Here is a 213,920-nt window from a genome sequence, read left to right as displayed (position 1 = left end):
CCCTCCCCCTCCCCCTCCCCCTCCCCCTCCCGCCCTTCTCCTCTCATGCCCTTGCCTCCGGGCGCCCCGTTCTCGCAGCGGTCGTCAGAGCGCGGTGCGGCCGCCGGCCGGGCCCCCTGGTGCCGCCGGCGTGTCAGACGCCCAGTTCCGCCGCTATGCGGCCGGTGCGGACGGCCGTGAGCAGGTCGGCGTGGTCGGCGGTGGTGCGGTCCGCGTAGGAGACGGCGAAGGTGGCGACGGCGTCGTCGAACTCCTCGTTCTTCCCGCAGTACCCGGCTATGAGGCGCGGGTCGGCGCTGTGGGCGTGGGCGCGGGCGAGCAGGGCGCCGGTCATCCGGCCGTAGTCGTCGACCTGGTCGGTGGTGAGCGCGGCGGGGTCGACGCTGCCCTTGCGGTTGCGGAACTGGCGCACCTGGAAGGGGCGCCCCTCGACCGTGGTCCAGCCGAGCAGGATGTCACTGACGACCTGCATCCTCTTCTGTCCGAGCACGACGCGCCGTCCCTCGTGGCCGGGGTCGGGCACGGCGAAGCCCGCGGCCGGCAGGTGGGGCAGCAGGGCGGACGGCCGGGCCTCCTTCACCTGGAGGACCAGCGGCTCGCCCCGGTGGTCGAGGAGCAGGACGACGTAGGAACGGGTGCCGACGCTGCCGGTGCCGACGACCCGGAAGGCCACGTCGTGGACGGCGTACCGCGCGAGCAGCGGCAGCCGGTCTTCGGACACGGTTTCCAGGTAGGGGCCGAGGGAGGAGGCGACCGCGGCGGCCTCGGCGTCCGGGATTCTGCGCAGGACCGGCGGTGCGGCGGTGAATCTGCGGCCGCCGCCGTCGGCGTCGGTCAGGGCTTCGGTCGACCTGGCGGCGAATCTGGCGCTGGTGTTGTTGCGTGCCTTGGCGGAGACCCGTTCCAGGGTGCCGAGGAGGTCGCGGGCGTCGGTGTGCGAGACGAGTTCCTCGTCGGCGATCGCGTTCCAGGCGTCGAGGGCGGGCAGCCGGGCGAGGAGCCGCATGGTGCGCCGGTAGGCGCCGACGGTGTCGAAGGCGGCGGCCCGGCATTCCTCCTCGCTCGCGCCGACTTCCCGGCCGGCGAGCACCAGGGAGGTGGCGAGGCGCTTGAGGTCCCATTCCCAGGGGCCGACGATGGTCTCGTCGAAGTCGTTGAGGTCCATGACGAGCCGGCCGCGGGCGTCGCCGTAGAGCCCGAAGTTGGCGGCGTGCGCGTCGCCGCAGAGTTGGGCGGCTATGCCGGTGACGGGGGTGTCGGCGAGGTCGTGGGCCATGAGTCCGGCGGATCCGCGGAGGAAGGCGAACGGGCTGGCAGCCATCCTGCCGACGCGCATCGGCGTGAGCTCGGGGACGCGGTCGCGGCTCGACTCCTCGACGGCTCGGACGGCGTCCGGGCGGTCGGCGGCGAGGGCCGGCCGGCGGTGTGCGGAGCGCGGGACCCGCTCGCGGAGTTCCTTGGCCCATTCCTTGGGTGAGGTCCCGGCGCCGGTGACGGCGCGGTGCGCGAACCCCGGCACGTGCGGCACGCGTACGTCGGCCGGTGCCGCGTCCCTGTCGCGCTGTCCTGGCACCACGGCCTGGGTGTCGTCCATGCCTTGCCCTCCCCCGATGCGATGTCCAACATCATCCGACCCTGACCGTACCGTCGGGTCCGAGGGGCCGTCTCCCCCTGTGGACAGCACCTGTGGACAACCTCAGACCGCGACCGCCTCCTCGATCTCCTCCTCTGCTTCCTTCTCTGCTTCCTTCTCGGTCGCGGTGGGGGTCGCCGCCGGGTCGGGCCGGGTGTTCGCAGTCCTCCGGCGGGCCTCGGTGAGCCCGGCGGCGACGACGAGGGCGATTCCGGCGAGGAGCCAGAGGACGAGGACGAGAACGTGTCCGCCGAGCGCGTGCCCGTCGAAGTACACGTGGGCGCGGACGCCCTCGACAAAGCCCGCGCCGTTCCAGAAGGCGTGGAGCGCGCCGAAGAAGCCGGGCTGGAGTTCGGGCCGGTAGATGCCGCCCGAGCTGGTGAAGTTGAGCATGACGAAGAGCACCATCACGCCGAGCGTGGTCCAGCGGCGCAGGAAGGTGTGGAGGCCGACGCCGACGAGCAGGATTCCGGCCGTGTAGAGCCAGGACAGTGCCCAGACGCCCCCGAGGCCCTGATCGACCAGGTGGAAGAGCGGTCCGGCGAAGAGGGTGCCGATGAGGCTGACGACGAGCGACATCCCGGCGGCGAGGAGGGCCCTGATCCGCAGGGGGAGGACGGAGCCGGCTCCGCCGATGACGGCGACCGAGGCGTACGCGCCGATGCTGAGGGCGACGAGCAGGAAGAAGACGCCCTGCCCTGTGGGGTCGCCGGAGGCGACGGGGGCCACGTCGGTGACCTTGAGCGGGGCGTCCTGAGCGGCAGCGACCTTGGTGAACACCTTCTCGACGGCCATGGCGCTGGTGTCGGAGGAGGCCGAGGCGACGAGCAGCTCGGGCTTCTCGCCGGGGACGTAGGCGCCGTAGCTGTCCTGCTCGCGCAGGGCGGTGATCGCCGCGGCCCGGTCGGCGACGGTACGGACGTCGAGGGCGCCGTCGCCCTTGTCGTGGAGGGTCTGGGCGAGGACCTGGGCGGTGGGTCCGGAGCCGACGACGTCGACGCGCAGATCGTGGGCTTCGGGGGCGTGGAAGGCGCCGAGGTAGGCGAGTCCCATGCCGACGCACATCAGCAGCGGGGTGAGCAGATGTCCGAGGACATGCCGCAACGCCGCCCCGTCGGTGTTCGGTCCTGTGGTCACCGGAACCTCCATGGTTGGCTTTTACAACTAAAGAACCGTTGTACTATACAACCGAAAGTGTGTGACGGGCGAGCCGCCCCAGAACGACGAGGGAGCCCCCATGACCGGCGCCGACGCACAGCAGCCACCACGCGAGGCGTCGGTGGACGTCATCCAGCGCGAACTGACGGCCTTCGCCCGCCGGGCCCGCGCCGCGGCGGCCCGGGTCCACCCCGAACTGCCGCTCGTCTCGTACACCCTCCTCGCCCATATCGAGGAGCAGCGCGGCTGCCGCGCGACCGATCTCGCGGCCCACTACCTGCTGGACAAGTCGACGGTCAGCCGCCAGCTAGCGGGCCTGGAGAAGCTCGGCTTCGTCGAGCGGCGCCCCGCGCCCGACGACCATCGCGTCCAGGTCCTGCATCCCACCGAGGCAGGCGCCAAGGTCCTGGCCGCGGCGCAGACGAGCCGGCTCGCGGCCTATCAGGAGCGCCTCAAGGACTGGTCCGCCGACGACCTGGCCGGCTTCGCCGCCTATCTGCTCCGCTACAACGCGGCGGGCACGAGCGGCCTCCCGGACCAGCACCGGTAGGGGCGGGCCCGGGCAAGCGCCGCGGCAAGCTCGTGGGCGCGCGCCCTAGAGGCCCGCGTCCCGTGCCAGCAGCGCCGCCTGCACCCGGTTCTCGCAGTCCAGCTTGGCGAGGATCCGGCTCACGTACGTCTTCACCGTGGCCTCGCTCATGTGCAGCCGTCTCCCCGCGTCCGCGTTGGAGAGGCCCTCCCCGAGGAGCGCCAGCACCTCGCGCTCCTTCTCGCTCAGCGCCGCGACCCGCCCCCGGGCCTCCTCGGCACGGGCGGCCTCCCGGCCCCCGGCGAGCCGCTCCACCACGTGCCTGGTCGCCGCCGGCGACAGATACGCGTCGCCCGCCGCGGCCGCCCTGACCGCCCGGATCAGCTCCGCGGGCGCCGTGTCCTTCAGGAGGAAGCCTGCACTGCCGTGCTCCAGCGCCCGCAGCACGTTCTCCCGCTCCCCGAAGGTCGTCAGGACGATCACCCGGGCCTCCGGCACCGCCCGGCGGAACTCCGGCAGCGCCGAAAGGCCGTCGAGCACCGGCATCTGGATGTCGAGCAGCACCACGTCCGCGGCGTGCGCCCGCGCCGCCTCCACCGCCGCCCGGCCGTCGGCGGCCTCACCGACGACCTCGATCTCCGGGTCCGAGATGAGGATCATCCGAATCCCGGCCCTGATCAGAGGCTCGTCGTCGGCGATCACGACCCTGATGGGCTGGCCTGCCACAGCTGCTCCCCCACGGCTTCGGTACGGGCCGGTGCGGCGCTACCGCGCCTCGACCTCGTACGACTTCTTCTCGATCAGCTTGCCGTCCTTGAAGCAGAACCGGAAAACCGGCTCCGTGTCGAAGCTGTCGCCCACCTCCGAGGACATCAGCACCAGGCAGTCGGCGCCTTCCGGTATCGCGGGGCCCTTGCCGTTCAGGCCGGCGGTGGCGATCGTGTCCCCCGACGGGAGCTGCTCACGGACCTTCTGCTCGGGCTCCCCCACCACGATCGCGTCGTACTGCTCCGGGTCGATCATCCCCTTCTGCACCGAACCCATCAGGAAGTAGAGACCGAAGCCCGCCGCCACCACGAGGAGCACGAGGGCCGCGAACGCGATCCCGCAGCCCAGTGCGATCGAACCGCCCGTGCTTCTGCTCCTGCCCCCGCGTACCGCCATCGCAAGCTCCCGCTCCGTGAACGTCCAGTCGGCCGGTCCGACCACGACCGGACGACCATCGCCCGCCAGCGGCTTCGTGGTCTGCTGCCGGAAGTCGTCGGCCGCGTCGACCAAAGGTGCCGCCTTCGCGACGGGCGCCGCCCCGTACGGCAGCATCCCGGCCACCCGGAACCCGCCGCCGTCGGCCGGGCCCGCGTGGCACATGCCGCCCACGAGCCGGGCCCGCTCGGCGAGTCCGGTGAGGCCCTGCCCGCCGCTCACCACGTCCTTCGAAGGCCCGCCCGCCGGCTGCTCGTTGAGCACCTCGACCACGAAGGTGTCCGGCTCGTACCGCAGCTCGACGACGATCGGGGCCCCCGGCGCGTACTTGTAGGCGTTCGTGAGCGCCTCCTGCACGATCCGGTACGCCGCGTGGTCGGCCGCCGGTTCCAGTGCCCGCTCGTCCCCCGCTCGTCGCAGCGCGACCGACGTGCCGGCCGCCCGGGCCGCCTCCACGAGCCCTGCGATGCCCGCGATCCCCCGGGCCGCCCTCCCCGTCTCGTCCCCGGCCCGACCGGGGGCCGCCGCGGTCCCGTCGACGGCCTCGACGCCGTCGCGGAGTATCCCGACGACCTCCCGCAGCTCGTGCATCGCCGTCACCGACGCGTTCCGCAGCACGCCGACCACCTCGCGCTGCCGCTCGCCCAGGTCCCGGTCCACTTCCAGGGCCCCCGTGTGCACGGCGATCAGGGCCAGTTGGTGGCCGAGGCTGTCGTGCATGTCCTGGGCGATCCGCTGCCGCTCCCGCAGCCGCGCCTGCCAGGCCACCATCGTCCGCTCCCGCAGCAACTGGGCGTTGCGCTCCTGCAGCGCGTGCAGCAGGGTCCGCCGCTGGGCCCAGTAGCGGTGGGCGAGCCCGGGGGCCAGGGTGGTGCCCAGGTAGTAGAGGGTCGCCATGAGCGCCATGGCGAGCAGCCGCTGCCGGTCCCAGGTCTCGACGAGACTGCCCCCGACGTTCACGACGAAGGCGGCGATGAACGCGGCGAGGGCGTGCCCGGCGCCCGCGATGTACCGGCCGGAGGACCAGCCGACCACGAGCAGCAGCGGCCCGAGGCCCGGCACGAAGGGCGCGAGCCCCGCGGTGAGGACGAGCACGCTCGCGGGAAGTCTGCGCCGCACCAGTGACAGTGCGGCGGAGGCCGCGGCGACTCCGGCGGGCCGCTGCCAGCCCTCGGCGCCCAGCAGGTCCTCGGTCCCGGCGCCGAGCAGCGCGACGACCGCGGCGAGTGCCACCTCTCCGGTGGTCCTGCGCGCCGACCACTGCCCCGGCACCACGAACCAGGCCCACGCGGCCGCGAGCACCGCCCCGATCCCGTACCGGCCCAGACCCTGGTTCCTACTCAGGCCCTGACCCTGATCCTGAGCCTGGCCACGGCCCGTGCTCTGACCCCGGTTCCGGGCCCCCGACTTCGACATGACGTCCACGCTCGCACCGTAGGCCGCGCGCCGGCCCCCGGGCTTCCCTCTTTCGTCTCACCCTGCGACGACGAAAGTCGTCGCAGGAGGGGCGGGTTGCCCACCGACCGGTCGATCGCCACCGGATGGGCAGGTCCGCACCTGCCGGCGTCACGTCGCCGAGGTCAGGAAACGTCTCGGGGGGAGAGGGAAGGAGCGGCGGACGAGGACGTGGACGGCGAGCAGACGAAGCGGTCCGGCAGCGACGTCACGCGCAGTGTCATCTCCGGCCCCTCCACCGCGACCGCCGCGGCATGCAGCCCGTCCACGGGGACGTTCGAGACGCACCATCCCCGGGGGGAAGGCACCCGGCCGGTCTCGCCGAGATAGTCGGCGTCCAGCGCCCGCCCCAGGCCCGTGCCGAGTCCCTTGAGATAGGCCTCCTTGCGGGTCCAGATCCGGGCGAACGTCTCCGGTGAGAACGCGTCGTCGGCGATCTCCCCGCGCTCCAGCGGATGGAGGGCCGATATGAGGTCGCGTACGTCGGCGGCGGTCGGAACGGCCTCGACGTCCACGCCGACCGGCCGGGACGCCATCCCGATCAGCACCATGTCCCCACCGTGCGAGAGGGAGAAGTGCGGTGCGCCGGTCCTCCCGAGCAAGGCCGGCCGGCCGTGGGGCGCCCCGCAGCAGGGGCACGGTTCGCGGAGATAGCCGACCTCGGCGGGCGCCATGCCCAGGCGCGCCGCAAGCAGCCGGCGCAGCGCGACGTGGGCGGTTCCGAAGAGCACCCGGTCCTGCGCGCGGCGCAGGCCCTCGAACCGTCCGAGCTCCTCGGCGTCGAGTTCGGAGAGGTCGAGGGCGTTCTCCGTGATGCCGCGCACCCCGATCGACCACAGGTCTACATCGACCGCGGGAACGCCTCCCGTCGATGCGGCGGCCCGCGGTGTGGGCCCGGTCACCGCCACGGTGCGGCGCCCACGATGTCGCGGACCGCGGGCAGGTGGTCGTCGAGGTAGAAGTGGCCGCCGCCCAAGAGGACGTGCGCCGCGTAGGGCCCGCTCGTCTCGCTCCGCCAGCTCTCCATCTCCTCGACCGGCACCCGCGGGTCCTCGTCCCCGACGAGGCTGATCAGTGGGCAGGCGAGCGGAGCACCGGGCTGGTACGCGTACCGGCCGAGCATCCTGAAGTCGGAACGGATCGCGGGCAGCGCGATCTCCAGGAGGCCCGGGTGGGCCAGCAGTTCGTCGACGGAACCGCCGAGCAGCCGGAGCTCGTCCACGAGGGTTTCGTCACTCGCTTCGGCCAGGGTGCGCGCCCGCGAGCCGATGCCGGTGGACGAGGGCCCCCGGCAGGCCGAGACGAACAGCGCCGCCGGTACGCGCTCCGCACGCTCCAGCCGACGCGCCGCCTCGAAGGCGAGGAGCGCCCCCATGCTGTGCCCGAAAAGCCCGAACGGCCTGCCGTCCGCAAGGACCGGGAGCAGTTCGCTCCACAGCTCGTCGATCAGTTCCCCCAGGCCCTCGGCCGCCGGCTCCGCGAGGCGGTCCTGCCGACCGGGGTACTGCACGATCAGGACGTCCGTCCGGCTGTCCGCGAGCGACTCCGCCATCGCCCGGTAGGCGCTCGCGGAGCCTCCCGCGTGCGGAAAGCAGATCAGCCGCCGGTCGGGCTGCGGCACGGGGAAGAACTGCCGTATCCACACGCTCATCGCTGCTGCTCCAGGTATGCGTCGTCGTACGCCGGCCGGGAATGCGAAACGGTCGGCATCGTGATCACGATGCCGACCGTTTCGGTACTGCCTGGTGCGCGAGGGGGGAGTTGAACCCCCACGCCCTTTCGGGCACTGGAACCTGAATCCAGCGCGTCTGCCTATTCCGCCACCCGCGCATTGGGTGTGCTCCGGGCTCTCTCACTTGCGGTGCGAGCGCCTGGCGACATCAGAAGATTAGCACGTCGCAGACCGTGGATTCACATCCGTTGTTTCGGCTCCGCTCGGGCAGACCAAGGTGAGGGAGGGACGGAAGGACGGAAACGGGCAGGAGGGGAGGAGCGGGTGGGGACGGAGGAGCGGGACCGCAGGGGGAGACGGCGGGGAGCCGGAGGAAGAAGGGGAGGCGGAGGGGGAGGAGAAGGGGGAGGAAGGGGACGGACCGCCCGCCGGCCCGGGACCGCGCCCCCGCTCGCACAGCCGGGTGCGGGACACTGTCCACAGGCCGCCTCTACGATCCGTGGGGAAAGCCTGTGAGAGGTGTGACACTCGTCCACAGGGCAGGGAAGGGGAACCAGCCGATTTCCCGACGCGTGGATACGATCAGTAAGCAGTACCAGGACGACAACGACCGAGGAGGTGCCCCATGGGAGTCATGAAGCGTTTCGAGCAGCGTCTCGAAGGTCTGGTCAACGGCACCTTCGCCAAGGTCTTCAAGTCCGAGGTCCAGCCGGTCGAGATCGCCGGCGCGCTCCAGCGCGAGTGCGACAACAACGCGCAGATCTGGAACCGCGAGCGGACCGTCGTCCCCAACGACTTCATCGTGGAACTGAGCACGCCCGACTACGAGCGCCTCAGCCCCTACTCGGGCCAGCTCGGCGACGAGCTCGCCGGCCTGGTCAGGGACTACGCGAAGCAGCAGCGGTACACCTTCATGGGGCCGATCAAGGTCAACCTGGAGAAGGCGGAGGACCTCGACACCGGCCTGTACCGCGTACGCAGCCGCACGCTGGCGTCGAGTACGTCACAGCCGCAGCCGCCCGCGGGCGGACCGCAGCACCACCAGCAGCAGGGCCAGGCGCAGGGCCGCGGCGGCTACGGGTACCCCCCGGCCGGCGCCCCGCCCATGCCCGCCGCCCCGCCTCCCGGCGCCCCCGGCCACCGGCCGGCCGCCGCCGCGGGTCGCCCCGCGAGCGGTCCCGGAGCCATGCCCGGCCCGGGTACGCAAGGCGGAGCGGGCACCGCGGTGCGCCGCTGGATCGAGATCAACGGCAACCGCCACCAGATCTCCCGCCCGACCCTGGTCCTCGGCCGCAGCACCGACGCGGACGTGAGGATCGACGATCCCGGCGTCTCCCGCCGGCACTGCGAGATCCGGACCGGAACGCCCTCGACGATCCAGGATCTGGGATCCACCAACGGCATCGTGGTGGACGGGCAGCACACCACCCGCGCTACGCTCCGCGACGGCTCGCGGATCGTCGTGGGCAGCACCACCATCGTTTACCGGCAAGCCGAAGGGTGAAGCGGGGGCAATGTCAGAGCTGACCCTGACGGTCATGCGGTTGGGTTTCCTGGCCGTTCTGTGGCTGTTCGTCATCGTGGCCGTCCAGGTCATCCGCAGCGACCTCTTCGGTACGCGGGTGACCCAGCGCGGTTCACGGCGCCAAGAGGCGCGACCGCAGCAACAGCAGGCGCGGCAGGCCGCCGCGCCTCCGCAGCAGCGCGGCCAGCAGAGCGCGGGCGGTGGGCGCCAGCGCCGCGGCGCCCCGACCAAGCTGGTCGTGTCCGAGGGCACCCTCACCGGCACGACCGTCGCCCTCCAGGGCCAGACGATCACGCTGGGCCGGGCGCACGACTCGACGATCGTCCTCGACGACGACTACGCGTCGAGCCGGCACGCCCGGATCTACCCGGACCGGGACGGCCAGTGGATCGTCGAGGATCTCGGGTCCACCAACGGCACGTATCTCGACCGGACCCGCCTCACCACCGCCACACCCATTCCGCTGGGCGCGCCGATCCGCATCGGCAAGACCGTCATCGAGCTGCGGAAGTAGTGCTACATCATGAATAGGCGCGAGCGGAGCGAGCGACACGGGACGGTCCCCGCCAAAGGCCGTGCCGCGCTCCCGACCGGAGCGACTGAGGCGACCGGCGTGACCGGAGCGACCGGAGGGTGGGCAGTGTGGGTCGAGACCGGCCGTACCCCGAAGCAGCGGCGACAGGGCAGGTGCGCATGAGTCTGTCCCTGCGATTCGCCGCGGGCTCCCACAAGGGCATGATCCGCGAGGGCAACGAGGACTCCGGCTACGCCGGTCCCCGGCTGCTCGCCATCGCCGACGGCATGGGCGGCCAGGCCGCCGGCGAGGTCGCCTCCTCGGAGGTGATCTCCACCCTCGTCACCCTGGACGACGACGTCCCCGGCTCCGACATCCTCACCTCGCTCGGTACGGCGGTGCAGCGCGCCAACGACCAACTGCGCATGATGGTCGAGGAGGACCCGCAGCTCGAAGGCATGGGCACGACGCTCACCGCCCTGCTGTGGACCGGTCAGCGCCTCGGCCTCGTGCACGTCGGCGACTCCCGCGCGTACCTGCTCCGCGACGGTGTCCTCACCCAGATCACCCAGGACCACACCTGGGTCCAGCGGCTCGTCGACGAGGGCCGGATCACCGAGGAAGAGGCCACCACCCACCCGCAGCGCTCGCTCCTCATGCGCGCGCTCGGCAGCGGCGACCACGTCGAACCCGACCTCTCGATCCGCGAGGTCCGCTCCGGCGACCGGTACCTGATCTGCTCCGACGGTCTGTCCGGCGTGGTCTCGCACCAGACGCTCGAGGACACCCTCGCCAGCTACCAGGGCCCGCAGGAGACCGTGCAGGAGCTGATCCAGCTCGCGCTGCGCGGCGGCGGCCCCGACAACATCACGGTGATCGTCGCCGACGTCCTCGACGTCGACGGCGGCGACACCCTCGCGGGCCACCTCAGCGACACCCCGGTCATCGTGGGCGCGGTCGCCGAGAACCAGGCCCAGCTGAACGACGGCGGGGCGATGCAGACCCCGGCCGGCCGCGCCTCCGGGCTCGGCCGCCCGGCCCCGCACCAGCAGCCGCCCGCCGGCGGCTTCGGCCCGCCCGGCAGCGGTGACGGCCACGGCTACGGCGGCATGCCCCCGCAGGGCTCCTTCGAGTCGTACACGGACGACGACTTCGTGAAGCCGCGCACCGGCCGCAAGTGGCTGAAGCGCTCCTTCCTCCTCGTCCTCGCCCTCGCCGTCCTCGGCGGCGGCGCCTACGGCGGCTGGCGCTGGACGCAGACCCAGTACTACGTCGGTTCCAAGGACCAGCACGTGGCGCTGTACCAGGGCATCAGCCAGGACCTGGCCTGGGTCTCGCTCTCGAAGGTCCAGAAGGACCACCCCGAGATCGAACTCAAGTACCTCCCCGCCTACCAGCGGAAGCAGGTCGAGGACACCATCACGGGCGGCAGCCTCGGCAAGGCCGAGACGAAGATCGCCGAGCTGGCGGCGCAGGCCTCGGCCTGCAAGAAGACCGAGCAGCGCCGTGCGGCAGCCGAGAAGGCCGCCGACCAGGCGAGCAAGCCGCCGGCGACGCCCAAGCCCGGCGAGACCGCCACCCCTGACCCCAAGCCCACCACAGCCGCTCCGTCCCCGGGTCCCACCCTCACCGCGGAGGAGCAGAAGCTGGCCTCGAACTGCGGCAAGCAGTAAGCACCCGTAGGGGGCCTTTCACCACCATGAGCGTTGTCACCAACACGACCACCATCGGCGCGATCGAGGCGCCGAGCCGCCGCAACACCGAGCTGGCGCTGCTCGCGTTCGCCGTCGTCATCCCGGTGTTCGCGTACCTCAACGTGGGCCTGGCCATCGACGGCAAGGTCCCGGCCGGCATGGCCGGGTACGGGCTGGGCCTCGCCCTGCTCGCGGGCGTCGCGCACCTCGTGGTGCGGAAGTGGGCCCCGTACTCGGACCCGCTGCTGCTGCCCCTCGCGACGCTGCTCAACGGCATGGGCCTGGTGCTGATCTGGCGCCTGGACCAGTCGCCTCGGCTGATCGCCAAGTCGATCAACGACTTCGGCAGCTTCAGCCCGGACGCCCCGAAGCAGATGATGTACTCGGCGATCGGCATCGCCATGTTCGTGGGCGTGCTGCTGCTGCTGAAGGACCACCGGGTCCTTCAGCGGTACACGTACATCTCCATGGTGGTGGCGCTCGTCCTCCTGCTGCTGCCGCTCGTCCCGGGGCTCGGCAGCCCGGTCTTCGGTGCCAAGATCTGGATCAACATCGCCGGCTTCTCCATCCAGCCCGGCGAGTTCGCCAAGATCGTGCTGGCGGTGTTCTTCTCCGGGTACCTCATGGTGAAGCGGGACGCCCTGGCGCTGGCCAGCCGCCGCTTCATGGGGCTCTACCTGCCCCGCGGTCGTGACCTCGGCCCGATCCTGACGATCTGGGCGGTCAGCCTCCTCATCCTGATCTTCGAGAACGACCTCGGTACGTCGCTGCTGTTCTTCGGCATGTTCGTGATCATGCTGTACGTGGCGACGGAGCGGACCAGCTGGATCGTCATGGGTCTGCTGATGTCGATCGCGGGTGCGGTGGGCGTGGCCTCCTTCGCGGGCCACGTCCAGGCCCGTGTCGACGCCTGGGCCGACCCGTTCGCCTGCGCGGACACGGTCAACGCCTGCGACCAGATGACCCAGGTGCTGATGTCCTTCGGCTCCGGCGGCATCCTCGGCACCGGCCTCGGCCAGGGCAACTCGGACCTCATCGGATTCGCCGCCAACTCCGACTTCATCTTCGCCACCGTGGGCGAGGAACTCGGGCTGACCGGTGTGATGGTCTTCCTGCTCCTCTACGGGCTGATCGTCGAGCGCGGCGTCCGCACCGCCCTCGCCGCTCGTGACCCCTTCGGCAAGCTGCTCGCGATGGGCCTCTCCGGCGCCTTCGCGCTCCAGATCTTCGTCGTCGCCGGCGGCGTGATGGGCCTCATCCCGCTCACCGGTATGACGATGCCGTTCCTCGCGTACGGCGGATCCTCCGTGATCGCCAACTGGGCCCTGGTCGGCATCCTGATCCGGATCAGCGACACGGCGCGCCGTCCCGCGCCCGCGCCCGCCCCGTCCCCCGATGCCGAGATGACCCAGGTGGTCCGTCCGTGAACAAGCCGCTGCGCCGGGTCGCGATCTTCTGCGGCCTGCTCATCCTCGCCCTGCTCCTGCGGGACAACTGGCTCCAGTACGTCCGCGCCGACGAGCTGAACACCCACTCCAGCAACAAGCGCGTGCAGATCGAGCGGTACGCCAACAAGCGCGGCAACATCATCGTGGACGGCAAGCCGATCACCGGATCCGCCGACTCCAAGGACCCGTACTACAAGTACAAGCGGACCTACACCGACGGCCCCATGTGGGCTCCCGTCACCGGCTACGCCTCGCAGGCCTACGACGCCAACCAGATCGAGAAGATCGAGGACGGCATCCTCACCGGCAACGACGACCGGCTGTTCTTCGACCGCACCCTCGCCATGTTCACCGGTGAGGAGAAGAAGGGCGGCGACGTCGTCACCACCCTCAGCGGGGCCGCGCAGAAGGCCGCCTTCGAGGGACTCGGGAACAACACCGGCGCCGTCGTCGCCATCGAGCCGAAGACCGGCAAGATCCTGGCGCTGGCCTCCACCCCCTCGTACGACCCCTCCTCCTTCGCCGGCTACTCCGGCAAGGACGAGAAGGCCTGGGTGGCGCTGGAGAAGGACAAGACCAAGCCGAAGCTCAACCGCGCGATCCGCGAGATCTACCCGCCCGGCTCCGTCTTCAAGGTCGTCACCGCCGCGGCCGCCCTGGAGAACGGCAAGGTCAGCGACATCAACGCGGCGACCGACACCCCCGAGGGCTGGAAGATCCCGCTCTCCACCAAGCCGATGGTGAACCACGCCAAGGGCTGCGCCAACGCCAGTCTGAAGCGCGCCCTCGACATCTCCTGCAACTCGGTCTTCGCGAAGCTCGGCGACGATGTCGGCGTCGAGAAGATGACCGAGATGGCCGAGAAGTTCGGTTTCAACGCCGAGCAGTTCACCCCGGTCCGCTCCGCCGCCTCCGTCTACGACAAGAAGGCCGACCGCGGCGGCAACGCGCTCTCCTCCATCGGCCAGTTCAACACCGCGACCACCCCGCTCCAGATGGCGATGGTCACGGCGGCGATCGCCAACGACGGCAAGCTGATGAAGCCGTACATGATCGACCAGCTGCGCGCCCCGAACCTCGACGTCATCAAGCAGAACGAGCCGGAGGAGATGAGCCGGCCGGTCTCCGCGCAGAACGCGCAGCTCCTCCAGCAGATGATGGAGAGCGTCGTCACCAACGGCACCGGCGGCAAGGCCGACCTGAACATGGACGGCGTGAAGGTCGGCGGCAAGACGGGTACGGCCCAGCACGGCGACAAGAACGCGAAGCGCCCGTACGCGTGGTTCATCTCGTACGCGAAGACCGCCGAAGGCTCCCCCGTCGCGGTCGCCGTGATCGTCGAGGACTCGGCGGGCACCGACCGCGAGGACATCAGCGGTGGCGGCCTCGCGGCCCCGATCGCGAAGGCCGTGATGAAGGCGGTCATGAAGAACAACGGCTGACGTACCGGGCCCGTACCTGCCAGGTACCGGTCGGGTATCAGCTACCGGCCCCGGGTGGATCGTCTTCCCGGGGCCGGTACCGTATGCGCGAACAGCACACACCGCCGGACCACCCATGGGTGCGGTCGGGACAGACGGAGAGGGCTGGATTAGCTATGGAAGAGCCGCGTCGCCTCGGCGGCCGGTACGAGCTGGGCTCGGTGCTCGGCCGTGGTGGCATGGCCGAGGTGTACCTCGGTCAGGACACCCGGCTCGGCCGCACCGTCGCCGTGAAGACGCTGCGGGCCGACCTGGCCCGCGATCCGTCCTTCCAAGCCCGGTTCCGCCGTGAGGCACAGTCCGCCGCCTCGCTGAACCACCCGGCGATCGTCGCGGTCTACGACACCGGCGAGGACTACGTCGACGGGGTCTCCATCCCGTACATCGTGATGGAGTACGTCGACGGGTCGACCCTGCGTGAGCTGCTTCACTCCGGGCGCAAGCTGCTGCCCGAGCGCACGCTCGAGATGACGGTCGGCATCCTCCAGGCGCTGGAGTACTCGCACCGCGCCGGCATCGTGCACCGTGACATCAAGCCGGCGAACGTCATGCTGACGCGCACCGGCCAGGTCAAGGTCATGGACTTCGGCATCGCGCGCGCCATGGGCGACTCGGGCATGACCATGACACAGACGTCGGCGGTCATCGGCACGGCCCAGTACCTCTCCCCCGAGCAGGCCAAGGGCGAGCAGGTCGACGCCCGCTCCGACCTGTACTCGACGGGCTGCCTGCTCTACGAGCTCCTCACCGTCCGGCCCCCGTTCATCGGCGACTCGCCGGTCGCCGTCGCCTACCAGCACGTGCGCGAGGAGCCGCAGCCGCCGAGCAACTTCGACGGCGAGATCACGCCCGAGATGGACGCCATCGTCCTCAAGGCGCTGGTCAAGGACCCCGACTACCGCTACCAGTCCGCCGACGAGATGCGCGCGGACATCGAGGCCTGCCTCGACGGCCAGCCGGTCGCGGCCGCCGCCGCGATGGGCATGGGGATGGGCATGGGGGCGCCCGCGTACGGCGGGGGCTACGGCGGCTACCCGCCGGAGGACCAGCCGACCACGGCACTGCGCCAGGCCGACCCGGCCGGCCAGACCTCGATGCTGCCCCCGATCAACCCCGACGACGGCGGCTACGGCTACGACGACCGTCCGGACCGGCGTCGCGGCGGCCAGAAGAAGTCGAACACCTCGACGATCCTGCTGGTCATCGCGGGCATCCTGGTGCTCGTCGGCGCGATCTTCATCGGCGTCTCCCTCATGGAGGAGAAGGACGGCACCCGGCAGGTCGGCGCACCGCGACTGGTGGGCCAGACCGTCGAAGTGGCGACCGGGCTCGCGACCAACGCCAGCGTGAAGCTGCAGCAGGCCGGCACCGAGCGCTGCGACCAGCCCAAGGGCGCCATCTGCCGCCAGGACCCGGCCGCGGACGTGAAGATGGACACCAACGGCACGGTCCAGGTGTTCGTCTCCGAGGGCGCTCCGCTCGTGGAGGTCCCGGACGTCATCGAGCAGTCCCAGGAGCGCGCCGAGGAGAGCCTGAAGGCCAAGGGCTTCAAGGTCAAGGTCGAGCAGGAGGAGTCGGACGAGGAACCGGGCACGGTCCTGCGCACGAACCCGGTCGGCGGCACCAAGGCGGAGAAGAACTCCGAGATCACCATCACCGTCGCGAAGAAGCTGCTGTCCGAGCTTCCCGACCAGAAGGGCCGGACCTACGACCAGGCCCTCCAGCAGCTGACCCAGCTCGGCTTCACGAAGGTGTCCAGGGAGGACGTCGACTCGGAGCAGCCCGCGGGCACCGTGATCGACCAGACCCCGGCGGGCCCGTCGAACCAGCCGAAGGACGTGCAGATCACGCTGAAGGTCTCCAAGGGCCCGCAGCAGCCGCAGCAGGTCCAGCTCCCGACGGGGCTCGCCAACAGGCCGTTCAAGGACGTCAAGGCGCAGCTCGAGGCCCTGAACGCGAACCTGAAGATCACCCAGGTGGGCTCCGACAAGGACGACGCGCTGGTCGTCGGGACGAACCCGGGCGAGGGTTCGATGGTCACCCCCGGCCAGGAGATCAGCGTCTACACCGTCGGTGGTGGTGGCGGCGGCGGCAACGGCGGTGGCGACAACAACGGTGACGGGGACGGCGGCTTCTTCGGCTGAGCCTGAACCCTTCCGGACAGGGGGAGAGCCCCGGCATCCAGTGGATGCCGGGGCTCTCCCCCTGTCCGGACGTCCAGACGTCCGGGTCGGGTCGGGTCGGGTCAGCGCAGCTCCGCCGGCGGGGTGCGGTCGCGGTCGACCTTCTCCGTGCGCTCCAGTTCGCCCCAGACGATGTACCGGTAGTCGGAGGTGTACATCGGGGTGCAGGTGGTCAGCGTGATGTAGCGGCCCGGCTTGGTCTTGCCGGATTCCTTCGGCACGGGCTGGAGGACGTCCACGTTGTACTTCGTGGTCTCCGGCAGGGTCTTGTAGACCTTGTAGACGTACCAGGTGTCCTTGGACTCGAAGACGATCGCGTCGCCGGTCTTCAACTTGTGGATGTTGTGGAATTTCGCGCCGTGGCCGTCCCGGTGGGCGGCGAGCGTGAAGTTGCCCTTCGCGTCCTGCGGGAGGGCGGACTTGATCGGGTCCGTGTAGTAGCCGGCGACGCCGTGGTTGAGGATCGCGCTGGTGGTGCCCCGCTTGATCAGTATGTCGTCGTCGCCCATGGCGGGCACGTGCAGGAAGCCGATGCCGTCCTTGGTGTCGAGCGCGCCGGGGCCGTCGGCCCAGTTGTCGCGGACCTGGGCGCCGTCCTGGTCGGCGGCGCGGTCGGCGAGGACGTTGGTCCACCACAGGGAGTAGACGACGAAGAGGCCGAGCACCACGCCCGCCGTGATGAGGAGTTCGCCGAAGAGGCTGATGATCCCGGCGATCCGATTACGCACGCGTGCCACTAGGTTCGTCCCGTCGTCCCGTCCGGAGGTGTCGGGTCTCAGCCTACGAGCGCTTTCGGCTTTCCCTTGCTGCGCGGGCGTTCCTCGACCAGCCTGCCCCACACGATCATCCGGTACGTGCTGGTGAACTCGGGCGTGCAGGTGGTCAGGGTGATGAACCGGCCGGGTTCCGTGAAGCCCGAGCCCTTCGGCACAGGGTCGATCACGGAGATGTTCGAGGGCGCGGTCTGCGGCAGGATGCTCGCCATCTCGTAGGTGTAGTAGGCGTCCTGGGTCTCGACGACGATCGGGTCGCCGGGCTCGAGCCGGTTGATGTACCGGAAGGGCTCGCCGTGGGTGTTGCGGTGGCCGGCGACCGCGAAGTTGCCCTGCTTGTCGGAGGGCATGGCCGTCTTCAGCTTGCCCTCGGCGTAGTGGCCGACCATGCCCTTGTCGAGGACCTTGGTCTTGTTGATGCCTTCGGCGACGGGGACGACGACGTCCAGCTTGGGGATGTACATGATGGCGAAGCCCTCGCCGGGCTCGAAGGCGTCCGGCTTGCTGTCGCCCTTGGCCCAGGTGTCCTCGATCTGTTCCTTGGCCTGGTCGGTCTCCTGGCCGGCGAGGACGTTCGTCCACCACAGCTGGTAGGTGACGAAGAGGAGCATCACGACGCCGAAGGTGATGAAGAGTTCGCCGACGGCGCGGCTGGCGACGACGCCGACGCTGTCCTTGGCGGCGCGGGCGGCCTGGCGGGCCTCGACGCGGGAGAGCGGACGTCCCTGCGGCGGGGTGGTCGTGGGCGTCTCGGGGCCGGCACCGCCCCGGTTCCTGCCCCGGCCGCCCTTGGCGGCGCGGCGACGCTCGGCCCTTCCAGGTCCGGAAGGCAGCTCTACGGCCTGGAGAGCCATTGTCTCGGACGGGGAGGGCCCCGGGGGCTCCTCGGTCTCGTACGGGTCGTACGGGGGCGCGTAGGGGCTCTCCTGGGCCGCGGCCTCGTAAGGGGCGGCGGGGGGCGCCTCGTAGGTGTACGGCTCGGCCGAGGCGTAGGGCTCCGCGGCGGGGGCGTAGGGCTCCGCGGCCGGGGCGTACGGATCGGCGGCGGGGGCGTACGCGTCAGCCGGGGCGTACGGATCGACCGGGGCGTACGGATCGGTCGGGGCGTACGGGGCCGCGGGTATCGGCTCCGGTGCCGGGGTGTTCGTCGGGTGGTTCGGCGGCTCGTTCTGCGGATCGTTCGTCGGGCGGAACCACGGAGAGCCCGTCGTCACGCGACGGCCTTGCCCACCACCGGGGCGAGCCCCGCCGACCGTCCGACCGCTCCCTTGTCGCCGCACTGCTCCAGCCAGTTGGCGAGCATCAGGTGCCCGTGCTCGGTGAGGACCGACTCGGGGTGGAACTGGACGCCCTCGACGGGCAGTTCGCGGTGGCGCAGGCCCATGATGATGCCGTCCTCGGTCCGCGCGGTGACTTCGAGCTCGGCGGGCAGGGCGGCCGGCTCGGCGGCCAACGAGTGGTAGCGGGTGGCGGTGAACGGCGAGGGCAGTCCGGCGAAGACGCCCTTGCCCTCGTGCGTGACGGGGGACGTCTTGCCGTGCAGCAGCTCGGGCGCGCGGTCGACGACGCCGCCGTACGCCACGGCCATCGACTGCATGCCGAGGCAGACGCCGAAGACGGGCACGCCGGTGGACGCGCAGTGCCGCACCATGTCGATGCAGACGCCGGCCTGCTCGGGGGCGCCGGGCCCCGGGGAGAGCAGGACGCCGTCGAAGCCGTCCTGGGCGTGGCTCAGCTCGACCTCGTCGTTGCGGAGGACTTCGCACTCGGCGCCGAGCTGGTAGAGGTACTGAACGAGGTTGAAGACGAAGCTGTCGTAGTTGTCGACGACGAGAATTCGCGCGCTCACTGGCCGTCCACCGTCACATCGTTGAACGGAAGCAGAGGCTCCGCCCAGGGGAACACGTACTGGAAGAGGACGTAGACGACCGCGAGGACCAGCACGATCGAGAGCAGCGCACGCACCCACGCGTTGCCCGGCAGATGCCGCCAGATCCAGCCGTACATGACGTCGACCGCCCCTTCCGTTCGTTACGGGGACCAGAGTACGGGGCGAGGGGGCCGGGAGGGGTCAGCTGCCCAAAGCCTGTGGACGGCCGTCGGCGACCGGGCGGGTGGCGTCGAGGTGGGCCCAGGCGATCAGACGGTGGCTGCTGCCCCACTCGGGCTCGCAGGTCGTGAGGGTGAGGTAGCGGCCGGGGCCGTCGAAGCCCGCCGCGTTCCGTCCGAAGGACGTCGGCAGCGGAGCGACGACCCCGACGTCCGTGGGCACGGTCCGGTAGGGGGCGCGGACGATCCGGTACGTGAACCAGGTGGTCCCGTCGGTCAGGACCACCGCGTCGCCCGCGCGCAGCCTGGGGAAGTCCTTGAAGGGGTCTCCGTGGGTGCGGCGGTGGCCGGCGACGGCGAAGTTGCCGGTGGCTCCGAGCCGGCCGGTGGCCGCGTAGTGGCCGAGGCCCTTCTTGAGGACGTCCGCGCCGGTGCCTTCGAGGACCGGCCACTTCCAGTCCCTGCCGAGCCGGGGGACGTACATGACGGCGATGCCCTCGCCCGGGGCGTACGCCGGGAGCGTGGAGGGTTTCCCGGGAGCGGGCGGGGCCCCGGCCGGGGTGCTCGTCCACGCGCGCTGGAGGGTGTCGATCTGGCCGGCGCTCGCGCTGTCGGCCTGGACGCCGGTCCAGTACAGGACGTACACGACGAAGAGGACGATCAGGGTGCCGAGGGTGAGGCACAGTTCGCTGAAGGTCCTCACGACGAGACGCAAGCCCCCCAAGCCGCCCTCCCGCTGTCAGCTCCCAGCTGTCAGCTCACCGGCTGTCAGCTCACCGGCTTCGCGTGCTGGAGGTCCACTGTGCCCGAGTAGCCGGGCAGAGTCACCGCCCTGTGCTCGTCGACTTTCCAGCCGAGCCCGTACGCCTTCACGTACAGCTGGTAGTTCTGGATCGCCGGGGAGTTCGCGAGCGCCTTGTTCAGCTTGCCCCGGTCACCTACAGCGGTGATCTTGTACGGAGGCGAGTAGACGCGGCCCTGGAGGATCAGGGTGTTGCCGACGCAGCGCACGGCGCTGGTGGAGATGAGCCGCTGGTCCATGACCCGGATGCCCTCGGCGCCGCCCTGCCACAGGGCGTTGACGACGGCCTGGAGGTCCTGCTGGTGGATGACGAGGTCGTTGGCCTGCGGTTCGGGGTAGCCGGGGGCGGCCTGGGCGTTCGGCGGGGCGTCGTCGAGGGTGACGGTGAGGCCGGAGCCGTCGACCTCGGTCGTGCCCGCCTCCGCCTCCAGTGCGTCGAGTCGCGCGTCCTCCGCGCGGGTGGATCCGTCGTCGCGGGCGGCGAGCGAGTCGACCTGGGAGCGGAGGGCGGAGGTGGACTCGTCGAGGCCGGCGTTCTTGTGGCTGCGCTGCTCGATCAGGTCGGAAAGCCGCAGGAGAGAGGCGTCCGTGCGGATGTTGGTGCCCTTGGCGGTGTTGAAGCTCGTGACGAAGATCAGGCCGGCGAGGGCGAAAACGGCAAGGGTGAGGACCCGGACGGGGCGCCATCTCGTGGGGCGGCCCGGCCCTTCGGGAGTGCCGTCGGAATTGCTCAACGTACCCTGATCCCCTTCGGTGCCGCGGAACCACTACGCTAACGGACGCCTGGGGGACACAGACGTCCTCCTTCGTCACATCCCGGCGCCAGCCACAGTTCCCTGCGCGGTCACGCAGCGCATCGACAGGAGAGTCCCTCGTGCCGAAGTCACGGATCCGCAAGAAGGCCGACTTCACGCCCCCGCCGGCGAAGCAGGCCACCAGTATCAAGCTGACCAACCGCAGCTGGGTGGCGCCTGTGATGCTGGCGCTGTTCGCCATCGGTCTGGTGTGGATCGTGGTCTTCTACGTCACCGACGGTTCCCTGCCGCTGGAGTCGATCCGGAACTGGAACATCGTGGTGGGCTTCGGCTTCATCGCGGCCGGATTCGGTGTCTCCACGCAGTGGAAGTAGCTGCTGCGCACAGGGGGACGGCGGCGATCTAGCGCCCTCGCGGGGGCCTCGTCAAGCTCTCCCCTGAACTTATCCACAGCGTTGTGCACAGCACTGGATAACTTACGAAGATCTGTGGATAACTCGCACGAGGTTGACGCCGGTATGACCGGTATCACCCCCGTCGAAAACCACGACACCCCTCGCCTCCCTGGAGAAACACCAGGTGAGAGGCGAGGGGTGAGGTCTTTCCCCAGAGAGGGCGAAGGACCCGCCACGCACTGTGGATAACTCTGGGGAAAGCTCACAGAGGAGCTCGTCCACAGCCCTCCGCGCTCAGGTGAGCGCTGCCGAACGGGCGAGGACGATCCCCAGGTCGATCAGGAACACCAGCCCGCAGGCCCCGTACTGCACGAGGTCCCGGCGGGCCCGCGGCGCGTGCACCAGGACGTAGGTCACGAGGGCGCCCGCGACCAGACCGCCGACGTGGGCCTCCCACGAGATCCCCGGTCGGGTGAACGTCATGAGCAGCGACAGGGCCACGAAGAGGACCACCGGCCGCATGTCGTGGCGGCGCCGGCGAGCCAGCACCACCCAGGCGCCGATCAGGCCGTAGACGACGCCGGAGGCGCCGAGCGAGGGCTGGTTGGGCGCGGCGACGAGATAGGCCAGTACGGAGCCGGAGAGGCCGGACAGCAGACACAGGGTCGCGTACCGGATCCGGCCCAGCTCGGGCTCGACGATGCCGCCGATCACCCACAGGCCCAGCACGTTGAAGAGGATGTGCCAGACCTCCTGGTGGAGGACGGTCGCGGTGAGCAGCCGGTACCACTCGCCGTCCGCGACGCCGACGACCTCGCCGAGCGCCGGGCTGAAGGCGTACCCGATGAGCACCAGTTCGTCGACGAACCGGTCGCCGAGGACCAGTACCGCGAGGTAGACGGCGAGGTTGATCCCGATGAGGATCTTGGTGACCAGGTGCTGGTCACTGGCCACCTTGCCGCCCGCGAGCGTCCTGGGCTGGTTCGCGTCGGCGGCGTGGCCGGTCCCCGAGCCGTTGCGCACGCAGTCGGGGCACTGGAAGCCGACCGAGGCGGAGATCATGCACCGGGTGCAGATCGGCTTGTCGCAGCGGGTGCAGCGGATGCCGGTCTCGGCCTCGGGGTGGCGGTAGCAGCGCGGCGGACCGGCGTCCGGGTCCGGGGAGGGTCGCTGGTCCACAGGAGGTTCCGTCCCTTCCACCTCAGCGCTTCTCGATCACCACGGAGTCGATGACGACGTCCTTGAGCGGCCGCTCGGTGTGCGGGTCGGTCGCCGTGGCGGCGATCGCGTCCACGACCGCGCGGCTCGCCTTGTCGGCGACCTCGCCGAAGATCGTGTGCTTGCGGTTCAGCCAGGTGGCGGGGGCGACGGTGACGAAGAACTGCGAACCGTTCGTGCCCGGGCCCGCGTTGGCCATGGCCAGGAGGTAGGGGCGGTCGAAGAACAGCTCCGGGTGGAACTCGTCGGCGAAGGAGTAGCCCGGGTCACCCGTGCCGTCGCCCAGCGGGTCGCCGCCCTGGATCATGAAGCCCTTGATGACCCGGTGGAAGACCGTGCCGTCGTAGAGCGGGTCGGAGGAGACCTTGCCGGTGGCGGGGTGCGTCCACTCGCGCCCGCCGGTCGCGAGCTCGACGAAGTTCCGGACCGTCTTCGGGGCGTGGAACGGCATCAGCCGCACCTCGATGTCACCCAGGCTGGTCTTGAGGATCGCGTACAACTGCTCGGCCACGGTCGCCTTCCGTCCACGTCATGTCGCGTCATGTCACGTCTGTTCCTGGCGTGACCGATCCTCGCATGCTGCGGATCCGCGCTCCGGACGCATGCCCCGGATGCCCGCCCCGCATGCCGGACCCGGCTCGGGCGGGCATGATTTCGAAAAGGATGGAAAGGCGAAAAACCGACATCGTCGCCACTGAGGAGGAGGAATCCTGTGACCCGCATGGACAGCGTGCGCGCCGCGACAGATTCGGCGAAGGAGAGTGTCATGCACGCCGCGGAAGTGGTGGCACCGTATGCCGAGACGGCCAAGGACCAGGCCTCGCACTACGCCCACGAGGCGCGCGAGATGATCGCGCCGAAGGTCTCCAAGGCCGCGCTGGTGGCCCGGAAGCAGGCTCGTGCGCAGTACGACTCCTATGTCGCACCGCGTGTACCACCGCGGGTCGACGCGGCCGCACACCGTGCGGCGGTCAAGACCCGCCTGGCCGCCCGTCAGGCGGCCGACTACACCGTTCCGCGTGTCGAGTACGCGGTCGCCGCGACCGGTCCCGTCCTGGTGGAGGCCGGGTCGCGTTCCACGGCGGCCTTGGCCGCGCTGCGCGGTCAGGTGACGCCGAAGGAAATCCAGAAGATCGTGAAGAAGCACGAGCGTCGGGCAAGGGCCGGACGCCTCGCCAAGGGCCTCGTGGTCCTCGGCATTCTCGCCGGCGGCGCGTTCGCCGCCTGGAAGTGGTGGGACAAGCAGGCCAATCCCGACTGGCTGGTGGAGCCGCCCGCTCCCACCGACGTGGACGAGGGCGCCGTACTGACGTCCGTCGACGACAGTGAGGAATCGCCCCTCGACCCGGAGGTGGAGGCCAAGGAGACCGAGGCCGACGCCGCAGCCGCAGCCGAAGCGGCCGCCGAGCGCGACGAACGTCGCTCCTGACCGACCGGGGTCCTGCTGGGTTCACGCCGGGTCCTGCTGAGCACTGCGGGTGAGGCTGGGTCTGCTGGTACTGCGGTTCTTGCTGGTCAGGCTGGAGCGTGCTGGTCCTGCGGGTCCTGCTGGTCTGCTGGTCCTGCTGGTCCTGCTGGTCTGCTGAGCACTGCGGGTCCTGCGGGTCCTGCTGAGTACTGCGGGTCCTGCTGGGTCTTGTTGGTCCTGCCGGTCTTGCTGACTCCTGCGGGTGAAGCCGGGTACCGCGGGTGAAGCCAGGCCCTGCTGGGAACTGCTGTGTGGGTTCCGCCGGAGCACGGGGAGCGCGTACGCGTGGTCGTCTCCCCGCGCTCTACGCCGCCGCGGCCAGCGCCGGCCCCGCGAGTGCGGCCTGCTCGTCGCTCTCGGCGCCGGCGATCACGCCGGCCTTGGAGCGGTGTCGGGCGGCGGGGGAGGAACCGTGGGCCTCGGCGGCGATGCGCTGCTTGATGGTGGGCGGCAGGGAGCGGTCCCCGGCGAGCGGCCACCGGTGTGTCCGCTGGGCCGGTACGGAGGCGAGGGCGGCGCGCTCCCGGGCGACGGGGGCGGCGGCGGATCCGGCCGGCTCCTCGGGCTGCTGCACGGCGGTCCGGTTCGCCGCGGCGGCGGTGCCCGTCAGGCCGACGGAGGCGAGCAGGGCGAAGAGGACGGAGATGAAGGCGGTCCAGAACTGCTTGACCTTGGCGGTGGCCATGACCCCTCACTTTCGTGACGTTCTCGGATGGTTCATTTCGGATTGCGCGCTTTTCGTACCTTCCTCATGATGTGGATGCGCCTCCGATTTCCGGGGAACGTCGCCGCCGCCGCGCAGTTCTTCCGATGAACACCACCCGTCCGGACCAGCGGCCCCACGATCTCCCAGGTCAGCCGATGCGGGCCAGGCCCCGGGCGGTGCGCCGCCCGGCGCCGCGGGAGACGGCCAGCGGGTCCCAGTCCGCGGCGCGGTCCGGGAGCAGGTCGGCGTCGCCGAGGACCGCGCCCCGGTGGACCTCGGGGAGCAGCCGGCGTTCCAGGATCTGCGCGGCGCAGGCCATGCCGCTGACGGCGGCGCCTGCGATGCCGCTGCCGTACCGGGTGCTGGCGCCGACGACGTGCAGGCCCTCGATGGTGCTGCGGGTGTCGGGGCGGCTGCCCGCGGTGCCCCACCGGGCGAGCCCGTAGGGGGTTCCGCCGGAGGCGAGGGTGTACCGCTCGTGGGTGAGGGGCGTCGCCGCCTCCAGGTGCGTGATGTGGTCGCGCAGCGGGCCGAGCGCGGTCTCGGCGGCGCTCAGGAGGGACTCGGTGAGCTGGGCCTTGCGCTCCTGGTAGCCCTGGTTGCGCCGGTAGCGCTCGCCGGCCGCCGGGCCGGTGTGCGCGCCCCAGTACCCGTAGCCGGGCGGGCACAGCGTCATCACCTGGAGGTTGCTGTGGCCGGGCGGGCAGACGTTGCGGGCGCCCGGGTCCTTCAGGGAGGCGAAGGAGACGAAGAGGAAGGGCACCGGGCCGGAGCGCTCCTCGGCGAGGCGCCGGTAGGCGGTCTCGATGTCGTCGTCCCTGAACCACCACAGGTTGGCGTTCGGGCGGTCGGGGAGTTCCCGGTCGAGGCCCAGGTAGAGCGTGGCGAACGGCAGCGCCATGCGTGCCTGCCGGGTCTTGTCCGCGGTGCGGCGGCCGAGGTGCTCCTCGCCGACGAGTTCGAGGACGGTACGGGTGTAGTCCGCGTTCGACACGACCAGCGGGGCCTTGAGGAGTGCGCCGTCCGTGGTTCCCACGCCGGTGACCCGGCCGTCCTCGACGAGGATGCGCGCCACCCGGCACTTGGTCCGCAGTTCGCCGCCGTGCGCCTCGAGGGCCTCGACGAGCGCGGCCGGCAGGACCTGGCCACCGCCCTCGGGGTAGTAGGCGCCGCGGAGGTAGTGGTCCGTCACGGCGGCGTGCCGGGAGACGACGGCCTCGTGCGGTCCCATGCCGTAGTTGGGGGACTGGGCGGCCAGTACGGTCCGCACGCGGGGCGGGAGTCCGCAGTGGTCGAAGAGCTCGGCGAGGGTGCGACGTCCCCAGCGGACCGTGACCGCGGTACGGGCGAGGAGTTCGGTGCCGGTCAGGTCGCCGTCCGACAGCATCAGGAAGCGGGCCTCCGCCGCGACGTCGGCGCAGATGCCGGTGAACCGGGTGATGCCCTCCGCGTACTCGGGGAACGCCCGGGTGAGCCGCTCCGTGTACCGCTCCCAGCCGACCGGGACGTCCAGGGTGAGGCCCGGGAGGGTGATCCGGTCGAATCCGTCCCGGTCCATCTCGCGGTAGGTGACGCGGCCGGCGAGGCCGAGTCCGGAGAAGATCGCGGGCAGTACGCCGTCCGGGCCGCAGTCGCCCAGGTAGTGGACGCCGACGTCGAACTCGTAGGCCCTGCGGCGGCGGAAGACGTGGCTGTTGCCGCCGGCCACGTCGTGCTGTTCGAGGACGAGCACGCGGCGGCCGGCGGCGGCCAGGTAGGCGGCGCACACCAGGCCTCCCATGCCGCTGCCGACGACGATGGCGTCCCACTGGTCCTGCTCGTCCTGCTTCGCCATGCGGTCGACCGTCCTCTTCTCGCGGTTCACGGTGCGGGGTGCGGGGGTGGGTAGGTGGCGCTTCGCGGTTCGGGTACGACGACGGCCCTTCCGGACCGGGTCCGGAAGGGCCGTCTTCTTCGGCGGCGTCACGTCACGCCTTCGCGCGGCGCACTCCTTCGAGGGCGGCGATGGTGATGCCGCCGACGAGCAGGTGCATCACGGCGATGGTGATCGCGGTGCCGCCGTCGGTCTCCAGGGTCAGCGGACCGACGAGGCTGACCAGCGTGGTGACGGCGGCCAGGATCTGGGCCACCCGCAGGAAGCCCGGCTTCCACCGCGCGATGAGAAGGGAGGCGGCGATGCCGATGGCCGGGGCGAGCACGGACATGATGATGACGTCGGCCGCGCCGATCTCGTCCGGCTTGCCGTTGAGCTCCAGGACCAGCGAGGCTCCCGCGGCGTCGCCGACGATGAGGACGATCACGTTGACGACGGCGGCGATGACGGCGGCGCAGACCACGGCCAGCCACGCGGGCAGCCCGCGTCGGCCGTGGACGGATGAGGTGGCGGCGGGGTTCGTGCTGGCCATGGGGCCCTCCGGATGTCGTGTCGCGCCGGGGAGGGGCGTGACCTCCCCCCGGGGCGGTGGGTCGATGCGGTGCCCGACGCCCGAGGGCGTCAGACGCCCAGACGCGCCGCGATGCCGTCGAGGACGCAGTCCAGGCCGGTCTCGAACTGCCACTGCAGGTCGTCCTTGCGGGTGGCCTCGCCGATGTACCGGTTGTACTTCGGGTAGCGGCCGGTGTTCATGAGCCAGGCCATCTGGGACGCGAGTCCCGAGCGGGCCTCCTCGCGGCTCGACCAGCCCCGTACGCGCAGCATCCGCGTCTGGCCGATCTCCAGGTCGACGGCGCCGTGCACGTACGCGGTGACGGTGGTGCAGACCGCCATCGCCGTGTCGGCGTCGAGACCGACGCCGTCGAGCGCGGCGAGCGCGCTCTCCGGCACCGCCAGCTGGTGAGGGGTCGGCGCGCCCCAGCTCACCCGGGCCACCCAGGGGTGCGTGAGCAGCACCTCGCGGATGCGCAGGGCGAGCGTCCGCAGGGCCTCCCGCCAGTCGGCGTCGCCGTCCGGGAGCTTCAGCTCCGCGTAGACGAAGTCGACCATGAGCTCCAGGAGCTCGTCCTTGCCGGAGACGTAGCGGTAGGCGGCCATGGGAGCGACGCCCAGCTCGGTGGCCAGGCGTCGCATGGTGACGGCGTCGATGCCCTCGGCGTCGGCGATCCCGACCGCGGCCGTGGCGATCCGCTCAGGGGTGAGCGTCACGCGGGGCGCGGGCGCGGGGCGGTCGAGCCGCTCCCACAGGGAGACGCGCTCCTCGTCCTCGCTCGGGGGCTTTCCCTCCTGGGCAAGCATCGCTGGGCTCCTTCCGACGCCTTGTGTACAACGTATCAGAGACGAGACAACGTACGCAGGAGATACGGGACGGCCCTCGGGAGCGTGCGGGACCCGGGAGGGCCGCGCCCTCCTCAGCGGGGGTCAGGCGCTACGGACGCCCGTCCGCAGGGCGCGGTACAGGGTCTCCTCCGGCTGCGCGCCGGTCATCGGCGGCACGCCGTCGACCACGATCACCGGCACCCCGGTCACGCCCTGCCCGCGCACCCGGTCGAGCCGCTCCTTCAGCTCGCCCGCGCTGTCCCGGGCCGCCTCCTCGTCGGTCCGCACGCCCACCTCGGCCGCGAGCGCGGCCAGGACGTCGGGGTCGCCGATGTGCAACCCGTCGGTGAAGTGCGCCCGGAACAGCCGCTCCGTCATCGGCTCCGCCAAGCCCTGCCGCCCGGCAAGCAGGATCAGCCGGTGCGCCTCGAAGGTGCCGCTGGCCAGGGCGTTCTCGTAGTCGAAGCGCAACCCGTCGGCGACGGCCCGCTCGGCGAGCGCGAGGGCGTCCGTGACGGCCCGCTCGCCGAAGACGTGCCGCAGCACGGCGAGGAGCGGCTGTCCTGTGGTCGGCGCGCCGGGCGCCAGCTCGAAGGGCAGGACCTCGACCCGGACGTCGACGCCCTCCTCGCGCAGCCGGCCGGCCGCCCGGCCGAGCCGGGTGAAGCCGATGTAGGAGTGGGCGCAGATCACGTCGGCCACGATCTGGACGCGTACGGTCCGCGGGTTGTCGTTCTGGGCGTACTGGTTGTCGTTCTGCGGTGCCATCTGGCGGTCCCCTCGGTGTGTGGACTGACCCGGTCGGTCCACGGTGTCGTGCCCCGGCCCGCGGCCGATCATGCTCCCCGGCCGGCGGCGGACCGGCGGACCGCGTCGAGCAGCGCCGCCTGCCGGACCACGGCCGGGTCGGGCGCGGCCCGTTCCCGTACGGCCGTGACGAAGGCGTCGACGGCCGCGGCCACCTGGTCGAAGGGGTCGAGCCGGATCCGCTCCACACCGCCGCCCCGGTGCACGGTGATCTCCGGGACCTGGTCGGCCGGCGGGGTGAAGGCCCGGTCGACGTGGATCTCGCCGTCGCTGCCCCGCAGCCGGTACTCCGAGCGGTAGGCGTGCGCCATCCCGAACTCCACCTGGGCGACGACGTCGTCCGGGGTGCGCAGCAGGGCCGCACCCGTGGTCTCGACGCGCCGGCCGGGGCCCGCGGCGAGGTGGGCGCCGACGGTCTCCAGGCCGCCGCCGAGGAGGTGGAGCGCGGCGCGCAGCGGGTAGAGGCCGATGTCGGCGAGGGCGCCGCCGCCCAGATCCGGGGCGTAGCGGATGTCTCCGTCGGCGGGCGCGGGAATCGTGAACGCGGCCTGCATCGAACGGAGTTCGCCGATCGCGCCGTCGGCGACGAGCTTGCGAACCGCCGTGTGGCGCGGGTGGTGGACGAACATCACGTTCTCGACGAGGGCGAGGCCCGCCGTCCGGGCCAGGTCGCACAGCCGGGCCGCCGTCGCCGCGTCCGGAGCGGCGGGCTTCTCGACGAGGACGTGTTTGCCGGCGGCGAGGGCGGCCTCCGTCCAGCCGGCGTGCAGGGCGGCGGGGAGCGGGATGTAGACGGCGTCGATGGCGTCGCCGGAACCTGCGGGGTCGGTGGGGTCGGTGGGTTCGTGGGCGAGGAGTTCGGCGTAACCGGTGAAGGGCCTGGCGCCGAACCGCTCGGCGGTGCGCCGGGCCTTGGCCACGTCCCGGCTGGCGACGGCCGTGACCACCGTGCCGGGGTGGGCGGCGAAGGCGGGCAGCATGCGGCGGAGCGCGATGTCCGCGCAGCCGAGCACGCCGATCCGTACGATGCCGGACGAACCGGTCGTCATCGTGCCTGCCCGGGCAGCGCGTTGAGGATGGCGAGCAGCGTGCGGGCCTGGACGTTCAGGTAGTGGCCGTGCCGCACCAGCGTGGAGAGCTGCGCGGGCGTGACCCAGGCGAAGCCGGGGGGCGGGTCGGCGGGCGCGGTCTCCTCGTCCGCGTCGACGACGAGGTAGCGGCTCTCCGCGTGGTGGAAACGGCCGCCCTCCTCGGCGTGCAGGGCCTCGTACCTGATGCGCTCGGGACCGGCCGCGAGCACGGTGCCGAGGAAGGCGGGCTGCCGCTCCGGGGGCAGGTGGGCGTGGTTGCCGGGGGTGCACTGGACGGTGGGCCCGAGTTCCACGGTGTCGAGGAAACCGCCCTCCACGCGCGCGTGCACAAGGACGTGCGGCACCCCGTCGAACTCCCGTGTCAGGAAGGCCGTGACGCCCCGGCCGACCGGGGCGAACAGCGGCTGCGTCCAGCCGGACACCTCGCGGCTGTCCGCCCGTACGTCGACGGCGACGACCTCGAAGTACCGGCCCTCGTCGTGGCCGATGGCGTCGTCGCGGAGCGTCCAGCCGGGCAGCCCGGCGAGCGGGACGGTCTCGGCGCGGACGTGGTGCCGGGTCCGCTCGCCGGTGAGCCAGGAGAGCAGTTCGGTGTCGCCGAGCAGGGCGGACGCCTCGTGCGCGGCCGGACCGCCGAAGAGGGTGGGGTACGTGGCCGGTGGCAGGCAGGACAGGACGGTACGGGAGTCCATGTTGACGGTGTTGTCGCGGTGCAGCAGGGCGTGCAGCTGGCCCAGGGTCAGCCAGCAGAAGTCCTCGTGCGGCTCCACGTCACCGAGCGCCTCCACCACCATGTTGCGGTTGGACTTCCGGAAGAACCAGGAGCCGTGCTCCGACTGAAGGCTGTCGACGAGCACCCTGCCGCGGCCGGGACCGAAGAAGTGGTCGATGTGGCGGACGGCGGCGCCCCGGTGGGCCTTGGTGTAGTTGCTGCGGGTGGCCTGCACGGTGGGCGAGAGCTGGAGCAGGTTGGGGTTGCCCGGCTCCATCTTCGCCTGCATGAGGAAGTGCAGCACGCCGTCGAACTCCTTGGCCAGGATGCCGAGGAGGCCGACTTCGGGCTGCCGGATCGTCGGCTGGAACCACTCGGCGGCCGGGCCTTCGCCGTGCGGCTCGCCCTTCTCCGTGACGTGCAGGCCCTCGACGCTGAAGAACCGGCCGGTATGGTGCCGCAGATTGCCCGTCCCCTCCTCGAACGACCAGCCGTCGAGCGCCGCGAAGGGGATCCGGTCGACCCGGAAGGCGTGCTCGCGGCCACGGCCGGCCAGCCAGCCGGTGAAGTCCGCGGTGCGCAGGTGCGCGCCGTCGGTGGCCGCGGCGGAGGCGGCGAGGCGGTCGGCGAGCGTCCTGTCCTCGCGCGGCTTGAGCCCGGTGCGGACGAGGGTCCGGATGGTCCGGTGCGGCATGGGAGCTCTCTCCTGGGGTTCGGGAGGTGCGGGCGGGACGGGTGGGACCGGTGGCTGAAAACAGGCGGGGCGGGCGGGGCGGGGGCGGCCGCCCGCGGGTCAGACGGGGACCGTCGCCGTGTACGCGTCGAGGACCATGCGGAAGTAGTCCGGCCCTGCCCCCGGGGTGTCGGCCCCGGGAAGGAGCCGGTGCAGCTTCGCGACGGAGACGGTGTGCGGGTGGATCGGTCCCGCGTCCACCTGGTCGACCCGGGCGGACCCGTTCAGGCGCAGCCGGAGGTGGTCGACGATCTCCATGACCGGTACGGCCGTGCCGGAGGCGACGTTGACGGTGCCGGAGCGCAGACCGAGCCCGAGCAGCCGGTCGATGACCCTGATCACGTCCTCGACCGCGATCAGGTCCCGGGTGGCGCCCCGGTGCACCTGGACGGCGCCCTCGCGCAGGTGCCGGACCAGGGTCGGCAGCAGCTGGTGCTCGGGCTGGCCGGGGCCGACGAGGTGGCTCAGGCGCAGGATCAGGTGGTCGGCGCCGCTCGCCCGCAGCAGCTCCTCCTGGGCGAGCTTGTGGGCGCCGTAGGCCGTCGAAGGGGTGGCCGGCCCGTCCTCGCGGGCCGGGCGGTCGAGGGGACCGTAGAGACCGGCGGAGGAGGTGGAGAAGAAGAGGAGGCGCCGGCCGGTGTCGGCGCAGCGGCGGGCGGTGTCGGCGAGCATCGCGCGTTCCCGGGCGAACTCCTCCTCGGAGACGCAGCTCGCCCAGGAGACGCCCGCGGCGAGGACGACGGTGTCGGGATGGCGGTCGGCTAACGGCTGCAGGCTCCGGGCGAGGAAGCCGTTCCCCAGGATGTGCATTGCGCTGGCTCCTGTTCCTGTGCGGGAGGGTCGGAGGCGGGAGCCCCCGTACGGAGGCCGGGGCAGCGGTGGTCAGGCCGTGCCCTCGGCGGGCGTCAGGCCGTGCCGTGCTCCGTCCGGTGCTTGGCGGGCTTCCACCAGTCCGGGTGGTCCCGGTACCAGTCGACGGTGTCGGCGAGGCCCCGCGCGAAGTCGATCGCCGGCGCGTAGCCCAGCTCCTCGCGGATCTTCGTCTCGTCGACCGAGTAGCGCAGGTCGTGGCCCTGCCGGTCCGCCACCCGCCGGATCATCTCCGGTCCCGCGCCGAGCAGTTCGAGCAGCTGGTGAGTGATTTCCAGGTTGGTGTGCTCGTTGCCGCCGCCGATGTTGTACACCTCGCCCGCCCGGCCGCCGTCGAGGACGAGCGCGATGCCCCGGCAGTGGTCGTCGACGTGCAGCCACTCGCGGACGTTGCGCCCGTCGCCGTACAGCGGGACCGGACTGCCTTCGAGCAGGTTCGTGACGAACAGCGGGATCAGCTTCTCGGGGTGCTGGTACGGCCCGTAGTTGTTGGAGCAGCGGGTGACCGACACGTTCAGGCCGTGGCTGCGCCAGTAGGCGCGGGCGACCAGGTCGGAGGACGCCTTGGAGGCGGCGTACGGCGAGTTGGGCAGCAGCGGCATGTCCTCCGTCCAGGAGCCCTCGGCCAGCGAGCCGTACACCTCGTCGGTGGAGACGTGGACGACGCGGGGCGTGCCCGCGGCGACGGCCGCGTCGAAGAGGATCTGCGTACCGAGGACGTTGGTGCGGAAGAAGTCCGTGGCGCCCTGGAGGGACCGGTCCACGTGCGACTCGGCGGCGAAGTGCACGACGGCGTCGTGGCCCGGCAGCAGTTCGCGCAGCAGCGCGTGGTCGCAGACGTCGCCGCGGACGAACTCCATGCGGGGGTGGGACGCGGGCAGGTTGTCGCGGTTGCCGGCGTACGTCAGCTTGTCCAGGACCGTGACCTGTGCGTCCGCCCAGCGCGGGTAGTGGTTCGCGAGCAGCCCGCGGACGAAGTGGGAGCCGATGAAACCGGCGCCGCCGGTGACGAGGATCCTCACGAGGCCACCTCCACGCGCGTGTGGTCGCCGACGACGAGCCGGACGTGGTCCGCGCCGCCGCCGGTCGGGCCGACCGATGCGGACCGGCCGATGACGGAGTGCCGCAGACTGCGGATGCCGGTGACGGAGGCTCCGTCGAGGGCGATGGAGTCCTCCAGGCGGCTGCCCACGACCACGCAGTCGCGGCCGACCGAGGTGTACGGGCCGAGGTGGCTGTCCCGGACGACGGAGCCGGCACCCACGACGACGGGCCCCGTGACGCGGGAGCGCACGATCCGCGCGCCCTCCTCGACGACGACCGGTCCGATGAGTTCGCTGCCCTCGTCGACGTGACCCGCGACCGAGCCTCGGACGGCGTCCAGCAGGTAGCGGTTGCAGTCCAGGACGTCCTCGACCCGGCCGGTGTCCTTCCAGTAGCCGGAGTAGTGGTGGGCGCGGACGGGGGCGCCCGCGCTCACCAGCCACTGCACGGCGTCGGTGATCTCCAGTTCGCCGCGCGGGCCCGGCTTGATCGCGGCGACCGCCTCGTGCACGGCGGAGGTGAAGAAGTACACCCCGCACAGGGCGAGGTCGCTCCGCGGCTCCTGCGGCTTCTCGACCAGGCCGAGCACCTCGCCGTCCGGGCCGAGCTCGACGACGCCGAACGCGCGCGGGTCGGCGACCTTGTGCACGAGGACCTGCGCGGCGGGCCGCCGGGCGGTGAACTCGGCGGCCGCGTCGACGATGCCGTCGGGGAGCATGATGTCGCCGAGGTACATCGCGAAGTCGTCGTCGCCGAGGAAGTCACGGGCGATGGCGACGGTGTGGGCGAGGCCGCGCGGCGCGTCCTGCCGCAGGTAGGTGACGCGCGCGCCGAACCGGGAGCCGTCGCCGACGACCGCCTCGATCTCGGCGGCACGGTCGCCGACGACCACGCCGATCTCGGTGACGCCCAGGTCGGTGATGTTGCGCAGGACGTGGACGAGCACCGGGGTGTTGGCGACCGGGATCAGCTGTTTCGGCATCGAGTAGGTGAAGGGGCGCAGGCGCGTGCCTGACCCGCCTGAGAGCACCAGGGCCTTCATAGGGGTGGTCCTTTCGCTTCCGGCGTCAGTCGCGCAGGAGTCGTTCGAGTGCGGGGACGAGGGCCGCGGGGGACGGCATCCCGGCCACCTCCGCGGCGAGCTCGCCCGCCCGTGTGCGGTAGGAGGGCTGCTCAAGAAGGTTGTGACACGCCTCGGTGACCGCGGCGGGGGTGTCCTCGCCGGGCAGCAGGGTGACGGCCGCGCCCTGGTCGGCGACGCGCTGCGCCGGGACGCAGAGCACGGCGCCCTTGGGGATGAGGAGCTGGGGAACGCCGGCGGCGAGTCCGGTGAGGGTGGAGACCCCGCCGGCGTGGTGCACGAACAGGTCGCAGGTGGGCGCGACGACGTCCAGCGGCAGCCAGCCGAGGCGTACGCCGGGCAGCTCGGGGCGCAGCGCCTCGGCGACGGCCTCGGGGGCGGCGACGACCAGCTCGGCGTCCCAGCCGGCCAGGTCGCCGGCGAGGGTGCGCAGGAACTCGAAGTTGTGGTCGTAGCTGTCCTTGGCGACGCGGCTGCCGGAGGTGACGAGGATCCTGGGGCGGTCGCCGCGCGTGTACATCCAGGGTTCGAGGCGGCCGGCCTGCCGGGTGACGGAGACGTGCCGCATCGGCAGGGCCGGGGCGGCGTCGGCGGGGCGGAGGCTGGGCGGGCAGATGTCGATGAGGAGGTCGGGCGTGGACAGCCCGTCGAGGTCGAAGTCCGGGAGGTCCGAGACGAGTTCGGCCTCGGCGCCGCGGTGGATCTCGTCCGAGTCGACGCCGTCCCAGGTCTGCCGGACGTGCGGGACGCCGAGCCGGGCCGCGAGCAGCGGCGCGACGTAGCTGAGGGTGCCGCCGACGACCACGTCGGGCCGCCACTGCTCGGCGAGCGCCGTGAGCCGGTCCAGGCCCGCGAGGGCCATCCGGGCGAACCAGGCGCCGGTGAAGTGCGCCTGCTCCAGCGGGTCGGCGGGGATGTCGAGCGGCTTCCCGTGGCGGTCGGTGGTGATGAAGTGGCGGATGGGCAGGTCGGTGGTCGGGACGCCGGGCAGGGCCATGGACGCGACGACGGGCATCATGTCGTCGTTGGCGGCCATGATCACCTGGTGACCGGCGTTGCGTGCCGCGGTGGCCAGTGGTGTCAGGGCGAACACCGTGGCGGGGCTGCCCGCGGCCACGAAGAGGATCTTCACGCTGTTTCTCCTGAGGGGCCTGAGGGTTTCTTGGGGACGGGCGGCCGGTCCGGGCGGTCGCCACGCAGTCCGGTGAGGGCCGTGAGGACGCCGACGGCGGCGAGCGCCGTGAGCAGCGCGAGCGGCGCCCGCAGTCCGTCGCCGACCGTGGAGAGAAGGGCGACCGCCGGCAGGACGAGGACCACGCCGAGCTGCACGCCCGCCTGGTACAGCGGCACGGCCGCCGGGCGCTGCGGCGCCGGAACCGAGGCGAGCGCCTGCAGGTTCAGCGCGGCGAAGGAGAGCACGAACGCGGCACCGACGAACAGCAGGCCGGGCAGGACTCCGGACGCGTAGTCGTCCAGGGCGCCGGGCCGCAGGTGGAGCGCCTGACCGAGCAGCGCCGCCGCGGCGCCCGCCGCGACGAGCCGGGCGGCCCCGAACCGTTCGACGAGCCGCCCGGCGAAGGGCAGCGAGAGGACGAGCGGCAGGCAGGCGGGCAGGAAGGCGAGGGCCGTCCGCCAGGCGTCCCAGCCGAACCGGGCCTGGAAGTGGAGGGTGAGCAGGACGAGCAGGCCGAGATAGGTGCCGTTGAGGAGGGCGGCGCCGACCGCGGAGCGGAGCAGCGGGCCGTGCCGCAGCAGGGCTGCCGTCGGCCGGGGCCCGTTCCGTACGGACGCGTCGTCCGCCGGGAGCAGCCGCAGGCCGAACAGCAGCAGGACCAGGGCGACCGGCCCCGGCAGGACGACGTCCCACCGCCAGCTCAGGCCGGTGAGGGCGCCGGCCGAGAGCAGCCCGAGGGTGAACCCGGCCGCCCCGAACAGGGAGTAGACGGAGACGGCCCTGCGCCGCTCCGCTCCTTCGGGGAAGGCGGTGCTGATGATGGCGAGGCCGGTGGGCGCGGTGAGCGCCGCGCAGGCGCCGGTGACCACCCGGGCGGCGATCAGGACGGCGCCGTCCTCGGCGAGCCCTCCCACCACCGAGGCGGCGGTGAACACGGGGAGCGAGAGCAGGTAGACGCGGCGCCGGCCCCATCGCGCGGTGATGCGCGGGCCGAGCAGCAGCAGCGCGGCGAAGCCGAGGGCGAAGCCGCTCATCACCCCCTGCGCCTGCCACACCGCCAGTCCGAGGTCGGCGCGGACGGCCGGCAGGGCGACGAGGACGACGGAGACCTCGAGCGCGTCGATGAGCATGTTGCCCGCGAGGACGAGCAGCAGGGCCCGTTCGCGCAGCCGCGACCGGGGGGACGCGGCCGCCGGCGGGGCCTCGGCGGGACGGACGGTCGTCGGCATCCGGGAGTCACCCTCCTCGGGCGGGGTCGGGGGGTCGGGGCGGACGCCCCCGGGGCGCGGCGCCCCAGGGGTGCGGGCGTTTCAACCGAGCAGCGTGCCGCCGCTCGCGTCCAGGTAGGAGCCGGTGATCCAGCGCCCGTCGGGGCCGGCGAGGAAGGCGACGACGTCGCCGACGTCGGACGCTTCGCCGACCCGGCCGAAGACGGAGTACGAGGACATCTGCTCGACGGCCTCCGGGTTGTCGAAGATCGCCGATCCGTTGTCGGTGATGCCGGGACCGACGCTGTTGACGGTGATCCGGCGCGGCCCCAGGTGCTTGGCGAAGTGCAGGGTGAGCTGGTCGACCGCGCCCTTCGTCATCGCGTAGGCGATCTCCTGCGGGTTGGCGACGCGGGTCAGGCCGGAGGAGATGTTGATGATCCGTCCGCCGTCGGGGATGAGGCTCAGGGCGCGCTGCACGATGAAGTACGGCGCCTTGGCGTTGACGGCGATGAGCCGGTCGAACGCGGCCGGCGTGAGGTCCTCGGGGGCGACGCCGCCCATCACGCCGGCGTTGTTGACCAGGATGTCGAGGGTGGTGGAGCCGGTGCGCTCCTTCAGGCCCTGCTCAAGGCCGAGGAAGAGGGCGTGCACGTCGCCCGCGACGCCGAGTTCGGCCTGGACGGCGAAGGCGCGGCCGCCCTCCTTCTCGATGGTGGCGACGGTCTCGTCGGCGGCTTCCCGGTGCTGCGAGCAGTGGACGGCGACCAGGGCCCCCTCACGGGCCAGGCGGATGGCGGTCGCGCGGCCGATGCCGCGGCTGGACCCGGTGACGAGCGCGGCCTTCCCGCTGAGCTTGCCCATGGTGATGCTCCTCCTGCGTCGCTTCGTGTGGTCGGTGGTACGTGCGGGGGCGGCGGCGCCCGTGCCGATCCCGGTGCCGGCATGGCGGGGCCGGTCGAGGCCGCTGATCATGGCGGCCAGGTGCCGCCGGGCCGAGGGCAGTTCGAGCAGCTCGCCGACGAGCTGCCGCAGCGGGTCGAATGCGGAGGGACCGAACAGCAGCAGTGCCTGGGCCCGGATGTTGCCGAGCACCCGGGCGGCCGCCGGTCGGCACTCGGCGTCGTAGGCGTCGAGGACGTCGTTCGGGTCGGGGACCTCGTACGGGTCGGGGACCTCGTACGCGTCGAGGACGTCGTCTTCCTCGGCAACGGGCCCCCCGGCGCGCCCGGTCGCGACGGCCGCGAGCCGGCCGCCGAGGGCGACGGCCTCCTGGAGGGCGAGATTGAGCGCCTGTCCGCCGACGGGCAGCTGGACGTGCGCCGCGTCCCCGGCGAGCAGCACCCGGCCCTCCCGGTAGCGGGTGACCTGCCGGCAGGCGTCGTCGAAGGCGTCGATCCACAGGGCCCGCCCGCCGGAGATGTCCTCCCCGGTGACGCGGGCCCACAGGGCGCACACCTCGGCGAAGTCCGGCGGCCGGAGGCGGGCCCCGGGGTCGGAGCCGTGGGCGTGCAGCATGAGCCGGGTGACGCCGTCCGGGCCGCGGCGGGCGTTGGCCACGCCGTGCGGGTGCCGTTCGAAGCGGCGGTCCTCGATGTCGACGCCCGTCAGGTCGACTCGGATCATTTCCCGGCCGGCGTCCTCGCCGGGAAATGCGAATCCGGCCAGGTCACGGACGGTGCTCCGCATGCCGTCGCAGCCCACCGCGTATCCGGCGCGGAACACGCGGGTGGCGCCGTCCGGGCCGCGCGCCTCGACGCGTACCCCGTCGGGACCGTCGTCCAGGCCGGTCACGGTGTGGCCGCGGAGCACGGTCGCGCCGAGCCCGGCGGCCCACTCCCCCAGCACCTTCTCGACGAGGGTCTGCGGCGCCTTCCACAGTCCGGCGTACGGGCTGTCGCCCGCTTCGGCGAGGTCGAGGCGGAGGCCGCCGAAGTGGCCGGGGCCGACGTTCGGCGGCGGCCCCAGGCGGCCGAGGAGCCCCCGCTCGTCGAGGAGTTCCATGGTCCGCGCGTGGAGCACGGACGCCCGGGACTCGTCGGTGGCGGCGGTCAGCCGCTCCAGGACCGTGACCCGGGCCCCGCCGAGGCGCAGTTCACCGGCGAGCATCAGGCCGGCCGGGCCCGCACCGACGACGAGCACGTCGGCGTCACGCGCATCGGTGTCACGCGCATCGGTGTCACGCGCGTCGGTGACGCGCACACCGGTCCCGGAAGAGCCAACCGTCGCGGCCACGGGTCAGCGCCGCGCTTCCGCGTACTCCTTGGCGTACCCGAGGGTCGCCCGGCTGTTGCCGCCGAGGGCCTCGCGCAGGAAGGCGCGCGCCTCGGGCACCCCGGCGTCGGCGCCGAGGATGCGGGTGATGTTCTCGGTGTTGACGACGACGGTGTGGTGGGAGGTGACGGTGGTCGTGCCCTCGCCGTCCTCCTCGACCGTCCAGAGCCCGGTGTGCAGGTTCATCAGGGCGGGCAGCGTCGTCTGCTTGTACGCGATGCGGCTGTGTGGGAAGCAGACCCGGACGGACTCGGTGGTGTGCGAGTCGCCGTTCTTGGTGAGGGTGTCCATCCGCAGCGTCTGGAGCCCGGGGGAGGTCTCGGTGAGGACGACCTTCGCGACGTGCGGCAGGCGCTCCTTCCACAGGTCCGCCTCGTTCAGGAAGTCGTAGACGTCCTTGGCGGCGCCCCGCACGGTGACGGCGTCGGCGAAGGAGAACCGCAGCTCGTCCTCGGCGGCGACGCGTTCGACGTTGGCCTTCAGGGCGGCCAGCTCCGAGCGGCTGTTGCGGTCGACGGCCTCGTCGATCCAGGCCAGCTTGGCCGGGTCGTCGTCGATCGCCCGGTAGTCGTGCAGCAGCCGGACCCGGCAGGAGTCCGCTCCGGCCGGCTCGATGACCCAGGCCCCGCCCATCGCGGCGACCGGCTCGGCGGGCACCTCCTGGCGGAAGGTGATCCGCCGGGCCTCGGCGTCGAGGGTGCGGCGCGAAGTCCAGTTCTTGACGTCGTCGTTGGCGGTGGCCCAGATGCGGATGCGCTCCTCGCGCTCACCGCGCTCCACGTGGTCGACGTAGATGGTCGGCGGGAAGATCAGCGGCCAGTTCTCGACCTCCGCGATCAGCTGGTAGACCCGCTCGACCGGGGCCGCGACGGTGATCTCGTGTTCCACTTCGCGCACGGTCATCGATGCCATGCCTCCTTGATCCGGGTGGGATGGAACGGAATGGGGTGGGGTGATCAGAAGTTGCCGAGGCCGCCGCAGACGTTGAGCGCCTGCGAGGTGATGGAGGCGGCGGTGTCGGAGGCGAGGTAGCCGACGAGACCCGCGACCTCCTCGGGGGTGGAGTAGCGGCCGAGCGGGATCTTGGCCTGGAACTTCTCCAGGATCTGGTCCTCGGTGGCGTCGTACGCGGCGGCGTAGCCCTGCCGGACCCGCTGAGCCATGGGCGTCTCGACGTAGCCGGGGCAGACGGCGTTCACGGTGATGCCGGTCGGCGCGAGCTCGTTGCCGAGGGCCTTGGTGAAGCCGACCACTCCGTGCTTGGAGGCGGAGTAGGGGGCGCCGAGGACGACGCCCTGCTTGCCCGCGGTGGAGGCGATGTTGATGATCCGGCCACGGGACTTGCCGGACATGCCGCCGGCGTTCAGCACCTCGCGCGTCATCCGGAAGACGCTGTTGAGGTTGGTGTCGATGACGTCGAGCCACAGCTCGTCGTCGATGCCGGCGGTCGGCCCGCCGCCGCTGCGTCCCGCGTTGTTGACGAGGACGTCCACGGTGCCGAAGCGCTCCACGGCGAGCCGCACGAAACGCCGGACGTCGTCGACGGAGCGGACGTCGCAGGAGGCGCCGTCGACGTCCAGGCCCTCCTCGCGCAGCTCCTTGACGGTCTGCGCGACCCGCTCCTCGTCACGGGCGCAGAGGAAGACGCGGTGCCCGTTCGCGGCGAGCAGCCGGGTCACGGCGAGGCCGATGCCGCTGGTCGCACCGGTGACGAGGGCGGTTCTCGGGTTCTGCTGGGTCATGGGGGACTACTCCTGTGGGCGTGAACGTGTACGTGGGCGTGAGCCGGTACGCAGGCGTGAGAGCCGGTACGAGTCCGGCAGGGCACGCCGCCGCGGGACGGCGGGGCGGCAGGGCCGACGGTCGTGTCCTCGTGCGGGACAGGGAGGCGCCGGACGCCGGTCAGTGGGCCGGACGGCCAGTCGGTCAGCCGGACGCCCGTCAGTCGGTCCGGCCGTGGGCCAGCTGCGCGCCGACGGCGTCGATGAGCTGCCCGGGCGTCCCGGCGCTGGCCAGGATGTCGTCGTCGAGGGTGATGCCGTACTCGCGCTCGATGCGGCCGATCGTCTCCAGCAGGGCCAGCGACTCGTAGCCGAGGCTCTCGAAGTCGGTGTCGCGGATGTCGCCGCCGAGGTCGGCGGACTCGTCGGCGCCGGCGCCCTCGCGCAGGATGTGGACGAGCTTGTCGAGGGTGAACTCAGTGGAGGACACGGGGTGTTCCTTTCGTGTGCGACCTGGGGCGGTACTCAGGGACGGGCGTTCCAGTCGTAGAAGCGCTGGGCCATGGCGTCGGCGGGGGACCGCCAGGTGGCCGGGTCGTAGGCGGTGATGAACGGCTTGAGGTCCTCGCTGATGCCGACGAAGCGCGGGTCCGTCTTGGCCTGCTCGATCCGCTCGCCGCCGTCCTCGCCCGCGAAGTCCTGCAGGTGGAAGTAGAGGCCCCGGTAGGAGAAGAGCTGGCGGCGGAGCGTGCCCATGCGGTGCGGCATCTCCGTCTCGTCGAAGGCGCCGAAGAGCTTGGCCACGTCCACGGCCGAGCCGGGCTCCATCCGGGCCACGATGAGGGTGCTGTGCATGTCCGTCTCCTATCGGTCCGACTCGTGCCGGGACGGTCCGAACCACCGGCCGAGAGCCATGGGAAGGTCGTGGTGGCTGCCGGGCGCGACCCAGGCCACGTGCCCGTCGGGCCGCACCAGGACGGCCGAGACGCCGGCGAGCGGGCCGGCCGGGTCGACGCCGTGCGGCGCGGCGGTGACCAGGTCGACCCGGTCGGTCCAGCCGGCGGCGCGACGCCGCAGCTCGGCGTTGTCCTCCAGGTCGAGGAGGATGCCGCGGCCGGCGTGCAGCAGCGCGGTGCTGCTGGTCTTGGCGGTGTCCGACACGAGCTCCAGGTGCGGCATGCGCAGGCCGAGGAGCGGGTTGGTGCCGGTCCCGACGTCGTAACGGATCTCCAGGCCGCTCACCATGCCGGAGAGGTGCCGGGCGACCTCCTCGTGCGTGAGGAGTTCGCCGATCACGTCGCGCAGCGGCTGGACCTCGGGGCCGCCGAGGAACAGCAGGCCCTGCGCCCTGGTGTTCATCATCAGCCGCTGCCCGACCGGATGACGCTCGTCGTGGTACGTGTCGAGCAGCGCCTCGGGGGCGGTGCCGCGGACCACGGCGGCGAGCTTCCAGCCGAGGTTGACGGCGTCCTGGATGCCGGTGTTCATGCCCTGGCCGCCGGCCGGCAGGTGGATGTGCGCGGCGTCTCCCGCGAGCAGGACCCGGCCGCGGCGGTACTCGGTGACCAGCCGGGTGGCGTCGCCGAAGGCGCTGACCCAGACGGGCTCGGCGTGCGAGATGTCGATGCCGGTGAGGCGCTCCCAGGCGGCGGCGACCTGCGCGTACGGCGGCGGGGCGTCGCGCCGCTGGGGCGGGGTGCCGCGCTCGCAGACGATGATGCGGTTCACGCCGTCGCCGAGCGGACCGACCATGACCATGCCGCCGGGGTACGTCTTGCCGATCAGCTGGGGTTCGAGGTCCACGCCGCGGATGTCGGCGAGGTACATCTCCAGGGTGGCGGCGGTGCCGGGGAACTCGGATCCGATGGCCTTGCGGACGAGGCTCCGGCCGCCGTCGCAGCCGACCAGCCAGCGCGCGGTGAGCGTCTGCCGCTCGCCCGCCGGATCGCGTACGTCGATCTCGACGCCGTCGCCGGTGTCGCGCAGCGCGAGCAGTTCGGTGCCGCGGCGCAGGTCGACGCCGAGCTCCGTGGCCCATTCCTCCAGGACCGCTTCGGTGACGTGCTGCGGGACGGACTTCGCGGCCTGGTGGTTGCTGCCGAGGATGCCGAAGTCCATCGGGAGGCCGCCGAAGTGGCCGGCGTTGCTCGTCACCATGTCGCCGAAGCGGGGCAGCAGGCCGCGCTGGTCGAAGACCTCCATGGTGCGGATGGTGAAGCCCAGGCCGCGGGACTCGCCCGTGGGCTCGGCGAGGCGCTCGACGACGATGACGTCGACGCCGGCGAGCCGCAGTTCCGCGGCGAGCGCGAGACCGGTCGGCCCGGCGCCTGCGACGATCACGGAAGCATCCATGTACCTCTCCTTCAAGGGGACTTGCTGGCGTGCCACGGGTCTGGTGATCCGGTGAATCACTGCGGCGGATTGCCGTGCTTGCGGTGGGGAAGTTCCGCGTGCTTCGCGGCGAGCATGGTGACCGCCCTGCAGAGCACGGCCCGGGTCTCGCGCGGGTCGATGACGTCGTCGACGAGGCCGCGTTCCGCCGCGTAGTACGGGTGGACCAGCTCCCGGCGGTACTCGTCGATCTTCTGCGCGCGGACCGCGTCGGGGTCGTCGGCGGCGGCGATCTCGCGCCGGAAGACGACGTTGGCGGCGCCCTCGGCGCCCATGACGGCGATCTCGTTGAGGGGCCAGGCGAGGGCGATGTCGGCGCCGATGGAGCGCGAGTCCATGACGATGTAGGCGCCGCCGTACGCCTTGCGCATCACGACGGAGATGCGGGGCACGGTCGCGTTGCAGTAGGCGTAGAGCAGCTTGGCGCCGCGCCGGATGATGCCCTCGTGTTCCTGGTCGACGCCGGGCAGGAAGCCGGGCACGTCCACCAGGGTGACGAGGGGGATGTTGAAGGCGTCGCAGAACTGGACGAAGCGGGCACCCTTCTCGCTCGCCCTGATGTCGAGGACGCCCGCGAAGGCCGCGGGCTGGTTCGCGACGAAGCCGACGACGTGCCCGTCGAGGCGGGCGAGCGCGCAGACCAGGTTCGGCGCCCAGTCGGCGTGCACCTCCATGAACTCGCCGTCGTCGGCGAGCTCCTCGATGACGCCGTGGACGTCGTACGAGCGGTTGGCGTCGGCGGGTACGAGGGAGAGCAGGCGGTCGTTCGCGCGGTCCGCCGGGTCGCCGCTCTGGACGACGGGCGGCAGGTCGCGGTTGTTGGACGGCAGCAGGGACAGCAGGTAGCGGACGTCGGCGAGGCAGGACTCCTCGTCGTCCCGTGATGAACATCTGCGAGGTCTCGCGGACCATGAACACGAAGTCCGTGAGGGCGGGCGAGTAGGCGGCGCCGCCGGCGCACGGGCCGAGCATCACGCTGATCTGCGGGATGACGCCGGACGCCTTGGTGTTCCGCTGGAAGATGCCGCCGTAGCCGGCGAGCGCGGAGACGCCCTCCTGGATACGGGCGCCCGCGCCGTCGTTCAGGGACACCAGCGGGGCCCCGGCCGCGATGGCCATGTCCATGATCTTGTGGATCTTGGCGGCGTGCGCCTCGCCGAGGGCGCCGCCGAAGATCCGGAAGTCGTGCGCGTAGACGAAGACCGTACGGCCCTCGACCTCACCCCAGCCGGTCACCACCCCGTCCGTGTAGGGGCGGTTGGCCTCCAGCCCGAAGCCGGTCGCCCGGTGCCGGCGCAGCGGTTCGATCTCGCAGAAGCTGCCCTTGTCGAGCAGCAGCTCGATCCGCTCGCGCGCGGTCAGCTTGCCCTTGGCGTGCTGGCGTGCGGTCGCCTCGGGGTTGGGGCCCTCGTCCGCCAGCGTCTTGAGCCGCTGGAGTTCGTCGAGCCGGGCCCCGGTCTCGGCGTCGGGGGGAACGGCTGCCGTCATGGCATGTCCCTTCCTGTTCGCTGGGTGGGTGAAGGCGGGTCGGCGGGTCCTGTGCGCCGGCTGGACGACGGCGGGTCGGCGGGCCGCAGGCAGTCCTCGGCGAAGGCCAGGGCCCGCAGGTGGTAGGCGCGGGCCGCCCAGCCGAGGCTGATGTTGTGGCCGGCCTGCGGCTGGCGCTCGACGAGCACGCGCGGGGCGTCCGTGAACGCCGAAGCCAGCTGGGCCAGTTCGGCGTCGTCCTGCCGCCACCACGCCTCGTGGGCGGCGAACGTCAGGCGCACCGGTACGCGGACGCGCGCCGCCACGCCGGGGAACAGGTCCGCCCAGGCGCCGGCGTCGCCCCGCTCGCGCTCCGGCACCGGCCCGACCAGCGTCTGGCTGGAACGGAAGGTGTCCGGCGGATAGCAGCGCAAGGGTCCCCAGTGCCGGGCGGTCCTGCGCAGCGAACCCTCCGGCGGGACCGGGTCGACGGCCAGGCGCCGGCCGCAGCCGGAGACGTCCACGCCGAGGAGCGGCACGCCGGAGGCCGTGCCACCGCTCGCCAGGCCGTCGGCGGCGGCCGTGAGGGCGAGCATCCCGCCGTACGAATGCCCAAGCAGGAACATCCCGGCGCCGGTCTCGTGGGTCGCGGCGAACTCCGCGAGGGCGGCGCGCAGCAGGGCGGACTGCTCCTGGCGGTCGCAGCCCCGGGGCAGTACGGGAGCGGAGTCGCCGTAGCCGGGGCGGTCGACGGCGAGCACGGCGTAGCCGAGGCGCGCGCCGAGTCCGAGGAGCGAGGCGTCCGGGTGCGCGGAGCCGTCGAAGTAGCCGCCGCTCATCCCGGCGCCGTGCAGCGCCACCACGGTGGCGCGGGGCGGGACGTCGTCGGGCAGCGCGAGCAGCGCGGACAGCGGGACGCCCGCCCCGTCGAGGACGGTGCGGCGGGCGGCCGTCCGGGGGAGCCGGTTCGGCAGGGTGGCCGTCATGGTCGGTGGGGGCCTCTCGGGGTCGGACGGAGGGCGGCGGGCGTCGCGCGCGTCAGCCGGGCGGCCCGGGGCCCTGGGCCGGGCGGGTGGGTCACGGGGGCCACAGGGGCCACACGTGCCACGACGGCCACGGGGGCGAGGGGGGCCACAGGAGTCGTCGACCCGCCGTGGGTCACGGCACTCACTGCGCACTCTTGATCTCGCACACGGGCGCGCCGGACGTGAGCGCGCCGCCGACCTCCGCCGAGAGCCCGGTGACGGTGCCGGACTTGTGGGCGTTGAGGGGCTGTTCCATCTTCATGGCCTCCAGGACCACGATGAGATCGCCCTCCTCGACCGTCTGGCCCTCCTCGACCGCCACCTTCACGACCGTGCCCTGCATCGGTGAGGCGAGGGTGTCGCCGGAGGCGGCGGGACCGGACTTCTTCACCGCCCGGCGCTTCGGCTTCGCCCCGGCGGCCAGGCCCGTCCGGGCCAGCGCCATGCCGAGCGAGGACGGCAGGGAGATCTCCAGGCGCTTGGCCCCGACCTCGACGACGACCGTCTCGCGGCCCTGCTCCTCGTCGTCGTCCCCGTCCGAGGGGACCGTGAAGGGCGGGATGTCGTTCGCGAACTCGGTCTCGATCCACCGGGTGTGGACGGTGAACGGGCTGCCGTCACTGCCGAGTTCCGGCGCGAACGCCGGGTCGGCGACCACCGCGCGGTGGAACGGTACGGCCGTCGCCATGCCCCCGACCTCGAACTCCGCCAGGGCGCGGGCGGCCCGCTGGAGGGCCTGCTCGCGGGTGGCGCCGGTGACGATCAGCTTGGCGAGGAGCGAGTCCCACGCCGGGCCGATGACCGAGCCGGCCTCGACACCGGCGTCGACGCGGACGCCGGGGCCGGTCGGCGGGTCGAAGACGGTGACGGTTCCGGGCGCGGGCAGGAAGCCCCGGCCCGGGTCCTCGCCGTTGATCCGGAACTCGAAGGAGTGGCCGCGTACCACCGGGTCGCCGTCCTGGAAGTACGGCGAGGCGCCCAGCTCCTCGCCGTCGGCGATCCGGAACATCTCGCGGACCAGGTCGATGCCGGTGACCTCCTCGGTGACCGGATGCTCCACCTGGAGACGGGTGTTGACCTCCAGGAAGGAGATCGTTCCGTCGGCGCCGACGAGGAACTCGCAGGTGCCCGCGCCGACGTAACCGGCCTCCTTCAGGATCGCCTTGGAGGCGTCGTACAGGTGCTTGACCTGCACGTCCGTCAGGAACGGAGCCGGGGCCTCCTCCACCAGCTTCTGGTGGCGGCGCTGGAGGGAGCAGTCGCGGGTGGAGACGACGACGACGTTGCCGTGGGTGTCGGCCAGGCACTGCGTCTCGACGTGCCGGGGCTTGTCGAGGTAGCGCTCGACGAAGCACTCGCCGCGCCCGAAGGCCGCGACGGCCTCGCGCACGGCGGAGTCGTACAGCTCGGGAATCTCCTCCATCGTCCGGGCGACCTTCAGTCCGCGCCCGCCGCCCCCGAACGCGGCCTTGATCGCGATCGGCAGTCCGTGTTCGGCGGCGAAGGCGACGACCTCGTCGGCGCCGGAGACCGGGTCGGGGGTGCCGGCGACGAGCGGTGCGCCCGCGCGCTGGGCGATGTGCCGGGCGGCGACCTTGTCGCCGAGGTCGCGGATGGCCTGCGGCGGCGGTCCGATCCAGGTGAGACCGGCGTCGATCACGGCCTGCGCGAACTCGGCGTTCTCGGAGAGGAACCCGTAGCCCGGGTGGACCGCGTCCGCCCCCGACTCCCGCGCGGCCCCGAGCACCTTGGCCATGTCGAGGTAGCTGGTCGCGGGGGTGTCACCGCCCAGGGCGAACGCCTCGTCGGCCATCCGGACGTGCAGGGCGTCCCGGTCGGGCTCTGCGTAGACGGCGACGCTCGCGATCCCGGCGTCCCGGCAGGCACGGGCGACACGAACAGCGATTTCGCCACGGTTGGCGATGAGCACCTTGCGCACGACGGCTCTCCCTTTCGGCGGGTGTTGGCTGGGACGGTCTCGGCCCTTGCTTCGCGGGGGCGTCCGGGGGATCTCCCCACCGCCCTCCGGTTCGTGGTGCGCGACGCTCAGCGCTGTCGCTGCCGCTGCCAGCTCCGCGGCCCGCCGAAGCCGCGGGACCGTTCGAGCCGGGCCCAGCGGGCCCCGGCGTCGTCGGGGCCGCGCGAAGCGTCCGGGTCCACGGGGCCCGCCTGGGTACGGGTGAGGAGGACGGCGACGAGGGCGGCGGCCTCGTCCTCGTCGAGGCTGCCGCGTTCGACGCGGATCAGGTGGGGGAGGGTGCCGGCGTTCATCAGCTGCTCCTTCGGTCGATAACGGGGCCGGGCCGGTCGATGCCGGACCCGGGCCGGTCGATGACGGACCCGGGTCGTCGGCTCGTACGGTCCGGGGCGCGGGCGCGTGACGGGGAAGGCCCGCCCTCACGCCGCAGCCGGAGCGGCCGCCCCCGGCAGGTCGGCGAGGGCCACCGCCGCGGCGTGCCCCGGGGCGCACGGCACGTCGAGGACCGTCCAGCCGGCGGGGCGGCCTGGCCCTCCGGGCCCGCCGTCGCCCAGGTAGTCGGCGTCCAGGGCCCGTCGGAGGCCGGTGCCCAGGCCCTTGAGGTACGCCTCCTTGCGCACCCAGAGCCGGGCGAAGCCCTCCGCCCGGTCGGCGGGCGGCCGGGCGGCGAGTTCCGCCCGCTCGGCCGGGTGCAGACGGCGACCGCACAGTTCCGCCGTCGTCACTCCGGGCACGAGCTGGACGTCCACGCCGACCGGCCGCCCGGCGAGCCCCACCAGGGCCAGGCCACCGCTGTGCGAGAGGGAGAAGTGCACAGCGGCCTGCCCGGCCACCACCGGCCGCCCGCCCGCCTCGCGACGCAGCGGCACGTCCTCGGGAAGGACGCCGAGGCGCTCCCCCAGGAGGCGCCGCAGGGCCGCGTGCGCGGAGACGTACAGCGCGGCCTGCGCCGGACGGCGGATCGCGGCGGCGCGGCGGCGTTCCGCCGCGTCCAGGACGGCGACCTCCGCCGCGGCGGGCGGCTCACCGGTCCTGACCAGCCACAGCTCCACGTCTTCCCGCACGGGGAGCGGCAGCCGTACGGGGCCCGGCTCACGTGCGAGAAGGGGAACCCCGACGTCAGTCCGCACGAGTGACGACGAGGGCGGAGTTGAAGCCGCCGTAGCCGCGCGCCAGGACGAGCACGGTGCGCAGCGACGTCTCCCGGGGCCGTCCGGTGACGAGGTCCAGGCCGTGGCCGGGGTCCGCCTCCACGTGCACGGTCGGCGGGATCACCTGGTCCCGGAGGGAGAGCAGGGCGGTGGCCACGTCGAGCGGCCCCGCGCCCGAGTTGAGCCGGCCGGTCATGGTCTTGGGCGCCGTGACGGGCACCCCTCGTACGCCGAAGAGGTCGCGCAGGGCGGCCGCCTCCGTCGCGTCGAGTTCGGGCACGGCGGCGGCGTCCGCGAAGACGACGTCGACGTCCGCCGCGGTGACGCCCGCGTCGGCGAGGGCGAGGTCGATCGCGCGGCGGAGACCCGGCTCGCGGCCGCTGCCCGGCCGCGGGTCGAAGGTGGTGCCGTAACCGGCGATCCGCCCGTAGGTGCGGGCGCCGCGGGCCGCCGCGCTCGCGGCGTCCTCGACGATGAGGAGCGCCCCGCCCTCGCCGACGACGTGCCCTGCGGCGTCCGGGTGGAACGGCCGGTAGGCGGTGGCCGGGTCGGGGTCGGTGCTGAGCCGGCCGCTGGTGAGCAGGGCGGCCCAGCCCCACGGGCAGATCGAGGAGTCGACGCCGCCGGAGACGACGAGCGGCGTGCCGTTGCGGATCAGCCGGCGGGCCTGGGCGAGGACGTCGAGGCCGCCCGCCTGGTCGGCGACGAGGACGCCGCTGGGGCCGCGCATGCCGTGCCGGATGGAGATCTGGCCGGTGTTGACGGCGTAGAACCAGGCGAAGGACTGGTAGGCGCTGACGTACTTGCTGCCCTGGCTCCACAGGGCCTTCAGCTCGTTCTGGCCGAAGGCGAAGCCACCGGCCGAGCTGGCCGTGACGACGCCCATGCCGAAGGAGTCGGTCTCGCCCGGTTCCACCTGGGCGTCGGCGAGTGCCCAGTCGGCCGCGACGAGCGCCATCCGGGTCATGTGGTCCGTCTGCGGAAGCAGCCGGCTGGGCAGGTGCTCGGTGGCGTCGAAGTCGCTCACCTCGCCGGCGAGGCGCGCCGGGTAGGAGGCCGGGTCGAACCGCTCGACGGGTCCGATGCCGCTCCGTCCTTCGAGGGTGGCCGCCCAGAAGGCCTCGGTGCCGAGGCCGTTGGGGGCGACGATGCCGAGTCCCGTGACGACGGCGGTCGCGCGCGCGGCGGTCGTCGTCTCGACGGGCAGGGTGGCGGCGGTGGTCATCGCGGGCTCCTCTCCGGCCGGCTGAGCACGATGGCGCTCTGGAAGCCGCCGAAGCCGCTGCCGACGCTGAGCACGCTGTCGAGTCGCCGTTCCCGGGCGGTCAGGGGGACGTAGTCGAGGTCGCACTCGGGGTCCGGCGTGTGCAGGTTGGCGGTCGGCGGTACGACGCCGTACTCCATGGCCAGCGCGCACGCCGCGATCTCGATGGAGCCGATGGCGCCGAGCGAGTGCCCGACCATCGACTTGATGGAGCTGACCGGCGTGCGGCGGGCGTGCTCGCCGAGGCTGAGCTTGAACGCCGCCGTCTCGTGCCGGTCGTTCTGCTTGGTGCCGGAGCCGTGGGCGTTGACGTAGTCGATCGCCTCGGGGGCGAGGCGGGCCTCGTCGAGGGCGATCCGGATGGCCTCCGCCATCTCCAGTCCGTCCGGCCGCAGTCCGGTCATGTGGAAGGCGTTGCAGCGGGAGCCGAACCCGGCTATCTCCGCGTAGATGTGGGCGCCTCGCCGCCGGGCGGATTCCAGCTCCTCCAGGACGAAGACGGCCGAACCCTCGCCGAGGACGAAACCGTTGCGCGTCCCGTCGAAGGGCCGGGAGGCGTGTGCCGGGTCGTCGTGGCGGGGCGTGGTGGCCTTGATCGCGTCGAAGCAGGCCATGGTGATGGGCGAGATCGGCGCGTCGGTCGCGCCGGCGATCATCACGTCCGCGCTGCCCTCGCGGATCAGCTCGGTGGCGTGGCCGACGGCGTCGAGGCCGGAGGTGCAGCCGGTGGAGACCACGGTGGCGGGTCCCTCGGCGCCGGTGGCCCAGGCGACCTCGACGGCGAACGAGCTGGGCACCAGGTGGTTGTACAGGTGGGGCACCGCGTACTCGTGGTCCACGAGCTCCAGGCGCCCGTCGTCGCTGACGACCCGGTACTCCTGGTCGAGGCCCATGGTGGCGCCGACGGCGCTGCCGAGGCAGACACCGGTGCGGTACGGGTCGCCCTCGGCCATGTCGAGGCCGCTGTCGGCGAGCGCCTCCCGCGCGGCCACCACCGCGAACTGCGCGGCGCGGTCCATGCGGCGGATCTCCTGGGGCCGCAGACCGTGGTCCGCGGGATCGAAGTCGATCTCGGCGGCGACCCGCGAGCGGAACGGCGAGGGGTCGAAGAAGGTGATGCCGCGGGTGGCGGTGCGGCCCTCGCTGAGGAGGCTCCAGAAGTTCTTGGCACCGATGCCACCGGGAGCGAGGACGCCGATGCCGGTGATGACGACGCGCCGCTTCACCGTGCCCGGCTGCGTCGAGGGTCGGGGTGTGCTGTGCATGATCGGGGTCTCCTAGGGGGTGTCTGGTCGATCAGGCCGGATCGGGGAGCGGCGTCTGGTGCCGTGCGTCGCGAGGCGGAGGAGGGAGTCATGGCGGAGCCATGGGGGTACCGCCCTGCTCGAGCGAAGCCGAGAGCTTGGGGGAGCGTGACGACAACGCGGCGAGCGTGCGTGCCAGGCCCCGCGAGCCCGGCCTGATCGGCCAGACACCCCCTAGGGGAATCGCGGGCCGGGGCGCGCGGCTCAGATCGAGAGTCCTCCGTCGACCGTGAGGACGGTGCCGGTGACGTACTCCGCGGTCAGGAGGTAGGCGACGGCGTCGGCGACCTCCTCCGCGCGGCCGAATCGGCTCAGGGAAATGCCTTTCCGCGCCTTCTCCCGGTGGTTCTCGGAAAGCCCGGAAACCATGTCGGTGTCGATGAATCCGGGGGCCACCGCGTTCGCGCGGATCCCGTACCGGCCGACCTCTTTGGAGAGGGCCTTGGTGAATCCGATGATTCCGGCCTTGGTGGCGGAGTAATTGGTCTGTGTCGCGTTCCCGTACAGACCCGCGACGGAGGAGAGGTTCACGACGCAGCCGGATTTCCGCTTCATCATGCCGAAGACGGCCGCCCGGGTGACATGGAAGGTGCCGGTCAGATTGACGTCGACGACGTCCCGCCAGTCACCGTCCTCCATCATGACGAGCGGCGTGTCACGGACGATGCCGGCCGAGTTGACGACGACCTCGATCGGCCCGAGTTCCGCCTCGGTCCGCTGCACCCAGGCCTTGACCTGCGCGGCGTCGGTGACGTCCACCTGGCTGGCCACGACCGTGGCGCCCAGCTCGGCGGCCTCCTTCTCCAGGCTCCGCGCGGCCTCGGACGGGGTCTGGTGACAGAAGGCGACCTGGTGGCCGTCGCGGGCCAGCCGCAGCACCACGGCGCGTCCTATGCCCCGCGATCCGCCGCTGACGAGCGCGGTCCTCCGGTTTTCCTGAGCCATGTGGCTACTCCCTGAAAAAGGCCTCGGCCGCGGCGGACACACACCACCGGAGCCTGGTGAAATCATTCTTCGGAATGCCGGTTAAGTTCAATGCGCTACCGGCTAAGTTTGCGCTAAATGCTTTCCGCCACCACGGGATCGGCCCCCGTCTTCTGGTCCGTTCCCTCCCCGGGCACGGGCACCCGTGGCCGCAGCAGCCACGCCGCGGCGCAGCCGATCGCGGCCAGGACGCCGGCCCCGATCACCAGGCCGTGCAGTCCGTCCACCGCCGCCTCGCGGAAGGCCGTGAGGGACGCGGCCGGCAGCTGCCGCAGCGCCTCGGGGTCGAGGTGCTGGCTGGACGCGGCGAGGGCGTGGGCCTCCGCGGCGCCGAGCCGCTCCGTCAGGGTGGACTCGGACACGGCGGTGTAGACGGAGCCGAGCAGGGCGACGCCCAGCGAACCGCCGACGGCGCGGAAGAGGTTGAGCAGACCGCTGGCGACGCCGATGTCGCGCTCCTCGGTGCTGCCGAAGGTGATGACGAGGGTGATCTGGAGCACCAGGCCGATGCCGAAGCCGGCCACCACGCAGACGGAGGCGGCGAGGCCCGCCGAGGTGCCGGTGTCCAGGAAGGTCAGCAGGGCGAGCCCGGCGGTCGCCGTGGCGGAGCCGGCGAGCGCCGGCAGGCGGATCCGTCCGCTGCGCAGCACGAGCCGGGCGGCGAGGAGCTGCGCGGTGATCATGCCGCCCATGAAGGGCAGCAGCAGGAGCCCGCTGATCGTGGGCGACACGCCCTGCACGGTCTGCAGATAGAGGGGGAGGTGGACCATGACGGCGAGCTGGCCGGCGGCCAGCAGCAGACCGAGGATCTGCGCCAGGTTGAAGTCCCGGGAGCGGAACAGCCGGGGCGGCAGCATCGGTTCGGCCGCGTGGCGCTCGACCCGGACGAGGACCGCCAGGGCCGCCGCCGCGACGACGGCCAGGCCGATGATCTGCCAGGAGCCCCAGGCGTACCGCGTACCCGCCCATCCGGCGAGCAGGGTCACGGCGACGACCGCGACCGTGAGGAGGGCGGCGCCGACGTAGTCGATACGCGCCTTGGCGCCCCGTGCGACGGCGGGGACACCGAGGGCGGTGGCGGCGAGCGCGACGGCGCCGACGGGCACGTTCAGGTAGAACGCCCAGCGCCAGTCGGCGTGTTCGGTGAGCACGCCGCCGAGCAGTGGGCCGCCGACGAGCGCGACGGGAATGACGGCGCCGATCACGGACTGCACCTTGATCCGCCCGGCGGGGTCGCGGACGAGGTCGCCGACGAGGCCGAAGGCGCCGACGAACAGACCGCCGGCGCCCAGCCCCTGGAGGGTGCGGAAGCCGACGAGCTGCGTCATGTTCTGGGAGAGGCCGGCCGCCATCGAGCCGACGAGGAAGATGCCGATGGCGGCCATGAAGGTACGGCGACGGCCGTAGAGGTCGCCGAACTTGCCCCAGAGCGGGGTGGTGACCGCGGTGGCGAGGCCGTAGGCCGTGACGACCCACGGGAGGAGGCTGAGGCCCCCGAGTTCGCCGACCATGGTGGGCAGCGCGGTGCCGACGATCACCTGGTCGAGGACGGCGAGCGTGATGCCGAGCACGAGCGCGAGCACCCCGAACCCGACCCGACGGCCCTCTGGCATGACCCTGTCCTCGCTTTCCACCATCAGGAACGGACGGCGTCGGCGACGGCGGAGGCGTCCACGGACGCGTCCGAGCCCGCCTCCGAGTCCGAGTCCGAGTCCGAGTCCGAGTCCGAGTCCGAGTCCGAGTCCGAGTCCGAGTCCGAGTCGGCCGGATAGTGACCGAGCACGACGATCGCGTTGTTGCCCGCGAACGCGAGCCCGTTGTTCTGCACCACCCGCAGCCGCGCCGGGACCGACTCGTTCGGCACGCAGTCGATCTCGCACTCGGGATCCGTCTCCCGGTGGTTGATCGTCGGCGGGATGAACCCCTCCGTGAGCGCCACCGAGCAGGCCACCGCCGCGAGCGCGCTCGCCGCGCCCATCGTGTGACCGAGCATCGACTTGAGCGAGACGGTGCGGGGCGGGGCGCTGTCGTACACGTCCCGGATGGCCCGGGACTCGGTCACGTCGTTCGTCCGCGTGCCGGTGCCGTGCGCGGAGATGAGGTCGACGTCCTGCGGGGCCACCCCCGCGTCGTCGAGCGCCAGCTGCATACAACGGGCGATGCTCGACTGGTTGGGCTGCACCGGGTGATGGGCGTCGCAGGTCAGCCCGTATCCGAGCACCTCGGCGTGGATCCGGGCGCCGCGCGCGAGGGCAGAGTCGAGGCGCTCCAGGACGAGGACACCGGCGCCCTCGCCGGTGAGGATGCCCTGCCGGTCCTTGTCGAACGGCCGGCAGAAGTCCGGGGCGATGGTGCCGAGCCGGTAGAAGGCCGAGAAGGACTTCTGGCACATGGCGTCGGCGCCGCCGCAGAGGGCGATGTCCGCGTCGCCGACCCGCAGGGCGTCGAGCCCCATGCCGATCGCGTAGTTGCCGGCCGAGCACGCGGTGGCCAGGGTGACGGCCTCGCTGTCGGTCAGGCCGAACTCGGAGGCCACGGCGGCCGAGAGCCGGCCCGCCCCCACGCGCCGGGCGGTTTCCGGGTCCCAGGTCTCCGGCCCGGCCGCGACCCAGTCGGCGGCCAGCCGGTCCAGGTCCTGCGACTCGCCGTCCGTCGTGCCGACGGCGACCTGGACGCGCCGGGCGCGCAGCTCCTCGTCGGTGAGCCCCGCGTCGGCGACCGCCATCCGCGCCGCCGCCACGGAGAACTGGGCGGTACGGCCCAGCTCCTCCTGCTTCCACCGGCGCAGCCACGGCGTGGGGTCGAAGTCCCGTATCTCGCAGCCGTTGGCGTGGTCGAAGCCGGTGGTGTCGAAGGCGGTGATCGGCGAGACGCCGTTCCGCCCGGACCGCAGTCCTTCGGTGAACTCCTCGACGCCCACGCCGATGCTGGAGAACACGCCGAGGCCGGTCACCACCACGCGGTCGTACGCGGGCCGCTGCCCGCCCGCCGCAGTCACGTCATCCATGTCGAGCTTCCTCTTCCTCGGTGCTGCCCGCAGGCGGTTCGCTTTCGTCGTCCAGGTCACGCAGTACTGCGAGGTGGCCGGTGCCGGTGGCCGTGTCGACGGCGCACAGCGCGACCGTGGCGTACCGGCCCCGCCAGGACTCCGCCTCCTGGGCGAGGAGTCGCCACACGGCGGTGCACGAGCTGTCCGCCGGTGCCGTACGGACGTCGGTGCGCTCGGCGGGGGCGGCTCCCGGGTCGGTGCCGGGCCCGAGGACGAGCAGCAGTCGGCCCTTTTCGGGTACGAGTTCCGCCCACGCCTGGGCGAGCCGGTCGACGGGTACCGCCACCGTGTCGGCCAGGGCGAGTCCCCCGCGCCCCTCGGGTCCATCAGGTCCATCGGGTCCGCGGCGTCCGCCGGCTCCGTCGGCTCCGTCGGCTCCGTCGGCTCCGTCGGCTCCGTCGACTTCGCGGCGTCCGTCGCGCCCATCGCTTCCGTCGAGTCGGAGCAGGACACCGGACGCGGCGCTCGCCCCGGCCGTACCCCCGCTCTCCACGACGGCCACCAGGGGCGCGGTGCCTCGGCCGGTCCTGGCGTACGCGCGAGCCACCCGCAGCGCGATGAACGGTCCGCCGACGCCCTGGTCGGTGAGGGCGAAGCCGTGCGCGGCCCCACCGGTGCGGTGGTTGAGGTGCGAGGCCGTGGTCTTGTGACCCTGGGGATCGGCCACCGCGTAGACCAGGGCCACCAGGTCGGGGGCCAGCGCGTCCGGCTCCTCCGGTACGCGGGCGAGCAGCCGTTCCACGAGTTCCGTGTGCTGCGGCGGGGCCACGCCGACGGCGGGCGTCTCGACGTGCTCCACGGCGGAGCGCAGGCGCAGGCTCATCGGGCCACCGCCCCGTGCTCGGTCCCGGGGACGACGACCATGGCGGAGAAGGTCATGCCCACGCCGATGGCGACGAGCATGACCGGCCGGTCCGGTTCGAGGCGTTTCTCCTCGCGCAGGGTCGCGTAGTTGGCGAGGACGTCGGCGGCCAGGCAGTGGCTGTAGCGCGGGATGTTGTCGAGGAAGAAGCGCGCCCGCAGCTCGTCGTCCGGGACGGCGTCCTGCCAGAACACCAGGTTGGGGCTGGGCGGGACGAACCACTGGACGTCGTCGAGCGTGCAGCCGGCGCCCCGCACGGCCTCCTCCATCACCTCCGCGAGCACCCGGGGCCGCGCCTCGGCGGCGGCCCGGAAGGTCTCGGGGGTGGAGAGGACACCGTCGGAGAACTGCCCGAGGGTGCGCGTGGCGAAGGAGCGGACGGGGACACCGGGACCGTCGTTCGCCACGAGCGCGGCGGCGGTGCCGTCCGCCACGACGCAGGTGTTCATGATGAGCTGCGCCTCCTGGGTCAGCGGCTTGTCGCCGACGACGACGAGGGCGCGTGCGGACGGGTCCTCCTCGGCCTGGAGCAGCGTGCCCGCGATGTCGAGCGCGGACATCGACACGGCGCAGTTCTGCTGGGTGACCGCGAACGCGTTGGCGTGCTCCAGGCCGAGCCGGCGGGCGACCTCCCGGAGCGTGTCGGGCGACAGCTGGTCGGCGCCGTGCAGGGCGTGGGCGAAGACCAGGTGGCGTACGGCGGCCGGCGAGGTGCCGGCGAGGGCCCGCTCGGCCGCCGGCACCAGCTGCTCGACGATGCCGAGGGAGGGCTCGTACCGCATGCGGTCGATTCCGAAGTGGCGGCGGAACATGTGCGTCTGCTCCGCGGTCAGACCGAGTTCGGCCGCGCGGTCCTCGACCGAGACCGTGCGTGCGGGGAAGTGGGACTCGATCGCTTCCAGGGTGATCATCGTGCAGACCTCTTTCGTTGCCGCGACGACCCGGAAACCGTCCTGGGGGTGTCCCTGTCGATCGGCTCGGGACCGCGCCCGGCGTGATCGGCGGGACACCCCCAGGGGGACCGGTGGTTTCTCAGTGGTGCCGCAGCAGTGCGGCGGCGACGGTGCCGGCCTCGTCGGTGGTGGTGACGAGGGAGAGACGGCCGGTGGACCGCTCGTCGGTCTCGGCACGACTCAGTACGGCGGCCAGTTGGAACGCGGCGGAGGCCGCGTGGCCCTCGCCGACGAGAGGGGCGACCGGCACCTCGATGCCGCCGGCCGCGGCCAGCTCCTCCGCGACGGCCTGTTCCGCGTCGCCGCCGGGGCCTGCGGCGCCCGACGGGCTGACCGCCCAGACGTCGGTCGGCTTGGCGTCCGCGTCGCGCAGCACCTGCTCGACACACCGCCGGACGACCGCGGCCCAGTTCCCGTCGCTGCACGTCATGGCCTTGACGCCGACGAGCGACGCGGGCGCGGCCGGGGCGTCCGCCGGGGCGGCGGCGAGCGCGAACATCGCGCAGCCCTCACCGAGGAGCGGTTCGCCGGCGGCGGGGTCGGCGGTGTGCCGGGCCAGCCACGCGCGGGCGGTCGAGTACTCCTCGGCGGCGCCGCAGAGCACGACCCCGGCCCGGCCGGTGAGCAGCAGCCGCCGCGCGTAGCTCAGGGCGAGCACTCCGGCGGAACGCCCTGCGGCCAGAGTGGCGTTGGGGCCCTTCAGCTCGTGCCAGATGGCGACCTGTCCGGCTGCCCCGTTCATCACGCTGTACGGGATGAGGCCTGGTTCCACGTGAAACGGTCGCTCGCCGGAGAGGGAGCCGCGGGTCAGGTCCAGGGTGCTCTGCACGCTGCCACCGGTGGTGCCCAGCACCATGCCGGTGGTCTCGGGGGTGAGCGCCGACCGGTCCATGTCGGCGAGCAGCTCGCCGACCGTGCCGACGGCCAGTCCGGTCACCCGGTTCATCATCCGGGTGCCCTTCTTGCCGAGCACCGCGCGGACCTCGAAGTCGGGCACCAGGCAGGCGCGACCGGCCGGAACCTGCCACTGCTCGTGGTCGAGGGCCGTCGCGGTGGCCCGGCCCTCGCGCAGTCCCTCGGCGAAGGCCGACCGGCCGATGCCGAACGGGGAGGTCGCCGACCAGCCGACGAGGTCCAGCCGGGGACGCCTTTTATCGGGGCCGGTCATCGATTGGATTCCGAAACGACCTCGTACACGCCGGCCAGATTCACCATCCGTGCCATGTCGGCCTGCTCCAGAGTGACCTTCAGATTAAGTTCGAGTGAGGAGAGTATTTCAATCAGCCGCATGGAGTCGGCGTCGTGCTCCTCCACAAAGAGACTCGTCTCCGTGATTTCATCCTCCTCCAGTTCGAGGATGTCACAGACGATCTTCTTGATCTGCTGCCTGTCGTCCGTCGTGATCGCAGCCATCTGTCGCCTCCGCTTGTCCGTCGACCCGTTCCCGGAATCAATTCACGGGACATTACGCAGTAGCTTCTTCGGCGGCCGCGCAAAGAACAAGCAGCTCTTTTCTATGTTTTCACTAGGTTCCGGCGAGCAAGCGCTGAACGGCGCCGTCGGCCGGCCCTGGAACGCGGACGGGCGGGGGTGGCGCCGTGTCACGGCGCCACCCCCGCCCACCTGCAATGAGACCGGCTCAGGCCCGACTCAGACCCGACTCAGACCCGGCTCGGCACTCTGCCCGGCCACCTGCCCGGCACCGGCGCCGACACGGGTCGGCCGTGTCACGCTCAACCGGAAGCCGATGCCGCGGACCGTCTCGACCAGCGACGCGATGCCCAGCTTCCGCCGGAGCCCGACCATGTGCACACCGAGCGTCCGGGTGTCGCCGGCGCCGTCATGGCCCCAGACCTCCCGCATGATGTCCTCCCGGGTGAAGACCCGTCCCGGGGCGGACGCGAGAAGCGCCAGGATGTCGAACTCCTTGCGCGTGAGCGCCACTTCGCGCCCGTACACCGCGACGACCCGGCTGCGCAGACCGATCCGCACCGCACCCAGGTCGTTGACCTGTTCGCTGTGCGCGGCCACGCCCTTCCAGGGCTGCCAGGTGTCGCCGACCCGCCGGACGACCGCTTCGAGCCGGACCACCAACTCCCGGGTGGTGCACGGCCGGACGACGTAGTCGTCGACGCCGAGCTTGAAACAGAGCACGCGGTCGAATTCGTCGTCACGCACATCGGTGACGATGAGTGGCACCGAGGATGCGGAACGTATCGCCCGGCACACCTCGAAGCCTTCGGTTCCGGATAAGCTCAGATCGAAGAGGACGGCGTCGACGTCCTGCGAGCGCGCGAGCACCGCGCCGAGCCCGTCCGCCTTCTCCACCCTGTGGCCGCCGCTCTCCAGATCTCTGGTCACCTCGACGGAGAATTCTCTGTCTCCCGCCACCACCAAAATCAGCATCTAGGCCCACTCTCGTCCAGATCCCTGCACTTGGAATGCACCGGAAACGGCATGACCCGTCGCCATGCCACAGGAAAAGGGGAGAGCACGGAAACACTTCGTCGTTTTTCCGCACAGAGCGCGCATGTGCGGGTTTGAAATGGATGCGCCACACAAGCCCCCGTTCGCTAGCACAATCGGAGTCTAGGCGAGTGCCCAATCAGCCATCAAGATGGCTGGTGTGAGCTGCATCACTCAGAGTATGTCAATCGGAATATTACATACCGCTCCCCTGAACAACACGTTGTCAAAGGAGCGCACCACGATATCGGATCGGTGCCGCACGGCCCTCATGGCTTAGCGAAAGCTTAGAACTGCGCGCATTGTCGGGGCCCGAGCGGGCTGCCTACCGTCGGGCCATGGACACGCATCACGTGGAACGGAAAGCGGCGGTACGGCTCTGCGGTGGAGCCGGGTGCGCGGCCCGCGAGCCCCGCCCCGCCCTCGGAAGGAGCCGGCTGTGCCACATCTGCGCACAGCGACTGGCCGCCGACCTGGAACAGCTCCCCCACCTCTACGCCTCCTGCGAGTCGGTGCTCGAGAACAGCCGCAGCGGCGCCATGACGGCCGGCGGCCGCGGCACCGGCGGCCCGGCACCCGGCATCCGCCTCAACATCCGCGCCGCCGAGGCGCGGGCGTCGATCCTCTCGGTGCTCGGCTCGTGGGGTGGCCTCGTGGCGCACGAGCGCCGGATCGCGCCCCCGTCGCGCACGGTCCCGGCACTCGCCGGCTTCCTCCGCCTGCACGTCACCTGGCTGGCGGCGCACGACACGGCGGCCGACGCGAGCGGTGAGCTGAGCCGGCTGGTCCACACCGCCCGCCGGATCGTCGAACCCGAACCGGTACGCCGGCTCGAGGTCGGCACGTGCGCCGAACCCGACTGCTCCGGCAGCCTGGTGGCGCGGGTCCACACCGGCGGCGGCGCCGCCCTGTCGGACATCGTCTGCACCGCGACCCCCGCACACCGCTGGCCCGCGGCCGAGTGGACCCGTCTCGGCCGCCGCCTCGGCGCGGGGAGCCGTCCGGAAGGCACAGGCACGGGCCACACGGACGGTACGGGCCCCACGGAGCCCACCGGCCACCCGGGAGGCGCCCGGCGGGCCTCGGAGTGGCTCAGCCCCGCCGAGGTGGCCCATCTGCGGGGCGTCCCCTCCGGCACGGTGTACCGGCTCGCCAGCGAACAGCGGTGGCGCCGCGAGAAGCGGGCCGGCCGGACCTACTACTGGGCCCAGGACGTGGAGCGGACGTTCCACGCCGCCGGCAGGACGCCCCGGTGACCCCCACGGCCGGCACGGCCGCCACGGCCCCCGCGGCCACCACGGCCGCCACGGCCGGCACGCTGCGGACCGGCTCACCGCCGAAGCCCGCCCACCTCACGATCGGCGAACTCGCCGCCCGCAGCCGCGTACCGACCTCCACGCTCCGCTTCTACGAGCGCCGCGGCCTCATCGCCAGCGAACGCACCCTGGGCAACCAGCGCCGCTACCCGCGGGACGTACTGCGCAGGGTCACGTTCATCCGCATGTCGCAGCAGCTGGGCATCCCGCTGTCGGAGGTGCGGGCCGTCCTCGGCCTCCTCCCGGAGGGCCGGACGCCCACGGCGGAGGACTGGGCGCGGATCTCCCGGTGCTGGCGGAAGGACCTCGACGCCCGGCTGGACCGCCTGACGGAACTGCGGGACCGCCTCGAGGAGTGCATCGGCTGCGGCTGCATGTCCTTCACCGGCTGCCTCCTGGCCAACCCCGACGGGCTCGGCTCCGACGGGGCCGGGCCCGACCGGTCGGAGTCCGCCCGGGCCGGGTCCGACCCGGGCGAGTCCGACGGGGCCTGATCCGTCACACCGTGTACGGGCTGGCGGCGCGCGCCTCGCTGAGCGCCACCGCCCACCACCGCAGCCGGTCGATCATCAGCTTGGCCGCGGTGCCACAGCTCTCCGCGTCGGTCGGCGCGCCGTCCGCGTCGAACTGCGACCAGGCGTTGTGGAAGCTGACGGTGTCCCGGACGGTGACCGCGTGGACCTCGGCGAAGACCGGGCGGAGCTGCTCGACGGCGCGCAGACCGCCGGCCATCCCGCCGTAGGAGACGAAGCCGACGGGCTTGGCGTGCCACTCGACGTTGTGCCAGTCGATGAGGTTCTTCACCGAGGCCGGGAAGCTGTGGTTGTACTCGGGTGTGACGACGACGAAGGCGTCGGCCGCCGCGAGCCGCCCTCGGACCGCCTCGGCGGCCACGGCGGTGTCCCCGGCCGGCTGGGCGCCGAACGCGGGGAAGACCATCGGCAGCCCCACCTCGGCGAGGTCGATCGTGTCCACCTCCAGGTCGGCGTGCTCGCCGAGCTGGTCGACGAACCAGCGCGCGACGACCGGGCCGAACCGCCCCTCCCGGACACTGGCGATGACGACGGCGATGCGCAGGCGCTTCTCGGGCACGGCTGTTTCCCCCATGAGGTCGGCGGTTCCGACGACTTCTCGACTGGGCAGCACGCTAGAAGTTGAACCGAGGTTCAGGTCAAGCCCGGGGCACGAAAAATGCCCCCTGAAACCGCGTTTCCGCAGTCCAGGGGGCATTCACCGGTGGAGCCTAGGGGAGTCGAACCCCTGACATCTGCCATGCAAAGACAGCGCTCTACCAACTGAGCTAAGGCCCCGGAACGAGGACAGCGTACCGGGTCACCCCCCATGTCCGGCAAAAGGATTGGGACTCCCGGTCAGCGACCACTCTCCGTAAGATGCTGATCGAGGTTCGCAGTGGCGAACCGCAGGGATGGGGAGAAGTGATGGACGCAGCGCAGCAGGAAGCCACGGCTAGAGCCAGAGAGCTTCAGCGCAGTTGGTACGGAGAGCCGCTGGGGGCGCTCTTCCGTCGGCTGATCGACGATCTCGGGCTCAATCAGGCCAGGCTCGCGGCCGTGCTCGGGCTGTCCGCGCCCATGCTGTCCCAGCTGATGAGCGGCCAGCGTGCCAAGATCGGCAATCCGGCCGTCGTCCAGCGCGTCCAAGCCCTCCAGGAGCTCGCCGTGCAGGTCGCCGACGGCAGTGTCAGCGCCGCCGAGGCCACCGACCGCATGGACGAGGTCAAGAAGTCGCAGGGCGGCTCCGTCCTCACCAGCACGGTTAACACCAGCACCGGCTCCGGCGCTCCGACCGTCCGCCGGGTGGTCCGCGAGATCCAGTCGCTACTGCGCTCCGTAGCGGCGGCGGGCGACATCATCGACGCGGCCGACTCCCTCGCCCCCGCCCATCCGGAACTGGCAGAGTTCCTCCGGGTGTACGGCGCCGGGCGCACCGCGGACGCGGTCGCGCACTACGAGTCGCACCAGAACTGACGCGGTCGGCGGCCGGCCGGCATCGCCGAGAGACGAACCAACGGGGAGCGGACGCAGCACGATGGGTGAGGTCTTCGCCGGACGGTACGAGCTGGTCGATCCGATCGGGCGGGGCGGGGCGGGCGCGGTATGGCGTGCCTGGGACCACCGGCGCCGCCGCTACGTGGCGGCCAAGGTGCTGCTGCAGAGCGACGCGCACACCCTGCTCCGCTTCGTCCGCGAGCAGGCGCTGCGGATCGATCACCCGCACGTCCTCGCCCCGGCCAGCTGGGCCGCCGACGACGACAAGGTCCTGTTCACCATGGACCTGGTCGCCGGCGGCTCTCTCGCCCACGTCATCGGCGACTACGGCCCGCTGCCGCCCCGGTTCGTCTGCGTCCTGCTCGACCAGCTGCTCTCGGGCCTGGCCACGGTGCACGCCGAGGGGGTCGTGCACCGGGACATCAAGCCCGCGAACATCCTCATGGACGTCACCGGCACCGGGCGGCCGCACCTGCGGCTCTCTGACTTCGGCATCTCCATGCGCAAGGGCGAGCCGCGCCTGACCGAGACCAACTACGTCGTGGGCACGCCCGGGTATTTCGCGCCCGAGCAGCTCCTCGGCGCCGAGCCCGACTTCACCGCCGACCTCTTCGCCGTCGGCCTGGTCGCGCTCTATCTCCTCCAGGGCCGCAGGCCGGACTCGCAGGCCCTCGTCGAGCACTTCCGCGCGTACGGCACCCCGAGCGCCCCCGAGGGCATCCCGGAACCCCTGTGGCAGGTCATCGCCGGACTGCTCCAGCCCGATCCACAGGCCCGCTTCCGGACGGCCACGGGCGCGCGCAAAGCGCTGAGCGCCGCCGTCGAGATGCTCCCCGAGCCGGGCGCCGACGAGCAGCCGGTCGAGATCTTCGACCAGCTCGGTCCCCTGCCGCCGGGCTTCGGCCCCGAGGGCCCCACGGGCCCCTCCGACACGGTGGCCCCCAGCGCCGCCCAGGCCGCCCAGGGCCCGTCCCCGGCCGCCGTACCGACGACGCCCCCCGCGGCGCCCGTACCGCCCCGGCAGCAGCCCCCACAGCCGCAGTACCAGGCCCAGCACGACCCCTCGGAGACGGGCAGCTTCCATCTGCCCCCACCGGTCACCCACCCGACCCCCTCCTTCGCACAGACCCCCACCGCGGGAGTTCCGTACGGACAAGCCCCCACTTATCCATACACCGCTCACCCCGATCAGGTTCCCGGGCAGCACACCCCGCCCGCCCCGGTACGCCCACCCGCCCCCGTACGCCGACCGGGACCGTCCCCGAAGGTGACGATCCCGGTCCTCCTGCTCGCTCTGGCGTGCTTCACGGTCGGCTTCTGGGCCCTCAGCCAGACCTGAGCCCCGGCCGAGCCCCTGCGTCCGCGCAGCCCGGTGTGCCCGCGAAGCCTCCTGCGGCCCTCCGACAAACCCGCGAGGGCGCTACGCCGCCCGCCGCCGCGCCACCAGCGTCCACGCGCCGAGGCCGAGCAGCAGCGCCGTCCCGCTGCCGATCCCGGCCATCGCGACGACCTTCATGGAGCCGTTCCGCTCCGCCGCCCGCGCCCCACTGGCGCCGTTCGCGGCGGCCTCCTTGTCGTCGGGGGTCACCTTGAACGGCCCCGGGTCGCCGTCGTAGCCGGGGCCCGACTTCGCGGTGCCCCGCACGGAGACCCGCAGGGTCAGCGGCACCGCCTTGTCCCCGTACTCCGCGGCGATCTCCGGGCTGAGCGTCGCCGCGAGGTAGTACCAGCCGGCGAACCGCATGCCGCTGGTGGCGTCCTGGTACGAGGTGCGGTTCTCGTGGGCCACCGGCCGCAGCGGGTCCAGCTCCAGGGTCGAGGGCTTCCCGTCGTAGCCGGCGGTCTTCTCGTCGACGTGTCCGAGCGCCGGGTTCTCCAGGGAGAGGACCAGGGCGTTGCCGACGTACTCGTCACCGCCGGCGCTGCTGCCGAGTTCGGCGCTGGCGAAGAGCTGCTGCCCCCAGTCGACCGGCACCCGGTAGAAGAGCGTCTGCCCCGGCCGGATGTCGGACCGCCACTCGCCCTGCGTCAGCGAGGTGGCGTCATGGATCCCCGAGCCGCCCTGTCGCTTCGCGGGCCGGCCCGTGGGCGGCGCGGGCGTGCCGGAGGCCCAGACCTCGGGCAGCCCGGTCGGACCGGCCTTCTTCAGGCCGGGCTCGGCCGCGTACCGGATCTCCAGGTCCCAGTCGTCCTGGCTGGAGGTCGCCTTCGACTCCCGCTCGACGAGCACGTAGTGGGCGCCGGCACGCTGGCAGCTGGAGCTGTCGGCGTCGACGATCCGGCGGGCGTACGCGGCGAGCGGCCGGGTGTACTCGGCCGAGGAGAAGTTCACCTGCTGGTAGCCGCATTCGGTGCCGGAGCCGTCCTGCATGCTGATCTTGACGCCGTCGCCGTACTCGACCCTGCCGCCGCTCCTGGGGACGGCGACCACGGAGACGTACGCGTTCCGCTTGTCGTCGAGGTCGACCCGGTAGTAGACCTTGCCGTCCTTCTTGAGCGTGTCGCGGTAGGTCTGCCCGGTCTTCAGCGACACGGCGTCGGAGCTCGAAGCGGCCCCCTGGACCCGCTGCGCCGCGCTGTCGAAGGTGTACGGCGGCAGAGGGGCGCCCTCGGCCGCCACCGCCTGCCGGGGCAGCGCCCCCACCGTCGTGCCGGGCGACGCGACCGCCTGACCGGGCAGCGCCACCGCCTGACCTGGTAGCACCGCGACCGTTCCCACCGCCGCGGCCGCCGTGATCAGGGCCCCCGCCCTCCGGCCGATCCCGGCCTGCGTCTTCACGCGCCCTCCACCTCTTCACTTAAGCAAGTCGACAATTTGCTCAGGCAAAGCAAAGCCCCGGCCCGCTCACGCGCGGCCGGGGCTTCACCCACAGACGGTCTTCGTCTCAGACACCCGAACCTGCGGGCACGGAGTCGGTCGCCTCCGTCCACAGGTCCTGCTCGGCGCGATCCGCCTGGATCTGGCGGTACACGAGGAGCCCGCCGATGGCGGCCAGTGCGACCAGGAGCAGCTTCTTCACCGCGCGACCTCGTCTTTCGTTGACGTAGGAGACTTCTGACGCCCACTCTACACATCGACCGATACCGATCGGTGACCTGTGCGAGCTTCAAACCCCCGACGCGCCCCGGACGTCACCGACCAGGCCCGGGACAAACGAAATCGACCCGGACGGAGTAACCGTCCGGGTCGATCGATACTGTGGGGCTAACAGGATTTGAACCTGTGGCCTCATCCTTATCAGGGATGCGCTCTAACCAACTGAGCTATAGCCCCGCCGCGCTTTGCGGTGTGTGTCCCGCGCGCTGACTCCTGAAGATTAGCGCACGTGGGGGCCAGTCCCAAAATCCGTTCCCGGACCGGCCCCGCGCGTCCTACTCGTCCTCGGCGAGCGTGAGCTCCACACCGCCGACGAAGCCGGCCGACAGGTTGTAGATGAACGCGCCCAGGGTCGCCAGGGCGGTCATCAGGACCACGTCGATCACGGCGATCACCGAGGTGAACATCAGGACCCGGGGCAGCGAGAGGAACGACTGCAGGTCGAAGCCGTTGGACTCGTTCGAGCCCGTGGCCTCGCTGATCGTGCCGCCGACCGTCGAGAACACGCCCATGGCGTCCATGACCATCCACAGCACCGCCGCGGCGACGATCGTGCAGATGCCCAGCGCGATGGAGAGCAGGAAGCTCACCTTCATCACCGACCACGGATCCGCCTTGGCCACCCGCAGCCGCGCCTTGCGCGTACGGGGCGTCGTGCGTGCCCCCGTACGCGGCCGGCGTACGGCCCCGGTCTGGCCGCCCGCCGTGCCGCCCGGCACCGCGGCGCCGTACGCCTGCGGCGGGTGGTACGGCCCGCCCGGCTGCTGCGTGCCCGCACGCTCGCCGGGCAGCGGCCCGTTGTAGGTCTCGTACGAGGGCTGCTGCCCTCGAGTGTCCGTCACCGCAACCCCCTGGGAGTCCGTGGCGGGGCCACGGGCGCCGTTCGCTCCAGCACCAGCAGAAGCTCCGGCGGCCGCCGATCCGGCGCCCGTGGCTCCACTCACGCTCTTACTCCTCGTGCTCCCCGGCCGAGGGCTCCGTGCCCTCGACTGCCTCGGTCCCGACCGCCTCGGTCTCGACCACCACGTCCTCGGACGCCTCCACGGCGTCTTCGGCGCCGCCGATCTCGTCCGCGTCGTCGGCGTCCTCGTCCTCGCTGCCGGCCTCGGCGTTCCGTGCGATGCCGACGACGGCATCGCGCTTGCCCAGGTTGATCAGCTGGACGCCCATGGTGTCACGGCCGGTCTCCCTGACTTCGTTGACTCGCGTACGAATCACACCGCCGGACAGCGTGATGGCGAGGATCTCGTCCGTCTCCTCGACCACCAGCGCGCCCACGAGGGAGCCACGGTCCTCCACGATCTTGGCGGCCTTGATACCGAGGCCGCCACGGCCCTGGACGCGGTACTCGTCGACGGGGGTGCGCTTCGCGTACCCGCCGTCGGTCGCGGTGAAGACGAACGTACCGGGCCGGACGACATTCATCGAGAGCAGTTCGTCGTCGGCACGGAAACTCATCCCCTTGACGCCCGACGTGGCGCGTCCCATCGGACGCAGCGCGTCGTCGGTGGCGGTGAAGCGGATCGACTGCGCCTTCTTGCTGATGAGCAGCAGGTCGTCCTCGGCGGAGACCAGCTCCGCGCCGATCAGCTCGTCGTCGCCGCCGCCCTCCGTCTCCCGGAGGTTGATCGCGATGACACCGCCCGAACGCGGCGAGTCGTAGTCCTTCAGCGCGGTCTTCTTGACCAGACCGGCCTTGGTGGCGAGCACCAGGTACGGCGCGGCCTCGTAGTCGCGGATCGCCAGGATCTGGGCGATCTGCTCGTCCGGCTGGAAGGCGAGCAGGTTGGCCACGTGCTGGCCGCGCGCGTCACGGCCGGCGTCGGGCAGCTCGTACGCCTTGACCCGGTAGACCCGGCCCTTGTTGGTGAAGAAGAGCAGCCAGTGGTGGGTCGTGGAGACGAAGAAGTGGTCGACGATGTCGTCCTGCTTCAGCTTCGTGCCCCGCACGCCCTTGCCGCCGCGCTTCTGCGAGCGGTAGTCCTCGGTCTTCGTCCGCTTCACGTAGCCGCCACGCGAGATGGTGACGACGATGTCCTCCTCGGCGATCAGGTCCTCGATGGACATGTCACCGTCGAAGGGCACCAGCTTGGAGCGGCGGTCGTCGCCGAACTTCTCGACGAGCGCGGCCAGCTCCTCGCTGACGATCGAGCGCTGGCGCTCCGGCGAGGCCAGGATCGCGTTGTACTCGTTGATCTTCGCCTGGAGCTCGTCGTGCTCGGCGACGATCTTCTGGCGCTCCAGGGCGGCGAGCCGGCGGAGCTGCATCTCCAGGATCGCGTTGGCCTGGATCTCGTCGATCTGCAGCAGGTCCATCAGGCCGCCGCGGGCGATCTCGACGGTGTCGCTGCGCCGGATGAGCGCGATGACCTCGTCGATGGCGTCGAGCGCCTTGAGGAGACCGCGCAGGATGTGGGCGCGCTCCTCGGCCTTGCGCAGCCGGAACTTGGTCCGGCGGACGATGACCTCGATCTGGTGCGTCACCCAGTGGCGGATGAACGCGTCGAGCGAGAGGGTGCGCGGCACGCCGTCGACGAGCGCCAGCATGTTCGCGCCGAAGTTCGTCTGCAGGTCGGTGTGCTTGTAGAGGTTGTTCAGGACGACCTTGGCGACGGCGTCGCGCTTGAGCACGATGACGAGGCGCTGGCCGGTCCGGGACGAGGTCTCGTCGCGGACGTCGGCGATGCCGCCGATCTTGCCGTCCTTCACCAGGTCGGCGATCTTCTGCGCGAGGTTGTCCGGGTTGGTCTGGTACGGCAGCTCCGTGACCACCAGGCACTGGCGGTTCTGGATCTCCTCGACCTCGACGACCGCGCGCATCGTGATCGAGCCACGGCCGGTGCGGTACGCCTCCTCGATGCCCTTGCGGCCGACGACGAGCGCGCCGGTGGGGAAGTCCGGGCCCTTGATCCGCTCGATCAGGGCGTCGAGGAGCTCCTCGTGGGTGGCCTCGGGGTGCTCCAGAGCCCACTGGGCGCCGGCCGCGACCTCGCGCAGGTTGTGCGGCGGGATGTTGGTCGCCATACCGACGGCGATGCCGGCGGAGCCGTTGACCAGGAGGTTCGGGAACCGGGCCGGCAGGACGGTCGGCTCCTGGTTGCGGCCGTCGTAGTTGTCCTGGAAGTCGACGGTCTCCTCGTCGATGTCCCGGAGCATCTCCATCGACAGCGGGATCATCTTGCACTCGGTGTACCGCATGGCGGCGGCCGGGTCGTTGCCCGGGGAACCGAAGTTGCCGTTGGAGTCGACGAGCGGCATCCGCATCGACCAGGGCTGGGCGAGGCGGACGAGCGCGTCGTAGATCGAGGAGTCGCCGTGCGGGTGGTACGTACCCATGACGTCACCGACGACGCGGGCGCACTTGTAGAAGCCCTTCTCGGGCCGGTAGCCGCCGTCGTACATCGCGTACAGGACGCGCCGGTGGACGGGCTTGAGCCCGTCCCGTACGTCGGGCAGCGCGCGGGACACGATGACGGACATCGCGTAGTCGAGGTACGAGCGCTGCATCTCGGTCTCGAGCCCGACGGGCTCGATGCGGACCACGGGGCCCTGCTCTTCGGTGGTGCCGGGAGTGATTTCGTCGGCCATTGCTGGTCGTCAGTCCTTTCGTACGGTCAGCTGAGACCGACTCAGATGTCGAGGAAGCGAACGTCCTTGGCGTTGCGCTGGATGAACGAGCGCCGCGCCTCGACGTCCTCGCCCATCAGCACCGAGAACAGGTCGTCGGCCTGCGCCGCGTCGTCCAGGGTGACCTGGCCGAGCACGCGGTGCTCGACGTCCATGGTCGTGACGCGCAGCTCCTCGGCGTTCATCTCACCGAGACCCTTGAAGCGCTGGATCGAGTCTTCCTTGATCCGCTTGCCGTTCTGCTTGCCGAGCGTGACGAGCGCGTCCCGCTCCCGGTCCGAGTACGCGTACTCGAAGTCGTCCCGGCCCCACTTGATCTTGTAGAGCGGCGGGCGGGAGAGGTAGACGTGACCGGCCTCGACCAGCGGGCGCATGAAGCGGAAGAGGAAGGTCAGCAGCAGGGTGTTGATGTGCTGACCGTCGACGTCGGCGTCCGCCATCAGGATGATCTTGTGATAGCGGAGCTTCTCGATGTCGAAGTCCTCGTGCACACCGGTGCCGAAGGCCGAGATCAGGGCCTGGACCTCGGTGTTCTGCAGGATCTTGTCGATCCGGGCCTTCTCGACGTTCAGGATCTTGCCGCGGATGGGCAGGATGGCCTGGTACATCGGGTTGCGGCCGGACTTGGCCGAGCCGCCGGCGGAGTCACCCTCGACGATGAAGATCTCGCACTTGGCCGGGTCGTTCGACTGGCAGTCGGACAGCTTGCCCGGCAGCGACGCCGACTCCAGGAGCCCCTTGCGGCGGGTCAGGTCGCGCGCCTTGCGGGCGGCCACGCGCGCGGTGGCGGCCTGGATCGACTTGCGGATGATGTCCGCGGCCTCGACCGGGTTGCGGTCGAGCCAGTCGTTGAGGTGCTCGTAGACCGCCTTCTGGACGAAGGTCTTCGCCTCCGTGTTGCCCAGCTTGGTCTTGGTCTGGCCCTCGAACTGCGGCTCGCTCAGCTTGACCGAGATGATCGCGGTCAGACCCTCGCGGATGTCGTCGCCCGTGAGGTTGTCGTCCTTCTCGCGGAGGAACTTCTTGTCGCGCGCGTACTTGTTGATCAGCGAGGTCAGCGCCGCGCGGAAGCCCTCCTCGTGCGTGCCGCCCTCGTGGGTGTGGATGATGTTGGCGAAGGAGTACACGCCCTCGCTGTAGCCGCTGTTCCACTGCATCGCGACTTCGAGGGAGAGGGCCTTGTCCTTGTCCTCGGCCTCGAGGTCGATCACGGTGGGGTGGATCAGCTCGCCCTTGCGCGAGTTGAGGTACTTCACGAAGTCGACGATGCCGCCCTCGTAGTGGTACTTCACCGTGCGCGCGACGGGCTCGGCGGCCTCCGCCTCGGGGTCGTCCGCACCCACCGTGGCCTTCGCCGACTCCCGCTCGTCCGTGAGCGTCAGGGTGAGGCCCTTGTTGAGGAAGGCCATCTCCTGGAAGCGGCGCGCGAGCGTCTCGAAGGAGTACTCGGTGGTCTCGAAGATGTCCGGGTCGGCCCAGAAGGTGACCGAGGTACCGGTCTCGTCTGTCGCCTCGTGCTGCTCGAGGGGCGCGGTGGGCGCGCCCATCTTGTAGTCCTGGGTCCAGCGGTAGCCGTCGGTCTTGATCTCGACGGCGATCTTGGTGGAAAGGGCGTTCACGACGGAGACACCGACACCGTGCAGACCGCCGGAGACCGCGTAACCGCCGCCGCCGAACTTGCCGCCCGCGTGCAGCACGGTCAGGACGACCTCGACGGCCGGCTTGCCCTCGGACGCGACGATGCCGACGGGGATACCGCGGCCGTTGTCGACGACGCGGACGGCGCCGTCGGCCAGGATCGTCACGTCGATGGTGTCCGCGTGACCGGCCAGGGCTTCGTCGACCGAGTTGTCGACGACCTCCTGCACCATGTGGTGCAGACCGCGCTCGCCGGTCGAGCCGATGTACATGCCAGGGCGCTTGCGCACCGCATCCAGGCCTTCGAGGACCTGGATGTTGCTGGCGGTGTACTGGTTGTTCTCGTTGGGGTTGCCGGAATCGGCCACGAAGCGCCCTTTCTGGCACAGCACAAGCCGTTCTCCGGGCATACGGGAGCGGCTGCGTCGTTCGACATGTTCCGCAGGGTGGCGGGATTGTCTCCCAGTCTACCGGTAGCGCCGACACTCATGGGGGTTTGCCGGTCCCTGAGTCCGCATGTGCCGCCCTGTCCGGGAGCGAGACGACTCCCCATATCCGGACAGGGGCTTCAGAGCCCCCTGACGGCCACCCAGCGCTTCGACCCGTAGCGCACCGTGGAGACCGCCGGAACCACGTCGCGGATACGTTCGCCTCCCGCCGCGCACGCGTTCCGACCCACGTTGTGGGCACGCCTTCCGCCGGGGCGGGACGGGGGGCACAACGCCCACCAGCGCAGCGCCCTCTGCTTGAACCCGCACCCCACGCACCGCCACCCCGTACCGCCCGCACGCACCACCGGGCGGCCCTCAGCCCAGCAGCCCGGCGCTCAGCCCGGCAGCCCGGCCCTCAGCCCGGCAGCCCGGCCCACAGCCCGGCAGCCCGGCCCACAGCCCGGCAGCCCGGCCCACAGCCCGGCAGCCCGGCGCTCTAGCCGTACGTATCTCCGGGCCCGACAGACCCCGGCGCCCTGAGCGGCCCGTACCCCCGCCGAGGCGCCCCCGGCCCCAGCACCTTGATCACCCGCACCGTCCCGTGCCCGAGGTCCTCGTTGAGACGGGCGACGAGCCGCGGCGCGAGCAGCCGCAGCTGCGTGGCCCACGCCGTGGAGTCGCACTGCACGGTGAGCACCCGCGCGTCCGGCTCCTCGTCGTACTTCAGCGGTACGCAGTGCTTCGCCAGGTCCTCGCCGACGATCTGCGGCCAGCGGCCCATGACCCCGCCGACCGCCGCCGGCGTCTCCCAGCCCCGCTCGGTGATGAGCCGGTTGATGGCCGCGCCGAGCGCCATGGGGTCGCGCCCGTCGGCGCGCGCGCCGGAGCGCAGTCCGCCCCCGCGCCGGGCCTGCTTCTTCTGCTGGGCGGCCGCGCCCCTGGCCTTGGCCTGTTCCTTGGCGGCGCGCAGCGCGACCCGCGCGAGATCGACACCCGAGGACTCGGGAACCGAAGGAGTGTCCACAGGCTGTGGAAGCTTTTCGTCGCTCATGCCCGCTCCACCGCCCCGTCGGCCACCACGTACCGCGTCCCCGCGAGCACCCCGGGGACGTCGTCGTCCACAGCGGCCGTCACGAGGACCTGCTCGCCGCCCGCCACCAGCTCCGCGAGCCGCTCGCGCCGCCGCGCGTCCAACTCGGCGAACACGTCGTCGAGGACGAGGACGGGTTCGTTGCCCTCGTAACGCAGCAGGTCGTACGAGGCGAGCCGCAGCGCGAGCGCGTACGACCAGGACTCGCCGTGACTGGCGTACCCCTTCGCCGGCAGGTCGCCGAGTTTGAGCAGCAGTTCGTCGCGGTGCGGTCCGACCAGCGTGACGCCCCGCTCGATCTCCTGCTTGCGCACCTCGGCGAGCGCGGCGATCAGCTGCTCGTACAGCTCCTCGCGGGTGTGCCCGGTGCCCGGCGCGGAGGGCCGGTACTCCAGCAGAATCGGTCCGCCGGCCGGCGCGAGCTGGTCGTACGCCTTGTCGGCGAGCGGCTGCAGTACGGCGATCAGGTCGAGCCGCTGGGCGAGCAGCTCGGCTCCGGTCCGCGCCAGGTGCTGGTCCCAGACGTCCAGCGTGGACAGGTCCATGCCGCGTCCGCCGTGCCGCCGTGCCATGGCGGCCGACTTCAGGAGCGTGTTGCGCTGCTTGAGGACGCGCTCGTAGTCGGAGCGCACGCCCGCCATCCGCGGCGTGCGGGCCGTGATCAGCTCGTCGAGGAAGCGCCGGCGCTCGCCGGGGTCGCCCTTGACCAGGGCGAGGTCCTCGGGCGCGAACAGCACGGTCCGTACGATGCCGAGCACGTCACGCGGTTTGACCTGCGAGGACCTGTTGATCCGGGCCCGGTTGGAGCGCCCGGGGTTGAGTTCGAGCTCGATCAGCTGGGAGCGCTCGCCCTGGGTGACGGCGGCGCGGATGACCGCGCGCTCGGCCCCCATCCGGACGAGCGGGGCGTCGGAGGCGACGCGGTGGCTGGAGAGGGTCGCGAGATAGCCGACGGCCTCGACCAGATTGGTCTTGCCCTGGCCGTTGGCGCCCACGAAAGCGGTGACGCCCGGGTCGAGCGGGACCTCGACCCGGGCGTAGGAGCGGAAGTCGGCCAGCGAGAGATGCGTGACGTGCATGGTTGGGCGCCGACCTTCTTCCCCCGGCGGCTGTGCACCGCGGGGTGCACAGCCTGTGGATTACTTCTTGGACTCGACCGCGTGGCCGCCGAACTGGTTGCGCAGCGCGGCGATCATCTTCATCTGCGGGGAGTCGTCCTGACGCGAGGCGAACCGCGCGAACAGCGAGGCGGTGATCGCCGGCAGCGGTACGGCGTTGTCGATGGCGGCCTCGACGGTCCACCGGCCCTCGCCGGAGTCCTGTGCGAAGCCGCGCAGCTGGTCCAGGTGCTCGTCCTCGTCCAGCGCGTTGACCGCGAGGTCCAGCAGCCAGGAACGGATGACCGTGCCCTCCTGCCAGGAGCGGAAGACCTCGCGCACGTCGGTGACGGAGTCGACCTTCTCCAGGAGCTCCCAGCCCTCGGCGTAGGCCTGCATCATCGCGTACTCGATGCCGTTGTGGACCATCTTCGCGAAGTGGCCCGCGCCGACCTTGCCCGCGTGGACCGAGCCGAACTCGCCCTCGGGCTTGAGCGCGTCGAAGATCGGCTGGACCTTCGCCACGTCCTCGGCGGAGCCCCCGTACATCAGGGCGTAGCCGTTCTCCAGGCCCCAGACACCGCCGGAGACGCCGCAGTCGACGAAGCCGATGCCCTTGGCCGCCAGCTCCTCGGCGTGCTTCTCGTCGTCCGTCCAGCGCGAGTTCCCGCCGTCCACGACGATGTCGCCGGGGGAGAGCAGGTCGGCCAGCTCGTCGACGGTGGACTGGGTCGCGGCGCCGGCCGGGACCATCACCCACACGACGCGCGGACCCTTGAGCTTGCCCACAAGCTCTTCGAGGCTGTGGACATCGGCGAGGTCCGGATTGCGGTCGTATCCGATGACGGTGTGGCCTGCGCGGCGGATGCGCTCACGCATGTTGCCGCCCATCTTGCCGAGACCGACGAGACCGAGCTCCATCAGAGATTCCTTAAGCGTCGTGTGCGGTTTACCCGGGTCCGAGCCTACGCCCGGACCCCGGTGCACACCTGTGGGGTCAGCCGCTCAGGCGATCCCCCTGCCGAGCCTCCCCGTGGGGCCTCTTCCGGGCCTCAGCCGGAGAGCCGCACCGGCATACCGCGGCTTCCCGGGGGCCGATCCCCGGACCCCCGGGATGAACGGCCAGGGCCTCAGCCGGAGAGCCGCACCGGCATGATCAGGTACTTGTAGGCCTCGTCCGCCTCGGCGTCCACGGCCGGCTTGCCACTGAGCAGCGCCGGCTTGGTGGAGGTCGTGAAGGAGAGCTGGGCGACCGGGGAGTCGATCGCGCTCAGACCGTCGAGCAGGAAGGTCGGGTTGAAGGCGATCGAGATGTCGTCGCCCTCGAGCTGCGCGTCCACGCGCTCCACAGCCTGTGCGTCGTCGCTGGAGCCGGCCTCCAGGATCAGCACGCCCTGTTCGAAGCTCAGCCGGACCGGGGTGTTGCGCTCGGCCACCAGGGCCACGCGCTTCACGGCCTCGACGAAGGGGGCGGTCTCGATCACCGCGACCGAGTTGAACTCGGTGGGGAAGAGCGTCCGGTACTTCGGCAGATCGCCCTCGAGCAGCCGGGTGGTGGTGCGGCGGCCCGCGCCCTCGAAGCCGATCAGGCCCTCGCCCTTGCCGGAGCCCGAGAGCGCCAGCGTGACCGTGTCGCCGCTCGTGAGCGCCTTGGCGGTGTCCAGGAGGGTCTTCGCGGGCACCAGGGCGACCGCGGAGGCGTCCGGGGACTCCGGCTTCCACAGGAACTCGCGGACCGCGAAGCGGTAGCGGTCGGTGGAGGCCAGGGTGACCGTGTCGCCCTCGATCTCGATGCGCACACCGGTGAGGACGGGCAGCGTGTCGTCACGGCCGGCGGCGATGGCCACCTGGGCCGCGGCGGAGGCGAAGACCTCACCGGGGACGGTGCCGGTCGCGGTGGGCATCTCCGGCAGCGCCGGGTACTCCTCCACAGGCAGGGTGTGGAGGGTGAAGCGGGAGGAGCCGCAGACCACGGTCGCCCGTACACCGTCTGTGGAAATCTCCACCGGCCGGTTGGGGAGGGCACGGCAGATGTCGGCGAGCAGTCGGCCGGAGACCAGGACGGTGCCGTCCTCCTCGACCTCCGCCTCGACGGAGACGCGGGCCGAGACCTCGTAGTCGAAGCTCGAGAAGCTCAGCGCGCCGTCCTCGGCCTTCAGCAGAAGGCCCGCGAGAACGGGCGCCGGCGGACGGGCCGGAAGGCTGCGGGCCACCCAGGCCACCGCCTCCGCGAGTACATCGCGCTCCACCCGGATCTTCACCGGAACCGCCTCCTGCTGTTGCTGGCTCTTCGTCGACTGCGGGAACCAGTCTGACGTACGCCGCCGACACTCGGTGCGGCTCGGGGTCAAGTCGCGACGAGGGCGCGTCGGAGTTCCGGCGCCGAGTTGTGCACAGGCCCCACTTCGAAGCGGATTCCTAGCTAACTCTAAGTGGGAGTAGTAGTAGGGCCTGTGGAAACGGTGGATAACGTCGTATTCGCAGGTCAGGCCCTGTTTTTTGTCCACCGAGCCTGTGGGTAGAGCCGGTGGACAACTGGGGTTCTCTGTGGACACCCGAAAGTTCTGCACACCCGGTACACAGGCCATGGGGAGTTCTCCCCAGCGCTGTCCCCAGCTTTCCCCAGGTTCCCCACAGCCCAAACGTCTCCCTTGGTGTGACCGCTTTCACTCGCCCCGGTGAGCGGGGGTGTTTCGTTGCCGAACAGTGGACAGCGGTGTGGAGAAGCTGTGGGCAACCTGCCCTCCCCTGTGGGTTGCCGGTGGACAACCGCCGGGCCCCCCTGTGGACGAAAAGTTCATCCACAGCCTGTGGAGATCTTTTACCAACAATTCCACAAGGGCCTGACCTGGGGTGATGATCTGTCAGCCCGCCGGCCTGTGGACACGTTCCGGATAACTCGACAGTCCCCACCCTGTGGACGGGAGATCATCCCCCAATCTGTGGAGAACCCGCCACCGAAACGGAGTAATCGAACAGCCCGATCGGCGTACAGGCGCCGAGGCGGCCCCGGGCAACCGCCGAGCAAGCTCCCGGGAACCCCCGAACAGCCGTCGAGCAGCCCTCCCCGAAGGTCCGGGACGAGCTCCTCACCGCAGGCCGGGACGGGCCCCTCTCCGCAGCCCGGGACGGGCAACCCCACCACGGCCCGGGTACGCCGAAGGGCGCCCCGGGAGGTGTCCCGGAGCGCCCTTCGGCGGGGCCGCTGACGCGGTCCGTCAGCCGTTCTTGATGCGGTTGGTCAGCTCGGTGACCTGGTTGTAGATGGAGCGCCGCTCCGCCATCAGCGCGCGGATCTTCCGGTCCGCGTGCATCACCGTCGTATGGTCACGGCCGCCGAACTGCGCGCCGATCTTCGGCAGCGACAGGTCCGTGAGCTCGCGGCACAGGTACATGGCGATCTGCCGTGCCGTCACCAGGACCCGGCTGCGCGAGGAACCGCAGAGGTCCTCCACCGTCAGACCGAAGTAGTCGGCCGTCGCCGCCATGATCGCCGGCGCCGTGATCTCCGGCGACGAGTCCTCGCCCCCCGGGATCAGGTCCTTGAGGACGATCTCGGTCAGACCCAGGTCCACCGGCTGCCGGTTGAGGCTCGCGAAGGCCGTCACCCGGATCAGCGCACCCTCCAGCTCACGGATGTTCCGCGAGATCCGGGACGCGATGAACTCCAGCACCTCCGGCGGGGCGTTGAGCTGCTCCTGCACCGCCTTCTTGCGGAGGATCGCGATGCGCGTCTCCAGCTCGGGCGGCTGCACATCGGTGGTGAGACCCCACTCGAAGCGGTTGCGGAGCCGGTCCTCCAGGGTCACCAGCTGCTTGGGCGGCCGGTCCGAGGAGAGCACGATCTGCTTGTTCGCGTTGTGCAGGGTGTTGAAGGTGTGGAAGAACTCCTCCTGCGTCGACTCCTTGCTCGCGAGGAACTGGATGTCGTCGACGAGCAGGATGTCCACATCGCGGTAGCGCTTGCGGAAGGCGTCGCCCTTGCCGTCGCGGATCGAGTTGATGAACTCGTTCGTGAACTCCTCGGAACTCACGTACCGCACGCGGGTGCCCGGGTAGAGGCTCCGCGCGTAGTGCCCGATCGCGTGCAGCAGGTGGGTCTTGCCGAGGCCCGACTCCCCATAGATGAAGAGCGGGTTGTACGCCTTCGCCGGCGCCTCGGCCACCGCGACCGCCGCCGCGTGCGCGAAGCGGTTCGAGGAACCGATGACGAAGGTGTCGAAGAGGTACTTGGGGTTCAGCCGCGCGTGCTGCTCACCCGGGGCGCCGGAGCCCTGCCCGGAGGAAGGGGAACCGTGACCGCCGCCCGGGACACCCCCCGGCCGCTGCCCGGGACCGCCCGGCCGGGGACCGGGGCGGGCGCCGTGGCCCTGAGGGTCGGAGTGCTCGCCGCGCTCGGGGCGCTGCTGCTCGTACCCGCGGGGCGGCTCGTCGTACCGCGACTGCCGGGGCTGCTCGGGACCGGTGTACGGAGCCCGCTCCTGGTAGCCGCCCATGCGGGGCTGCTGCCAGGACAGGTCCTCCTGGGTACGCGGCCAGGAGCCCGGGTCGGGGCGCTGCTGCTGCGAGTAGTCCGGGTAGGCCGGGCGGGCCGTGGGCAGCCCGTCGTCGGGCATCGGCCGGTGGCCGTACCCGTCGTACTTCTCGTACGGCTCGGGCTGCGCGCGCTCGTCGTAGCGGGACTGCTGCGACTGCTGCTGCGGCGGTGCGGGAGGCGTCGGCTCGCCGACGGAGTCGTCGACGGTGATCGCGATCCGGATCGGGCGACCGCACTCACGGCTCAGGGTCTCGCTGATCAACGGTGCGAGCCGGCCTTCGAGGACGCGCTTGCCCCACTCGTTGGGCACGGCGAGCAGCGCCGTGTCGGCGACCAGGGCGAGGGGCTGGCAGCGCTCGATCCACTGCTTGTCCTTCGGCTCGATCCCCTGCTGGCCCTCGGCGAGGAGTTGCTCGATGACCCGTGGCCACACTGCGGCAAGATCGGCAGGTACGTCAGCCACGGGGCACGCTTTCTCGCAGGTCCCACGATGGTGTGGTTCTCGGGGGACGGTGGGTCGGTGTCCGTGAGGACAGGTCCGTGAGGACAGGTGAGGACAGAACGGAAAAGATGTGGAGTCCGTCCACGGTAGTCGTGGCGGCTGACGTGGTTCAAGTTTTGTCCACAGCCTGTGCACAATGGAGGCTGGCGACAGGTCGGTTTGACCGGATGGCGTAGCCGCGCGTACCGTAACCAGGTCGAGTTGTCGATGGCTGCTGCCGCCTGCCTCCGATGGGCAAAGATCACGATCTGTGGTCGCGAAGCGGTGCACTCGGGCGAATGCGAGCTACTCGTGGGCGCACGGTGACAGCCAGGCGATGTCCCGCCACCACCCGAATCATTTCTGGAGCCCCCGAGTGAGCAAGCGCACCTTCCAGCCGAACAACCGTCGTCGCGCGAAGACCCACGGCTTCCGCCTGCGCATGCGCACGCGTGCCGGTCGCGCCATCCTGGCGAACCGCCGTGGCAAGGGTCGCTCGAGCCTGTCCGCCTGATCCACTTAATCAGGTCATGACGTGCTGCCTACCGAGAATCGGCTGAGGCGGCGCGAGGACTTCGCAACCGCGGTACGCCGAGGTCGCCGGGCCGGTCGCCCGCTCCTCGTCGTCCACCTACGCAGCGGTGCAACGGACCCGCACGCGCCTGGGGAGAGCGCTCCCCCGACGCGTGCGGGTTTCGTCGTGAGCAAGGCCGTGGGCGGTGCGGTCGTACGCAACCAGGTGAAGCGACGTCTGCGCCATCTCGTCCGCGACCGGCTCTCCGAGCTGCCCCCCGGTAGCCTGGTGGTCGTACGGGCGTTGCCCGGAGCCGGCGACGCCGACCACGCACAGCTGGCCCGAGACCTGGACGCCGCTCTTCAGCGGCTGCTGGGAGGGGGCACGCGATGAAGTACCCGCTGCTGGCTCTCATCAAGCTGTACCAGTGGACGATCAGCCCGCTCCTGGGCCCCGTCTGCCGGTACTACCCGTCGTGTTCCCACTACGGATTCACGGCCATCGACCGGCATGGCGCGATCAAGGGCACGGCCCTGACCGCCTGGCGCATCCTGCGGTGCAACCCGTGGTCGCCTGGCGGTGTGGACCACGTCCCCCCGCGTAAGCGCCCCCGCTGGCACGAAATGCTGAGGAACGCGCTGCGCGGCGACAAGGGCGGGTCCACCGCCGAGACGAGCCCGGCCGCAGAGACTTCGCCCAATGCTCAAGGAGCCTGATTAGTGGACACGATTGCCAGTTTTTTCAGCTTCATCACCACACCTGTCTCATGGGTGATCGTCCAGTTCCACAAGCTGTTCGGGGCGATCTTCGGGCCTGACACGGGCTGGGCCTGGGGCCTGTCGATCGTGTGCCTGGTGGTGCTGATCCGTATCTGTCTGATCCCGCTGTTCGTCAAGCAGATCAAGTCGACGCGGAACATGCAGGCGCTCCAGCCGAAGATGAAGGCGATCCAGGAGCGCTACAAGAGCGACAAGCAGCGTCAGTCCGAAGAGATGATGAAGCTGTACAAGGAGACGGGCACCAACCCGCTCTCCTCGTGCCTTCCCATCCTGGCGCAGTCGCCGTTCTTCTTCGCCCTGTACCACGTGCTGTCGTCGATCGCCTCGGGCAAGGAAGTCGGTGTCATCGACGGCCCGCTGCTCGCCAGCGCCCGTCAGGCCCACATCTTCGGTGCTCCGCTCGCCTCGAAGTTCACGGACACCGCCGCCGACGTCGCCGCTCTCGACGCCTCGATCACGTCGGTCCGCATCGTCACCGCGATCATGATCATCATGATGTCGGCCTCGCAGTTCTTCACCCAGCGCCAGCTGATGATGAAGAACGTCGACCTCTCGGTGAAGACCCCGTACATGCAGCAGCAGAAGATGCTCATGTACATCTTCCCGGTGATCTTCGCCGTCATGGGCATCAACTTCCCCGTCGGCGTCCTCGTCTACTGGCTGACCACCAACGTGTGGACCATGGGCCAGCAGATGTACGTGATCAACCAGAACCCGACCCCGGGCAGCAAGGCGCAGGACTCCTACCTCCAGCGTCTGCTGAAGAGCATCACCACCCACGGAGAGGTCCGCGGCCGGCGCCGCAAGGCCATCGTGAAGGTGATCGTCGCCAAGAGCAGCAGCGACCGCAACGAGAACGAGCGCCGCTTCTTCTCGGGTCTGACCAAGGCCGGCTTCGCCGCCCAGCCCGACGGCACCGTGATCAAGAGCGACACCATCGAGGCCGAGGCAGAGGGCGGTGCCGCCGCCAGGCGCCAGCAGCCCAAGCGCCAGACCAAGGCCCAGCGCCAGGCCGCCGCTGCCCAGCAGGCCGCGGTGAAGGACACCGAGGAAGACTCCGAGCCGGCCGCCGAAACGGCGACCACCTCGCTCGAGAAGAAGCCCCAGGGCCCGGCCAAGACCGCCGCGAAGGACGAGGCGAAGGACGAGGCGGGCGACAAGCCGGCGCGTCCGAGCCGTGCCAACTCCGGCGGCTCCCGCCAGGGCAAGTCCGGTCAGCGCAAGGGCCAGCAGCGGCCCAAGCACCCGTCCTCCAAGAAGTAAGCCTCCAGGCCTCCCGGCCTCGCCGAAGCAAGAAGGAGTCCATCCGTGACGGAAGGCACCACCTCCGCCGCCGCCTCCGCCGCCGCCGAGGGTGGCGACACCCTGACCCGCCTGGAGCAGGAGGGTGAGATCGCGGCCGACTACCTCGAGGGTCTGCTCGACATCGCCGACCTCGACGGCGACATCGACATGGACGTCGAGGCGGACCGGGCCGCGGTCTCGATCATCAGCGACGCCAACAGCCGTGAGCTGCAGAAGCTCGTGGGCCGCGACGGTGAGGTCCTGGAGGCGCTCCAGGAGCTGACTCGCCTGGCCGTGCACCGGGAGACCGGTGACCGCAGCCGTCTGATGCTCGACATCGCCGGCTTCCGTGCCAAGAAGCGCACCGAGCTCGCCGAGCTGGGCGCCAAGGCCGCGGTCGAGGTGAAGTCCACCGGTCAGCCGGTGAAGCTGGACCCGATGACGCCGTTCGAGCGCAAGGTCGTGCACGACGCGATCGCCGCCGCCGGTCTGCGCAGCGAGTCCGAGGGCGAGGAGCCGCAGCGCTTCGTCGTTGTACTCCCGGCCTGAACCCTCACGTAGTGTCGGCCCCGTCTGTTCGCAGGCGGGGCCGATCTTTGTCAGCCCGATAGTCAGCCACCACAGTGCGCTCGCACGCGATGCGTGCGGTACGGAAGGACGGTTCCCGTGACGGAGGCAGCGGAGCTCCCCGAGGCTCCGGAGCAGGCACGGACAGTCTTCGGTGAGTACTTCCCGGAGGCCGTGCGGTATGCGGAGCTTCTCGCGGACGCGGGTGTGAAGCGGGGCCTGATCGGCCCGCGCGAGGTCCCGCGACTGTGGGAGCGCCACCTGCTGAACTGCGCTGTCCTCTCGGAGGCTGTCCCCGAGGGCGTCACCGTCTGCGACGTGGGCTCGGGAGCCGGCCTTCCCGGTATCCCGCTGGCTCTGGTCCGGCGCGATCTGAAGATCACGCTCCTGGAACCGCTCCTTCGCCGGACGAACTTCCTCCAGGAGGTCGTCGAGCTGCTGGGCCTCGACCACGTGACCGTGGTCCGGGGACGCGCGGAGGAGATGCTAGGCAAGATCACCCCGGTGCACGTGGTGACCGCTCGCGCGGTGGCTCCCCTTGATCGGCTGGCCGGCTGGGGCGTGCCCCTGCTCCGCCCGTACGGCGAGATGCTGGCGCTCAAGGGCGACACCGCGGAGGAGGAGATCAACGGTGCTCGCGCCGCGCTCTCCCGGCTCGGTGTGGTGGAGACCTCGGTGCTGCACGTGGGTGAGGGGATCGTCGATCCGCTGACCACGGTCGTCCGGGTGGAGGTCGGCGAGAGCCCGGGTGGCGTGCGGTTCGCGGCCAAGCGGGCCAAGGCGGCCCGGACGAGCAAGACCCGCCGACGCCGCTGAGCGTCCCATACGTACCATTTCGGAGTGTCGAACGGTCCTGGCCAGGCAGCAGGGGCATGGTGTTTCACGTGAAACGTCGCTCACTGCTGCAGGGGATCATCGGCCGCGGTCGCGCGGCTGCCACGCCCCGGGACCGTCGACCCCGCGTGAAGCCACCCGCGAGGGTTACGGAGATGTCCACAGAGGTGGATTCACCCACAGAACCACCGGCCTCGCTGGTTCACGACCCCGAAAGCATGGCAGGCTCTCCCCATCGCGAGCCTGAAGCCGAGGAGAGTGAATCCTTGCGGTCCAACGCCAACATCGCGGGACCGATGACCGATCCGGTCCCCGGTCCCCGAACCGAATCGGCGGGGGAGGATGTTTCACGTGAAACACCGCCCCCGATGGACGACACCCCCATTGGTCGTGCTGCCCAACTGGCAGTAGAAGCCCTGGGTCGTGCCGGTGAGGGACTTCCCCGCCCGGCTCAGACTCGCGTGATGGTGGTCGCCAACCAGAAGGGCGGCGTGGGCAAGACGACCACGACGGTCAACCTTGCCGCGTCCCTGGCCCTGCACGGGGCCCGCGTCCTGGTCATCGACCTCGACCCGCAGGGCAACGCCTCCACGGCGCTCGGTATCGACCACCACGCCGAGGTCCCCTCGATCTACGACGTGCTGGTGGACAGCAGGCCGCTCTCCGATGTGGTCCAGCCCGTCATGGACGTCGAAGGTCTCTTCTGCGCCCCCGCGACCATCGACCTCGCCGGTGCGGAGATCGAGCTGGTGTCGCTGGTGGCCCGTGAGAGCCGTCTGCAGCGGGCCATCCAGGCCTATGAGCAGCCGCTGGACTACATCCTGATCGACTGCCCGCCCTCGCTCGGCCTCCTCACGGTCAACGCCATGGTGGCCGGCGCCGAGGTGCTGATCCCGATCCAGTGCGAGTACTACGCGCTGGAGGGACTCGGTCAGCTCCTGAGGAACGTCGACCTGGTCCGGGGGCACCTGAACCCCGCACTCCATGTCTCGACGATTCTGCTCACCATGTACGACGGCCGGACGAGGCTCGCCTCCCAGGTCGCGGACGAGGTGCGGACCCACTTCGCCGAAGAGGTGCTGCGGACCAGCATCCCGAGGTCCGTCCGGATCTCGGAGGCACCGAGCTATGGACAGACGGTCCTCACCTACGACCCGGGCTCCAGCGGCGCCCTGTCGTATCTCGAAGCGGCCCGGGAGATCGCCCTGCGGGGGGCGGCCGTGCACTACGACCCGCAGAACGCCCATGGAGGGCACGCCCCCGTCGGGCACGCCCCGGTGGGGCACCAGAACAACCAGCGCAGCATGTCGGAGGGGATCCAGTGAGTGAGCGACGTAGGGGACTGGGGCGTGGGCTCGGTGCGCTGATCCCCGCTGCTCCCCAGGAGCGTCAGGCGTCGACGGTCGGCGCAGGGGCCGGCCTGGCCTCCCCCGGCGCGGTCCCGGCCCTGCCGGCGGACCGAGGTGTGGCCGCCGCCAAGCTGGCGACGCTTCCGCAGAGCGCGCAGTCCCCGGAGTCCACGGTGTCGTGGAACGCATCCGAGGTCGAGATCCGGCCGGAGCCGCCGGCTGGCGCCTACTTCACCGAGCTGCCGATCGAGTCCATCGTCCCGAACCGGCATCAGCCGCGTGAGATCTTCGACGAGGACGCCCTGGCGGAGCTGGTCGTCTCCATCACGGAGGTCGGCCTGCTGCAGCCCGTGGTCGTGCGCAAGGTCGATGACGAGAGCTACGAGCTCGTCATGGGTGAGCGTCGTCTGCGAGCGTCCAAGGCGGCGGGTCTGGAACGGATTCCGGCGATCGTCCGGGACACCGACGACGAGAAGATGCTCCTGGACGCGCTCCTGGAGAACCTCCACCGTGCCCAGCTGAACGCGATCGAAGAGGCCCACGCCTACGAGCAGCTGCTCAAGGACTTCGGCTGCACCCACGACCAGCTCGCGGAGCGGATCGGGCGTTCCCGCCCGCAGATCTCCAACACGTTGCGTCTCCTGCGGCTCTCGCCGCCGGTGCAGCGGAGGGTCGCCGCCGGAGTGCTGTCCGCCGGCCACGCCAGGGCTCTGCTCGGTGTGGAAGACCCGGAGTCCCAGGACAAGCTGGCCTACCGGATCGTCTCCGAAGGCCTCTCGGTGCGCACTGTCGAGGAGATCGTCAGTGTCATGGGCTCCGAGGAGTCCGCCGGTACGGTCAAGCCGAAGGGCCCGCGAGCGGGTGGCCGCGTCTCGCCCGCGCTCACGGACCTCGCCTCCCGGCTCTCGGACCGCTTCGAGACCCGAGTGAAGGTCGACCTGGGGCAGAAGAAGGGAAAGATCGTCGTCGAGTTCGCCTCGCTGGAGGACCTGGAGCGGATCCTCTCTACCCTGGCTCCCGGTGAGGGACGGGTCATGGACCAGAAGAACGCCGAGAAGGGCGCGGAGGGCTGATCCTCCGTCCCCTGAGGCCGCCCAGGGCGGGCCACGCTCCGGACTTCACCGGAACGCGGCCCGCCCTTTGCCTGTGAGCGGTGTCCTCCCGATCGCCCGATCGATACGATCGAAGAGGCCTATCCGTTCACAAGGCACAGTCGTGCTCGATGGCGAGAGAAGTGAGGAGCGGACGTGGGGCGTCGGCTCGTACCGCTCACGCTGGACAACCTTCCGGACCTGCCCAAGCGGTGTCGCTCCTGCGTCTTCTGGGAGCTCGACCCGGTCAGCGGAGAGGCCGCCGTGAAGGCGGGCCGCCCGGAGCTGGAGAAGGAAGCCTGGATCTCCGGCGTCCTTCTGGAGTGGGGATCCTGCGGTCGGGTGGTCTATGTCGACGACGTACCGGTCGGCTACGTCCTCTACGCTCCCCCGGCCTATGTGCCGCGCTCGACCGCCTTTCCGACGAGCCCTGTGGCCGCCGATGCCGCGCAGTTGATGACGGCCTGGATCATGCCCGACTACCAGGGACAGGGGCTGGGCCGGGTGATGGTGCAGACCGCGGCCAAGGATCTGCTGCGAAGGGGATTCAAGGCCATCGAGGCGTTCGGGGACGCCCGGTGGAAGGAGCCCGCCTGCATGCTGCCGGCGGACCATCTGTTGGCGGTCGGATTCAAGACCGTGCGGCCGCATCCGGCTTTCCCCCGCCTGAGGCTGGAGCTCCGGACGACGCTTTCCTGGAAGGAGGACGTCGAGATGGCCCTGGACCGACTTCTCGGCGCGGTACAGAAGGAGCCCGCCCTGCGGCCCCTTTGATGCCAGGACGCGAGAACGGCCCGCCCCTATGGGGGGCGGGCCGTTCGCTGTTTCACGTGAAACAACGCTGCTGTTTCACGTGAAACAGCGGAGAAGCATCAGGCCTTGCTCGGCTCGACGAAGTCCGCGAGGTCGCGCAGGATGGCGGCCTTCGGCTTGGCACCGACGATGGTCTTCACGACCTCGCCGCCCTTGTAGACGTTCAGCGTCGGGATGGACATGACGCCGTACTTGGCAGCCGTGGCCGGGTTCTGGTCGATGTTGAGCTTCACGATCTCGATCTCGCCGTGCTCGGCGGCGATGGCCTCGAGCGACGGGGCGATCTGGCGGCACGGACCGCACCACTCGGCCCAGAAGTCCACCAGGACGGGCTTGTCGCTCTTGAGGACATCCTCTTCGAAGGAAGCGTCAGTCACAGTCTTCAGGGCCACAGCGGCCTCCTTGATCTCGCGGGGTGTGGGGTGGGGAGTGGGACGGGGTCAGACCGCGGGGGTCTCGGCCAGCTTCTCGCTGTCGGCGAGGGCGGCCAGGAAGCGCTCGGCGTCCAGCGCCGCGGAGCAGCCGGTGCCGGCAGCCGTGATGGCCTGACGGTAGGTGTGGTCGACGACATCGCCGGCGCCGAAGACACCCGTGAGGTTCGTGCGGGTCGACGGGGCGGCCACCTTGAGGTAGCCCTCCTCGTCGAGGTCCAGCTGGCCCTTGAAGAGCTCGGTGCGGGGGTCGTGGCCCACCGCGATGAAGAGGCCGGTGACCGCGAGCTGACGGGTCTCACCGGTCTTCGTGTCCCGCAGGGTCAGACCGCTGAGCTTCTGCTCACCGTGGATCTCGGTGACCTCGCTGTCCCAGGCGAAGGAGATCTTCGGGTCGGCGAAGGCGCGCTCCTGCATGGCCTTCGAGGCACGCAGGCTGTCGCGGCGGTGGACGATCGTGACGGACTTGGCGAAGCGCGAGAGGAAGGTGGCCTCCTCGATCGCGGTGTCGCCGCCGCCCACGACGGCGATGTCCTGGTCCTTGAAGAAGAATCCGTCGCAGGTGGCGCACCAGGAGACACCGCGGCCGGAGAGCACGTCCTCGTTCGGCAGGCCGAGCTTGCGGTGCTGGGAGCCGGTGGTGACGATGACGGCCTTGGCGCGGTGCACGGTGCCGGCGGTGTCGGTGACGGTCTTGATGTCACCGGTCAGGTCCACGGCGATGACGTCGTCGGGGACCAGCTCGGCGCCGAAACGCTCGGCCTGGGCCCGCATGTTGTCCATCAGGTCCGGGCCCATGATGCCGTCACGGAAGCCGGGGAAGTTCTCGACCTCGGTCGTGTTCATCAGGGCGCCACCGGCGGTGACGGCTCCCTCGAAGACCAGGGGGTTCAGCGACGCCCGGGCCGTGTAGAGCGCAGCGGTGTAACCCGCGGGCCCGGAGCCAATGATGATCACATTACGGACGTCGCTCACGGGTGTCTTCCTCGTCTCTGCAGACTGCCACTGCCTACGGGGGCGGTTGTCTCGGTCGCTCTCACCCCACCCAACGGATCCTAAGGGGCGTACATTCCCGAGACCGCCGCGCGCCACGGTGGCCGGGCGGGGAGCGAGGTCAGGAGCGGGGGTAGGTCTGGCTGAAGAGGAGCTCGGCGGCCGGGGTTGCGCCCCCCGTGGTCCGGTCCGCGCAGGAGGCGTCGAGCACATAAGCCTGAACCCGGGTGCTGTCGGCGGGGTCCGCCAGGACGACCAGATAGGCGGAGGTCCCCTCGTATTCGCCCCGCTCCTGTCCCAGCGTCGCGTCGGTGCGGCCTGTGCCGGCCAGCACACAGGCGGGGACGGCGGTGTCCCTGTTTCGCTGGGGAGGCGTGGTGGACGCCTCGGCGGACATCGACTCGGGTCCGACCCCTCGGGGCGTCGTGAGGGTGCTCTCGTCGGTCAGGAGTGCCTGGACCCTGTCCTCGACCGGAGAACCGGAGAAGGGGCTCACAGCCGTCTTGGCGGCGTCGGCCTTCATCGTGTCCCCCGCCGAGTCTCCAGCCTGCAGAGGGCCCGTCTGGCTGAGGTAGAGGCTCGTTCCCAGGACCACGGCACCGAAAGCGGCACCGAAGGTGGAGAGCAGAGCGATCCTGCGGCGGCGGGGCCTTCCGGCCCGGCCGGGGCCGGTAGCGGCGCCGGGGCGGCCCGCAGGGCGCTCGGCGACGGGGGGACGAGCCGGGGAGGGAACGGTCTCGGACGGCGCGCGCGATGTTTCACGTGAAACGGGGGCCTCGTTCTCCGGCGTGGTGGAGTCGAGGAGGGCTTCGGCGGCGAGGGCGGCGTCGATCCGACCGGCGATCTCGGCAGGCATGCGGGGCGGCCCGGGCAGGGTGCCCAGGAGACCGCGGATCTCCTCCAGGGAGGTCCGTACGTCGGCGCAGAGCGGACAGGAGTCCAGGTGGCGACGTACAGCGGCGGAGCGGCTCGGTGCGAGCAGCCCCTCGGTCAGATCGGAGATCTCCGAGACGTCCGGGTGCTGTGTTGTGTCGGCCTTGCCGGTCGTGGAAGTCACGCGCGCCCACCTCCGCCCTTCACAGCAGCTGGATCAGTCGGTCCGGTATCCGTCGGCCCCGGCACCGGTGGGACGGATGTCCCCGGCGTCCGGTTCCTTCCCCCATCGGGGGCCTCGTTACCCACCGTATCGACGCGCAGATGAGTGACCATCGGCAGCAGGCGTGCCCGCCCGCGCGCGCAGCGGCTCTTCACCGTGCCGGTGGGAACGCCGAGGATACGGGCGGCCTCCGCGACGGGGTAACCCTGCATGTCCACCAGGACAAGGGCGGCGCGCTGGTCTGCGGGGATCGCGGCGAGTGCGGCAAGGACCTCCCGGTGGACGTCCTGCCGTTCCACGGGCGCCTCGGCCGACTCATGGGGTTCGAGGAACTGCTCGAACCGGTCGGTGTCGTTGACGGGCGAGGTCCTGCGGGAGGCGGTCTTGCGTGCCCGGTCGAGACAGGCGTTCACGGTGATGCGGTGCAGCCAGGTGGTGACGGCCGACTGGCCCCGGAAGGTATGGGCGGCCCGGAAGGCCGAGACGAGGGCGTCCTGAACGGCATCAGCGGCCTCCTCGCGGTCCCCCAGGGTCCGCAGGGCCACCGCCCAGAGCCGATCCCGATGCCGCCGCACCAACTCACCGAAGGCGTGGGGATCCCCGGCGACGTGACGTGCCAGAAGGTCGTGGTCCGTCGCCGTCCGGGAATCGTCAGCCGCAGGTGCCACGGTTCCCCTCCTCGCTCGGCAGCCGTGCAGGCATTCAATCCGGTCCGTGCCTGGAAGTAAATGAGCGCCGAGCTGGGCTCGGCGCTCATCGGTGGGGCGTGGTCGGTGGCTAGGGGGTGGTCCCCTGGAACGACACGTCGGTGATGGCCTGCTTGTAGCCGGCCCCGAAGTACTGGTCACCGCCGGAGTACGGCACCGAGGTCATCCAGAGGAGGACATAGCGGGTCTTGACCGGTGTCTTGGCCGTCGGCTTCGCCGTCGTGTCCGAGGTCTCGACCGTGGCGATCTTCTTCATGGAGTCGGGGGTGCCGGAGGGCGAGAGCGAGTCCGCCGCGTACAGCGTGACCTTGGTGTTCGGTCCGCCGTAGCGGAGCGCTATGGAGGCCGACGAGACGTGCTGCTCGCTCCCGAGGTCGTAGACGATGCCGACGCCCTGCTTGTACGGGGCAAGGATGGGTCCGTCGACGAAGGTCTTGGTACGCCAGTACGTCGAGCTGTCGCTGTCGTAGGTGTCGCCCACTCCCTGGCGGTTCTGCGGCAGGCCGTCAGGTGCGTATTCCTCGGCCGACCGGACCTTGAGCGGCTTGGGCGGCTCGGGCTTCTCGTCGTCGATCGTCGGAGACGGGGTCGGGGTCTCGGTCGTGTTTTCCTGGCCGAGGAGACGGTCCGCGATCTGCCAGCTGCCCAGGCCCAGCGCGGCGATCAACAGGGCCGAGACGGCCCACTTCAGGGCCCTGCCGGTACGGCTCTGCAACGGAGGCGGCGGGACGACCACCGGCTGGGTGGCCTGGGGGCGGAGCTGGGGGCGGCCGTACGTGCCCTGTTGGTATGTCGTGCGCTGGTACTCGGGCGGCGCGGCGAACTCGGGCTCCGGCGGCTTCACCCGGGGCATCGCGGCGACGGCCTTGGCCAGCTCGTCCGGAGTGGTGCAGGGCGGCTCCTGGCGCGAGGCGGTGGCCCCGTCGTTGGCGAGGGCGCGCATGGCGATCTCGGAGAGGCCCCGGTGGACTCCGGCACGGACCTGGTCGGGCGGGAGCAGCCCGACGCCCTTGGGGAGGCCGGAGAGCCCGTAGGCGTCGCTGTCGTACGGCCAGCGCTGGGTGAGCGCGGCGTACAGGAGCGCGCCGATGGCCTCGGTGTCGCTGCGCTGCGGACGCTCGGCGGTGATGCCGCGCAGGGCCGCGTTCACGGCCAGGCCGCGGATCCGGTACTGGCCGGTGGAGCTGCGCAGGACGGCGCTCGGGGTGAGCCGGAGGTGGGCGAGGCCTTCGCGGTGGGCGGCGGCCATGGCCTGGGAGACCTGGCTGACGAGCTGGTAGGCGTCGTGGGGCTCCAGCGGGCCGGCCGCGAGCAGCGCGGTCAGTTCGGTGGAGTCGGGCAGCCATTCGTGCACGACGTACACGAGGTCGTTCTCCTCGACGGCGTCGAGGACCTGGACGAAGCGAGGATCGCCGAGGAGGGCCGAGGAGCGCGCCGCGGCGAGGACCGAGCGGGCGCGTGGGTGGTCGGCGGGCAGGAGGTGGACCCCGACGGCACGCCGCAGTTTCTCGTCGACGGCACGCCAGCTGCTGAAGCCGTCCAGACGGGTGACGCACTCCTCCAGCCGGTAGCGTCTGGCCAGCTTGTGGCCGCTGTGCAGCTCCGGTGCCGTGAGGGAGGGCTGTTCGCCGCTCTGTCGTTCGACCGCCTTCTTGTCCGTGCCCTCGGCGGACGTGTCCGCCGTCTTCCGCTCTTCCGCCACCCCGTCGGTCGCGGCCGTGCCCGCCTTGGCGGTCAGCGGGTCGTCACCGCTGTTGTCGGCCACGTCGACGGCAGCCGTGCTACGTTCCGCCACCGTCGTTCCTGCCTCCCCATCCGTTGCGCCACATCCAACAGCCAAGCCAATTGTGCCCACAGTCGGACGCTATGCACGACACGCGGTTCCCCCCGATGGTTGTGCGGGGCCCGTAGGTTCAGCGTCCCAGGCGTCCGCGGACCATGCCGACCAGGGTGTTCAGTTCCGCGATCCGCATGCGCTTGGCCGCGAGGAAGAAGACCCCGAGGAGTACCGCGCCACCGACGAGGAGGGCGACGAGTGAGCCCAACGCGCCTTCGCCCAGGAGCTTCAGCAGACCGAAGCCGACGGCGCCGGAGACGATCGCGGCGGGTACGGAGGCCATGCAGAGGCGCGCGTAGGTCCGCATCACGTGGGTGCCGTCCAGGTCGCCGCCGAGGCGGTTGCGGAGGCGGCGCCACGCGATGCCGACACCGACGGCGTAGGCGAGCCCGTACGAGGCGGCCATGCCGACGACGGCCCACTGGGCGGGGAGGACGACGTAACAGATGGCCGACGCCGCCGCGTTGACGGCAGCGACGATGACCGTGTTGTAGAAGGGCGTCCGGGTGTCCTCGTAGGCGTAGAAGCCGCGGAGCACGACGTACTGGACGGAGTAGGGGATCAGTCCGAGGCCGAAGGCCATCAGGATGAAGCCCATGCCCCGGGCGGCCTCCAGGCCGCTGGAGGCGTACAGCAGGGTGGACATCGGGACGCCGAGCGCCAGGAAGGCGAAGGAGACCGGGACGATGGCCACGGCCGAGTTGCGCAGACCCTGCGAGATGTCGTCGCGGACGGCGCCGGGGTCGCCGTCGTGGGCGGCGCGGGAGATCCGCGGCAGCAGCGCGGCCATGACGGAGACCGTGATGATGGCCTGCGGCATGCCCCAGATCAGCTGGGCGTTCGAGTAGGCCAGGAAGCCGGCGCCGTCCTTCCCGGACTCCTCACCGGCGGCCGTGGCGAGCTGGGTGACCACCAGGACGCCGGCCTGGTTGGCGAGGACGAAGAGGACGGTCCACTTGGCGAGCTTGACCGTCTTGCCCAGCCCGTGGCCCTTCCAGTCGAAGCGGGGGCGGAAGCGGAAGCCCGTCTCGCGGAGGTACGGGATCATCGCCAGGGCCTGCACGACGAGTCCGAGCAGGGTCCCGATGCCGAGCAGGCGGATGCCGTCGTCAGGGATGGTCTGCACGCCCATGCGGGACTCGGCGGAGGTGCCGTAGACCCAGATGAAGAGACCGAAGGTGACGATCATGACGATGTTGTTGAGGACCGGCGTCCACATCATCGCGCCGAACTTGCCGCGTGCGTTGAGGATCTGACCCATCACCACGTGCACGCCCATGAAGAAGATCGTGGGCAGGCAGTAGCGAGCGAAGGTCACGGCCACGCTGTTGGCCGCGGCGTCGTCGGCGATCGTGTTCGACATCAGCCGGATGAGCACCGGTGCCGCGAAGACGGCGAGGACCACGATCGCGCCGAGCGCCACCATGACCAGGGTGAGCAGACGGTTGGCGTAGGCCTCTCCGCCGTCCTCGTCGTTCTTCATCGAGCGGACGAGCTGGGGGACGAAGACCGAGTTGAGGCCACCGCCGACGGTGAGGATGTAGATCATCGTCGGCAGGGTGTAGGCGATGGTGAAGGTGTCACCGAGCAGGGCCGCGCCGAGCGCGCCGGTGATCACCAGGCTGCGGACGAATCCGGTGAGGCGGGAGACCAGGGTGCCCGCCGCCATCAGCGCGCTCGACTTCAGCAGCCCGGAGGCACGGCCGGACTTCTTGGGGGCGGGGGCGGGCATGGGGTCCGGCTCCGGGGCGGGGGGCGGTACCTGGCCGGGCGTCTGCTGGTCCCGGTAGAGGTGCGCGAAGGCGTCAGGCTCCGGCTGCTCGTCGCCGGCCCGGGTCACCAGGTCGTCGACGCCGGTGAACTGGACCGTGCGGGCGTCGTCGCCGTACGGAAGGTGGCGCGAGGTGCCGTCGGGCTCCGGTGCGGGGGTCTGCGCCCACACCCGGGGGTCGGGCGCGTGCTGGGGCGCGGCGGGCTGCTGGTAGAGCGGCTGCGGCTCCTGGTAGGTGCCGGGCGGGGGCGGCGGGTGCGCGGCGCGGTCGTAGAGCGCCTCGCCCACCGGGTCCTGCGCGGAGAGGTCCTGGGCCCGGTACGGGTCATGGGTGAAGACGTCCTGGACGTAGGGGTCCTGGGCGTACGGGTTCTGCGGGTGGACGTCCTGTGCGTAGGGGTCCTGTCCCTGCGGGCCGGGCGTGCCCTGCTGCGGTGGCATCGGTGGGTAGCCGGAGCCGGGGGGTGCCGAGGGCGTCCCACCGGACGGCGCGGTGCCGCCCGCGCCCTGGCCGCGGTCACCGTCGTACGGCGCGTTCATGGTTACCCCACCTCATCGTCCCCGGCCGACCGGCCACGACATCGCTCAACGGTCCACTTTCTCACCCGTGCCCGACGGGTCGCCGCTTTCGGGCCCGGTGTCCGGTGTCGGGTCACTCGGCTGCTCGGGTTCGTGCCCGTCGGCCTCCGGCTGCGGCGCCGTCGCCTCCGTACCCGCCGTGGCCTCGGTCTCGCCCGGCTCCGTGTCCGTTTCCGCAGCCGCTGCCTCGGCCTTCCGCGCGGCCACCCGCTTGCGCTGGCTGTACATCCGGACACCGGCCAGGACGAGGAGAAGGACGCCGCCGGCGATCACCAGCATGACCGTGGCGGTGATCTCGGAGACCTTCACGTTGAAGGTCATCGGCTGCCCGTACGGGGTGCCGTCCTCGGTGTAGAGCTGGGCCGTCATCGGCACCTGGCCGTTGACGTTGGCCGATGCCTCGAACTTCACCGACTGGCTGTGCCCGCCGTTGACCTTGACCGGCAGTTCGGCGATCCCGTCGCCGTTGAGCTGCAGCCGGTTCTTGTTGCCGGAGGTGAGCCGCAGCACCAGGTGCACGTCCTGCAGCAGCTGGTTCTGGACGGTCACGGGGATCGTGGCGCTGCGGCCGGAGAGTACGAGGTCCGACTTGTCGACGAGCTGGACGCCCTCGGTGAGGTTCTGCAGGTAGTCCAGGACGTCGCCGCGGTAGATCGCGGCCGCTCGGGCCTGTCCGCGCCACGAGGTCGACATCTCGCGGTTGATCGCGTTGCCGAACGGGGTCACGACGCGGTCCGGCGCGGTCAGGATGACCTTGAAGTCGTCGAGCTCGTCGCGGGTGGTCTTCATGTCGCGGAAGGCCTGGACCGGCAGTTCCTGGTCGCGCAGCTTCTTCGGGTACCGGGAGCTGCCGGGCACCGCGGTGGACGCGTCCGGGTCGGGCTTGGCCGCGGCGGCCACCAGGAGGTCGACGGGCTGGCTCCAGCGCCGGGCGGAGAGGCCGTGCAGGGCGGTCGCCATGGTCTGCGCCTGGGCGACGCCGGGCACCCGCTGGGGGGCGATCACGATGCTGCGCTGCTTCTCCGGCTGTTCCAGGGTGATCGCGAGGGACTGGGCGAGGAACTCCTGGACCGCGAGCGTGGAGTTCTCCGCGCGCACCATGTCCCCCTCGAAGGCGGTGGACAGCAGCGCGTCGCTCACCACGGCCGTGGTGCTGCCGTCGCCGAAGGGGCGGGCGGCCGTCGGCGTGTAGGGGAGGTCGTCGCGGACGCTGTCGCTGCGGGCGATCACCTTGTCGGCGCCGGCCGAGGTCGCCACCGCCACGATCGAGCGGTCGACGGCCCCGTCGGCGGGCCAGGCGAAGTCGGTGGAGGGCTGGACGTGGAGGACGGTCTCCACCGTCCCCGCGGCGAGGGCGGTCGCCGACTGGAGGTGTCCGAGGGAGCCGGGGACGTCCTTGCCGCGGTGAGCGAGGGAGGCGAGGTCGGGGTCCGCGAAGGGGAGGGCGACGACCTTGCGGCCCTGCACCGCCTTCTCCAGCGTGTTCAGCCACCGCTCGGCGACGGCCTGGTTCCTGCCGGGGACGTGCAGGGTGCCGTCCTTGACGCGGTAGCCGTTCGCCATGGCGTCGACGGAGGCCAGCAGGTCGGGGTCCACCACCCAGGTGACCGGGAGGTCCTTGCCCAGCGAGACGAGCTGGTCGAGCCGGCCGCCCGGCTTCAGCTCGGCCGCCAGGGTGTCGTCCTCGAACACCGGCGTCTGCTGATCGTCCGTGCCCGTCTCCGCCGAGACGTGGGAAGAGGAGATCAGCGGCCAGAGGTAGGTGAGCTGGGTCTTCTTCTCGGTGGGCTCGGGCTGGTACGGCACGAAGGTCCGCTCGATGCCCAGCACCCGGTCGTAGAGCTTGTCCGAGGTCTTGCCGGTGAGGGAGACACCCAGCTGGTAGACGCCCGCCTCGTCGAGTTCGAGTGCGGAGACCGGCACGGAGAGGGAGAACTCCGCGCTCAGGCCGGCGCCGAGCCGTGCGATCTCGACGGTGGGGGCGTCTTCGAGGGGCGCGGGGTCGCTGTCGCTCCGGAAGCCGGTACGCCCCGTCACCTGCTCGATCTCGCTGCGGCTCGTCATGCGCGGCCCGACGCGCAGGTCCACGGTCGCGTCGGTGATCGTCTTCTTGCCGCGGTTGGTCACCGTTCCGGTGACGGTGACGGTGTCTCCTTCGACGGGGGCGCTCGGAGCCAACGTGTCGAGGGACACATCGACGGTCTTCGATCCGGTGGCCTCTTCGGCGGCGACCGCCGGAGAGGTGGCGGCCGGGGCCTGGAGCAGCCCGGCGAGAAGCGGCGCCCCGAAGGCGACGGTGATTGTGCGCCGCAGCCATCGGCGGGCAGGTGAGGGACCGGTTCCCTGGGTTTCTGCCGCCTCGGCCACGCGTTCGCCCGTCCTCGTCGTTGTCTCTGGTGCCAGTGGGGTAGGTGGTTCCCGGTTGCTGTGTCCAGGCATGGTAACGAGGCACGCTGGGACCAAGTGCCGGGGACTGCTCCAGCCGATCTCCCGTCGACTCCTCGGCAGAGGGCCGCAGACGCCTGGCCCAGCGGAAAACGGGGACGTCACGGGGGGCCCGGGGCACGTACCCTTTTCTGTTGTGCCGAACGCCAACGAAGACACCCCGACTGCACTGAGCCAGGTGCAACGCCGCGCGGTCAGTGAACTGCTGCGTGTGTCCCCAGTCGCCGACGACCTCGCCCGCCGTTTCCAGGAGGCCGGGTTCAGCCTCGCGCTGGTGGGCGGCTCGGTACGGGACGCGCTGCTCGGCAGGCTCGGCAACGACCTGGACTTCACCACCGACGCCCGCCCCGAGGACGTCCTCAAGATCGTCCGTCCTTGGGCCGATGCGGTGTGGGAGGTCGGCATCGCCTTCGGGACGGTCGGCTGCCAGAAGGACGCCCACGTCGGAGACGCTGTCCAGCGCTTCGAGATCGAGGTCACCACGTACCGCTCTGAGGCGTACGACCGCACCTCGCGCAAGCCGGAGGTCTCCTACGGCGACTCGATCGACCAGGACCTCGTCCGGCGCGACTTCACCGTCAACGCGATGGCGGTGGCTCTGCCGGAGAAGGAGTTCATCGACCCGTACGGCGGTCTCGAGGATCTCGCCGCCCGTGTGCTGCGCACACCGGGTACGCCGGAGGAGTCGTTCTCCGACGACCCCCTGCGCATGATGCGGGCCGCCCGGTTCGCCGCCCAGCTGGACTTCGAGGTCGCCCCCGAGGTCGTCACGGCGATGAAGCAGATGTCCGGCCGGATCGAGATCGTCTCCGCCGAGCGGGTCCGGGACGAGCTCAACAAGCTGCTGCTCTCGGCCCACCCCCGGAAGGGCCTCGGGCTCCTCGTGGACACGGGGCTCGCCGACCATGTGCTTCCCGAGCTGCCCGCGCTCCGTCTGGAGAGCGATGAGCACCATCGCCACAAGGACGTCTACGAGCACTCCCTCACGGTGCTCGACCAGGCGATCGACCTGGAAGAGGACGGGCCCGACCTGGTGCTCCGCCTCGCCGCCCTGCTCCATGACATCGGCAAGCCGCGCACCCGCCGCTTCGAGACCGACGGCCGGGTCTCCTTCCACCACCACGAAGTGGTCGGCGCGAAGATGACCAAGAAGCGCATGACCGCGCTCAAGTACTCCAACGAGATGATCAAGGACGTCTCGCGGCTGGTGGAGCTGCACCTGCGTTTCCACGGGTACGGAACCGGCGAGTGGACCGACTCGGCCGTGCGCCGGTACGTCCGTGACGCCGGCCCGATGCTCTCGCGTCTGCACAAGCTGACCCGCTCGGACTGCACCACCCGCAACAAGCGCAAGGCGAGCGCGCTCTCCCGGGCCTACGACGGCCTCGAGGACCGCATCTCCCAGCTTCAGGAGCAGGAGGAGCTCGACGCGATCCGCCCTGATCTCGACGGCAACCAGATCCAGGAGATCCTGGGCATCGGTCCCGGTCCCGCCATCGGCCAGGCCTACAAGTTCCTGCTGGAGCTCCGGCTCGAGAACGGCCCGATGGAGCACGATCAGGCTGTGGCCGCGCTCAAGGAGTGGTGGACCAAGCAGAGCTGAGCCGCGTCTCGGTGCGGCGATGTTTCACGTGAAACATCGCGGCCGACGACAGCTGTGAGGGGTGGTGTTTCACGTGAAACATCACCCCTCCGCGCGTTCCCGTCGCAGCGCCAGCGCGATCACCGCGTAGATCGCGGCGACGAGCCCGATCAGCAGCGGGGAGCGCCCGTCGGGCGGCAGCATCAACGCCGCGAGGCCCGCCGCTGCCACGAAGGCAACGTTGAACAGCACGTCGTACAGCGCGAAGATCCGGCCTCGGTAGGAGTCGTCCACGGAGGTCTGCACCACCGTGTCCGTCGCGATCTTGGATCCCTGGGTGATGAGCCCGAGGACGAAGGCGGCGACGAGGAAGGGAGCGGGGGCGAAGGTCAGGCCGAGTGTCGGTTCGAGTACGGCCGCCACAGCCGCGCAGATCGTCATCCAACCGAAGGGCCCGAACCGTCCCACCGCCCACGGGGACAGGACGGCGGCTGCGAAGAAGCCCGCTCCGGAGGCCGCGACGGCGAGTCCGAGGAGCCCGAGACCCTCGGACTCCGTGGAGCTCCAGGCGTAGCGGCTGAGCATGAGCACGGTGACGAGCAGGGCGCCGTAACAGAAGCGCATGAGGCCCACCGCGATGAGGGCGCGGGCGGCGGGCCGCCGCTCGGCGAGGTGCCGCAGCCCGGCGGCCAGGCCTCGGGCGGTCGAGGCGAGGGCAGAGGTGATGCGCTGCGGCACGAGGTCCGGGTCGGGACCGAGGAGCTCCCGGGACATGCGCAGGGAGGCGAGGGCGGCGCAGAGGTAGAGAACGGCCCCGAAGGCCACCACGGCCGCGTCGGAGTCGGCCCCGATGAGCTGGATGCCGAACGCGAGCCCGCCGCCCGCAGTCGCGGCGAGGGTGCCCGCGGTGGGCGAGAGCGAGTTCGCCACGACCAGCCGTTCGGCGTCGACGACCCGGGGGAGGGAGGCGGAGAGTCCCGCGAGGACGAAGCGGTTGACGGCCGTGACGGAGAGCGCGGAGGCGTAGAAGAGCCAGTCGGGGACGGAGGCGAGCACGAGCACGGCGGTGCCTCCGGCGAGCAGGGCGCGCAGGAGATTGCCGTACAGGAAGACCTGACGCCGCTGCCAGCGGTCGAGGAGGACGCCGGCGAACGGGCCGACGAGCGAGTACGGCAGCAGCAGGACCGCCATGGCCGAGGCGATCGCGGCCGGAGAGGTCTGCTTCTCGGGGGAGAAGACGACGTACGTGGCGAGGGCCACCTGGTAGACGCCGTCGGCGCACTGGGAGAGCAGTCGGACGGCGAGCAGGCGGCGGAAGTTCGTCAGGCGCAGGAGTACGCGCAGATCACGTACGACGGACATGGCAGCAAGACTCACATACGAAGAGGGCCCCCGGGCAGTGCCTCGGGGACCCTCGATCGACAAGCGTGGCGAGCCTTAGCGCTCGACCTCACCCTTGATGAACTTCTCGACGTTCGCGTAGGCCTCGTCGTCGAAGTACTGCACCGGCGGGGACTTCATGAAGTACGAGGACGCGGAGAGGATCGGACCACCGATGCCGCGGTCCTTGGCGATCTTCGCGGCGCGCAAGGCGTCGATGATGACACCCGCCGAGTTCGGGGAGTCCCACACCTCGAGCTTGTACTCGAGGTTCAGCGGGACATCGCCGAAGGCGCGGCCCTCGAGGCGCACGTACGCCCACTTGCGGTCGTCCAGCCAGGCCACGTAGTCCGACGGACCGATGTGGACGTTCTTCTCGCCCAGCTCACGGTCGGGGATCTGCGAGGTGACGGCCTGGGTCTTGGAGATCTTCTTGGACTCCAGGCGGTCGCGCTCCAGCATGTTCTTGAAGTCCATGTTGCCGCCGACGTTGAGCTGCATCGTGCGCTCAAGACGGACACCACGGTCCTCGAACAGCTTCGCCATCACGCGGTGCGTGATGGTCGCGCCGACCTGCGACTTGATGTCGTCGCCGACGATCGGGACGCCCGCCTCGGTGAACTTGTCCGCCCACTCCTTGGTGCCGGCGATGAAGACCGGAAGGGCGTTGACGAAGGCGACCTTGGCGTCGATGGCGCACTGGGCGTAGAACTTCGCAGCCGCCTCGGAACCCACCGGCAGGTAGCAGACGAGAACGTCGACCTGGCGGTCCTTGAGGACCTGGACGACGTCGACCGGCTCCTCGGCGGACTCCTCGATGGTCATCCGGTAGTACTTGCCGAGACCGTCGAGCGTGTGACCACGCTGGACCGTGACGCCGCTGTTCGGGACGTCGCAGATCTTGATGGTGTTGTTCTCGCTGGCGCCGATGGCGTCGGAGAGGTCGAGGCCGACCTTCTTCGCGTCGACGTCGAAGGCGGCGACGAACTCGACGTCACCGACGTGGTACTCGCCGAACTGGACGTGCATCAGGCCGGGCACCTTGGCCGCCGGGTCGGCGTCCTTGTAGTACTCGACGCCCTGCACCAGCGAGGCGGCGCAGTTGCCCACGCCGACGATGGCTACGCGAACCGAACCCATTCCGGTTGCTCCCTGTGTGATCGTTGAAGCCCTGCTGAGGCAGGGTTTCACTTGGCGGTGTCGTCGGACGGATCCGGCCGGGTACTGCCCCCGTGCCGGGGCAGGCCGCCCGTTTCTCCAGAATCGTTGTCGTGCTGAGCGGGGGCGTCGGAGCCGGATCGCTGATCCCGTCCTGCCCGCTCGCTCTCGATGAGCTCGTTCAGCCAGCGCACTTCGCGCTCCACGGACTCCATGCCGTGGCGCTGCAGCTCAAGCGTGTAGTCGTCGAGGCGCTCGCGGGTCCGGGCCAGGGAGGCGCGCATCTTCTCCAGACGCTCCTCCAGCCGGCTGCGGCGTCCTTCGAGGACGCGCATCCGCACCTCACGCTCGGTCTGTCCGAAGAAGGCGAAGCGTGCGGCGAAGTGCTCGTCCTCCCAGGCGTCCGGGCCGGTGTGGGAGAGGAGCTCCTCGAAGTGCTCCTTACCTGCGGCCGTCAACCGGTAGACGATCTTGGCTCGGCGTCCTGCGAGTGAAGCGGCGAGGGCCTCCTCGGGTGCGCTGCCCGGTTCCTCGATCAACCAGCCGTTTGCGACCAGCGTCTTGAGGCAGGGGTACAGCGTTCCGTAGCTGAAGGCCCGGAAGACGCCGAGCGAGGTGTTGAGCCGCTTCCGCAGCTCGTACCCGTGCATGGGGGCCTCGCGCAGCAGGCCGAGAACGGCGAACTCGAGGATGCCGGAGCGTCTGCTCATTCGTCGCCTCCTCCTCCGCTCTCGGGGCCCTTATGCCGCTCTGATGTATCGACTCGATACATCAGCACGATAGAACGGCCCGTCTGTCTCGACAAGTGGGACCGCCGTGACCGGCGTCACATCGTCAATTCACAGCGAACGACTTGCCTGATTTGGGGTGAACTCCGGCCCTAGGTGGGTTTTGGCCGTGCGTAGTCTGTGCGGCATGCAGAACACCGGGAACCGAGAGATGCCCTGGGGCGTCAGTGCTCGGGGTGACCGGCTGCGGTACGGAGGGGCCTCCGATGGGGCTTCGTCCGTGCGCATTTCGGGGGGACCGGAACTCAACTGCCGCTTCCAGGCGCCTGTGCGCCTGCCCGAGGAGTAGTCGTTCGATGAGCGAGCATCGTCGCAAAATGCCGCCGCAGCAGCCGCCGACGGGCGGTCGCGCGGCGGCACGGCGCGCTGCCCAGCAGCCGGTGGGCCGCAGGTCGGCCCCGGCCCAAGACGTCGGTACGGGGGCCCCTTCGGCCTCGTACGGGCCTGCTTCCTCCCACGGGGAGGAGCAGCGGCCCTACGGGGGCCGCGCGGAGGCCCGCAGGGCCGCCCAGCGCGGCAGCCGTCGGAAGGGGGCGGATGCCGGCCCCGGGGGGCCCGGCGGTCCCGGAGGCGGACGGCGCGGAGGCGGCGGAGGCGGCCGGGGCAGCGGTCCCGGGCGTGGCTCCGGCGGGCCCCCGCCCGGCAAGAAGCGCGTCATCGACTATCCCCGTTACGGAAAGTACGGCTGGCGTCGCTGGATGCCGTCGTGGAAGCTCGTGACGGGCACGTTCCTGTTCTTCACCGCGAGCCTGATGGGCGCGGCCGCCATCGCGTACTCGCGCGTGGAGATCCCCAACGAGGCCCTGACCGCGGTCTCGCAGAACAACATCTACTACTGGGCCGACGGCACCCGCATGGTCGCGACCGGCAGTGGCCAGAACCGCCAGATCGTGCCGTTCGCGGAGATCCCGAAGTCCATGCAGAACGCGGTGATCTCCGCGGAGAACAAGACGTTCTGGGACGACTCCGGCGTCGACCTCATGGGCATCGGCCGCGCCGTGTGGAACATGGCCAAGGGCGGCGAGACCCAGGGTGGCTCGACCATCACCCAGCAGTACGTGAAGAACAACCGTCTTGACGACCAGTCGCAGACCGTCACCAGGAAGGTGAAGGAACTCTTCATCTCCATGAAGGTCGGCGATGAGGTCGACAAGGACGTAGTCATGGCCGGCTACCTGAACACCTCGTATTACGGACGCGGCGCGTACGGAATCCAGGCGGCGGCCCGCGCGTACTTCAACAAGGACGCCAAGGACCTCGACCCCAGCCAGTCGGCGCTTCTCGCCGCGGTGCTGAAGGGTGCGACCTACTACGACCCCGCCGGCTACCCCGACGTCGACTCCCGGGCCACGCCCGAGGCGAACACCAAGCGGGCCACCGACCGGTGGAAGTGGATCCTCGACGAGATGCAGAAGGACGGGCATCTCACCGCCGAGGAGCGCGCGAAGTACTCCGCCTTCCCCAAGGTGCAGGGCCCTCGCAAGAGCGCCAACCTGAGCGGTCAGATCGGCTACCTGGTCAGCACCGCCAACCTGCACATGATGCAGCAGTTCGGCATCACCGAGAAGGAGCTGGAACGCGGCGGCCACGAGATCTACACCACCTTCGAGAAGCCGAAGGTGGACGCGATGGAGGACGCGGTCAAGAAGATCATCAAGGAGAACATCGACCCGAAGAAGCGCCCGAACGACGACACGCACGTCCAGTTCGGCGGCGCTTCCGTCGACACGGCGACCGGGAAGATCGTCGCCATCTACGGCGGTGTCGACGCCACCAAGCACTACACGAGCAACGCCAACACCACCGGTGCCCAGGTCGGATCGACGTTCAAGCCCTTCGTGCTCGCCGCCGCGATGAAGGACGGCGTACGGGACCCGGATCTCGGGCCCGATCAGGGACCCTCTGAGCGCAAGATCGTGGACCCGGACAAGAGCCGTTACTCCGGCGAGAACGACCTGACGGTCCGTAGGTACAACGGTGAGATCTGGCGTGACGAGAAGGGGAAGGTGTGGAAGCAGAGCAATGACGAGAACGCCGACTACGGCCCCATCTCCCTGCGCTACGCCATGATCAAGTCCGCCAACTCGCCATATGTGCAGCTCGGCATGGATGTCGGCATCGACAAGGTCCGCGATGCGGCCATCAAGGCCGGGCTTCACGAGGACTCCCTCGTCAAGGGCGAGGTGCCCTCCTTCTCCCTCGGTGTCTCCAGCCCGAGCGCCATCCGTATGGCCGGCGCGTACGCGACCTTCGCCAATCAGGGGAAGCAGAACGACCCCTACTCGGTCGAGAAGGTGAAGAAGAGCGGCGTCGTCATCGCCGAGCACGAGGCCAAGAGCGAGATGGCCTTCAGTCCGGCCATCGCCAACAACGTGACCGACGTGCTGCGGGACGTCGTGGACGACGACCGTGGCACCGGCACCAAGGCCCGGATCCCGGGCCGCGCGGTGGCGGGCAAGACCGGTACGACCGACGACAACATGTCGGCCTGGTTCGTCGGGTACACCGCGCAGCTGGCGACCGCCATCGACATGTACCGCTTCGACGACGACGAGACGAAGAAGAACCGCGAGTTCCTGGAGATGTACGACACGGGTGGCCAGGAGAAGATCCACGGTTCGTCGTTCCCCTCGCGGATCTGGAAGGACTACATGACGGACGCCGTGGCCGACATGCCGGTCGTGGACTTCCCGAAGCCGGAGAAGCTGGAGGGCGCCGAGCCCGTCTTCGGCGGCGGTGCCCCGAGCCCGACGCCGACCCCGACGGCCACGCCGACGCCCACCGAGACCACGCAGATGCCGACGACGACTCCCCCGGCCACCGCGACGACCACGCCTCCCCCGGCGACCAAGACGCCGAAGCCGGGCAAGACGACCTGCAGCGTCTGGGACCTGGACTGCTACAACACCGGGGAACCGGGCGGCCCCGGTGGCAACACCGGGGAGCCCACCACCACGCCGCCCCCCAGCAGCACCACACCGACGCCGTCAACGTCGTCGTCGGACGACGGGAACGGCCCTGGCGGCAAACCCGGCGACGAGGCCTGGATGCCCTGATCCCGGACTGATCCCGGACTGAGCCCGGACTGATCCGGACCCGGGGAACCGCCTGAGGGCCGTCGCGTCCGCTCCGTACCTTCCGTACGGGCCGGCCGCGGCGGCCCTCGCCGTTTTCCCGGAGACGTACGGCAGGATGTCCCCCATGCCGAGCCTCCAGAAGACGAGCGCGCCGCAGGACCGGTCGCAGGACCGCCCACGGACGGTCATCCCCACCCACCGGGACAAGGTGGCCGCCGCGGGCAGCGAACTGATCGGCGGTCCGTACGGCCGCCGGGCCTCGACCGGCACCGGACAGCTGACGCCGGTGCGGGTGATCGCCCTCGTGGCCATCGGCATGTTCGCGCTCGGCATGGTGCAGAAGCTGCCCTGCTACAACTGGGCCTGGTTCCGGGGCACGACCTCCCAGTACACCCACGCCTGCTACTCGGACATCCCGCACCTCTTCTCGGGGCGGGGCTTCGCGGACGGCCTGGTGCCCTACTTCGACCGGCTGGGCGGCGACATACCGTTCCTGGAGTACCCGGTCCTGACGGGGCTCTTCATGGAGGTCGCGGCCTGGCTGACGCCGGGCGGCGGCGACACGACGCAGCAGGAGCAGGCGTACTGGCTGGCCAACGCGGGCCTGCTGATGGTCTGCGCGGCCGTCCTCGCGGTCTGTGTGGCCCGTACGCACCGCCTGCGCCCCTGGGACGGGCTCCTGGTCGCCCTGGCGCCCTCGGTCGCGCTCACCGCGACGATCAACTGGGACCTCCTGGCCGTCGCGCTGACCGCCGCCGCGGTCCTGATGTGGTCGCGCGGGCGGCCGCTGGCCTTCGGCATCCTGCTGGGTCTCGCCACCGCCTCCAAGCTCTACCCGGTGCTGCTCCTCTGCCCGCTGCTGATGCTCTGCTGGCGGGCCGGGAAGTGGCGGGAGTTCGGGACCGCGGTGCTCGGAGCGGGTAGCGCGTGGCTGGTGGTGAACCTGCCGGTGATGCTGCTCGCGCCGGAGGGCTGGAAGCAGTTCTACGTCTTCAGCAGGCAGCGGAACGTCGACTTCGGTTCGGTCTGGCTCCTTGTCAGTCAGCGGACGGGCGCCACGATCCCGCCGGACCGGGCCAACCTGTACGCGCTGCTGCTGATGCTGGCGGCGGTGGCGGGCCTCGCCTACCTGGCGTTCACGGCACCGCGCCGGCCGCGCTTCGTCCAGCTGGCCTTCCTGATCGTCGCCGCGTTCGTGCTGACCAACAAGGTCTACTCACCGCAGTACGTCCTGTGGCTGGTCCCGCTGGCGGTCCTCGCCCGGCCGCGCTGGCGCGACTTCCTGGTCTGGCAGGCGTGCGAGGTCATGTACTTCGTCGGCGTCTGGATGTACCTGGCATTCACGACCAGCGGCAACAAGCAGGGCCTGCCGGTGGACGGCTACCAGTTCGTGATCGTCCTGCACCTCGCCGGCACCTTGTACCTGTGCGCGATGGTCGTACGCGACATCCTGAGGCCCGAGAAGGACCCGGTCCGGCAGGACGGGGCGGACGACCCCTCGGGGGGCGTCCTGGACGGCGCGGAGGACGTCGTCGTGGCGGGCAGGGCCGCCCATCCGGCCCGGCACGCGGCCCCGGTCGTCGACGACGGGCCGCGGGTGGAATGGGGCACCCCCGGAGAGCAGAGCTCCCGGGGGTGAAGGAAGGGCCGGCCGGCGCTACGGGAAGGGCCGGCCGGAAGGGAGGCGGCCCGGCCGGCTCAGCGCTCGACGAGTCGGTCGAACTGTGTCGTGGTGTGGCGCAGATGGGCCACGAGCTCGTCGCCGACCCGGGGCTCCTCGGCGTCGGCGGGCACGAACAGGATCGACACCTGCATGTGCGGCGGCTCGGCGAACCAGCGCTGCTTCCCGGCCCAGACGAACGGCGACAGGTTGCGGTTGACGGTGGCGAGACCGGCCCTTGCGACGCCCTTGGCCCGCGGCATGACGCCGTGCATCGCCTTGGGGGCCTCCAGGCCCACGCCGTGCGAGGTGCCGCCGGCGACGACGACCAGCCAGCCGTCCGACGCGGCCTTCTGCTGGCGGTAGCCGAACCGGTCGCCCTTGGCGACCCGGGTCACGTCGAGGACCGCGCCGCGGTACTCCGTGGCCTCGTGGTCGCCCAGCCACAGCCGGGTGCCGATCCGGGCGCGGAACCGGGTCTGGGGGAACTGCTGCTGGAGCCGGGCCTGTTCCTGGGCCCGCAGGTGGCTGACGAACATGGTGTGCAGCGGCAGCCGGGCGGCCCGCAGCCGGTCCATCCAGCCGATGACCTCCTCCACGGCGTCGGTGCCGTCCGGGCGGTCCAGGGGAAGGTGCAGCGCGAAGCCCTCCAGGCGGACGTCCTCGATGGCGGAGTGGAGCTGCGGGAGCTCCTCCTCGCGGACGCCGTGCCGCTTCATCGAGCTCATGCACTCGATGACCACACGGGCCCCCACCAGGGCGTGGACGCCGTCCACCGAGGACACCGAGCGGACGACCCGGTCGGGCAGCGGAACCGGTTCCTCACCCCGTCGGAAGGGAGTGAGGACCAGCAGGTCGCCGCCGAACCAGTCCTTGATCCTCGCGGCCTCGTACGTGGTGCCCACGGCGAGCATGTCGGCCCCGAAGCGGGCCGCCTCGTCGGCGAGGCGCTCGTGTCCGAAGCCGTAGCCGTTGCCCTTGCAGACCGGGATGACCCCCGGGAACTGGTCGATCACGGTCTTCTGGTGCGCGCGCCAGCGAGCGGTGTCGACGTAGAGGGAGAGCGCCATGGCCGGCCCGGAACCTTTCTGATGGCAGCGGTGTATCAAAGGTATGTACGAGACTACGGAAACTTCAGCGACGGGACACGCGTCAGCGGCGCGCCATGTGTCGGTGGCGCGCCATGCGTCAGCGGCGCGACATGTAGATGTCGAGCGCCTTGTGCAGAAGCTTGTTCAGCGGGAAGTCCCACTCGCCGACGTACTCGACGGCCTCGCCGCCCGTGCCCACCTTGAACTGGATGAGCCCGAAGAGGTGGTCGGTCTCGTCGAGCGAGTCCGAGATGCCCCGCAGGTCGTAGACGGTCGCACCCATCGCGTACGCGTCGCGGAGCATCCGCCACTGCATCGCGTTCGAGGGCCGGACCTCACGGCCGATGTTGTCGGAGGCGCCGTAGGAGTACCAGACGTGCCCGCCGACGACGAGCATCGTCGCCGCGGAGAGGTTCACGCCGTTGTGCCGCGCGAAGTACAGCCGCATGCGGTTGGGGTCCTCGTTGTTGAGGACGGTCCACATGCGCTGGAAGTACGACAGCGGGCGCGGCCGGAAGTGGTCACGGACGGCCGTGATCTCGTACAGCCGCTGCCACTCGGCCAGGTCCTCGTAGCCGCCCTGGACGACCTCGACACCGGCCTTCTCGGCCTTCTTGATGTTGCGGCGCCACAGCTGGTTGAAGCCCTTGAGGACATCGTCCAGGGAGCGGTTCGCGAGCGGGACCTGGAAGACGTAGCGGGGCTGCACGTCGCCGAAGCCGGCGCCGCCGTCCTCGCCCTGCTGCCAGCCCATCTTCCGCAGCCGGTCCGCCACTTCGAAGGCGCGCGGCTCGACGTGGCTGGCCTGGACGTCCTTGAGGCGCTTGACGTCCGGGTCCTGAATGCCAGACTTGATGGCGGCCGAGTCCCAGCGGCGGATGACGACCGGCGGGCCCATCTTCACCGAGAAGGCGCCCTGCTGCTTGAGGTGCGCCAGCATCGGCTGCAGCCACTCGTCGAGGTTGGGCGCGTACCAGTTGATGACCGGGCCCTCGGGCAGGTAGGCCAGGTAGCGCTTGATCTTCGGCAGCTGACGGTAGAGCACCAGGCCGGCGCCGACCAGCTCGCCGTTCTTGTCGAACCAGCCGAGGTTCTCCGAGCGCCACTCCGTCTTCACGTCAGCCCACGCCGGGACCTGGCAGTGGCTCGCCGAGGGCTGGCTCTGGATGAATCCCAGATGCTGCTCACGGCTGATGGTCCTCAGGGTCAGGCTCATACGGGGCGCTCCTCGGCAGGTGTGTCCCCATCGGTCAGGGGCTCCGGCTCTCGCGCCGAAGCCTACTGTGACCGGGGAGCGCCCCGGATGGGCATGTGCGCCCTGACGTGCCGTTCGGCTCAGCCGGCGACGCCGCCGAAGAGACCGCCCTGGGCCATACCGAGGTAGAAGCCCAGTGCCGCCGCGCCGAGTCCGACGATCAGAGCGAAGCGTTCCCGGGTCGTCACGGAGATGAACTGTCCGTAGGCGCCGGTCAGGATGCCGATCAGGCCCGACCAGGAACTCAGCAGGTGCAGGTTGTCGAACTGCGCGGTGACGAAGGCGAGGATGCCCAGCACCAGTGTCACTCCGACCAGGGTGTCCTGGAGCGGATGGGGCTTGCCGTCGGTTGCGAAGAGCGAGTGGCCCGGGTCGGGTCGCATTGCCTGTGCCATGGAGCACCTCCTGGCTGCCTGCGGGAAGGCGGCGCATCCTGGCGCCGCCGACATCCGATGTGTACAGATTGCGTCCCCTCACCAGTGGATTTCAACCGCAGGCCGATGAGCAGGTACTCTGTACGGTCTGCACCGGTGTCTGCCCTGGTCCTTCCTGGATCCCGGCGGTGTCCCTCGTTCGTCGAGGGGACTGTCAGTGGTGGCGGATACCGTTGTTAACGCATCACGACCCTCCTGCCACGGAACGACCGTGGCCGCTGAGTCCAAAGGAGGTGGGTTCCACATGCGTCACTACGAAGTGATGGTCATCCTCGACCCCGATCTCGAGGAGCGCGCTGTCTCCCCGCTGATCGAGAACTTCCTTTCTGTCGTCCGTGAGGGCAACGGAAAGGTCGAGAAGGTCGACACCTGGGGCCGTCGTCGTCTGGCCTACGAGATCAAGAAGAAGCCCGAGGGCATCTACTCGGTCATCGACCTGCAGGCCGAGCCTGCGGTCGTCAAGGAGCTCGACCGACAGCTCAACCTGAACGAGTCGGTCCTCCGGACCAAGGTCCTCCGTCCCGAGACCCACTGAGCTTCTAGCTCAGTGGTCATCGGGTCCGAGTAGCAACACAGCAGCCAGAAGCAATCCCGCCGAGAGGTTCCCCCATGGCAGGCGAGACCGTCATCACGGTCGTCGGCAATCTTGTCGACGACCCCGAGCTGCGCTTCACCCCGTCCGGTGCGGCGGTCGCGAAGTTCCGTATCGCGTCCACCCCCCGCACCTTCGACCGTCAGACCAATGAGTGGAAGGACGGCGAGAGCCTGTTCCTCACCTGCTCGGTCTGGCGTCAGGCGGCGGAGAACGTCGCGGAGTCGCTTCAGCGAGGCATGCGCGTCGTCGTGCAGGGCCGGCTGAAGCAGCGGTCTTACGAGGACCGTGAGGGCGTCAAGCGCACGGTCTACGAGCTGGACGTCGAGGAAGTCGGCCCCAGCCTCAAGAACGCCACGGCCAAGGTCACCAAGACCACCGGTCGCGGCGGCCAGGGTGGAGGCTTCGGCGGCGGTGGCGGCGGCCAGCAGGCCGGCGGCGGTGGCAGCTGGGGTGGAAGCTCCGGCGGTGGCCAGCAGGGTGGTGGCGGTGCTCCCGCCGACGACCCGTGGGCGACCGGCGGTCCCTCTCCCTCCTCCGGCGGCGGTCAGCAGGCCGGCGGCGGTGGCGGCTGGGGTGGAAACTCCGGCGGCGGCTACTCGGACGAGCCCCCCTTCTAAGGCGCAAGCCCTCGAAGCAGCTCGTACCCCCACTTCTTGATCACACAGGAGAAACACCATGGCGAAGCCGCCTGTGCGCAAGCCTAAGAAGAAGGTCTGCGCGTTCTGCAAGGACAAGACCGTGTACGTGGACTACAAGGACACGAACATGCTGCGGAAGTTCATTTCCGACCGCGGCAAGATCCGTGCCCGCCGCGTCACCGGCAACTGCACGCAGCACCAGCGTGACGTCGCCACGGCAGTCAAGAACAGCCGTGAGATGGCGCTGCTGCCCTACACGTCCACCGCGCGATAAGGGAAGGGTGACCGAAAAATGAAGATCATCCTCACCCACGAGGTCTCTGGCCTCGGTGCCGCTGGCGACGTCGTTGACGTCAAGGACGGCTACGCTCGCAACTACCTGGTCCCGCGTGGTTTCGCGATCCGCTGGACCAAGGGTGGCGAGAAGGACGTGGCGCAGATCCGCCGCGCCCGCAAGATCCACGAGATCGCGACCATCGAGCAGGCCAACGAGATCAAGGCCCGCCTCGAGGGCACGAAGGTGCGCCTGGCCGTTCGCTCCGGCGACGCCGGCCGTCTCTTCGGCTCCGTGACCCCGGCCGACATCGCCTCGGCGATCAAGTCCGCGGGTGGCCCCGACGTCGACAAGCGTCGCGTCGAGCTCGGTTCGCCGATCAAGACCCTGGGCTCGCACCAGGTGTCCGTGCGTCTGCACCCCGAGGTTGCCGCGAAGCTCGGCGTCGAGGTCGTCGCCGCGTAACGCTGCCCTTGGCAGTCTGCGCTCAGCAGTGAGGAAGGGCCGCACCCCTCGGGGTGCGGCCCTTCCGCCGTTCTCGGTCAACCGGCGGAACGGGGCGTTTCACGTGAAACATTCACCGTGTGGCGCCCGTGACGATCCAGCGGCCGGAGCGGGAGCGGAGCCAGAGCGTCGCCATCCGGACCGACATCATCAGCGTCATGGCCCACCAGAGTGCCGTCAGTCCGCCGCCGAGCGTCGGGATGGCGATGGCGACCGGGGCGAAGACCGCGAGAGTCAGCAGCATGGCCCACGCCAGATAAGGACCGTCCCCCGCGCCCATCAAGACGCCGTCGAGGACGAAGACGACGCCTGAGATCGGCTGGGAGAGCGCGACGACGAGCAGGGCCGGGAGCAGCGTGTCCTGGACCGTGGCGTCGCTGGTGAAGAGCGGGATGAACAAGGGCCGGGCAACGATGACGAGGACGCCCAGGACCACTCCGGAGACCACACCCCACTGGACCATGCGGCGGCAGACCTGGCGTGCGCCGTCGGCGTCCTCCGCGCCGAGGTAGCGGCCGATGATGGCCTGGCCGGCGATGGCGATCGCGTCGAGGGCGAAGGCCATCAGGCTCCACAGGGACAGGATGATCTGGTGAGCGGCGACCTCCGCGTCGCCGAGGCGGGCCGCGACGGCCGTGGCGATCAGCAGAACCGCGCGGAGCGAGAGCGTACGGACGAGGAGCGGGGCACCGGCCTGCGCGGACGCGCGGATGCCGGCCGCGTCAGGGCGGAGGGAGGCTCCGTGACGCCGGGCGCCCCGTACGACCACGAAGAGGTAGGCAGCGGCCATACCGCACTGGGCGATGACCGTGCCCCAGGCGGATCCAGCGATGCCGAGGCCCGCCCCGTAGACGAGTCCGATGTTGAGCGCGGCGTTGGCCGTGAAGCCGGCGATGGCCACGTAGAGCGGTGTACGGGTGTCCTGCAGGCCGCGGAGGACGCCGGTGGCGGCCAGGACCACCAGCATGGCGGGGATGCCGAGGCTGGAGATCCGGAGGTAGGTGACGGCGTAGGGGGCGGCGGTGTCGGAGGCCCCGAAGAGGCCGACGAGCCACGGTGCCGCCGGGAGCGTCAGGGCGACGACGCCGGCGCCGAGGAGGAGGGCGAGCCAGATGCCGTCCATGCCCTGGCGGATCGCGGCCTGAAGGTCCCCGGAGCCGACGCGGCGGGCGACGGCGGCCGTGGTGGCGTAAGCGAGGAAGACGAAGACGCTGACGGCGGTGGACAGCAGGGCCGCGGCGATCGCGAGACCCGCGAGCTGGGGTGTGCCGAGGTGGCCGACGACAGCGCTGTCGACCATCAGGAAGAGTGGCTCGGCGACGAGGGCGCCGAAGGCCGGCAGGGCGAGGGAGACGATCTCGCGGTCGTGCTGTCGGCGGACGGCCTTGGGGGTCGCGGGGGCCTGGGTCATGAGAGCAATCTAATCTTCCACAGGTAAGAGATGCAATGCTCTTGGAGTCCTTACGTGATGACGGTAAGGGGCTTCGGGTGTGGGTCGTTTGTTCTGATCTTGGTCCAGGGTGAAAAGTTTTTCTCCCCCACAGCCCGTGGATGCTAAAACCCCAGGTCACATAGGTGGAGGCGGAGGGTCTATGAGTTTGTCCACATGACTGTCCCCCGCTCCGTGCACAGGTTCCGGTGAGTTCTCCACAGCATCTGGCCCTTCACCCACAGGGCCTGTGGATAACCGGATTGGCTGACGCCTCCCGCGGGCCTACCGTGGACCGGCGCCCGACGCGCCAGAAGCGGTCGCGAAGCCACTCTTTGTTGAAGGCCGTGGCGTAAGAAAGAGTGGCATGGCGAGGTCCGCGGAGCGGACGGGAGGAGGTGGCTTGGTGAGCGTTACCGAGCCCTTGGACGACCCCTGGGCCGACAGCGGACCGAGCGACCGGCTGCCCGCCCGCACACGCGGCGATGGGCAGCGCGGGCGCGGCAGGGGACGGGACGACCAGCACGAGCGGGGCGGCGACGGTCCCTGGGACGGCGGTCTCTCCGGCTTCGAGCGCGTTCCCCCACAGGACCTCGACGCGGAGCAGTCCGTCCTCGGCGGCATGCTGCTCTCCAAGGACGCCATCGCGGACGTCGTGGAGATCATCAAGGGCAACGACTTCTACAAGCCCGCCCACGAGACGGTCTACGCCGCGATCCTCGACCTCTACGCCAAGGGCGAGCCGGCCGACCCGATCACGGTCGGCGCCGAGCTCACCAAGCGCGGCGAGATCACGCGCGTCGGCGGCGCCTCCTACCTCCACACGCTCGTCCAGTCCGTACCGACCGCGGCCAACGCCTCGTACTACGCGGAGATCGTCCACGAGCGGGCCGTCCTGCGCCGCCTCGTGGAGGCCGGTACCAAGATCACGCAGATGGGCTACGCGGCTGACGGAGACGTCGACGAGATCGTGAACTCGGCACAGGCCGAGATCTACGCGGTCACCGAGCAGCGCACCACCGAGGACTACCTGCCGCTCGGCGACATCATGGAGGGCGCGCTCGACGAGATCGAGGCGATCGGCTCCCGCAGCGGCGAGATGACCGGAGTGCCCACCGGCTTCACCGACCTCGACTCGCTCACCAACGGCCTCCATCCTGGTCAGATGATCATCATCGCGGCCCGTCCCGCCATGGGTAAGTCGACTCTCGCCCTGGACTTCGCCCGGGCGGCGTCCATCAAACACAACCTGCCCAGCGTCATCTTCTCGCTCGAAATGGGCCGCAACGAGATCGCGATGCGTCTGCTCTCGGCCGAGGCCCGGGTCGCGCTGCACCACATGCGCTCCGGCACGATGACCGACGAGGACTGGACCCGCCTCGCCCGCCGGATGCCGGACGTCTCGCAGGCCCCGCTCTACATCGACGACTCCCCGAACCTGTCGATGATGGAGATCCGGGCGAAGTGCCGCCGGCTCAAGCAGCGCAACGGCCTCAAGCTCGTCATCATCGACTATCTGCAGCTCATGCAGTCCGGTGGCTCCAAGCGGCAGGAGAGCCGCCAGCAAGAGGTCTCCGACATGTCGCGAAACCTGAAGCTCCTCGCCAAGGAGCTGGAGCTGCCCGTCATCGCGCTGTCCCAGCTGAACCGTGGTCCCGAGCAGCGCACCGACAAGAAGCCGATGGTCTCCGACCTCCGTGAGTCCGGATCGATCGAGCAGGACGCCGACATGGTGATCCTTCTGCACCGCGAGGACGCCTACGAGAAGGAGTCCCCCCGGGCAGGCGAGGCGGACATCATCGTGGGCAAGCACCGTAACGGCCCCACGGCCACGATCACCGTGGCCTTCCAGGGCCACTACTCCCGCTTCGTGGACATGGCCCAGACGTGACCGCATCCGGCGCCTGAAGGCGCCGGGGTCTGTCTTCTATCGGGTCTTCCGCACGTGGGTGGTGCCGGCATCGGGCCGTTCGGGAGAAAGCGGGAAGCTTCGCGGAGGATCATCGCGTTGGATGGTCCTCATGACGACATCTTTCGAAGCCCTGTTGCCCGGCACCGAGCGGGCTCTGCTGCATCGCGTCGCGGTCGCCCAGTCCGAGGGGCGGTCGCCTTCCTTCGTGGGGGCGGTGGTGCGCGACGGAGCGCTGGTGTGGAGCGGTGCGCGCAGTTGTGTGGACGGGCACGCCCCGGACGCGGACACACAGTTCAGGATCGGGTCTCTCACCAAGGTGTTCACCGCCGTGCTGGTGATGCGGCTGCGGGACGAGGGGCTCCTCGGTCTTGACGACCCGCTGGAGCGGCACCTCAAGGGCACGGGCGCGGGCGAGGTGACGATCGCTCAACTCCTCGGCCACAGCGGGGGCCTCGCGGCCGAGGCACCCGGTGCCTGGTGGGAACGGTCGCCCGCCTCGCTGCGGCCGGAGCTCTCCGACGTACTGGGGGAGCAGCCCTTCCTCCAGACTCCTGGGCGCCGGCACCACTACTCCAACCCCGGTTACACCCTGCTGGGTTCGTTGGTCGAGGCCGTGCGAGGGGTGTCCTGGGAGGAGGCGCTGCGACGCGAGATCCTGGCGCCCCTGGGGCTGGGCCGTACGACGGTCGATCCGGTCGCCCCGCACGCCGGCGGCTGGGCGGTGCATCCCTGGGCCGACGTGATGCTTCCCGAACCGTCCGAGTCGCTGGGGCTGATGGCACCGGCGGGGCAGCTCTGGTCGACGGCGGCGGATCTCGCCCGGTTCGCCGCGTTCCTGGCGGCGGGTGACGAGCGGGTGCTCGCCGCGGCCTCCGTGGAGGAGATGCGGGCTCCGGCCTCCCCGGCCGGCGAGGGGGACTGGGACGGGAGCTACGGGCTCGGTCTCCAGCTGCTGCGCAAGGACGGCCGGACCCTGATCGGTCACACGGGCTCGCTGCCCGGCTTCGTCGCCGCCCTGTGGGTGAGCGTGGAGGACGGTCTCGCGGCGATCGCACTCGCCAATGCCACTTCAGGGCCGCTGACGTCGGTCGTGGCCGCCGATCTCGTGCGGATCGTGGCCGAGGCGGAGCCGAGGTTCCCGGAGCCCTGGCGCCCGATTCCGGAGGCCGAGGTCGACGAGGAGCTCCTCGCCCTGACCGGTACCTGGTACTGGGGTACGTATGGCTACGGGCTACGGCTCGGATCCGAGCGGGGCGTGGTGCTGGAACCTCTGACGGGAGTCGGCCGACGGGCCCGTTTCCGGGCACTCCCCGACGGTGGCTGGGTCGGGCTGAACGGCTACTACGAGGGGGAGACGCTCCGGGTGGTCCGGCGCGCCGACGGCAGCGTGAGCCATCTCGACCTCGGCTCGTTCGTCTTCACGCGCGAGCCGTACGCGCCGGCGGACGCGGTCCCTGGTGGGGTGGACGAGGCGGGCTGGCGCGGTCTCTGAGCCGTTCCAGGGTGTTTCACGTGGAACACGTGACCGGCGCGCCGGGGCCTGTGTCCCGGCGCGCGGCCGTCCCGCCCCGCGTCCGCCCGGCCCTGCGTCCGCCCCGCCCCTCGCCTCAGAGGTTCATCTTGAAGCCCAGGTGAGAGGCCTCGAAGCCAAGGCGCTCGTAGAAGCGGTGGGCATCGGTACGGGTGGCATCGGAGGTCAGCTGGACGAGTCGGCAGTCCTGGCGCCGGGACTCCTCGACGGCCCACTCGATGAGTTGGGTTCCGAGACCGCTGCCGCGCTCGTCCGCGTGGATGCGGACGCCCTCGATGACCGAGCGTGTGGCGCCCCGGCGAGAGAGTCCGGGAATGATCGTCAGCTGGAGGGTGCCGACGACCTTGTCCTCGCGGACGGCGACCACGACCTGCTGGTTCGGGTCGCTCGCGAGGCGCTCGAAGGCGGAGAGGTACGGGCCGAGGTCGTCCGGGGACTCGCGCTGAGCGCCCAGGGGGTCGTCCGCGAGCATCGCGACGATGGCTTCGAGGTCACCCGTGGTGGCGGGGCGTATATCAAGATCGCTCATGCCCGGCAGGGTACGCGGGTGGGCTCAAGGGGCCACCCGCGCCCGTTCCGGCCGCCGGTCAGGCGGGAACGCTCACGCCTTCCACGACCTGGACCAGCGGGGCCAGCTCCGGGTTCCTCGCGGCCTCGTCCAGGGCCTCACGCAGCGCGGTGTCGTTGGTGGGGCGAGCCTCTTCCAGGAGCTTCTGGCCGGCCTCGGTGACATCGGTGTAGATGCCGCGACGGTCGGTGGCGCAGAGGTACCGGGTGAGCAGACCACGGTCTTCGAGCCGGGTGACGAGCCGGGTGGTGGCGCTCTGGCTGAGCACGACGGCGTCGGCCACCTGCTTCATCTGGAGGTGGCCGCCCGGGCCGCTGTGCTGGCGGCTGAGGACGTCAAGGAGCGAGTACTCCCGCACACTCAGACCGTGACGGGCCTCCAGCGCACGCTCGATATGGGACTCGATCCTGCCGTGCAGCAGAGAGAGGGCGCACCAGCGCTGGGACAGCGCGGTGAGTGCGGGGTCCGTCGCGGTCATGATCTCTCCTCGATCTCTCCTCGGCACCGGAGTGGCTCTGGGCCCCAGGGTAGACGATGCAACGCAATAATGCGCGTGTGCAAGTAAATCGCCTCTCACTCGCCGGAGCGTTCCGCGGATGCGACGGGGCTATCCGGCCGCGACCGTCAGGGGGGCGAAGCGGCGCCGCCAGTCGCCGGGGAGATCGGGGAGGGAGCGGACCATCAGCGAGGTGGTGGCGATGGAGTCGATGCCGTTCTCCTTCGCCCACCGCAGCAGGACGGTGTGCCGCACGTCGATGTCCGTGCGCAGCGGGCGGTCGCTGACTGCTGCCAGTGAGGCGAACAGGGCCTGCGCCGTGGGGGTGTCCCGGGCGATCAGCGGTCCGATGACATGGGTGTCCATGTTGGGCCAGGCCGCCGCGAAGCCCGTGATCTCGCCGTCCTCCTCCGCGACCCGGAGATGGTCCGCGAACGCGGGGAGCCGGGTGATCATGTGGGTGCGATCGAGGCCGAAGATCTCATGATCCAGGCGCAGGACCGCCTGGAGGTCGTCCGCTGTCGCCGGGCGTACCGGAACGGCGGGGGCAGGCGTGCTGAAGGTGAAGTGCCCCCGCACCATCTCCGCCCGGGTCGTCTCCGTGAAGCCCAGCTGCTCGTACAGGGGCTGCCCGTTCGCCGTGGCGTACAGGGTGAGCGGTGTGTCCCCGGCCTCCTCGACGACGTGCCGCATGAGACGGCGTCCCACCCCTTGGCGTGCGTACCGCTCGGCGACGAGCACCATGCCGATCGCGGCGAGCCCAGGGCCGTACGAGGTGACCACGGAGCAGGCGGCCAGCCCGTTTCCGGAGGGGTCGTCGATGCCGTAACCGGTCCCTGCGGTGAGCAAGAGCCCCCATTTGTACTCCTCGCGGTACCAGCCCCGGTTCTCGGAGAGGTCGGCGCAGGCGAGGAGGTCGTCCGAGGTGAGGCGCCGGATGGGGAGCTGTGCGAGGGGGGAGGAGATCGGCATGCTTTCAGGCTCTCCGACGCGGTGATCTTCCGTCCACCGCTTTACCGGATCTGGCCGATACCCGAGAGGGCGTTGCTTCCCTCCCCTGGCATGGGGACGATGTTTCACGTGAAACCGCGTAGACAGCGACTGCACCTCTTCGATCTCGACGGCACCCTGATCCGGGGATCGGCGGCAGCCGTCGAGATCTCCCGGCAGCTGGACCTCGTGGACGAGATCGCCGCCCTGGAAAAGGGCTTCCTGCGGGGGCTCGCCCCGGACGAGTTCGCCGTCCAGGCGCGCGAGCTGTGGACCGCGCTCACTCTGGACCATGTCGCGGCTGCTTTCGAGGGGGCGCCCTGGCTGGACGGCATTCGCGAGGTCTGGGCCGACATCAGGGCCCGGGGCGACCGCTGTGCGGTCATCTCGCTCTCTCCCGACTTCTTCGTCGAGCGGCTTCTCGACTGGGGCGTCGACGCGGCACACGGTTCACGCTGGCCGTCGGTTCCGTTCACCGAGCCGATCCACCGGCCCGGCATCCTCGACGCGAGGGCGAAGGTACGGATCGCGGGTCGACTCTGTGCGGACTTCGGGGTGGATTCGGCCGACTGTGTCGCGTACGGGGACTCGATGTCCGACGCGGAGCTCTTCGCGATCGTGCCCGACAGCGTCGCTGTGAACGCGGACCACCATCTCGCCGGACTCTCCCGCCACAGTTACACCGGCGGAGATCTCCGCGAGGCCTACTCCCTGGTCCAAAACCGCGCAGCCTAGCCAGAAACCCGGCCCTATGGCCCGAGAACGCCGCTTTCCGTCCGAAGCGGTGATCGGAGGGGTCATCCTGCGACCACGGAAGCCGGCCAGCGCGAGGGCGAGGCACATGATGGATGCTCCGACCACCACGAAGGCAGCGGAGGACGCGGACGGCCGTGAGCCGGGGACGACGGACACATACGACACCCGGATGCCGGACGGGAAGCACGCTCCGTCGGCGGGTGAGAAGGAGTCCACGACGGCGGACGAGAACGAGCCTCGAATATCCGGGGGAGGCTCCGCCGACGCGGTGCTCGTGCGCCGCACCCTGGCGGAGATCGCCCCGGTCGCCGACCGGGTGACCTCGTACTTCTACGCGCTGCTCTTCATCCGGAATCCCGAGCTGCGCGAGATGTTCCCGGCGGCCATGGACACCCAGCGGGACCGGCTTCTGAAGGCCCTCCTCACCGCCGCGGAGCACCTGGACGACACACCGGTGCTCACCTCGTACCTGGAGAACCTCGGCAGAGGGCACCGCAAGTACGGCACCCACTCCGCCCACTATCCGGCCGTGGGCGAGGCGCTCATCGGGGCGCTCGTCCGGTACGCGACGGCGAGCTGGGACGAGGAGACCGAGGCGGCCTGGGTCCGCACGTACACGACGATCTCCCAGATCATGATCGACGCGGCGGCGGCGGACGAGCGCTCGGCGCCCGCTTGGTGGCAGGCGGAGGTCGTCTCGCACGATCTGCGGACCCCTGACGTCGCCGTCGTCACGCTCCGGCCCGACCAGCCGTATTCCTTTCTCGCTGGGCAGTACACGACGCTCGAGACCCCGTGGTGGCCGCGGATCTGGCGCCACTACTCCTTCGCCTCGGCGCCCAGGCCCGACGGCCTGCTCTCCCTCCACGTCAAGGCGGTTCCGGCGGGGTGGGTGTCCAACGCGCTGGTCCATCGGGCCCGCCCGGGTGACGTGCTGCGGCTCGGCCCGCCGACCGGTTCCATGACGGTCGACCACTCCACGGACACCGGCCTGCTCTGTGTGGGCGGCGGCACCGGGATCGCGCCGATCAAGGCCCTGGTGGAGGACGTCGCCGAGCACGGGGACCGGCGCTCGGTCGACGTCTTCTACGGAGCGCGCAGCGGTCACGACCTCTACGACATCGACACGATGCTGCGGCTTCAGAAGACCTTTCCCTGGCTCTCCGTCCACCCGGTCACCGAGGAGCAGGGAAAGCTTCCGGAGGCCGTCTGCCGCTTCGGTCCCTGGGGCGAACGCGACGCCTACCTCTCCGGTCCGCTCGGCATGGTCCGCCGCGGGGTGGACGCGCTCCGGGGAGCGGGGGTCCCCGCGGAGCGCATCCGGCACGACTTCCTGTCGGAGCTCGCCCCGACGCCCTCGGATCAGCCCAGGTCGGGTGCGTGCATGGCGCGGACACCCTCGATGTTGCCGTCGAGGTAGTGGCGCAGGGAGAGCGGAACGAGGTGCACGGCGGCGATCCCCACCCGGCTGAAGGGCACCCGGACGATCTCGTACTCGCCGACCGGGTCGTCCATCTCGGGACCGTGCCGCAGCGAGGTGTCCATGGAGCCGAGCCGGCACACGAAGAAGTGCTGGACCTTCACCCCGGAGACCCCGCCGTCGACGATGTGCTCGACGGTGTCGACGAAGCAGGGCACCACATCGGTGATCTTGGCGCCGAGTTCCTCGTGCACCTCGCGGTGCAGGGCCTCGACGACGGTGGCGTCGGTGGGTTCCACGCCCCCACCGGGCGTGAGCCAGTAGGGATCCATCCCCGGCTTGGTGCGCTTGATGAGGATGAGGTCGTCCCCGTCGAGCAGGATGGCGCGTGCGGTGCGTTTGATCACGGGCCGTTCGTTCATGGGAAGAAAATGGCCCGTCCGAGGTGTCCTGAAACTCACCAGGCCGCGGCGGCCCGCAGCAGTTCCTCGTGAGCCCGCGCGATGGGCGACAGCGCCAGCGTGCCGGTGCGTACGACCAGGAAGTAGGTCCGGAGCGGAGGGACCGGCGGGTCGAGCAGTGCCACGAGCCGGCCTTGGGCGAGGGCCTCCTCGCAGAGGTAGCGGGGCAGGACGGCGAGCCCGGCGCCGGAGGCGGCGGATTCCCGTACGGCGCGCAGGTCGGGGGCGATCACCGTGGCGGCGACCGCCGGCTTGGTCTCGAAGACGCTCGCCCAGTAGCGGGAGACGAACGGCAGCGACTCGTGCACCTCGACCACCGGAAGCTGCTCGAGGACCACCGCGCCCTTGCGGAGGAGGGCCTCGGGGGAGAGCCGGGCCGCCCAGCGCGGCGCCGCGACCAGGACGTGTTCCTCGTCGCAGAGCGGGGTGGCGACGAGCAGGCCGCCTCGGGGACGGGCGGTGGCGACGGCCAGATCGTGATGTCCCGCGGCGAGGCCGTCGAGGATCTCCTCCGTGTTGCCGAGGAACGACGCCCGTACGGCGAGCCCCTGGCCGACGAGGGGGGTCAGGGCCGGCAGGACGCGGAGAGCGGTGAACTCCGGGGGCCCGGCGACATGGAGGGTACGCAGACCGCTCTCCTCGTCGAGGCCGGTCTCGGCGATCTCGACGAGGGCGTCCAGATGGGGAGCGGCTCGGTGGGCGAGCTCGTCGCCGATGCTCGTCGGGGTGACCCCGCGGGCCTGTCTGAGGAAGAGGGGCCGCCCGAGTTGTCGTTCGAGGGTCCGGATCTGGCTGGTGACGGCGGGCTGGGAGAGGCCGAGGAGCGCGGCGGCGCGGGTGAAGGAGCCGGCCCGGTGCACCGTGACGAACGTGCGCAGCAGGGCAAGATCCATGCCCGCCCCCTCCCGGCCGTGCGGCCGTCCGGCTCAGGCGGTCGGCTGACTGCGCCTCAGGACCGTCCAACTATAAATAAGTCGATAGGTCGCTGTCGCTACCGTGATTGGACACTGACGCTCAGTCAACTAGCCTTGTACAGGCGGTCTCCGCGCGTGGAACCGGGGCGCTCCGAGCCACGAGGGGGGAGGCTCGGAGCGCCCCTTTCCGCGTACACACGGCCGGTGACCTCGGCCTCAGCCGGCGGATCCGGCCTCGTCGAGGGCCCGCAGCACGTCGGCGATCAGGTCCTCCGGGTCCTCGGCGCCGACCGAGAACCGGATGAATCCCTCGGCGACCGCGTCCCCGCCCCAGCGCCCACGCCGCTCCGCCGTGGAGCGCACGCCGCCGAAACTGGTGGCGTCGTCCACGAGCCGCAGCTCTTCGAGGAACCGCTCGGCCCGCTTCCGGTCCGCCAGCTCGAAGGAGATCACCGGCCCGAAGCGCCGCATCTGCCGGGCGGCCACCGCGTGCGAGGGGTCGCCCGGCAGCCCCGGATAGCGCAGCCCGGTCACGTCCGCGCGCCCGGCGAGCGTCCGCGCGAGCGTGAGGGCGGTGGAGCACTGCCGGTCGATGCGCAGCTGGAGCGTGGCGAGCGAACGGTGGGCGAGCCAGGCCTCCATGGGCCCGGGGATGGCCCCGACGACCTTGCGCCAGCGCCGTACCTCCGCGGCCCGCTGGGGATCGCGGCAGCTGACGTGGCCGAGCAGGATGTCCCCGTGCCCGGTCATGCCCTTGGTGTCGCTGGCGACGGAGAAGTCCGCGCCCAGCTCGAGGGGACGCTGGCCGAGCGGCGTGGAGAGGGTGTTGTCGACGGCCACGAGCGCCCCCGCCGCATGGCCCTCGCGCACCAAGCGCCGGATGTCGCAGACGTCGAGCCCGGGGTTGGACGGGGTCTCGATCCACAGGAGACGGGCCCCGTCGAGGACGGCGAGCTGGCCGTCATCGGCGGTCGGCGCGGTGCGGACCTCGATGCCGTACGCCCGCAGCTGCTCGTGGAGCAGGGGCAGGGCCTGGTAGCCGTCGGTGGGCAGCACCACCGCGTCGCCCGCCTTCAGCTGGGAGAGGAGGACGGCGGAGATCGCGGCCATGCCCGAGGCGAAGACCAGCGTCTCGACGTCCTGCTCCCCCGGCGCCTCCAGCTCGCCGATGGCCCGTTCCAGATGGGTCCAGGTGGGGTTCTCGTCGCGGCCGTACGTGTACGGGCCCGTCGGCTCGCCCGGCAGGTGGAAGTGCGCGGCGAAGACCGGCCCCGGCAGGGTCGGCTCGTACTTCACGGGTTCGGGCAGTCCCGCCCGTACGGCGCGCGTGCCGTCTCCGTATGACTCGTCGGTCACGGTGTCCGCTCCTCGATCTCAAGGCGTACGGCCGCGAGCAGTCCCTCGCCTGCGGCCTTCACCATTTCCAGGCACTCGTCGAAGCCCTCGCGGCCCCCGTAGTAAGGGTCGGGGACGTCGAGCCGGTCCCCGGCGGCGGGGTCGTAGGAGCGCAGCAGCCGTATCCGCGCCGCTTCCTCGGGCGTGCGGGCGAGCTCGCGCAGCTCCCGCAGATGCCCCTCGTCCAGTGCGATCACCAGGTCGAGGTCGGAGAACCAGGAGGCCCGGAATCGGCGGGCGACGTGCGTGGAGGTGTAGCCGTTCTCGTCGAGGACGGCGATGGTGCGCGGATCTGCGCCGTCGCCCTCGTGCCAGCCGCCGGTGCCGGCGCTGTCGACCTCCACCGCCGTGTCGAGGCCGGCGTCCTCCAGCTGGCTGCGGAAGACGTGCTCGGCCATCGGAGAGCGGCAGATGTTGCCCGTGCAGACGAAGCAGACGCGGTAGGTCATGGTCGCCACTCAGTCGTTGTCGGGGAGCACGAGGTTCAGGGCCCACGACACGACGGAGATGATCAGGCCACCCAGGACGGCGGTCCAGAAGCCCTCCACGTGGAAGCTGAGCTCGAACTGCTCGGCCAGCCAGGACGTGAGGAGCAGCATCAGGGCGTTGACCACGAGGGTGATCAGACCGAGTGTCAGGATGAAGAGCGGAAGCGTCAGCAGCTTGACGATCGGCTTCACCAGGAAGTTCACGAGCCCGAAGACCAGGGCGACGAGAATCAGGGTCAGGATCTTCTTGCCGGTGCTGTCACCGGTCAGGGTGATGCCCGGGACCCACCAGACGGCGACTCCCAGGGCGCCCGCGTTCGCGAGCGTCTTGACTACGAAATTCATCATGTGTCTGATCGTGGCAGACATGATCGGACAGAGGCAGGGGCGGACGGGCGATGAAGGCATTCCGACTGGATGAACTCGAGGCGGAGCGCGCCGCGAACAAGGGCGCGTACCTCCAGTTCCTGCGGGAGCGGAACATGTCGGTGGGCCTGTACGCGCTGGACGCCGGGGAGCTCGACCCGCAGCAGCCGCACCGCCAGGACGAGGTGTACTTCGTGGTGAGCGGCCGGGCGGCGATCACGGTCGGGACGGAGACGACGCAGGTGGCGCGTGGCAGCGTCGTCTATGTGCCGGCCGGGGTGGAGCACAAGTTCCACCACATCAGCGAGGACCTGCGGGTGATGGTGGTCTTCTCGCCGCCGGAGAGCTGAGCGCCGTGGGCCGGGCCTGATCTGCGCGGACCCCCTAGGGGTCGGATCAGGGGAGAGCGGGGGCCGTGGGGCCCCTGTGGGCCTCTTCGGGCCCCTAGCCTTGAAGTTGTTCGGCGCGGAGTGCGCGGAACGGATCTTCGAGAGCGAGGTAGGGACGATGGCCGTACGGGAGATTCTCGCGGGGATGCCCTGGTGGGTGAAGTGGGTCGCCATACCGGCGCTCGCCCTGCTCGTCTTCGGCGGACTGATCACCAGCGTCCTGGCCTTCGTGGTCGGGCTGCTCTTCAAGGTGCTGCTCTTCGTGGCCCTCGTCGCCGGACTGATCTACGTCGTGCGGAAGTTCAGCTCCTCCGACCGTGCTCGTGAGGACTGGTAGCACAAGCTACTGATCGGTATGAAGCCGATGACGGCTATTAGCCCGCCCGGGGGAACGCGCCCGGCTAATCAGGGCGCGCGCCCTGGAGCTGCCACTAGAGTGGAATCTCTCCGCCGCGTTGGGGACTACAGGCGTAGACCTCCGTACTGACCAGCGGTTTCCCAGGCCCGGCGGGCGCGCGGGGGCGGCCCCCGCGGGCGGGTGCAGTGCATCCGTTGTCACGCCTGGGGGTGACCTTTGGCCACGGCTACGCAGACCGCTGCGCCTACCCTGATCGGCTCGGTGCAGCGGGCGCTGAGACTTCTGGAGGCCGTGTCCTCCCATGCGGACGGTGCTCCCGCCAAACAGCTCGCCCGTGAGACGGGCCTTCCGCTGCCCACCACGTACCACCTGCTCCGCACCCTGACGCACGAGGGCTATCTGCGCCGTGAGAAGGGTGTGTTCGTGCTGGGCGAAGCCGCCGTCCGACTGGCCGGCGGCGAAGCTGTGCAGAATCGTCGCATCAAGATCGAAGACTCCCTTGCCCGTTGGCGGGACGAGATCGGTGTGCCGGTCTACTTCGCCCTCTACCGCGAGGGGGAGATCGAGCTCGTCGCCGTCGCCGACACCCCTTCCGCCCCCGCCGTGGAGGAATGGGCCGACTTCCGGCAGACCGCCCACGCGCACGCGATCGGGCAGTGTCTGCTGAGTCAACTCGATTCGAAATCCCGTCAAGACCACCTCGACCGGCATCCGGTGGAAGCGATCACACCGTTCACCGTGCGTAATCGCCGTCTGCTTTTGGAGCGTTTGGACGGTTTGGGGCGAATGGAGCCCCTGGTGGAGCGTCAGGAATATGCGCTCGGCACGGTCTGTGCCGCGATCCCCATCACCGCAGGCTCCGCAGCGGGCGCGATGGCCATTTCTCTCCCCCTTCACCAGGAAGAACGGTTGCTCCCGGCAGTCGAGCGACTACGTACAGAGATCGGAAGGCTCTTCAGCTCGCTCGCTTTCTCTATCAGTATCTGAAAAATCACTCCTTGTGATCTGCTAGCGCTTACAGCACGATTGCGTCAAGAGGGCCACGGGGGATCATTCCTGGCCGTTTCGGTCACAGCTTTCAGCAGCTGTGTTCACACAACTGCTTCATCTACTGCGGGGTACACGATGCGAGAGTCCGTTCAGGCCGAAGTCCTGATGAGCTTCCTCGTCTCCGAGGAGCTCTCCTTCAGGATCCCGGTCGAACTGCGATATGAGTCCCGGGATCCCTACGCGGTGCGGATGACCTTCCACCTCCCCGGAGATGCGCCCGTCACCTGGGCGTTCGGCAGGGAGCTGCTCCTCGACGGAATCAACCGGCCGAGCGGCGACGGCGATGTGCACATCGCCCCGACCGAGCCCGAGGGCCTCTCGGACGTCTCCATCCGACTTCAGGTCGGCGGCGACCGCGCCCTCTTCAGGGCGAGCGCACCGCCGCTGGTCGCCTTCCTCGACCGCACGGACAAGCTGGTCCCGCTCGGTCAGGAACGGACACTCGGCGACTTCGAAGACCACCTGGAGGCCGCCCTGGGCCGGATTCTGGCCGAGGAGAACGCGGGCCCGGCCTGACTCGCCGGGCCCTACGTCACTTGGCGCGGCGCCGACGCCCGCCCCGTACCGCCGCGGGCCGCTGTCCTTCGGACGTCGGCCGGTCGGCGGAGACCACCAGTGCCGCGAGTGCCGTGGTGACCGGCACGGAGGCGACCAGACCGATCGACCCGACCAGAGTCCGCACGATCTCCTCGGCGACGAGCTCGCTGTTGGCCACCGTCCCCATGCTGCTCTGAGCGATGGAGAAGAGCAGCAGCAATGGGAGGGCGGCACCCGCGTAGGCGAGCACCAGGGTGTTCACGACCGAGGCGATGTGGTCGCGTCCGATGCGGATGGCGGCCCGGTAGAGCCCGCGCGGACCCATGCCCGGATCGGCCTGGTGCAGCTCCCAGACCGCTGAGGTCTGGGTGACCGTCACGTCGTCGAGCACACCGAGTGAACCGATGATGATTCCGGCCAGGAGCAGACCGGACATGTCGATGCTCGGGTAGAGGCCGTGGATCAGGCCGGTGTTGTCGTCGGTGTTGCCGCTCAGCGACGCCCAGTCGATGAAGACGGAGCCGAGCAGTCCGATCAGCAGCAGGGAGATCAGCGTCCCCAGCACCGCCACTGAGGTGCGTGCCGAGAGGCCGTGGCACATGTAGAGCGCGATCAGCATGATCGCACTCGATCCGATGATCGCCACGACCAGCGGATTCGACCCCTGCAGGATCGCGGGCAGGATGAAGAACGTGAGCACGAGGAAGCTCGCGGCGAGGGCGATCAGCGCCATCACTCCGCGCATCCGGCCGACGAGCACGACGACGAGGGCGAAGATCCCTGCGAGCACCGCCAGCGGGATCTTGCGGTTCACATCGGTCACCGAGTACTGGAGGTCACGCGGCGCGTCGGGGGCGTACGCGACCACCACCCCCTGCCCCTCGTCCAGTTGGCGCGGTGCGTCCGGCTGCACGATCTCGGTGAACCGGCGCCCCTTCTCCGGGCCGCTGGTGACCTCGATGGTCGCCTTCTCGCACTGTCCCTGCTGGGCGTTGACCGCCTCGCGCCCCTGAGGGGTGGAGGTGTCACCGGTCGGCGGGACCTGCGCGGCGTTCACGTCCGCGCAGTCGACCTGCTCGACGGCGACGACCTTGCCCTGCTCGGTCTGCCGGTCGAAGCCGACCCCGGTGCGCTCATGTGGTGGGGCGCCGCCGGGCCACAGCACCACGAGCCCCACCACGACGGCCGTGGCGAAGGGGATCAGAACCGCGGCGATGACCTTGCGCAGATGCCGGGACACCGGTGCGGCCGGCCCGTGGTTGTGGCTGTGGCCGTGCCCCTGGGCGTGGCCGTGGGAAGGGCCTGGACCGTGGTCGTGGCCGTGCGGCTCGGGAGTCTGCTGGGGGGAAGTCACCGACCGATCATCGCAAGAACGGCGGGGGCCCACTGTTCAGCACGCCCGGGATGACGCTAGCGTGGTGGCACCTTTGCACACGCGGGAGCTCGGAGCACCGGGCTGAGAGGGCGCTGATCACCGTACGCACGTACGGGAGGAGGCTGCGCCGACCGCCGAACCTGTTACCGGGTAATGCCGGCGTAGGGAGATCGGTCTCATGACCATTCAGGATGCACGCACGCCTGCCTCCGACCAGGACGGCACCTCTGTCGACGGTGAGCGCACGCCGGGCTGGCACAAGGGGTACGTCCAGGGCTCGCGCCCCGACCTCAGGGTGCCGGTCCGTCAGGTACACCTCACCAACGGCAAGGACGTCACGCTGTACGACACGTCCGGCCCGTACACCGACCCCACCGTCGACACCGACGTACGGAGGGGCCTTCCGCCGTTGCGCGAGAACTGGATCATCGGGCGCGGCGACACCGAGGAGTACGCGGGCCGCCCGGCCCGTCCCGAGGACGACGGCATCAAGCACACCTCGCCGCGCGGTGGCGGGCTGAAGAACCTCGACGCCGTCTTCCCCGGCCGCCCGCGCCTGCCGCGCCGCGGCCGCGACGGCCAGGCGGTGACCCAGCTCGCGTACGCCCGCCGGGGCGAGATCACCCCGGAGATGGAGTACGTCGCCATCCGCGAGAACGTCTCCCCCGAGGTCGTACGGGAGGAGATCGCCGCAGGTCGCGCTGTGCTGCCGGCGAACGTCAACCACCCGGAGATCGAGCCGATGATCATCGGCAAGCGGTTCCTGGTGAAGGTCAACGCCAACATCGGCAACTCCGCCGTCACCTCCTCCATCGAGGAGGAGGTGGAGAAGATGACCTGGGCGACCAAGTGGGGCGCCGACACGGTCATGGACCTGTCCACCGGCCGCAACATCCACACCACCCGCGAGTGGGTGCTGCGCAACTCCCCCGTCCCGATCGGCACCGTGCCGCTCTACCAGGCCCTGGAGAAGGTCGACGGCAGGGCCGAGGACCTGACCTGGGAGATCTACAAGGACACGGTCATCGAGCAGGCCGAGCAGGGCGTGGACTACATGACCGTGCACGCCGGCGTACTCCTGCCGTACGTGCCGCTCACCGCGCGCCGCAAGACCGGCATCGTCTCGCGCGGCGGCTCGATCATGGCCGCGTGGTGTCTCGCGCACCACAGGGAGAACTTCCTCTACACGAACTTCGAGGAGCTCTGCGAGATCCTGGCGACGTACGACGTCACGTACTCGCTCGGCGACGGCCTGCGTCCCGGCTCGATCGCGGACGCCAACGACGAGGCCCAGTTCGCGGAGCTGCGCACGCTCGGCGAGCTGAACACGATCGCCAAGCGCCACAACGTCCAGACGATGATCGAGGGCCCCGGGCACGTCCCGATGCACAAGATCAAGGAGAACATCGACCTCCAGCAGGAGATCTGCGAGGAGGCGCCGTTCTACACCCTCGGCCCGCTGACCACGGACGTCGCGCCCGCGTACGACCACATCACCTCCGGCATCGGCGCGGCGATGATCGCCTGGTGGGGCACGGCCATGCTCTGCTACGTCACGCCCAAGGAGCACCTGGGCCTGCCGAACCGGGACGACGTGAAGACCGGCGTCATCACGTACAAGATCGCGGCCCACGCGGCGGACCTCGCCAAGGGGCACCCGGGCGCGCAGGAGTGGGACGACGCGCTCTCCGACGCGCGGTTCGAGTTCCGCTGGGAGGACCAGTTCAACCTCGCGCTCGACCCGGTCACCGCCCGCGAGTTCCACGACGAGACGCTGCCGGCGGAGCCCGCGAAGACCGCCCACTTCTGCTCGATGTGCGGTCCGAAGTTCTGCTCGATGAAGATCTCGCAGGACATCCGTCGTGAACACGGCGGTACGCAGCAGGAGATCGAGGCCGGCATGGCGGAGAAGTCCAAGGAGTTCGCCGCGAGCGGCAACCGCGTCTATCTGCCGCTGGCGGACTGACCTCCACCAGCGCTCGGCCGGCCCGCGACCCCGGGGGAGTCGCGGGCCGGCTGCGTGTCAGGTCTGGGGCGTCGGCGGTGAGCCCGTGGGTGGGGCGGTGGCGGCGAGGGCGTCGCGGAGGAAGGGGAGGATGCCGCGTTCGAGAAGGGCGCGGCGCCAGGCCTCCCGGGCGCGGGACAGTTCGTCGTCCGGCGCGGACCCCGTGCGCACGGCGGCCGGACTGTTCCGCAGGGCCGTCATGAGGAGTCCGACGGCCGCGCCGAGCAGTCCGGCCGCGGCCACGGCGCCGAAGACCAGACCGGCCGTGAGGAGCGTCGCCCCGAACACCATGGTGGGGGCGAGTGCGCGCAGAACCGCGCCGACCAGCAGGAATATGACGGCAGCCGTGCCCGCGAGGACGGGCACCATGACGGTGAGGATCGCGACGACGCCCGGGCCGGCGCCGGGGCGGTCGGAATTCTCCGCGGGGCGTGCCCCGAGGGTCGCGCGGTTCTGTTCGCGCACCTTCACGAAGTGGTCGTACTCGCTCGCCGCCGCGCTGGTGACCAGCGTCGTCGCGTTCAGCGTCATGGCGCGCAGTTGCGCGAGCGTGAGCCGGGTGCCGGCTCCGGCGAGATCCGGACGTGCGTGGGCGGTGCTCAGTGCGTCGTCGAGGACCCGCTCGTACTCGGCGCGGTCCTCGGTCAGCAGGTGCGGAGCCACGTTCATGTGCATCCCCCGATGCTCCGTAGGCCCTGATCTGCCGTGGGAAACGGTCGGTTGGGCGGAAACGGAGGAGAGCCTGCTACGGATGGACCCGATGGTATTGCGGTCGAGCCACGCGTTGACAGGGTGTTTCCTGAATTCGCCGTTCCCGGATGCGCAGTGTGATGCGTCAGCCGTTCAGGGGGAGTTGGACGACCAGTAGCTTTCCGGCCATGGTCACTCCGCCGTCCATGGCGATCGCCAGCCCGTCCGCGTACACGTGCGGTCCGTCGACGACCGGGCCCGAACTGTCCTCGCCCTCCTCCGTGCCGACCTGGCCGAGGAGGTACGGGATGGGGCTGTGGCCGTGCACGATCCGGTGGCCGCCATAGGTGGAGAGCAGCTCCTGGACGGCCTGCGGGCCGCCCTCGTCCCGGAAGGCGAAGCGCTTGGTGAACTTGCGGAAGACGTCCCAGACCTCGTCGGCGTCGTTCCGGTTGAGGATCTCGTGGACCGTGTCGTTGACGTCCTCGATGGTCGCGCCGTATTCGAGGTAAGCGGTGGTGTCGGAGTGCAGGAGGAGGTGGTCGTCCTCCAGGACGACGGCGTCGAGCCGGGACATCCACTGGAGGTGGACGTCCTGGAGCCGGTCCATGTCGTGCTTCTGGCCGCCGTTGAGCAGCCAGGCGGCCTGGAAGGTGGCGGTACCCGCCCCGGAGTTGACCGGGGTGTCGCCGAAGCGCTTGGCGCCGATGAGCAGCAGCTCGTGGTTGCCCATGAGGGCCTTGCAGTAGCCGCCGGCGGCGGCGGCCTCGGCGGACAGCCGCATGACGAGGTCGATGACGCCGATGCCGTCGGGGCCGCGGTCGGTGAAGTCGCCGAGGAACCAGAGGCGGGCGTTGCCCGCGGCCCAGCCGCCGTTCTCGTCGATGAGCCCCTGGGCGCGCAGGGCGGCGACGAGTTCGTCGAGGTAGCCGTGGACGTCGCCGACGACGTAGAGCGGGCCGGGTCCCTCGCCGCTCGCGGCGGCGGGTCCGGCCGCCGTGGCGGGTTCGGGGGTGACCGGGACCTGGACGGTGTCGCCGCGCTTGATGATCGGGAGGTCGCGCTCGGTCGGGGTGTACCCGTCCGGCATCCCGGCGTCGGGGAAGGCGTTTCCGGGGTGGCCGGTGGCGACGGAGACGATGGAGGAGCCGGCCGCCGCGGGGTACGCGGGGGCGGGACGGTGTCCCAGGTGGAGGGTCGGCTCGGCGGGCATGGGCGCGGTGGGCGCGGGCGGGCCCGTGGGCACCGCGGGTGCGGCCTGCGGCGGTGCGGGCGCGGCGGGTGTCGCGGGTGCGGCGGGTGCCGTCCGCTGTGGTGCGGGAGCGGGTGGGTGCTCGGTCGGTGCGGGCACCGGCAGAGGCTCCGTGGACGTCGGTTCCGTGGAATGGCCCTGCTCGGTGGCATGGCCCTGTACGGGCACGCGGGCGTACGGCGGTACGCGGAAGTCACGCAATGTCGCCGTGCGCACCACGGGCTCCTGCCCGGCCCCCTGAGTCATGGACCCCTCCACCACCGTCGCGATGCCCTGCACATCGCGGACCGGCCTGGTCGGGGAGGTCCGCGGTGTCGTGCGCCCATCATAGGAATGAGGGTCCGCCTGTGTGACGCACCAGGGGTGGTGAATCCGGGTCCACTCCGGGTTCACCGGTTGTTTCGCCCGAATTGAGAAGGTCGAGTCCAGGGTTGAGGCCGGTTCGGTGGCTGGTTTCGCCGTCTTCGCCCACGGGCAGGGGCGGGGACGGCGAAACCGGTGAAGCGTGTCGGGCGGGATCAGTCCTTCGCGGGTGAGCGCGGTGGGCTGACCGTCGTGCGGGGCGGACGGCGCTGCGAGGAGGTGCGGATGATGAGTTCGGTCGGTATCACCTGCTCGACCGGACCGTCGGTGTCGATCCCCTCGATGGCATCGATGAGGAGCTGGACGACGGCCGTGCCGATCCGGCGCGGTTTGAGCGAGAGCGTCGTGATGGGCGGTTCGGTGGTGGCGTAGACGGTCGACTCGCTGCAGCAGACCAGCAGCAGGTCGTCCGGGACGCGCAGTCCGTAGCGGCGCGCGGCCGCGAGGAGGTCGGTTCCGTTGGGGTCGAAGAGGCCGTACACGGCGTCGGGCCGGTCCGGTCGGGCGAGCAGCCGGTCGGCCGCGACGGCGCCCGCGCACGGGTCGTGCGCCGGGTAGGCCTCGTAGACGGGGTCCTGGCCCACCCGTTCGCACCAGTTCAGGTACGCGGTGGTGGACAGGCGGGTGTAGGTGTCGGTGGTGGTTCCGGTGAGGAGGCCGATGCGGCGGGCGCCGGCGGCGGCGAGGTGGTCGAGCAGATCGAGGACGGCGGCTTCGTGGTCGTTGTCGACCCAGGCGGTGACCGGAAGGGTGCCGGCGGGACGCCCGTCGGAGACGACGGGCAGGCCCTGGCGGACCAGTTCGGTGACGACCGGGTCGTGGTCGGAGGGGTCGATGACGACGGTGCCGTCGAGGGCGACGTTCGACCAGACGTCATGTCGGGAGGTGGCGGGGAGGATGACCAGGGCGTAGCCCCGGGCGAGCGCCGCCGATGTGGCTGCTCTGGCCATCTCCGCGAAATACGCGAATTCGGTGAAGGTGAAAGGTTCATCCCCGTACGTGGTCACGGTCAGGCCGATGAGTCCCGACTTCCCGGTGCGGAGCGTGCGGGCCGCCGCGGATGGGCGGTAGCCCAGCCGGTCGGCGACCTCGCGAACGTGACGACGGGTGGCGTCGGGGAGTCGGCCCTTGCCGTTGAGCGCGTCGGAGACAGTCGTGATGGAGACCCCGGCGGCGGCGGCCACGTCCCGGATGCCTGCCCGGCCCTGCCGGCTTCCCCGGGTCTGTGCCCGGCTCACCTGGTGCTTCCCTGCTGCTGTCATGGCGAGCCGATAGTAGGGCGATGAGGGGCGGTTGAGACGGTCGCATATGCAGGCGTTGACAGGCACGTTTCTGCATGGCAACTAAGGCCCAAAAGCCGCTGAATCCAAGGCAGTTAAGGCATTCTGCATGGGGTCTAGGGCTGTCGAACGGTGTCGACCTGGCGAGGGGGCGAGGTCTCGAAGAGGTCTCAACTCACCTCTACGGGGGATGCGCGCCACCGCGCTCGCCACCGGCGCGCGCCACCCAAGTGCGCGCTCCCCCCTCTCGGGACCGCTTCGGGCGACCGTGTCCACAGCGTGTCCCTCCTGTTGTCCACAGCCCATTCGCAGCGGGGAGGAATCCTCTTAAGGTGAGGAGTATTGGCGGTAAGGACGGTCGAGGAGGCCACACTGTGAGCGAGACCAGCGGGACGAGCACGGGCCCGAAGCTGCGCGCCGAGCTGGACGGCGTCCCCACGTACAAGCCGGGCAGGCCGGCGGCCGCGGGCGGTCCCGTGGCCTTCAAGCTGTCCTCCAACGAGAATCCGTACCCGCCGCTGCCGGGCGTCATGGAGAGCACGCTGGCCGCGGCCGCGAACTTCAACCGGTACCCGGACATGGCCTGCACCGGTCTGATGGAGGAGCTGGCCGACCGTTTCGGCGTGCCGGTCTCCCACCTGGCCACGGGCACAGGCTCCGTCGGTGTCGCGCAGTCGCTGCTCCAGGCGACCTCGGGCCCCGGCGACGAGGTCATCTACGCCTGGCGTTCCTTCGAGGCGTACCCGATCATCACGCAGATCAGCGGGGCGACCTCGGTGCAGGTGCCGCTGACGGACGGCGAGGTGCACGACCTCGACGCGATGGCCGAGGCGATCACCGACCGGACACGGCTGATCTTCGTCTGCAACCCCAACAACCCCACGGGTACCGCGGTGCGCCGGGCCGAGCTGGAGCGTTTCCTCGACCGGGTGCCGTCCGACGTCCTGGTGGTGCTCGACGAGGCGTACCGGGAGTTCGTCCGCGACACCGAGATCCCCGACGGCATCGAGCTCTACCGTGACCGGCCGAACGTCGCCGTGCTGCGCACGTTCTCCAAGGCGTACGGCCTGGCGGGTCTCCGGGTCGGCTTCGCGGTCGCCCATGAGCCGGTGGCGGCCGCGCTGCGCAAGACGGCGGTGCCGTTCGGCGTGAGCCAGCTGGCGCAGGACGCGGCGGTGGCATCGCTGCGGGCCGAGGACGAGCTGCTCGGCCGGGTCGGCTCGCTGGTGGCGGAGCGCGAGCGCGTCCACGCGGGGCTCGTGGAGCAGGGCTGGACCGTGCCGGACACCCAGGCGAACTTCGTCTGGCTGCGGCTCGGCGAGCGGACGGCGGACTTCGCCGCGGAGTGCGAGCGGCACGGTGTGGTGGTCCGGCCGTTCGCGGGCGAGGGCGTGCGCGTCACGATCGGCGAGACCGAGGCGAACGACCTGTTCCTGAAGGCGGCGGAGGGCTTCCGCGAGGAAGGCTGACCCCTACGCGTCCGAGACCCCCGTGAGCCCTGTGCCCACGGGGGTCTTTCCATGAGGGACCCCGGGAGAACATACGGATTTCGTATGAGCCATAATAGCTTGTGAATGTGAACGCGTTCACAAGCGTGTCCTGGTTCGTCCCATGATGGGTGGGATCAACGGGGCAAACTGCCGATGTGACCACGGCGATGTAAGGAGAAAACGACGTGGACCTCGCTCTGGCGCCAGAGACTTTGGCGCGCTGGCAGTTCGGCATCACCACCGTCTACCACTTCCTCTTCGTCCCCCTGACGATCTCGCTCGCCGCGCTCACCGCCGGGCTTCAGACCGCCTGGGTGCGCACGGAGAACGAGAAGTACCTCAGGGCGACCAAGTTCTGGGGCAAGCTCTTCCTGATCAACATCGCCATGGGTGTCGTCACCGGCATCGTGCAGGAGTTCCAGTTCGGCATGAACTGGTCTGACTACTCCCGGTTCGTCGGTGACATCTTCGGCGCACCGCTCGCCTTCGAGGCGCTCATCGCCTTCTTCTTCGAGTCGACCTTCATCGGTCTGTGGATCTTCGGCTGGGACAAGCTCCCGAAGCGGATCCACCTCGCCTGCATCTGGATGGTGTCGATCGGCACCATCCTCTCCGCGTACTTCATCCTCGCGGCCAACTCCTGGATGCAGCACCCGGTGGGCTACCGCATCAACGAGGAGCGCGGCCGGGCGGAGCTCACCGACTTCTGGCAGGTACTCACCCAGAACACCGCCCTCACCCAGTTCTTCCACACCATGACGGCGGCCTTCCTGGTCGGCGGCGCGTTCATGGTCGGCATCTCCGCCTTCCACCTGGCCCGCAAGAGGCACGTCCCGGTGATGCGGACCTCGCTGCGGCTCGGCCTGATCACGCTGATCATCGCCGGCCTCGGCACCGCCATCAGCGGCGACATGCTCGGCAAGGTCATGTTCAAGCAGCAGCCGATGAAAATGGCCGCCGCCGAGGCGCTCTGGGACGGCGAGGCGCCCGCGCCCTTCTCGATCTTCGCCTACGGCGACGTCGAGAAGGGCCACAACAAGGTCGCCATCGAGGTCCCCGGGATACTGTCCTACCTCGCCAACGGCGACTTCGACTCGTACGTCCCCGGCATCAACGACATCAACAAGGCCGAGCAGGAGAAGTTCGGTCCCGGCGACTACCGGCCCAACATCCCGGTCGCCTACTGGGGCTTCCGCTGGATGATCGGCTTCGGCATGGCCTCGCTGACGCTCGGCGTGATCGGCCTCTGGCTGACCCGGAAGAAGTTCATGCTGGCGCCCGGGATGCGGACCGGCGAGGACGAGGTGCCGAACCTGGTCCTGTTCAAGCGGAAGGCGCTCAGCCCCCGCCTGGGCAAGTGGTACTGGATCATCGCCCTCTGGACCATGGCGTTCCCGCTCATCGCCAACTCCTGGGGCTGGATCTTCACCGAGATGGGCCGTCAGCCCTGGGTCGTCTACGGAGTGCTGCGCACCCGGGACGCGGTCTCTCCCGGCACCACGACAGGTGAGGTGCTCACCTCGATGATCGTCTTCACGGTGCTCTACGCCGTCCTCGCCGTGATCGAGGTCAAGCTCCTCGTGAAGTACATCAAGGCGGGGCCGCCGGAGCTCACGGAGGACGACCTCAACCCGCCCACCAAGATCGGCGGGGACTCTCGGGACCCCGACCGCCCCATGGCCTTCTCGTACTGAGGCTGAGGAGATCGAGGCATGGAACTCCACGACGTCTGGTTCGTACTCATCGCCGTCCTCTGGATCGGCTACTTCTTCCTCGAAGGGTTCGACTTCGGGGTCGGCGTCCTGACCAAGCTGCTCGCCCGTGACCGGGCCGAGAAGCGGGTCCTCATCAACACCATCGGACCCGTCTGGGACGGTAACGAGGTGTGGCTGCTCACGGCCGGCGGCGCCACCTTCGCCGCGTTCCCCGAGTGGTACGCGACGCTCTTCTCCGGCTTCTACCTGCCGCTGCTGATCATCCTGGTCTGCCTGATCATCCGGGGCGTCGCCTTCGAGTACCGGGCGAAGCGGCCGGAGGAGAACTGGCAGCGGAACTGGGAGCAGGCGATCTTCTGGACCTCGCTGATCCCCGCGTTCCTCTGGGGTGTGGCCTTCGGCAACATCGTCCGGGGCGTGAAGATCGACGCGGACATGGAGTACGTCGGCGGCTTCTGGGAGCTGCTCAACCCGTACGCGCTCCTCGGCGGCCTGGTCACGCTCACCCTCTTCACCTTCCACGGCGCCGTCTTCGCCGCGCTCAAGACGCTCGGTGACATCCGGTCGCGGGCCCGCGCGCTCGCGTTCCGGCTGGGCCTGGTCACGGCGGTGCTCGCGCTCGCCTTCCTGGTGTGGACCCAGCTCGACACGGGGAACGGGTGGAGCCTCGCGGTGATGCTCGTCGCCGTGGTGGCCCTGGTCGGTGCGATCGCCGCGATCAAGGCGGGGCGCGAGGGCTGGTCGTTCGGTCTCTCGGGGGTCACCATCGCCGCCGCCGTGGCGATGCTCTTCCTCGCGCTCTTCCCGAACGTCATGCCGTCTTCGCTCAACCCCGAGTGGAGCCTTACCGTGACGAACGCGTCGTCGAGCCCGTACACGCTCAAGATCATGACCTGGTGCGCGGCGGTCGCGACCCCGCTGGTGCTGCTCTACCAGAGCTGGACCTACTGGGTCTTCCGCAAGCGGATCGGCACGCAGCACATCGCCGACGCCCACTAGGACACATCCGGCGGATCGCGGCAGCGGCAGCGGCCGCGATCCGCCGGACACGCCCCGGCCACCCTCCACAGGGGAGCATGTTTCACGTGAAACCGATCGATCCACGCCTGCTCCGGTACGCCAGGGCCACCCGTGTCTTCCTGATCGCCGTGGTGCTCCTCGGCCTCGTCGGGGCGGGTCTGGTCATCGCCCAGGCGATGCTCATCGCCGAGATCGTGGTGGGGGCCTTCCAGAAGGGCCAGGCGGTTTCCGACCTGACCACCGCGATGCTGCTGCTCGCGGGCGTCGCGGGTGCGCGAGCCCTCGTCTCCTGGCTGACCGAACTCGCCGCCCACCGGGCGAGCGCGGCGGTCAAGTCCGAACTCCGTGGCAGGCTCCTCGGCCGAGCGGCCGCGCTCGGCCCGGGCTGGCTGAGCGGCCAGAAGGCCGGCTCGCTGATCGCCCTCGCGACGCGTGGCGTGGATGCCCTCGACGACTACTTCGCCCGCTATCTGCCCCAGCTCGGTCTGGCGGTGGTCGTGCCCGTGGCGGTCCTGGCCCGGATCGTCACCGAGGACTGGGTCTCGGCCGCGATCATCGTCGTCACCCTGCCGCTCATCCCGGTCTTCATGATCCTCATCGGCTGGTACACCCAGGCCCGGATGGACCGGCAGTGGAAACTGCTCTCCCGGCTCTCCGGCCACTTCCTGGACGTGGTGGCCGGGCTTCCCACCCTCAAGATCTTCGGCCGGGCGAAGGCCCAGGCCGAGTCGATCCGCGAGATCACCTCGGAGTACCGCCGCGCGACGATGCGCACGCTGCGGATCGCCTTCCTCTCCTCCTTCGCCCTGGAGCTGCTCGCGACGCTGTCGGTCGCGCTCGTCGCCGTGAGCATCGGCATGCGGCTCGTGCACGGCGACCTGGACCTGTACACCGGGCTCGTCATCCTGATCCTGGCCCCCGAGGCGTACCTGCCGCTGCGGCAGGTGGGAGCGCAGTTCCACGCGGCGGCGGAAGGGCTCGCGGCGGCGGAGGAGATCTTCGACGTCCTGGAGCAGCCGGTACGCGACGGGGGCGCGGGCGCCGCCCCGGACTCCCTCAGGCTGGAGCTCGAAGGGGTGACGGTACGGCACGCCGGGCGGGCCGAGCCCTCCCTCGACGCGGCGACCCTGACGGTCGAGCCGGGCGAGACGGTGGCCCTGATCGGGCCGAGCGGGGTCGGCAAGTCGACGCTGCTCGACGTGGTCCTCGGGTTCGCGGAGCCGGAGGAGGGCGGTTCGGTACGGGTCGGAGGCGTCGACCTGCGGTCGCTGGACCTGGAGGAGTGGCGGGCCCGGATCGCCTGGGTGCCGCAACGCCCGTACCTCTTCGCGGGGACGGTCGCCGAGAACGTACGGCTCGCCCGCCCGGACGCCACCGACGAGGCCGTACGGGAAGCCCTGCGCGACGCGGGGGCGGACGGGTTCGTCGCGGGGCTGCCCCGGGGGCTCGACACGGCCCTGGGCGAGGACGGTGCCGGACTCTCGGCGGGACAGCGGCAACGCCTCGCGCTGGCCCGGGCCTTCCTGGCCGACCGGCCGCTGCTGCTGCTCGACGAGCCGACGGCCGCGCTCGACGGCGAGACCGAGGCGGGTGTGGTCGACGCGGTCCGCCGCCTCGCGGCGGGGCGGACCGTGCTCCTGGTCGTACACAGGCCGGCACTGCTGGCGGTCGCGGACCGGGTGGTCACCCTGGAGTCGGACGGTGCGCCGCAGGAGGCGGGGACGGTCCAGCCGGAGACGCCCGGTGCGCCCGTCCAGGCCGGCGCCGAATCCGGCGCGGACGCGCGCCCGCACACAGCGCCCCTCGCGGGACAGCCGACCGCCACCAGCGGGCCGCTCCTCACCCGTGTGCGGGGCATGGCCGGGGAACTCAAGGGGCGGATGGCGCTCGCGCTGCTGCTCGGAAGCCTCGCCCTCGGCTCCGCCGTCGGGCTCATGGCCGTGTCCGGCTGGCTCATCTCACGCGCCTCCGAACAACCGCCCGTGCTCTACCTGATGGTGGCCGTCACCGCCACGCGCGCCTTCGGCATCGGGCGGGCCGTCTTCCGGTACGCCGAGCGGCTCGTCTCGCACGACGCCGTCCTCCGCATGCTCGCCGAGCTCCGTGTCTCCGTCTACCGACGCCTGGAGCGGATCGCCCCGGCCGGGCTGCGCCGCACGCGCCGCGGCGACCTGCTCGCCCGGCTCGTCCAGGACGTCGACGCACTCCAGGACTACTGGCTCCGCTGGCTGCTCCCGGCGGGCGCCGCGCTCCTCGTGGGTGTCGCCTCAGCCGGGTTCACCGCCTGGCTGCTGCCCGAGGCCGGCGCCGTCCTCGCCGTGGGCCTGCTGGTCGCGGGAGTCCTCGTACCGGCCGCAGGAGGAGCGCTCGCCCGCCGGGCCGAACGACGGCTCGCGCCCGCGCGCGGCGCCCTGGCGACCGCCGTGGCCGATCTGCTCCACGGCTGCGCCGAGCTGACGGTGGCCGGTGCGCTGCGGGACAGGACGGACCGGGCGAGGACCGCCGACCGGGCCCTCACCGGCATCGCCTCCCGGCAGTCCGCGGCCGCCGCGCTCGGTGCCGGGCTGTCCGCCCTCGTCTGCGGCCTGACGGTCGTCGCCGCCGCGGTCGTGGGCGTCCAGGCCGTACGGGACGGGCGGCTCGACGGGGTGGCCCTCGCCGTGGTCGTCCTCACGCCGCTCGCCGCCTTCGAGGCCGTCACCGGGCTCCCGCTCGCCGTGCAGTACCGGCAGCGCGTCAAGCACAGCGCCGAGCGGGTCTTCGAGGTGCTCGACGCCCCCGTACCCGTACACGAGCCGGCCACGCCCGAGACTCCCCCGGCGAGCCCGTTCCCGCTGGAGCTGGCCGGGCTCTCCGCCCGTCACGCCGGGCAGGAGCGGCCGGCGCTGGCCGACTTCCGGCTCACCCTGGAGGCCGGGCGCCGGGTCGCGGTCGTCGGCGCATCCGGCTCCGGCAAGACCACCCTCGCCCAGGTACTGCTGCGGTTCCTCGACGTGGAACAGGGCGTGTACCGGCTCGGCGGGGTGCCCGCCCGGCAGCTCGACGGCGACGCCGTCCGGCGCCTCGTCGGTCTCTGCGCCCAGGACGCGCACCTCTTCGACAGCTCCGTCCGCGAGAACCTGCGGCTCGCCCGCACCGGAGCGAGCGACGAGGAACTGCGCGAGGCACTGAGCAGGGCCCGGTTGCTCGACTGGGTGGACGGACTTCCGGAGGGGCTCGACACCCTCGTGGGCGAGCACGGTTCCCGACTCTCCGGCGGTCAGCGGCAGCGCCTGGCACTCGCCCGCGCGCTCCTCGCCGACTTCCCGGTCCTCGTCCTCGACGAGCCGGCGGAGCACCTGGACCTGGCCACCGCCGACACGCTCACGGACGACCTGCTCCGCGCCACCGAGGGCCGTACGACCCTCCTCATCACCCACCGTCTGCACGGTCTCGACGCGGTCGACGAGGTACTGGTCCTGGACGAGGGCCGCACCGTGCAGCGCGGCCCGTACGCGGAACTGGCCGAGGCGGAGGGCCCGCTGCGCCGGATGCTGGAGCAGGAGCGGGAGACCGACCTGCTCGCCACCTCCACGAAGGCCGGCACGGGACGGCCGACTTTTCTCGCCAAATAGGACTTACTAGGCTCAAGGTCATGACCGCCGCAGCGTCCGACGCCCCGGACCCCCTGGAAGCCGCCACCCAGGCCACCCGCAGCCTCCAGGGGCTGTCCACGGAGCTCACCGCCCGCGTACCGCAGCTCCTGGAGGCCATGCGCTCGGTCGGAACCGGGCTCGAACTCCACTCCACCCTCGACCGCATCTGCGAGACCGCCGCCGAACTCTCCGACGCCCGCTACGCCGCGATCGGCGTCGTCGACGAGGAGGGCAAGGGCCTCTCCGACTTCGTCACCTTCGGCGTCGGCGAGGACGTGGCCCGCCTGATCGGGCGCCGCCCGGACGGCCATGCCGGGCTCCTCGGCGCGCTGATCCGCGACCCCCAGACCATCCGGCTCGCCGACCTGTCCACCGATCCGCGCTCGGCTGGCTTCCCGCCGGGGCACCCCCCGATGCGGACCTTCCTCGGCGTCCCCATCCGGGTCCAGGGCGAGATCTTCGGCAATCTGTACCTCGCGGAGAAGCGCGACGGCGGCGAGTTCAACGACTACGACGTGCACATGGTCCGGGTGCTGGCCACCGAGGCCGGTATCGCCATCGGCAACGCCCGTCTGTACGAGGCCGCCCGGCAGCGCGAGCGGTGGATCGACGGCTCGGTCGCCGTCACCACCGCGCTGCTGTCCGGCGGTGACGCGGACGACGCCCTCGCGGTCGTCGCCGAGCAGGCCCGCCGCCTCGCCGCCGCGGACGCGGGGATCGTGCTGCTGCCCGCCGAGGACGGAGGCCTGGAGATCGTGGCCGTGTCCTCCCCCCGGCCCACGAAGTCGCTGGGTGTGGTCATCCCGCCCGAGAGCGCGGTGGTGCGACAGCTTCTGGAGGGGGACGCGGTCTTCGTGGCCGACGCGTCGACGGACCCCCGCATGATCAGCCGGCTGACCTCTCCGTACGGCCCGAGCATGATGCTGCCGCTGCAGAGCGGCGGTCGGGTGCTCGGCGCGCTCGCCACGCCACGGGTACGGGGCGCCCGTCCGTTCTCCGAGGCGGAGCGGACGCTCGCCACCCAGTTCGCCTCGCAGGCGGCGCTCGCCCTGATGATGGCCGACGCGCAGCGGGACCGGGAACGCCTCGCCGTGTACGAGGACCGCGACCGGATCGCCCGCGACCTGCACGATCTCGTCATCCAACGGCTCTTCGCCACCGGCATGATGCTGGAGAGCGCCCAGCGCAGGTCGATCGTGCCGGCCGTGCGCGAGGGCGTGGGCAAGGCGGTGGACGAGCTCGACGTGACCATCCAGGAGATCCGTACGGCGATCTTCGCGCTCCAGCAGGGACCTGCCGAGGCTCCGTCGGGTCTGCGTACCCGCGTCCTGCGGGAGATCAACATGGCCGCCGTGCCGCTCGGCTTCAAGCCCGCGCACCGCTTTCTCGGCGCGATCGACTCGACGGTCGGCGACCTCACCGGCAAGAACCTCATCGCCGCCCTGCGCGAGGCGCTCTCCAACGCCTTCCGGCACGCGGAGGCGAGCCGGATCGAGGTGGCCGTCGACGCAGGCGTCACCCTGCCGGACGGTTCCGCCGGGGTACGGCTCTCGGTCGCCGACGACGGCATCGGCATCCCATCGGGCGGGCGCCGCAGCGGTCTGCGCAACCTGGCGCGACGGGCCGAGTCGCTGGGCGGCGCGAGCTGGTGCGGGCCGGGCATCGGGGAGGACGGGGGCGGTACGACGGTGGTGTGGGAGGCCCCGCTCTGAGACCGGTAGGCGGCTGGGACGGTCGGTGTGTGGGGCCCGCGCCTTCTAAAGCCGGTCGGTCCGGTCCTCGGCGGCGTGCAGGGCCTCGGTGACCAGCTGTTCGATGACGACGGCCACCCCGTCCTCGTTGTTGCCTGCCGTACGGCCGGAGGCGGCGGCGAGCACGTCGGGGTGGGCGTTGCCCATCGCGTACGAGCGGCCCGCCCAGGTCAGCATCTCGATGTCGTTGGGCATGTCGCCGAAGGCGACGACCTCGTCCGCCGTGATGCCGCGCTCGGCGCAGCACAGGGCCAGGGTGGAGGCCTTGGAGACACCGAGCGCGCTGATCTCGATGAGGGCGTTGGGGCTGGACCTGGTGAACGAGGCCCGCTCCCCGGCGGCCGCCCTGGCCACCGACAGGAACACGTCGGGGTCGAGTTCCGGGTGCTGGGCCAGCAGCTTCAGGACCGGGGCCGCGGCTCCGGGCGTCTCCTCGAAGAGGAGCTTCTCGGCGGTGGCGACGGTCGCGCCGGGGTCGAGGAAGAACGGCGGGTACTGCGGCTCGTAGTGGATGCCGGTGGTCAGCTCGACCGCGAAGGACGTCCCGGGCGCGGCGGCGCGCAGTGCCCGTACGACGTCGAGGGCGATCGGCCGCTCCAGCGGATGGACCTCCAGGAAGGTGCCTCCGGCGTGCAGGTCGACGACGGCGGCGCCGTTGGCGCAGATCGCCAGGCCGTGGCCGTGGACGTGGTCGCTGACCACGTCCATCCAGCGGGCCGGCCGGCCGGTGACGAAGAAGACCTCGATCCCGGCCTGCTCGGCCGCGGCGAGGGCGGCGACCGTGCGCTCGGAGACGGACTTGTCGTCACGCAGCAGCGTGCCGTCGAGGTCGGTGGCGATCAGCCGGGGCGCCGGGGCGGAGGTGCGCGGGGCACGGGGAGAGGTCACCGCATCATTCTTCCGCACCGGACGCACGGGCGTGCGGGGAGCCGCACATATGAGTGGCCGGAGGATGCCGGTCGATCCCGCCGCGGCGGCACGTCCGCGGCCGGTGTGTACGCCCCGACGTGGCCGTAAACGTCCGTTCGTTTTTCGGAACGACGGGGAAGATCCCTGAGAGCTGACGGCGTCTCAAGGGGGCGGGGCATGGGCTCGGGCCGGCGAAGCGATGAATGCGACTCCTGCGGCGCGCCGTACGGGACGTGGGTCGCGAGCCTCGGCATGTCCCTGTGCGCGGGCTGCGAGGGGGGCGGAGCGGGGTTGCCGGCGCGGGACCCGGTGCTGGTAGGGGACGTCCTGGCCGGCCTGGTCGACCCCGTGACCTGCGCGGTTCGCCGGCCCGGCATCCCCCTGCAGAAGGCGCGGTCCTCCGACGGGGCGGCTCCGGGCAGCGCGGCCTGTGGCCGGTGCGGGGCGCGTGCCGAGTGGCACCGCACGGTGCGGGGCCGCTGGATCATGATCGAGCCCGGAGAGCTGAGGGCGGGTGTCGTCCCGGCGGGGAGCCGCTGGCGCGTCGCGGGCGACGGAACCGCGGTCAATCTGCGGTCCGCCGTGCCGTCCGACACATGCCGGGTCAGCCACTTCGACGTCTGTGCGGCGGGTCCGGCACCGGTCGGGTCCCCGGTCCTGCTGGCCCTGTGGCGGGGCCATGCCCGGCGGATCGCCTGATCCGCCGGACGGTGGGCGTACGGGGCCCGTCATGCCGGGCCGTTCCGGCGGTCAGCCCAGCTGGGCGAGCGACTCGGTGGCGATCCGTTCGAAGACGGCCTGGTCGGCGGCGAAATCGGAGTCCGGGATCGGCCAGTGGATCACGATCTCGGTGAAGCCAAGCTCGCGGTGGCGTCCGGCGAAGTCGACGAACGCGTCCACGGACTCCAGGGGCCGGCTCCGGTCCGGGGTGAAGCCGGTCAGGAGGACCTTGTCGAGTTCGGTCACCTCCCGGCCCGTCTCGGCGCACGCCTTGCCGAGCTTCTCGATCTGGGCGGCCAGCGCCGCCACCGACTGTTCCGGAGTGCCCTCGTCGAACAGCTTCGGATCACCTGTCGTCACCCATGCCTGCCCGTACCGGGCGGCCAGCTTCAGCCCGCGCGGCCCGGTCGCGGCCACGGCGAACGGCAGTCGAGGGCGCTGGACGCAGCCGGGGATGTTCCGCGCCTCGTCCGCCGCGTAGTACGTGCCCCCTTCCGTCACCGCTTCCTCGGTGAGGAGGCGGTCGAGCAGCGCCACGAACTCGCCGAACCTGTCGGCCCGCTCCTTCGGCGACCACGGCTCCTGACCCAGCGCGGTGGCGTCGAAGCCGCTGCCGCCCGCGCCGATGCCGAGCGTGATCCGCCCGTCGGAGATGTCGTCGAGCGACATGAGCTCCTTGGCGAGGGTCACCGGATGCCGGAAGTTCGGCGAGGTCACGAGCGTCCCGAGCCGGATCCGCTCGGTGGCCGTCGCCGCCGCGGTGAGCGTGGGCAGCGCGCCGAACCACGGGCCGTCTCGGAAGGTCCGCCAGGACAGGTGATCGTAGGTGTACGCGGCATGGAACCCGAGGTCCTCGGCCCGCCGCCAGGTCTTCTGCCCCTCGCTCCATCGGTGGATGGGGAGGATCACGGTACTCAAACGCATTTCGCCACGATACGCGCGCCGGGGTACGGGACCCGCCCGCGGCGACGGGCGGTCAGCGGACCCGGCTGTTCAGCCAGCTGGTGAGCGAGGCGCCGGGGACGAGTTCCTTGTACGTCTCGTCGCCGGGCAGGGGAACGATCAGCCACCAGCCGGGTGGGAAGAAGCGGCCCTTCACATGGGCGAGGCCGCCGTGGACCGAGCGGAGGAAGGCGGGGACGGCGTCGCGCGGTACGTCCGCGAACTCGATGCCGTCGACGGTGATCCTGGCATCGTCCTCGGGGAAGACCTGGACCGTGACGGAGGGGGCTCCGCCCAGTTCGACATACGCCTCGTGCGGCAGCGAGCCGTCCGGGTCGAGAACGGCGAACGCGCCGGAGGAGGTGCGGCGGGACGTCTGGTCCGCACCGATGTCGTCGGTCACCGTCATCTCCAGGCCGAACTCCTGGGCGATCTCGCGGATCGCGGTGACGGCGGCTTCGGTGCTCGGCAGGTGGGGATGGGTCATGCGGACGATCATGCCGTAGGGCCCGTCCGGGGAGGGCTCACTCCGGGAAGCGCAGGAACTCCGGGGGGACGGCGTCGGCCAGCCAGACTCCGTTGGCGCTGACGCGGAAGACGTGCCCGGCCCGGTGCATGGCTCCGGCGTCGACGCTGAGGACGACCGGCCGTCCGCGGCGCGCGCCGACCCGGGTCGCGGTCTCGCGGTCGGGGGAGAGGTGCACGTGGTGGCGGGCCATGGGGCGCAGGCCCTCCGCCCGGATCGCGGGGAGGTGGGCCGCGACCGTACCGTGGTAGAGGTACGCGGGCGGTTCGGCGGCCGGCAGGTCCAGGTCCACGTCGACGGTGTGGCCCTGGCTGGCCCGGATACGGGTGCCCTCGATCGCGAAGCGCCTCTTGTCGTTGGTCGCGACGACGTGGGCGAGTTCCTCGCGGGTGATCGGGAAGCCGTGGCGTGCCGTGGCTTGGAGCAGGGCGTCGATCTCGGTCCAGCCGTTGGCGTCGAGTTCGAGGCCGATGCGCTCGGGCTGATGGCGCAGATGCTTGGAGAGGTACTTCGAGACTTTCACCGTGCGGCGCTCGTCCGGCGGTTGTTGTCGGGTCATTCCGTCAGGATGCCGGAGCCCGGATTTTCCGACCATTGATTTTGGTACACAGGTTTGGTCCACAGCCAAAGTGACTTATCCACAGGCGAGTTGGCGATTCTGTGGACAACGAGGCATTGGTATCCGGTGAGTTGGCTAAGTTAGTCCGCTATACGCCTATTTGAGGCAAGAGCGTCCAATGTTCTTTTGTGGACCTCTCGTTCCGTGGCGGCCGCGACGAAGGACGCGACCCCTTCTGGTCCCACCAGGTCCTGAACGGCCCGTACGGTCGCGGCCGGGAGAGTAACCGGACGCGGCTCGTCGTCCTTCACCCGCGTCGCTTCCGGGGAGAGATGGAGCTGCAGATGCCGTGTCGCCAACAGACGCATGGCCCGCGCCAGTTCCGCGTCCACCGTCTGCTGGGCGAGCGGCCGGAGCCTTCGCACCATGGTCGCCGCCTCGGCCGCGTCCGCGTCCGTCGGCGGCCGGTGCTCCAGATAGCGCGCGAAGACGTACTCGGTCGTGAACTCCAGGAAGCGGGAGGCGATGTGCTCCACGTGATCGCGAAGCTCCCTCAGATGACCGGTGATTGCCGCGAGCGGCACCCCCGCCGCGTACAACTCGGCCGCCACCGCGAGCTCCTGGGGGCTCGGTACGAGGTACTCCTCCGCCTCCCGATCCGGCAGTCGCTCCAGTACGCCCAGCTCGACTGCCTCCCTGATGGCTTCCTCGTCCGGCGTGCCGCCGAAGCGGGCGTCCAGCTCCGCACGGGAGATCCGGTCCGCCTCCTCGTCCGTCCACGGCCCGTGGACCTCCGCGACCAGACCGAGCACTCCGCCGAGACCCCGACCGGTGTCCCAGGCCTCCAGAAGCTCCTTGATCGAGGCCAGGGTGTAGCCCCGGTCGAGAAGGTCGGCGATCTGCCGGAGCCGCGCGAGGTGCGCGTCCCCGTACACGTTCGACCTGCCCCGGCGCTCCGGGCGAGGCAGCAGGCCGCGGTCCTGGTAGGCGCGGATCGTCCGGACCGTGGCCCCGCTGTGATGGGCGAGATCCTCGATCCGGTACTCCGGCTGTGCTGACTGCTCGGACAAACCCGCTCCCACCGACCGCTCGCTCCACCCCGCCGACGCGGGGCCCCTCCTGGGAGGGATCGTACGGCTGCCGCCCCGAACTCAACCCGCCCCGAATTCAACCCGCCCCGAACCTGACGAGCCCGCTCCCTGCCGCGCCCGCTCCCTGGCTCCGTCCGGATCCCTACGCCGGCGGCTGCCAGCGTGCGAGGGCCCGCAGAGCACCGGGGCTCAGCCGGGACAGGAAGTGGGCGCCCCGGGCCTCCGGCGTCACCGGTACGACCGCGCGGTCGTGCAGGACCGCCCCCAGGATCGCGTCCGCGACCTTCTCCGGCGGGTAGTTCCGCAGGCCGTACAGCCGCGACGCCTTCTTCTGGCGACGCCTCTCCTCCGCCTCGTCGGTGACCCCGGCGAACCGCGCGGTCGCCGTGATGTTGGTGTTGACGATGCCGGGGCATATCGCGGACACCCCGATGCCCTGGTCGGCCAGTTCGGCGCGCAGGCACTCGCTGAGCATCAGCACCGCCGCCTTCGACGTGCTGTACGCGGGAAGGGCCCGGGAGGGCTGGAACGCCGCGGCGGACGCGGTGTTCACGATGTGGCCGCCCTGGCCGCGCGCGGTCATCTGCGCCCCGAAGACACGGCACCCGTGGATCACGCCCCACAGGTTGACGTCGAGAACGCGCTTCCACTCCTCGCTCGTCGTGTCGAAGAAGGAGCCGGTGAGCCCGATGCCCGCGTTGTTGACGAGCACGTCGACGGTCCCGTAGTCGGCGGCCACCTTGGCGGCCAGCTTCTCCATCGCCTGTTCGTCGGCGACGTCGACGGTCTCGCCCCAGGCCTCCTGCGCGCCGATCAGCCGGGCCATCTCGGCCGTGCGCACCGCGCCCTCGCCGTCCCGGTCCACGGCCACGACCCTGGCGCCGGCCTCCGCGAAGGCGAAGGCGGTGGCCCGCCCGATGCCGCTGGCCGCACCGGTCACCAGGACCAGCTGGCCGCCGAACCGCTCCGCGTACTCCGGCCTCACGCCGTTCTTCGCCGCCGTCGCCGTGACGGCCCCCGGCGCCTTGGCCGCCGGTTCCTCGTTGGCTCGGACGAAGGCACCGATCCAGGCGGACAGCTGGTCCGGCCGGGTGCGCGGCACCCAGTGCTTCGCGGGCAGCGTGCGCCGGGTCAGGTCGGGCACCCAGGTGCCCAGGTCGTCGTAGAGCCGCTCGGAGAGGAAGGCGTCACCGGTCGGCGTGACCAGCTGCACGGGCGCGTGCGCGTACGCGTCCGGGCGCGGCCTGCCGAGCCGGGCCCGGACGTTGTCCCGGTAGAGCCAGGCGCCGTGCGCCGCGTCGCTCGGCAGTGACGGCGTCGGGTAGTCACCGGCCGGCACCTTCTCGACGCGCTCGAGGATCTTCGGCCAGCGCCTGCCGAGCGGCCCGCGCCAGGCGAGCTCCGGAAGCACGGGGGTGTGCAGCATGTACACGTACCAGGACTTGGCGCCCTGGCCGAGGAGCTGGCCGACCCGGCGCGGGGTGGGCCGGGTCATGCGCTGCTTGATCCAGTGCCCGAAGTGGTCGAGGGAAGGTCCCGACATCGAGGTGAAGGAGGCGATCCGGCCCTCGGTGCGCGGGACGGTCACGAACTCCCACGACTGCACCGAGCCCCAGTCGTGGCCGACGAGGTGCACCGGGCGGTCCGGGCTGACGGCGTCGGCGACCGCGAGGAAGTCGTCCGTCAGCTTCTCCAGGGTGAAGCCGCCGCGCAGCGGGGCCGGCGCTGTCGAGCGGCCGTGACCCCGGACGTCGTACAGCACCACGTGGAAATCCTCGGCGAGCCGGACCGCGACCTCCGACCAGACCTCCTTGGAGTCCGGGTAGCCGTGCACGAGGAGGACGGTCGGCCTGTCCGTCTCGCCGAGCTCCGCGACGCACAGCTCGATCCCGCCCGTACGGACCCAGCGCTCCCGAGCACCCTTGAGCCCCGTCGATCCCGTCTGCCCCGTGTGGCCCATCGGTTCCATCACTCCACCGATCTCCGTCATCAGACCGCCCCCTCGTTCCAGCGCCGCACGTGCGGCAGATCGTCGTCCAGCCAGAACGCGCTCTGCTCGGGGTCCCTGGAGTCGGTGACGACCAGGATCTCCTCGAACTTCGCGCCCGTCCCCCGGAATCCGAGGTGCGGCTCGACCGCCCACAGGCCGGGCTTCGGTGGGTGGTCGGAGAACCTGTACGGCGACCAGAGCGGCGACCAGCCGTCCCGGTGGCCGTGGATGGCGTCGCTCGCGAGGCCCTTGAGCGCCTGTGTCCCGAACCCGAAGAGCGTCGGAGACCACCGGCGCTCCTTCACCCGGTCGATCTTGTGGGCGATGACGCCGAAGGGATAGGCCCGGTGCCGGTTCGCATACCCCTGGCGGACCATGAGCCGGTCCACGTCCTGGTAGATCTCGCGGAGGGTGCGGCGCTCGCGCACCTCGCGCAGGATCAGCTCGCGGTGGTCCTTGAGATCGGCGAGCAGCTTGTCGTGCAGGGGGTTCAGGCCCAGGCAGCCGCTGTAGCCGATGTCGGCCGTGTATCCCCGGTGGACCGGGGCCATGTCGAGGATGAACGGCATGCCCGCCTCAAGGCGCCGGTTCGTCGGGAAGAACTGCAACGGGATCTTGAAGTCCACGAAGGCCGTGCGGTCGCCGAACCAGGCGAACGGCCGGTGGAACCAGTCCCGCACCCCTCTCTCGTACAGCCACTCGCGCTGCATCCGTGCCGCATCGCGCTCGGTCACGCCCGGCTTGAGCTGCGCCGCGACGGCTTCCGCGCACTCGTACGCGAGCCGCTGTACTTCCCTGAACCCCCGCAGCTCCGCGGAGAGTTCCCCTGTCACTGCCGAGGCCATGCCACCCGCCGTCCCGTGTGAGCGTCTGATCGCACTACGCATCCGTAACCTGCCATCGATGAATGTGACAATGCCCGACGGCTACGTCAAGGGGTCGAGCGCGGGCCTGTGGAAAAGTCCGGCGGCCGGCCTCGGGGAAAGACTTTCGTCTCGACTCCCTTACTGGCTTGTACTCCTATGGTCGGAGAAGGATCGAGCCGTTGGGCTGACGACCGCTGTGGCGCACACCACTACCGTCGAAGGCGTGACTGTGATCGCGACCGAAAGCCTCAGCAAGCGGTTCCCCCGGGTGACCGCTCTTGACCGGCTCTCCCTGGACATCGGGCCCGGTGTGACCGGACTCGTGGGTGCCAACGGAGCCGGCAAGTCCACCATGATCAAGATCCTGCTCGGCCTCTCCCCCGCCACGGAGGGCCGCGCCGAAGTCCTCGGCCTGGACGTCCAGACGTCCGGGGCCGAGATCCGTGAGCGCGTGGGATACATGCCCGAGCACGACTGCCTCCCACCGGACGTCTCGGCCACCGAGTTCGTCGTCCACATGGCGCGGATGTCCGGGCTGCCCCCGACCGCCGCCCGCGAGCGGACGGCCGACACCCTGCGCCACGTCGGTCTGTACGAGGAGCGGTACCGTCCCATGGGCGGCTACTCGACCGGCATGAAGCAGCGGGTGAAGCTCGCCCAGGCCCTGGTCCACGACCCGAAGCTGGTGCTCCTCGACGAGCCGACCAACGGTCTGGACCCGGTCGGTCGCGACGAGATGCTGGGACTGATCCGCCGGGTCTGGACCGACTTCGGCATCTCCGTCCTCGTCACCTCGCACCTGCTCGGCGAGCTGGAGCGCACCTGCGACCACGTCGTCGTCATCGACGGCGGGAAGCTGCTCCGATCCAGCTCCACCAGCGACTTCACCCGGACCACCACGACGCTCGCGGTCGAGGTCACCGACTCCGACACCCACCCCGACGGCACGGCTGCGCTCCGCGCGGCCCTCGCCGAAGCGGGTGTCACGATCCACGCGGGCGTGGAGGAGGGACTCCCGGGCGCGGGGCACATCCTGCTCCTGGAAGCGCCGGGCGAGGAGACGTACGACCTCGTGCGGGACACCGTCGCCGGCCTCGGCCTCGGACTCGTCCGCATGGAGCAGCGCCGCCACCACATCGCCGAGGTCTTCCGGCCCGAGGCGTCCCCGCAGCACGAGGAGGTGCCGGCCCGATGAGCACCCAGATCCCCCAGCCCTCCCAGGCCGCTCCCGACACGACCCAGATCCACAACATCGGCTACCGGTCCTACGACGGCCCGCGCCTCGGCCGGGCGTACGCGCGCAGGTCGCTGTTCTCGCAGTCGCTGCGCGGCGCCTACGGACTCGGCCGCAGCGCCAAGTCCAAGGTGCTGCCGATGTTGCTCTTCGCGGTGATGTGCGTCCCGGCGCTGATCATCGTCGCGGTCGCCGTCGTCACCAAGCAGTCCAAGCTTTCCATCGAGTACACGCAGTACGCGATCTTCCTCCAGGTCGTCATCAGCATCTACCTGGCCTCACAGGCGCCGCAGTCGGTCTCCCGCGACCTCCGGTTCAGGACCGTGCCGCTGTACTTCTCCCGGCCGATCGAGCGCGGGGACTACGTGCTCGCCAAGTTCGGCGCGATGGCCTCGGCCCTCTTCATCCTCACCGCCACCCCGCTGTTGATCCTCTGGATCGGCTCGCTGCTCGCCAAGATGGACTTCGCCGAGCAGACCAAGATGTTCGGCCAGGGGCTCGTCTCCGTGGCGCTGCTCTCGGTGCTCTTCGGCGGCATCGGACTCGTCCTGGCGGCCCTCACCCCGCGCCGCGGTTTCGGCGTCGCCGCCGTGATCGCCGTCCTGACCGTCTCGTACGGTGCGGTCTCCACCCTCATGGGCATCGCCTTCGCGACGGACAACACGGGCGCCATCCAGTGGCTCGGCCTCTTCTCGCCGATGACACTCATCGACGGCGTGCAGAGCGCCTTCCTGGGCGCCCCTCCCGGCTTCCCCGAACTCGGGGGTCCGAGCACCGGTGCCGGCGTGATCTACGTGCTCGTCGTCCTCGCGCTCATCGCCGCCTCGTACGGCATCCTGATGCGCCGCTACCGAAAGGTCGGGCTGTGACCACGCTCCACATCGACCACGCCTCCCGCTGGTTCGGAAACGTCGTGGCCGTGAACGACGTCACGATGACGGTGGGCCCCGGGGTCACCGGCCTCCTCGGGCCCAACGGCGCCGGGAAGTCCACTCTGATCAACATGATGGGCGGCTTCCTCGACCCCTCCACCGGCACCGTCACCCTCGACGGGCAGACGATCTGGGGAAGCGAGTCGGTCTACCGCGAGATCGGCGTCGTGCCCGAGCGGGAGGCGATGTACGACTTCCTCACGGGCCGCGAATTCGTCCTGGCCAACGCGGAGCTGCAGGGTCTCGGCGCCAAGGAGGCCCAGCGGGCCCTGGCCACGGTCGAGATGGAGTACGCCCAGGACCGCAAGATCTCCACGTACAGCAAGGGCATGCGGCAGCGCGTGAAGATGGCCTCGGCCCTCGTCCACGAGCCGTCCGTGCTCCTGCTCGACGAGCCGTTCAACGGCATGGACCCGCGCCAGCGCATGCAGCTGATGGACCTGCTGCGGCGGATGGGAGCGGACGGCCGCACGGTGCTGTTCTCCTCGCACATCCTGGAGGAGGTCGAGCAACTCGCCTCCCACATCGAGGTGATCGTCGCCGGACGTCACGCGGCCTCGGGAGACTTCCGGAAGATCCGCCGGCTGATGACGGACCGGCCGCACCGCTACCTCGTCCGCTCCAGCGACGACCGGGCTCTCGCCGCGGCGCTGATCGCCGACCCGTCCACGGCCGGGATCGAGGTCGACCACGGGGACGGCGGTCTGCGGGTGCAGGCGGTGGACTTCGGACGGTTCACGGAGCTGCTGCCCAGGGTCGCGCGGGAGCGGGGGATCCGTCTCCTGACGGTCTCGCCCTCGGACGAGTCCCTCGAATCGGTCTTCTCGTACCTCGTCGCGGCCTGAAAGGAGCCTGACCGATGTACAACCCCACAGTCGCCCGGCTCACCTACCGGGCCCTCCTCGGCCGCCGCAGGGCCCTGATCCTCTTCCTGCTGCCCGCCATGCTGCTGGTCATCGCGGCGGCCGTGCGCGCCTTCAACGGCGCGGACGACCAGGTCGCCGCGGATGTCCTCGGCGGCTTCGCGCTGGCCACGATGGTGCCGCTGATCGGCGTGATCGCCGGAACGGGCGCGATCGGGCCGGAGATCGACGACGGCTCGATCGTCTACCTGCTGTCCAAGCCGGTGAAGCGCTCCTCGATCATCTTCACGAAGCTGATCGTGGCCATCGCCGTGACCATGGTCTTCTCGGCGGTGCCGACGTTCGTCGCCGGGTACATCCTCAACGGCAACGGGCAGCAGGTGGCCGTGGCCTACACGGTCGCCGCCCTGGTGGCCTCCATCGCGTACAGCGCGCTGTTCCTGCTGCTCGGCACGGTCAGCCGGCACGCGGTGGTCATCGGCCTGGTCTACGCACTGGTGTGGGAGACCCTCTTCGGCTCCCTGATCGCGGGTGCGCGGACCCTCAGCGTCCAGCAGTGGGCGCTGGCACTCGCGCAGAAGGTCACCGGCGACGGCCTGATCACCTCCGACGTCGCGCTCCCCACAGCGGTGGCGCTCCTCGCGGCGGTCACGGTCGTGGCGACCTGGTTCGCCGGCCACAAGCTCAGCAGACTCACCCTGGCCGGCGAGGAGTAGAGCCGGGGAGCAGCACAACCGGTAACCACGATGCGGTACGACTCCGCGGGCCGACGCCCCACCCCGGGAGCCCCACCCCGGAGCCGTACCGCGACCCCTCCACCCCGGACCGCCCGATCCCGAGCCGCCTCGGCCCCCGACAGACACCGGACTACTGTGGGGCCGTACGCGGACCGAACACCCTCATCACCCTCGGGAGTCAGTCATGTCAGACCGCTTCGACGTCGTCGTACTCGGAGCTGGCCCCGGCGGCTACGTCGCCGCCATCCGCGCCGCCCAGCTGGGCAAGCGGGTCGCGGTCGTCGAGGAGAAGTACTGGGGCGGTGTCTGCCTGAACGTCGGCTGCATCCCCACCAAGGCGCTGCTGCGCAACGCCGAACTCGCCCACATCTTCAACCACGAGGCCAAGACCTTCGGCATCAAGGTCGACGGCACCGTCACCTTCGACTACGGCGACGCCTACCGCCGCAGCCGCTCGGTCGCGGACGGCCGCGTCAAGGGCGTCCACTTCCTGATGAAGAAGAACGGGATCACCGAGTTCACCGGCCGGGGCACGTTCCTCGACGCGCACACCCTCCAGGTGGCCAAGGCCGACGGCACCTCGGAGACGATCAGCTTCGACAACTGCATCATCGCCACCGGCGCCACCCCGCGGCTGCTCCCGGGCACCGCCCGCAGCGAGCGCGTCGTGTCGTACGAGGAGCAGATCCTCGCCGAGGACGCCCCGAAGTCGATCGTCATCGCCGGCGCCGGCGCCATCGGCATCGAGTTCGCGTACGTCCTCAACAACTACGGCACCAAGGTCACGATCGTCGAGTTCCTCGACCGGATCGCCCCGCTGGAGGACGAGGAGGTCTCCAAGGAGCTGGCGAAGCAGTACCGCAAGCTCGGGATCGACGTCCTGACCTCCACCCGCGTGGAGACCATCGACGAGTCCGGCCCGCAGGTCCGCGTCACCGTCACCGGCAAGGACGGCGCCCAGAAGGTGCTGGAGGCCGACAAGGTCCTCCAGGCCATCGGCTTCGCCCCGAACGTCACCGGCTACGGCCTGGAGGCGACCGGCGTCGCCCTGACCGAGCGCGGCGCGATCGACGTCGACGGCCGCTGCCGCACCTCCGTGCCGCACATCTACGCCATCGGCGACGTCACGGCGAAGCTGATGCTCGCGCACACCGCCGAGGCCATGGGCGTCATCGCCGCCGAGACCATCGGGGACGCCGAGACCATGGAGCTCGACTACCCGATGATCCCGCGCGCCACCTACTGCCAGCCGCAGATCGCCAGCTTCGGCTGGACCGAGGCGCAGGCCCGCGAGAAGGGCTTCGACGTCAAGGTCGCCAAGTTCCCCTTCGTGGCGAACGGCAAGGCGCACGGTCTCGGCGACGCCACCGGCTTCGTCAAGATCATCGCGGACGGGACGCACGGCGAGATCATCGGCGCCCATCTGATCGGCCCCGACGTCACCGAGCTGCTGCCCGAGCTGACCCTGGCCCAGCAGTGGGACCTCACCGTCCACGAGGTCGCGCGGAACGTCCACGCGCACCCCACACTGGGCGAGGCCGTGAAGGAAGCGATCCACGGCATCGCCGGACACATGATCAATTTCTGAGGTTCTCCCGGCTTCAGGTGATAGGCACGGTCACGTGCCGCCTGAGACCTCCCCGGGTGGCGAACCGTCCCGACCGATCAGGTCGTGGGTGCGTTCGTCACCCGGTACTCATCTCTGGCTGGCGATCATCGCGATCACCAGCCTCGTCATCGCGCTGTCCCCCGACGGCCTCGACACCTATCTCCTCCACCGCAACAGCAGCAATCTCCACCAGCTGTCGCACCACCCGCTGCGTGCCCTGCTCGGCAGCGCGTTCTGGATCGAGAACCCGGCCGACCTCCTGCTGTACGCGGCGCTCTTCGAGCTGCTCCACGCCCCGGTCGAACGCTGGCTCGGCACCCCGACCTGGCTCTTCACCGTCGCCACGGCGCACATCGCGGCGACCCTCATCAGCCAGCAGATCGTCCTGCTGGCCATCCGCGAGCACGACGTGCCGCGCAGCATGGCGCACGTCGTCGACATCGGGGTCAGCTACGGCCTCGCCGCCTCGGCGGGCATCCTCGCCTACCGGCCGGCCCTCCCCTGGCGTCCGCCCTACCTCGTCGGCGTGGTGGCCTTCTTCGTCGTGCCGCTCCTCTGCGACCGCACGTACACCGACCTCGGGCACGCGATCTCCCTGGCGACCGGTCTCGCCTGCTACCCGCTGACCCGCGGATAACCAGTCGCTCACGAACAGGGGCGCGGCGCACACTAGTTGTACGGGGGAAACGGGGGATCTCCCGTCAGCGGCCGCTTCGAGCGCGCGGGACGTACGTCCGCGCGAGGCCGTGCACGGCGAAGGCCCGCTCCTTGGAGGAGCGGGCCTTCGTACGCTTGCCAGGAGGCGGATTCAGGAGGCCGGCTCAGGCCGCCAGCAGGCGCTCCAGGACGAGCGCGATGCCGTCGTCCTCGTTCGAGGCGGTCACCTCGTCCGCGACCGCCCGCAGCTCCTCGTGCGCGTTGCCCATGGCCACGCCGTGGGCCGCCCAGCCGAACATCGGGATGTCGTTCGGCATGTCGCCGAAGGCGATCGTCTCCGCGGCCTTCACGCCCAGACGGCGTGCGGCGAGCGACAGACCGGTCGCCTTGCTCAGCCCGAGCGGCAGGATCTCCACGATGCCGGGGCCGGCCATCACGATGTCGACGAGACCGCCGACCGTCTGGCGGGCGGCCAGCGTCAGCTCGTCGTCCGTCAGCGTCGGGTGCTGGAGGTAGAGCTTGGTCAGCGGCGCCGCCCACAGCTCCGCCGGGTCCTCGTACGGCACGTAGGGCAGGGGCCCTTCATGGGCCCGGTAGCCGGGACCCATCAGGACCTCGCCCTCCAGGCCGTCGCGGCTCGCGGCCAGTGCCACCGGGCCGACCTCCGCCTCGATCTTGGAGAGCGCGAGCCCCGCGAGCTGCCGGTCCAGCGTCAGCGAGGTGAGCAGCCGGTGCTCCCCCGCGTGGTAGACCTGCGCGCCCTGCCCGCACACCGCGATTCCCTCGTAGCCGAGGTCGTCCAGGATGTGCCGGGTCCAGGGCACCGCACGGCCGGTGACGACGATGTGCGCGGCGCCCGCCGCCGTGACGGCGGCGAGCGCGTCGCGCGTACGGCCCGAGACGGACTCGTCGGACCGCAGCAGCGTGCCGTCGAGGTCCGTCGCGACGAGGCGGTAGGGGAAGGAGCTCACTTGGCGATCGGCTCCAGGACCTCTCGGCCGCCGAGGTAGGGCCGCAGCATCTCCGGCACCCGCACGGAACCGTCGGCCAGCTGGTGGTTCTCCAGGATCGCCACGATCGTGCGCGGTACGGCGCACAGCGTGCCGTTCAGGGTGGCCAGCGGCTGCACGGTCTTCTTGCCGCCCTGCTCGTCGCGCATCCGGACGGAGAGGCGGCGCGCCTGGAAGCTGTTGCAGTTCGAGGCCGAGGTCAGCTCGCGGTACTTGCCCTGGGTCGGGATCCAGGCCTCGCAGTCGAACTTGCGGGAGGCGGAGGCGCCGAGGTCACCGGTGGCGACGTCGATGACCTGGAACGGCAGCTCCAGACCGGTCAGCCACTGCTTCTCCCATTCCAGGAGCCGCTTGTGCTCGGCCTCGGCGTCGTCCGGCGCGACGTACGAGAACATCTCGACCTTGTCGAACTGGTGGACGCGGAAGATGCCCCGGGTGTCCTTGCCGTACGTGCCGGCCTCGCGGCGGAAGCAGGGCGAGAAGCCCGCGTACCGCAGCGGCAGCTTGTCGGCGTCGATGATCTCGTCCATGTGGTACGCCGCGAGGGGCACCTCGGACGTGCCGACGAGGTAGTAGTCGTCCTTCTCCAGGTGGTACACGTTCTCCGCGGCCTGGCCGAGGAAGCCGGTGCCCTCCATGGCGCGGGGACGGACCAGCGCCGGGGTCAGCATGGGGATGAAGCCGGCCTCGGTGGCCTGGGCGATCGCCGCGTTGACCAGGGCGAGCTCCAGGAGCGCGCCGACGCCGGTCAGGTAGTAGAAGCGCGAGCCGGAGACCTTGGCGCCCCGCTCCACGTCGATGGCGCCGAGCGCCTCGCCGAGTTCCAGGTGGTCCTTGGGATCGAAGCCCTCGGCCGCGAAGTCGCGGATGGTGCCGTGCGTCTCCAGGACGACGAAGTCCTCCTCGCCGCCGACGGGCACGTCCGCGTGGACGATGTTGCCGAGCCGGAGCAGGAGCTGCTTGGCCGTCTCGTCGGCCTCGTTCTGCTCGGCCTCGGCGGCCTTGACGTCGGTCTTGAGCCGCTCGGCCTTCTGGAGGAGTTCGGCGCGCTCCTCGGGGGTGGCCCTGGGGATCAGCTTGCCGAGCGCCCTCTGCTCGGATCGGAGCTCGTCGAAGCGGACGCCGGACGACCTGCGCCGTTCATCGGCGGAGAGCAGGGCGTCGACGAGCGCGACGTCCTCTCCACGGGCGCGCTGGGAGGCGCGAACACGGTCGGGGTCCTCACGGAGCAGGCGAAGGTCAATCACCCCACCAGGCTACCGGTGCCCGTTCGCCCGCCCCCACCGGATAACGTCACGCGTGTTGTTTTGCCCGAATTGACGGTCGGGGAATTGGAGTGATCCAGACCCGCGCATTCAGTTATCCACAGGCTGTGCGGAAGATCTGTGGACTGCTGGGAAGATCGCGTGGATTTCCCGCTCCGCGCCTGGGAATTCCGTGATCAAACGTCATTGAGGCACTCATTTGGGTGGGAATTGCTCGCTCCAAAGAGTGTGTCGAGCGAAGTGTGCTGACGGTGGAGCCCCTGGGCGCTGTGGACAGGCGCGATGCGGCCGGGAGTGGCTAGGGCGATTTGTCGACCTTGTCGGGGCGAGCTGTCGACTTGTCCCCAGGCTGCGGGAAGCCCCTGTGGATAACTGCTGTGGGTAACTGAAAAAATGCAGGTAGGACTATCGGTTCGGGCCTGTGGACGAACGCCCCCGGCGAAGGGGGCGTTCCGTCACCATCGGGTCAGGCCCGACCGTCCTGGGCCCTCGCCAGCCAGTCGGAGGCCGCCATGAACTCCCCGTCCGAGGTGCCGCGCCGCAGCGCCCGTACGTCCGCCACCGCCACGCCCGCCCTCGGATACGAGCCGAGGAAGCGCACCTGGGGGCAGATCCGCTTGAGCCCCATCAGCGCCTCGCCCACCCGCCGGTCCGAGATATGGCCCTCGGCGTCCACGGCGAAGCAGTAGTTCCCGATCCCCGCCCCCGTGGGCCGGGACTGGATCAGCATCAGGTTCACCCCGCGCACCGCGAATTCCTGGAGCAGTTCGAGGAGGGCACCCGGATGATCGTCACCCAGCCACAGCACCACCGAGGTCTTGTCCGCGCCGGTCGGGGCCGCCGGCCTGGCGGGCCGTCCCACCAGCACGAATCGTGTCTCGGCGTTCTCCGCGTCGTGGATCTCGGTGACCAGCGCTTCGAGGCCGTACGTGGCCGCCGCGAACTCCCCCGCGAAGGCGGCGTCGAAGCGGCCCTCCTGGACCAGCCGGGCGCCGTCCGCGTTGGACGCGGCCGACTCCCACAGGGCCTCGGGCAGGTTCGCCCGCATCCAGTTGCGGACCTGCGGCTGGGCCACCGGGTGGCCCGTCACCGTCTTGATGTCCGACAACTTGGTCCCCGGCCGCACGAGCAGCGCGAAGGCGATCGGCAGCAGCACCTCGCGGTAGATCATCAGCGGCTCGCCCGAGGCCAGCTCGTCCAGGGTCGCGGTCACCCCGCCCTCGACCGAGTTCTCGATCGGCACGAGCGCGGCGGCGGCCTCCCCGTTCCGTACGGCGTCGAGTGCGGCCGGGACCGAGACCATGGGGACGAGTTCCCTCGTCGCGGCCTCGGGCAGCGTACGCAGCGCGGCCTCGGTGAAGGTGCCCTCGGGGCCGAGATACGTGTACCGGGTGGCGGACATACCGTCACCCTAATGGGCGCCGGGGTCGCGGGCGGCCCCTCCGAGAGGTCACGACTCCAGAAGCCGCTGCCCCACGTACTCGCCCTCGGCGGGGCCGCCCGGGACGGCGAAGAGGCCACTCGACTCGTGACGGATGAACGCGGACAGCGCGTCGCCCCGGTCGAGCTTGCGCTGCACCGGGACGAAGCCCCGGAGCGGATCCGCCTGCCAGCAGACGAAGAGAAGACCGGCGTCCGGCGTCCCGTCGGGTCCGATGCCGTCATGGAAGGAGAACGGCCTGCGCAGCATCGCCGCCCCGCCGTTCTGTTCGGGGGCGGAGATCCGGGAGTGCGCGTTGTCCGGGATGACCAGCTCCCCGTCGGGACCGAACTTGTTCAGGTCCAACTCGGTGGTCTCCGTGCCGCCGGTGAGCGGGGCCCCGTCGGACTTCCGGCGCCCGATCACCTTCTCCTGCCGGTCGAGCGGCAGCTTCTCCCAGTCGTCCAGCAGCATCCGGATCCGGCGCACCACCACGTAGGAGCCGCCGGCCATCCACTCCTCCGCGCCGGCGACTCCGGCCGGGACGAAGATCCGCCGGTCGAAGTCGGGATCGGTCACCTTCGGGTTGCCGGTGCCGTCGACCTGGCCCATGAGGTTGCGGGCGGTCATGGGCTTCGCGGTGGCGCCGGCCGAGCGGTTGAAGCCGTTCATCTGCCAGCGCACCCGGGCCGCGTCGCCCGCGTCCTTCTGCAGCGCGCGCAGCGCGTGGAAGGCGACGAGGGCGTCGTCGGCACCGATCTGCACCCACAGGTCGCCCTCCGAGCGCCGGGGATCCAGCGCATCGGCGGAGAACGCGGGCAGCGGGTCGAGCTTGCTGGGGCGGCGCGCGGCGAGTCCGGTGCGGTCGAAGAACGTACGGCCGAAGCCGAACGTGACCGTGAGGGACGAGGGGCCCGCGTCGAGCGCGATACCGGTGTCCCCGGTGGGAGCCTCGCCCGACATCACGGCCTTCGCCGTCGCCGACCAGCGGCGCAGCAGAGCGACGGCCTCCTTGCGGCCGGCACCCGGCGCGAGGTCGAAGGCGATCAGATGGCCACGCGACTGAAGGGGGTCGGTGATGCCCGCCTGATGTTTCCCGTGAAACATCACCTCGGTCGCACCGACCGTGGTCAGTGCCGGGGAGCCGCCGGCGCCGGTCCCGGCGGTGGCGTCGGAGTCGCCCGACACGGCCGAGGCGACGCCGACGCCACCGGCCGCGCCGATGACGAGCCCGGCCGCGCCCGCGGCGCCGACGGTGCCGAGCAGGCGACGTCGGGAGATCTCAAGGTTGTCGTTCTCGGTCACGGGTCAGCCGATCTTCACGTTCTTGTCGATGGTGGTCTGGTCGATCTCGGAGGTACGGACGGTCACCTGGATCCGCCACTCGCCGGACATCGGGATCTGGACGCCGCTGGCGGTCCAATGGCCGGTCTGGATCCGGTCGGGGGCCACGGGCAGCGGGCCGACGTTCTTCGCCTCCAGGGTGAGGGCGACCTTGATCTCGGGAACGTCCAGGGGCTTGCCGTTGGGGCGCTCGACGAAGAGGTGGAGGGCGTTGGCGCCGGTGCGGCCAGGGTCGAGGCTGAGCCGGACGACTCCCTTGCCGTCGACGCCGCCGGTGTCGAAGGGCAGCCGGATGTCGACGGGCCGGTCGGGTACGGCGGCGGGACCGGAGGCGGCGGCGCCCTGAGCGGCCTCCTCCTCGGTGCGGCCGGGCTCGGTCGAGGTGAGGACGGTGGTCACGGCCAGGAGCACGACGGCGACGGCCGCCTCGGTCAGCACGGAGCGGCGCAGACCGGCCCGCTCGGGGTCGGCGTCCCGCTCCCGCTTGCGGCGCGCGGTGGCGACGGCGGCGCGCTGCCGGGCGAGCTGAGCGGCCCGCTGGGGGTCGACGGCTTCGGCCCCCGAGGCCGCCTCCTCGGTTTCCTCGGGCTCGTCGGCTTCGTCCGTCCCCTTGGCCTCCTCGCCATCCTCGGCCTTGTCAGCCGCCTCAGCCGCCTCAGCCGCCTCAGCCGCCTCAGCCGCCTCAGCCGCCTCGGCCGCTTCGGACGGCGTCGGGTCGGCGAGGCGCTGGATCCAGCGGCGCGAGATCCACGCGATGCCGAGGAGGACGCACATCAGGCCGATCTTGACGAGCAGCAGTTGCCCGTAGCGCGTTCCCGTCAGCGCCGACCAGGAACCGACCTGGCGCCAGGACTGGTAGAGCCCGGTGGCCGCGAGGACGGCCACCGCGCCGAAGGCCACCTTGGAGAAGCGCTCGACCGCCGAGCGTTCGACGGACGGCGCCCGGTAGAGGGACACCAGCAGCACCGTGAGACCGCCGAGCCAGGCGGCGACGGCGAGGAGGTGCAGGATGTCGACCGGCATGGCGATGCCCGGCTGGAGACCGGTCGAGGCGTGCTCGGCCAGGGCCCAGGTGCCGGCGATACCGGCCGCGACGACGCTGCCGCCGATGGCGAGCCCGAAGGTGAGGTCCTTCTTCTCCTTCGGGTCGGTGCGCCGGGCGTAGGCGCCGAAGAGGACGGCCACGAAGAGCGCGGCCGCGCCGAGGAGCAGCAGCCGGGAGGTGAGCGCGGCCCCCGTCTTGGTCTCCAGGACGGACTTCAGGCCGGCCAGGTCGAAGGCGTCGGAGAGTTCGCCGGAGCCGGTGTACGGGTTGCGCAGCAGCAGCATGGCGAGGGTGGCGCCGGTGAGGGTCAGCCACCCCCGGACCACCGTCTGCTGGACGGGCCGGACGCTCGCACCGCGCGGCCAGCAGGCCAGGACGAAGGCGCCGCCGCCGACGAGGACGGCGAATCCGGCGTACGAGAGGTAGCGCGAGATGCCGTAGAGGGCGCCGACCAGGCCGCCGCCCGCCGTCCGGTCGGGCAGGGCTACGGACGTCGTGGAGGGGGCGCCGATGGAGAAGGTGAAGGCGCCGGAGATGGGGTGGCTGTCGGCCGAGACGGTCTGCCAGGCGACGGTGTACGTACCGTCGGGCAGACCGGCGCGGAGCCCCACCCCGTACCGGACGACGGAACCGCTGCACAGGTCGCGTATCTCGCCGGTGTCGGCCCGCCGGCCCGCCGGGTCGAGGACCCGGATGGAGTCGGCGCTCATGGCGACCTGTTCGGAGAAGGTGAGGTTGACCTCCTTGGGCGCGGTGGCGACCACCGCCCCGTCCTTCGGATCGCTTCCGGTCAGCGCCGCGTGCGCGGACGCGGGGGCGGCACCGGCGAGCAGCGTGCCGAGCAGCGCGGCCGCGAGGATCAGCAGCCGGGCCAGGGCGGTACCGAGGCGCGGGGCGGTGGTTGTCATCTCTGGGTCACTCCGTCAGTTCTGTCTGCATTCCGTCAACGCAGTCAGTGCGCTCAGTGCTGCCGCGGGTTGTGGTTGGCGGCTTCGACGGGAAGATCGACCTCGATGGGGTCGGACTTCTCGAAGTGGAGCTCGATGCTGACCTTCTCGCCCTGCTTCGGCTTCTTCTTCAGCTCCATGAACATGATGTGGTTGCCGCCCCGTTCGAGGGAGAGCGTGCCGTTGGCAGGGATGTCGAAGGACTTCACCTCCTGCATCTTCTGGTTCTTCGTCTCGTGGATCGTGACGTCGTCCGAGATGGGGCTGGTGACCGAGGTGAGCTTGTCCGCCGTGCCGCTGCTGTTGGTGATGGTGAGGAAGCCACCGGCCATGTCCATCACCGGCTGGGGCATGAACGCGCCGCTGACCTTGAGTTCGGGCTTGTCGCCACCCGACGAGGACGAACACCCGGTCAGCGCGAGAGCGGCGGCGAGCGCCACGGTGGCGGACAGGGCGGTGGTGCGGCGGTTCACGGGTTCTCCCCCTTGATGAGCTTCGGCAGGTCCTTGGCGTAGTCGTCGACGCTCGCGTCCTCGCCGTACAGGACGTAGCCCTGGTCGGTCGTGGGCGAGAAGGCGATCACCTGTGCTCCGTGCATGGAGACGACCTTGCCGTCCGTCCCCTTCTTCGGCGGGTCGATGCCGATGCCGATCTGCCGGGCCCCGGCCTGGATGGCGGAGAAGTCGCCGGTGAGACCGGTGAAGGAGGAGTCGCCGGCGGCGGGCAGCCACTTGGCGAGTTCGGCGGGGGTGTCCCGCTCGGGATCGGTGGTGACGAAGACGACCTGGAGCTTGTCCTGGTCGGCCTTGGGCAGCTGCTTCTTGGCGATGGCGATGTTGCTCATCGTCATGGGGCAGACGTCGGGGCAGTGGGTGTAGCCGAAGTAGATGAGCGTCGGCTTGCCCTTGGTCCGCTCGCGCAGGTCGTACTTCTCGCCCTTGGTGTCGGTGAGGACGAGCGCGGGCTTGGTGAAGGGGCGGTCGAGGACCGTGGCGGCCTTGGTGGGGTCGGTGCCCCCGGAGACCTCCGCGACCGAGCTGGAGCCGGTGTTCGCAGGCTTGTCGTCGTCGCCGAGGCTGACGGCGGCGGTGATACCGAGTGCGGCGACGATCGCGACCGCGGCGACGATCAGCGGGGTGCGCCGCCCGGGACGGGCCGTGTCCGCCCCGGGCGTCTTCTCTGCAGACATGGTGCTTCTTTCGGGTTTATCGGGTGGGTGCGGCCGTCAGAGCGCGCGGCGACGACCGGCCAGGACGCCGAAGGCGACGCCGGCGACACCGACGAGGATGCCGAGGACGCCGAGGATCCGGGCCGTGGTGTCGGAGGAGTCGGCGGCGGTCTCCTTGTGCGAGGCCGTCTTGTCCTCGTGACCGGCCTTCTCGTCGGCGGAGGCGGACGGGGCGGCCGAGGCGCCTCCGGTCGGGGTGGCGGCAGCGCCGTGGTGGTCGGCGGAGGCGGCGGAGAGCTTCAGGACGGGGGCCGGGTTCTGCGGCTCCTCCGCGCCCTCCTTCTGCTCCTCGATCCAGCGCACGACCTCCTTGTTGTCGTACGTCTGGATCGCCTTCAGGACCAGCTGGTCGGTGTCCTCGGGCAGCCGGCCGAGGGAGAGCGGGAACTGCTGGAACTGGCCGGGTCCGATCTTCGAACCGTCGGCGGTCCAGGTCACCTTGGAGACGGCCTCGTTGATCGTCTTGCCGTGCAGCTCCAGCGGCTTGCTGAGCTTGCTCCTCGTCACCTCGGCCTTCCAGCCGGGAACGGGCTGCGGCATGACGGAGGCGAGCGGGTGGTCGAGGGGGAAGTTGACCTCGACCTTCACGGTGGAGGCGTTGTCGCGTTCGTTCGGGACCTTGATGTTGACGGTCGCGTAGCCGCCCTTGGCGGCCTCACCCTCCGGCTGCACGCTCACGTGAGCGAAGGCCGTGCCGGACAGCAGCACGACGGAGGAGAGGGCGATGCCACCGGCGAGGGCGACGCGGGCAGCGGAGACGCGGGGAGCAGTGACACGGGAAGCAGCGATACGGGAGGAGGAGACACGGAAAACGGTCATGGCAGAAGACACTCCAGCTCGGAGAAGGACGGTGGGTTCCGGCACGCCGACGGAGGGAGAACTCCGCGGGCGTGCGGACGTGCGCGGCCCCCGTTCCCTCCGAGCGGACCGCGCGCGATGGCTGCGGCGGACTACGGCGGGTGCGGAGGACTGCGTCAGCCTGGTCAGGCTGCGAGGACGCAGTCGGCGGCCGGCGGGCCGCGCCTGATCACCGTGTTCCTGAGGGCCTCGGCCACCGGCGGCGGCGACGAGTCGGAGGCCGAACGGACCGTTCGCACCGGCCCCGTGTGCCGCGCCGTCGGAAGCCCGCTGAGCAGCGCCCGTACGAGACGGAACGCTGCCCGCAGCGAGCGGACGAGGGCGCACTCGGCGAACTCCGTGGCGCCCTGCCCGGAGAGTTCGACGAGGCGGCTCAGGGCGTGGTCGCCGCGCCGCAGCAGCCAACCGGTGGCGAGCGCGGCGAGCAGGTGGCCGAGGAGCATGGGCAGCCCGGGCAGCAGCTCACCGGCGGGCGCGGTCGCCGAGGCGGCCGTGTGTCCCGCGTGGGCCTGCGCGGCGGTCGTCCCCACGGCGGCCGGGTCGAGACCGGCGTCGCGGACGATCCGGGCGGCGTCTGCGGAGCTGAGGGAACCGGTCCCGGCTCCGCACACCAGCCGGGCCGCCATACGGACGAGGGCGTCGTCGGCCTGGGCGCTCAGGGCGAGCGAGCGCTGTCCCAGACCGAAGAGGACGTGCAGGCCGAGCTGTCCGCCGGCGAGGGCGCCGACGACGAAGCCGAGGGAGCGGTCCCGTCCGGTGAGGAGGAGGGTGATGCCGAAGACGCCGAGGAACCCGGCGAGCATGGTCCACAGGGCGATTCCCGCGCAGGCGGCGATGGCGTGCCCGAGCGCGGCCAGCACGACGCAGACCGCGGTGAACACCGCGGCCCTCAGCAGCCGTGGAGCGAGCGCGGGGGCAGTCATGGCGGGCCCATCATCGCACCAGGGACCCCACCGGCATGAGGCAGGTCCATAAGGTCGCTCTTGGCCGCCTTCGGGCCGACATGCACCGGCGTTCGGCCTGACATACACCGCGCCCGGACCCGGTGCATCCGCCGAACGAGCGCTCTTGTCGCCTCCGGGCGCTTACGAAGGGTTCTGTCCGGCAATAGGTATCGGTATGTCGAGCCGCTGCCGGGAGGCTGGAGTATGAGCATCTGGTGGTCACTCCATCTGCGGCGCGAGGCCGCGAGCGTGCCGCTCGCCCGGCGGCTGCTGCTGGGCACGATGGAGACGGCGGGCGTAGACCCGGACGTGTCCTACGACCTGTCGGTCGCGCTGACCGAGGCTTGTGCGAACGCCGTCGAGCACGGCGGCGGCGGGCGCGGCCGGCCCCAGGGCGCGCCGACGGGGGCGTACCGGGTGACGGCGTACCTGGACGGCGAGACCTGCCGCATCGAGGTGGCGGATTCGGGGCCGGGCTTTCCCGGCGCCGAGGTGCCGACGGCCTCGGCGGACGCCGAGAACGGCCGGGGACTGCGGCTGATCGAGGAGCTGGCGGACCACGTGCACTTCGGCAACCGATCGGGCCGGGGCGGTGCCGTGGTCAGCTTCGACAAGATCCTGAAGTGGAAGGACACCCCTTCCCTGCTCATGGCGTGAGCCGGGCGGAGGCGTAGGGGAAGGGCCCCCGCCGGTCGGTCGGCGAGGGCCCTTCGGTTCCAACGTACGCGGAGATCAGCCCTTCAGCGCGGCCATCCACGCCTCGACCTCGTCGGAGCGGCGCGGCAGCGCGTCCGAGAGGTTCCGGTTGCCGTCCTCGGTGACGAGGATGTCGTCCTCGATCCGGACGCCGATGCCGCGGTACTCCTCCGGCACGGTCAGGTCGTCGGCCTGGAAGTACAGACCCGGCTCGACGGTCAGGCACATGCCCGGCGCGAGGGTCGTGTCGACATAGGCCTCGGTGCGCGCGGCGGCGCAGTCGTGGACGTCCATGCCGAGCATGTGGCCGGTGCCGTGCAGGGTCCAGCGGCGCTGGAGGCCCAGCTCCAGGACGCGCTCGACCGGGCCCTCGACGAGGCCCCACTCGACGAGCTTCTCGGCGAGGACGCGCTGGGCGGCGTCGTGGAAGTCGCGGTAGGCGGCGCCGGGCTTCACCGCGGCGATGCCCGCCTCCTGCGCCTCGTACACGGCGTCGTAGATCTTGCGCTGGAGCTCGGTGTACCGGCCGTTGATCGGCAGGGTGCGGGTGATGTCGGCGGTGTAGAGCTCGTTGGTCTCCACGCCGGCGTCGAGCAGCAGCAGGTCGCCGGAGCGCACGTCGCCGTCGTTGCGCACCCAGTGCAGGGTGGTGGCGTGGGGTCCCGCGGCGCAGATGGAGCCGTAGCCGATGTCGTTGCCCTCGACGCGGGCGCGCAGGAAGAAGGTGCCCTCGATGTAGCGCTCGCTGGTGGCCTCGGCCTTGTCGAGGACCTTGACGACGTCCTCGAAGCCGCGGGCGGTGGAGGCGCAGGCCTTCTCCAGCTCCGAGATCTCGAAGGAGTCCTTGATGAGACGGGCCTCGGAGAGGTAGACGCGGAGTTCCTCGTCGCGCTCGGCGGTGACCTTGTCGGTCAGGGCGGCCTCGATGCCGGCGTCGTGGCCGCGGACGTTGCGCACCGGGCCGGTGGCCTCGCGCAGCGCCCCTGCCAGCTCGCGGACGTCCTTCGCGGGGACGCCGAGGAGCTGCTCGGCCTCGGTGAGGGAGTGCCGGCGGCCGACCCACAGCTCGCCCTGGCCGTCGAGCCAGAACTCGCCGTTCTCGCGGTCGGAGCGCGGCAGCAGGTAGAGGGTCGCCTCGTGCCCGTCGGCCGTGGGCTCCAGGACGAGGACGCCGTCCTGCGTCTGGTCGCCGGTGAGGTAGGCGTATTCGGTGGAGGCGCGGAAGGCGTACTCGGTGTCGTTCGACCGGGTCTTCAGGTTGCCGGCGGGGATCACCAGGCGCTCGCCGGGGAAGCGGGCGGAGAGCGCGGCGCGGCGCGCGGCGGTCTTGTCGGCCTGGGCGATCGGCTCGAGGCCGTGCAGCTCGGTGTCGGCCCAGCCGGACTTCATGTTCTCGGCCAGCTCGTCGGACACGCCCGGGTACAGGCCGTTCTTCCGCTGCTTGATCGCCTGCTCTTCGGTCGTCTCTTCCGGGGTCTCCGGCGTGAGCTCCTCGGCCACGGGTCTGCCTCCTCTTGGTACGACACTGAACCCCCACCATCGTACGGTCGTACGGAAGGGGGCCCAGGGCCGGAAGACCCATTACCGGAATGTCACGCTCCGCTTAGTGGGATTCACTCGAAACGAGCGGCCAGGAGGACCACGTCCTCCCCGTCCACGGCGGTGCCGAGACCCTCGGGCAGCAGGGTCCGCAGGACGTGGTCGGCGACGGCGCCCGGGTCGCCCCGGTCGGCCTTCGGCACGCTCGCGGCCGCCGCGTGGAGGCGGGCGAAGGCGCGGTCCATGGCGTCGCCGGTACGGCGCAGCAGCCCGTCGGTGTAGAGAAGCACCGTTTCTCCAGGTGCCGGGGACAGCTCGACGCTCGGAGCCTCCCAGCAGGAGAGCATCCCGAGCGGCGCCGAGAGTGAGGTCTCGACGAACTCGGTGCGGTGCTCGCCGATGATCAGCGGCGGGGCGTGCCCGGCCCCTGCGAGGACGATCCGGCGCTGCGCCGGTTCGGCGTACGCGAAGAGCGCGGTCGCCGAGCGGGCGGGTTCGGTGAGCCTGAGGAGGAGTTCCAGGTCGGAGAGGACGGCGACGGGGTCCTCGCCCTCCATCACCGCGTACGCCCGGAGCGAGGCGCGCAGCCTTCCCATGGCGGCGAGTGCGCTGGGGCCGGTGCCGGAGACGGAGCCGACGGCGAGCCCGAGGGCGCCCTCGGGCAGCGGCAGCGCGTCGTACCAGTCGCCGCCGCCCCGGGGGTTGGTGCGGTGGCGGGCGGCGAGCTGGACGCCGGGGACGCGGGGGAGCCGGCTCGGGAGCAGCTCCTCCGCGATGGTGGAGACCTGGACGCGGGCGCGCTCGACCTGGAGGAGGCGGGCGAGGTGCTCGGTGGCGAAGCGGCCGTAGAGCCCGATGAGGTGGCGCTGGCGGTCGTTGGGTTCGGCGGGCTCGTCGTAGAGCCAGACGGCCGCGCCGAGCCGGCCGGTCTCCTCGGTGGCGAGGGGCAGGGCGTAGCTGGCGGCGTAGCCGAGGCGGGCGGCGACCTCGCGGTGGCGCGGGTCGAGGCCTTCCTCGGTGCGTACGTCGCGGATGGCGATCGGATCGGGGACGCGCTCGGGGTGGCCCGGATCGGGGAGGCCGTCGAGGAGGCGGCCGTAGCTGCTGGTGCCGCGCGGCACGGTCTCGATGGTGCCGAGGTCGGAGTGGGCGAGGCCGAGGCCGATGGTGGCGGCCGGGCCGAGTCCGTCGGCCGGTTCGAGCACGGCCATGCCGCGGCGGGCGCCGACGAGGGCGGAGCCGGCGCCGAGCACCTCGCGGAGGGCCTCGTCGAGGGAGGCGGTCCTGATGAGGCGCTCGGTGAGTTCGTGGAGGGTGGTGAGGTCGGAGACCCAGGCGGCCAGCCGGTCCTGGATCAGTGCCCCGGGTGGGGGGACCGTGTCGGAGGGGGGCGCCGCCGCGGGTACCCCGGGGTGGGGCGCCGTAGTGTGCGGGGGCCCGGGAACCGTGGAATCGATTCCAGCCACTTTCGGCATGTGTGGGGCGCTCATGTCAGTCGGCTTTCCGACCGGTGCGTTTGACGCCATAGCATCGCAAACCCCCATGTCATTCTGCGCCGCTCGATGCATCCACATGTACACGCACAAGAGGAGCGATGTCCAGCATTGTCCCCACGGGACTTGTGGTGTCCGTGGGGTTCCTCATGAGGTGGGACGCAAGGGTTGAAGTACGCGGCAAGTTGGCCGAAAATTGTCCCCGGTGTGCACCTTTTGCGGTCGACTGGCGTCGTTTGAAAGCGCGTCATTCCGAGCGTGCTGGGTACGTAATCGATGACAGGCAGGGGCAGTTGGAGCTGCCCCGGAACGTGAAGCGAAACCCCGGCGTCCTTCATGCCGCAGGCCGCGGCCCGTCACCGAGTGGCGGGGAACGTGTTCTGACCCGCCCTGGTTCTGACCCGGCTCCACCTCGTTCTGACCTGGCTCCACGTGGTACCGACCCGGCTCCATCCGGTCCTGACCTCCTGGTCCTGGCCTCGCGGCCCTGACTTCCGGTCCTGATCTCGCTCCACCGGCTCCATCCGGCTCAATCCGGTTCCACGTGGCTCCATCTGGTGACGGCCCGGCCGGCCCCGCTCCGCGACGGGGGCCGCCGTCCCGCCGACCCGGTACGCGCTGATACGCACGGTGAATTGTCCTGTACATGGTGTGATGTGGATTCGGCGTTCACGGAAAGGAACGAGCGCTCATGCGCGAGATCCTCGGAAGGCGACGCAGGCTCCGGTTCCGGCGCAAGGCGAGGACCGCCCGACTCGACGCGGCGGTCACCTTCGCCGTCGGGTGGAACTGGCCCGTCCTGCCGGGAGCGGCCCTGAGAGCGACGACCCGCACGGGGGCGGGGGCGGTCTGCTGCTGCCCCGACCCCGAGTGCGTGGTGCCCGGCGCCCACCCCTACGACCCCGGCCTGCTCGCGGCCACCACGGACGAGCGGATGATCCGCTGGTGGTGGACTCGGCGCCCCGACGCCCCGGTGGTGCTGGCCACGGGCGGCACCGCACCCTGCGCGGTCAGCCTGCCCGCGGTGGCGGGCGCGCGGGCGCTCGCCGCGCTCGACGCGGCGGGCATGCGGCTCGGTCCGGTGGTGGCGACCCCGACGCGGTGGTCGATCCTTGTCGCCCCGTACGGCCTCGAACGGCTCGGTGAGCTGCTGTACGCGAAGGACAGCGTGCCGAGCTCGCTACGGTTCCATGGAGAGGGCGGCTATCTGTTGCTGCCGCCCTCGGTCGCAGGTACCGGACAGGTGCGGTGGGAACGGGCGCCGCTCGCGGGCTCGGCCCGGCCGTGGCTGCCGGACGTGGAGGCGGTGGTCGACGCCCTGGTGGAGGCGAGCACGAGCACCCCGGGCGGCGGAAGCCGACTCGCGTACTAGGGGTGCGGGACCGGGCCGCCGACGCGTGCGGGTCGATCTCACGCGTGCGGGTCGATCTCACGCGTGCGTGCAAGGCGACCTCACTCGTGGGTGCGGGGCGGGGCACTTCCCCGCCCGAGGCCCCGGGCGCCCCGGTCGTTCACCCGAACGGGTGTGTCCCGGCCCTACTTCTCCGGGAAACGGGCGCGCGCCCGACCGGGCGCCCGCCGCCCGCCGATATGTTCAACCCACCGTTCAAGATCTCCAGCCGAGCAGGAGCAGGTGGGGCACATGGGTCCGGTGAACCTCCGCGTGGTCGGACTCGGGGCCGCCGTCACGGTCGCCGTCCTGCTTCCGCTCGTCGCGATGGCGGGGCCCACGGGCGAGCCCGTACGACCGGCCGGGGCGGCGGACGGGGCCGGCGGGACCGACGCGAAGCCGGGGGGCCTGTTGTCCGGCCTCGGCCTCGGCTCCCGTACGCCGGCGTCTCCCGCCCGCACCGCTCCCGCGTCCGCTCCCCCCTCCGACGCCCCGGCGGCCCCCGCCCGGGTGTCTCCGGAGCGGGTCACGCACTGTGGGCCGGAACTCGCCTCCCCCGAGGGGGTCGAGGCGCAGACGTGCGTGCTGGCCGAGGGGCCCGACACCTGGGCGCGTACGTACTACCGGAACGCCACCGGCCAGGAACTCGACGCGTTTCTGACCCTCATGGCACCCGGCGGGCGGACCGTACAAGTGCGTTGCCCGGTCACGGCGCAGGACGAACCGGGAACCTGTGAAACGCCCAGGGAGCGCGGGAGGGGCACGGCCACGGTGTATACGGCGGTGGCGGAATTCGCGGGTACGGGCGAGGGCGACAGCACTCCGCTGCTGCTGCGGGCGGGCAGCAACACGGCGGACCCGGAAGGAAGTTGAGCGTCTACGCCCCGGGGTCTCCCGGAAGCGGACATGGAAAGGCCCGATCGCTGGCGACGGGGGATGCACCAGCGACCGGGCTTCCAGAACGGTAACAAGAGATCTGCTGTTCGCAAATTCGATCTCGGTTATTCGGACAGGGATTTACCCGTCCGAAGACCGCCTTGTGGCGGAAGTCACCGACTGGTCGGTCTGTCAGTCACCGATACCACCTGGGGTATCAGCTGAGAGTCACCTGACGGTTCGTGAGGCCGCCGCGCGCACGCCGCTCCTCCGCGGTGAGCGGGGCGTCCGAGGCGAGCGCCCCGGCCAGCCGCTCGGCGAACTCCGCGGCCGGCTTCTCGCACTCCTCGGCCGTCATCGGCGTCGGCAGGTCCCAGACCGGCACCATCAGGCCGTGGGCCCGGAACGAACCGACGAGTCGGGTGTCCGCGCCGAGGGAGGTGCCGCCGGCCGCCTGGAGGCGGGCGAGCGCGTCGAGGAGCTTCTCCTCCGGGTACGGCATGACCCAGCGGAGGTGGTTCTTGTCCGGGGTCTCGCACCAGTACGCGGAGTCGACGCTCGTGAGCTTCACGGTCGGGATCGCGGCCGCGTTGGCCCGCTCGAGCGAGGCGGCGACCTCCGGGTCGGCGCCGTCGGCGGACTGCGGGATCCAGAACTCGAAGCCCGTGTGGACCTCGGGGGCGAACGCGGCGTCCGCGTCGAGCAGGTCCTGGAGGCGCGGGCCCTCGGCCGGGACGCGGCGGGCGGGGATCGGGGTGCCCGGCTCGGCCTCCAGGGCGCGCTGGAGGGTGTCGGCGAGGTCGCGGGCGAGGTCGCCGGAGGTGGAGTCGTTCTGCAGGGCGAGCAGGACGGAGCCGTCGTCGCGGCGCAGCGCCGGCCACGCCATCGGCAGCACGGTCGCGAGGGTCACGGACGGCACGCCCTCCGGGAGCCCGCCCTTGAGGGTGAGCGGCACGGTGGCGGCGGGTACGAGCTCGCGCAGCGCGACCCAGTCGCACTCGCCGGGCAGGCCCTCGAAGGGGCGCTGGACGAGCTCGGTCACGGCGTGCGAGGCGGCTCGGCCGTGACATGCCTTGTAACGGCGGCCCGAACCGCACGGGCACGGCTCGCGGGCGCCGACGACCGGGATCTCCCCGCTCGTGACCTGTGCCTGGCCGGACGTGCCGGCCTTCGTCTGGGGGCGCTTCTTGGCCATGGTGTGGCTTTCTCCCGATCGCGGCGGTGCGGTGCTTGTTCCGGCGCGAGCCTAGCCGCCCCGGGCACCGACACCCCTCAGGCGGGCCGTGCCGCCCGCTGCCACGGACCGCTGCCCTGGGCCGCGACGGCGGACGCCGCAGAGGCGCCGCCGCCGAGTCGCCTCAGTCCAGATCGTCGTACGCGTCCAGGACGTCGAAGCGCGAGCCGCCGCCGACCCGGGTCGCGAAGTCCTCGCGGCGGTGTCCCTCGGTGACCACCACCCAGACCGTGACCTCGCCCGTCGCACTGTCCCGTACACCCCAGTCCTGGGCCAGCGCGCTGATGATGTTCAGCCCGCGGCCTCCCCGTGCGGTGACCGAGGGCGTCGACGGAACCGGTCGTGTCGGACCACCGCCGTCCGTCACCTCGACCCGCAGGCCGCCCGCCGGGTCCACCCGCCAGGCCGCCCGTACATCCCCGTCGCCCCGATCCGCCCGCCCCAGCGGCCTGCCGTACCGGCAGGCATTGCTGAGCAGCTCGGAAAGGATCAGCACCGCGTCGTCGACGACCGAATCGGCCACTCCGCTGCGGTACAGCTCGTCCCGCATCCGGTGTCTCGCCGCACCCACGCCCGCAGGACCGTGGGGTACGGCCATGCTCGACGACGTGGGCACCTCTTGTGCCACCACAAACGCCACCCCCGAGACCTCCTTTGCCCCACGCCACCGTGTGGATGCCCCAATGGACTGGACCGGAAACCGGCCAATCCGCGTTCGATGAGGCACTCGTGACGATCGCGTACGTACGGAACGCGCCGGTGCACGCCCTGCGAGCCCCATAAACCCTTGTGCCGTATGGGAAAGGAGGGACTCAGGAGGTGGGAAGACGTCAGTCGCGGCCGAGCTGGGAGAGCACCTGCTTGGGACGGTTCGTGATGATCGCTTCCACGCCGAGGCGCTCGCAGAGCTCGACGTCCTCGGGGTCGTCCACCGTCCAGACGTGGACGTGGTGCCCGGCCTTCTGGAGCCGCAGGATCACGGCGGGGTGGTGTCGGACGATCCGGATCGAAGGGCCGGCGATACGCGCGCCCGCGGGGAGCCGTCCGTCACGCAGCCGCGGAGAGACGAACTGGGCGAGGGAGACGGTGGGGAGCGTCGGCGCGGCCACGGCGATCCGCTGCAGGGAGCGGGCCGAGAAGCTCATGACGCGCACGGGGGATTCCGCGGAGTACGCGGGCGCGTGGAGGTTGAAGCGCTTGAGGAGGTGGAGGAGCCGCTCCTCCACCTGGCCCGCCCAGCGGGTGGGGTGCTTCGTCTCGATGGCCAGCTCGACCCGGCGCCCGGCGTCGGACACCAGCTCCAGGAGGCGTTCCAGGGTGAGGACGGAGGTGTACCCGGGGTCCCGCCAGTCGGGGACCTCGCCGGAGTCGTCGCGGCCCTTCCAGGTGCCGAAGTCGAGGGCGGTGAGGTCGGCGAGCTCGAGGGCGGAGACGGCGCCGCGGCCGTTCGAGGTGCGGTCGACGCGGCGGTCGTGGACGCAGACGAGATGGCCGTCGGCGGTGAGCCGGACGTCGCACTCCAGGGCGTCGGCGCCGTCCTCGATGGCCTTCATGTAGGCGGCCAGAGTGTGTTCGGGTGCGTCCTCGGAGGCTCCACGGTGGGCGACGACCTGGAGCGGGACGCGGTTCGATTGCTGCCGTGCGTGAGTCACGGCGTCATGGTGCCATTGGCGAGGTGGGGCGGGCAGCGGAGGGGGTCCGTTCTGTCCGTATATAAAGGTGGGGGTGCAAACGCACAGCTCCGCCTTACAGCGGCCTGACGCCCTGTGGGAAAAGCTGGTGCAGCACCCTGGACCCAGCAGGTGCCCCGTAGGCACCACCACCCCGCGCAGTCAACGAGGAGAGCGAGCTGTGAGCACCGAGAACGAGGGCACGGCGGTTCCGGCGGACCCGTCCGCCCCGTCCGCCCCTCCGACACCTCCCTCGACGGCGACGCCGGAACAGACGACGACGCCCGCCCAGGAGCCCGGCCCGGCACCGGAAGCGGCGACGGCTCCCACTCCGGTGCAGCCCCCGGCCCACCCCGCGGCCCCGGCCGACGCCCCGACCGCGGTCCACGCGCCAGCGGCCGCCCCCGCGGGCGCCGCGGGCGGCTGGCCGCCGCCTCCGCCGGCCGTGCCGGCCTGGGGTGCGCCGCTCCCGCCCGCACCGCCCGCCCCCGTGGCACCGCGGAAGCGGACCGGCGGCCTCGTGGCGGCGGTCCTCGTGGCGGCGCTCGTCGCGGGCGGCATCGGCGGTGGCGTCGGCTACTGGGCGGCCCAGCGCGGTGACGACGGCGTCAGCTCGACGACGGTGTCCTCGGGCGAGGCCCCGGCGGCCTTCAAGCGCGACCCGGGGACGGTCGCCGCGGTCGCGGCGCAGGCGCTGCCGAGCGTGGTCACGATCCAGGCGAAGTCCGGCGGTCCGCAGAGCGAGGGCGGCGGCGAGGGCGGTACGGGCACGGGCTTCGTGTACGACCAGGAAGGCCACATCGTCACCAACAACCACGTGGTGGCGTCGGCGGCGGACGGCGGCGCGCTCTCCGTGACGTTCCCGGACGGCAAGTCGTACGACGCGGAGGTCGTCGGCCGGGCCGAGGGCTACGACGTGGCGGTACTCAAGCTCACGAACGCGCCGAAGGGGCTGAAGCCGCTGCCGCTCGGCGACTCCGACAAGGTGGCGGTCGGTGACTCGACGATCGCGATCGGGGCGCCCTTCGGCCTGTCGAACACGGTGACGACGGGCATCATCAGCGCCAAGAACCGTCCGGTGGCCTCGGGCGACGGCTCCGGCGGCAGCAACTCGTACATGAGCGCGCTGCAGACGGACGCGTCGATCAACCCGGGCAACTCCGGCGGCCCGCTGCTCGACGCGAGCGGCGCGGTGATCGGCATCAACTCGGCCATCCAGTCCACGGGGAGCGGTTTCGGCCAGTCCCAGGCGGGCTCGATCGGCCTGGGCTTCGCGATCCCGGTGAACCAGGCGAAGAACGTCGCCCAGCAGCTGATCAAGACGGGCAAGCCGGTCTACCCGGTGATCGGCGCGACGGTGAACATGAACGAGCGGGGCGAGGGCGCCACGATCGCCTCCCAGGGCTCGGGCGGCACCCCCTCGGTCACGCCCGACGGCCCGGCGGCGAAGGCGGGCCTGAAGGCCGGCGACGTGATCACGGCCTTCGACGACCGCCAGATCGACAGCGGTCCGACCCTGATCAGCGAGATCTGGACCCACAAGCCGGGCGACTCGGTCAAGATCACCTACGAGCGCGACGGCAAGACCTCCACGGCCACGGTCACCCTCGGCGAACGCACCGGCGACAACTGACCCCGACCGGCTAGGCTGTCCCCCGCGCCGCCCGTGACACACCGACGGCGCGGGGTGGGTTGCCCGAGCGGCCTAAGGGAACGGTCTTGAAAACCGTCGTGGCAGCGATGTCACCGTGGGTTCAAATCCCACACCCACCGCAGTGGAACGGCCCCTGACCAGGTAGATCGGTCAGGGGCCGTTTTTTCGTGCCGGTCGGCGGAGGTGGAGCGACGCTCAGCGGATGCGGGAGTCGGGTGCTGCCCTGATGCTGGAAGGGCTGGAACAGCGGCTAGGAGGGCCAGGATGTCCATGCTCGACAAGCTCAAGGGGATGCTGAAGGGCCACGAGGAACAGGGCTCCAAGGGCATCGACAAGGCCGGTGACTTCGTCGACGGCAAGACACAGGGCAAGTACAGCAGTCAGGTCGACACCGCCCAGGCGAAGCTCAAGGAGCAGTTGGGCAACACGGGGCAGGGGCCGGTCTCCCCACGGCCGGACTCTCCGCCTCCGCCTCCGCCCCAGCCGTAGCGCGGAGGCGCGCATCGCTCCTCAGGGGCGTCCCGGATGTGTATCCGGGGCGCCCCTTCGGGGTTTCCGCGGGGGGTTCAATGGACTCGTGGGAGTGGGAACGGTGACCCGAGGAAGGGGTTCTGGCGTGGTGCGGATCGTGCTCGTGCAGGGGGACATCACCGCGGAGGCGGCGGACGCGATCGTCAACGCCGCCAACACCTCGCTGCTCGGTGGCGGGGGCGTCGACGGCGCCATCCACCGGAAGGGCGGGCCCGAGATCCTCGCCGCCTGTCAGGACCTGCGCCGTTCGCACTACGGCAAGGGGCTGCCGGTCGGGCGGGCCGTGGCCACGACGGCCGGGCGGTTGCCGGCCCGGCACGTGATCCACACGGTCGGGCCCGTCTGGTCGCCGGAGGTGGACCGGTCGGAGTCACTGGCCTCCTGTTACCGCGAATCCCTCCGGGTCGCCGACGAGCTGGGGGACCGTACGGTCGCGTTCCCCGCGATCTCGACCGGGATCTACGGCTGGCCGATGGAGGACGGCGCACGGATCGCCGTGGAGACGGTACGGGCGGCGCCCACCGAGGTGGAGGAGGTGCGGTTCGTGCTGTTCGACGCGCGCGCGTACGCCGCTTTCGAGGCGGCGGTCGGGCAGGAGCGCCCGTAGGGCTTCGCCTCGCGGTCGAATTCTTCTTCCTGTCGGTTCGTTTGTTCGGTTCGCGGACCGGAGGGACTCGCCGTTGATCTCTTCCGAGAGAGCGATTGGCGGAAAATCTGCCGGAACGCTTCCTCCCTTGCGGCACACCGGTTCTGCCTGTCCTGAACCCGCTTCCCCCGGGTGAGCTGGGGCTTTCCTCGTAGTGACCTGGTTTATCTGCTTGTCCTCACGCTTGCGGGGGAATAAGCCGCTCCGGGGTGGTTCGCCGGGGATTCGGTGGGCAACTCTGAGGTCGCGACGTCGAGCACGAACAACTGGGGCGGTCGGCCAACCACCCCGGAAATGGCCGTAGTTCAGAAGAGTTCAGAGCACTTCAGAGCAGTTCCGTGCAACAGCACCAGCTTTCAGTTCCCGGAGGAACAGACATGGCAAGCATCCGTACCGCCCGCATCTTCGCCGTCGCCGCCGCCCTGCCCCTCGCCGCCGCGCTCTTCACCGGGGTGGCCCAGGCCGACAACGGCGGGTTCGCGGACGACGGATCGAACACGAGCGTCGCCACGATCATCGGCAGCGGCGTGGGTGGGGACAACTTCGGCAACTCGACCACGACGCAGCAGGTGGCGACCGGTTCCGGTGCCTCCAACCAGAACAACACCGCCAGCGTGAACGGCTCCGCCTTCACCCACATCGCCCAGAACAACGCGGTGGTCAACTTCCACCCGTGGTGGTGACCCGCCGAGCGGCGGCCGGCCCGACGGGGGGCGTGACCGTGGTGTGAACGACGGCCTGTGCGCCGGTACTTCGGTACCGGCGTGCGGGCCGTCGCGCTTGTGTGCGCCGGGGGCGCGGTGGTCGCGCGTCCGCGTGGCGGCACCCGCGCGACCGGTCGTCCGCGCGGTCGGTCGGCGACCTTGACAGGGCCGCTGAATCTGACGGACAGTCAGAAATCTCAGTCGTCCCACGGGAGGCCGTCGCCGTGCACCTCGCCCCGACCGAGCGGCAGCTGCGGCTGCGCGCCGAACTCCGTGCGTACTTCCGGGAGGTGATGCCCGACGGGCCGCCTCCCGCCGCCGACACCGCCGCCCAGCGCCGGCTGCTGTGCCGGATCGGCGCCGACGGGCTCCTCGGCCTCGGGTGGCCCGAGGAGTACGGCGGACAGGGCCGCGGCCCCGAGGAACAGTTCGTCTTCTTCGACGAGGCGTACCGCGCGGGCGCCCCCGTCTCGATGGTCACCCTGAACACCGTCGGGCCCACCCTCATGGCCTACGGGACCGAGGAGCAGAAGGCCTTCTTCCTGCCCCGGATCCTGCGTGGCGAGACCGTCTTCGCCATCGGGTACAGCGAGCCGGAGGCCGGCACGGACCTTGCCTCCCTCCGGACGCGGGCGGTCCGCGAGGGGGACTCCTGGCGGATCGACGGGCAGAAGATCTTCACCTCCAACGCCCAGAACGCCGACTGGATCTGGCTCGCCTGCCGCACCGACCCCGACGCGCCCCCGCACCGGGGCATCTCGATCGTCCTCGTCCCCACCGACGCCCCCGGCTTCTCCTGGACCCCGATCGCGACCGTGGGCGGGCTGACGACGACGGCCACCTACTACGACGGGATACGGGTCCCCGCGGGGAACCTCGTCGGGCCGGAGCACGGCGGCTGGGGGCTCATCACCAACCAGCTCAACCACGAACGGGTCGCGCTCGCCGCGATCGGCATGCAGGCCGAGGACTTCTTCGCGGCCGCGCTCGCCCGCGCGCGCATCCCCGATCCGGTGACGGGCAGGCGCCGCGTTGACGAGCCGTGGGTCCGGATCAGGGCCGCCGAAGCACACGCCCGATTGTCGGCGACACGCTTGCTGAACTGGCGTTTGGTGAGCGATGTGGGGGCCGGCCGGCTCGCCCCGGGGGACGCGAGCGGCGTGAAGTTCGTGGGAACCGAATCGGCGGTGGAGGTGTATCGAATATGTCAGGAAATCACGGGCGGGCCGGCGGCGGTGCGAGCGGGATCGCCGGGGGAAGTCGGCGGCGGTGAGCTGGAGCGCATGAACCGGGCCGCCCAGATCAACACCTTCGGGGGAGGGGTGAGCGAGGTGCAGCGCGAGATCGTCGCGAGGATGCGGCTCGGCATGAAGGGGAGGGGACGGCGATGACGCCCACGGAGCGGGACGCCACGCTGTACGGCCGGCTCGTGGCCTACGAGGGCCGTGCCGCCGCCACCGCGGGCGTCGGCAAGGACCCGGTGAACCTGCCCATGATCAGGCACTGGTGCGAGGCCATGGGGGACGCACACCCCGCCTACCGGGGGCCGGAGGCCGTCGCCCCGCCGACGATGCTCCAGGCCTGGACGATGGGCGGCCTCGCGGGGCATACCGGCCGCTCCTCCGCGTACGAGGAGCTGTTCGCCCTCCTCGACGCGGCCGGATACACGTCCGTGGTCGCGACCGACTGCGAGCAGGAGTACCTCCGGCCTCTGCGCCCCGGCGACGAGATCACCTTCGACACCGTGATCGAGTCCGTGTCGCGGCCCAAGACCACCAAGCTCGGACCGGGGTACTTCGTCACCACCCGGACGGACGTCCGCGCCGGCGCGGAACTCGCCGGCACCCATCGCTTCCGCATCCTCAAGTACGCACCGGCGAGCCGGCCACCTAAGTCCCCGGACCAGGCCCCGAGGAGGCCCCGGCCGGTCATCAACCGGGACAACGCCGGGTTCTGGGAGGGAGTGGCGGCGCACCGGCTGCTCATCCAGCGCTGCGGAGACTGCGCGGCCCTCCGCTTCCCCTGGCTGCCCGGGTGCGCCGACTGCGGCTCGCCGGAGTGGGACACGGTCGAGGCGAGCGGCGCCGGGACGGTCTTCTCGTACGTGGTGATGCACCACCCGCCCTTCCCGGCCTTCGCCCCGCCCTACGCGGTCGGGCTGATCGAACTCGCCGAGGGCGTACGGATGATCAGCAACGTGGTGGGGGTGCCGTACGACAAGGTGCGGATCGGGATGCCGGTGCGGCTGGAGTTCGTGCGGGCCGACGAGGAGCTGGAGCTTCCCGTCTTCCGTGCCGGAGGGGAGGGCTGACATGGACTTCACCCCGACCGAGGAGCAGGAGGCCGCCCGCGAGCTGGCCGGCCGGATCTTCGCCGACCTGGCCACTCACGAGCGGCTCAGGGCGGCAGGCACCGGCACCGACGCCGAGCTCTGGAAGGCGCTCTGCGCCGCCGGACTGCCCGGCGCCGTCGAGGAGACCGGCCTGCTCGGCCTGGTCCTGCTCCTGGAGGAGCAGGGGCGGGTGACGGCCCAGGTGCCCTTCGCCGCGAGTTGCGCGTACGGGATCCTCGCCGTCGGCCGGCACGGCACGGACGAGCAGCGGACCCGGCTCCTGCCCGGCCTCCGGGACGGTACGACGGTGGTGACCGGGGCGTTCCCGGCGTCCGGCACGGTCTCCGCGCACGATGGGCGGCTCAGCGGGACCGTGGAGTGGGTGCCGTGGCTCAGGGACGCCACCCACGTCCTCGTGCCGGACGAGGACCGTGACCTGTGGCTGGTCCCGCTGGTCCCGCCGGGCCCCCCTGAGGAGGACGCGGTCCGGGTGGATCCGGTCGAGCTCACCGCACCCTGGTCCGCCGGACGGCTCGTCCTCGACGGGGCGGCCGGGGAGCGACTCGGAAGGCAGTGCGGGGCGCGGGTCGGCGCGTCCGGTGGCGCCTATGAGGACGTGCTCGCCGTCGCCCGGATCGCCTTCGCCGGACTGCAGGCGGGAGTCTGCGCCGGATCGCTGGCCAGGGCCGTGGAGCACACCTCCGTACGGGAACAGTTCGGCCGTCCGCTCTCCACCCATCAGGCCGTGCAACTGCGCGCCGCCGACGCGCACATGGACACCGAGGCCATCCGGGTCACCGCCTACGAGGCCGCCTGGCGCTTCGACGAGGGCCTGGACGCCGGAGGGGCGGCTCTGACCGCCGCCTGGTGGGCCTCGGAGGCGGGAAAGCGGGTCGTGCACGCCGGGCAGCATCTGCACGGCGGTACGGGAGCGGACCTCGACCATCCCGTACACCGGCACTTCCTGTGGGGCCGGCAACTTGACGCCTATCTCGGCGGCGGCACCGAACTCCTCGCCGAACTCGGCGCCCTGCTCGCGGAAGGAGACCTGTCATGAAGCCCGGGGACGAGCTGCCTCCGCTGACGATCCCGATCACCCGCACCCTGATCGTCGCGGGGGCCGTCGCCTCCCGCGACTACCAGGACGTGCACCACGACGCCGAGCTGGCGAGGGAGAAGGGCTCCCCGGACATCTTCATGAACATCCTCACCACGAACGGGCTCGTCGGCAGGTACATCACGGACCACTTCGGACCCCGCGCGGTCCTCCGCAAGGTCGCCATCCGGCTCGGCGCCCCCAACCACCCCGGCGACACGATGGTCCTCACCGGCACGGTCACCGACGTGGACGGGGAAACGGCACGCGTGCGGGTCGTCGGTGCCAACGGGCTCGGGCACCACGTCACGGGCACGGTCACCGTGGAGGTGCCGAGATGAGCCTGCGCGGCAGGGACGGACTCGGCGGCCGGGCGGCCGTGGTGGGCATCGGGGCGACCGAGTTCTCCAAGGACTCGGGCCGCAGCGAACTCTCCCTCGCCGTCGAGGCGGTGCGGGCGGCCCTCGACGACGCCGGGCTCGCCCCCGCCGACGTCGACGGCCTGGTCACCTTCACCATGGACACCAATCCCGAGATCACCGTCGCCCAGGCCTCCGGCATCGGCGAACTGTCCTTCTTCTCCCGTGTGCACTACGGGGGCGGGGCCGCCTGCGCCACCGTCCAGCAGGCCGCGCTCGCGGTCGCCGCCGGGGTCGCCGAGGTCGTCGTCTGCTACCGGGCGTTCAACGAGCGCTCCGGGCGACGCTTCGGCTCCGGCGTCAAGGAGCGCGAGCCCTCCGCCGAGGGCGCCGCGCTCGGCTGGCAGCTACCCTTCGGGCTGCTCACCCCGGCCTCCTGGGTCGCGATGGCCGCCCAGCGGTATCTGCACACCTACGGGTTGACCCCCGACGCCTTCGGCCATGTCGCCGTCACCGACCGGCGCCACGCGGCCCGGAACCCGGCCGCGTACTTCCACGGGAAGCCGATCACCCTTGACGACCACGCCGCCTCGCGCTGGATCGTCGAACCGCTCCGGCTCCTCGACTGCTGCCAGGAGACCGACGGCGGCCAGGCGATCGTCGTCACCTCCGTCGAGCGCGCCCGTGATCTGCGGCATCCGCCCGCCGTGATCGTCGCGGCGGCGCAGGGCGCCGGGCGGAAGCAGGAGGCGATGACCAGCTTCTACCGGGACGAGCTGACGGGCCTTCCGGAGATGGGGGTGGTGGCCCGGCAGCTCTGGCGGACCTCCGGGCTCGCACCGTCCGACATCGACGTGGGCATCCTGTACGACCACTTCACCCCCTTCGTTCTCATGCAGTTGGAGGAGTTCGGCTTCTGCGGACCGGGAGAGGCGGCCGACTTCGTCGCGGCCGACGCGCTCCCGCTGAACACGCACGGCGGGCAGCTCGGCGAGGCGTATCTGCACGGGATGAACGGCATAGCGGAAGCGGTACGGCAGCTGCGCGGGACCTCGGTGAACCAGATACCCGGCGCGGAGCGGACCTTGGTCACGGCGGGCACGGGGGTTCCCACGTCCGGGTTGATCCTGGGCACGGACGGCTGAGGCGACGGCCCCAGCGGTGGCCGGGCGGGGCGGGCGGTTCTTCACTCGCGGCATGAGCACACACGAACCACCCCGATCAGCCCTCGCAGCCGAACCGGTGACCGCCGCCGAACCCGTACCCGCCAGCGTGTCCGCATCCGCATTCGCGTTCGCGTCCCCTCCCACGCCCTCGTGTTCGTCCTCGGCGGGCTCGCGGACCGTGCTGCTTCACCGGCTGTCTCCCGGAGCGCGGACCGTGGTCGCCGCCCTCCTGGCGGCGCTGGCCGGGGCGGCCCTGCTCAGCGGCCCCGCTCCGGCCGTGGCGGCCCGACCCGGTGCCGCTCCGCCCGGTGGCACTCCGGCAGGTGCCGATCCGTCCGGTGGCACGCGCACGCCGGCTCGTGAGGCCGCGCCCGCGCATTTCACCGGCCGGGCCTTCGACACCTGTGACGCGCCCTCCCTGGAAGTGATGAGGGCCTGGCGCAGTTCGCCGTACGGGGCGGTCGGGATCTACTTCGGCGGCCGGGGCCGGGGCTGCCCCGTCCAGCGGGAGCTGACCCCCGCATGGGTCGCTTCCGTGAACGCCATGGGCTGGCGGCTGCTGCCCCTCTTCGTCGGCTCCCAGGCGCCGTGCGTGGTCTCCCCGGCCAAGCGGCCCTTCGCCATCGGCGCCAGCCCCTGGAGCCAGGGCACCCGGGAGGGGGCCGAGGCGGTGCGGGAGGCGCGGGCCCTGGGCCTCGACGCGAGCAGCCCGCTCTACCTCGACATCGAGGCCTACCGGCAGGGGGACGCGTCCTGCGCCGCGACCACCCTCTCCTTCGTCCGCGCGTGGAACCGGGAGGTGCGGCGCCTCGGATATCTGCCGGGGTTCTACAGCAGTGCGGACACGGGGGTACGGGACATCGAGAAGCAGCGGAGGGCGGGTACGAAGGACCTGCCGGCCGTGATGTGGTTCGCGCGTTGGCGGGGGCGGCCTTCGCTGTATTCCGAGGAGGTGCTGGACCCGCAGGCGTGGATGCCGCACGCCCGGATCCACCAGTACACGGGCAACGTCACCGAATCCCACGGCGGGCGCCGTCTCTACATCGACCGCAACGCGATGGACGCGCCCGTGGCCCGCGTCACGGCCCCCGTCCCTTGAGCCCCCCGCCCCTTGACCTCCCCCGTCCCCTGAGCCCCCGTCCCCTGAGCTCCCGTCCCCTGAGCCCTCGTCTCTCCCGTCGCCGTCCGAGGGACCTCCGACCCTGAGGAGGCCCCGACGGGTCTCCACCCAGAGGAGGTGAGGCGGTCCCCACCCCTACAACCTGAGGCGGACGGAGGGTCGGGACCTGGGGCCGATCCGCCGGGCGCCCCTCCCCTCCTAGCGTGGAGTCATGACTCCGCCACCCTCTGGCCCCGTCTGCGCCGGTGCCTCGCAGTACGCGTCGTACCCGACCTTCTCCTCGTACGTACGGGCGCGGCAGCCCGTACTCCTGCGCACCGCGCGTTCCCTGACCGCCAACCCCTGCGACGCCGAGGACCTGCTCCAGACGGCGCTGGCCAAGACCTTCATGGCCTGGGAGCGCATCGAGGACCACCGCGCCCTGGACGGCTACGTCCGTCGCGCGCTGCTGAACACGCGTACGTCGCAGTGGCGCAAGCGGAAGGTCGACGAGTTCGCCTGTGAGGAGCTGCCCGAGCCCGCCGGTCTCCCGGAGCCGGACCCGGCCGAGCGGCAGGTGCTGCACGACGCGATGTGGCGCGCGGTGCTCAGGCTGCCGGAGCGGCAGCGCCAGATGGTGGTCCTCCGGTACTACGAGGACCTCAGCGAGGCCCAGACCGCCGAGGTGCTCGGGGTGTCGGTCGGTACGGTCAAGAGCGCGGTGTCCAGAGCGCTCGGCAAGCTCAGGGAGGACCCGGAGCTGACCCCCGTACGGTAGGCAACCGGGACAGGACGGCGCCCCCGCCAGTGAACACTGGCAATTCACGTACTCCCGGGTAGTGACATACCGCGTGGTATGTGCGCAGAATCTCCACACCCTTTCTGCCACGTAGCGCCCACCGGGAGGACGCCCCGTGTACAGCACCATGCAGGACGTACAGCTGACCGTGAGCCGCATCCTCAAGCACGGGATGACGATCCACGGGAAGTCCATCATCACCACCTGGACGGGAGAGCCCGAGCCGCACCGCCGCACGTTCGCGGAGGCGGGAACCCGCGCGCACCAGCTGGCCAACGCCCTGCGCGACGAACTCGGGGTCATCGGCGACCAGCGTGTCGCCACGCTCATGTGGAACAACTCGGAGCACGTCGAGGCGTACTTCGCGATCCCCTCCATGGGCGCGGTGCTCCACACCCTCAACCTCCGTCTGCCCCCGGAGCAGCTGGTGTGGATCGTCAACCACGCCGCCGACCGGGTTGTGCTCGTCAACGGCTCGCTGCTGCCCCTCCTCGCCCCGCTGCTGCCGCACCTGCCGACGATCGAGCACATCGTGGTGGCGGGCCCCGGCGACCGTTCCGTCCTGGACGGCGTGGCGCCCCGCGTGCACGACTACGAGGAGCTGATCGCGGGCCGTCCGACCACGTACGACTGGCCCGAGCTCGACGAGCGTTCGGCCGCCGCCATGTGCTACACCTCCGGCACCACCGGTGACCCGAAGGGCGTCGTCTACTCCCACCGCTCGATCTACCTGCACTCGATGCAGGTGAACATGGCCGAGTCGATGGGCCTCACGGCCAAGGACACGACCCTCGTCGTCGTCCCGCAGTTCCACGTCAACGCCTGGGGCCTGCCGCACGCCACCTTCATGACCGGCATCAACATGCTCATGCCGGACCGTTTCCTCCAGCCGGCCCCGCTCGCCGACATGATCGAGCGCGAGAAGCCGACCCACGCGGCCGCCGTCCCCACCATCTGGCAGGGCCTGCTCGCAGAGGTGACCGCCAACCCCCGCGACCTCTCCTCGATGGCCCAGGTGACCATCGGCGGCGCGGCCTGTCCGCCGTCCCTCATGGAGGCGTACGACCGGCTCGGCGTCCGCCTCTGCCACGCCTGGGGCATGACCGAGACGTCCCCGCTGGGCACGATGGCCCACCCGCCGGCCGGTCTGACGGCCGAGGAGGAGTGGCCGTACCGGGTCACGCAGGGCCGTTTCCCGGCCGGTGTCGAGGCGCGGCTCGTCGGCCCCGGCGGCGACCACCTGCCCTGGGACGGTGAGTCGGCCGGTGAGCTGGAGGTGCGCGGCACCTGGATCGCGGGCTCGTACTTCGGTGGCGTGGACGGCGAGGCCATCCGCCCGGCCGACAAGTTCAGCGAGGACGGCTGGCTCAAGACCGGCGACGTAGGCGTGATCAGCCCCGACGGCTTCCTGACCCTCACCGACCGCGCCAAGGACGTCATCAAGTCGGGCGGTGAGTGGATCTCCAGCGTCGACCTGGAGAACGCGATCATGGCGCACCCGGAGGTCGCGGAGGCCGCCGTCGTCGCCGTGCCGGACGAGAAGTGGGGCGAGCGCCCGCTGGCGACCGTCGTGCTCAAGGAGGGGGCGACGGCGGACTACGAGACGCTGAAGGCCTTCCTCGCCGACGAGGGCGGCATCGCCAAGTGGCAGCTGCCGGAGCGCTGGGCGATCGTGCCGGCGGTGCCGAAGACGAGCGTGGGCAAGTTCGACAAGAAGGTCATCCGCAAGCAGTACGCGGAGGGCGAGCTGGACGTGACCCGGATCTGACCCGGATCTGACCGAGATCTGACCCAGATGTGACTCGGCTCTGAGCCAGCTCTGAGCCAGCTCCGACCTATGTCCGACTTGGCTCCGACCCACCGCCAGCGAACACCAGTCGGCACCGACCGGCCCTTCACCCAGGGCTAGTTGGTGCCGATCTTCGCGAGCAGGTCGACGATCCGGGCCTGGACCTCGGCGCTGTTCGAGCGTTCGGCGAGGAAGAGGACCGTCTCGCCGGACGACAGCTTCGGCAGCTCCTCGTCGACGAGGTCGACGGAGGTGTAGACGACGAGCGGGGTGCGGTTCAGCTGCCCGTTCGCCCGCAGCCAGTCGATGATCCCGGCCCGGCGGCGGCGCACCTGCATCAGGTCCATCACCACCAGGTTCGGCTGCGTCTGCGTGGCAAGCGCGACCGCTTCCGTGTCCGTGGCCGCCCGCGCCACCTGCATCCCGCGCCGCTCCAGGGTGGCCGCGAGCGCCTCCGCGATGTCCTCGTGCTCCTCGATCAGCAGGACCCGGGACGGGTGCTGCTCGCTGTCGCGCGGTGCGAGCGCCTTGAGGAGTACGGCCGGATCGGCGCCGTACGCCTCCTCCCGGGTCGCCTGACCGAGCCCGGCCGCGAGCAGCACCGGCACCTCGGCGGCGACGGCGGCCTGGCGCAGCGACTGGAGCGCGGTACGGGTGATGGGGCCGGTCAGCGGGTCGACGAAGAGCGCGGCAGGGAAGGCGGCGATCTGGGCGTCGACCTCCTCGCGGGAGTGGACGATCACCGGCCGGTAGCCCCGGTCGCTCAGCGCCTGCTGGGTCGAGACGTCGGGCGCGGGCCAGACCAGCAGCCTGCGCGGGTTGTCGAGGGGCTCAGGGGGCAGTTCGTCGTCGACCGGACGCGGCGCCGGCCGGTTGGCGACCTCGACGGCCCCACCGGGGCCGTCGAGCGGCTCGGGACCCTCGGCGGAGCCGGCGGCGGGCGCTCCTATGGCGTACGCGCGGCCCTCGGTGGCGGCGGTGAGCCCGAGGGCGGCCTCGGGCTGCGCGGACGGGTCCGCGTCCGGATGCGGCCTCGCCTCGCCGACGGCCGGTACGGGAAGGGCGGCCGGGGCCGGCGGGTCGACGTCCGGCGGGGTGGCGAGCCTGCGCCGCCGCCCGGAGCCGTTGGAGGGCGCGCCGGGGGTCGCGGGGGCTGCGGGGGCTACCGGGCCGGGGGAGGCCTGAGGTGCCGCGGGGAGCGGCGAGGCCATCGGGGCGGGCGGGACGAAGGGAACGCCCTGCCCGAGGGTCCGGACGCTGAACGCCCGACCCTGCGTCGAGTCCTTCGGTACCGGAGTCGGAGTCGGCGTCGGCGTCGGCATGGGCATCGGCAGCTCGGGCGGCAGCGGTACGGAACCGGTGCCGGTGCCGGAACCCGTGGGGTTACGGGGCCCGGGCCGTACCGCCGACTCCGACTGCGAATCGTGCGCCGACTCCTGCGCCGACTCCTGTGCCGGCACCGGCGGCTGCTCCGGCTGCGGAGGTTTGACGGCCCGGCGGCGCCCGGTCGGTTCGGCGGGCGGCATCGCGGCCGGGGCGGGCGAGGCCGCAGAGGGCACCGCAGAGGCAGCGGAAGGAGCAGCCGGAGGGACGACCGACGGGACCGGCCCGTGGGACTGCGTGTGCGGATGGGGCTGCGAAGGCGTGTGTTCGGCGCCCGGGACACCCCGTACGGCCTCGTGACGACCTTCGTCGGGGACCGGCAGCGGCCCGGCGAACGGAACGCCGGCCGGAGTCGTGAACGGAGCACCGTCCGGCGTGGCTACCGGCTCGGGGCGGTCGGCCTCGGCCGGCGGAAGCGCGAACGGAGTCCGGGGACCGGCCTCGGCCGCGGCCGCCCGCTCCTGAGCGGCGGCCAGCGCACGCCGCCGGCGCCCGCTCGGCCGGGCCTCGGCCACCCCGTCACCGTCGCTGTTCCCGTCCGCCGACGCGGAGCCGGGACCGGAAGCGACGGCCGGCAGGGCGCGGGCCGGAGCGGGGGCGGAAGCGGAGGGGGGAGCGGAAGCGGGGGCGGGAGCGCCGGCGGGCTCGACGGGGACGCCCTGCGGCGGCACGGCGGCGCCGAGCGCGGCACGCCCCTGCGCGCTCTCGGCAGCGGTCACCACGGAGCCCTCGGCGGGCCTGCCCCGGCGGCGCCCGGTCGGCTCGACCACGGAGCCACGTGAGCCGCCTGAGCCACCCGGGCCGGTGGCGGTGCCGGAAGCGGTGAGAGCGAAAGGAGAGCCGGACGGGGTGTCCACGGCAGCGTTCTGCTGCGCCGGGATCAGCTCGGCGGCGCCGGTGGCGGCCTCTCCCGTACGGGCACGGCGGCGCCCACTGGGCTCCGTACCGCCGCCGCCCTCGGGGGCGACCGGGCTGGCCAGGAAGGCGTCCGTGGACCCGCGCCGGGCCCGCCGGCGCCCGCCACCTGAGGTCTCCCCGGCCCCGGCCCCGCCATCGAACCCGTCCCCGGCCTCACCCGAAGGCGAACCGACAGAAGGCGCGCCGACGGGAGGCGTCACGGAGGGCGGCGTCATGGAGGGAGGTGTCATGGGGGGAGGTGTCATGACGGGCTCGCCGGCCTGCGCGGGCAGCGCGAGGACCTCGCGGCCGCCACCGGCCGGTGCCGCGGCCCTCGTCTCCGCAGCGGGCACAGTGCCCCGGCCGGAGCCGAGCGGGACTTCGAGGACGTACGCGCCGCCGGTCGTCCCCGGCACCTCATGGGTCTGCACGACACCGCCGTGCGCTGCCACGATGCCGCGCACGACGGGCCCGTGGACCGGGTCGCCGCCCGCGTACGGGCCGCGGACCTCGATGCGTACGACGTCTCCGCGCTGCGCGGCCGCCACGACGATGGTGGAGTCGGCGGGCGCGGCGCCCGGGGCGGTGGCCCGGTTCCTGCCGGTCGCGTCGACGCCGGCGACGTCCGCGACGAGATGCGCGAGCGCCGTCGCGAGCCGGGCCGCGTCCACCTCGGCCTCGATGGGCGGCGCGTGCACGGCGAACTGGGCACGGCCAGGACCGATGAGCTCGACGGCCGCGTCGATGCCGGCCGTCACGACCCCGTCGAGGAGCGCGACGCGCCGGTCGAGCCGCTCCGCTCCGGCGTCCAGACGCTGGTAGCTCAGGACGTTGTCGACGAGCGCCGTCATGCGGGCGTATCCGGCGGCCAGGTGGTGCAGGACCTGGTTGGCCTCGGGCCAGAGCTGCCCGGCGTCGTCGGCGGCGAGGGTGCCGAGCTGGGTGCGCAGCTCCTCCAGGGGGCCGCGCAGCGACTCGGCGAGGACGGCGGTCAGCTGTTCGTGGCGGGCGGCGAGCGAGGCGTACCGCTCCTGCTGCGCCTCCCGTTCCGCCGCGCTCCGCTCGGCGCGGTCGGCGAGTTCGGCCGCGTTCCGCTCCTCGAGTGCGGCGAGTTCGGCGGCGTGCTGCTCTTCGAGTGCGGCGAGTTCGGCGGCGTGCTGCTCTTCGAGCTGCTCGTACGGCCTGCGGTCGGTGAAGGTCATGACGGCGCCGACGAGCTGGTCGCCGTCGCGCACGGGAGCGGTCGTCAGGTCGACCGGGACCCGCTCGCCCTTCTTCGACCACAGGACCTGTCCGCGGACGCGGTGCTTGCGGCCGGACTTGAGGGTGTCGGCGAGCGCCGATTCCTCGTACGGGAAGTCCTCGCCGTCGGCGCGCTTGGCGAGGATCAGCGGGTGCAGCTCCTGCCCGCCGAGTTCGCCGGCGCGGTAGCCGAGGATCTGCGCGGCGGCGGGGTTGACGAGGACGACCCGGCCGTCGGTGTCCGTGCCGACGACGCCCTCGGCCGCGGCGCGCAGGATCATCTCGGTCTGCCGCTGCGAGCGGGCGAGTTCGGCCTCGGTGTCGAGGGTGCCGGTGAGGTCGCGCACGACCAGCATGAGCAGCTCGTCGCCGGTGTAGCCGCCGTACGAGTCGTAGGCCTCGCGGCCGTCCTCCAGGCTGGCGCTGGTCACCTCGACGGGGAACTCGCTGCCGTCCGTACGCCGGGCCATCATCCGGGTCGGCTTGGTGCGGCCCCGCTCGTCGGTGCCCTCGGGGCGGCGCATGGAGCCGGGAATGAGCCGGGAGTCGAAGTCGGGCAGCAGGTCGAGCAGACCGCGCCCGACGAGTGCGGTGCCCGGTGTCTCGAACATGCCGAGGGCGATGGTGTTGGCGTTGACGACCGTGCCGTTGCAGTTGACGAGCACCAGGCCGTCGGGGAGGGCGTCGAGTATGGCTGCGAGGCGAGCAGCGCCTCGGGATGGCCTGCTGCTCACGAGACGCTTCCTCCCTGACTCACTGCACTTGCCTGTCGCACTTGCCTATCGGCCGGCGGGCTCCATCTTGCCCCTCGGGCCGCAGCCTGTCACTGAGGGGAGTCTAAGGGAGCCCGCGGGCGTACTCCCTGCCTATCCCCGGAGGAGTGGAAGGACCGGCTCCAGGTTCTGCCAGCGGTCGATCTCGCAACCGTTGGCCCGGGAGAAGCGGGCGTCGATCGTGCGGCCCTGCCAGGTGCCGGTGACGTGCGCGACGGCGGGGCCGCCGTACACCTGCGTACAGAGCTGATCGGCGGGCACGGGCTTGAACGGGTTCACGCCCTCCTTCGCGAGCTGGTCGAGCCGCTCGCAGGCGTCGTCGCGGGCGGGGTGGTTGCCGCCGGCCTGGTCGTCGCAGGTCAGCTCGAAGGTGCCGTCGGCGTTCGGATGGCCGCTCTCGGCCACCGTCACGGTCAGCCTGTCGGGCGGTGAGAGCAGGGGCAGCGGCGGCAGCGGGCCGAACCCTGCGGCGCCGGCGGCGGTGGTGGCGAGGGTCGCGAGGACGAGGCTGCGCAGCATGCGGATCTCCAGGAACGGCGTGTGGCGGCGAGTACGACGGGGCGCGGACGCACGATGTGCCCCGTCCCCTCTAACGCTCCGGGCGCCACGGCGTTGCGCAAGCGGGGTGCGCCGGGCGGGGCCGGACAGGCGTACCGGCGGCGCCGGCGGAGGCCGATGTCGGTGGGCGGCGCGACCGCTCTGGGCTTTGCCCTCGACCCCGAAGGCCTAGTACGGTGAGAATCGATTGGTGACAGCCGGTTCGCCTGTGTCATCATCTGCACGCACCACTCGCGTATGCGCGGGGTGCGAGGAGGCGTCGCCTAGTCCGGTCTATGGCGCCGCACTGCTAATGCGGTTTGGGTCTTAAAGCCCATCGAGGGTTCAAATCCCTCCGCCTCCGCCCCTACCGAAGCCCCGGCCCCCAGGCCGGGGCTTCGGCCGTTCCCGGCCCGCCCCGCCGGACACTCCCACGACTGCCCAGACGGCGTTTTCGCAGGTCACAAGGGGTGCGGTAATCGGATTTCACATGACGGCGGCAGTCATGTAATGTTCTTCCTGTCGCCGCGAGCGGGTCGAAAGACCGGGGAGCGAAGGCAAGAAACACAAAAGAACAAGCACTCGTAGCTTAACGGATAGAGCATCTGACTACGGATCAGAAGGTTGCAGGTTCGAATCCTGCCGAGTGCACACAGGTAAGAGGCCCGGACGAGAGTCCGGGCCTCTTGCGTTTCCGGGGCGTACGGCGGTTGGCCGGGAAGCGGCCCGGGCGCCGTCGGTAGGGTGTCCGCTCATGTCGCGTCGGCCGTGGGGGCTTGGAGGCGCGTTCGGTCGGGAGGGGCGTATGAGGTTCAGGGCTGGAGGAGCGGGTTTGACCGCTGTGGTGTTGGCGGCCTTGGCGGGGTGTGGGCCACAGGGGGCCGCAGGCGCGGAGGGCACGGCGGGACCGGTGGCGACGAACACCGCACCCGTGACGACGCCGAGTAGCACGGCGCCGGCGAGCACCGCACCGGCGACGGGGTCCGCGAGTGCCGTGCCGGGGGCGGAGAGCGTGACGCTCTCCTCTGCGGAGCTGCAGGGGCGGTGGTGGACATGGGCGGCGTCGGAACCCGAGGCGACCAACCCTGTCGCCGACTTGGACGGCAGCGACTGTGGGCGTCACCAGCCCCACGACGTGTGGTTCCTGGCCGGCACCTTCGGCGGTCAGGTGAAGCGCGCGTGCAAGGTTCCCGGCGGCCGTCCCATCGCTGTGCCTGTCATCAACCACGTCGGAGACCGCGCGTCGTGTACGGCCTTCATGAGCGGTGCGAGCGGGACCGTGCTCTTCGACGGCAAGGTGGTCGCGCCGGAGGCCTACGAAGGTGACTCGATCACGGTGCGAGGCGCTCAGGGCAACCCCGTCACCGGAGAGGAACGGCGCTTCACGGCTACCGGGTGCGGCCTGTGGGTGCAGCTGCCGCCGCCGGCTCCCGGGACGCATGCGCTGAAGGTCCGTGGCCGGTCAGGCGACTTCGCGATCGTCGTGGACTACGCGCTGACCGTCGCCGCCTCGGCGACTTAGGTGAGTCGCGACGCGCCCTGGATGCCAGCTCGGTGCCGCGATCCGGGCAGTCGAGCCCCTCGGGTAGCGTGCCCCGGGCGATGAGCCCGGAGCCTCTCGCGTTGCGTCCGAGGGCTTGGCCTCGGTGGTAGTGGTGAGGAGGATCTTGTGGCGATGATTTCGGGGGGTGACCTCGGACCGCTGCCGGCTGTGGGTGAGCGGGTGAGGCTTCGGCCTGTTCCGGGTGCACCGGCCGGTGTCATGCGGCGGTGTGCCGCGGTTGCCGTGGACCTTCCCGTTGCCGTGGTCGTCCTCCTCGGGCCCCTTCTCGGTCTTGACCGGATGCTGGAGGCCATGGCCGTCCCGGAGGATTCGGTGCGGACCGTCTGGCGGGTCGCCGTCGGCGTGTGGCCGCTCGCTTTCGTGCTGGGCTACTCACCGGTGTGCGTCTCGCGATGGGGCGGGACCCTGGGCAAGCGCGTGATGGGCATGGAAGTGGTCCGCGTACGGGACGGCGGACGGCTCCGCTACGGCCCAGCGGTGCTGCGGCACGTCACGAATCTGGTGTCCAACCTGGTGCCGCTCTTCCTCGTCCCCCACGTGTCGGCGATGACCCTCAGCCCGAACCGGCAGGGCTTTCACGACCGGGCGGCGGGCAGCGCGGTGATCCACCGCAGGTGAGGTCCCGCAGGTGAGGCCCCGGGCGTCGGGTCCGGGGCCGGTCGCCTGCGTCATGCCGTGGTCTCGGCCGGCACGCCCGCGCGCGGCTGGGCCGCGACGGTGCGGTGGCGGCGGGTCGGCAGTCCGAGGGTCGGCTTCCCGACGCTCCAGGCCGCGCCCTTGCAGACGAGTTCCTTGTACGTGGCGGCGAGCCGGCCCGTCAGGGCCGACCGGACGGAGCGGTCGTCGGCGGTGACGTACTGGATGAGGCCGTCCTTGCGGCCGAGCGAGATGCACTGGTTGAAGTAGCGGAGCGGCACCGTCGGGATCTTTCCGCCGGTCAGGCGGGCCGCGATGGCGTCGGCGGCCTGCCAGGCCATGGGCCCGCCCGTGGCGCAGCACATCCGCAGCGGCTTGTCGCCGGGGCCCATGGCCATGGCGGCGTCGCCCGCGGCGTACACGTCGGGGTGCGAGACCGAGCGCATGGTCCCGTCGACCACGATCTGGCCCGCCTCGGTGACCTCGAGGGTGGTGGCGCGTGCGATCGGGTGGACGGCGAAGCCGGTGGTCCACACGGTGACCGCGGCCGGGACGGATCCGCCGTCGGCGGTGGTGAGGCGGTCGGCTTCCACGCGGGTGACGGCGGCCCCCTCGTGCACGGTGATGCCGAGCCTGTCGACGACCTTCCGCAGGTGGTCGCGGCCCTTGGGCGAGAGCCAGTCGCCGAGGTCGCCGCGGGCGGCGAGGGCGACGGAGAGGTCCGGGCGGGCCTCGGCGATCTCGGTCACCGCCTCCAGACCGGTGAGGCCGCCGCCGACGACGACCACGGACTCCCCGGCGCCGAGGCGGGCCAGGCGGTCGCGCAGCCGCAGCGCTCCGGCGCGGCCGGCGATGTGGTGGGCGTGCTCGGCGGCGCCGGGGACACCCTGGTCGTTCCAGTCGCTGCCCAGGGCGTACACGAGGGTGTCGTAGGCGAGTTCCACGACCTCCGCCCGCTCGCCTCCCGTGGCCTTTGAGGCGGCCGGGGCGGCGGCGCCGACCGGGCCTTGGGCCGGGGCCGTGACGGTGACGGTCTTGCGGTCGACGTCGACCGCGGTGACCCTCGCCACCTTCAGTTCGACGCCGGTGCCCGCGAACATCTCGGTGAAGGGGCGGGGCCTGAGCTCCTGGCCGACGGCGACCTGGTGCAGCCGGACGCGCTCGACGAAGTCGGGCTCGGCGTTGACGAGGGTGATGGCGACGTCCTCGCGGTGCAGCCGCTTGGCGAGGCGCCCGGCGGCGACGGCTCCGGCGTATCCGGCCCCGAGGACGATGATGCGGTGCTGCATGTCCGTACTCCTGTCTTCACGCTTTTCGGCGGGCTGCCCCTTGAACCGGGCAGCCCGCCGTTTCCTGACAGGCATCAGGTGTGAAGCAGGTCACACCGGGGTCAGAAGGCTTGGAACAGGGGTTCCCCGTGGTCGGTGGCCGTCCATCGCCGCGTCGCGCGTTCGAGCTTGTCGGGGTTGACCTGGCTGCGGACGGCGGCGATGCCGTCGGCGCCGATCTCCACGCACATGACGCCGACGACCCGGCCGTCGACGACCGCCACGACGGCGGGGGCGCCGTTGGCGGTCGCGGCGTAGATCCCGGCCGAACCGCCCACGAGGGTGCGCTTGGCCGGGCTGGACTTGAACAGTCCACGCAGGAAGGTGGCGACCGCGCGGGCGCCCTCGAACGCCTTGGCGCGGGCCGGGACCTTGCCGCCGCCGTCGCCGATCGCGACCGCGTCCGTGGTGAGCATCCGTACGAGGGTGTCCGTCTGCCCGCTGGTGGCCGCGGCGAGGAACTCCTCGACGATCCGCCGGGCGGTGGCCTCGTCGATCTCGGTGCGGGCCTTGCCGTCGGCGACGTGCTTCTTCGCGCGGTGGAAGATCTGCTGGCCGGCGGCCTCGGTGATGTCGAGGATCTCGGCGATCTCGCGGTGCGTGTAACCGAAGGCCTCCTTGAGCACGTACACCGCCCGTTCGTTGGGGGAGAGCCGCTCGAGGAGGGTCAGCACCGCGTACGAGAGCGACTCGCGCTGCTCGGCGGTCTCGGCGGGGCCGAGCATCGGGTCGCCGGCGAGCAGCGGCTCGGGGAGCCACTGGCCGACGTAGGTCTCGCGCCGCGCGCGGGCCGAGGTGAGCTGGTTGAGGCACACGTTGGTGAGCACCTTCGTCAGCCAGGCCTCGGGGACCTCGATGCGGTCCACGTCGGCGGCCTGCCAGCGCAGGAACGTGTCCTGCACGGCGTCCTCGGCCTCGCTCGCCGAGCCGAGGAGGCGGTACGCGATGGCCTCCAGGCGGGGCATGGAGGCTTCGAAGCGGTCCATGGCGTTCATGGTCAGGGCCATGGACCGGATCCTAACTCCCACCCCGCCCTGTCGGCCTGGTAGTTGGGGTTAGGGTCGGTTGATCGTTCTTTCATTTCGAATGTGGGGGTTGGGGCATGGCACTCTTCGGGAACGCGCACGCGATCGATCCGGCGCAGGCGCAGCAGGACTACGCGCGGCTGCTCGGGCAGGGGGAGCAGGTGCACGCCGCGTACCTGCTGATCCGCGACACCATCTTCTTCACCGACCGCCGGCTCGTGTTGGTCGACAAGCAGGGGATCACCGGCAAGAAGGTCGAGTACCACTCGATTCCGTACCGGAGCATCACGCACTTCGCCGTCGAGACGGCCGGCACCTTCGACCTGGACGCCGAGCTGAAGATCTGGATCTCGGGCAGCCAGCTGCCCGTGCAGAAGACCTTCACCAAGGGCGTCGACATCTACGAGGTGCAGGCGATCCTGACGCAGTTCGTCGCGAAGTAGAGGCGGCGCAGGAGTCGGAGGAGTCCAGGAAGTCGGGGGAGGCGGGGAGGGGTTTCTGGGGAGAACCCGGAAAACCCTCCCCTTTTGGGTGAACCTGTCTGATTTGCATGTCAGTTGAATATGCCCTCGGCCTACCTTGCGTGGCGGAGGTGATGATCGATGGATGCGATCGACATCGATGACCTGGTGTACGCCGCCACCGGTGCGCCCCTGCGCCGGCTGACCGCGCCCGACGGAGCCCACTGGTTCCCGGTGGTGGACGTGGCGAAGAGACTCGGGTACGCGGGGACCCGGGAGGCACTGCGGACGGTGGCTCTGCCCGAGGCGTGCCTCGCGTCCGCACGGGAGGTCGTCGGAGGGGCGGACCTCTCCGGCCGGAGCGGGCTCAGGGCGTCGACGCGGATGGTGAGTCTCCAGGGGCTCGTGCAGCTCGTGGGGGCGTGCCGAAGACCGGAGGCCGGGGCCTTCCGGGCGTGGACGGGCGAGGTCATGGCGGCGGTCCAGCGGTACGGGGGGTACGGACTCGAACCCTCCCCTGCGCACACCGGTTTCGTGCTGCCGCCGGAGCTCGTCGACGTCCTCGTCCGGCTGGAGGGGCGGTTCGACGAGCGGGCCGCCGCGTACACCGAGCACACCGAGTACGCGGAGCTGCTCCGCGAGACCCGGCGGAGCCTCTCAAGGGTCGCCGACTCCCTTGAGAGGCTCTCCGTGCCCCGTCAGCGCAGCGGCGCCGCCGTCGCCCTCAGCCCGCAGGAGCTCGTCGAGTCCTGGGCGGTCACCGGGGACGTACGGACGGTCGCCACCTGCCTCGCCCCCGCCCTGATCCGGGGCGGTGTCCGCCACCGGGACCAGGACGTCACCCGGCGCACCGGGCTCTCCCGCGAGCGCGTCCGGGACTGCGTGCGGTTCCTCCTCGAACAGGGCTTCATGCGGGAGGTCGGGGGGCCCGACGCGGACGGGGCGCGGATCTACGTCCTGCCCTGAGACGTGAGATGTGAGGCGTGACGGAGACTGGGGGGAGGGAAGCGAGGAGGGCCGGGCCGGTGGAGTGGCGGTGTCGGGGGATCACCTGGAGCGGTGGGGCGCCGGGCCTGCGGTGGCAGGGCGGGAAGATCAGCCCCCTCGCGTACGGGCAGCGGCTCGCCTTCCGGGCCGTGGGGTCGCGGCGGTGCGCCGGGGCCCGCGGCAACCCCTGCCCCCTGGAGGCCGTCGTGTCCGGCCGGTCCACCGGTGGGCGGTGCGCGGAGTGCGCGCGGCTCGACCGGGCCCACTCGGTCGCCGCCGACACCTTCCTCGACGATCCCCAGCCGTACCGCGTGTACCTCGCCTGGTTCGGGCCCGGCATGACCAAGGTGGGGATCACCGCCGAGGCCCGGGGCGAGGCCCGGCTCCTCGAACAGGGCGCCGTCACGTTCAGCTGGCTGGGCCGTGGCCCCCTGATGGCCGCCCGGCGGACCGAGGAGGTGCTGCGGCAGACGCTGGGAATCCCCGACCGGGTGGCGTACGAGCGGAAGCGGGCCGCCCGGCATGCCCTGCCGCCCGCCTCGGTGCGGGCCGGCGAGGTCGAGGAGCTGCACCGGAGCGCGCGGTCGGTCGGCGGCTGGACGGAGACCCTGGAACCGCTGGAGTTCGCGCCGCGCGACCACGTCGAAGCCTTCGGCCTCGACGGGCTGCCGCCCCTCGCCGGCACCGTCTTCGAACTGGTCGACGGGGGCGCCGTCACGGGACGGCTGCTCGCCGCCGCCGGGCCCGATCTGCACCTGCTCGATCCCTTTGGTCGCTGTCTGGCCCTCGACACCCGGCTGATGGGCGGGTGGGAGCTCCGGAGCGCCGGGGAGGGCGCGTCGGGTCAGGGCGGGACGCCGGGAGCGGAGTTCTCGGTACCCGTGACGCCGGTGGCCGCCCCAGAACCCGAGAGCGCTCAGGGCGAGCTCTTCTGAGCGGCGGCGGGCGCTTCGTGCGGCGGCGGCGGGCGGTTCGCACTGCGGGGGCGGGCGCTTCGTACGGCGGCGGGCGCTTCGTAAAGTCTTGGATCCCTTTCGCCGGTCGCCGTGGACATCCCCGCCCGACCCCGGCGAGGGTGATCACATGACCCCCAAACTGGTGGCGGACATCCAACCGCCTTACTACACCGCTGTCTTCACCTCCATCCGCCCCGAGGCGCCCGAGGGCTACTCCGAGACCTCCTCCCGCATGCAGGAGATCGTCAGGGACATCCCGGGATTCCTCGGCTACGAGACCGCCCGCACTCCCGGTGGCATCGGCATCACCGTCGCCTACTTCCGGGACCTGGAGTCCCTCGACGCCTGGCGCCTCGACACCGAGCACCAGGCCGCCAAGGCGTACGGCCGGGAGCACTGGTACGACAGCTACAGCGTCCACATCGGCAAGGTCGAACGGAGCTACAGCTTTGAGCGGGAGTAGCGGGAGTAGCGGGAGTAGCGGGAGTAGCGGGAGGAGCGCGAGTGGCGCGAGGAGCGCGAGTGGCGCGAGTGGCGCGAGTGGCGAAGGCAGCGGGGGCGTCGACATCCCGGCCCTCGTCGAGCGCCTCGGTATCCCCGGGCTCGTCGACGTGCACACGCACTTCATGCCGCAGAGCGTCCTCGACAAGGTCTGGGCCTACTTCGATTCCGTCGGCCCGCTGACCGGCCTGGAGTGGCCGATCACCTACCGCGAGGAGGAGGAGCGCCGACTCGCCCTCCTGCGCGGTTTCGGGGCGGTCGCGTTCACCGCGATGCTCTACCCGCACAAGCCCGGCATGGCCGCCTGGCTGAACTCCTGGGCCGCCGACTTCGCCGCCCGGACCCCCGACTGTCTGCACACCTCGACCTTCTTCCCCGAGCCGGACGCCCACCGGTACGTCCACGAGGCGCTCGACGCCGGCGCCCGTGTCTTCAAGGTGCATCTCCAGGTCGGCGGCTTCGACCCGAACGACGCCCAGCTGGACGCCGTCTGGGGAGCCCTCGCCGACAGCGGCACCCCCGCCGTCGTCCACTGCGGCTCGGGACCCGCGCCGGGCAGGTTCACCGGTCCGGGACCCATGGGACGGCTGCTCGCCCGCCACCCCCGGCTGCGGGTGATCGTCGCGCACATGGGGATGCCGGAGTACGGCGACTTCCTCGACCTCGCCCAGCGGTACGAGGGCGTCCACCTCGACACCACCATGGCTTTCACCGACTTCAGTGAGCGGCTCGCGCCCTTCCCCGGGGCGGAGCTCAAGCGGCTCGTCGACCTGGGCGACCGGATCCTCCTCGGCTCCGACTTCCCGAACATCCCGTATCCGTACGCGCACCAGCTCCACGCCCTCGAACGCCTCGGACTCGGGGACGACTGGCTGCGACGGGTCCTCTACGAGAACGGGGCCGCGATGTTTCACGTGAAACCGTGAGCGTCCGAGTCCTCAGCCGCACCTGAGTCCTCAGCCGCACCTGCATCGTCAGCGGCACCTGAGTCCTTTCTCAGGCAATTCACAGGAAAGGGAAAGGAGGCTCTCAGCGGCGGCGGCGAGCGTGGGCGCATGACCGTCACCACACGCCGCCCCGGCACCCGCGCCGACATGCTCCGTGCCGACGGCACCGCCGTCCGCGTCCTCGTCGTCGACGACGAGGCCTCGCTCGCCGAGCTCCTCTCCATGGCCCTGCGGTACGAGGGCTGGCAGGTGCGGAGCGCCGGGGACGGAGCCGCCGCCCTGCGTTCCGTCCGTGAGTTCCGCCCCGACGCCGTGATCCTCGACGTGATGCTCCCCGACGCCGACGGGCTCAGCCTGCTGGGCTCGATCCGGCGTGAGCTGCCGGACGTCCCCGTGCTGTTCCTGACGGCGAAGGACGCCGTCGAGGACCGGATCGCCGGGCTCACCGCCGGCGGCGACGACTACGTCACCAAGCCCTTCAGCCTGGAGGAGGTCGTCGCCCGGCTGCGCGGCCTCATCCGCAGGTCGGGGGCCGCCCAGGCGCGCAGCGAGTCGCTGCTCGTCGTCGGTGACCTGACCCTCGACGAGGACAGCCACGACGTCACCCGGGGCGGGGATTCGATCCACCTGACCGCCACCGAGTTCGAGCTGCTGCGCTACCTCATGCGCAATCCGCGACGGGTCCTCAGCAAGGCGCAGATCCTCGACCGCGTCTGGTCGTACGACTTCGGCGGTCAGGCCAACGTCGTCGAGCTCTACATCTCCTACCTGCGTCGGAAGATCGACGCGGGCCGCGCGCCGATGATCCACACCCGGCGCGGAGCCGGATATCTGATCAAGCCGGGCGAGTAGCGCCGGTGTTCCGACGTGCACGGCGGCGACCGTGGTCGCTGCGCACCCGGCTCGTCGTCTCGGCGGTCGCGCTGATCGCGGTCGTCGCGGCCGTCATCGGCACGGTCACGACGATCGCGTTCCGCTCGTACCTGTACGACCGGGCCGACGAGCAGGTCCGTACGGTCTCCAACCGGGCCGCGGGCCCGCCGGTCTCCCTGGGTCTCCGGCCCGAACCGGGCGGTGGCCAGGACCCCCTCGGGTTCGTGGTGGGGCCCGGCATACCGACCGGCGCCCTCGGAGCGGTCCTGGTGGACGGTGAACTCGCCTCGGCAGGGTACTCGGCGGAGGCCGATACCGAGGCCGGCGGCCTGTACGGGCGGAACGTCCGGACCGAACTCGACGCGGCCCAGCGCGCCGCGCTCGCCGCCGTCCCCCGCGACGGGGACCCGCACACCGTCGAGCTGCCCCGCCTCGGCTCGTACCGGGTCGAGTACGCGGAGGGCAGTCACGGCACCTTCCTCAGCGGCATCCCGCTCACCGAGGTCGAGGACGCCCTCTCCACCCTCGTCCTCGTCGAACTGAGCGTCACCGGCGCCGGCCTCGTCGCGGCCTCGCTCGCCGGGACCGTGCTCGTCGGGGTGGCCCTGCGGCCGCTGCGGCGCGTCGCCGCCCTCGCGGGTCAGGTCGCCAAGCTGCCGCTGCACAGCGGCGAGGTGGCGCTCCACCAGCGGGTCCCGGAGACGGAGGCCGATCCCCGGACCGAGGTGGGCCAGGTCGGCGCAGCCATCAACCGGATGCTCGACCACGTCCACTCGGCGCTCGACGCCCGCCAGCAGAGCGAGACCCGGGTCCGGCAGTTCGTGGCGGACGCCAGCCATGAACTGCGCACCCCGCTGGCCTCGATCCGGGGATACGCGGAGCTGACCCGGCGAGGCCGTGAGGAGTGCGGGCCCGACACCCGGCACGCGCTCGGCCGGATCGAGTCCGAGGCGACCCGGATGACCGGCCTGGTGGAGGACCTGCTGCTGCTCGCCCGGCTCGACGCGGGGCGCCCGCTCTCGTACGAGACCACGGACCTCGTCCCCCTCGTCGTGGACGCCGTCAGCGACGCCCGCGCCGCCGGGCCCGAGCACCACTGGCGCCTCGAACTCCCCGGACCCGCCACGGACCACACGGCCGTACGGGCCGACGGTGCCCGCCTCCAGCAGGTCCTCGTCAACCTCCTCGCCAACGCCCGTACCCACACCCCGCCCGGTACGAAGGTCACCGCCCGCGTCCGTACGGAGGCCGGGGCGGCGGTCGTCGACATCGAGGACGACGGGCCGGGCATCCCGGCCGCGCTCCTGCCCACCGTCTTCGAGCGGTTCGCGCGCGGCGACGCCTCCCGTTCCCGGCACGCCGGATCCACCGGCCTCGGGCTTGCCATCGTGCGCGCGGTCGTCCTCGCGCACGGCGGCGAGGTGGGCGTCGAAAGCGCCCCCGGCCGGACCGTCTTCACCGTCCGGCTCCCTGAAGGCGCGGACTCACAGCCAGGGCACAGGCGCATCACACAGCCGTGACAGCGGGCCCGGCGAGTGTCGTCGGCATGCGAACCCCAACGATCGCGGGTCCCCCGTCCGTGGCCTCCGGAAGGTCCGACGCCCTCCCCGCCCGGGAGCACCTGCCGGTGAACATCGCCGGACGGCCCGTCCTGGACGTGGTGATTCCCGTCTACAACGAGGAGAAGGACCTGGAGCCGTGCGTCCGCCGCCTCCACGAGCACCTCCTGCGGACCTTCCCCTACGGCTTCCGCATCACCGTCGCCGACAACGCCTCCACCGACACCACCCCCGCCGTCGCCGCCGGCCTCGCCGCCGAGGTGCCCGAGGTGTGCTCCGTACGACTGGAGGAGAAGGGGCGCGGCCGGGCGCTGCGGACCGTGTGGTCGGGCTCGGACGCGCCCGTCCTCGCCTACATGGACGTGGACCTGTCCACCGACCTGAACGCCCTGCTGCCGCTGGTGGCGCCGCTCATCTCCGGTCACTCCGACCTGGCGATCGGTTCGCGGCTCGCCCGCTCCTCGCGGGTGGTGCGCGGCCCGAAGCGCGAGTTCATCTCGCGCGCCTACAACCTGATCCTGCGTGGCTCGCTCGCCGCCCGGTTCTCCGACGCGCAGTGCGGGTTCAAGGCGATACGGCGGGACGTCGCCGAGCGGCTGCTCCCGATGGTGGAGGACACCGGCTGGTTCTTCGACACCGAGATGCTGGTCCTCGCCGAGCGGGCCGGTCTGCGCATCCACGAGGTGCCGGTCGACTGGGTCGACGACCCCGACTCGACCGTGCACATCGTGAGGACGGCGACCGAGGACCTGAAGGGCGTGTGGCGGGTCGGGCGGGCGCTCGCGACCGGCTCGCTGCCCCTCGACCGGCTCGCCAGGCCCTTCGGGGACGACCCCAGGGACCGCGAACTCACCGGTGTGCCCGGCGGGCTCGCCCGTCAGCTGGTCGGCTTCTGCGTGGTCGGAGCCCTGTCGACGCTCTTCTACCTGGCGCTCTACTCGCTCTTCCGGCTCGGTGTCGGCCCGCAGGCCGCCAACGCCGCAGCCCTCCTCGTCTCGGCCGTCGCGAACACGGCGGCCAACCGGCGCCTCACCTTCGGGGTGCGCGGCCGGGACCGGGCCGTCCGCCACCAGGCGCAGGGGCTCGTCGTCTTCGCCATCGGCCTGGCCCTGACCAGCGGTTCGCTCGCCGCCCTCGGCGCGGCGTCCGGCGATCCGGCGCACTCCACGGAGCTCGCCGTCCTGATCGTCGCCAACCTCGCCGCGACCGTCCTCCGCTTCCTCCTCTTCCGGCTCTGGGTCTTCCCGGACCGCGTCCCCTCAAGGAACGAACGATGACCTCCCTGTCCACCGCCGTCCATGCCGCGCCCCGCGCCGGCCGGCTCGCCCGGCTGCGGCGCGGGCGCGCCGAGGACGCCCCCTGGGTGCGGCCCGCCTTCCTCGGCCTGCTCGCCGTGACCACCGCGCTCTACCTCTGGAACCTGAGCGCGTCCGGCTATGCCAACTCCTTCTACTCGGCCGCCGTGCAGGCGGGCGGCGAGAGCTGGAAGGCCTTCTTCTTCGGCTCCCTCGACTCCGCCAACGCCATCACCGTCGACAAGCCGCCGGCCGCGCTCTGGCCGATGGCCCTGTCCGTCCGCCTCTTCGGCCTCGGGACCTGGCAGATCCTCGTGCCCGAGGTGCTGATGGGTGTCGGCACGGTCGCCGTGCTCTACGCGGCCGTACGGCGCCGGTTCGGCGCGGGCGCCGGTCTGATCGCGGGGGCGGTCCTCGCGCTGACGCCCGTCGCCGCGCTGATGTTCCGCTTCAACAACCCGGACGCGCTGCTCGCCCTGCTCATGACGGTCGCCGTCCACTGCGTGCTGCGCGCGATGGAACACGACAAGGGCGCGGCCAGGTGGCTGGTGTGGGCCGGGGTCGCCCTCGGCTTCGCGTTCCTCGCGAAGACCCTGCAGGCCTTCCTGATCCTGCCGTCGCTCGCGCTCGTGTACGCGGTGTGCGCGCCCGGCGGGTTCGGGCGGCGGCTCGGCCGGCTCGCCCTGGGCGGGCTCGCGATGGTCGCGTCGGCGGGCTGGTGGGTGGCCGTGGTCGAGCTGTGGACGGCGTCCTCCCGCCCGTACGTCGGAGGCTCGCAGAACAACAGCTTCCTGGAGCTGACCTTCGGCTACAACGGCCTCGGCCGGATCAACGGCAACGAGACCGGCAGCGTCGGCGGCGGGGGAGGCGGTGGTGGTGGTGGCCGGTGGGGTGAGACAGGGATCGGCCGGATGTTCAACGACTCCGTCGGCGGCCAGATCTCCTGGCTGCTCCCGGCCGCGCTGATCCTGCTCGTCGCGGGGCTCGTCGTCACCTGGCGGGCGCCCCGGACGGACACGGCGCGCTCCGCGTTCCTGGTGTGGGGCGGCTCGCTGCTGATCACGCTCGCCGTGTTCAGCTTCATGGCCGGCATCTTCCACGAGTACTACACGGTGGCCCTGGCCCCGTATCTCGCGGCGCTCGTCGGCATGGGCGCGGCCGTGCTGTGGGAGGAACGCACCCGGTGGCTCGCCTCGGCGACGCTCGCGGTGACGACGGCCGTGACGGCCTGGTGGGCCTGCACCCTGCTCGGACGTACGCCGGAGTGGCTGCCGTGGCTGCGCTGGGCGGTCCTGGTCGCGGGCGCGGTGGCCGCGCTCGGGCTGCTGTTCGCGGGGCGGGTGGACCGACGGCTCGGCCTCGGCCTTGCGGGCCTCGGCCTGGCGGCGGGACTCGCGGGGCCGTTCGCGTACACCCTGGCGACGGTGGACTCGGCCCACCAGGGCTCGATCGTGACGGCCGGCCCGGCGGGCGCGGGCTTCGGCGGCATGCGCGGCGGACCCGGCGGGGGCCGGGACGCCGGCATGCGGATGCTGTACGGCCCGCCGGGCGCGGCCCGGGCCCCCGGTGGCCAGGCCCCGGGCCGGACGCAGATGCAGCCCCCCGGCGGCCAGGGCCAGGGCCAGATGCCTCCAGGCCAGGGCTTCATGCCCCCGGGCCAGGCCCAGCCGCCCGGCACCACCGGCGGTGAGCGGGGCGGCATGGGCGGCGCGATGGGCGGTCTCCTCAACGGGGCAAGCGTCGGTACGGAGGCGAAGGCGGCCCTGCTCAAGGACGCCGACGACTACACCTGGGTCGCCGCCGCGGTGGGTTCCCAGAACGCGGCCGGCTACCAGCTGGCCACCGAGAAGCCCGTCATGGCGATCGGCGGCTTCAACGGCACCGACCCGTCCCCGACGCTCGACCAGTTCAAGCGGTACGTCGCCGAGGGGAAGATCCACTACTTCATCTCATCGGGCGGCGGCAGCGGCGAAGGCGCCATGACCGGCCCCATGGGCGGAAACGGCACCAGCGCCGAGATCACCGCCTGGGTCCAGGCCACCTTCGAGCAGGTGACCGTCGGCAGCTCCACCTTCTACGACCTGACCTCTGCCGAATAATTCCTATACACCGTACGAGAGACCCTTGTACGGTGTACGAGACCCAGTCCCGTACACCGTACAAGGAGTGCCTATGACCGCCACCGGCGGCCACCCGCAGCGCTGGCTGATCCTCGGCGTCATCTGCCTCGCCCAGCTCACCGTGCTGCTCGACAACACCGTGCTCAGCGTCGCCATCCCCGCGCTGACGACCGAGCTCCACGCCTCCACCAGCGACATCCAGTGGATGATCAACGCCTACTCGCTGGTCCAGTCCGGCCTGCTCCTCACCGCGGGCAACGCCGCCGACCGCTACGGGCGCAAGAAGCTGCTCGCCGCCGGTCTCGCGCTCTTCGGCCTCGGCTCGCTCGCCGCGGGACTGGCCGAGACCACCGGCCAGCTGATCGCCGCCCGCGCGGGCATGGGCGTCGGCGGGGCGCTCCTCATGACCACCACCCTCGCCGTCGTCATGCAGATCTTCGACGACTCCGAGCGGGTCAAGGCCATCGCGCTCTGGGCCACCGTCAGTTCGCTCGGCTTCGCCGCCGGGCCGCTCATCGGCGGTGTCATCATCGAGCACTTCTGGTGGGGAATGATCTTCCTGATCAACATCCCGGTGGCGCTGATCGGTCTGGTCGCCGTCCTCAAGCTCGTACCGGAGTCGAAGAACCCCCAGGGCGACCGCCCCGATCTGATCGGCGCGCTGCTCTCCACGATCGGCATGACCGCCGCCGTGTACGCGATCATCACGGGTCCCGAGCACGGCTGGACCTCCGCCGAGGTGCTCGTCCCGGCCGCGATCGGGCTCGTGGTCCTCGCCGCCTTCGCGGTGTGGGAGCTGCGTGTGCCGTACCCGATGCTCGACATGCACTTCTTCCGGAACCAGAAGTTCGTCGGCGCCGTCGCCGGCGCGATCCTGGTCATGTTCGGCATGGGCGGCTCGCTCTTCCTCCTCACCCAGCACCTGCAGTTCGTCCTCGGTTACGCGCCGCTCGAAGCCGGTCTGCGGATGGCCCCGCTCGCGCTGACCGTCGTCGTGCTCAACCTCAGCGGCGTCGGGCCGCGGATCGTGATGAAGCTCGGCACCCCGCCGACCGTGGCCGTCGGCATGACGCTGGTCGCGGCCGGGCTCGGCTCGATCGCCGTGATCGGCGGCGGCACGGACGGCACCTACTGGGGCATGCTCCTCGGCCTGGTCCTGATGGGCATCGGCCTCGCCGTCTCCAACCCGGCCATGGCCAACGCGATCATGAGCGCGATCCCGCCGGAGAAGGCGGGCGTGGGCGCCGGCATCAACGGAACCCTCGCCGAGTTCGGCAACGGCCTCGGCGTCGCCGTCCTCGGCGCCGTCCTCAACGCCCGCTTCGCCGCGCTCGTCGCCGTGACCGCGACCTCACTGCCCGCGGCCCTCGCCGCTGCCGGGAGCGACGCCGAACGGGCCGCCATCTCCGACGCGTTCGCCTCCGGCCTCCAGACCAGCCAGCTGGTGGGCGCCGTCGCCGTCTTCGCCGGCGGACTGCTCGCCGCGGCCCTGCTCAAGCGGGCCGAGCGGACGGAGAAGACCCTGGCGGCCGAGCAGCCGGTCGCTGCCTAGCATGGTCACGGACGACTGACAGACGGAGGACGCGATGGTCAAGGCAGCCGATCGGGCCAAGAACCCGGCGCGTTCCAGCGTCTGGCTGGAGAACCGGGCCGCCCGTGGCGGAGGCGGCCCGGCCGGGCTGGACCGGGACCGGATCGTCGCCGCGGCGATCCGGATGCTCGACGAGGAGGGCCTGGCCGGTCTGTCGATGCGCAAGCTCGCGGCGGAGCTGAAGGTCACCGCGATGTCCCTGTACTGGTACGTGGACACCAAGGACGACATCATCGAGTTCGCCATGGACAGCGTGTACGGCGAGTTCGACCTCGCGGCGATCGACGCCGCCGACGGCTGGCGGGACATGATCCGGGTGCTCGCCCTGGAGTACCGCCGGATGCTGGTCCGCCACCCGTGGATGTCGCCGAGCGCCGGGCAGTACCTGAACATCGGCCCGCACGCGATCGCCGTCGGCGGCAAGATCCAGGAGGCGATCGGGGGCACCGGCCTGCCGATCGACCGTCAGCCCAGTGCGACCTCGGCCGTCTTCCAGTTCGTCTACGGCTACGGGACGATCGAGTCCCAGTTCGGGCGGCGTGCGGCGGAGGCCGGGATGTCGCAGGACGACTTCTACGTGGAGTCCGTCAAGGCCTTCCGTGACAATCCGGGCTTCGCGGAGGCCATCGAACCCATGGCGGAGATCCTCGACGTGCGGGCGTCGCAGGGCAGCGTCAGCGCCATCTGGGACCGCGACTTCGCCTACGCCCTGGATGTCCTGGTCGCCGGCATCGAGGCCATGGTTTCACGTGAAACCGGAACATGACGGAGCGGCGGGCCGTCCCCTGCCCGCCGCTCCGTACCCGACCCGGCCGCGCCTCCGCTCGAAGCGCGGCCGGGAGCTTTTCTAACCCTCCTCGGAGCCCTTCGCCGAGCTGCTCTTCAGCGCGACCTCCTTGATGAACAGCGTCACCACGAAGGCGAGCAGCGCGAACGGCGCCGAGTAGAGGAAGACATCGGCGACACCGTGTCCGTACGCGTCCTCCATGACCGTACGGATCGGGGCCGGGAGCTTGTCCATGTCGGGGATGGAGCCGCCCGAGCCGCCCTGGCCCATGGCGCCCGCGGCCTTCGGACCGAGTTCGGCCAGGCCTTCCTTGACGTAGCTGGTGACCCGGTGGGCCATGACCGCGCCGAGCGCCGAGACACCGATCGCACCGCCGAGGGAGCGGAAGAAGGTGACGACGGAGGAGGCGGCACCGAGGTCGGCGGGGGCCACCTGGTTCTGGGTGCAGAGCACGAGGTTCTGCATCATCATGCCGAGGCCGAGGCCGAGGACCGCCATGAACAGCGCGATGTGCCAGTACGCCGTGTCGTAGCGGATCGTGCCGAGCAGGCCGAGTCCGCCGGCGGCGAGGGCGCCACCGCTGACCAGCCACGCCTTCCACCTGCCGGTCTTGGTGATGACCAGGCCGGAGACGGTGGACGAGACGAAGAGGCCCGCGATCATCGGGATGGTGAGGACGCCGGACATCGTCGGCGACTCGTTCCGCGCCAGCTGGAAGTACTGGCTGAAGAAGACCGTGCCGGCGAACATCGCCACACCCACGAAGAGCGAGGCGAGCGAGGCGAGGGTGATGGTGCGGTTGCGGAAGAGGCGGAGCGGGATGATCGGCTCGCTCGCCTTCGACTCGACGAGGACGAAGATCCCGCCGAGGGCGACCGCGCCGAGCACCATCACGGCCGTCTGCCAGGACATCCAGTCGTACTTGTCACCGGCGAAGGTGACCCAGATGAGGAGCAGGGAGACGGCGGCGCTGATGAAGAGGGCACCGGCCCAGTCGACCTTCACCTGGCGCTTCACGACGGGGAGCTTGAGGGTCTTCTGCAGGACGACGAGCGCGAAGATCGCGAACGGGACGCCGACGTAGAAGCACCAGCGCCAGCCGAGCCAGTCGGTGTCGGTGATGACGCCGCCGAGCAGCGGGCCGCCGACGGTGGCGACGGCGAAGGTCGCGCCCAGGTAGCCGCTGTACCGGCCGCGCTCACGCGGGGCGATCATCGCGGCCAGGATGATCTGGGAGAGGGCGGTCAGACCGCCGACGCCGATGCCCTGCACGACACGGCAGACGATGAGCATGCCGGTGCTCTGCGAAAGACCGGCCACGATCGAGCCGGCGACGTAGATGACCAGGGCTATCTGGACGAGCAGCTTCTTGGAGAAGAGGTCCGCGAGCTTGCCCCAGAGCGGGGTGGTCGCGGTCATCGAGAGCAGTGCGGCGGTGACCACCCAGGTGTACGCGGACTGGCCGCCGCCCAGGTCGGTGATGATCTGGGGGAGGGCGTTGGAGACGATCGTCGAGGACAGGATGGCGACGAACATGCCGAGCAGCAGCCCGGACAGCGCCTCCATGATCTGCTTGTGCGTCATCGGGGCGGTCTCGCCGCCGCCGGTGCCGGTGAGACCGTCCCGCACCCCGGTGTCGGGCGTGGTCGTAGCCATGGACTTCCTTTGTTCTCAAGCGTGGTGGGCCCGGCAGTCCCCGAAGGAGTCGCGGAGGCGGGCGAGCAGGTGGGCGAGGAGTTCGACGTCGTCGTCGGACCACTCCGCGAGGTGGCGGGAGAAGGCCTCGGTGACCCGGCGGTCGAGTTCGCCGAGCATCGCGTGGCCCGGCTCCGTGAGCCGGAGGATGCGCGAGCGCCGGTCGTCCGGGTCGGGCAGGCGCTCGATCCAGCCGTGTTCCACGGTGTGGGCCACATGGCGGCTGCACACGGACATGTCGACCGCCATGAGTTCGGCGAGCCGGCTCATCCGCATGTCGCCGTGGTGCTTGACCAGGGCGAGCACGGCCGCCGAGCCGCCCTGGCATTCCACGGGCAGGGCGCGGGCCAGCCCGCGTTTCACGGCGCCGATCGCGCTCACCGAGCGGGCGAGTTCCTCGTACCGGCTCCGTGTCTTCATCGGCCACCCTCCGGACCATCTTGTTGCTTAGGGCAACCATAGAGATGGATGGTTGCTCCAGGCAAACTAAATCGGTCAAACGGCGCTAAAGAATCGGCAAAGGAGCGCGGGGCGGCTGAAGGGTTGGGGGCCCTGCCCCGACTTCGCTAGGGTCCTGGCCCATGGCACACAACCCCCAAGCACCGTACGGCCAGGGCCAGGGCCCCCAGGGGCAGAGCCCCGAGGGTTACGACCCCGCCGGCAACACGCAGATGTTCCGCGCCTTCGTCGACGAGGGTGCTCCGCAGCAGCGGCAGCCGCAGGCCGTCGCGGCCTCGGGCGGCCCCCGGGTCGGCCTGATCGTCGGCGTGGTCGCGGTGGTCGTCGTCCTGGCGGCCGTCGCCTGGCTGGCCCTCGGCTGACACTCGTACCCCGCACAAGCAAGGTGGGCCGGCTCCGCGTCACGCGGACCCGGCCCATCGCTTTCGCGTCACGCGGACCCGGCCCGTCGCTTTCGCGTCACGCGGACCCGGCCCATCGCTTTCGCGTCGCGCGGACCCGGCCCATCGCTTTCGCGTCACTGCCAGGTGGCGGTGACCTGACGGGTGTCGATCCGCATTCCCAGCGGCACCCGCCAGGAGTCCACGCACACGGTGTACGTCTCCGTCCTGGCCGCCCCGGCGGCGATCGGCGCGGGCAGCGGCCGGCTGGAGGTGAGGGTCGCCCAGTCGACGCCGAGCGCGCCGATGACGTGCGTGGCGAAGGTGACCGTGCCCGACCGTGCCGCCGTGCCGCCGCTGTTCCGGAAGGTGACCGTCACCCGCTCGCACCACCGCCGGTCGCCGTCCGCGAGCACGGGCGCGGAGACGGTGAGCAGGGCGGGCGCGGGAGTAGGCGCCGGGGCGGGAGGGGGAGTAGAGGTCGGCGACGGTGCCGGTCCGCCGGTGCCGGGCCTGGGCCCGGGAGTCGTGGAAGGGGTACGGGACGGGGTGCTGCCGCCGGTCACGGGAGCCGTACCGTCGCTGCCGGCGCCGGGCCGGTCCGGGGGCGACGTCGGTCCCACCCCCGGGGCCGTCACCGTGTCCGTAGGGGGAGGCGCAGGGGTACCGGTGGAGGAGGAGGCCGGTGGCACGGGTGAAGGCGACGACGTGCTGGACGTCGTCTCGCCGGCCGTGGGGCCGTCCAGGGGGATCAGGGTGACCGCGCCCGAGGGGGTGGCCGCACCCTTCGGGGAGGGGCCGGCGCCGACCGCCGCGTACCCCTCGCCGTCTCCTCCGCCGCCACAGGCGGTCAGCGCTCCACCGAGGCAGAGCGCCACCACGACGAGTCCCGGTCCCGGCTTCGTTGGCCTCATGGCCACCAGTGTGGCTGACGAACCGTCAGTAAAGCCGGGCTTTCAGGGAAGTCAGTCGGCGATGAGGCCCTCGCGCAGCTGGGCGAGGGTGCGGGTGAGCAGCCGCGAGACGTGCATCTGGGAGATGCCGACCTCCTCGCCGATCTGCGACTGGGTCATGTTGGCGAAGAAGCGCAGCATGATGATCTGCCGCTCCCGGGGCGGGAGTTTGGCGAGCAGCGGCTTGAGCGACTCCCGGTACTCGACGCCTTCGAGCGCCGTGTCCTCGTAGCCGAGGCGGTCGGCGAGCGAGCCCTCGCCGCCGTCGTCCTCGGGCGAGGGGGAGTCGAGCGACGAGGCGGTGTACGCGTTGCCCACGGCGAGGCCGTCGACGACGTCCTCCTCGGACACCCCGAGCACGGCCGCGAGTTCGGGCACGGTGGGGGAGCGGTCCAGCTTCTGGGCCAGCTCGTCGCTCGCCTTGGTCAGCGCGAGCCGCAGCTCCTGGAGGCGGCGCGGCACCCGCACCGACCAGGAGGTGTCCCGGAAGAAGCGCTTGATCTCGCCGACGACCGTCGGCATCGCGAACGTCGGGAACTCGACGCCCCGTTCGCAGTCGAAGCGGTCGATCGCCTTGATCAGGCCGATGGTGCCGACCTGGACGATGTCCTCCATCGGCTCGTTGCGCGAGCGGAAGCGGGCCGCCGCGTACCGCACGAGGGGGAGGTTGAGCTCGATGAGGGTGTCGCGGACGTAGGTCCGCTCCGGGCTGTCCGCGGCGGCGCCTTCGGTGTCGAGGGCGCGCAGCCGCAGGAAGAGGGAGCGGGAGAGGGTGCGCGTGTCGAGGGCGCCCGAGGTGACGACCATCGGCGGAGGCGCGGTGTCGGGCGTCTCCGTGCTGTCGGTCGCGGTCGGCGCCGTCGTCTGCGTGGGCACGGGAACGGGCGTGAGCGTGAGCACCTTCGAGCTGCCCAGTTCTGTGGACATGCCACCCCCTTGAGGTCGCGGACGGTCGCGGTGGCCGCGACCATCTGAGGAACGCAGCCTCCACCTGAATACCGGCGGCGGGGCTGCGGCAAACTCGGTTCCTGCAGAATGTCACATGTCGGCAACACGCTGTAGTGACTTGTCGACAAGAAGAGGGGGCATTTCCGCAGGAAACAAGGGGTGTACGGCATTTGGGGTGCCGGAGAACTGCTCCGAACCGGTCTACCCGTTTCGGTTACGCCTCGATCCTGTTTGCGGATCTCAAACGCGCGAAGCTGCGGGCGAGGAGCCTTGACACATGCATCTGGGAGACGCCCAGTTCCTGGCTGATCTGGGACTGCGTCAGATTGCTGTAGTAGCGCAGCATCAGGATCCGCTGCTCCCGCTCGGGCAGTTGGACGAGCAGGTGCCGGACGAGGTCGCGGTGCTCGACACCGGCGAGGGCGGGGTCCTCGTAGCCGAGCCTGTCGAGCAGTCCCGGCAGCCCGTCGCCCTCCTGTGCGGCCTCGAGGGAGGTGGCGTGGTACGAGCGTCCCGCCTCGATGCAGGCGAGCACCTCGTCCTCGCCGATCCGCAGCCGCTCGGCGATCTCGGCGGTGGTGGGCGAGCGGCCGTGAGCGGTCGTCAGGTCCTCGGTGGCGCCGTTGACCTGGACCCAGAGCTCATGGAGTCGGCGCGGCACGTGCACGGTGCGCACGTTGTCGCGGAAGTACCGCTTGATCTCGCCGACGACCGTCGGCATGGCGAAGGTCGGGAACTGCACGCCCCGGTCGGGGTCGAAGCGGTCGATGGCGTTGATCAGGCCGATGGTGCCGACCTGGACGACGTCCTCCATCGGCTCGTTGCGCGAGCGGAAGCGGGCCGCCGCGTACCGCACGAGCGGCAGGTTGGCCTCGATGAGGGCCCCGCGCACCCGGTGGTGCTCCGGAGTGCCCGGCTCCAGGTTCTTGAGCTGCCCGAAGAGCACCTGGGTGAGGGCGCGGGTGTCGGCGCCGCGGGTGCTCTGGGGGCGGGGGCGCGGGGTCTCCACGCCGCCTGCCTCGTGCTGGGGCGGGACTTGAGGCGCTGTACTGGCCGGCACGTTCACGCCACCCCTTTGGCTGGTCTTGCTGGTCGACTGAGTCAACTACGGTCAACTCATCCATCAAAAGCGGTCATAGCATCACAAGACATGTCCACTGTGTGCAAGCACCGCATAGTGACGTGTTGAGGGCATGATGGCGGAAAAAGGGGAGGTCACACACCAGGTCACACACCGAAAAAGCCC

Annotated in this window: 191 protein-coding genes, 6 tRNA genes and 2 pseudogenes; 82 read left to right on the top strand and 117 right to left on the bottom strand. The window is 71.1% G+C overall.

Annotated elements, in window-relative coordinates; translation table 11 throughout:
* Positions 1-133: 133 nt before the first annotated feature.
* Both IO20_RS0108925 and IO20_RS0108920 read right to left on the bottom strand, forming a co-directional pair.
* On the bottom strand, positions 134-1,594 hold the full coding sequence (locus IO20_RS0108925; RefSeq protein WP_030549825.1) for a DUF2252 domain-containing protein: 1,461 nt from the start codon (positions 1,592-1,594) through the stop codon (positions 134-136).
* 102 nt (positions 1,595-1,696) lie between these two features.
* Entirely contained in the window at positions 1,697-2,782 is a 1,086-nt protein-coding gene (locus tag IO20_RS0108920; protein WP_030549824.1) for an ABC-2 transporter permease, read from the bottom strand.
* A gap of 88 nt (positions 2,783-2,870) precedes the next feature.
* Here IO20_RS0108920 and IO20_RS0108915 point away from each other — a divergent pair, with 88 nt between their 5' ends.
* The gene (locus IO20_RS0108915; RefSeq protein WP_030549823.1) at positions 2,871-3,341 is read left to right on the top strand and encodes a MarR family winged helix-turn-helix transcriptional regulator; all 471 of its coding nucleotides are present in this window, start codon (positions 2,871-2,873) and stop codon (positions 3,339-3,341) included.
* A 45-nt stretch (positions 3,342-3,386) separates the two neighbouring features.
* Here IO20_RS0108915 and IO20_RS0108910 read toward each other — a convergent pair whose 3' ends face one another.
* The 5 genes from IO20_RS0108910 to IO20_RS0108890 form a co-directional block, all read right to left on the bottom strand.
* Positions 3,387-4,046 carry a response regulator gene (locus IO20_RS0108910; protein WP_030549822.1) on the bottom strand — a complete coding sequence of 220 codons (660 nt, stop codon included), beginning with the start codon at positions 4,044-4,046 and terminating at the stop codon, positions 3,387-3,389.
* Positions 4,047-4,085: 39 nt separating this feature from the next.
* Positions 4,086-5,825 carry a sensor histidine kinase gene (locus IO20_RS0108905; RefSeq protein ID WP_030549821.1) on the bottom strand — a complete coding sequence of 580 codons (1,740 nt, stop codon included), beginning with the start codon at positions 5,823-5,825 and terminating at the stop codon, positions 4,086-4,088.
* Between the two features lie 278 nt (positions 5,826-6,103).
* Complete coding sequence (locus IO20_RS36320) at positions 6,104-6,802, bottom strand: 4'-phosphopantetheinyl transferase family protein (RefSeq protein ID WP_051874451.1); 699 nt, start codon at positions 6,800-6,802, stop codon at positions 6,104-6,106.
* Positions 6,803-6,876: 74 nt separating this feature from the next.
* On the bottom strand, positions 6,877-7,629 hold the full coding sequence (locus tag IO20_RS0108895; RefSeq protein WP_037634923.1) for a thioesterase II family protein: 753 nt from the start codon (positions 7,627-7,629) through the stop codon (positions 6,877-6,879).
* Between the two features lie 92 nt (positions 7,630-7,721).
* Positions 7,722-7,808 (bottom strand) — tRNA-Leu (locus tag IO20_RS0108890).
* A gap of 467 nt (positions 7,809-8,275) precedes the next feature.
* Here IO20_RS0108890 and IO20_RS0108885 point away from each other — a divergent pair.
* The 6 genes from IO20_RS0108885 to pknB all read left to right on the top strand — a co-directional run bounded on the left by IO20_RS0108885 (position 8,276) and on the right by pknB (position 16,456).
* Positions 8,276-9,154 carry an FHA domain-containing protein gene (locus IO20_RS0108885; protein ID WP_030549818.1) on the top strand — a complete coding sequence of 293 codons (879 nt, stop codon included), beginning with the start codon at positions 8,276-8,278 and terminating at the stop codon, positions 9,152-9,154.
* Between the two features lie 10 nt (positions 9,155-9,164).
* On the top strand, positions 9,165-9,689 hold the full coding sequence (locus IO20_RS0108880; protein WP_030549817.1) for an FHA domain-containing protein FhaB/FipA: 525 nt from the start codon (positions 9,165-9,167) through the stop codon (positions 9,687-9,689).
* A 179-nt stretch (positions 9,690-9,868) separates the two neighbouring features.
* Positions 9,869-11,362, top strand: coding sequence for a Stp1/IreP family PP2C-type Ser/Thr phosphatase (locus IO20_RS0108875; RefSeq protein ID WP_030549816.1), 1,494 nt, complete (start codon positions 9,869-9,871; stop codon positions 11,360-11,362).
* Between the two features lie 26 nt (positions 11,363-11,388).
* Positions 11,389-12,810, top strand: coding sequence for an FtsW/RodA/SpoVE family cell cycle protein (locus tag IO20_RS0108870; RefSeq protein WP_030549815.1), 1,422 nt, complete (start codon positions 11,389-11,391; stop codon positions 12,808-12,810).
* On the top strand, positions 12,807-14,273 hold the full coding sequence (locus tag IO20_RS0108865; RefSeq protein WP_030549814.1) for a peptidoglycan D,D-transpeptidase FtsI family protein: 1,467 nt from the start codon (positions 12,807-12,809) through the stop codon (positions 14,271-14,273). Before IO20_RS0108870 ends, IO20_RS0108865 begins: the two co-directional genes overlap by 4 nt.
* A gap of 155 nt (positions 14,274-14,428) precedes the next feature.
* Positions 14,429-16,456: a Stk1 family PASTA domain-containing Ser/Thr kinase gene (gene pknB / locus IO20_RS0108860; RefSeq protein ID WP_030549813.1), complete on the top strand. Its 2,028-nt coding sequence runs from the start codon at positions 14,429-14,431 to the stop codon at positions 16,454-16,456.
* 101 nt (positions 16,457-16,557) lie between these two features.
* Here the strand turns inward: pknB and IO20_RS0108855 are convergent, their stop codons facing one another.
* From IO20_RS0108855 to IO20_RS0108830, 6 genes are all read right to left on the bottom strand, one after another.
* Complete coding sequence (locus tag IO20_RS0108855) at positions 16,558-17,232, bottom strand: class E sortase (RefSeq protein ID WP_030549812.1); 675 nt, start codon at positions 17,230-17,232, stop codon at positions 16,558-16,560.
* Between the two features lie 38 nt (positions 17,233-17,270).
* On the bottom strand, positions 17,271-18,482 hold the full coding sequence (locus IO20_RS0108850; protein WP_030549811.1) for a class E sortase: 1,212 nt from the start codon (positions 18,480-18,482) through the stop codon (positions 17,271-17,273).
* Positions 18,479-19,117: an aminodeoxychorismate/anthranilate synthase component II gene (locus tag IO20_RS0108845; RefSeq protein WP_030549810.1), complete on the bottom strand. Its 639-nt coding sequence runs from the start codon at positions 19,115-19,117 to the stop codon at positions 18,479-18,481. The genes IO20_RS0108850 and IO20_RS0108845 overlap by 4 nt, the downstream gene beginning before the upstream one ends.
* Positions 19,114-19,275, bottom strand: a complete 162-nt coding sequence (locus tag IO20_RS39530; RefSeq protein WP_017240377.1) for a hypothetical protein — start codon at positions 19,273-19,275, stop codon at positions 19,114-19,116. Before IO20_RS39530 ends, IO20_RS0108845 begins: the two co-directional genes overlap by 4 nt.
* A 64-nt stretch (positions 19,276-19,339) precedes the next feature.
* The gene (locus tag IO20_RS0108835; RefSeq protein ID WP_030549809.1) at positions 19,340-20,032 is read right to left on the bottom strand and encodes a class E sortase; all 693 of its coding nucleotides are present in this window, start codon (positions 20,030-20,032) and stop codon (positions 19,340-19,342) included.
* A 53-nt stretch (positions 20,033-20,085) separates the two neighbouring features.
* A complete protein-coding gene (locus tag IO20_RS0108830; RefSeq protein WP_030549808.1) occupies positions 20,086-20,853 on the bottom strand; it encodes a DUF881 domain-containing protein in 768 nt (255 codons plus the stop codon).
* 140 nt (positions 20,854-20,993) lie between these two features.
* Between IO20_RS0108830 and crgA the strand changes: the two genes are divergently transcribed.
* Positions 20,994-21,248: a cell division protein CrgA gene (crgA, locus tag IO20_RS0108825; protein WP_030205181.1), complete on the top strand. Its 255-nt coding sequence runs from the start codon at positions 20,994-20,996 to the stop codon at positions 21,246-21,248.
* A 315-nt stretch (positions 21,249-21,563) separates the two neighbouring features.
* On the opposite strand, the gene IO20_RS0108820 is transcribed toward crgA, so the two are convergent.
* Together IO20_RS0108820 and IO20_RS0108815 are read right to left on the bottom strand one after the other, a co-directional pair.
* A complete protein-coding gene (locus IO20_RS0108820) occupies positions 21,564-22,448 on the bottom strand; it encodes a rhomboid family intramembrane serine protease (protein ID WP_030549807.1) in 885 nt (294 codons plus the stop codon).
* Between the two features lie 22 nt (positions 22,449-22,470).
* Entirely contained in the window at positions 22,471-22,998 is a 528-nt protein-coding gene (locus IO20_RS0108815) for a peptidylprolyl isomerase (protein WP_030549806.1), read from the bottom strand.
* Between the two features lie 201 nt (positions 22,999-23,199).
* On the opposite strand from IO20_RS0108815, the gene IO20_RS0108810 reads away from it, so the two are divergent.
* Positions 23,200-23,916, top strand: a complete 717-nt coding sequence (locus IO20_RS0108810; protein WP_030549805.1) for a DUF5324 family protein — start codon at positions 23,200-23,202, stop codon at positions 23,914-23,916.
* 343 nt (positions 23,917-24,259) lie between these two features.
* Here IO20_RS0108810 and IO20_RS0108805 read toward each other — a convergent pair whose 3' ends face one another.
* From IO20_RS0108805 to IO20_RS0108645, 33 genes and pseudogenes are all read right to left on the bottom strand, one after another.
* Positions 24,260-24,640, bottom strand: a complete 381-nt coding sequence (locus tag IO20_RS0108805; protein WP_030549804.1) for a DUF6344 domain-containing protein — start codon at positions 24,638-24,640, stop codon at positions 24,260-24,262.
* A 169-nt stretch (positions 24,641-24,809) separates the two neighbouring features.
* Positions 24,810-26,495, bottom strand: coding sequence for a phytoene desaturase family protein (locus IO20_RS0108800; protein ID WP_030549803.1), 1,686 nt, complete (start codon positions 26,493-26,495; stop codon positions 24,810-24,812).
* A gap of 133 nt (positions 26,496-26,628) precedes the next feature.
* Positions 26,629-27,066, bottom strand: coding sequence for a DUF6069 family protein (locus tag IO20_RS0108795; RefSeq protein ID WP_030549802.1), 438 nt, complete (start codon positions 27,064-27,066; stop codon positions 26,629-26,631).
* Positions 27,067-27,155: 89 nt separating this feature from the next.
* Positions 27,156-27,893 (bottom strand): TetR/AcrR family transcriptional regulator, encoded by a 738-nt coding sequence (locus tag IO20_RS0108790; protein WP_030549801.1) that lies wholly within the window; start codon positions 27,891-27,893, stop codon positions 27,156-27,158.
* A gap of 123 nt (positions 27,894-28,016) precedes the next feature.
* On the bottom strand, positions 28,017-28,682 hold the full coding sequence (locus IO20_RS0108785) for a DsbA family oxidoreductase (protein ID WP_051874450.1): 666 nt from the start codon (positions 28,680-28,682) through the stop codon (positions 28,017-28,019).
* A gap of 68 nt (positions 28,683-28,750) precedes the next feature.
* Positions 28,751-29,770, bottom strand: coding sequence for a Gfo/Idh/MocA family protein (locus tag IO20_RS0108780; RefSeq protein WP_030549799.1), 1,020 nt, complete (start codon positions 29,768-29,770; stop codon positions 28,751-28,753).
* Positions 29,767-31,218: an NDP-hexose 2,3-dehydratase family protein gene (locus tag IO20_RS0108775; RefSeq protein WP_030549798.1), complete on the bottom strand. Its 1,452-nt coding sequence runs from the start codon at positions 31,216-31,218 to the stop codon at positions 29,767-29,769. The genes IO20_RS0108780 and IO20_RS0108775 overlap by 4 nt, the downstream gene beginning before the upstream one ends.
* A 99-nt stretch (positions 31,219-31,317) precedes the next feature.
* The gene (locus IO20_RS0108770; RefSeq protein ID WP_030549797.1) at positions 31,318-32,067 is read right to left on the bottom strand and encodes an NAD-dependent epimerase/dehydratase family protein; all 750 of its coding nucleotides are present in this window, start codon (positions 32,065-32,067) and stop codon (positions 31,318-31,320) included.
* Between the two features lie 95 nt (positions 32,068-32,162).
* Complete coding sequence (gene rfbB / locus IO20_RS0108765) at positions 32,163-33,149, bottom strand: dTDP-glucose 4,6-dehydratase (RefSeq protein ID WP_030549796.1); 987 nt, start codon at positions 33,147-33,149, stop codon at positions 32,163-32,165.
* A complete protein-coding gene (locus tag IO20_RS0108760; protein WP_030549795.1) occupies positions 33,146-34,213 on the bottom strand; it encodes a glucose-1-phosphate thymidylyltransferase in 1,068 nt (355 codons plus the stop codon). The genes rfbB and IO20_RS0108760 overlap by 4 nt, the downstream gene beginning before the upstream one ends.
* 25 nt (positions 34,214-34,238) lie before the next feature.
* A complete protein-coding gene (locus IO20_RS0108755) occupies positions 34,239-35,384 on the bottom strand; it encodes a nucleotide disphospho-sugar-binding domain-containing protein (RefSeq protein ID WP_030549794.1) in 1,146 nt (381 codons plus the stop codon).
* Positions 35,381-36,655 carry an MFS transporter gene (locus IO20_RS0108750; RefSeq protein WP_051874449.1) on the bottom strand — a complete coding sequence of 425 codons (1,275 nt, stop codon included), beginning with the start codon at positions 36,653-36,655 and terminating at the stop codon, positions 35,381-35,383. Before IO20_RS0108750 ends, IO20_RS0108755 begins: the two co-directional genes overlap by 4 nt.
* Before the next feature lie 81 nt (positions 36,656-36,736).
* A complete protein-coding gene (locus tag IO20_RS0108745; RefSeq protein ID WP_281181588.1) occupies positions 36,737-38,836 on the bottom strand; it encodes an SDR family oxidoreductase in 2,100 nt (699 codons plus the stop codon).
* A 36-nt stretch (positions 38,837-38,872) separates the two neighbouring features.
* Positions 38,873-39,811 (bottom strand): aromatase/cyclase, encoded by a 939-nt coding sequence (locus IO20_RS0108740; RefSeq protein WP_030549791.1) that lies wholly within the window; start codon positions 39,809-39,811, stop codon positions 38,873-38,875.
* 53 nt (positions 39,812-39,864) lie between these two features.
* Complete coding sequence (gene fabG, locus IO20_RS0108735; protein WP_030549790.1) at positions 39,865-40,650, bottom strand: 3-oxoacyl-ACP reductase FabG; 786 nt, start codon at positions 40,648-40,650, stop codon at positions 39,865-39,867.
* 199 nt (positions 40,651-40,849) lie between these two features.
* Positions 40,850-41,119, bottom strand: a complete 270-nt coding sequence (locus IO20_RS0108730; RefSeq protein ID WP_030549789.1) for an acyl carrier protein — start codon at positions 41,117-41,119, stop codon at positions 40,850-40,852.
* Positions 41,120-41,154: 35 nt separating this feature from the next.
* Positions 41,155-41,484, bottom strand: a complete 330-nt coding sequence (locus tag IO20_RS0108725) for a TcmI family type II polyketide cyclase (protein ID WP_030205126.1) — start codon at positions 41,482-41,484, stop codon at positions 41,155-41,157.
* A 9-nt stretch (positions 41,485-41,493) separates the two neighbouring features.
* On the bottom strand, positions 41,494-42,981 hold the full coding sequence (locus IO20_RS0108720) for an FAD-dependent monooxygenase (protein WP_030549788.1): 1,488 nt from the start codon (positions 42,979-42,981) through the stop codon (positions 41,494-41,496).
* 56 nt (positions 42,982-43,037) lie between these two features.
* Positions 43,038-44,508: pseudogene (locus IO20_RS36315) on the bottom strand (acyl-CoA carboxylase subunit beta).
* Positions 44,505-45,473 carry an alpha/beta hydrolase gene (locus tag IO20_RS0108710; RefSeq protein ID WP_063761396.1) on the bottom strand — a complete coding sequence of 323 codons (969 nt, stop codon included), beginning with the start codon at positions 45,471-45,473 and terminating at the stop codon, positions 44,505-44,507. The pseudogene IO20_RS36315 and the gene IO20_RS0108710 overlap by 4 nt, the downstream one beginning before the upstream one ends.
* 181 nt (positions 45,474-45,654) lie before the next feature.
* A complete protein-coding gene (locus IO20_RS0108705) occupies positions 45,655-47,451 on the bottom strand; it encodes an acetyl/propionyl/methylcrotonyl-CoA carboxylase subunit alpha (protein ID WP_030549786.1) in 1,797 nt (598 codons plus the stop codon).
* A gap of 107 nt (positions 47,452-47,558) precedes the next feature.
* Positions 47,559-47,783, bottom strand: coding sequence for an acyl-CoA carboxylase subunit epsilon (locus IO20_RS0108700; protein WP_030549785.1), 225 nt, complete (start codon positions 47,781-47,783; stop codon positions 47,559-47,561).
* Between the two features lie 126 nt (positions 47,784-47,909).
* Complete coding sequence (locus IO20_RS0108695; RefSeq protein WP_245684896.1) at positions 47,910-48,554, bottom strand: 4'-phosphopantetheinyl transferase family protein; 645 nt, start codon at positions 48,552-48,554, stop codon at positions 47,910-47,912.
* A gap of 55 nt (positions 48,555-48,609) precedes the next feature.
* A complete protein-coding gene (locus IO20_RS0108690) occupies positions 48,610-49,866 on the bottom strand; it encodes a ketosynthase chain-length factor (RefSeq protein WP_051874447.1) in 1,257 nt (418 codons plus the stop codon).
* Positions 49,863-51,170 (bottom strand): beta-ketoacyl-[acyl-carrier-protein] synthase family protein, encoded by a 1,308-nt coding sequence (locus IO20_RS0108685; protein ID WP_051874446.1) that lies wholly within the window; start codon positions 51,168-51,170, stop codon positions 49,863-49,865. The genes IO20_RS0108690 and IO20_RS0108685 overlap by 4 nt, the downstream gene beginning before the upstream one ends.
* 243 nt (positions 51,171-51,413) lie before the next feature.
* On the bottom strand, positions 51,414-52,154 hold the full coding sequence (gene fabG / locus IO20_RS0108680; RefSeq protein ID WP_030205090.1) for a 3-oxoacyl-ACP reductase FabG: 741 nt from the start codon (positions 52,152-52,154) through the stop codon (positions 51,414-51,416).
* A 113-nt stretch (positions 52,155-52,267) separates the two neighbouring features.
* Positions 52,268-53,806 (bottom strand): MDR family MFS transporter, encoded by a 1,539-nt coding sequence (locus IO20_RS0108675; protein ID WP_037634916.1) that lies wholly within the window; start codon positions 53,804-53,806, stop codon positions 52,268-52,270.
* Positions 53,807-53,829: 23 nt separating this feature from the next.
* Complete coding sequence (locus tag IO20_RS0108670; protein WP_078945983.1) at positions 53,830-55,200, bottom strand: beta-ketoacyl-[acyl-carrier-protein] synthase family protein; 1,371 nt, start codon at positions 55,198-55,200, stop codon at positions 53,830-53,832.
* The gene (locus tag IO20_RS0108665; protein ID WP_030549779.1) at positions 55,193-56,065 is read right to left on the bottom strand and encodes a hypothetical protein; all 873 of its coding nucleotides are present in this window, start codon (positions 56,063-56,065) and stop codon (positions 55,193-55,195) included. Before IO20_RS0108665 ends, IO20_RS0108670 begins: the two co-directional genes overlap by 8 nt.
* Positions 56,062-57,015, bottom strand: a complete 954-nt coding sequence (locus IO20_RS0108660) for a 3-oxoacyl-[acyl-carrier-protein] synthase III C-terminal domain-containing protein (protein ID WP_051874445.1) — start codon at positions 57,013-57,015, stop codon at positions 56,062-56,064. The genes IO20_RS0108665 and IO20_RS0108660 overlap by 4 nt, the downstream gene beginning before the upstream one ends.
* Positions 57,016-57,136: 121 nt before the next feature.
* Positions 57,137-58,225 (bottom strand): beta-ketoacyl synthase N-terminal-like domain-containing protein, encoded by a 1,089-nt coding sequence (locus tag IO20_RS0108655; RefSeq protein WP_030549777.1) that lies wholly within the window; start codon positions 58,223-58,225, stop codon positions 57,137-57,139.
* Entirely contained in the window at positions 58,222-58,470 is a 249-nt protein-coding gene (locus IO20_RS0108650; RefSeq protein WP_030205071.1) for an acyl carrier protein, read from the bottom strand. The genes IO20_RS0108655 and IO20_RS0108650 overlap by 4 nt, the downstream gene beginning before the upstream one ends.
* 237 nt (positions 58,471-58,707) lie before the next feature.
* Positions 58,708-59,463 (bottom strand): response regulator transcription factor, encoded by a 756-nt coding sequence (locus IO20_RS0108645; protein WP_063761395.1) that lies wholly within the window; start codon positions 59,461-59,463, stop codon positions 58,708-58,710.
* Positions 59,464-59,861: 398 nt separating this feature from the next.
* Here IO20_RS0108645 and IO20_RS37475 point away from each other — a divergent pair, with 398 nt between their 5' ends.
* Both IO20_RS37475 and soxR read left to right on the top strand, forming a co-directional pair.
* Positions 59,862-60,779: a hypothetical protein gene (locus tag IO20_RS37475; RefSeq protein ID WP_051894184.1), complete on the top strand. Its 918-nt coding sequence runs from the start codon at positions 59,862-59,864 to the stop codon at positions 60,777-60,779.
* Entirely contained in the window at positions 60,776-61,333 is a 558-nt protein-coding gene (soxR, locus tag IO20_RS0108635; RefSeq protein ID WP_078945982.1) for a redox-sensitive transcriptional activator SoxR, read from the top strand. Before IO20_RS37475 ends, soxR begins: the two co-directional genes overlap by 4 nt.
* 4 nt (positions 61,334-61,337) lie before the next feature.
* Here the strand turns inward: soxR and IO20_RS0108630 are convergent, their stop codons facing one another.
* Both IO20_RS0108630 and IO20_RS0108625 read right to left on the bottom strand, forming a co-directional pair.
* Entirely contained in the window at positions 61,338-61,946 is a 609-nt protein-coding gene (locus tag IO20_RS0108630; RefSeq protein ID WP_030549773.1) for an NADPH-dependent FMN reductase, read from the bottom strand.
* Between the two features lie 130 nt (positions 61,947-62,076).
* Positions 62,077-62,149, bottom strand: a tRNA-Ala gene (locus IO20_RS0108625).
* A gap of 129 nt (positions 62,150-62,278) precedes the next feature.
* On the opposite strand from IO20_RS0108625, the gene IO20_RS0108620 reads away from it, so the two are divergent.
* The gene (locus tag IO20_RS0108620) at positions 62,279-62,827 is read left to right on the top strand and encodes a helix-turn-helix domain-containing protein (RefSeq protein WP_030205059.1); all 549 of its coding nucleotides are present in this window, start codon (positions 62,279-62,281) and stop codon (positions 62,825-62,827) included.
* A gap of 61 nt (positions 62,828-62,888) precedes the next feature.
* Positions 62,889-64,187: a serine/threonine-protein kinase gene (locus tag IO20_RS0108615; RefSeq protein WP_030549772.1), complete on the top strand. Its 1,299-nt coding sequence runs from the start codon at positions 62,889-62,891 to the stop codon at positions 64,185-64,187.
* An 81-nt stretch (positions 64,188-64,268) separates the two neighbouring features.
* On the opposite strand, the gene IO20_RS0108610 is transcribed toward IO20_RS0108615, so the two are convergent.
* The 11 genes from IO20_RS0108610 to dnaA all read right to left on the bottom strand — a co-directional run bounded on the left by IO20_RS0108610 (position 64,269) and on the right by dnaA (position 78,828).
* Complete coding sequence (locus IO20_RS0108610) at positions 64,269-65,627, bottom strand: hypothetical protein (RefSeq protein ID WP_030549771.1); 1,359 nt, start codon at positions 65,625-65,627, stop codon at positions 64,269-64,271.
* Positions 65,628-65,733: 106 nt separating this feature from the next.
* Positions 65,734-65,868: a DLW-39 family protein gene (locus IO20_RS38360; RefSeq protein ID WP_003958712.1), complete on the bottom strand. Its 135-nt coding sequence runs from the start codon at positions 65,866-65,868 to the stop codon at positions 65,734-65,736.
* 180 nt (positions 65,869-66,048) lie between these two features.
* Positions 66,049-66,122: transfer RNA gene (locus IO20_RS0108600), tRNA-Ile, on the bottom strand.
* A 98-nt stretch (positions 66,123-66,220) separates the two neighbouring features.
* Positions 66,221-66,787: a DUF3566 domain-containing protein gene (locus IO20_RS0108595; protein ID WP_030549770.1), complete on the bottom strand. Its 567-nt coding sequence runs from the start codon at positions 66,785-66,787 to the stop codon at positions 66,221-66,223.
* A 106-nt stretch (positions 66,788-66,893) separates the two neighbouring features.
* A complete protein-coding gene (gyrA, locus tag IO20_RS0108590; RefSeq protein ID WP_030549769.1) occupies positions 66,894-69,533 on the bottom strand; it encodes a DNA gyrase subunit A in 2,640 nt (879 codons plus the stop codon).
* A gap of 41 nt (positions 69,534-69,574) precedes the next feature.
* Positions 69,575-71,602: a DNA topoisomerase (ATP-hydrolyzing) subunit B gene (gene gyrB / locus IO20_RS0108585; protein ID WP_030549768.1), complete on the bottom strand. Its 2,028-nt coding sequence runs from the start codon at positions 71,600-71,602 to the stop codon at positions 69,575-69,577.
* 535 nt (positions 71,603-72,137) lie between these two features.
* Positions 72,138-72,692, bottom strand: coding sequence for a DciA family protein (locus IO20_RS0108580; RefSeq protein ID WP_030549767.1), 555 nt, complete (start codon positions 72,690-72,692; stop codon positions 72,138-72,140).
* Positions 72,689-73,810, bottom strand: coding sequence for a DNA replication/repair protein RecF (gene recF, locus IO20_RS0108575; RefSeq protein WP_030549766.1), 1,122 nt, complete (start codon positions 73,808-73,810; stop codon positions 72,689-72,691). Before recF ends, IO20_RS0108580 begins: the two co-directional genes overlap by 4 nt.
* Before the next feature lie 60 nt (positions 73,811-73,870).
* Positions 73,871-74,749 carry a phosphogluconate dehydrogenase (NAD(+)-dependent, decarboxylating) gene (gene gnd, locus IO20_RS0108570; protein WP_031127006.1) on the bottom strand — a complete coding sequence of 293 codons (879 nt, stop codon included), beginning with the start codon at positions 74,747-74,749 and terminating at the stop codon, positions 73,871-73,873.
* A 209-nt stretch (positions 74,750-74,958) separates the two neighbouring features.
* The gene (gene dnaN / locus IO20_RS0108565; protein ID WP_030205035.1) at positions 74,959-76,089 is read right to left on the bottom strand and encodes a DNA polymerase III subunit beta; all 1,131 of its coding nucleotides are present in this window, start codon (positions 76,087-76,089) and stop codon (positions 74,959-74,961) included.
* A gap of 957 nt (positions 76,090-77,046) precedes the next feature.
* Positions 77,047-78,828: a chromosomal replication initiator protein DnaA gene (gene dnaA / locus IO20_RS0108560; protein ID WP_030549765.1), complete on the bottom strand. Its 1,782-nt coding sequence runs from the start codon at positions 78,826-78,828 to the stop codon at positions 77,047-77,049.
* A 394-nt stretch (positions 78,829-79,222) separates the two neighbouring features.
* Here dnaA and rpmH point away from each other — a divergent pair, with 394 nt between their 5' ends.
* From rpmH to IO20_RS0108515, 9 genes are all read left to right on the top strand, one after another.
* A complete protein-coding gene (rpmH, locus tag IO20_RS0108555; RefSeq protein WP_003967884.1) occupies positions 79,223-79,360 on the top strand; it encodes a 50S ribosomal protein L34 in 138 nt (45 codons plus the stop codon).
* A gap of 21 nt (positions 79,361-79,381) precedes the next feature.
* A complete protein-coding gene (gene rnpA / locus IO20_RS38350) occupies positions 79,382-79,753 on the top strand; it encodes a ribonuclease P protein component (RefSeq protein WP_078945981.1) in 372 nt (123 codons plus the stop codon).
* A complete protein-coding gene (gene yidD / locus IO20_RS0108545) occupies positions 79,750-80,076 on the top strand; it encodes a membrane protein insertion efficiency factor YidD (protein ID WP_015034858.1) in 327 nt (108 codons plus the stop codon). Before rnpA ends, yidD begins: the two co-directional genes overlap by 4 nt.
* Positions 80,077-80,079: 3 nt before the next feature.
* The gene (gene yidC, locus IO20_RS0108540) at positions 80,080-81,402 is read left to right on the top strand and encodes a membrane protein insertase YidC (protein ID WP_030549763.1); all 1,323 of its coding nucleotides are present in this window, start codon (positions 80,080-80,082) and stop codon (positions 81,400-81,402) included.
* 45 nt (positions 81,403-81,447) lie between these two features.
* Entirely contained in the window at positions 81,448-81,972 is a 525-nt protein-coding gene (locus tag IO20_RS0108535; RefSeq protein ID WP_030549762.1) for a Jag family protein, read from the top strand.
* Between the two features lie 117 nt (positions 81,973-82,089).
* Complete coding sequence (gene rsmG / locus IO20_RS0108530) at positions 82,090-82,806, top strand: 16S rRNA (guanine(527)-N(7))-methyltransferase RsmG (protein ID WP_030205013.1); 717 nt, start codon at positions 82,090-82,092, stop codon at positions 82,804-82,806.
* A 236-nt stretch (positions 82,807-83,042) separates the two neighbouring features.
* Positions 83,043-84,149: a ParA family protein gene (locus IO20_RS0108525; protein WP_078945980.1), complete on the top strand. Its 1,107-nt coding sequence runs from the start codon at positions 83,043-83,045 to the stop codon at positions 84,147-84,149.
* Positions 84,146-85,246: a ParB/RepB/Spo0J family partition protein gene (locus IO20_RS0108520; protein ID WP_078945979.1), complete on the top strand. Its 1,101-nt coding sequence runs from the start codon at positions 84,146-84,148 to the stop codon at positions 85,244-85,246. The genes IO20_RS0108525 and IO20_RS0108520 overlap by 4 nt, the downstream gene beginning before the upstream one ends.
* A gap of 174 nt (positions 85,247-85,420) precedes the next feature.
* The gene (locus tag IO20_RS0108515; protein ID WP_030549759.1) at positions 85,421-86,038 is read left to right on the top strand and encodes a GNAT family N-acetyltransferase; all 618 of its coding nucleotides are present in this window, start codon (positions 85,421-85,423) and stop codon (positions 86,036-86,038) included.
* Positions 86,039-86,136: 98 nt separating this feature from the next.
* Here IO20_RS0108515 and trxA read toward each other — a convergent pair whose 3' ends face one another.
* From trxA to IO20_RS0108480, 7 genes are all read right to left on the bottom strand, one after another.
* Positions 86,137-86,469 (bottom strand): thioredoxin, encoded by a 333-nt coding sequence (gene trxA, locus IO20_RS0108510; RefSeq protein WP_030205003.1) that lies wholly within the window; start codon positions 86,467-86,469, stop codon positions 86,137-86,139.
* Positions 86,470-86,517: 48 nt separating this feature from the next.
* Entirely contained in the window at positions 86,518-87,483 is a 966-nt protein-coding gene (trxB, locus tag IO20_RS0108505; RefSeq protein WP_030205000.1) for a thioredoxin-disulfide reductase, read from the bottom strand.
* A 139-nt stretch (positions 87,484-87,622) separates the two neighbouring features.
* Positions 87,623-88,558, bottom strand: coding sequence for an anti-sigma factor (locus IO20_RS0108500; RefSeq protein WP_030549758.1), 936 nt, complete (start codon positions 88,556-88,558; stop codon positions 87,623-87,625).
* Complete coding sequence (sigM, locus tag IO20_RS0108495) at positions 88,555-89,265, bottom strand: RNA polymerase sigma factor SigM (RefSeq protein ID WP_030549757.1); 711 nt, start codon at positions 89,263-89,265, stop codon at positions 88,555-88,557. The genes IO20_RS0108500 and sigM overlap by 4 nt, the downstream gene beginning before the upstream one ends.
* 109 nt (positions 89,266-89,374) lie before the next feature.
* Entirely contained in the window at positions 89,375-91,099 is a 1,725-nt protein-coding gene (locus IO20_RS0108490) for a protein kinase family protein (protein WP_030549756.1), read from the bottom strand.
* A 118-nt stretch (positions 91,100-91,217) separates the two neighbouring features.
* On the bottom strand, positions 91,218-93,452 hold the full coding sequence (murJ, locus tag IO20_RS0108485; RefSeq protein WP_030549755.1) for a murein biosynthesis integral membrane protein MurJ: 2,235 nt from the start codon (positions 93,450-93,452) through the stop codon (positions 91,218-91,220).
* Between the two features lie 45 nt (positions 93,453-93,497).
* On the bottom strand, positions 93,498-95,858 hold the full coding sequence (locus IO20_RS0108480; RefSeq protein WP_030549754.1) for a DUF6049 family protein: 2,361 nt from the start codon (positions 95,856-95,858) through the stop codon (positions 93,498-93,500).
* Positions 95,859-96,072: 214 nt separating this feature from the next.
* On the opposite strand from IO20_RS0108480, the gene IO20_RS0108475 reads away from it, so the two are divergent.
* Entirely contained in the window at positions 96,073-97,539 is a 1,467-nt protein-coding gene (locus IO20_RS0108475; protein ID WP_030549753.1) for a CCA tRNA nucleotidyltransferase, read from the top strand.
* A gap of 81 nt (positions 97,540-97,620) precedes the next feature.
* Here IO20_RS0108475 and IO20_RS0108470 read toward each other — a convergent pair whose 3' ends face one another.
* From IO20_RS0108470 to IO20_RS0108460, 3 genes are all read right to left on the bottom strand, one after another.
* A complete protein-coding gene (locus tag IO20_RS0108470) occupies positions 97,621-98,880 on the bottom strand; it encodes an MFS transporter (protein WP_030549752.1) in 1,260 nt (419 codons plus the stop codon).
* Positions 98,881-98,955: 75 nt separating this feature from the next.
* Positions 98,956-100,038, bottom strand: coding sequence for an inositol-3-phosphate synthase (locus tag IO20_RS0108465; protein WP_030204977.1), 1,083 nt, complete (start codon positions 100,036-100,038; stop codon positions 98,956-98,958).
* A gap of 47 nt (positions 100,039-100,085) precedes the next feature.
* Positions 100,086-100,766, bottom strand: coding sequence for a PadR family transcriptional regulator (locus IO20_RS0108460; protein WP_030549751.1), 681 nt, complete (start codon positions 100,764-100,766; stop codon positions 100,086-100,088).
* A 374-nt stretch (positions 100,767-101,140) separates the two neighbouring features.
* Between IO20_RS0108460 and IO20_RS0108455 the strand changes: the two genes are divergently transcribed.
* The gene (locus tag IO20_RS0108455) at positions 101,141-103,900 is read left to right on the top strand and encodes a transglycosylase domain-containing protein (protein WP_037634903.1); all 2,760 of its coding nucleotides are present in this window, start codon (positions 101,141-101,143) and stop codon (positions 103,898-103,900) included.
* A gap of 145 nt (positions 103,901-104,045) precedes the next feature.
* Positions 104,046-105,560 carry a glycosyltransferase family 87 protein gene (locus tag IO20_RS0108450; RefSeq protein ID WP_030549749.1) on the top strand — a complete coding sequence of 505 codons (1,515 nt, stop codon included), beginning with the start codon at positions 104,046-104,048 and terminating at the stop codon, positions 105,558-105,560.
* 59 nt (positions 105,561-105,619) lie between these two features.
* On the opposite strand, the gene IO20_RS0108445 is transcribed toward IO20_RS0108450, so the two are convergent.
* From IO20_RS0108445 to IO20_RS0108435, 3 genes are all read right to left on the bottom strand, one after another.
* Positions 105,620-106,651 (bottom strand): alanine racemase, encoded by a 1,032-nt coding sequence (locus IO20_RS0108445; protein ID WP_030549748.1) that lies wholly within the window; start codon positions 106,649-106,651, stop codon positions 105,620-105,622.
* A 118-nt stretch (positions 106,652-106,769) separates the two neighbouring features.
* Positions 106,770-107,888: a lipid II:glycine glycyltransferase FemX gene (locus tag IO20_RS0108440; protein WP_030549747.1), complete on the bottom strand. Its 1,119-nt coding sequence runs from the start codon at positions 107,886-107,888 to the stop codon at positions 106,770-106,772.
* 119 nt (positions 107,889-108,007) lie between these two features.
* A complete protein-coding gene (locus IO20_RS0108435) occupies positions 108,008-108,322 on the bottom strand; it encodes a hypothetical protein (RefSeq protein ID WP_030549746.1) in 315 nt (104 codons plus the stop codon).
* 283 nt (positions 108,323-108,605) lie between these two features.
* On the opposite strand from IO20_RS0108435, the gene rpsF reads away from it, so the two are divergent.
* From rpsF to rplI, 4 genes are all read left to right on the top strand, one after another.
* Entirely contained in the window at positions 108,606-108,896 is a 291-nt protein-coding gene (gene rpsF, locus IO20_RS0108430) for a 30S ribosomal protein S6 (RefSeq protein WP_015034882.1), read from the top strand.
* Between the two features lie 74 nt (positions 108,897-108,970).
* A complete protein-coding gene (locus IO20_RS0108425; RefSeq protein WP_030549745.1) occupies positions 108,971-109,573 on the top strand; it encodes a single-stranded DNA-binding protein in 603 nt (200 codons plus the stop codon).
* Between the two features lie 58 nt (positions 109,574-109,631).
* On the top strand, positions 109,632-109,868 hold the full coding sequence (gene rpsR, locus IO20_RS0108420) for a 30S ribosomal protein S18 (RefSeq protein WP_003956534.1): 237 nt from the start codon (positions 109,632-109,634) through the stop codon (positions 109,866-109,868).
* Between the two features lie 18 nt (positions 109,869-109,886).
* Positions 109,887-110,333, top strand: coding sequence for a 50S ribosomal protein L9 (rplI, locus tag IO20_RS0108415; protein WP_030204953.1), 447 nt, complete (start codon positions 109,887-109,889; stop codon positions 110,331-110,333).
* Positions 110,334-110,445: 112 nt separating this feature from the next.
* Here the strand turns inward: rplI and IO20_RS0108410 are convergent, their stop codons facing one another.
* A complete protein-coding gene (locus IO20_RS0108410) occupies positions 110,446-111,783 on the bottom strand; it encodes an MATE family efflux transporter (protein WP_030549744.1) in 1,338 nt (445 codons plus the stop codon).
* Between the two features lie 424 nt (positions 111,784-112,207).
* On the opposite strand from IO20_RS0108410, the gene dnaB reads away from it, so the two are divergent.
* Positions 112,208-113,692, top strand: a complete 1,485-nt coding sequence (dnaB, locus tag IO20_RS0108405; RefSeq protein WP_078945978.1) for a replicative DNA helicase — start codon at positions 112,208-112,210, stop codon at positions 113,690-113,692.
* Positions 113,693-113,822: 130 nt separating this feature from the next.
* Complete coding sequence (locus tag IO20_RS0108400; RefSeq protein WP_030549742.1) at positions 113,823-115,205, top strand: serine hydrolase domain-containing protein; 1,383 nt, start codon at positions 113,823-113,825, stop codon at positions 115,203-115,205.
* Between the two features lie 115 nt (positions 115,206-115,320).
* On the opposite strand, the gene IO20_RS0108395 is transcribed toward IO20_RS0108400, so the two are convergent.
* The 3 genes from IO20_RS0108395 to IO20_RS0108385 all read right to left on the bottom strand — a co-directional run bounded on the left by IO20_RS0108395 (position 115,321) and on the right by IO20_RS0108385 (position 117,280).
* Positions 115,321-115,773, bottom strand: a complete 453-nt coding sequence (locus IO20_RS0108395) for a GNAT family N-acetyltransferase (protein WP_030549741.1) — start codon at positions 115,771-115,773, stop codon at positions 115,321-115,323.
* A gap of 58 nt (positions 115,774-115,831) precedes the next feature.
* Positions 115,832-116,290, bottom strand: a complete 459-nt coding sequence (locus IO20_RS0108390) for a MarR family winged helix-turn-helix transcriptional regulator (protein ID WP_030549740.1) — start codon at positions 116,288-116,290, stop codon at positions 115,832-115,834.
* Between the two features lie 129 nt (positions 116,291-116,419).
* Positions 116,420-117,280: a GNAT family N-acetyltransferase gene (locus IO20_RS0108385; RefSeq protein ID WP_030549739.1), complete on the bottom strand. Its 861-nt coding sequence runs from the start codon at positions 117,278-117,280 to the stop codon at positions 116,420-116,422.
* Between the two features lie 99 nt (positions 117,281-117,379).
* Between IO20_RS0108385 and IO20_RS0108380 the strand changes: the two genes are divergently transcribed.
* Complete coding sequence (locus tag IO20_RS0108380) at positions 117,380-118,033, top strand: HAD family hydrolase (RefSeq protein WP_030549738.1); 654 nt, start codon at positions 117,380-117,382, stop codon at positions 118,031-118,033.
* A gap of 109 nt (positions 118,034-118,142) precedes the next feature.
* A complete protein-coding gene (locus tag IO20_RS0108375; protein ID WP_425423704.1) occupies positions 118,143-119,474 on the top strand; it encodes a globin domain-containing protein in 1,332 nt (443 codons plus the stop codon).
* Here IO20_RS0108375 and IO20_RS0108370 read toward each other — a convergent pair.
* The 5 genes from IO20_RS0108370 to IO20_RS0108350 all read right to left on the bottom strand — a co-directional run bounded on the left by IO20_RS0108370 (position 119,417) and on the right by IO20_RS0108350 (position 123,080).
* Positions 119,417-119,896 (bottom strand): NUDIX domain-containing protein, encoded by a 480-nt coding sequence (locus tag IO20_RS0108370; protein WP_030549736.1) that lies wholly within the window; start codon positions 119,894-119,896, stop codon positions 119,417-119,419. The genes IO20_RS0108375 and IO20_RS0108370 overlap by 58 nt on opposite strands.
* 35 nt (positions 119,897-119,931) lie before the next feature.
* Positions 119,932-120,828 carry a LysR family transcriptional regulator gene (locus tag IO20_RS0108365; protein WP_030549735.1) on the bottom strand — a complete coding sequence of 299 codons (897 nt, stop codon included), beginning with the start codon at positions 120,826-120,828 and terminating at the stop codon, positions 119,932-119,934.
* A 237-nt stretch (positions 120,829-121,065) separates the two neighbouring features.
* Positions 121,066-122,205: a cystathionine gamma-lyase gene (locus IO20_RS0108360; protein WP_030549734.1), complete on the bottom strand. Its 1,140-nt coding sequence runs from the start codon at positions 122,203-122,205 to the stop codon at positions 121,066-121,068.
* Positions 122,202-122,693: a low molecular weight protein-tyrosine-phosphatase gene (locus IO20_RS0108355; RefSeq protein WP_030549733.1), complete on the bottom strand. Its 492-nt coding sequence runs from the start codon at positions 122,691-122,693 to the stop codon at positions 122,202-122,204. Before IO20_RS0108355 ends, IO20_RS0108360 begins: the two co-directional genes overlap by 4 nt.
* Positions 122,694-122,702: 9 nt before the next feature.
* Positions 122,703-123,080 (bottom strand): phage holin family protein, encoded by a 378-nt coding sequence (locus IO20_RS0108350; protein WP_030549732.1) that lies wholly within the window; start codon positions 123,078-123,080, stop codon positions 122,703-122,705.
* 50 nt (positions 123,081-123,130) lie between these two features.
* Here IO20_RS0108350 and IO20_RS0108345 point away from each other — a divergent pair, with 50 nt between their 5' ends.
* The 4 genes from IO20_RS0108345 to IO20_RS0108330 all read left to right on the top strand — a co-directional run bounded on the left by IO20_RS0108345 (position 123,131) and on the right by IO20_RS0108330 (position 125,411).
* Positions 123,131-123,448 carry a cupin domain-containing protein gene (locus IO20_RS0108345; RefSeq protein WP_030204915.1) on the top strand — a complete coding sequence of 106 codons (318 nt, stop codon included), beginning with the start codon at positions 123,131-123,133 and terminating at the stop codon, positions 123,446-123,448.
* Positions 123,449-123,605: 157 nt separating this feature from the next.
* Complete coding sequence (locus IO20_RS0108340) at positions 123,606-123,824, top strand: DUF5326 family protein (protein WP_030549731.1); 219 nt, start codon at positions 123,606-123,608, stop codon at positions 123,822-123,824.
* A 237-nt stretch (positions 123,825-124,061) separates the two neighbouring features.
* A complete protein-coding gene (locus IO20_RS0108335; protein WP_211270351.1) occupies positions 124,062-124,832 on the top strand; it encodes an IclR family transcriptional regulator in 771 nt (256 codons plus the stop codon).
* Positions 124,833-124,970: 138 nt separating this feature from the next.
* Positions 124,971-125,411, top strand: a complete 441-nt coding sequence (locus IO20_RS0108330) for an SsgA family sporulation/cell division regulator (protein ID WP_030204907.1) — start codon at positions 124,971-124,973, stop codon at positions 125,409-125,411.
* A gap of 16 nt (positions 125,412-125,427) precedes the next feature.
* Here IO20_RS0108330 and IO20_RS0108325 read toward each other — a convergent pair whose 3' ends face one another.
* Complete coding sequence (locus IO20_RS0108325; RefSeq protein WP_245684894.1) at positions 125,428-126,786, bottom strand: YibE/F family protein; 1,359 nt, start codon at positions 126,784-126,786, stop codon at positions 125,428-125,430.
* A 199-nt stretch (positions 126,787-126,985) separates the two neighbouring features.
* Here IO20_RS0108325 and thiC point away from each other — a divergent pair, with 199 nt between their 5' ends.
* Positions 126,986-128,773 carry a phosphomethylpyrimidine synthase ThiC gene (gene thiC / locus IO20_RS0108320; RefSeq protein WP_030549728.1) on the top strand — a complete coding sequence of 596 codons (1,788 nt, stop codon included), beginning with the start codon at positions 126,986-126,988 and terminating at the stop codon, positions 128,771-128,773.
* 57 nt (positions 128,774-128,830) lie between these two features.
* Here thiC and IO20_RS0108315 read toward each other — a convergent pair whose 3' ends face one another.
* From IO20_RS0108315 to IO20_RS0108305, 3 genes are all read right to left on the bottom strand, one after another.
* Positions 128,831-129,487 (bottom strand): hypothetical protein, encoded by a 657-nt coding sequence (locus IO20_RS0108315; protein ID WP_030549727.1) that lies wholly within the window; start codon positions 129,485-129,487, stop codon positions 128,831-128,833.
* A gap of 160 nt (positions 129,488-129,647) precedes the next feature.
* Positions 129,648-131,000: a metallophosphoesterase gene (locus IO20_RS0108310; RefSeq protein WP_030549726.1), complete on the bottom strand. Its 1,353-nt coding sequence runs from the start codon at positions 130,998-131,000 to the stop codon at positions 129,648-129,650.
* Between the two features lie 272 nt (positions 131,001-131,272).
* Positions 131,273-132,379, bottom strand: a complete 1,107-nt coding sequence (locus IO20_RS0108305; RefSeq protein ID WP_030204882.1) for a LacI family DNA-binding transcriptional regulator — start codon at positions 132,377-132,379, stop codon at positions 131,273-131,275.
* A 392-nt stretch (positions 132,380-132,771) separates the two neighbouring features.
* On the opposite strand from IO20_RS0108305, the gene hisC reads away from it, so the two are divergent.
* The 5 genes from hisC to IO20_RS0108280 all read left to right on the top strand — a co-directional run bounded on the left by hisC (position 132,772) and on the right by IO20_RS0108280 (position 141,969).
* Entirely contained in the window at positions 132,772-133,866 is a 1,095-nt protein-coding gene (hisC, locus tag IO20_RS0108300; RefSeq protein ID WP_030549725.1) for a histidinol-phosphate transaminase, read from the top strand.
* Between the two features lie 206 nt (positions 133,867-134,072).
* Positions 134,073-135,581, top strand: a complete 1,509-nt coding sequence (locus IO20_RS0108295; RefSeq protein ID WP_030549724.1) for a cytochrome ubiquinol oxidase subunit I — start codon at positions 134,073-134,075, stop codon at positions 135,579-135,581.
* A gap of 18 nt (positions 135,582-135,599) precedes the next feature.
* The gene (gene cydB / locus IO20_RS0108290) at positions 135,600-136,601 is read left to right on the top strand and encodes a cytochrome d ubiquinol oxidase subunit II (protein WP_030549723.1); all 1,002 of its coding nucleotides are present in this window, start codon (positions 135,600-135,602) and stop codon (positions 136,599-136,601) included.
* A gap of 77 nt (positions 136,602-136,678) precedes the next feature.
* The gene (gene cydD, locus IO20_RS0108285; RefSeq protein WP_030549722.1) at positions 136,679-140,236 is read left to right on the top strand and encodes a thiol reductant ABC exporter subunit CydD; all 3,558 of its coding nucleotides are present in this window, start codon (positions 136,679-136,681) and stop codon (positions 140,234-140,236) included.
* A 20-nt stretch (positions 140,237-140,256) separates the two neighbouring features.
* Entirely contained in the window at positions 140,257-141,969 is a 1,713-nt protein-coding gene (locus tag IO20_RS0108280) for a GAF domain-containing sensor histidine kinase (protein ID WP_030549721.1), read from the top strand.
* 45 nt (positions 141,970-142,014) lie between these two features.
* Here IO20_RS0108280 and IO20_RS0108275 read toward each other — a convergent pair whose 3' ends face one another.
* Positions 142,015-142,896: a Cof-type HAD-IIB family hydrolase gene (locus tag IO20_RS0108275; RefSeq protein ID WP_037634900.1), complete on the bottom strand. Its 882-nt coding sequence runs from the start codon at positions 142,894-142,896 to the stop codon at positions 142,015-142,017.
* Positions 142,897-143,226: 330 nt separating this feature from the next.
* Between IO20_RS0108275 and IO20_RS0108270 the strand changes: the two genes are divergently transcribed.
* On the top strand, positions 143,227-143,616 hold the full coding sequence (locus IO20_RS0108270) for a DUF6083 domain-containing protein (RefSeq protein WP_037634942.1): 390 nt from the start codon (positions 143,227-143,229) through the stop codon (positions 143,614-143,616).
* A gap of 51 nt (positions 143,617-143,667) precedes the next feature.
* Here the strand turns inward: IO20_RS0108270 and IO20_RS0108265 are convergent, their stop codons facing one another.
* From IO20_RS0108265 to IO20_RS0108240, 6 genes are all read right to left on the bottom strand, one after another.
* The gene (locus tag IO20_RS0108265) at positions 143,668-144,561 is read right to left on the bottom strand and encodes an LLM class flavin-dependent oxidoreductase (protein ID WP_030549718.1); all 894 of its coding nucleotides are present in this window, start codon (positions 144,559-144,561) and stop codon (positions 143,668-143,670) included.
* Positions 144,562-144,613: 52 nt separating this feature from the next.
* Positions 144,614-145,066, bottom strand: coding sequence for an SRPBCC family protein (locus IO20_RS0108260; RefSeq protein ID WP_030549717.1), 453 nt, complete (start codon positions 145,064-145,066; stop codon positions 144,614-144,616).
* A gap of 37 nt (positions 145,067-145,103) precedes the next feature.
* A complete protein-coding gene (locus IO20_RS0108255; RefSeq protein WP_030549716.1) occupies positions 145,104-145,664 on the bottom strand; it encodes an RNA 2'-phosphotransferase in 561 nt (186 codons plus the stop codon).
* A 140-nt stretch (positions 145,665-145,804) separates the two neighbouring features.
* Positions 145,805-146,734: a MerR family transcriptional regulator gene (locus IO20_RS0108250; protein ID WP_030549715.1), complete on the bottom strand. Its 930-nt coding sequence runs from the start codon at positions 146,732-146,734 to the stop codon at positions 145,805-145,807.
* A gap of 163 nt (positions 146,735-146,897) precedes the next feature.
* Positions 146,898-148,715, bottom strand: a complete 1,818-nt coding sequence (locus IO20_RS0108245; RefSeq protein WP_030549714.1) for an SDR family oxidoreductase — start codon at positions 148,713-148,715, stop codon at positions 146,898-146,900.
* 29 nt (positions 148,716-148,744) lie between these two features.
* Positions 148,745-149,590, bottom strand: coding sequence for a M24 family metallopeptidase (locus IO20_RS0108240; protein ID WP_030549713.1), 846 nt, complete (start codon positions 149,588-149,590; stop codon positions 148,745-148,747).
* Between the two features lie 250 nt (positions 149,591-149,840).
* Between IO20_RS0108240 and IO20_RS0108235 the strand changes: the two genes are divergently transcribed.
* The 6 genes from IO20_RS0108235 (at position 149,841) to IO20_RS0108210 (ending at position 155,623) form a co-directional block, all read left to right on the top strand.
* Complete coding sequence (locus IO20_RS0108235) at positions 149,841-150,806, top strand: ABC transporter ATP-binding protein (protein ID WP_030549712.1); 966 nt, start codon at positions 149,841-149,843, stop codon at positions 150,804-150,806.
* On the top strand, positions 150,803-151,714 hold the full coding sequence (locus IO20_RS0108230; protein WP_030549711.1) for an ABC transporter permease subunit: 912 nt from the start codon (positions 150,803-150,805) through the stop codon (positions 151,712-151,714). Before IO20_RS0108235 ends, IO20_RS0108230 begins: the two co-directional genes overlap by 4 nt.
* Complete coding sequence (locus IO20_RS0108225) at positions 151,711-152,622, top strand: ABC transporter ATP-binding protein (RefSeq protein WP_030549710.1); 912 nt, start codon at positions 151,711-151,713, stop codon at positions 152,620-152,622. Before IO20_RS0108230 ends, IO20_RS0108225 begins: the two co-directional genes overlap by 4 nt.
* Before the next feature lie 14 nt (positions 152,623-152,636).
* Positions 152,637-153,356, top strand: a complete 720-nt coding sequence (locus tag IO20_RS0108220) for an ABC transporter permease (RefSeq protein WP_030549709.1) — start codon at positions 152,637-152,639, stop codon at positions 153,354-153,356.
* Positions 153,357-153,561: 205 nt separating this feature from the next.
* On the top strand, positions 153,562-154,965 hold the full coding sequence (lpdA, locus tag IO20_RS0108215) for a dihydrolipoyl dehydrogenase (RefSeq protein WP_030549708.1): 1,404 nt from the start codon (positions 153,562-153,564) through the stop codon (positions 154,963-154,965).
* 88 nt (positions 154,966-155,053) lie between these two features.
* Positions 155,054-155,623, top strand: a complete 570-nt coding sequence (locus tag IO20_RS0108210; RefSeq protein ID WP_425423701.1) for a rhomboid-like protein — start codon at positions 155,054-155,056, stop codon at positions 155,621-155,623.
* 184 nt (positions 155,624-155,807) lie between these two features.
* On the opposite strand, the gene IO20_RS0108205 is transcribed toward IO20_RS0108210, so the two are convergent.
* The 9 genes from IO20_RS0108205 to IO20_RS0108165 form a co-directional block, all read right to left on the bottom strand.
* On the bottom strand, positions 155,808-156,614 hold the full coding sequence (locus tag IO20_RS0108205) for an HAD family hydrolase (RefSeq protein WP_030549706.1): 807 nt from the start codon (positions 156,612-156,614) through the stop codon (positions 155,808-155,810).
* Positions 156,611-157,900: a serine--tRNA ligase gene (gene serS / locus IO20_RS0108200; RefSeq protein ID WP_030549705.1), complete on the bottom strand. Its 1,290-nt coding sequence runs from the start codon at positions 157,898-157,900 to the stop codon at positions 156,611-156,613. The genes IO20_RS0108205 and serS overlap by 4 nt, the downstream gene beginning before the upstream one ends.
* Positions 157,901-158,384: 484 nt before the next feature.
* Entirely contained in the window at positions 158,385-159,320 is a 936-nt protein-coding gene (gene pheA, locus IO20_RS0108195; protein WP_030549704.1) for a prephenate dehydratase, read from the bottom strand.
* 48 nt (positions 159,321-159,368) lie between these two features.
* Entirely contained in the window at positions 159,369-160,643 is a 1,275-nt protein-coding gene (efeB, locus tag IO20_RS0108190) for an iron uptake transporter deferrochelatase/peroxidase subunit (protein WP_030549703.1), read from the bottom strand.
* Between the two features lie 3 nt (positions 160,644-160,646).
* A complete protein-coding gene (locus IO20_RS0108185) occupies positions 160,647-162,635 on the bottom strand; it encodes a copper resistance CopC/CopD family protein (protein ID WP_030549702.1) in 1,989 nt (662 codons plus the stop codon).
* 53 nt (positions 162,636-162,688) lie between these two features.
* Complete coding sequence (locus IO20_RS0108180; RefSeq protein ID WP_030549701.1) at positions 162,689-163,147, bottom strand: copper chaperone PCu(A)C; 459 nt, start codon at positions 163,145-163,147, stop codon at positions 162,689-162,691.
* Positions 163,144-163,863, bottom strand: a complete 720-nt coding sequence (locus tag IO20_RS0108175; protein WP_078945976.1) for an SCO family protein — start codon at positions 163,861-163,863, stop codon at positions 163,144-163,146. Before IO20_RS0108175 ends, IO20_RS0108180 begins: the two co-directional genes overlap by 4 nt.
* Before the next feature lie 36 nt (positions 163,864-163,899).
* Positions 163,900-164,721, bottom strand: a complete 822-nt coding sequence (locus tag IO20_RS0108170; RefSeq protein ID WP_051874441.1) for a YcnI family copper-binding membrane protein — start codon at positions 164,719-164,721, stop codon at positions 163,900-163,902.
* Between the two features lie 164 nt (positions 164,722-164,885).
* Positions 164,886-165,683, bottom strand: a complete 798-nt coding sequence (locus tag IO20_RS0108165; protein ID WP_051874440.1) for a hypothetical protein — start codon at positions 165,681-165,683, stop codon at positions 164,886-164,888.
* 225 nt (positions 165,684-165,908) lie between these two features.
* On the opposite strand from IO20_RS0108165, the gene IO20_RS0108160 reads away from it, so the two are divergent.
* Positions 165,909-166,361: an ATP-binding protein gene (locus IO20_RS0108160; RefSeq protein ID WP_030549697.1), complete on the top strand. Its 453-nt coding sequence runs from the start codon at positions 165,909-165,911 to the stop codon at positions 166,359-166,361.
* A 75-nt stretch (positions 166,362-166,436) separates the two neighbouring features.
* Here the strand turns inward: IO20_RS0108160 and IO20_RS0108155 are convergent, their stop codons facing one another.
* A complete protein-coding gene (locus IO20_RS0108155) occupies positions 166,437-167,900 on the bottom strand; it encodes an aminopeptidase P family protein (protein WP_030204818.1) in 1,464 nt (487 codons plus the stop codon).
* 113 nt (positions 167,901-168,013) lie between these two features.
* The gene (locus IO20_RS0108150) at positions 168,014-169,465 is read right to left on the bottom strand and encodes a PP2C family protein-serine/threonine phosphatase (RefSeq protein ID WP_078945975.1); all 1,452 of its coding nucleotides are present in this window, start codon (positions 169,463-169,465) and stop codon (positions 168,014-168,016) included.
* A 658-nt stretch (positions 169,466-170,123) separates the two neighbouring features.
* Here IO20_RS0108150 and IO20_RS0108145 point away from each other — a divergent pair.
* Together IO20_RS0108145 and IO20_RS0108140 are read left to right on the top strand one after the other, a co-directional pair.
* Complete coding sequence (locus IO20_RS0108145) at positions 170,124-170,804, top strand: bifunctional DNA primase/polymerase (RefSeq protein WP_030549695.1); 681 nt, start codon at positions 170,124-170,126, stop codon at positions 170,802-170,804.
* A 270-nt stretch (positions 170,805-171,074) separates the two neighbouring features.
* On the top strand, positions 171,075-171,695 hold the full coding sequence (locus IO20_RS0108140; protein WP_030549694.1) for a hypothetical protein: 621 nt from the start codon (positions 171,075-171,077) through the stop codon (positions 171,693-171,695).
* A 220-nt stretch (positions 171,696-171,915) separates the two neighbouring features.
* On the opposite strand, the gene IO20_RS0108135 is transcribed toward IO20_RS0108140, so the two are convergent.
* The 3 genes from IO20_RS0108135 to IO20_RS0108125 all read right to left on the bottom strand — a co-directional run bounded on the left by IO20_RS0108135 (position 171,916) and on the right by IO20_RS0108125 (position 174,584).
* On the bottom strand, positions 171,916-172,893 hold the full coding sequence (locus IO20_RS0108135) for a DUF5926 family protein (RefSeq protein WP_030549693.1): 978 nt from the start codon (positions 172,891-172,893) through the stop codon (positions 171,916-171,918).
* Positions 172,894-173,056: 163 nt separating this feature from the next.
* On the bottom strand, positions 173,057-173,713 hold the full coding sequence (locus tag IO20_RS0108130) for an ATP-binding protein (RefSeq protein WP_397791506.1): 657 nt from the start codon (positions 173,711-173,713) through the stop codon (positions 173,057-173,059).
* Positions 173,714-173,762: 49 nt separating this feature from the next.
* The gene (locus IO20_RS0108125) at positions 173,763-174,584 is read right to left on the bottom strand and encodes a glycerophosphodiester phosphodiesterase (protein ID WP_030549692.1); all 822 of its coding nucleotides are present in this window, start codon (positions 174,582-174,584) and stop codon (positions 173,763-173,765) included.
* 199 nt (positions 174,585-174,783) lie between these two features.
* Here IO20_RS0108125 and IO20_RS0108120 point away from each other — a divergent pair, with 199 nt between their 5' ends.
* From IO20_RS0108120 to IO20_RS0108060, 13 genes are all read left to right on the top strand, one after another.
* Complete coding sequence (locus IO20_RS0108120; RefSeq protein ID WP_030549691.1) at positions 174,784-176,235, top strand: S1C family serine protease; 1,452 nt, start codon at positions 174,784-174,786, stop codon at positions 176,233-176,235.
* Between the two features lie 53 nt (positions 176,236-176,288).
* Positions 176,289-176,375 (top strand) — tRNA-Ser (locus IO20_RS0108115).
* A 145-nt stretch (positions 176,376-176,520) separates the two neighbouring features.
* Positions 176,521-176,745, top strand: coding sequence for an antitoxin (locus tag IO20_RS0108110; protein ID WP_030549690.1), 225 nt, complete (start codon positions 176,521-176,523; stop codon positions 176,743-176,745).
* 127 nt (positions 176,746-176,872) lie between these two features.
* A complete protein-coding gene (locus IO20_RS0108105; RefSeq protein ID WP_030549689.1) occupies positions 176,873-177,394 on the top strand; it encodes an O-acetyl-ADP-ribose deacetylase in 522 nt (173 codons plus the stop codon).
* Positions 177,395-177,810: 416 nt separating this feature from the next.
* On the top strand, positions 177,811-178,116 hold the full coding sequence (locus tag IO20_RS0108100; protein WP_030549688.1) for a hypothetical protein: 306 nt from the start codon (positions 177,811-177,813) through the stop codon (positions 178,114-178,116).
* Positions 178,117-178,361: 245 nt separating this feature from the next.
* Positions 178,362-179,528, top strand: coding sequence for an acyl-CoA dehydrogenase family protein (locus IO20_RS0108095; protein WP_030549687.1), 1,167 nt, complete (start codon positions 178,362-178,364; stop codon positions 179,526-179,528).
* Complete coding sequence (locus tag IO20_RS0108090; RefSeq protein ID WP_030549686.1) at positions 179,525-180,448, top strand: bifunctional MaoC family dehydratase N-terminal/OB-fold nucleic acid binding domain-containing protein; 924 nt, start codon at positions 179,525-179,527, stop codon at positions 180,446-180,448. The genes IO20_RS0108095 and IO20_RS0108090 overlap by 4 nt, the downstream gene beginning before the upstream one ends.
* Before the next feature lies 1 nt (position 180,449).
* The gene (locus IO20_RS0108085; protein WP_030549685.1) at positions 180,450-181,526 is read left to right on the top strand and encodes an acyl-CoA dehydrogenase family protein; all 1,077 of its coding nucleotides are present in this window, start codon (positions 180,450-180,452) and stop codon (positions 181,524-181,526) included.
* On the top strand, positions 181,523-181,906 hold the full coding sequence (locus tag IO20_RS0108080) for a MaoC family dehydratase (protein WP_030549684.1): 384 nt from the start codon (positions 181,523-181,525) through the stop codon (positions 181,904-181,906). Before IO20_RS0108085 ends, IO20_RS0108080 begins: the two co-directional genes overlap by 4 nt.
* Entirely contained in the window at positions 181,903-183,069 is a 1,167-nt protein-coding gene (locus tag IO20_RS0108075) for a lipid-transfer protein (protein ID WP_030549683.1), read from the top strand. Before IO20_RS0108080 ends, IO20_RS0108075 begins: the two co-directional genes overlap by 4 nt.
* Positions 183,070-183,085: 16 nt before the next feature.
* On the top strand, positions 183,086-184,189 hold the full coding sequence (locus IO20_RS0108070) for a DUF1906 domain-containing protein (protein WP_030549682.1): 1,104 nt from the start codon (positions 183,086-183,088) through the stop codon (positions 184,187-184,189).
* Between the two features lie 232 nt (positions 184,190-184,421).
* Entirely contained in the window at positions 184,422-184,967 is a 546-nt protein-coding gene (locus IO20_RS0108065; RefSeq protein ID WP_030204788.1) for a SigE family RNA polymerase sigma factor, read from the top strand.
* Between the two features lie 136 nt (positions 184,968-185,103).
* Positions 185,104-186,756, top strand: coding sequence for a long-chain fatty acid--CoA ligase (locus tag IO20_RS0108060; protein ID WP_030549681.1), 1,653 nt, complete (start codon positions 185,104-185,106; stop codon positions 186,754-186,756).
* Positions 186,757-186,893: 137 nt separating this feature from the next.
* Here IO20_RS0108060 and IO20_RS0108055 read toward each other — a convergent pair whose 3' ends face one another.
* Positions 186,894-191,033, bottom strand: a complete 4,140-nt coding sequence (locus IO20_RS0108055) for a response regulator (protein ID WP_030549680.1) — start codon at positions 191,031-191,033, stop codon at positions 186,894-186,896.
* 132 nt (positions 191,034-191,165) lie between these two features.
* The gene (locus IO20_RS0108050; protein ID WP_030549679.1) at positions 191,166-191,591 is read right to left on the bottom strand and encodes an SSI family serine proteinase inhibitor; all 426 of its coding nucleotides are present in this window, start codon (positions 191,589-191,591) and stop codon (positions 191,166-191,168) included.
* A 291-nt stretch (positions 191,592-191,882) separates the two neighbouring features.
* On the opposite strand from IO20_RS0108050, the gene IO20_RS0108045 reads away from it, so the two are divergent.
* The 4 genes from IO20_RS0108045 to IO20_RS0108030 all read left to right on the top strand — a co-directional run bounded on the left by IO20_RS0108045 (position 191,883) and on the right by IO20_RS0108030 (position 193,791).
* A tRNA-Ser gene (locus IO20_RS0108045) sits at positions 191,883-191,973 on the top strand.
* A gap of 214 nt (positions 191,974-192,187) precedes the next feature.
* Positions 192,188-192,260 (top strand) — tRNA-Arg (locus IO20_RS0108040).
* A gap of 484 nt (positions 192,261-192,744) precedes the next feature.
* On the top strand, positions 192,745-193,131 hold the full coding sequence (locus IO20_RS40685; RefSeq protein ID WP_169749643.1) for a hypothetical protein: 387 nt from the start codon (positions 192,745-192,747) through the stop codon (positions 193,129-193,131).
* 153 nt (positions 193,132-193,284) lie between these two features.
* Positions 193,285-193,791 carry an RDD family protein gene (locus IO20_RS0108030; protein ID WP_342668742.1) on the top strand — a complete coding sequence of 169 codons (507 nt, stop codon included), beginning with the start codon at positions 193,285-193,287 and terminating at the stop codon, positions 193,789-193,791.
* A gap of 50 nt (positions 193,792-193,841) precedes the next feature.
* Here IO20_RS0108030 and IO20_RS0108025 read toward each other — a convergent pair whose 3' ends face one another.
* The gene (locus IO20_RS0108025; RefSeq protein WP_030549676.1) at positions 193,842-195,098 is read right to left on the bottom strand and encodes an NAD(P)/FAD-dependent oxidoreductase; all 1,257 of its coding nucleotides are present in this window, start codon (positions 195,096-195,098) and stop codon (positions 193,842-193,844) included.
* 101 nt (positions 195,099-195,199) lie between these two features.
* Entirely contained in the window at positions 195,200-196,144 is a 945-nt protein-coding gene (locus IO20_RS0108020) for an RNA polymerase sigma-70 factor (RefSeq protein ID WP_030549675.1), read from the bottom strand.
* A 95-nt stretch (positions 196,145-196,239) separates the two neighbouring features.
* On the opposite strand from IO20_RS0108020, the gene IO20_RS0108015 reads away from it, so the two are divergent.
* The 11 genes from IO20_RS0108015 to IO20_RS0107965 all read left to right on the top strand — a co-directional run bounded on the left by IO20_RS0108015 (position 196,240) and on the right by IO20_RS0107965 (position 208,218).
* Complete coding sequence (locus tag IO20_RS0108015; protein WP_030549674.1) at positions 196,240-196,605, top strand: PH domain-containing protein; 366 nt, start codon at positions 196,240-196,242, stop codon at positions 196,603-196,605.
* Positions 196,606-196,764: 159 nt separating this feature from the next.
* Positions 196,765-197,589: a BRO family protein gene (locus IO20_RS0108010; protein ID WP_030549673.1), complete on the top strand. Its 825-nt coding sequence runs from the start codon at positions 196,765-196,767 to the stop codon at positions 197,587-197,589.
* 59 nt (positions 197,590-197,648) lie between these two features.
* Positions 197,649-198,545: a DUF2797 domain-containing protein gene (locus IO20_RS0108005; RefSeq protein WP_037634890.1), complete on the top strand. Its 897-nt coding sequence runs from the start codon at positions 197,649-197,651 to the stop codon at positions 198,543-198,545.
* Between the two features lie 148 nt (positions 198,546-198,693).
* On the top strand, positions 198,694-199,029 hold the full coding sequence (locus IO20_RS0108000) for an antibiotic biosynthesis monooxygenase family protein (protein WP_030549671.1): 336 nt from the start codon (positions 198,694-198,696) through the stop codon (positions 199,027-199,029).
* Between the two features lie 103 nt (positions 199,030-199,132).
* Positions 199,133-199,993 (top strand): amidohydrolase family protein, encoded by an 861-nt coding sequence (locus tag IO20_RS0107995; protein ID WP_030549670.1) that lies wholly within the window; start codon positions 199,133-199,135, stop codon positions 199,991-199,993.
* A gap of 129 nt (positions 199,994-200,122) precedes the next feature.
* Positions 200,123-200,866, top strand: a complete 744-nt coding sequence (locus IO20_RS0107990; RefSeq protein ID WP_030549669.1) for a response regulator transcription factor — start codon at positions 200,123-200,125, stop codon at positions 200,864-200,866.
* A 5-nt stretch (positions 200,867-200,871) separates the two neighbouring features.
* Positions 200,872-202,407 (top strand): sensor histidine kinase, encoded by a 1,536-nt coding sequence (locus tag IO20_RS0107985; RefSeq protein WP_030549668.1) that lies wholly within the window; start codon positions 200,872-200,874, stop codon positions 202,405-202,407.
* Between the two features lie 26 nt (positions 202,408-202,433).
* The gene (locus IO20_RS0107980) at positions 202,434-203,723 is read left to right on the top strand and encodes a bifunctional glycosyltransferase family 2/GtrA family protein (protein ID WP_051874437.1); all 1,290 of its coding nucleotides are present in this window, start codon (positions 202,434-202,436) and stop codon (positions 203,721-203,723) included.
* On the top strand, positions 203,720-205,840 hold the full coding sequence (locus tag IO20_RS0107975; RefSeq protein WP_030549666.1) for an ArnT family glycosyltransferase: 2,121 nt from the start codon (positions 203,720-203,722) through the stop codon (positions 205,838-205,840). Before IO20_RS0107980 ends, IO20_RS0107975 begins: the two co-directional genes overlap by 4 nt.
* A 73-nt stretch (positions 205,841-205,913) precedes the next feature.
* A complete protein-coding gene (locus tag IO20_RS0107970) occupies positions 205,914-207,413 on the top strand; it encodes an MFS transporter (protein WP_030549665.1) in 1,500 nt (499 codons plus the stop codon).
* A gap of 34 nt (positions 207,414-207,447) precedes the next feature.
* The gene (locus tag IO20_RS0107965) at positions 207,448-208,218 is read left to right on the top strand and encodes a TetR/AcrR family transcriptional regulator (RefSeq protein WP_030549664.1); all 771 of its coding nucleotides are present in this window, start codon (positions 207,448-207,450) and stop codon (positions 208,216-208,218) included.
* A gap of 102 nt (positions 208,219-208,320) precedes the next feature.
* Here IO20_RS0107965 and IO20_RS0107960 read toward each other — a convergent pair.
* Positions 208,321-209,823 (bottom strand): annotated as a pseudogene (locus IO20_RS0107960) (MDR family MFS transporter); the annotation flags it as partial.
* Positions 209,824-209,910: 87 nt separating this feature from the next.
* Positions 209,911-210,354, bottom strand: coding sequence for a MarR family winged helix-turn-helix transcriptional regulator (locus IO20_RS0107955; protein ID WP_030549662.1), 444 nt, complete (start codon positions 210,352-210,354; stop codon positions 209,911-209,913).
* 161 nt (positions 210,355-210,515) lie between these two features.
* On the opposite strand from IO20_RS0107955, the gene IO20_RS0107950 reads away from it, so the two are divergent.
* Positions 210,516-210,755 (top strand): hypothetical protein, encoded by a 240-nt coding sequence (locus IO20_RS0107950; RefSeq protein WP_030549661.1) that lies wholly within the window; start codon positions 210,516-210,518, stop codon positions 210,753-210,755.
* A gap of 155 nt (positions 210,756-210,910) precedes the next feature.
* Here the strand turns inward: IO20_RS0107950 and IO20_RS38340 are convergent, their stop codons facing one another.
* The 3 genes from IO20_RS38340 to IO20_RS0107935 form a co-directional block, all read right to left on the bottom strand.
* A complete protein-coding gene (locus IO20_RS38340; protein ID WP_245684902.1) occupies positions 210,911-211,687 on the bottom strand; it encodes a hypothetical protein in 777 nt (258 codons plus the stop codon).
* 51 nt (positions 211,688-211,738) lie between these two features.
* A complete protein-coding gene (locus tag IO20_RS0107940; RefSeq protein ID WP_030204752.1) occupies positions 211,739-212,653 on the bottom strand; it encodes an RNA polymerase sigma factor SigF in 915 nt (304 codons plus the stop codon).
* Positions 212,654-212,888: 235 nt separating this feature from the next.
* On the bottom strand, positions 212,889-213,734 hold the full coding sequence (locus IO20_RS0107935; protein WP_030549659.1) for an RNA polymerase sigma factor SigF: 846 nt from the start codon (positions 213,732-213,734) through the stop codon (positions 212,889-212,891).
* Positions 213,735-213,920: the final 186 nt, after the last annotated feature.

Origin of the sequence: Streptomyces exfoliatus (assembly GCF_000725545.1) — a bacterium.
Taxonomy (GTDB): Bacteria; Actinomycetota; Actinomycetes; order Streptomycetales; family Streptomycetaceae; genus Streptomyces; species Streptomyces exfoliatus.
Note: the sequence above shows the minus strand (reverse complement) of the source record. Positions and strands in the feature narration are given on the sequence as shown.

Excerpts from the sequence above, each read along its gene's own strand:
- IO20_RS0108140 (WP_030549694.1), top strand. The coding sequence starts at position 171,075 with ATGGGTCCGGTGAACCTCCGCGTGGTCGGACTCGGGGCCGCCGTCACG.
- IO20_RS0108165 (WP_051874440.1), bottom strand. The coding sequence starts at position 165,683 with ATGACTGCCCCCGCGCTCGCTCCACGGCTGCTGAGGGCCGCGGTGTTC.
- IO20_RS0108885 (WP_030549818.1), top strand. The coding sequence starts at position 8,276 with ATGGGAGTCATGAAGCGTTTCGAGCAGCGTCTCGAAGGTCTGGTCAAC.
- pheA (WP_030549704.1), bottom strand. The coding sequence starts at position 159,320 with ATGTCCGCCACCCGGTACACGTATCTCGGCCCCGAGGGCACCTTCACC.
- IO20_RS0108710 (WP_063761396.1), bottom strand. The coding sequence starts at position 45,473 with ATGACGGCCACCCTGCCGAACCGGCTCCCCCGGACGGCCGCCCGCCGC.
- fabG (WP_030205090.1), bottom strand. The coding sequence starts at position 52,154 with ATGGCTCAGGAAAACCGGAGGACCGCGCTCGTCAGCGGCGGATCGCGG.
- IO20_RS0108465 (WP_030204977.1), bottom strand. The coding sequence starts at position 100,038 with ATGGGTTCGGTTCGCGTAGCCATCGTCGGCGTGGGCAACTGCGCCGCC.
- rplI (WP_030204953.1), top strand. The coding sequence starts at position 109,887 with ATGAAGATCATCCTCACCCACGAGGTCTCTGGCCTCGGTGCCGCTGGC.
- IO20_RS0108630 (WP_030549773.1), bottom strand. The coding sequence starts at position 61,946 with ATGGGGGAAACAGCCGTGCCCGAGAAGCGCCTGCGCATCGCCGTCGTC.
- IO20_RS0108330 (WP_030204907.1), top strand. The coding sequence starts at position 124,971 with ATGCGAGAGTCCGTTCAGGCCGAAGTCCTGATGAGCTTCCTCGTCTCC.
- IO20_RS0107955 (WP_030549662.1), bottom strand. The coding sequence starts at position 210,354 with ATGAAGACACGGAGCCGGTACGAGGAACTCGCCCGCTCGGTGAGCGCG.
- IO20_RS0108785 (WP_051874450.1), bottom strand. The coding sequence starts at position 28,682 with ATGGCACCGCAGAACGACAACCAGTACGCCCAGAACGACAACCCGCGG.
- lpdA (WP_030549708.1), top strand. The coding sequence starts at position 153,562 with ATGTCAGACCGCTTCGACGTCGTCGTACTCGGAGCTGGCCCCGGCGGC.
- cydD (WP_030549722.1), top strand. The coding sequence starts at position 136,679 with ATGTTTCACGTGAAACCGATCGATCCACGCCTGCTCCGGTACGCCAGG.
- IO20_RS0108280 (WP_030549721.1), top strand. The coding sequence starts at position 140,257 with ATGACCGCCGCAGCGTCCGACGCCCCGGACCCCCTGGAAGCCGCCACC.
- rpsF (WP_015034882.1), top strand. The coding sequence starts at position 108,606 with ATGCGTCACTACGAAGTGATGGTCATCCTCGACCCCGATCTCGAGGAG.
- IO20_RS0108750 (WP_051874449.1), bottom strand. The coding sequence starts at position 36,655 with ATGCCGACGACCGTCCGTCCCGCCGAGGCCCCGCCGGCGGCCGCGTCC.
- IO20_RS0107965 (WP_030549664.1), top strand. The coding sequence starts at position 207,448 with ATGGTCAAGGCAGCCGATCGGGCCAAGAACCCGGCGCGTTCCAGCGTC.
- IO20_RS0108230 (WP_030549711.1), top strand. The coding sequence starts at position 150,803 with ATGAGCACCCAGATCCCCCAGCCCTCCCAGGCCGCTCCCGACACGACC.
- IO20_RS0108375 (WP_425423704.1), top strand. The coding sequence starts at position 118,143 with ATGGATGCTCCGACCACCACGAAGGCAGCGGAGGACGCGGACGGCCGT.
- IO20_RS0108010 (WP_030549673.1), top strand. The coding sequence starts at position 196,765 with ATGGATGCGATCGACATCGATGACCTGGTGTACGCCGCCACCGGTGCG.
- IO20_RS0108365 (WP_030549735.1), bottom strand. The coding sequence starts at position 120,828 with ATGGATCTTGCCCTGCTGCGCACGTTCGTCACGGTGCACCGGGCCGGC.
- IO20_RS0108340 (WP_030549731.1), top strand. The coding sequence starts at position 123,606 with ATGGCCGTACGGGAGATTCTCGCGGGGATGCCCTGGTGGGTGAAGTGG.
- gyrA (WP_030549769.1), bottom strand. The coding sequence starts at position 69,533 with ATGGCCGACGAAATCACTCCCGGCACCACCGAAGAGCAGGGCCCCGTG.
- IO20_RS0108880 (WP_030549817.1), top strand. The coding sequence starts at position 9,165 with ATGTCAGAGCTGACCCTGACGGTCATGCGGTTGGGTTTCCTGGCCGTT.
- IO20_RS0108915 (WP_030549823.1), top strand. The coding sequence starts at position 2,871 with ATGACCGGCGCCGACGCACAGCAGCCACCACGCGAGGCGTCGGTGGAC.
- IO20_RS39530 (WP_017240377.1), bottom strand. The coding sequence starts at position 19,275 with ATGTACGGCTGGATCTGGCGGCATCTGCCGGGCAACGCGTGGGTGCGT.
- pknB (WP_030549813.1), top strand. The coding sequence starts at position 14,429 with ATGGAAGAGCCGCGTCGCCTCGGCGGCCGGTACGAGCTGGGCTCGGTG.
- IO20_RS0108580 (WP_030549767.1), bottom strand. The coding sequence starts at position 72,692 with ATGAGCGACGAAAAGCTTCCACAGCCTGTGGACACTCCTTCGGTTCCC.
- IO20_RS0108025 (WP_030549676.1), bottom strand. The coding sequence starts at position 195,098 with ATGCAGCACCGCATCATCGTCCTCGGGGCCGGATACGCCGGAGCCGTC.
- IO20_RS0108260 (WP_030549717.1), bottom strand. The coding sequence starts at position 145,066 with ATGACCCATCCCCACCTGCCGAGCACCGAAGCCGCCGTCACCGCGATC.
- IO20_RS0108380 (WP_030549738.1), top strand. The coding sequence starts at position 117,380 with ATGTTTCACGTGAAACCGCGTAGACAGCGACTGCACCTCTTCGATCTC.
- IO20_RS0107980 (WP_051874437.1), top strand. The coding sequence starts at position 202,434 with ATGCGAACCCCAACGATCGCGGGTCCCCCGTCCGTGGCCTCCGGAAGG.
- IO20_RS0108370 (WP_030549736.1), bottom strand. The coding sequence starts at position 119,896 with ATGAACGAACGGCCCGTGATCAAACGCACCGCACGCGCCATCCTGCTC.
- IO20_RS0108075 (WP_030549683.1), top strand. The coding sequence starts at position 181,903 with ATGAGCCTGCGCGGCAGGGACGGACTCGGCGGCCGGGCGGCCGTGGTG.
- IO20_RS0108305 (WP_030204882.1), bottom strand. The coding sequence starts at position 132,379 with ATGACAGCAGCAGGGAAGCACCAGGTGAGCCGGGCACAGACCCGGGGA.
- IO20_RS0108920 (WP_030549824.1), bottom strand. The coding sequence starts at position 2,782 with ATGGAGGTTCCGGTGACCACAGGACCGAACACCGACGGGGCGGCGTTG.
- IO20_RS0108720 (WP_030549788.1), bottom strand. The coding sequence starts at position 42,981 with ATGGATGCTTCCGTGATCGTCGCAGGCGCCGGGCCGACCGGTCTCGCG.
- IO20_RS0108265 (WP_030549718.1), bottom strand. The coding sequence starts at position 144,561 with ATGCGTTTGAGTACCGTGATCCTCCCCATCCACCGATGGAGCGAGGGG.
- IO20_RS0108775 (WP_030549798.1), bottom strand. The coding sequence starts at position 31,218 with ATGCCGCACCGGACCATCCGGACCCTCGTCCGCACCGGGCTCAAGCCG.
- IO20_RS0108875 (WP_030549816.1), top strand. The coding sequence starts at position 9,869 with ATGAGTCTGTCCCTGCGATTCGCCGCGGGCTCCCACAAGGGCATGATC.
- gnd (WP_031127006.1), bottom strand. The coding sequence starts at position 74,749 with ATGGAGCTCGGTCTCGTCGGTCTCGGCAAGATGGGCGGCAACATGCGT.
- IO20_RS0108350 (WP_030549732.1), bottom strand. The coding sequence starts at position 123,080 with ATGATGAATTTCGTAGTCAAGACGCTCGCGAACGCGGGCGCCCTGGGA.
- IO20_RS0108470 (WP_030549752.1), bottom strand. The coding sequence starts at position 98,880 with ATGTCCGTCGTACGTGATCTGCGCGTACTCCTGCGCCTGACGAACTTC.
- cydB (WP_030549723.1), top strand. The coding sequence starts at position 135,600 with ATGGAACTCCACGACGTCTGGTTCGTACTCATCGCCGTCCTCTGGATC.
- IO20_RS0108185 (WP_030549702.1), bottom strand. The coding sequence starts at position 162,635 with ATGACAACCACCGCCCCGCGCCTCGGTACCGCCCTGGCCCGGCTGCTG.
- IO20_RS0108675 (WP_037634916.1), bottom strand. The coding sequence starts at position 53,806 with ATGCCAGAGGGCCGTCGGGTCGGGTTCGGGGTGCTCGCGCTCGTGCTC.
- IO20_RS0108435 (WP_030549746.1), bottom strand. The coding sequence starts at position 108,322 with ATGGCACAGGCAATGCGACCCGACCCGGGCCACTCGCTCTTCGCAACC.
- IO20_RS0108615 (WP_030549772.1), top strand. The coding sequence starts at position 62,889 with ATGGGTGAGGTCTTCGCCGGACGGTACGAGCTGGTCGATCCGATCGGG.
- IO20_RS0107950 (WP_030549661.1), top strand. The coding sequence starts at position 210,516 with ATGGCACACAACCCCCAAGCACCGTACGGCCAGGGCCAGGGCCCCCAG.
- IO20_RS0108790 (WP_030549801.1), bottom strand. The coding sequence starts at position 27,893 with ATGCTTGCCCAGGAGGGAAAGCCCCCGAGCGAGGACGAGGAGCGCGTC.
- IO20_RS0108020 (WP_030549675.1), bottom strand. The coding sequence starts at position 196,144 with ATGGCCCTGACCATGAACGCCATGGACCGCTTCGAAGCCTCCATGCCC.
- IO20_RS38340 (WP_245684902.1), bottom strand. The coding sequence starts at position 211,687 with ATGAGGCCAACGAAGCCGGGACCGGGACTCGTCGTGGTGGCGCTCTGC.
- IO20_RS0108130 (WP_397791506.1), bottom strand. The coding sequence starts at position 173,713 with ATGGGGCTCGCAGGGCGTGCACCGGCGCGTTCCGTACGTACGCGATCG.
- rpsR (WP_003956534.1), top strand. The coding sequence starts at position 109,632 with ATGGCGAAGCCGCCTGTGCGCAAGCCTAAGAAGAAGGTCTGCGCGTTC.
- IO20_RS0108445 (WP_030549748.1), bottom strand. The coding sequence starts at position 106,651 with ATGGCGCTCTCCCTCTACGTCGACACCGCTCGCTGGCGCGCGCACCAG.
- IO20_RS0108240 (WP_030549713.1), bottom strand. The coding sequence starts at position 149,590 with ATGGCCTCGGCAGTGACAGGGGAACTCTCCGCGGAGCTGCGGGGGTTC.
- IO20_RS0108000 (WP_030549671.1), top strand. The coding sequence starts at position 198,694 with ATGACCCCCAAACTGGTGGCGGACATCCAACCGCCTTACTACACCGCT.
- IO20_RS0108400 (WP_030549742.1), top strand. The coding sequence starts at position 113,823 with ATGACGACATCTTTCGAAGCCCTGTTGCCCGGCACCGAGCGGGCTCTG.
- IO20_RS0108385 (WP_030549739.1), bottom strand. The coding sequence starts at position 117,280 with ATGCCGATCTCCTCCCCCCTCGCACAGCTCCCCATCCGGCGCCTCACC.
- IO20_RS0108150 (WP_078945975.1), bottom strand. The coding sequence starts at position 169,465 with ATGGCGTCAAACGCACCGGTCGGAAAGCCGACTGACATGAGCGCCCCA.
- IO20_RS0108780 (WP_030549799.1), bottom strand. The coding sequence starts at position 29,770 with ATGACGACCGGTTCGTCCGGCATCGTACGGATCGGCGTGCTCGGCTGC.
- IO20_RS0108395 (WP_030549741.1), bottom strand. The coding sequence starts at position 115,773 with ATGAGCGATCTTGATATACGCCCCGCCACCACGGGTGACCTCGAAGCC.
- IO20_RS0108440 (WP_030549747.1), bottom strand. The coding sequence starts at position 107,888 with ATGAGCCTGACCCTGAGGACCATCAGCCGTGAGCAGCATCTGGGATTC.
- IO20_RS0108255 (WP_030549716.1), bottom strand. The coding sequence starts at position 145,664 with ATGACCCGACAACAACCGCCGGACGAGCGCCGCACGGTGAAAGTCTCG.
- IO20_RS0108925 (WP_030549825.1), bottom strand. The coding sequence starts at position 1,594 with ATGGACGACACCCAGGCCGTGGTGCCAGGACAGCGCGACAGGGACGCG.
- IO20_RS0107975 (WP_030549666.1), top strand. The coding sequence starts at position 203,720 with ATGACCTCCCTGTCCACCGCCGTCCATGCCGCGCCCCGCGCCGGCCGG.
- IO20_RS0108620 (WP_030205059.1), top strand. The coding sequence starts at position 62,279 with ATGGACGCAGCGCAGCAGGAAGCCACGGCTAGAGCCAGAGAGCTTCAG.
- IO20_RS0108085 (WP_030549685.1), top strand. The coding sequence starts at position 180,450 with ATGGACTTCACCCCGACCGAGGAGCAGGAGGCCGCCCGCGAGCTGGCC.
- IO20_RS0108160 (WP_030549697.1), top strand. The coding sequence starts at position 165,909 with ATGAGCATCTGGTGGTCACTCCATCTGCGGCGCGAGGCCGCGAGCGTG.
- IO20_RS0108450 (WP_030549749.1), top strand. The coding sequence starts at position 104,046 with ATGCCGAGCCTCCAGAAGACGAGCGCGCCGCAGGACCGGTCGCAGGAC.
- IO20_RS0108725 (WP_030205126.1), bottom strand. The coding sequence starts at position 41,484 with ATGCACAGCACCCTCATCGTGGCCCGGATGGAGCCCGGCTCGGCCGTG.
- IO20_RS0108805 (WP_030549804.1), bottom strand. The coding sequence starts at position 24,640 with ATGGCCACCGCCAAGGTCAAGCAGTTCTGGACCGCCTTCATCTCCGTC.
- IO20_RS0108345 (WP_030204915.1), top strand. The coding sequence starts at position 123,131 with ATGAAGGCATTCCGACTGGATGAACTCGAGGCGGAGCGCGCCGCGAAC.
- recF (WP_030549766.1), bottom strand. The coding sequence starts at position 73,810 with ATGCACGTCACGCATCTCTCGCTGGCCGACTTCCGCTCCTACGCCCGG.
- IO20_RS0108245 (WP_030549714.1), bottom strand. The coding sequence starts at position 148,715 with ATGGGCCACACGGGGCAGACGGGATCGACGGGGCTCAAGGGTGCTCGG.
- IO20_RS0108690 (WP_051874447.1), bottom strand. The coding sequence starts at position 49,866 with ATGACCACCGCCGCCACCCTGCCCGTCGAGACGACGACCGCCGCGCGC.
- IO20_RS0108685 (WP_051874446.1), bottom strand. The coding sequence starts at position 51,170 with ATGCACAGCACACCCCGACCCTCGACGCAGCCGGGCACGGTGAAGCGG.
- IO20_RS0108170 (WP_051874441.1), bottom strand. The coding sequence starts at position 164,721 with ATGACCGTTTTCCGTGTCTCCTCCTCCCGTATCGCTGCTTCCCGTGTC.
- IO20_RS0108145 (WP_030549695.1), top strand. The coding sequence starts at position 170,124 with ATGCGCGAGATCCTCGGAAGGCGACGCAGGCTCCGGTTCCGGCGCAAG.
- IO20_RS0108050 (WP_030549679.1), bottom strand. The coding sequence starts at position 191,591 with ATGCTGCGCAGCCTCGTCCTCGCGACCCTCGCCACCACCGCCGCCGGC.
- yidD (WP_015034858.1), top strand. The coding sequence starts at position 79,750 with ATGAAGTACCCGCTGCTGGCTCTCATCAAGCTGTACCAGTGGACGATC.
- fabG (WP_030549790.1), bottom strand. The coding sequence starts at position 40,650 with ATGACCCAGCAGAACCCGAGAACCGCCCTCGTCACCGGTGCGACCAGC.
- murJ (WP_030549755.1), bottom strand. The coding sequence starts at position 93,452 with ATGAACGCGCCGTACGACGGTGACCGCGGCCAGGGCGCGGGCGGCACC.
- IO20_RS0108390 (WP_030549740.1), bottom strand. The coding sequence starts at position 116,290 with ATGACCGCGACGGACCCCGCACTCACCGCGCTGTCCCAGCGCTGGTGC.
- IO20_RS0108700 (WP_030549785.1), bottom strand. The coding sequence starts at position 47,783 with ATGAACGCCGGCACCCTCCCCCACCTGATCCGCGTCGAACGCGGCAGC.
- IO20_RS0108100 (WP_030549688.1), top strand. The coding sequence starts at position 177,811 with ATGGCAAGCATCCGTACCGCCCGCATCTTCGCCGTCGCCGCCGCCCTG.
- IO20_RS0108795 (WP_030549802.1), bottom strand. The coding sequence starts at position 27,066 with ATGGCCAGCACGAACCCCGCCGCCACCTCATCCGTCCACGGCCGACGC.
- IO20_RS0108355 (WP_030549733.1), bottom strand. The coding sequence starts at position 122,693 with ATGACCTACCGCGTCTGCTTCGTCTGCACGGGCAACATCTGCCGCTCT.
- thiC (WP_030549728.1), top strand. The coding sequence starts at position 126,986 with ATGACCATTCAGGATGCACGCACGCCTGCCTCCGACCAGGACGGCACC.
- IO20_RS0107940 (WP_030204752.1), bottom strand. The coding sequence starts at position 212,653 with ATGTCCACAGAACTGGGCAGCTCGAAGGTGCTCACGCTCACGCCCGTT.
- IO20_RS0108660 (WP_051874445.1), bottom strand. The coding sequence starts at position 57,015 with ATGATCACCCTGGAAGCGATCGAGTCCCACTTCCCCGCACGCACGGTC.
- IO20_RS0108090 (WP_030549686.1), top strand. The coding sequence starts at position 179,525 with ATGACGCCCACGGAGCGGGACGCCACGCTGTACGGCCGGCTCGTGGCC.
- IO20_RS0108455 (WP_037634903.1), top strand. The coding sequence starts at position 101,141 with ATGAGCGAGCATCGTCGCAAAATGCCGCCGCAGCAGCCGCCGACGGGC.
- IO20_RS0108460 (WP_030549751.1), bottom strand. The coding sequence starts at position 100,766 with ATGAGCAGACGCTCCGGCATCCTCGAGTTCGCCGTTCTCGGCCTGCTG.
- IO20_RS0108080 (WP_030549684.1), top strand. The coding sequence starts at position 181,523 with ATGAAGCCCGGGGACGAGCTGCCTCCGCTGACGATCCCGATCACCCGC.
- IO20_RS0108655 (WP_030549777.1), bottom strand. The coding sequence starts at position 58,225 with ATGACCGGCCCCGATAAAAGGCGTCCCCGGCTGGACCTCGTCGGCTGG.
- IO20_RS0108220 (WP_030549709.1), top strand. The coding sequence starts at position 152,637 with ATGTACAACCCCACAGTCGCCCGGCTCACCTACCGGGCCCTCCTCGGC.
- IO20_RS0108760 (WP_030549795.1), bottom strand. The coding sequence starts at position 34,213 with ATGAAGGCCCTGGTGCTCTCAGGCGGGTCAGGCACGCGCCTGCGCCCC.
- IO20_RS0108670 (WP_078945983.1), bottom strand. The coding sequence starts at position 55,200 with ATGGATGACGTGACTGCGGCGGGCGGGCAGCGGCCCGCGTACGACCGC.
- IO20_RS0108800 (WP_030549803.1), bottom strand. The coding sequence starts at position 26,495 with ATGGCGAAGCAGGACGAGCAGGACCAGTGGGACGCCATCGTCGTCGGC.
- IO20_RS0108065 (WP_030204788.1), top strand. The coding sequence starts at position 184,422 with ATGACTCCGCCACCCTCTGGCCCCGTCTGCGCCGGTGCCTCGCAGTAC.
- IO20_RS0108740 (WP_030549791.1), bottom strand. The coding sequence starts at position 39,811 with ATGACCGTGCGCGAAGTGGAACACGAGATCACCGTCGCGGCCCCGGTC.
- IO20_RS0108645 (WP_063761395.1), bottom strand. The coding sequence starts at position 59,463 with ATGCTGATTTTGGTGGTGGCGGGAGACAGAGAATTCTCCGTCGAGGTG.
- IO20_RS0107970 (WP_030549665.1), top strand. The coding sequence starts at position 205,914 with ATGACCGCCACCGGCGGCCACCCGCAGCGCTGGCTGATCCTCGGCGTC.
- IO20_RS0108315 (WP_030549727.1), bottom strand. The coding sequence starts at position 129,487 with ATGCACATGAACGTGGCTCCGCACCTGCTGACCGAGGACCGCGCCGAG.
- IO20_RS0108425 (WP_030549745.1), top strand. The coding sequence starts at position 108,971 with ATGGCAGGCGAGACCGTCATCACGGTCGTCGGCAATCTTGTCGACGAC.
- IO20_RS0108015 (WP_030549674.1), top strand. The coding sequence starts at position 196,240 with ATGGCACTCTTCGGGAACGCGCACGCGATCGATCCGGCGCAGGCGCAG.
- IO20_RS0108310 (WP_030549726.1), bottom strand. The coding sequence starts at position 131,000 with ATGACTCAGGGGGCCGGGCAGGAGCCCGTGGTGCGCACGGCGACATTG.
- IO20_RS0108110 (WP_030549690.1), top strand. The coding sequence starts at position 176,521 with ATGTCCATGCTCGACAAGCTCAAGGGGATGCTGAAGGGCCACGAGGAA.
- IO20_RS0108895 (WP_037634923.1), bottom strand. The coding sequence starts at position 7,629 with ATGAGCGTGTGGATACGGCAGTTCTTCCCCGTGCCGCAGCCCGACCGG.
- IO20_RS0108650 (WP_030205071.1), bottom strand. The coding sequence starts at position 58,470 with ATGGCTGCGATCACGACGGACGACAGGCAGCAGATCAAGAAGATCGTC.
- IO20_RS0108175 (WP_078945976.1), bottom strand. The coding sequence starts at position 163,863 with ATGTCTGCAGAGAAGACGCCCGGGGCGGACACGGCCCGTCCCGGGCGG.
- IO20_RS0108410 (WP_030549744.1), bottom strand. The coding sequence starts at position 111,783 with ATGACCCAGGCCCCCGCGACCCCCAAGGCCGTCCGCCGACAGCACGAC.
- IO20_RS0108770 (WP_030549797.1), bottom strand. The coding sequence starts at position 32,067 with ATGCACATCCTGGGGAACGGCTTCCTCGCCCGGAGCCTGCAGCCGTTA.
- IO20_RS0108135 (WP_030549693.1), bottom strand. The coding sequence starts at position 172,893 with ATGGCCAAGAAGCGCCCCCAGACGAAGGCCGGCACGTCCGGCCAGGCA.
- IO20_RS0108665 (WP_030549779.1), bottom strand. The coding sequence starts at position 56,065 with ATGAGCCTGCGCCTGCGCTCCGCCGTGGAGCACGTCGAGACGCCCGCC.
- IO20_RS0108870 (WP_030549815.1), top strand. The coding sequence starts at position 11,389 with ATGAGCGTTGTCACCAACACGACCACCATCGGCGCGATCGAGGCGCCG.
- IO20_RS37475 (WP_051894184.1), top strand. The coding sequence starts at position 59,862 with ATGGACACGCATCACGTGGAACGGAAAGCGGCGGTACGGCTCTGCGGT.
- IO20_RS0108030 (WP_342668742.1), top strand. The coding sequence starts at position 193,285 with ATGATTTCGGGGGGTGACCTCGGACCGCTGCCGGCTGTGGGTGAGCGG.
- IO20_RS0108525 (WP_078945980.1), top strand. The coding sequence starts at position 83,043 with ATGGCAGGCTCTCCCCATCGCGAGCCTGAAGCCGAGGAGAGTGAATCC.
- IO20_RS0107990 (WP_030549669.1), top strand. The coding sequence starts at position 200,123 with ATGACCGTCACCACACGCCGCCCCGGCACCCGCGCCGACATGCTCCGT.